This is a genomic window from Streptomyces sp. DSM 116793 (assembly GCF_057320905.1).
In genome coordinates this window covers 3339934-3570619 of the sequence record NZ_CM170494.1, presented here as the reverse complement: position 1 = coordinate 3570619, position 230686 = coordinate 3339934, and the positions used below count along the sequence as shown (strand labels likewise).

Annotated in this window: 166 protein-coding genes, 2 tRNA genes, 1 other RNA gene and 5 pseudogenes (2 of these 174 running past the window's edge); 107 read left to right on the top strand and 67 right to left on the bottom strand. The window is 73.2% G+C overall.

Annotation, left to right across the window (positions count from 1 at the left end):
• A protein-coding gene (locus ACSMXW_RS13895; RefSeq protein WP_485806555.1) for an FHA domain-containing protein crosses the window boundary here: on the bottom strand, positions 1-1786 show its beginning. It extends 3332 nt beyond the left edge of the window; only the first 1786 of its 5118 coding nucleotides appear in the window; it begins with the start codon at positions 1784-1786; its stop codon lies off the left edge, out of view.
• A 668-nt stretch (positions 1787-2454) separates the two neighbouring features.
• Between ACSMXW_RS13895 and ACSMXW_RS13890 the strand changes: the two genes are divergently transcribed.
• From ACSMXW_RS13890 to ACSMXW_RS13875, 4 genes are all read left to right on the top strand, one after another.
• The gene (locus ACSMXW_RS13890) at positions 2455-4071 is read left to right on the top strand and encodes a serine/threonine-protein kinase (protein ID WP_485806553.1); all 1617 of its coding nucleotides are present in this window, start codon (positions 2455-2457) and stop codon (positions 4069-4071) included.
• A 152-nt stretch (positions 4072-4223) separates the two neighbouring features.
• Positions 4224-5447 (top strand): serine/threonine-protein kinase, encoded by a 1224-nt coding sequence (locus tag ACSMXW_RS13885; RefSeq protein ID WP_485806551.1) that lies wholly within the window; start codon positions 4224-4226, stop codon positions 5445-5447.
• A gap of 646 nt (positions 5448-6093) precedes the next feature.
• The gene (gene prfB, locus ACSMXW_RS13880) at positions 6094-7200 is read left to right on the top strand and encodes a peptide chain release factor 2 (RefSeq protein WP_485806549.1); all 1107 of its coding nucleotides are present in this window, start codon (positions 6094-6096) and stop codon (positions 7198-7200) included.
• Between the two features lie 501 nt (positions 7201-7701).
• A complete protein-coding gene (locus ACSMXW_RS13875; RefSeq protein WP_485806548.1) occupies positions 7702-8505 on the top strand; it encodes a hypothetical protein in 804 nt (267 codons plus the stop codon).
• Between the two features lie 341 nt (positions 8506-8846).
• Here ACSMXW_RS13875 and ACSMXW_RS13870 read toward each other — a convergent pair whose 3' ends face one another.
• The gene (locus ACSMXW_RS13870; RefSeq protein ID WP_485806546.1) at positions 8847-9029 is read right to left on the bottom strand and encodes a hypothetical protein; all 183 of its coding nucleotides are present in this window, start codon (positions 9027-9029) and stop codon (positions 8847-8849) included.
• 534 nt (positions 9030-9563) lie between these two features.
• Here ACSMXW_RS13870 and ftsE point away from each other — a divergent pair.
• The 6 genes from ftsE to dacB all read left to right on the top strand — a co-directional run bounded on the left by ftsE (position 9564) and on the right by dacB (position 15538).
• Complete coding sequence (gene ftsE, locus ACSMXW_RS13865) at positions 9564-10253, top strand: cell division ATP-binding protein FtsE (protein ID WP_485806544.1); 690 nt, start codon at positions 9564-9566, stop codon at positions 10251-10253.
• Positions 10254-10379: 126 nt separating this feature from the next.
• The gene (gene ftsX / locus ACSMXW_RS13860; protein WP_485806543.1) at positions 10380-11297 is read left to right on the top strand and encodes a permease-like cell division protein FtsX; all 918 of its coding nucleotides are present in this window, start codon (positions 10380-10382) and stop codon (positions 11295-11297) included.
• A gap of 67 nt (positions 11298-11364) precedes the next feature.
• Positions 11365-12558 carry a S41 family peptidase gene (locus ACSMXW_RS13855; RefSeq protein ID WP_485806542.1) on the top strand — a complete coding sequence of 398 codons (1194 nt, stop codon included), beginning with the start codon at positions 11365-11367 and terminating at the stop codon, positions 12556-12558.
• A gap of 18 nt (positions 12559-12576) precedes the next feature.
• Positions 12577-13065, top strand: coding sequence for an SsrA-binding protein SmpB (smpB, locus tag ACSMXW_RS13850; RefSeq protein ID WP_485806541.1), 489 nt, complete (start codon positions 12577-12579; stop codon positions 13063-13065).
• A 275-nt stretch (positions 13066-13340) separates the two neighbouring features.
• Positions 13341-13710: a transfer-messenger RNA gene (gene ssrA, locus ACSMXW_RS13845) on the top strand.
• A gap of 220 nt (positions 13711-13930) precedes the next feature.
• Positions 13931-15538 (top strand): D-alanyl-D-alanine carboxypeptidase/D-alanyl-D-alanine endopeptidase, encoded by a 1608-nt coding sequence (dacB, locus tag ACSMXW_RS13840; protein ID WP_485806540.1) that lies wholly within the window; start codon positions 13931-13933, stop codon positions 15536-15538.
• 287 nt (positions 15539-15825) lie between these two features.
• On the opposite strand, the gene ACSMXW_RS13835 is transcribed toward dacB, so the two are convergent.
• The 8 genes and pseudogenes from ACSMXW_RS13835 to ACSMXW_RS13800 form a co-directional block, all read right to left on the bottom strand.
• Positions 15826-18828 carry a glycoside hydrolase family 3 protein gene (locus tag ACSMXW_RS13835; protein ID WP_485806538.1) on the bottom strand — a complete coding sequence of 1001 codons (3003 nt, stop codon included), beginning with the start codon at positions 18826-18828 and terminating at the stop codon, positions 15826-15828.
• A gap of 215 nt (positions 18829-19043) precedes the next feature.
• A complete protein-coding gene (locus tag ACSMXW_RS13830; protein ID WP_485806536.1) occupies positions 19044-20048 on the bottom strand; it encodes a LacI family DNA-binding transcriptional regulator in 1005 nt (334 codons plus the stop codon).
• An 80-nt stretch (positions 20049-20128) separates the two neighbouring features.
• Complete coding sequence (gene yicI, locus ACSMXW_RS13825; RefSeq protein ID WP_485806534.1) at positions 20129-22381, bottom strand: alpha-xylosidase; 2253 nt, start codon at positions 22379-22381, stop codon at positions 20129-20131.
• A gap of 40 nt (positions 22382-22421) precedes the next feature.
• Positions 22422-22592: pseudogene (locus ACSMXW_RS13820) on the bottom strand (carbohydrate ABC transporter permease); the annotation flags it as partial.
• Between the two features lie 510 nt (positions 22593-23102).
• Positions 23103-23537: a hypothetical protein gene (locus tag ACSMXW_RS13815; protein ID WP_485806533.1), complete on the bottom strand. Its 435-nt coding sequence runs from the start codon at positions 23535-23537 to the stop codon at positions 23103-23105.
• A gap of 252 nt (positions 23538-23789) precedes the next feature.
• Positions 23790-24454 (bottom strand): annotated as a pseudogene (locus tag ACSMXW_RS13810) (MvdC/MvdD family ATP grasp protein).
• Positions 24454-24714, bottom strand: coding sequence for a putative ATP-grasp-modified RiPP (tgmA, locus tag ACSMXW_RS13805; protein WP_485806532.1), 261 nt, complete (start codon positions 24712-24714; stop codon positions 24454-24456). Before tgmA ends, ACSMXW_RS13810 begins: the two are co-directional and overlap by 1 nt.
• 320 nt (positions 24715-25034) lie before the next feature.
• Positions 25035-25364 carry a hypothetical protein gene (locus ACSMXW_RS13800; protein ID WP_485806530.1) on the bottom strand — a complete coding sequence of 110 codons (330 nt, stop codon included), beginning with the start codon at positions 25362-25364 and terminating at the stop codon, positions 25035-25037.
• Positions 25365-25561: 197 nt separating this feature from the next.
• On the opposite strand from ACSMXW_RS13800, the gene ACSMXW_RS13795 reads away from it, so the two are divergent.
• A complete protein-coding gene (locus tag ACSMXW_RS13795) occupies positions 25562-27310 on the top strand; it encodes an NsdA family TPR-like regulatory protein (RefSeq protein WP_485806528.1) in 1749 nt (582 codons plus the stop codon).
• A 32-nt stretch (positions 27311-27342) separates the two neighbouring features.
• Here ACSMXW_RS13795 and ACSMXW_RS13790 read toward each other — a convergent pair whose 3' ends face one another.
• The 3 genes from ACSMXW_RS13790 to hpnR all read right to left on the bottom strand — a co-directional run bounded on the left by ACSMXW_RS13790 (position 27343) and on the right by hpnR (position 32024).
• Complete coding sequence (locus tag ACSMXW_RS13790; protein ID WP_485806526.1) at positions 27343-28521, bottom strand: hypothetical protein; 1179 nt, start codon at positions 28519-28521, stop codon at positions 27343-27345.
• A 170-nt stretch (positions 28522-28691) separates the two neighbouring features.
• Positions 28692-30020: an MFS transporter gene (locus ACSMXW_RS13785; RefSeq protein WP_485806524.1), complete on the bottom strand. Its 1329-nt coding sequence runs from the start codon at positions 30018-30020 to the stop codon at positions 28692-28694.
• Positions 30021-30440: 420 nt separating this feature from the next.
• A complete protein-coding gene (gene hpnR, locus ACSMXW_RS13780; protein WP_485806523.1) occupies positions 30441-32024 on the bottom strand; it encodes a hopanoid C-3 methylase HpnR in 1584 nt (527 codons plus the stop codon).
• Between the two features lie 323 nt (positions 32025-32347).
• On the opposite strand from hpnR, the gene ACSMXW_RS13775 reads away from it, so the two are divergent.
• The 11 genes from ACSMXW_RS13775 to ACSMXW_RS13725 all read left to right on the top strand — a co-directional run bounded on the left by ACSMXW_RS13775 (position 32348) and on the right by ACSMXW_RS13725 (position 47940).
• On the top strand, positions 32348-32566 hold the full coding sequence (locus ACSMXW_RS13775; protein WP_485806521.1) for a putative leader peptide: 219 nt from the start codon (positions 32348-32350) through the stop codon (positions 32564-32566).
• A 233-nt stretch (positions 32567-32799) separates the two neighbouring features.
• The gene (locus ACSMXW_RS13770; protein WP_485808016.1) at positions 32800-34056 is read left to right on the top strand and encodes an LLM class flavin-dependent oxidoreductase; all 1257 of its coding nucleotides are present in this window, start codon (positions 32800-32802) and stop codon (positions 34054-34056) included.
• A gap of 20 nt (positions 34057-34076) precedes the next feature.
• The gene (locus tag ACSMXW_RS13765; protein WP_485806520.1) at positions 34077-35468 is read left to right on the top strand and encodes an NtaA/DmoA family FMN-dependent monooxygenase; all 1392 of its coding nucleotides are present in this window, start codon (positions 34077-34079) and stop codon (positions 35466-35468) included.
• Positions 35469-35850: 382 nt separating this feature from the next.
• Positions 35851-37260, top strand: coding sequence for an MFS transporter (locus tag ACSMXW_RS13760; RefSeq protein WP_485806519.1), 1410 nt, complete (start codon positions 35851-35853; stop codon positions 37258-37260).
• 494 nt (positions 37261-37754) lie between these two features.
• Positions 37755-38930 carry a uroporphyrinogen-III synthase gene (locus ACSMXW_RS13755; RefSeq protein WP_485808014.1) on the top strand — a complete coding sequence of 392 codons (1176 nt, stop codon included), beginning with the start codon at positions 37755-37757 and terminating at the stop codon, positions 38928-38930.
• Positions 38931-39490: 560 nt separating this feature from the next.
• The gene (locus tag ACSMXW_RS13750; RefSeq protein ID WP_485806518.1) at positions 39491-40102 is read left to right on the top strand and encodes a CGNR zinc finger domain-containing protein; all 612 of its coding nucleotides are present in this window, start codon (positions 39491-39493) and stop codon (positions 40100-40102) included.
• Between the two features lie 497 nt (positions 40103-40599).
• The gene (locus tag ACSMXW_RS13745) at positions 40600-41199 is read left to right on the top strand and encodes a sigma-70 family RNA polymerase sigma factor (protein WP_485808012.1); all 600 of its coding nucleotides are present in this window, start codon (positions 40600-40602) and stop codon (positions 41197-41199) included.
• Entirely contained in the window at positions 41196-42086 is an 891-nt protein-coding gene (locus tag ACSMXW_RS13740; protein WP_485806517.1) for an anti-sigma factor family protein, read from the top strand. The genes ACSMXW_RS13745 and ACSMXW_RS13740 overlap by 4 nt, the downstream gene beginning before the upstream one ends.
• A gap of 619 nt (positions 42087-42705) precedes the next feature.
• Positions 42706-45021, top strand: a complete 2316-nt coding sequence (locus tag ACSMXW_RS13735) for a HelD family protein (RefSeq protein WP_485808010.1) — start codon at positions 42706-42708, stop codon at positions 45019-45021.
• 761 nt (positions 45022-45782) lie between these two features.
• A complete protein-coding gene (locus tag ACSMXW_RS13730; protein WP_485806516.1) occupies positions 45783-47255 on the top strand; it encodes an NAD-dependent malic enzyme in 1473 nt (490 codons plus the stop codon).
• Between the two features lie 403 nt (positions 47256-47658).
• Complete coding sequence (locus ACSMXW_RS13725; protein ID WP_189930775.1) at positions 47659-47940, top strand: HU family DNA-binding protein; 282 nt, start codon at positions 47659-47661, stop codon at positions 47938-47940.
• Between the two features lie 296 nt (positions 47941-48236).
• Here ACSMXW_RS13725 and murA read toward each other — a convergent pair whose 3' ends face one another.
• Positions 48237-49574 (bottom strand): UDP-N-acetylglucosamine 1-carboxyvinyltransferase, encoded by a 1338-nt coding sequence (murA, locus tag ACSMXW_RS13720; protein WP_485806515.1) that lies wholly within the window; start codon positions 49572-49574, stop codon positions 48237-48239.
• 249 nt (positions 49575-49823) lie between these two features.
• On the opposite strand from murA, the gene ACSMXW_RS13715 reads away from it, so the two are divergent.
• The 13 genes from ACSMXW_RS13715 to ACSMXW_RS13655 all read left to right on the top strand — a co-directional run bounded on the left by ACSMXW_RS13715 (position 49824) and on the right by ACSMXW_RS13655 (position 68563).
• Complete coding sequence (locus ACSMXW_RS13715; protein WP_485806514.1) at positions 49824-50396, top strand: YqgE/AlgH family protein; 573 nt, start codon at positions 49824-49826, stop codon at positions 50394-50396.
• Between the two features lie 29 nt (positions 50397-50425).
• Positions 50426-50710 (top strand): DUF3039 domain-containing protein, encoded by a 285-nt coding sequence (locus ACSMXW_RS13710; protein ID WP_485806513.1) that lies wholly within the window; start codon positions 50426-50428, stop codon positions 50708-50710.
• A 353-nt stretch (positions 50711-51063) separates the two neighbouring features.
• Positions 51064-52368, top strand: coding sequence for an extracellular solute-binding protein (locus ACSMXW_RS13705; RefSeq protein ID WP_485808008.1), 1305 nt, complete (start codon positions 51064-51066; stop codon positions 52366-52368).
• A 196-nt stretch (positions 52369-52564) separates the two neighbouring features.
• Positions 52565-53659 carry a carbohydrate ABC transporter permease gene (locus ACSMXW_RS13700; protein WP_485808007.1) on the top strand — a complete coding sequence of 365 codons (1095 nt, stop codon included), beginning with the start codon at positions 52565-52567 and terminating at the stop codon, positions 53657-53659.
• A complete protein-coding gene (locus ACSMXW_RS13695; protein WP_485806512.1) occupies positions 53653-54519 on the top strand; it encodes a carbohydrate ABC transporter permease in 867 nt (288 codons plus the stop codon). Before ACSMXW_RS13700 ends, ACSMXW_RS13695 begins: the two co-directional genes overlap by 7 nt.
• A gap of 129 nt (positions 54520-54648) precedes the next feature.
• Entirely contained in the window at positions 54649-56310 is a 1662-nt protein-coding gene (locus ACSMXW_RS13690; RefSeq protein ID WP_485806510.1) for a beta-N-acetylhexosaminidase, read from the top strand.
• A 320-nt stretch (positions 56311-56630) separates the two neighbouring features.
• A complete protein-coding gene (locus ACSMXW_RS13685; protein ID WP_485806509.1) occupies positions 56631-57533 on the top strand; it encodes an FAD binding domain-containing protein in 903 nt (300 codons plus the stop codon).
• Positions 57530-61213, top strand: a complete 3684-nt coding sequence (locus ACSMXW_RS13680) for a 2Fe-2S iron-sulfur cluster-binding protein (RefSeq protein WP_485806507.1) — start codon at positions 57530-57532, stop codon at positions 61211-61213. Before ACSMXW_RS13685 ends, ACSMXW_RS13680 begins: the two co-directional genes overlap by 4 nt.
• Positions 61210-63555 carry a xanthine dehydrogenase family protein molybdopterin-binding subunit gene (locus tag ACSMXW_RS13675; RefSeq protein ID WP_485806505.1) on the top strand — a complete coding sequence of 782 codons (2346 nt, stop codon included), beginning with the start codon at positions 61210-61212 and terminating at the stop codon, positions 63553-63555. The genes ACSMXW_RS13680 and ACSMXW_RS13675 overlap by 4 nt, the downstream gene beginning before the upstream one ends.
• Before the next feature lie 768 nt (positions 63556-64323).
• Positions 64324-64851: a hypothetical protein gene (locus ACSMXW_RS13670; RefSeq protein WP_485806504.1), complete on the top strand. Its 528-nt coding sequence runs from the start codon at positions 64324-64326 to the stop codon at positions 64849-64851.
• A gap of 27 nt (positions 64852-64878) precedes the next feature.
• Positions 64879-67227, top strand: coding sequence for a DUF6571 family protein (locus ACSMXW_RS13665; RefSeq protein ID WP_485806502.1), 2349 nt, complete (start codon positions 64879-64881; stop codon positions 67225-67227).
• A gap of 5 nt (positions 67228-67232) precedes the next feature.
• Entirely contained in the window at positions 67233-67931 is a 699-nt protein-coding gene (locus ACSMXW_RS13660) for a hypothetical protein (protein WP_485806500.1), read from the top strand.
• A gap of 152 nt (positions 67932-68083) precedes the next feature.
• On the top strand, positions 68084-68563 hold the full coding sequence (locus ACSMXW_RS13655; RefSeq protein WP_485806499.1) for a pyridoxamine 5'-phosphate oxidase family protein: 480 nt from the start codon (positions 68084-68086) through the stop codon (positions 68561-68563).
• Between the two features lie 77 nt (positions 68564-68640).
• Here the strand turns inward: ACSMXW_RS13655 and ACSMXW_RS13650 are convergent, their stop codons facing one another.
• Together ACSMXW_RS13650 and ACSMXW_RS13645 are read right to left on the bottom strand one after the other, a co-directional pair.
• Positions 68641-69378, bottom strand: coding sequence for an alpha/beta fold hydrolase (locus ACSMXW_RS13650; protein ID WP_485806497.1), 738 nt, complete (start codon positions 69376-69378; stop codon positions 68641-68643).
• A 357-nt stretch (positions 69379-69735) separates the two neighbouring features.
• A tRNA-Cys gene (locus tag ACSMXW_RS13645) sits at positions 69736-69810 on the bottom strand.
• Positions 69811-70265: 455 nt separating this feature from the next.
• Between ACSMXW_RS13645 and ACSMXW_RS13640 the strand changes: the two genes are divergently transcribed.
• The 5 genes from ACSMXW_RS13640 to ACSMXW_RS13620 all read left to right on the top strand — a co-directional run bounded on the left by ACSMXW_RS13640 (position 70266) and on the right by ACSMXW_RS13620 (position 80435).
• Positions 70266-73763, top strand: coding sequence for an amidohydrolase family protein (locus ACSMXW_RS13640; protein WP_485806495.1), 3498 nt, complete (start codon positions 70266-70268; stop codon positions 73761-73763).
• Between the two features lie 186 nt (positions 73764-73949).
• Positions 73950-75791 (top strand): MFS transporter, encoded by a 1842-nt coding sequence (locus ACSMXW_RS13635; protein ID WP_485806494.1) that lies wholly within the window; start codon positions 73950-73952, stop codon positions 75789-75791.
• A 620-nt stretch (positions 75792-76411) separates the two neighbouring features.
• Entirely contained in the window at positions 76412-78220 is a 1809-nt protein-coding gene (locus tag ACSMXW_RS13630; protein ID WP_485806492.1) for a DEAD/DEAH box helicase, read from the top strand.
• Positions 78221-78811: 591 nt separating this feature from the next.
• Positions 78812-79453 (top strand): IclR family transcriptional regulator, encoded by a 642-nt coding sequence (locus ACSMXW_RS13625; protein ID WP_485806490.1) that lies wholly within the window; start codon positions 78812-78814, stop codon positions 79451-79453.
• A gap of 190 nt (positions 79454-79643) precedes the next feature.
• A complete protein-coding gene (locus tag ACSMXW_RS13620; protein ID WP_485808005.1) occupies positions 79644-80435 on the top strand; it encodes a S16 family serine protease in 792 nt (263 codons plus the stop codon).
• A 66-nt stretch (positions 80436-80501) separates the two neighbouring features.
• Here ACSMXW_RS13620 and ACSMXW_RS13615 read toward each other — a convergent pair whose 3' ends face one another.
• From ACSMXW_RS13615 to ACSMXW_RS13595, 5 genes are all read right to left on the bottom strand, one after another.
• A complete protein-coding gene (locus tag ACSMXW_RS13615) occupies positions 80502-81449 on the bottom strand; it encodes a glycine betaine ABC transporter substrate-binding protein (RefSeq protein ID WP_485808003.1) in 948 nt (315 codons plus the stop codon).
• Positions 81450-81634: 185 nt separating this feature from the next.
• On the bottom strand, positions 81635-82519 hold the full coding sequence (locus ACSMXW_RS13610) for an ABC transporter permease (protein ID WP_485806488.1): 885 nt from the start codon (positions 82517-82519) through the stop codon (positions 81635-81637).
• A complete protein-coding gene (locus ACSMXW_RS13605; RefSeq protein WP_485808001.1) occupies positions 82516-83727 on the bottom strand; it encodes an ABC transporter ATP-binding protein in 1212 nt (403 codons plus the stop codon). The genes ACSMXW_RS13610 and ACSMXW_RS13605 overlap by 4 nt, the downstream gene beginning before the upstream one ends.
• 133 nt (positions 83728-83860) lie before the next feature.
• Positions 83861-84508: an ABC transporter permease gene (locus ACSMXW_RS13600; protein ID WP_485806486.1), complete on the bottom strand. Its 648-nt coding sequence runs from the start codon at positions 84506-84508 to the stop codon at positions 83861-83863.
• Positions 84509-84754: 246 nt separating this feature from the next.
• Positions 84755-85225 (bottom strand): Lrp/AsnC family transcriptional regulator, encoded by a 471-nt coding sequence (locus tag ACSMXW_RS13595; RefSeq protein WP_485808000.1) that lies wholly within the window; start codon positions 85223-85225, stop codon positions 84755-84757.
• A 134-nt stretch (positions 85226-85359) separates the two neighbouring features.
• Here ACSMXW_RS13595 and hppD point away from each other — a divergent pair, with 134 nt between their 5' ends.
• Both hppD and ACSMXW_RS13585 read left to right on the top strand, forming a co-directional pair.
• Entirely contained in the window at positions 85360-86523 is a 1164-nt protein-coding gene (gene hppD / locus ACSMXW_RS13590) for a 4-hydroxyphenylpyruvate dioxygenase (RefSeq protein WP_485806485.1), read from the top strand.
• Between the two features lie 141 nt (positions 86524-86664).
• Positions 86665-88035 carry an FAD-binding oxidoreductase gene (locus ACSMXW_RS13585; protein WP_485806483.1) on the top strand — a complete coding sequence of 457 codons (1371 nt, stop codon included), beginning with the start codon at positions 86665-86667 and terminating at the stop codon, positions 88033-88035.
• Positions 88036-88116: 81 nt separating this feature from the next.
• On the opposite strand, the gene ACSMXW_RS13580 is transcribed toward ACSMXW_RS13585, so the two are convergent.
• Positions 88117-88590 (bottom strand): SsgA family sporulation/cell division regulator, encoded by a 474-nt coding sequence (locus tag ACSMXW_RS13580; RefSeq protein ID WP_485806481.1) that lies wholly within the window; start codon positions 88588-88590, stop codon positions 88117-88119.
• Between the two features lie 366 nt (positions 88591-88956).
• Between ACSMXW_RS13580 and ACSMXW_RS13575 the strand changes: the two genes are divergently transcribed.
• Together ACSMXW_RS13575 and ACSMXW_RS13570 are read left to right on the top strand one after the other, a co-directional pair.
• A complete protein-coding gene (locus ACSMXW_RS13575; protein WP_485806479.1) occupies positions 88957-90762 on the top strand; it encodes an RDD family protein in 1806 nt (601 codons plus the stop codon).
• Positions 90763-91234: 472 nt separating this feature from the next.
• The gene (locus ACSMXW_RS13570; protein WP_485806478.1) at positions 91235-92311 is read left to right on the top strand and encodes an RDD family protein; all 1077 of its coding nucleotides are present in this window, start codon (positions 91235-91237) and stop codon (positions 92309-92311) included.
• A 105-nt stretch (positions 92312-92416) separates the two neighbouring features.
• Here the strand turns inward: ACSMXW_RS13570 and ACSMXW_RS13565 are convergent, their stop codons facing one another.
• Entirely contained in the window at positions 92417-92791 is a 375-nt protein-coding gene (locus ACSMXW_RS13565) for a hypothetical protein (protein WP_485806476.1), read from the bottom strand.
• 459 nt (positions 92792-93250) lie between these two features.
• Here ACSMXW_RS13565 and ACSMXW_RS13560 point away from each other — a divergent pair, with 459 nt between their 5' ends.
• Positions 93251-95665, top strand: coding sequence for an immune inhibitor A domain-containing protein (locus tag ACSMXW_RS13560; protein WP_485806474.1), 2415 nt, complete (start codon positions 93251-93253; stop codon positions 95663-95665).
• 298 nt (positions 95666-95963) lie between these two features.
• Positions 95964-96242: pseudogene (locus ACSMXW_RS13555) on the top strand (hypothetical protein); the annotation flags it as partial.
• 353 nt (positions 96243-96595) lie between these two features.
• On the opposite strand, the gene ACSMXW_RS13550 reads toward ACSMXW_RS13555, so the two are convergent.
• The gene (locus ACSMXW_RS13550) at positions 96596-97180 is read right to left on the bottom strand and encodes a nicotinamidase (protein WP_485806472.1); all 585 of its coding nucleotides are present in this window, start codon (positions 97178-97180) and stop codon (positions 96596-96598) included.
• A gap of 721 nt (positions 97181-97901) precedes the next feature.
• Positions 97902-99230 carry a nicotinate phosphoribosyltransferase gene (locus tag ACSMXW_RS13545; RefSeq protein WP_485806471.1) on the bottom strand — a complete coding sequence of 443 codons (1329 nt, stop codon included), beginning with the start codon at positions 99228-99230 and terminating at the stop codon, positions 97902-97904.
• A gap of 127 nt (positions 99231-99357) precedes the next feature.
• Between ACSMXW_RS13545 and clpS the strand changes: the two genes are divergently transcribed.
• The 4 genes from clpS to ACSMXW_RS13525 all read left to right on the top strand — a co-directional run bounded on the left by clpS (position 99358) and on the right by ACSMXW_RS13525 (position 103083).
• Positions 99358-99675, top strand: coding sequence for an ATP-dependent Clp protease adapter ClpS (gene clpS / locus ACSMXW_RS13540; protein ID WP_485806470.1), 318 nt, complete (start codon positions 99358-99360; stop codon positions 99673-99675).
• A gap of 12 nt (positions 99676-99687) precedes the next feature.
• Positions 99688-100293, top strand: a complete 606-nt coding sequence (locus ACSMXW_RS13535; protein WP_485806468.1) for a DUF2017 domain-containing protein — start codon at positions 99688-99690, stop codon at positions 100291-100293.
• A gap of 779 nt (positions 100294-101072) precedes the next feature.
• Positions 101073-102578, top strand: a complete 1506-nt coding sequence (locus ACSMXW_RS13530; RefSeq protein ID WP_485807999.1) for an amino acid permease — start codon at positions 101073-101075, stop codon at positions 102576-102578.
• 76 nt (positions 102579-102654) lie between these two features.
• Complete coding sequence (locus ACSMXW_RS13525) at positions 102655-103083, top strand: M67 family metallopeptidase (protein ID WP_485806466.1); 429 nt, start codon at positions 102655-102657, stop codon at positions 103081-103083.
• Positions 103084-103314: 231 nt separating this feature from the next.
• Here the strand turns inward: ACSMXW_RS13525 and ACSMXW_RS13520 are convergent, their stop codons facing one another.
• Positions 103315-104355: a PRC and DUF2382 domain-containing protein gene (locus tag ACSMXW_RS13520; protein ID WP_485806465.1), complete on the bottom strand. Its 1041-nt coding sequence runs from the start codon at positions 104353-104355 to the stop codon at positions 103315-103317.
• 243 nt (positions 104356-104598) lie between these two features.
• Here ACSMXW_RS13520 and ACSMXW_RS13515 point away from each other — a divergent pair, with 243 nt between their 5' ends.
• The 4 genes from ACSMXW_RS13515 to ACSMXW_RS13500 all read left to right on the top strand — a co-directional run bounded on the left by ACSMXW_RS13515 (position 104599) and on the right by ACSMXW_RS13500 (position 107398).
• Positions 104599-104763: a putative leader peptide gene (locus tag ACSMXW_RS13515; RefSeq protein ID WP_485806463.1), complete on the top strand. Its 165-nt coding sequence runs from the start codon at positions 104599-104601 to the stop codon at positions 104761-104763.
• Between the two features lie 137 nt (positions 104764-104900).
• Positions 104901-105188: a MoaD/ThiS family protein gene (locus ACSMXW_RS13510; RefSeq protein WP_485806462.1), complete on the top strand. Its 288-nt coding sequence runs from the start codon at positions 104901-104903 to the stop codon at positions 105186-105188.
• Between the two features lie 5 nt (positions 105189-105193).
• Positions 105194-106144, top strand: coding sequence for a PLP-dependent cysteine synthase family protein (locus ACSMXW_RS13505; RefSeq protein ID WP_485806461.1), 951 nt, complete (start codon positions 105194-105196; stop codon positions 106142-106144).
• Positions 106145-106645: 501 nt separating this feature from the next.
• Positions 106646-107398: an MBL fold metallo-hydrolase gene (locus ACSMXW_RS13500; protein WP_485806459.1), complete on the top strand. Its 753-nt coding sequence runs from the start codon at positions 106646-106648 to the stop codon at positions 107396-107398.
• Between the two features lie 109 nt (positions 107399-107507).
• Here ACSMXW_RS13500 and ACSMXW_RS13495 read toward each other — a convergent pair whose 3' ends face one another.
• Positions 107508-108758 (bottom strand): PTS transporter subunit EIIC, encoded by a 1251-nt coding sequence (locus tag ACSMXW_RS13495; protein WP_485806458.1) that lies wholly within the window; start codon positions 108756-108758, stop codon positions 107508-107510.
• A 241-nt stretch (positions 108759-108999) separates the two neighbouring features.
• On the opposite strand from ACSMXW_RS13495, the gene ACSMXW_RS13490 reads away from it, so the two are divergent.
• From ACSMXW_RS13490 to rdgB, 4 genes are all read left to right on the top strand, one after another.
• Complete coding sequence (locus tag ACSMXW_RS13490; RefSeq protein WP_485806457.1) at positions 109000-109233, top strand: PTS sugar transporter subunit IIB; 234 nt, start codon at positions 109000-109002, stop codon at positions 109231-109233.
• A 77-nt stretch (positions 109234-109310) separates the two neighbouring features.
• Positions 109311-110033: a ribonuclease PH gene (gene rph, locus ACSMXW_RS13485; RefSeq protein WP_485806456.1), complete on the top strand. Its 723-nt coding sequence runs from the start codon at positions 109311-109313 to the stop codon at positions 110031-110033.
• Between the two features lie 237 nt (positions 110034-110270).
• Positions 110271-110669 carry a hypothetical protein gene (locus tag ACSMXW_RS13480; RefSeq protein WP_485806455.1) on the top strand — a complete coding sequence of 133 codons (399 nt, stop codon included), beginning with the start codon at positions 110271-110273 and terminating at the stop codon, positions 110667-110669.
• Positions 110670-110775: 106 nt separating this feature from the next.
• On the top strand, positions 110776-111378 hold the full coding sequence (gene rdgB / locus ACSMXW_RS13475) for an RdgB/HAM1 family non-canonical purine NTP pyrophosphatase (protein ID WP_485806453.1): 603 nt from the start codon (positions 110776-110778) through the stop codon (positions 111376-111378).
• An 85-nt stretch (positions 111379-111463) separates the two neighbouring features.
• Here the strand turns inward: rdgB and ACSMXW_RS13470 are convergent.
• The 3 genes from ACSMXW_RS13470 to bcp all read right to left on the bottom strand — a co-directional run bounded on the left by ACSMXW_RS13470 (position 111464) and on the right by bcp (position 113819).
• A tRNA-Leu gene (locus ACSMXW_RS13470) sits at positions 111464-111548 on the bottom strand.
• An 82-nt stretch (positions 111549-111630) separates the two neighbouring features.
• Positions 111631-113130, bottom strand: a complete 1500-nt coding sequence (proP, locus tag ACSMXW_RS13465; RefSeq protein WP_485806451.1) for a glycine betaine/L-proline transporter ProP — start codon at positions 113128-113130, stop codon at positions 111631-111633.
• A gap of 221 nt (positions 113131-113351) precedes the next feature.
• Positions 113352-113819 (bottom strand): thioredoxin-dependent thiol peroxidase, encoded by a 468-nt coding sequence (gene bcp, locus ACSMXW_RS13460; RefSeq protein ID WP_485806450.1) that lies wholly within the window; start codon positions 113817-113819, stop codon positions 113352-113354.
• 216 nt (positions 113820-114035) lie between these two features.
• Here bcp and ACSMXW_RS13455 point away from each other — a divergent pair, with 216 nt between their 5' ends.
• Both ACSMXW_RS13455 and ACSMXW_RS13450 read left to right on the top strand, forming a co-directional pair.
• Entirely contained in the window at positions 114036-114365 is a 330-nt protein-coding gene (locus ACSMXW_RS13455) for a DUF3618 domain-containing protein (RefSeq protein WP_485806448.1), read from the top strand.
• A gap of 201 nt (positions 114366-114566) precedes the next feature.
• Positions 114567-114911, top strand: coding sequence for a GroES family chaperonin (locus ACSMXW_RS13450; RefSeq protein WP_485807998.1), 345 nt, complete (start codon positions 114567-114569; stop codon positions 114909-114911).
• Between the two features lie 81 nt (positions 114912-114992).
• On the opposite strand, the gene ACSMXW_RS13445 is transcribed toward ACSMXW_RS13450, so the two are convergent.
• Positions 114993-117611 carry a transglycosylase domain-containing protein gene (locus tag ACSMXW_RS13445; RefSeq protein WP_485806446.1) on the bottom strand — a complete coding sequence of 873 codons (2619 nt, stop codon included), beginning with the start codon at positions 117609-117611 and terminating at the stop codon, positions 114993-114995.
• A gap of 462 nt (positions 117612-118073) precedes the next feature.
• On the opposite strand from ACSMXW_RS13445, the gene ACSMXW_RS13440 reads away from it, so the two are divergent.
• The 4 genes from ACSMXW_RS13440 (at position 118074) to ACSMXW_RS13425 (ending at position 121971) form a co-directional block, all read left to right on the top strand.
• A complete protein-coding gene (locus ACSMXW_RS13440; protein WP_485807996.1) occupies positions 118074-118817 on the top strand; it encodes an ABC transporter permease in 744 nt (247 codons plus the stop codon).
• A 13-nt stretch (positions 118818-118830) separates the two neighbouring features.
• A complete protein-coding gene (locus ACSMXW_RS13435; protein ID WP_485806445.1) occupies positions 118831-119718 on the top strand; it encodes an ABC transporter permease in 888 nt (295 codons plus the stop codon).
• Positions 119719-120045: 327 nt separating this feature from the next.
• Complete coding sequence (locus tag ACSMXW_RS13430) at positions 120046-121065, top strand: ABC transporter ATP-binding protein (protein ID WP_485807994.1); 1020 nt, start codon at positions 120046-120048, stop codon at positions 121063-121065.
• Positions 121066-121230: 165 nt separating this feature from the next.
• A complete protein-coding gene (locus ACSMXW_RS13425) occupies positions 121231-121971 on the top strand; it encodes a DUF1707 SHOCT-like domain-containing protein (RefSeq protein WP_485807993.1) in 741 nt (246 codons plus the stop codon).
• Positions 121972-122172: 201 nt separating this feature from the next.
• Here the strand turns inward: ACSMXW_RS13425 and ACSMXW_RS13420 are convergent, their stop codons facing one another.
• On the bottom strand, positions 122173-123525 hold the full coding sequence (locus tag ACSMXW_RS13420; protein WP_485806443.1) for an SGNH/GDSL hydrolase family protein: 1353 nt from the start codon (positions 123523-123525) through the stop codon (positions 122173-122175).
• Between the two features lie 224 nt (positions 123526-123749).
• Here ACSMXW_RS13420 and ACSMXW_RS13415 point away from each other — a divergent pair, with 224 nt between their 5' ends.
• The 7 genes from ACSMXW_RS13415 to ACSMXW_RS13385 all read left to right on the top strand — a co-directional run bounded on the left by ACSMXW_RS13415 (position 123750) and on the right by ACSMXW_RS13385 (position 131975).
• Positions 123750-125075, top strand: coding sequence for a DUF445 domain-containing protein (locus ACSMXW_RS13415; protein ID WP_485806442.1), 1326 nt, complete (start codon positions 123750-123752; stop codon positions 125073-125075).
• 148 nt (positions 125076-125223) lie between these two features.
• Positions 125224-126711: an MFS transporter gene (locus ACSMXW_RS13410; protein WP_485806440.1), complete on the top strand. Its 1488-nt coding sequence runs from the start codon at positions 125224-125226 to the stop codon at positions 126709-126711.
• Positions 126712-126903: 192 nt separating this feature from the next.
• Entirely contained in the window at positions 126904-127944 is a 1041-nt protein-coding gene (locus tag ACSMXW_RS13405) for a GlxA family transcriptional regulator (RefSeq protein WP_485806438.1), read from the top strand.
• A gap of 370 nt (positions 127945-128314) precedes the next feature.
• The gene (locus ACSMXW_RS13400; RefSeq protein ID WP_485806436.1) at positions 128315-129244 is read left to right on the top strand and encodes an endonuclease/exonuclease/phosphatase family protein; all 930 of its coding nucleotides are present in this window, start codon (positions 128315-128317) and stop codon (positions 129242-129244) included.
• A gap of 470 nt (positions 129245-129714) precedes the next feature.
• The gene (locus ACSMXW_RS13395) at positions 129715-130383 is read left to right on the top strand and encodes a hypothetical protein (RefSeq protein ID WP_485806434.1); all 669 of its coding nucleotides are present in this window, start codon (positions 129715-129717) and stop codon (positions 130381-130383) included.
• Between the two features lie 213 nt (positions 130384-130596).
• On the top strand, positions 130597-131151 hold the full coding sequence (locus ACSMXW_RS13390) for a SigE family RNA polymerase sigma factor (protein ID WP_485806433.1): 555 nt from the start codon (positions 130597-130599) through the stop codon (positions 131149-131151).
• Positions 131148-131975, top strand: coding sequence for a hypothetical protein (locus ACSMXW_RS13385; protein WP_485806431.1), 828 nt, complete (start codon positions 131148-131150; stop codon positions 131973-131975). The genes ACSMXW_RS13390 and ACSMXW_RS13385 overlap by 4 nt, the downstream gene beginning before the upstream one ends.
• Before the next feature lie 171 nt (positions 131976-132146).
• Here ACSMXW_RS13385 and ACSMXW_RS13380 read toward each other — a convergent pair whose 3' ends face one another.
• The 4 genes from ACSMXW_RS13380 to ACSMXW_RS13365 all read right to left on the bottom strand — a co-directional run bounded on the left by ACSMXW_RS13380 (position 132147) and on the right by ACSMXW_RS13365 (position 137647).
• Complete coding sequence (locus tag ACSMXW_RS13380) at positions 132147-134291, bottom strand: SpoIIE family protein phosphatase (RefSeq protein ID WP_485806430.1); 2145 nt, start codon at positions 134289-134291, stop codon at positions 132147-132149.
• 784 nt (positions 134292-135075) lie between these two features.
• Positions 135076-135399: a hypothetical protein gene (locus ACSMXW_RS13375; protein ID WP_485806429.1), complete on the bottom strand. Its 324-nt coding sequence runs from the start codon at positions 135397-135399 to the stop codon at positions 135076-135078.
• 131 nt (positions 135400-135530) lie between these two features.
• Positions 135531-136517, bottom strand: a complete 987-nt coding sequence (locus ACSMXW_RS13370) for an SRA domain-containing endonuclease (protein ID WP_485807991.1) — start codon at positions 136515-136517, stop codon at positions 135531-135533.
• A complete protein-coding gene (locus ACSMXW_RS13365) occupies positions 136496-137647 on the bottom strand; it encodes an SEC-C metal-binding domain-containing protein (RefSeq protein ID WP_485806428.1) in 1152 nt (383 codons plus the stop codon). Before ACSMXW_RS13365 ends, ACSMXW_RS13370 begins: the two co-directional genes overlap by 22 nt.
• Positions 137648-138224: 577 nt before the next feature.
• On the opposite strand from ACSMXW_RS13365, the gene ACSMXW_RS13360 reads away from it, so the two are divergent.
• From ACSMXW_RS13360 to ACSMXW_RS13350, 3 genes and pseudogenes are all read left to right on the top strand, one after another.
• Positions 138225-138587 (top strand): DUF6412 domain-containing protein, encoded by a 363-nt coding sequence (locus ACSMXW_RS13360; RefSeq protein WP_485806426.1) that lies wholly within the window; start codon positions 138225-138227, stop codon positions 138585-138587.
• Between the two features lie 164 nt (positions 138588-138751).
• Positions 138752-139618: pseudogene (locus tag ACSMXW_RS13355) on the top strand (YidC/Oxa1 family membrane protein insertase); the annotation flags it as partial.
• Between the two features lie 329 nt (positions 139619-139947).
• Positions 139948-140802 carry a fumarylacetoacetate hydrolase family protein gene (locus ACSMXW_RS13350; protein WP_485806424.1) on the top strand — a complete coding sequence of 285 codons (855 nt, stop codon included), beginning with the start codon at positions 139948-139950 and terminating at the stop codon, positions 140800-140802.
• 188 nt (positions 140803-140990) lie between these two features.
• Here ACSMXW_RS13350 and ACSMXW_RS13345 read toward each other — a convergent pair whose 3' ends face one another.
• Positions 140991-142067: a Gfo/Idh/MocA family protein gene (locus tag ACSMXW_RS13345; RefSeq protein ID WP_485806422.1), complete on the bottom strand. Its 1077-nt coding sequence runs from the start codon at positions 142065-142067 to the stop codon at positions 140991-140993.
• 341 nt (positions 142068-142408) lie between these two features.
• On the opposite strand from ACSMXW_RS13345, the gene ACSMXW_RS13340 reads away from it, so the two are divergent.
• Positions 142409-143875, top strand: a complete 1467-nt coding sequence (locus ACSMXW_RS13340; RefSeq protein ID WP_485807989.1) for an ROK family transcriptional regulator — start codon at positions 142409-142411, stop codon at positions 143873-143875.
• A 78-nt stretch (positions 143876-143953) separates the two neighbouring features.
• Positions 143954-144733, top strand: coding sequence for an HAD-IIA family hydrolase (locus ACSMXW_RS13335; protein WP_485806421.1), 780 nt, complete (start codon positions 143954-143956; stop codon positions 144731-144733).
• 43 nt (positions 144734-144776) lie between these two features.
• Here the strand turns inward: ACSMXW_RS13335 and ACSMXW_RS13330 are convergent, their stop codons facing one another.
• Positions 144777-145232 (bottom strand): GNAT family N-acetyltransferase, encoded by a 456-nt coding sequence (locus ACSMXW_RS13330; protein ID WP_485807987.1) that lies wholly within the window; start codon positions 145230-145232, stop codon positions 144777-144779.
• Positions 145233-145479: 247 nt separating this feature from the next.
• On the opposite strand from ACSMXW_RS13330, the gene ACSMXW_RS13325 reads away from it, so the two are divergent.
• Positions 145480-146508 carry a 6-phosphofructokinase gene (locus ACSMXW_RS13325; RefSeq protein ID WP_485806419.1) on the top strand — a complete coding sequence of 343 codons (1029 nt, stop codon included), beginning with the start codon at positions 145480-145482 and terminating at the stop codon, positions 146506-146508.
• A gap of 435 nt (positions 146509-146943) precedes the next feature.
• Here ACSMXW_RS13325 and ACSMXW_RS13320 read toward each other — a convergent pair whose 3' ends face one another.
• Complete coding sequence (locus ACSMXW_RS13320; protein ID WP_485806417.1) at positions 146944-148713, bottom strand: M4 family metallopeptidase; 1770 nt, start codon at positions 148711-148713, stop codon at positions 146944-146946.
• A gap of 338 nt (positions 148714-149051) precedes the next feature.
• Here ACSMXW_RS13320 and ACSMXW_RS13315 point away from each other — a divergent pair, with 338 nt between their 5' ends.
• Positions 149052-151100, top strand: coding sequence for a cell wall-binding repeat-containing protein (locus ACSMXW_RS13315; RefSeq protein WP_485806416.1), 2049 nt, complete (start codon positions 149052-149054; stop codon positions 151098-151100).
• Positions 151101-151216: 116 nt separating this feature from the next.
• Here ACSMXW_RS13315 and ACSMXW_RS13310 read toward each other — a convergent pair whose 3' ends face one another.
• Both ACSMXW_RS13310 and ACSMXW_RS13305 read right to left on the bottom strand, forming a co-directional pair.
• A complete protein-coding gene (locus tag ACSMXW_RS13310) occupies positions 151217-151468 on the bottom strand; it encodes a DUF397 domain-containing protein (RefSeq protein WP_485806415.1) in 252 nt (83 codons plus the stop codon).
• Positions 151465-152337, bottom strand: a complete 873-nt coding sequence (locus ACSMXW_RS13305) for a helix-turn-helix domain-containing protein (RefSeq protein WP_485806414.1) — start codon at positions 152335-152337, stop codon at positions 151465-151467. Before ACSMXW_RS13305 ends, ACSMXW_RS13310 begins: the two co-directional genes overlap by 4 nt.
• Positions 152338-152508: 171 nt before the next feature.
• Here ACSMXW_RS13305 and ACSMXW_RS13300 point away from each other — a divergent pair, with 171 nt between their 5' ends.
• The gene (locus ACSMXW_RS13300; protein WP_485806412.1) at positions 152509-152979 is read left to right on the top strand and encodes an ATP-binding protein; all 471 of its coding nucleotides are present in this window, start codon (positions 152509-152511) and stop codon (positions 152977-152979) included.
• A gap of 55 nt (positions 152980-153034) precedes the next feature.
• Here the strand turns inward: ACSMXW_RS13300 and ACSMXW_RS13295 are convergent, their stop codons facing one another.
• The 7 genes from ACSMXW_RS13295 to ACSMXW_RS13265 all read right to left on the bottom strand — a co-directional run bounded on the left by ACSMXW_RS13295 (position 153035) and on the right by ACSMXW_RS13265 (position 160824).
• On the bottom strand, positions 153035-154576 hold the full coding sequence (locus ACSMXW_RS13295) for a Rieske 2Fe-2S domain-containing protein (protein ID WP_485806410.1): 1542 nt from the start codon (positions 154574-154576) through the stop codon (positions 153035-153037).
• A gap of 143 nt (positions 154577-154719) precedes the next feature.
• Entirely contained in the window at positions 154720-154941 is a 222-nt protein-coding gene (locus tag ACSMXW_RS13290) for an FCD domain-containing protein (RefSeq protein ID WP_485806408.1), read from the bottom strand.
• Positions 154942-155403: 462 nt separating this feature from the next.
• A complete protein-coding gene (locus ACSMXW_RS13285; RefSeq protein WP_485806406.1) occupies positions 155404-156405 on the bottom strand; it encodes an LLM class flavin-dependent oxidoreductase in 1002 nt (333 codons plus the stop codon).
• Between the two features lie 154 nt (positions 156406-156559).
• The gene (locus ACSMXW_RS13280) at positions 156560-158155 is read right to left on the bottom strand and encodes a UbiD family decarboxylase (RefSeq protein WP_485806404.1); all 1596 of its coding nucleotides are present in this window, start codon (positions 158153-158155) and stop codon (positions 156560-156562) included.
• Positions 158152-158841 (bottom strand): UbiX family flavin prenyltransferase, encoded by a 690-nt coding sequence (locus tag ACSMXW_RS13275; RefSeq protein WP_485806403.1) that lies wholly within the window; start codon positions 158839-158841, stop codon positions 158152-158154. Before ACSMXW_RS13275 ends, ACSMXW_RS13280 begins: the two co-directional genes overlap by 4 nt.
• 381 nt (positions 158842-159222) lie before the next feature.
• Complete coding sequence (locus tag ACSMXW_RS13270; protein WP_485806401.1) at positions 159223-160242, bottom strand: monodechloroaminopyrrolnitrin synthase PrnB family protein; 1020 nt, start codon at positions 160240-160242, stop codon at positions 159223-159225.
• 114 nt (positions 160243-160356) lie between these two features.
• Entirely contained in the window at positions 160357-160824 is a 468-nt protein-coding gene (locus tag ACSMXW_RS13265) for an SsgA family sporulation/cell division regulator (RefSeq protein ID WP_485806400.1), read from the bottom strand.
• Positions 160825-161234: 410 nt separating this feature from the next.
• On the opposite strand from ACSMXW_RS13265, the gene ACSMXW_RS13260 reads away from it, so the two are divergent.
• Positions 161235-161984, top strand: coding sequence for an SDR family NAD(P)-dependent oxidoreductase (locus ACSMXW_RS13260; RefSeq protein WP_485806398.1), 750 nt, complete (start codon positions 161235-161237; stop codon positions 161982-161984).
• Between the two features lie 193 nt (positions 161985-162177).
• Here the strand turns inward: ACSMXW_RS13260 and ACSMXW_RS13255 are convergent, their stop codons facing one another.
• Positions 162178-165006 (bottom strand): helix-turn-helix transcriptional regulator, encoded by a 2829-nt coding sequence (locus ACSMXW_RS13255; protein ID WP_485806397.1) that lies wholly within the window; start codon positions 165004-165006, stop codon positions 162178-162180.
• 658 nt (positions 165007-165664) lie between these two features.
• Here ACSMXW_RS13255 and ACSMXW_RS13250 point away from each other — a divergent pair.
• The 3 genes from ACSMXW_RS13250 (at position 165665) to ACSMXW_RS13240 (ending at position 169348) form a co-directional block, all read left to right on the top strand.
• Positions 165665-166534 carry a response regulator gene (locus tag ACSMXW_RS13250; protein WP_485806395.1) on the top strand — a complete coding sequence of 290 codons (870 nt, stop codon included), beginning with the start codon at positions 165665-165667 and terminating at the stop codon, positions 166532-166534.
• A gap of 1 nt (position 166535) precedes the next feature.
• Positions 166536-167957 (top strand): sensor histidine kinase, encoded by a 1422-nt coding sequence (locus ACSMXW_RS13245; protein ID WP_485806394.1) that lies wholly within the window; start codon positions 166536-166538, stop codon positions 167955-167957.
• 251 nt (positions 167958-168208) lie between these two features.
• Positions 168209-169348 carry an endonuclease/exonuclease/phosphatase family protein gene (locus tag ACSMXW_RS13240; RefSeq protein ID WP_485806392.1) on the top strand — a complete coding sequence of 380 codons (1140 nt, stop codon included), beginning with the start codon at positions 168209-168211 and terminating at the stop codon, positions 169346-169348.
• A gap of 57 nt (positions 169349-169405) precedes the next feature.
• Here ACSMXW_RS13240 and ACSMXW_RS13235 read toward each other — a convergent pair whose 3' ends face one another.
• Positions 169406-170002, bottom strand: a complete 597-nt coding sequence (locus ACSMXW_RS13235) for a gamma carbonic anhydrase family protein (protein ID WP_485806391.1) — start codon at positions 170000-170002, stop codon at positions 169406-169408.
• A gap of 75 nt (positions 170003-170077) precedes the next feature.
• Between ACSMXW_RS13235 and ACSMXW_RS13230 the strand changes: the two genes are divergently transcribed.
• Positions 170078-170236 (top strand): hypothetical protein, encoded by a 159-nt coding sequence (locus ACSMXW_RS13230; RefSeq protein WP_485806389.1) that lies wholly within the window; start codon positions 170078-170080, stop codon positions 170234-170236.
• Positions 170237-170272: 36 nt separating this feature from the next.
• Here the strand turns inward: ACSMXW_RS13230 and ACSMXW_RS13225 are convergent, their stop codons facing one another.
• Entirely contained in the window at positions 170273-170596 is a 324-nt protein-coding gene (locus ACSMXW_RS13225) for a hypothetical protein (protein WP_485806388.1), read from the bottom strand.
• A gap of 1019 nt (positions 170597-171615) precedes the next feature.
• On the opposite strand from ACSMXW_RS13225, the gene ACSMXW_RS13220 reads away from it, so the two are divergent.
• Positions 171616-174939 carry a GH116 family glycosyl-hydrolase gene (locus ACSMXW_RS13220; RefSeq protein WP_485806387.1) on the top strand — a complete coding sequence of 1108 codons (3324 nt, stop codon included), beginning with the start codon at positions 171616-171618 and terminating at the stop codon, positions 174937-174939.
• Positions 174936-176075, top strand: coding sequence for a GTP-binding protein (locus ACSMXW_RS13215; RefSeq protein WP_485806386.1), 1140 nt, complete (start codon positions 174936-174938; stop codon positions 176073-176075). Before ACSMXW_RS13220 ends, ACSMXW_RS13215 begins: the two co-directional genes overlap by 4 nt.
• A gap of 6 nt (positions 176076-176081) precedes the next feature.
• Here ACSMXW_RS13215 and ACSMXW_RS13210 read toward each other — a convergent pair whose 3' ends face one another.
• Entirely contained in the window at positions 176082-177533 is a 1452-nt protein-coding gene (locus ACSMXW_RS13210; RefSeq protein WP_485806384.1) for a hydrolase, read from the bottom strand.
• A 518-nt stretch (positions 177534-178051) separates the two neighbouring features.
• The gene (locus ACSMXW_RS13205; protein WP_485806382.1) at positions 178052-178444 is read right to left on the bottom strand and encodes an SCO5389 family protein; all 393 of its coding nucleotides are present in this window, start codon (positions 178442-178444) and stop codon (positions 178052-178054) included.
• Positions 178445-178654: 210 nt separating this feature from the next.
• Here ACSMXW_RS13205 and ACSMXW_RS13200 point away from each other — a divergent pair.
• Positions 178655-178786: pseudogene (locus tag ACSMXW_RS13200) on the top strand (IS110 family transposase); the annotation flags it as partial.
• An 80-nt stretch (positions 178787-178866) separates the two neighbouring features.
• Here the strand turns inward: ACSMXW_RS13200 and ACSMXW_RS13195 are convergent.
• The gene (locus ACSMXW_RS13195) at positions 178867-179826 is read right to left on the bottom strand and encodes an ATP-binding protein (RefSeq protein ID WP_485806380.1); all 960 of its coding nucleotides are present in this window, start codon (positions 179824-179826) and stop codon (positions 178867-178869) included.
• A gap of 331 nt (positions 179827-180157) precedes the next feature.
• Here ACSMXW_RS13195 and ACSMXW_RS13190 point away from each other — a divergent pair, with 331 nt between their 5' ends.
• Both ACSMXW_RS13190 and ACSMXW_RS13185 read left to right on the top strand, forming a co-directional pair.
• On the top strand, positions 180158-180811 hold the full coding sequence (locus tag ACSMXW_RS13190) for a class I SAM-dependent methyltransferase (protein WP_485806379.1): 654 nt from the start codon (positions 180158-180160) through the stop codon (positions 180809-180811).
• 80 nt (positions 180812-180891) lie between these two features.
• On the top strand, positions 180892-181575 hold the full coding sequence (locus ACSMXW_RS13185; protein WP_485806377.1) for a class I SAM-dependent methyltransferase family protein: 684 nt from the start codon (positions 180892-180894) through the stop codon (positions 181573-181575).
• A gap of 151 nt (positions 181576-181726) precedes the next feature.
• On the opposite strand, the gene ACSMXW_RS13180 is transcribed toward ACSMXW_RS13185, so the two are convergent.
• The gene (locus ACSMXW_RS13180; protein WP_485806375.1) at positions 181727-183055 is read right to left on the bottom strand and encodes an aminotransferase-like domain-containing protein; all 1329 of its coding nucleotides are present in this window, start codon (positions 183053-183055) and stop codon (positions 181727-181729) included.
• 255 nt (positions 183056-183310) lie between these two features.
• On the opposite strand from ACSMXW_RS13180, the gene ACSMXW_RS13175 reads away from it, so the two are divergent.
• Positions 183311-184195, top strand: a complete 885-nt coding sequence (locus tag ACSMXW_RS13175) for an alpha/beta fold hydrolase (protein ID WP_485806373.1) — start codon at positions 183311-183313, stop codon at positions 184193-184195.
• Between the two features lie 195 nt (positions 184196-184390).
• Complete coding sequence (locus tag ACSMXW_RS13170; protein WP_485806371.1) at positions 184391-184765, top strand: DUF805 domain-containing protein; 375 nt, start codon at positions 184391-184393, stop codon at positions 184763-184765.
• 63 nt (positions 184766-184828) lie between these two features.
• Here the strand turns inward: ACSMXW_RS13170 and ACSMXW_RS13165 are convergent, their stop codons facing one another.
• Entirely contained in the window at positions 184829-185725 is an 897-nt protein-coding gene (locus ACSMXW_RS13165; protein ID WP_485806369.1) for a polysaccharide deacetylase family protein, read from the bottom strand.
• A 238-nt stretch (positions 185726-185963) separates the two neighbouring features.
• Between ACSMXW_RS13165 and ACSMXW_RS13160 the strand changes: the two genes are divergently transcribed.
• A complete protein-coding gene (locus tag ACSMXW_RS13160) occupies positions 185964-186938 on the top strand; it encodes an NAD-dependent epimerase/dehydratase family protein (protein ID WP_485806367.1) in 975 nt (324 codons plus the stop codon).
• Positions 186939-187742: 804 nt separating this feature from the next.
• Positions 187743-190211, top strand: coding sequence for an MFS transporter (locus ACSMXW_RS13155; protein WP_485806365.1), 2469 nt, complete (start codon positions 187743-187745; stop codon positions 190209-190211).
• Between the two features lie 674 nt (positions 190212-190885).
• Here ACSMXW_RS13155 and ACSMXW_RS13150 read toward each other — a convergent pair.
• The 3 genes from ACSMXW_RS13150 to ACSMXW_RS13140 are packed head-to-tail and all read right to left on the bottom strand — an operon-like array spanning position 190886 to position 202691.
• Positions 190886-192460 (bottom strand): PfaD family polyunsaturated fatty acid/polyketide biosynthesis protein, encoded by a 1575-nt coding sequence (locus ACSMXW_RS13150; protein ID WP_485806363.1) that lies wholly within the window; start codon positions 192458-192460, stop codon positions 190886-190888.
• Positions 192457-195306: a hypothetical protein gene (locus ACSMXW_RS13145; protein WP_485806361.1), complete on the bottom strand. Its 2850-nt coding sequence runs from the start codon at positions 195304-195306 to the stop codon at positions 192457-192459. Before ACSMXW_RS13145 ends, ACSMXW_RS13150 begins: the two co-directional genes overlap by 4 nt.
• The gene (locus ACSMXW_RS13140; RefSeq protein WP_485806359.1) at positions 195306-202691 is read right to left on the bottom strand and encodes an SDR family NAD(P)-dependent oxidoreductase; all 7386 of its coding nucleotides are present in this window, start codon (positions 202689-202691) and stop codon (positions 195306-195308) included. Before ACSMXW_RS13140 ends, ACSMXW_RS13145 begins: the two co-directional genes overlap by 1 nt.
• Positions 202692-203123: 432 nt before the next feature.
• On the opposite strand from ACSMXW_RS13140, the gene ACSMXW_RS13135 reads away from it, so the two are divergent.
• Positions 203124-204233, top strand: a complete 1110-nt coding sequence (locus tag ACSMXW_RS13135; RefSeq protein ID WP_485806358.1) for a methyltransferase domain-containing protein — start codon at positions 203124-203126, stop codon at positions 204231-204233.
• Positions 204234-204852: 619 nt separating this feature from the next.
• Entirely contained in the window at positions 204853-205722 is an 870-nt protein-coding gene (locus tag ACSMXW_RS13130) for an alpha/beta fold hydrolase (protein ID WP_485806356.1), read from the top strand.
• 145 nt (positions 205723-205867) lie between these two features.
• On the opposite strand, the gene ACSMXW_RS13125 is transcribed toward ACSMXW_RS13130, so the two are convergent.
• Positions 205868-207361, bottom strand: a complete 1494-nt coding sequence (locus tag ACSMXW_RS13125; protein WP_485806354.1) for an alkaline phosphatase family protein — start codon at positions 207359-207361, stop codon at positions 205868-205870.
• A 403-nt stretch (positions 207362-207764) separates the two neighbouring features.
• Between ACSMXW_RS13125 and ACSMXW_RS13120 the strand changes: the two genes are divergently transcribed.
• The 3 genes from ACSMXW_RS13120 (at position 207765) to ACSMXW_RS13110 (ending at position 211876) form a co-directional block, all read left to right on the top strand.
• Positions 207765-208847, top strand: coding sequence for a trypsin-like serine peptidase (locus ACSMXW_RS13120; protein WP_485806352.1), 1083 nt, complete (start codon positions 207765-207767; stop codon positions 208845-208847).
• Positions 208848-208998: 151 nt separating this feature from the next.
• On the top strand, positions 208999-209811 hold the full coding sequence (locus ACSMXW_RS13115; RefSeq protein WP_485806350.1) for an SDR family NAD(P)-dependent oxidoreductase: 813 nt from the start codon (positions 208999-209001) through the stop codon (positions 209809-209811).
• A gap of 670 nt (positions 209812-210481) precedes the next feature.
• A complete protein-coding gene (locus tag ACSMXW_RS13110) occupies positions 210482-211876 on the top strand; it encodes a hypothetical protein (RefSeq protein ID WP_485806348.1) in 1395 nt (464 codons plus the stop codon).
• Positions 211877-212055: 179 nt separating this feature from the next.
• On the opposite strand, the gene ACSMXW_RS13105 is transcribed toward ACSMXW_RS13110, so the two are convergent.
• Together ACSMXW_RS13105 and ACSMXW_RS13100 are read right to left on the bottom strand one after the other, a co-directional pair.
• Complete coding sequence (locus ACSMXW_RS13105; RefSeq protein ID WP_485806347.1) at positions 212056-213585, bottom strand: M81 family metallopeptidase; 1530 nt, start codon at positions 213583-213585, stop codon at positions 212056-212058.
• Positions 213586-213630: 45 nt separating this feature from the next.
• Entirely contained in the window at positions 213631-214875 is a 1245-nt protein-coding gene (locus ACSMXW_RS13100) for an ROK family protein (protein ID WP_485806345.1), read from the bottom strand.
• Between the two features lie 310 nt (positions 214876-215185).
• Between ACSMXW_RS13100 and ACSMXW_RS13095 the strand changes: the two genes are divergently transcribed.
• The 5 genes from ACSMXW_RS13095 to ACSMXW_RS13075 all read left to right on the top strand — a co-directional run bounded on the left by ACSMXW_RS13095 (position 215186) and on the right by ACSMXW_RS13075 (position 222344).
• A complete protein-coding gene (locus ACSMXW_RS13095) occupies positions 215186-217000 on the top strand; it encodes a peptide ABC transporter substrate-binding protein (RefSeq protein WP_485806343.1) in 1815 nt (604 codons plus the stop codon).
• A 106-nt stretch (positions 217001-217106) separates the two neighbouring features.
• On the top strand, positions 217107-218066 hold the full coding sequence (locus ACSMXW_RS13090; protein ID WP_485806342.1) for an ABC transporter permease: 960 nt from the start codon (positions 217107-217109) through the stop codon (positions 218064-218066).
• The gene (locus ACSMXW_RS13085) at positions 218063-218977 is read left to right on the top strand and encodes an ABC transporter permease (protein ID WP_485806341.1); all 915 of its coding nucleotides are present in this window, start codon (positions 218063-218065) and stop codon (positions 218975-218977) included. Before ACSMXW_RS13090 ends, ACSMXW_RS13085 begins: the two co-directional genes overlap by 4 nt.
• Positions 218974-221121, top strand: coding sequence for a dipeptide ABC transporter ATP-binding protein (locus ACSMXW_RS13080; RefSeq protein WP_485806340.1), 2148 nt, complete (start codon positions 218974-218976; stop codon positions 221119-221121). Before ACSMXW_RS13085 ends, ACSMXW_RS13080 begins: the two co-directional genes overlap by 4 nt.
• 302 nt (positions 221122-221423) lie before the next feature.
• Entirely contained in the window at positions 221424-222344 is a 921-nt protein-coding gene (locus ACSMXW_RS13075) for an ROK family protein (RefSeq protein WP_485807985.1), read from the top strand.
• Between the two features lie 206 nt (positions 222345-222550).
• Here the strand turns inward: ACSMXW_RS13075 and ACSMXW_RS13070 are convergent, their stop codons facing one another.
• Positions 222551-223900, bottom strand: coding sequence for an NsdA family TPR-like regulatory protein (locus ACSMXW_RS13070; RefSeq protein WP_485806338.1), 1350 nt, complete (start codon positions 223898-223900; stop codon positions 222551-222553).
• Between the two features lie 290 nt (positions 223901-224190).
• On the opposite strand from ACSMXW_RS13070, the gene ACSMXW_RS13065 reads away from it, so the two are divergent.
• From ACSMXW_RS13065 to ACSMXW_RS13050, 4 genes are all read left to right on the top strand, one after another.
• The gene (locus ACSMXW_RS13065) at positions 224191-224517 is read left to right on the top strand and encodes a DUF6415 family natural product biosynthesis protein (protein ID WP_485806337.1); all 327 of its coding nucleotides are present in this window, start codon (positions 224191-224193) and stop codon (positions 224515-224517) included.
• Positions 224514-224762 (top strand): hypothetical protein, encoded by a 249-nt coding sequence (locus ACSMXW_RS13060; protein WP_485806335.1) that lies wholly within the window; start codon positions 224514-224516, stop codon positions 224760-224762. The genes ACSMXW_RS13065 and ACSMXW_RS13060 overlap by 4 nt, the downstream gene beginning before the upstream one ends.
• A 223-nt stretch (positions 224763-224985) precedes the next feature.
• Positions 224986-225771 carry a radical SAM/SPASM domain-containing protein gene (locus ACSMXW_RS13055; protein ID WP_485806334.1) on the top strand — a complete coding sequence of 262 codons (786 nt, stop codon included), beginning with the start codon at positions 224986-224988 and terminating at the stop codon, positions 225769-225771.
• Between the two features lie 65 nt (positions 225772-225836).
• On the top strand, positions 225837-226535 hold the full coding sequence (locus ACSMXW_RS13050; protein ID WP_485806332.1) for a protein kinase: 699 nt from the start codon (positions 225837-225839) through the stop codon (positions 226533-226535).
• 149 nt (positions 226536-226684) lie between these two features.
• Here the strand turns inward: ACSMXW_RS13050 and ACSMXW_RS13045 are convergent, their stop codons facing one another.
• The 4 genes in view from ACSMXW_RS13045 to ACSMXW_RS13030 are tightly spaced (at most 47 nt apart) and all read right to left on the bottom strand, a layout consistent with a single transcriptional unit that may run on beyond the window.
• On the bottom strand, positions 226685-228937 hold the full coding sequence (locus ACSMXW_RS13045) for a xanthine dehydrogenase family protein molybdopterin-binding subunit (RefSeq protein ID WP_485806330.1): 2253 nt from the start codon (positions 228935-228937) through the stop codon (positions 226685-226687).
• Positions 228934-229911, bottom strand: coding sequence for an FAD binding domain-containing protein (locus ACSMXW_RS13040; RefSeq protein WP_485806328.1), 978 nt, complete (start codon positions 229909-229911; stop codon positions 228934-228936). Before ACSMXW_RS13040 ends, ACSMXW_RS13045 begins: the two co-directional genes overlap by 4 nt.
• Positions 229908-230393 carry a (2Fe-2S)-binding protein gene (locus tag ACSMXW_RS13035; RefSeq protein ID WP_485806326.1) on the bottom strand — a complete coding sequence of 162 codons (486 nt, stop codon included), beginning with the start codon at positions 230391-230393 and terminating at the stop codon, positions 229908-229910. Before ACSMXW_RS13035 ends, ACSMXW_RS13040 begins: the two co-directional genes overlap by 4 nt.
• A gap of 47 nt (positions 230394-230440) precedes the next feature.
• On the bottom strand, positions 230441-230686 hold the 3' portion of the coding sequence (locus ACSMXW_RS13030) for a hypothetical protein (RefSeq protein WP_485806325.1). 180 nt of this gene lie beyond the right edge of the window; only the last 246 of its 426 coding nucleotides appear in the window; its start codon lies off the right edge, out of view; its stop codon occupies positions 230441-230443.

Sequence of the window (230686 nt, the reverse complement as noted above, 5' to 3'; positions counted from 1 at the left end):
GCTCCCCGGGCGTCTCGCCCGCCCTGCCGCCCGCCAGCCGCCGGGCCCATGCGGAGAAGCCGCCGCGCCTGCGGGCCCCCGCCCCGCCCTGGCCCGCCCCTGACGGGTCCGGCCCGCCCTGCCGCTCGGCATGAACCTGCGCGCCCCCCGGCCCGTGACCGGGTGTGCCGGGGGACACGGGCCCTCGGCCGGATGTGCCGGATGTGCCGGACACCTGGCCGGCGTGCAGGGGCCCGTGCCCGGGCGCCCCGAACGCGGGGTCCGCCCCTCCGTATGCCTCCGCCTCGCCGTATGCCTCCGCTGCTCCGTACGCCTCCGCCTCGCCGAGGACCTCCGGCGCCCACCGCACCCCGCGCGGTGCGTTCCGCTCGCGGGTGTCCGCGAAGGCGTCGGGGCCCCAGCCGTCGTCCCGGTGGCCCCCGCCCCGGACCGTCCTTCCGCCGTGCGTCCTTCCGGCGTCCCGCCCGGCGCTCCCAGGGGCCCGCGCGGCGCCCTCCGGGGCCGTGCCCGAGGCGGGCCACCCCTGGGCCCGGGGATCCGACGCGGACCGCGCCGGGCCGTCCGTACCCGCGCCCTGTGCCCGTCGGCGGTCGTGGCGCGCGCGTTCATGGCCGTGCGCCGCGGCCGGGCCCGCGCCGCCGGCGTCCGCGGGGCCGCCCGCCGCGCCCCAGCCCGCCGAGCCGTATCCATGGTGCGTACCGCCGCCGGGCGCGCCGTGCGCACGTCCCACGCGCCCGCGGGGGCCGCCGCTGACATCCCCCGCACCTCCGTGGGGGCCACCGCTCATGTCCTCCGCGCCCCGGCCGGGTCCGCCGCTCGCGTACCCCGCGCCCGTCCCGGGGGCGCTGCCCGCGCCCTGAGGGCCGCCGCCCGCGTGCCCGCCGCCCCCGGGGACGCCGTACGCGCCCGCACCGGAACGGCCGCCCGCCGCCCCCGCCTCCGGCCCGCCGTACCCGGACGCCGCATCCCCGCCGGCCCCGGACCCGTCCGAACCGACCCCGCCGGCCCGGGACCCGCCCGCACCGAACTGGACGCCCCCGAATCCACCGGTAACGGACCCGCCGCCCGAGCTCCCGACCCCCGGCCCGCCGTCCCCAGGCCGGCCGCCGGGTCCACCGGCCCCCGCGCCGACGCGTACCCGCACATGCCCTTCGCCGTCCGGCGCCGTCGGCAGCGCGGCCGGGGGCTCGGGCGGGGCGGGTGTGAGGCGGAGGGCGGACTCGCCGAGGCGGAGCAGGGAGCCGGGCGGGACGCGGACGGGGTGGGTGGAGACGGCGACGCCGTCGATCGTCGTGCCGTTCGTGGAGCCCAGGTCCGTGAGGGTGACCTCGCCGCCGGGGGTGACCGTCACCGCGCAGTGCAGCCGGGAGACGTCCGGGTCGTCCAACGGGACGTCGGCCTCCGCGGAGCGGCCGACGCGGATCTGGCCGCCGTGCAGGAGGTGGACGCCTCCGGCGTCGGGGCCGGCGATCACGCGGAGCTGGGCGACGGCCTCGGCGGTGCCGGGGCCGGGCCCCACGCTGTCCGTGGGCGCGCCGACGGACAGCACCGCACCGTCCAGCAGCGGGGGCTCGCCCAGGGTGCAGCGCCGCGGGTCGAGACGCTCCTCGCCCGCGAACAGCACGACGGGGCCCTCGCTGCGGTCGCAGCCGACGGCGGCGGCCAGGCCGGAGGCCACCGCTCCGAGGGCGGTCCCGGCCGGCGCGGTGACCAGTACGTCGCTCGCCGCCGGGCGGCCCGCGGCTGGTTCGCGGAGCGGTCCGAGGACGGTCAGCCGGATCTGCATCGCGTCAGCGGTCCCTTCTGCGCGGGCGCCCGGCGGGGAACGGCGCTTGTGACTTTCCCCCCACCACACACGGGCACGTGGCCAGTACAGAGGGCATCCTCGCACCTGCCACCGACAACACGCCCGACGGCCGACCGGAGACGATCTTGAATGGCCGACTCTGCCCTGAAAAGTGCCCGGCGGACGACGGGTGGCGCGAATCACGGGATCGCGCACGTCACCCCCGGCGGCAACCATCGGCCCCCCGCGCGCGTCTTTCCGTCGAACACGTTCCTGACGCCCGGGACGGGCCCACACCGCCTCCGTACAACCTCCGGAAGTTCACCCGGACCGACCGAAAACCGCCCCGTCACTTACCGAAAACCGACCATGGTCCCCGCCCGGACACAGGAACCGGACCGGCCGGTACGCACCGGAGCGGCACTACAGTGGTGGGCCGGACCCTCCGCCGGGCGCCGGCCCGGAACCGGTCCGGACCGACGGGGCCCGGGACCGGGCTCCGGACGACCGACCAGCCGGCCCCGCACCGGGGCCGCGCCCGACAGCGCCGGACCGCACCGGGCCCGGCACCCGAACAGACCGCCGGACCACCCGGCTCGTCCCGGTACATCCCGGGCCGTCGAGCAGGGACCGACCATCCATCTCCGAGCAAGCAGGGAGCGCATGACGTGCGGCCGGTAGGCAGCAAGTACCTCCTGGAGGAGCCGCTCGGACGCGGCGCCACGGGAACCGTCTGGCGGGGCCGCCAGAGGGAGACCGCGGGGGCCGAGGCGGCCGTGCAGGGCGCGCCCGGCGAGGTCGTCGCGATCAAGGTGCTCAAGGAGGAGCTGGCCAGCGACGCGGACATCGTGATGCGCTTCCTGAGAGAGCGCTCGGTGCTGCTCCGCCTCACGCACCCGAACATCGTGCGCACCCGCGACCTGGTCGTGGAGGGCGACCTGCTCGCCCTGGTGATGGACCTGATCGACGGCCCCGATCTGCACCGCTACCTCCGCGAGCACGGCCCCTTCTCGCCGGTGGCCGCGGCCCTGCTGACCGCCCAGATCGCCGACGCGCTGGCGGCCAGCCACGCCGACGGCGTCGTGCACCGCGACCTGAAGCCCGCGAACGTCCTCCTCAAGCAGGAGGGCGGTGCCATGCACCCCATGCTCACGGACTTCGGTATCGCCCGGCTCGCCGACTCGCCCGGCCTGACCCGCACCCAGGAGTTCGTCGGCACCCCCGCCTACGTCGCCCCGGAGTCGGCCGAGGGCCGCCCCCAGACGTCCGCCGTGGACGTCTACGGCGCCGGCATCCTGATGTACGAGCTGCTCACGGGCCGTCCGCCGTTCTCGGGCGAGACCGCCCTGGAGGTGCTGCACCAGCACCTGAGCGCGGAGCCGCGCCGTCCCTCCACCATCCCGGACCCGCTCTGGACGATCATCGAGCGCTGTCTGAGCAAGGACCCGGACCGGCGTCCCAGCGCCGAGAACCTGGCGCACGCCCTGCGCACCGTCGCCGACGGCATCGGCGTGCACGCCACGGCCGCCCAGATCGCCGCGGCCGAGGGCGTCGCGGCGCTGCTCGGGCCCGACCCGGACCCCACCGCCGTGCCGGAGGTGCCGGGCGCCGCCGACCCCACCCAGGTGCTCCCGTACGGCGCGGGACCCGACCCGAACGCCGCGACCAGCGTGCTGCCCCACACCGCCCAGGGAGCCACCGGCGACGCGGACCCCACCTCCGTCCTGCCCAACACCGGCGCGCCGGGCCCCACCTCGGTCATGCCCCCCGTCCCGCCGGGCCCGCCCGGGGCGAACGGGCCGGGGCCCGAGGACCCGCACCCCTGGCAGAACCAGCTGCGCGCGGCCCGGGACCGCAACGAGCAGACCCAGATCCGGTACCTGGACCCGAACGAGGACCCACTGCGCCGCCGCCCGCAGCGGCAGGTCGCACGGCCCCAGCAGCAGCCCCAGCGGTACGCGCCGCCGCCGGGACCCCAGCAGTACGCCCCGGCACCCCAGCCGGGACGCTACGGAGCCCCGCCGCAGCAGCCGGCGCCGCGTCCGCCCCGCGAAGCCAGGGAGCCGCGCCGGCGCAACCCGAACAAGATGCGGATCCCGGGCCTCGGCTGCCTCAAGGGCTGCCTGTTCACGATCGTCATCCTGTTCGTCGCCGGCTGGCTGATCTGGGAACTCAGCCCCCTGCAGGACTGGATCGGCACCACCAGGGGCTACTTCTCCGAGCTGAGCAGCTGGTTCCACACGGTGACGGGCTGGATCGACAAGCTGGGCAACGCCGGCAACTAGCCGGCTGCGGCGCACCGCACCCGCGGGCGAACCGCCCCGGATGCACACTCTGGTGATTTGTCGACACCCGTGGGGTGATTTCCGCCGTGGATATGAAGGTTGCCGCTCCGGACGCGTAGCTTTGTCGCCAACACGCGTCCGTAGGAGCAGCCTTGGCACGGAAGATCGGCAGCCGGTACACCGCGCACCAGATCCTGGGGCGGGGCAGCGCCGGCACGGTGTGGCTGGGCGAGGGGCCGGACGGTCCCGTCGCCATCAAACTGCTGCGTGAGGACCTGGCCTGCGACCAGGAGCTGGTGGGCCGCTTCGTCCAGGAGCGCACCGCTCTCCTCGGCCTGGAACACCGCAACGTCGTCGGGGTGCGCGACCTGGTGGTGGACGGCACCGACCTCGCCCTCGTGATGGACCTCGTCCGCGGCACCGACCTGCGCACCCGGCTGGACCGCGAGCGCCGGCTCGCCCCCGAGGCCGCGGTCGCCATCGCCGCGGACGTCGCCGACGGCCTGGCAGCCGCCCACGCGGCGGGCATCGTGCACCGCGACGTCAAGCCCGAGAACGTCCTGCTGGACATGCAGGGCCCGCTCGGCCCCGGCGGGGCGCACCCCGCGCTGCTCACCGACTTCGGCGTGGCCAAGCTGATCGACTCGCCGCGCCGGCCGCGCGCCACGAAGATCATCGGAACGCCCGACTACCTCGCCCCCGAGATAGTCGAGGGCCTGCCGCCGCGCGCTGCGGTGGACATCTACGCGCTGGCGACGGTGCTCTACGAGATGCTGGCGGGCTTCACGCCGTTCGGCGGGGGGCACCCCGGGGCGGTGCTGCGCCGGCATGTCACCGAGACCGTGGTGCCGCTGCCCGGCATCCCCGAGGAGCTGTGGCAGCTCATCGTCCAGTGCCTGGCCAAGGGGCCCGCCTCGCGGCTGCGCGCCTCGGAGCTGGCGGCGCGGCTGCGGGAGCAGTTGCCGTCGCTGGCCGGCATCCCGCCGCTGGACGTGGACGAGCCGGAGGCCGAGCCGGTCGAGGAGCCGCAGGAGGCCGCGCCGGCGGGTCAGGCGCGGCAGCCGGTCGTACGGCGGGGGGCCGTGTCGCTGGTGCCAGGGGCTGAGCCCGACTCCAACCGGGACACGCACACGAGTATGCGGGTGCCGGCGGCGGATGAGCTCGCGGGCGGCGCCCGGGGGACCGCCCGGGTCCCGCGGCCCGCCGGCGCCCCCCGTCCCGGCTCCGCGCGGCACCGGACCGCTTCCGGGCGGCGCAGGATCCTCCTCGGCGCGAGCGCGGCACTCCTCGCCGCCGCGGCCGCGGCAACGTACTTCGCCACGTCGGGCGACCCCGACACCCCCCCAACCCCAACCCCCGCCTCAGCCACCCCCTGACCCGGACCCGGCTCCCCCCTTCCCCGTGCGCCCCTGGCGGTGCGTGCCGGTACGTTCGCGCGCCCGTGGGCTCTGCCCACCCTCCCCCAGTGCCTGAAAGGCCTGGGAGGCACCCGCAGCCCCAGCGGAACGACTGCCCGCAGCGGTAGCCGGAAGGTGTGGCCCCACCGGGCCGCAGTCGCCGACGAGACGTGAGGGGACGTGGGGGGATGTCCGCCCGCAGTGTCCGGCGCCACGACCAGAGAACCCGAACGCCTACGGAAGGCGCCGGACCGAGGACGGATATCCCCCCGCGGCCCCGCCCCACAACGAAACCCAAGGCGCACCCGCCCCAACGAAACCCGCACACGCCCGAGCCGACCCGCGCCCCGCGAACCCAAGGCGCACCAGCCCCAACGAAACCCGCACACGCCACAAAACCCAGCCACAACGAACCCAAGGCGCACAGATCACAACGAAACCCCCACACGCCAAGCCGACCCGCACTCCGCGAACCAAGGCGTCCCCGACGCAGTGAACACCGCCTCTCAGGAAGCAGTGTGAGCCAGCCCACAGCGACCCCCGCCGGAACCCCGCCCCCCGTAACCCCCCGTGTCCGCCCCCGCACAGGGATTTCGTCGGTTGCCCCAGCCGTTAGGCTGGAGTCGTGGCAGTCGTCGACGTATCCGAAGAGCTGAAGTCCCTCTCCTCCACGATGGAGTCCATCGAGGCCGTCCTGGACCTCGACAAGATGAGGGCTGACATCGCCGTGCTCGAGGAGCAGGCAGCCGCGCCGTCCCTCTGGGACGACCCGGACGAAGCGCAGAAGGTCACCAGCAAGCTGAGCCACCTCCAGGCCGAGGTCCGCAAGGCGGAAACCCTCCGCGGCCGGATCGACGACCTGGCCGTGCTCTTCGAGCTGGCCGAGACGGAGGACGACCCGGACACCCGCGCCGAGGCCGAGACGGAGCTTGCGGACGTCCGCAAGGCCCTCGACGAGATGGAGGTCCGCACCCTCCTCTCCGGCGAGTACGACGCCCGCGAGGCCGTCGTGAACATCCGTGCGGAGGCCGGCGGCGTGGACGCCGCCGACTTCGCCGAGCAGCTCCAGCGCATGTATCTCCGCTGGGCCGAGCGGCACGGCTACAAGACCGAGGTCTACGAGACCTCGTACGCGGAGGAGGCCGGCATCAAGTCGACCACCTTCGCCGTCCAGACCCCCTACGCCTACGGCACCCTCTCCGTCGAGCAGGGCACGCACCGCCTCGTCCGCATCTCGCCGTTCGACAACCAGGGCCGCCGCCAGACCTCCTTCGCGGGCGTCGAGGTGCTCCCCGTCGTCGAGCAGTCCGACCACGTCGACATCGACGAGTCTGAGCTGCGCATCGACGTCTACCGTTCCTCGGGCCCCGGCGGTCAGGGCGTGAACACCACGGACTCCGCGGTCCGCATCACCCACCTGCCGACCGGCATCGTCGTCTCCTGCCAGAACGAGCGCTCGCAGATCCAGAACAAGGCGACCGCGATGAACGTCCTCCAGGCGAAGCTGCTGGAGCGCCGCCGTCAGGAGGAGCAGGCCAAGATGGACGCCCTCAAGGGCGACGGCGGCAACTCCTGGGGCAACCAGATGCGCTCCTACGTCCTGCACCCCTACCAAATGGTCAAGGACCTGCGGACGGAGTACGAGGTCGGTAATCCGCAGGGGGTTCTGGACGGCGAGATCGACGGTTTCCTGGAAGCCGGAATTCGCTGGCGCAAGCAGCAGGAGCGCTGACACCCGGCGCGCGCCACGGGGCGCCGGAACACGCAGCCCCGCAGCCACGGAACGGTTACCCGCAGCCCCCTGACGCGGACCCCGCGACCCCGGAACGCGGGACCCGCAACCCCGGAACGCGGAAACACCGCAACCCGGAACCCGTCCCGGAAAAGCGCCGGCAGAAAGAGCGAAAGCACCTTTGTCGACAAGGTAACCGCCGCCCCGCCGCGGTCACTTACCACCACCTCTTACCCTCACCCCTTACCCCCACCCCCGTGCCCATTTTGAATGTGCCGCTCCCTTTTACGTCACATTCACATGACCTTGCAGCCGCCAACTCCTGCCAAACCGGACATCGTTCGCGCAACGACCTTGACGGGACCATGAAAACTGGGAAGGCTGCACGGCGGCATGCGTATCCCTGGGGCGCGCGTGGACGGGGGCGTAAGAGCTACTCCCGGCGAACCCAGCCCTGGGCGCTGCACCACTGACGATGAAGCTACTGGGGGTAGCAGGCAGATGACGAAGAAGACGCGGGTCCGCGTGGCGCGGGTGGCAGCTGGCGCGGTGATCGCCGTAGGCGCTTCGCTGACCGCCGCCGGCGCCGCTTCGGCCCTGGACGTCAATGTCGGTGTGCTCGGCCTGAATGCGGGCGTCAACGTCACGGGTGGTGAGGACTCGACCGGCGGCGAGACCACCGGTGGCAACGGCATCAGCGGTGGCGTCGCGATCGGCGGCGAGACCACGGGCGGTGACACGACCGGCGGCGACACCACGGGTGGCGACACGACCGGCGGCGACACGACGGCCGGTGACACCACGGGCGGTGACACGACCGCGGGTGACACCACGGGCGGTGACACGACGGCCGGTGACACCACGGGCGGTGGCACGACCGCCGGCGACACGACCGGTGGCGACAGCGGCACCGGCGGTGACAGCGGCACCGGTGGCGACAGCGGCACCGGTGGCGGCAACGGCACGGGTGGCGACCACGGCAACAGCGGTGGCAACGGCAACAGCGGCGGCAACAGCGGCGGCAATGGCACCGGCGGCAGCACCGGCGGTGACCAGGGCACCGGCGGCAACGACAACACCGGCCCCGACACCAACGGCTCGCAGCCGGTCGAGCAGGGTCACGGCAAGGACGGCCTGACGGACACCGGTTCGCAGCCCGCCGCGCAGGGCAAGGGCAAGGACCAACTGGCCGAGACGGGTGCCGCCGAGACGTCGTTCCTGATCATCGGCGCCGCCACCATGATCGCGGGCGGCATCGGCTTCCGCATGCTGCCGCGCTTCGTGAGCGGCCGCACCGCGGCGTGACACCGCACCGGCGGGCGTAATAACGCCGCACGGACGCACGCGGAAGGGCCCGGAGCAACCGCTCCGGGCCCTTCCGCGTGCGTATGGAAATGTCTGCTAGCGGACATGTCTGCTGGAAATGTCCGCGTACGGAGAACGGCCGGGTGCTGACGCCGTCGTCCGTCCGGACGACCTCCCTGCCGTCCGCCCGCCGCGGCGCACACCATGCGCGCCCCATGCGTCTCATCGTCACATCATGCGGTCACAGCGACACGCACCGTACCGGTGCGACATGCACCGTACCGGACCCTGGTCCTCACACCCCGGCCGTCCGGTCCGAGCCGGTGGCCACCGTGCTCTGACTACCGGGCCACCAGCGCCGCCACGGCGATCAGCACCGCCAGCAGGGCGATCAGGGCCGTAGGGCTCAGGCTGCTCCAGAGGCTCTCGTGCTGCAGGCGCTCGCGACTGGCCCTGCATACGGGGCAGCGGCCCTCGCTCACCGGGGCAGCACAGTTCGCGCACACCAATCGGTCGTAGGTCATGCGCTCTCCTCCTCCCGCGCGGCGGGGGCTGCCGCAACAGCGTCATTACAGATAACGCTCAGAGTCACGCAACCGTTCCCCTCCACTGTGCCAGCTTCCCGGGATTTCGGCGCGGTCCCCCCGTATTCTGCCCCCGTATTGTGCCCCCGACCCCGCCCGGCCCACGCCCGGCCCACGAACGGATCCTCTCCCGCGCCCCCGCGCCCCCGCGCCCCCGCGCCCCCGCGCCTCCGTGCCCCCGTACCTCCGCGCCTCCGCGACCGGCCCGCCGCGTCCCGCCGGCCGCGGGCCGCTGTCACCGGCTCGCGGGCCGTGTCCGCGCCCGGGTCCGCGCGGGGGTCCGCACGGGGGCCGCCTGTGCGGCAAGCCCCACCCGTCCCATCAGTCCCGATGGCACCTGAAGTACGCAATCCGGGCACTCCAGGCCATGACAAATGCCGCAATCCATGCGTAACTCATGCCGTCGACTGCGAGCAGCCACCCGCTTCGCGTATGGTCACGCTCACCTACCTCCGGCGAACCCGTGGTGCATCCGTGATCCGATTCGACAACGTCACCAAGGTCTACCCCAAGCAGAACCGCCCCGCTCTCAGGGATGTCTCCCTGGAGGTCGAGCGCGGTGAGTTCGTGTTCCTCGTGGGGTCCTCCGGCTCCGGAAAGTCCACCTTCCTGCGGCTGGTCCTGCGCGAGGAGCGGACCAGCCACGGCCAGGTGCACGTCCTGGGCAAGGACCTCGCACGGCTGTCCAACTGGAAGGTGCCGCAGATGCGCCGCCAGCTCGGCACCGTGTTCCAGGACTTCCGGCTGCTGCCGAACAAGACCGTCGGCGAGAACGTGGCGTTCGCGCAGGAGGTCATCGGCAAGTCGCGCGGCGAGATCCGCAAGTCCGTGCCCCAGGTGCTCGACCTCGTCGGGCTCGGTGGCAAGGAGGACCGGATGCCGGGCGAGCTGTCCGGCGGTGAGCAGCAGCGGGTGGCGATCGCGCGCGCCTTCGTCAACCGCCCCAAGCTGCTCATCGCGGACGAGCCCACCGGCAACCTCGACCCGCAGACCTCCGTCGGCATCATGAAGCTGCTGGACCGCATCAACCGGACCGGCACCACCGTCGTGATGGCGACCCACGACCAGAACATCGTGGACCAGATGCGCAAGCGCGTCATCGAGCTGGAGAAGGGCCGCCTCGTCCGCGACCAGGCACGTGGCGTCTACGGCTACCAGCACTGAGGACCCGCGATGCCCGAGCAGACCCGAGCCCGTCCCGGCATCCCAGGGGGGACCGGCCCCGGCACCCCCGGGGTGGCCGCGGCGACCGCCTCGGCACTGATCCACGGAAAGGCCTGAGAAGACGCCATGCGCGCCCAGTTCGTCATGTCGGAGATCGGCGTCGGTCTCCGCCGCAATCTCACGATGACCTTCGCGGTCGTCGTCTCCGTGGCCCTCTCCCTCGCCCTCTTCGGCGGGTCGCTGCTGATGCGCGACCAGGTGAGCACGATGAAGGGCTACTGGTACGACAAGGTCAACGTCTCGATCTTCCTCTGCAACAAGAGCGACGCCGAATCGGACCCCAACTGCTCCAAGGGTGCCGTCACCACGGAGGAGAAGAACCAGATCAAGTCCGACCTGAGCAAGATGCAGGTCGTCGACAAGATCATCTACGAGTCGAGCGACGAGGCCTACAAGCACTACAAGCAGCAGTTCGGCGACTCCCCGCTGGCCCGGTCGCTCACCCCGGACCAGATGCAGGAGAGCTACCGCATCAAGCTCAAGGACCCGCAGAAGTACCAGGTCATCGCCACCGCCTTCAACGGCCGTGACGGGGTGCAGTCCGTGCAGGACCAGAAGGGCATCCTGGAGAACCTGTTCGGCCTGCTCAACGGCATGAACTGGGCGGCGCTCGCCGTGATGGCGCTGATGCTGGTGGTGGCGCTGATGCTGATCGTGAACACCGTACGGGTGTCCGCGTTCAGCAGACGGCGGGAGACCGGCATCATGCGGCTGGTCGGCGCGTCCAGCTTCTACATCCAGATGCCGTTCATCATGGAGGCCGCGGTCGCCGGTCTCATCGGCGGGTTCGTCGCCTGTGCGATGCTGCTCGTCGGCCGGTACTTCATCATCGACCACGGCCTCGCGCTCTCCCAGAAGCTGAACCTCATCAACTTCATCGGCTGGGACGCGGTCCTCGCCAAGCTGCCGCTCGTCCTGGCGATCGGCCTGCTCATGCCCGCTCTCGCGGCGTTCTTCGCGCTGCGCAAGTATCTGAAGGTGTGACGAACGCCCCGTCACCGGCGTCGTCAACCTCCCGTGCGGGGGCTTGCCTTGTCCTAGACTCACCGTCATGTCCGACCCCGACCTATTCGACAGACCCCGCCGCAGCAGGCGACCGGCGGTCCTGACGCTGGTCTTCGCGGGCGTACTGGCGACCGGCGCGGCGACGGGAGCCTGGAGCGACGGACGCGGCCAGGAGGGCGACCCCACCGCCGTCCCCACCGGTTCGGCGAGAGCCGCCGGCCAGCGCGAGGTGGCCGAGGCCGCGGCACGGGCCATGGCCGCGGGCAAGTCCCCCGAGGAGGCGGCCCGGCGCGCCGTCAGCCGCAGCGGCGACAGATGGGGCGCCGTCTACTCGCAGGGCCAGTACGCCGAGTTCGAGCAGGCCCTGGACGGTGAGTACACCGGCGTCGGCCTGTGGGTGAGACGCGGCAGCGACGGCCGGGTCGAGGTGGCCCGGGTCCAGCCCGGCGGCCCCGCCGGGCGTGCCGGCATCCGCAAGGGCGACCGGCTGACCAGCGTCGACGGCCGGCGCGTCGACGGTCTGCCGGTCACCGAGGTGGTCGCCCTGCTGCGTGGCGACGCGGCCGGCGGCGGCACCCCGGTCGTCGGCAGTTCCGTCGGCGTCGGCGTGCGGCGCGGCGCGCACGCCTGGCGCGAGACGCTGCACAGAGCACTGCTCTCCACGGACTCCGTGACCGTGCGGCGGCTCGGCGGACGGACCGCCGGCGCCGTGCTGATCAGAGTCACGTCCTTCACCAAGGGCACCGGCGCACAGGTGCGCGAGGCGGTGCGCAAGGCGCCCGCCGGCGCCGGCATCCTGCTCGACCTGCGGGGCAACTCCGGCGGCCTGGTCAGCGAGGCCACCGCGGCGGCGTCCGCGTTCCTGGACGGCGGCCTGGTCGCGACGTACGACATCGAGGGCGATCAGCACGCGCTGCACGCGGCGCGCGGCGGCGACACCCGCCGCCCCCTGGTGACCATGGTCGACGGTGGCACGATGAGCGCCGCGGAGCTGCTGACCGGTGCGCTCCAGGACCGCGGCCGGGCCGTGGTGGTCGGCACCAGGACCTTCGGCAAGGGCTCGGTGCAGATGCCCAGCCGCCTGCCGGACGGCTCCGTGGCCGAGCTGACCGTCGGCCACTACCGCACGCCCGCCGGGCACAGCCTGGACGGCCGCGGCATCACCCCCGACCTGGAGGCCGACGACGATGTCCAGAAGCAGGCCGAGACGGTATTGAGTGGCCTCGGAAGCCCCTCCTAGTGCGAAAATGGCCACACTATGGCTAAGGAAAAAGGGCGCAAGCTGATCGCGCAGAACAAGAAGGCGCGGCACGACTACCACATCCTCGACACCTACGAGGCCGGTCTGGTCCTCACCGGCACCGAGGTGAAGTCGCTGCGCCAGGGCCGTGCCTCCCTTGTCGACGGGTTCGTCCAGCTCGACGGCGGCGAGGCATGGCTGCACAACGTCCATGTGCCCGAGTACAGCCAGGGCACCTGGACCAACCACAGCGCGCGACGCAAGCGGAAGCTCCTGCTGCACCGGGCCGAGATCGAGAAGCTGGACGCCAAGTCCCAGGAGACCGGGCACACGGTCGTGCCGCTGGCGCTGTACTTCAAGGACGGCCGCGCGAAGGTCGAGATCGCGCTGGCCAAGGGAAAGAAGGAGTACGACAAGCGGCAGACGCTGCGGGAGCGGCAGGACCGCATGGAGGCGGAGCGCGCGATGTCCGCGGCGCGGCGGCGGGGGCGGGCGCCCGTTCGCTGAGCACGCCGCGTGCCGCCGGCCCGGTCCGCGGGCCCCCTTCTGCCGGCCCCCTTCTGCCGGCCCTGTTCTGCCGGCCCTGTTCTGCCGGGCGTCCGCCGGGCCGTCCGCGGCCCCGTCCGCCGGCCGGTTCTGTGAGCGGACGGCGACGACGGGTGGTCGCGCCGTGCATGCGGCCCGCCCGCCGGGCGGGGGAATACGCTGGCACCCGCCCGCGTTGATCCCGTACGATGGCACAAGCCCTCCGGAGCGGGGGCGCGCGATTGAAAAATCAACATGGGGATGATCGGTTTCGACAGCGGCTGTCGAAGCAGGGGAAGCGAGCCGAGGAAGCGGCCATGATCTCGTAAACCACAGGCCGAAAAAAATAATCGCCAATACCAAGCGCGATTCCTTCGCCCTCGCTGCCTGAGCAGCGACTTGCGAAGTGTCAGCCCGGGGCTGTTCCCGACCCGGATCCTGGCATCAGCTAGGGAACTAAACCTGTAGACCCGGTCACGGGGCCTTCAGGGAAACCAAACAGTGACTGAGCCCGTCGGAGACTTGTCCGCGTGATCTCCGGGGCCGAGAAAAGCGAAGCGGACTGCGCTCGGAGAAGCCCTGATTCTGCACCGTTGGACGCGGGTTCGATTCCCGCCATCTCCACTAAGGCGACAGGCGACGTGTGCCCGCGGACCGCGCGGGTCTCGTCGCCTTCGTCGTGTGCGTCGTTCTGCGCGCCTTGTCGTTCTGCGCGCCTTCGTCGCGCCTGTGGGGGGCTTCGCCCACCCACGCCCCCGGCCGGCGTGCCGTCGGCTTCAGGGGGTGTCCCGGTGGACCGTGTACGCGGTCTGTCGGTCAAGGCGTTGTTCCGGGATGCTCCTGTGGCATGAGCAGATCACTGAGACGACGTAGGGGTCCGGGGCGGGCCGGACCGTGGATCCGGGTGCTCGCCGCCGCGCTCACACTGGGCGCGCTGGCGTGGGCGGCGCCCTCGGCCGGGGCCGACGGGGACGACAGCGGGCTGTCCGAGGCGCTGGACGGCATCCTCGCCGACGCACGGATGGCGGGCGGCGCGGAGAGCGTGGTGGTGGCCGACGCGAAGAGCGGCGACGTCGTCTACCAGCACGCCGCGGGGGACCGGCTGATGCCCGCGTCCAACACCAAGCTGCTCACCTCGGCCGCCGCCATGGCGCTGCTCGGGCCCGGCTACCGGTTCAGCACCGATGTGCTGGCCGGCGGCAGACAGCAGGGTGACGTGCTCACCGGCGACCTCTACCTGCGCGGCACCGGCGACCCCACCATCCTCGCCGACGACTACGACGCGCTCGCCGCCCGGCTCGCGGACGCGGGGATCAGGCGGGTCACCGGGAAGCTGGTCGCCGACGACACCCGCTTCGACGACCAGCGGCTCGGCCGCTCCTGGGCCGCCGACGACGAGGCCTCCTACTACTCCGCGCAGATCTCCGCACTCAGCCTCGCCCCGAACACCGACTACGACACCGGCACGGTGATCGTGAACACCGCCCCCGGTGCGGCCCCGGGCGACGCGCCCAAGGTGACCCTGACCCCGCCCACCTCGTACGTCCATGTGCACGTGTCGGCGACCACCGCACCCGCCGGCGACGACGGGGGCGTCACGGTCGACCGTGCGCACGGCACCAACGACATCACCGTCAGCGGGAGCGTGCCCGTGGACGCCGACCCCGACATGGAGTGGGTGAGCGTCTGGAACCCCACCGGCTACGCCGCCGCCGTCTTCCGGGACGCGCTGGCCCGGCACGGCATCCGGGTCGCCGGTGCCACCCGCCTCGGCGCGGCCACCCCACACGGCGCGCGGCGGCTGGCCACGCACGACTCCATGCCGCTGGGGGACCTGCTCATCCCGTTCCTGAAGCTGTCCAACAACATGCACGCTGAGATCCTGACCAAGGCGATGGGCGTCAAGGCGAGCGGGCGCGGCACCTGGGGCGCCGGGCTCGCCGCCATCGACGGCTACCTCAAGGGCCTCGGCATCGACACCGGGCAGTTCCGGCAGGTCGACGGCTCCGGACTGTCCCGGATGGACGTCATCCCGGCCAGCGTCTTCGCCGAGCTGCTGAGCGCGGTGCGCGGTGAGCCGTGGTACGCCGACTGGTACCGGGCGCTGCCGGTGGCGTGCGACCCGGAACGGTTCGTGGGCGGCACGCTCCGGTCCCGGATGTGCGGGACCCCGGCCGCGCTCAACGCCCGGGGGAAGACGGGGTCGTTGACCGGTGCGGACACGTTGACGGGGTACGTCACCGACGCGGGTGGGCGTGAGCTCGTGTACAGCATCCTGCTGAACGATTACCTCGCGGACGACGTGGACGACATCCTGGACGCCGTCGTCGTCACGCTCGCCTCGTCCAGTGCGGAGAAGGCGGTGCGGGTGGCACCGCGGTCACTCCGGCGCCCGGCGGGTCCTGCGGACGGCTCCGCCCTCGAATGTGCCTGGCAGAAGCCCCGCCTCTGCTGAACCTTCCGCCGGGGGCCACCCGGCGCGCCCCTTCGGCACCGTCCCGGTCGGTTGTCGCGGTGGTGTCCGGACCATCTGCCGGTGGCGGGTTGCTCGCGCAGTTCCCCGCGCCCCGGCGTGAGCCGGGGCCGGCCCGACGTAAGGGTCCGCCCGATAAGGGGCGCGGGGAACCGCGCGCTCGGCCACGACGAGACCGTCGGGCCGTCACAGTCCCGGATGGGCAGTCTCCGCCGTACCCGGACCACCGGCCGGTGGGTGGTTGCTCGCGCCCACGCGGCGGAGCCGCGTCAGCGTCTCACCGGACGTACCGTGAACTGCGTTACGCGCAAGCCCTTGCCGAGGACGAGGTAGACGTCCTGGGCGCCGCCACCGCGGGCCCGCAGGGGTGCCGTCACCGTCGTATAAGAGTACGGGGACGCCGTACGCGTCGCGTGGGCCGTGCCCATGAGGGGGCCGGTGGGGGAGCCGAGACGTACCTGGAGCGTGCCGGCGCAGTCCGCCGGACAGGCGACCCGGGCCGTGAGGCGGGCGGGCCCGGCACCCGGCGCCGCGTCCGCGAACGACACCCAGGCCCCAGAGGCCCCGGCCTCGACCGCCGTGCCGTCCGCCTTCGACTCGTCGACCAGCCGCACCCCCGCGTAGTCGTCGAAGTTCTCCGCACGGGTCGGCCGCGCCAGGTCCCGCGGCGGGATCGTCTCGCCGTGCACGGCGAGCGAGACCCGGCCGCGGACGTCCGCGGACGAGGCGCCCACCATGACGTCGTACGTGCCGCTCTCCACCACCCACTTCGAGCGGGTGACGTCCCAGTGGGCGAGGTCCGACCGGCTCAGCTCCAGGGTCACCTGCCTGGTCTCACCCGGCTTCAGGGACACCCGCCGGAACGCCTTCAGCTGCTTCAGCGGCTGTTTGTCGCGCGACGTCCGCTGGTGCGTGTAGAGCTGCACCACCTCGTCGCCGGCCCGCTCGCCCGTGTTGGTGACGGCGACGCGGTACCCGCCGGGGACGGGCCTGGGGGTGCCGTAGCGGAAGGACGTGTACGACAGGCCGTACCCGAACGGGTAGAGCGGATCGCCGCGGAAGTACTGGTAGGTGCGGTCGCCCTTGATGATGTCGTAGTCCAGCAGGTCCGGCAGGGCGGACGCGGAGCGGTACCAGGTCTGGGTGAGCCGGCCGGCCGGGTTGACGTCGCCGAACAGCACGTCCGCGAGGGCGTTGCCGGTCTCCTGGCCGGCGTGCGTGGTCCACAGCAGCGCCGGGACGTCCTCCGCCAGGTCGCCCAGGGTGGTCGGGTAGCTGTTCTCGACGACCACGACCGTGTGCGGGTTCGCCGCCCGGACGGCCCTCACCAGGGCCTCCTGGGCGGGCGCCAGCGCCATGCCGGGGCGGTCGTGGGCCTCCCGGCCGTTGATCGCGGGCATCGAGCCGACCACCACGACCGCGGCGTCCTTGCCCTTGACGGCGGCGACGGCCTGCGCGGTGCCGCTGCTGATGACGTCCTTGGCGAAGTGCGCGGCCCGGTCCCTGCCGACGAGGCCGAGCGTGCCGTCGGCGGCCGGGCCCAGGTAGGTGCCCTGGGTCCACCAGGACTCGGTGGTGTCATAGCCGGCGTACCGGAGCAGATAGCCGCCGTCGTCCTGCCGCTCCAGCGCGAACTGCTGCTGGACGTACCAGCCGTTCGGCTGGTCCTGGTCGTTCGGGAACCCGGCGCCGTTGTAGCCGACGTACTTGCCGTTGGCCGCCGCGCGCAGCGTCACCACGCCGGCGCCCCAGTCGAAGACGTCGAACCGCGCCTCGTCGGACGCCGTGGTGCCGCCCTCCCTGAGCGGCGCGCCCGACGCGCCGGTGCCCGCGGTGACGTACCTGCCGGTCGCCGTGTCCTTCAGCGCGATCCGGTCCACGGCCTCGCTGCCGGTGACGGAGCCGGCGGAGCCGAGCCGGGCCGCGATGCCGTCCTCGGGGGTGACCTGGTACGGCATGGTGCCGGAGTACCAGTCCGAGTAGAGCGTGTCGGACAGCGGGCCCACGACCGCCACGTCCCCGGTGCCGCCCGCGGTCAGCGGGAGCGCACCCCGCGCGTTCTTCAGCAGCACCATCGACTCGGCCGCGGCCTTGCGGGCCAGTGCCCGGTGCGCCGGGCTGTCGATCACGGACGCGTCGATCGACCCGTACGGACCGCCGTCCGGGTCGAACTCGCCGAGCCGGAACCGCACGGAGAGGACGTGCCGGGCGGCGTCGTCCACATCGGCCTCGGTCAGCAGCCCCCCGGCCAGCGCCGTCCTGATGGCGGTCGTGGTCGGCTCCGGGTTCGCGTCGTCGGACGTGAAGCTGTCCACGCCGGCCTTCAGCGCCGCCGCGTCCCCCTCGGCGAGGGTGCCGTAGTACTTCTGGCTGCCGCTGGTCAGCAGGTTGTTGGGGGCGCCGGCGTCGGTCACGTTCAGCAGGTCGTGGTCCGTCCAGCCGCGCACGTCGTCCAGCAGCGGGCTCACGGTCATCGGGCGGCCGTTCACCAGGTTGTACGAGGACATCACGCCGGTCGCGGCACCCGCCTCGATCGCGGGCCTGAACGCCTGCTCCTCGTACTCCTTGAGGACCCGTGGCCGCAGGCCGGACGAGGTGGTGTCGCGGTGCACCTCGTTGTTGTTGCCGAGGAAGTGCTTGAGGGTGGGCGCCGTCTTCAGGTGGTCGGGGTCGCCGCCGGTCAGCCCGGTGCCGTAGGCGGTGGCCATGGCGCCGGTGAGGTACGGGTCCTCCGAGTAGCCCTCCTCGTTCCGTCCCCACCGCGGGTCACGCAGCGGGTTCACCACGGGCGCCCACACGTTCAGGCCCCACCCCGCGGGCCGCTGCTGCTGGAACCCGCGGTCCTCGTCGCCCACCGCCGAGCCCACCCGCCGGATCAGCCCCGGATCCCACGTCGACGCCAGCCCCAGCGCCTGCGGGAACACCGTGGTCTTCCCGAGCCACGCCACTCCGTGCAGCGCCTCGGTGCCGGTACGGAAGGCACCGACGCCGAGGCGGGGGATGGCCGGCTCGTACTGGTGCAGCAGGGAGATCCGCTCGTCGAGCGTGAGCCGCCCCAGCAGGTCGTCCACCCGCTTCTCCAGGGGGAGGGAGGGATCGCGGAACGGATACGCGCCCGCCCCGGCGCCCCCGGCGCCCCCGGCGGCGCCCGCCGCGGTGCCGGTGCCGAGCGTGGCGATCAGCGCCAACGCCAGTCCGGCGACGGTCCCCCGCGCCCCCCGCACCCAGCGGCGCCGGCCGCCCCGGCTCCATAAAGCTCTGCTCGTCGTCATGTGTGGTGCCTCTCGTGGTCGAAGCGATTCGATGAGGTGGTGCGTTTCGTCGTTCCCCTGCGTATGCCGCGCATCGAAGGGCGAGCCCGGCCGAAATCAAGCCTGTCCGGGGGCACCTCCCACGCCCTCGAGGCACTGGGGGAGTTCGAGGACGAGCCCGAAGGGCGATCGACCGGGGGGCGATCGACTGGGGGGTGTGGGGGCTTGCCCCCACATCACGACCGCGGCGCCGTACTGCCCCGCACAACCAGCCGAGGCGGAAGCAACGTCGCCTCCGGTACGGCCGAACCCCCGAGCTTCCGCATCAGCAGCTCCACCGCCCGCGCCCCCACCTCCGCCGCGGGAACGGCGACGGACGTCACCGGCACCCGCGCCGAGCGAGCCACCTCCTCCGGACAGATCGCCGTGACCGACAGATCGCCCGGCACCCGCAGCCCCAGCTGCTCGAACGCGTCGATCAGCGGCTCCACCAGCGGCTCGTTGTGCACGACCACCCCGGTGAGCGCCGGCTGTCCGCGCAGCAGCCGCTCCGCCACCGCCCGCGCGGCCGCGGGCGACGCCTCGCAGGGGTGCACGGACGACGCGAGACCGTGCCGGTCCGCCGCGGCCGTGAACCCCTCCGCGACCCGTCGCGCGAAGCCGGTCTGGCGCAGGTAGACCTCCGGCGGGGAGCCGATCAGCGCCACACACCGGTGCCCGAGCAGCGCCAGCTGCTCCACGCACGCCGCGCCCGCCGCCCGGAAGTCCAGGTCGATGCAGGTGAGGCCGGCGGGCTCGGCGGGGAAGCCGATCAGCACCGAGGGCCGGTCCAGGGCCCGCAGCAGCGGCAGGCGGGCGTCGTGCATCTGGACGTCCATCACGATCAGGGCGTCCACCAGCGCGGTGTCCGCGACCCGCCGTAGCCCCTCCTCGCCCTCCTCCTGGGTGAGCAGCAGCACGTCGTGGTCGTGCCGCCGCGCGGTGGTCACCACCGAGACCGCGAACTGCATCACCACCGGCACGTGCATGCCGGTGCGCAGCGGCACCACCAGCGCCAGGACGTTGGAGCGGTTGCTGGCCAGTGCCCGCGCCCCGGCGTGCGGCCGGTAGCCCAGCTCCCGGATGCTGGCCTCGACGCGGCGCCGGGTCTCGGCGGAGATGGACCGCTTGCCGCTCAGCGCGTAGCTGACGGTGCTGGGGGACACTCCGGCGTGCCGCGCCACATCTGTGATCTTGACCAAGGTGGCCCCCTTCAGCCGCCGCGCGGTGCGCCGCCACCGACCTGTACGGACGAAAAGCCCTGGTAACCGACGGCAAACCGCTACTCCAGCTCCAGCGAGAGAAACCCGGTGCCCGCCTCGGCGCGGGCCGTCCGCCCGCCGCACTCGACGGCCCAGGGCGCGGCCGGGTCGTCGGCCGCGGCGCGCAGCACGCTCCCCTCCCGGGCCACGGTGAACGTCGTCTCGCCGACCGGCACGGTGACCTGCGTGCCGGGCTCGGGCGCGAAGACGCGCAGGGTGACCCCGTCGGCGTAGGCGTAGTCGGGCCGGTCGTGCACCGCACCCACCGGGACCACCGCGCCGGGCCGCACCAGCAGCGGGACGCTGAGGAAGCCGTGCCGCTCGCGCACCCAGCGCGGCCCGGTGACCGTCTCGCCGGTCAGGAAGTGCGTCCAGGTGCCCTCCGGCACGTAGTACGCGACGTCGCCCTCGTCGGAGAAGACCGGGGCGACCAGCAGGTCAGGACCGAGCATGTACTGCCGCTCCAGGTGCGCGCAGGCCGGGTCGTCGGGGAACTCCAGCACCATGGCCCGCATCATCGGCACGCCCTCGGTGTGCGCGGTGCGCGCCGCCGCCGACAGGTACGGCATCAGGCTGAGCTTCAGACGGGTGAAGAGCCGCAGCACGTCCACGGCCTCCTCGTCGAAGAGCCACGGCACCCGGTACGACGACGAGCCGTGCAGCCTGCTGTGCGAGGAGAGCAGCCCGAAGGCGATCCACCGCTTGAACAGCGCCGGCTGCGGGGTGCCCTCGAAGCCGCCGATGTCATGGCTGAAGAACCCGAAGCCGGACATGCCGAGGCTCAGGCCGCCGCGCAGCGACTGGGCCATCGCCTCGTACGTGGACGCGCGGTCGCCGCCCCAGTGCACCGGGAACCGCTGGCTGCCCGCGGTCGCCGAGCGGGCGAACACCACCGCTTCGCCCTCGCCGCGGTGCTTGTCCAGCACCTCGAAGACGGTGCGGTTGTAGAGGTGGGTGTAGTAGTTGTGCATGCGCTCCGGGTCGGAGCCGTCGGCGTAGGCGACGTCGACGGGGATGCGCTCGCCGAAGTCCGTCTTGAAGCAGTCGACGCCCATGCCGAGCAGCGCCTCCAGCTTCGCCGCGTACCACTCGCGTGCGGTGGGGCTGGTGAAGTCGACCAGCGCCATGCCCGGCTGCCACAGGTCCCACTGCCAGACACTGCCGTCCGGCTTCTTCAGCAGGTGCCCGAGCGCCCGGCCCTCCGCGAACAGCGGGGAGCGCTGCGCGATGTACGGGTTGATCCAGACGCAGATCCTCAAGCCCCGCTCCTTGAGCCGGGCGAGCATGCCCTCCGGGTCGGGGAAGACCCGCGGGTCCCACTCGAAGTCGCACCAGTGGAACTCGCGCATCCAGAACGAGTCGAAGTGGAACACCGACAGCGGTAGGTCCCGCTCGCGCATCCCGTCGATGAACGACGACACGGTCCGCTCGTCGTAGGAGGTGGTGGACGACGTGGACAGCCACAGGCCGAACGACCAGGCGGGCGGCAGCGCGGGGCGGCCGGTGAGGGCGGTGTACTTGCGCAGGATCTCCTTCGGCGTCGGCCCGTGGATCACGTAGTACGTCAGCTGCTGGCCCTCGACGCTGAACTGCACCCGGGAGGCCGCCTCCGAGCCGACCTCGAAGGAGACCCGGCCCGGGTGGTCGACGAAGACGCCGTAGCCGGCGTCGGTCAGGTAGAACGGGACGTTCTTGTACGCCCGCTCGGTGGCGGTGCCGCCGTCGGCGTTCCACATGTCCACCGCCTGGCCGTTCCTGACCAGCGGCCCGAACCGTTCGCCGAGGCCGAAGACGGAGGTGCCGACGCCCAGGTTCAGCTGCTCGCGCAGGTAGTGGGCGCCGGCGGCGTCCCGCATGATGCCCATGCCCCTGGTGCCGCTGGCGGTCAGCGGCCGGCCGCCGGCCAGGAAGTCGAGACGCCAGGGGCCGCTGCGGGCCACCCGGAGACAGAGGGCGCCGGAGGTGAGCAGGGCGTGGCCGTCGTCGTAGGACACCTGCGGCGCGAACTCGGGCTGCTCGGCGACGGTGAAGTGGGGGCCCCGCTGCCGCTCGCCGTCGAAGTGGGTGAGGGTGACCCCGATGACGTCGGGCATCGGGGCGTGCGCGCGGACGGTCACGACCGGTCCCTCCAGCAGGTCGCCGCGGTGGCGGACGGGCCGCGTCGGCGCGTGGATCTCCAGGCTGCCGGGGCCCGGCGCGACGTCGAGCACCTCGACCGGGCAGGCGGCGCCGACGCCCTCACGCAGCATCCGGTAGCCGTCGGTGGACTTCATTCGGCGCTCCTTGTCGATGACGTGCGGTGACACGCCACGGTCACGTGACGGCGCCCACGGCGATGCCGCGGGTGAGGGTCCGCTGGAACACGGGGAAGAAGCCGAGCGCGGGCGGGGCACCGAGCAGGGCGGCGGCGTTGGTCGTGGTGGCGCCCATCAGCCGCCGGCCCTGGTGAACGCCGAGCGCCACGGACGCCGTCTGGACGTCGTGGAGACCAGCGTCATCAGCGGTGCCGGAGAACGGCGCAGTGCGCTCACCCGGGGCCCTCCTGCGGTCACCTGGGGCCCTCCTGCGGTCACCTCGGTGCCTCCCGTCGCGGTCACCCGGGTTGCTCCCGGGCGTCGTCCTCCGCGCGGTCCCGCAGGCGCAGGGCGCTCAGGGCCGGCAGGCTTCCCACCGCCACCGCCGCCGCACGTCTTCGTGCCGTCACCATCCAGTGCCTCCGCCGTCGAGTCAGCCGTCGGGTCGCTGTCGTGCCGGGTACCGTGCCGTGCCGTGCAGAGGTGTCGAAGCGTTTCGACGGCGTTCGTCGAAACGCTTCGACGCGGACCGTAGGGGCGGTGCGGGGGCGCGTCAATGGGATGCGCGGGAATCGGGGGGATGTGCGGCGGGCCGAACGAGTGGGGGCGGGCTCCTGCCTGGCCCTGGGGCGAGGCGTGCTGCGCCCGGCGGCCTCGGGGGAGAGGGGGGTGGGCGTGGGCCGTCGTGATCGCTTTCCCGTCAGGCAAGGTCATGCTGCCACCGCAGCGTGGGGTGCCCTTCGCTCCAGTACGTGTGCGAATTTTCCGTGATGCGGAGCTTTACGGAGGAGATATCAGGGCTTCCGGCCTCCTGCCAGGCGATGACCGCTCGCTCGATGTCATCCCACATCGGTACGGGGCCGCCCTGCCGGACGGACTTCCATTCGCCGCCGTCTGCGATGAAATCGGCGAAAGACTCTCGCTCGGGATCGAAGACGTACATCAGTGTGGTTCCGTCGCTCGCTTTGGCCCGCGTGAACTGTGCGCCGGGCGCGGCGAGCTGCGCGAGGAAGGTGGGCATCCACTCATCCAGGATGACGGGTGACACCTTGGTCGGGCGCTGGCTGTTCGCATAGGCCACGCGGGCGGCCAGATCACCGGATACCAGCTCGGGGGCGCCCGAGCGAGCCTGCATGAAGGAGGAGCGGCCGACGATTCGCCCCTCTGCGGTGCCATCCGCGGTAGCTGATCTCCGCCCAGGTATCGGCATCGGTACAGGCCCATGGGACTGGCCGCCACCGGCCCCCGTCAACAGGAAGGAACACGCCGGGTCTGAGGAACAGCTCCCGGGGTACGGACTCCACCCCGGCCCGCCAAGCGGGGGTGGCGAGAACGCCGGCTTTCTCCAGCCGGTCGGCGAGGGCACGCCGTTCGGACGCGGTGTCGGTCATGCGGTTTCTCCCCGTCCCCGGGTCAACAGATCAGCGAACGCGGCGGACATCCTCAAGCCGGTGTTCTCCTCCAGCCACGCCCACTGGCCGTTCGGATTCAGCTCCAGCCACCAATGGTCCCCGGCTCGATCCACGGCGAGGATCAGGGAGTTCCACCACGGTGTAAGAGAGCGCCGAGTAATCCATGCGCCAGTCCAACAGGCCGGAGTCGATCCGCACGGCGAACAGGCGCCGACCGACAACCAGCACTCGTACATCACCGGTCTTGTCCACCTGGGCCTGAAAAAGGTGCGGCGTCACGCGCACGCCGTCATCGATCTCGTCCGAAGTGACCGGCTCCGCCCACGCGGTCACAGGGACGCCGTTCCGCTGGTACGGAGTCCACCGCAGTGCCTTGTGGATCACCCGCCCATGCGCGGAAATGAACTCCCGTGCGGCAATCGGATCGTTGGTCACGAGAGTCGGCGGCACGGACCTGCCCGGCCACGGGGACCGGACAGAATCCAAACCGAGCCAGGACCGTCAGGCCCGCGCCGATGTCTGCCGGGTTGAACCTCACCACCGGAACGCTCCGCCGATTGAGTTCAGCGATCACCATGTCGGCGGTGACGTCCTCTGCCTCGGTGGCCACCAGTACCGGTCTTTGCTCGGTCACCGACATCAGTCCTGCTGGGAGTCCTGGTCGTGACCCTGGTCGTGCTGCGAGTCCGCATTCGTGACCGTGGAGGTCTCGGTACCGGAGCTGGTGCCGTGCTTGCCCATCTCGACCACCTGGCCGGCACGGTCCCGGAAGACGCCGAGCTGCGTCGTGGGGTCGATGGCGACCGTCGCATGAGGGAGACGGGTGATGGTCGGATACGCGGCGAGTCGGCCGGCACCCCACGGGCGTAGGCCGGCGGATGTCCCGTGTGCGGTGGTCATCGTGTCTGTCTCCTGCCTGATGGTCGAAACGGAACAGTGCACTTGCTGAGCCGGCCACGGGCTCCGGGCTTGGTTCTGGTTCCGCGGCCTCTTGTGAGGTGTCGTCGGGCGGTTCTTCCGCGACGGAGGTCACCGGCCCGCCCGAGCCAACCGTTGCGCGTGGCTCAGGCGCCGCCCTATGCGGCAGCGGTCACCCTGCTTGCACGGCGCGCACTCGTCCTCGTGCAGCTCGCGGGCGTAGTCAAGCTGCGCGATGTCGGCCGGGCGCGGATCGGGGGAGACTTCGGCGCAGTGGATTTCAGGCTGTGCCGCGCCGTCTCTCATTCCTCCTCGGTTCCGCCGAGAGCCTGGGTGAGCAGGCGCGCGGTTCCCAGATTGATCCTGCCGAGTTCGATCAGCGGCCGCGTGTGTGGCTGCGACAAGGACACGACATCGAGGCCGAGAGACGGAACGCGGACGCCGTGCATGGCCAGCGCCGACCGGAGTTCGTTCAGCGTTCGGGCTGCTTCCTGGTGTGGGGTCGGCGGAGAGGCAGGGTCGAGATACGCGGCCTCTCCCTCATGGACATCGGGCGATGGCTCCAGATGTGGCCTCGGTGAGCCGTCGCCGGATTCCCCGGACACTGAATTGCTGTGCGTAAGCTCGGGCATGGCTGCCTGCTCCCTTCAGGTGGTCGACACACAGTCACAGGCTGAAGTGGCTCCGCCAACGGCTTGCCTGGTGCTGCCCAGTCAACGCCCGGCACGACACGGGGAACAGGTGAAAGGCCACCGCTTCCCATCGCGGGACCCCGGTGTTTTTTACCTTCGCCCGTGCCCGGGGCATTGCTTGTCGTTACGGTGAGGGCATGGCACGGAGCAACCGCAAGCTCGGCGCACGTATCGCCGAACTCGGCTTCTCTCAAGCAGGGTTAGCACGTCAGATCAATGCCGAGGTCGAACTCCTCACAGGCCGGCCCGGCAACGTCACAGATGCCGACATCCGGCGATGGCTACGCGGCGAGACCAAGTGGCCGCAGGACCGCATCAGGCTCTGTCTGGAGAAGGTTCTCGATGCCAGCGCCGTGGACCTGGGGTTTGTGCCTCGCACGAAGCGCGTCCCACCACCGGAGGAAGATCCCGTGCAACGACGAGCGCTCCTCACCGCCACAGGCGGTACGGCCCTGGCCATTGCCGCTCCGCCCGCGTCCGTCCACAGACGTCTTGGCGTAAATGATGTCCGGCGATTCCAACGGGACTACGTGGCCATCCTTCGACAGGATCAAGCCGTGGGAGGATCACGGAAGGTGGAAGACCGCGCGGTGGAACTGGCTTTGCGGGTTCAGTCAGCCCTTGCCGTATCCTCGTCCGCAACCCGGGTGCGGGAGATGTTTCATCGACTCGCTGCCGAGGTCCTCAGCTCTGCGGCTTTCGCGGCCATCGACGCAAGTTCCCCCGACCGCGCACGCACCCATCTTGACAGAGCTCTGACCTTCGCGGGCCTGTCTCGTGACAGCGGAACGGTCTATCACGTCTGGGACCATCTGACCCTTACCTCCAGCCAGCGTGAGAATCACGGGGAAGCCGTTGCCGGATCGGAGGTGCTGAAGCGCTCTTCCATCGCACGGAAAGACCCGTTGTACGCCTCTCTGGGGCACATCCGGAATGCCAACGCACTCGCACGCCTCCGGTATCGCTCCGAAGCTCTCCGAGCCCTCAGTGACGCGGAGCGTGCTTTTGCCCGTAGCGTTGACGAGGATCGGCCGGAGTGGATCAATTTCTTCGACGCCAGCGAGGTGGACGCTCTCTCTTCGTTCATATGGTCGGCACTAGGTGATCACGGACGGGCCGAGTACTGCCTGCACCGCACGCTCGCTGCCATCCCTGACGGTATGGTCCGAAACAGAGCTCTGTATATCAGCTCACCTGTCGCTGGCTCAGGCCCGGCAGGGAGAACTGGAGTTGGCCTGTGCGACTGCTCGGCAGGCTCAGGGGTTGCTATTGCGCTCTTCCGGTTCGAGGAGAACCGCCAATACTCTGACGGCGACGCGAAGGGTGATCACAGCCACAGGGTCAAAGAGCCCGGAAATCATCAACTGGGTCGAGGAGTCCCGTCAATGGATCTGAAGCACTATACGCATGCCGATGCACAAGACATCAGGTCCCTGCTGCTCGACATTCACGACGAGGTGTATGCGGACGATCCGGACCCGTTTTCCTCCCGTGAACGCTTTTCGTACTTCGTCGATCTGTGGTCCTCGCGTGAGAACTGGCAGTGTGTGTTGGGCTGGGAAGAGGACAGCCCAGTCGGGTACGCGTACGGCTCCATGCTCAAGCGCGGTGGATGGTGGAAGGGGCACCAACGTCCGATCGGCATCCGGGGATCGGTCTTCGCGCTGTCGGAATTCATGGTCGTTCCCCAATGGCGCGGGACAGGCCGGGCAAAACAGATTCATGACGCGTTGCTCGCCTCGGTCGAAGCCGATGTGATAACGCTTCTGGTCAACTCCAGTCACCCCAAAGTCCGAAGTCTGTACGAGAGTTGGGACTACAACAAGGTGGGCGAGGCGAAGCCGTCGGAGGACTCGCCGTTGTACGTCGTCATGGCCAAGGGGTAGACGCGCGCGCCGGGTCGGGTCGACGGCAGCCCTTACAGCAGCGCTCCCGAGGGGTCGATGCGGAAGGCGCGGCCGTGTACGGCGAAGTCCGAGGGGTCGCCCGCGGTGCGGCTGTCGTCGGCCCAGGCGATGAACGCGGACTCGCCGTCGCCGCCGAAGGCCGTCGCGGCCGAGACCTGGAAGCGGTCGCCGCTCGGCGCGGTGTTGACCTGCACCTTGTCGGTGAGCGAGCCCTGGCTGTCGGAGCAGACCTTGGCCATCACCGCGGGGACCGTGGACAGGGTGGTCGCGCTCTTCTCCACCCAGGCGAGCAGGAACCGCCCGCCGGGCAGCGGCGCGACCGCCGGCCAGGAGCGGTGGAACCCCTGCGGGGTGCCCGCGGTCAGGCTGCCGGCCAGCGTGCCGTCCGCCTCGAAGATGCTCGCCTCCACGGTGCTCTGCGGCACACCGAGGTCGCTGTCGGCGATGTGGTCCACATGGGTGATGACGAAACGCCCGTTGTCCAGGAGCGTCACCGTGTTCCCGGGCCGGAAGCCGGAGATGTCCGGCTGGATCTCGCCGCTGCGCGGAGTGCCGTCGAAGGCGAAGAGCCGGAAGACGAGGCGGTCCCCGTCGGCCGCGGCGGGATCGCTCGTCCAGGCGACGACATAGCTGCCGTCCGCGAGGATCGAGGCGACCGGGCTGCTGTGGAACCCCTCGGTGGTGTTGACGGTGAACTCCGGCTCCGCCCTGTTGCCCTCGGCGTCGAAGCGCTGGGCGCGAATGCGCCGGTCGGGCCGGGAGTCGGTCCAGACGACGACGGTGCCACCGTCCACCATCCGGGTGACGGAGGGGCGGTTGCCGGGGTCGACGTCGGCGGTGCTGACCTGGATCTCGGGGCCGGCCTTGACCGTCTTCCTGAACCGCTGCATCTTCACGTGCGGGTGCGGCGGGGGAACGTCGAAGGGCTGCTCGATCCAGGCCGTGACCACGTTGAACCCGGTGTCGGTCAGCGCCGGAAGCTGCCGGTTGACGTTGGCGGTGTCCGGCGCGGGGGCGTTGACCGTGAACTCCGCGCCGCTCCTGTCGCCGCCGGAGGTGAGGACCTGCCCCTTGATCTCGGCGGTCTGCCGGTCGGCCCACACGGCCATGTACTCGGTGCTGCTCAGGGAGTCCACGGCCGGCTGGAACTGCGGGCCGGCCGTCGACGTGTTCACCTGGATCTCGCCCATGACTGCCCTCCGTCCGGGTCCTCCTCGCGGGGCGCCCCCGGCGAGGGCGCGGGCCGCCCCTTTCGGGGCCGGGCGCTGATGAAAGGGTGGCACGGGCGGGATGGGGGTGCATCCGGAAGCGGGCCGCGGGCTTGTGGTGCTGCGCCCCGCGTGGGGCGGCGCGTGACGGTCTAGTCGTGGCCGCCGCCCACTGCCCGCAAGGCGTGGGAGGCACCCCCGGCAGGTCCTTGCGCCCCTCGCGAGCGCGCCGCCGCGCAGGACAGGGCGAACGCCGTGGCGGCGGCCGCCGCCGGTACCGCGTAGCCGGTCGCCGCGCCGGCGTGTTCCACCAGCCAGCCGCCGGTCGCCGAGCCGGCGGCGACGCCGCCCAGCAGCGCGGTCACCGAGAGGGTCATGCCCTCGTTGAGCCGGCCTGCCGGGGTGCGGCGCTGGACCAGCGTCATACCGGTGACCATGGTCGGCGCCGTCGCCATGCCCGCGACCAGCAGCGTTCCCGCGAGCACCGGCAGCGAGCCGGTGAGGGTGGCGGTCAGCAGCGGCAGCGTCATCAGTACGGTCATCGCGGCCACACAGCGGGGCAGCCGCCGCTCGGGCGGGCCGGTGAGCCGCCGCGCCCCGTAGACGAGGCCCGCCGCGCACGACCCCGTCGCCTGCAACGCGAGCACCGGGCCCGCCATCGCCCGATGCCCCTGTGCGTCCGCAAAGGCGATCGTCACCACTTCGAGGGAGCCGAAGACCCCGCCGGTGGCGAGGAAGACGACGAGCAGGGCCGGGAACCCCGGCGCCCGCAGCGGGGCCCGGCCCGCGCTGCGGCCGTGCGCCGGGGGCTGGGTGCGGCGCTGGGCGGCGAAGAGCAGCACCCCCGTCACCAGCAGCACCACCCCGACGACCGTGCCGGCCTCCGGGAACAGCGCGGTGCACAGGAACGCCGCGAGCACCGGACCGAGCATGAAGCACAGCTCGTCCGCGGCCTGCTCGAAGGAGTTCGCGGTGTGCAGCGCGGCCGGGTCGCCCCGCAGCAGGTGGGCCCAGCGGGCCCGGGACATGCCGCCCGTGTTGGGCGTGGTGGCGGTGGCCGCGTAGCAGGCGAACAGCGTCCAGTCCGGTGCGTCCGTGGCCACGCACAGCACCAGCGCGAGGGAGCCGAGCGCGGCGCACGCGGTCGCCGGTACGGCGACCCGCGCCTGCCCGTACCGGTCGACCAGCCGCGCCGTCCAGGGGCCGGCGAGCGCGGTGGCGGCGAGCCCGGTGGCCGTGACGGCACCGGCGAGCGCGTACGAGCCCCGGGCTCCGGCGATCATGGTGATCGCGCTCACGCTGAACATGCCCATCGGGAGGCGGGCCAGCAGATTTCCGAACGTGAACGCGCGGGCGCCCGGTATGGCGAAGAGGCGAACGTACCGGGCGGCGGCGCCCCCGGTGCCCCCGGCGGGGGGCGCGCCAGGCCGGGGCGCGGAAGCGGCCCCGGGGGCCCCGGTGGCGGGCGTCTGGTCCGTCATGCGCCAACGGTCCTACGGGCGGCCCGCCCCGGTCCAACGCTTATTCGGGGCGCAGCGCCTCCAGGCGGGGGTGCGCCCCGGCCCCCTCACGGGACGCGCTGTGCCCCGGCCCCCTCACGGGACGCGCTGTGCCCCGGCCCCCTCACGGGACGCGCTGTGCCCCGGCCCCCTCACGGGACACGCTGCGTCCCGGCCCCCTCCCGCGACGCGCTGCGTCCCGGCCCACCCAAGGGGCGCGGGGATGGGGGTACCTCCCACGCCTTCAGGGCGGTGGGGGAGCGACAAGCCACGACGAGACCGTCGGGTCGTCACCGTCCCGGTGGGGCTGTTCCGGTGGTCTCCGGGCCACCGGCCGGTGGGTGGCTGGTCGCGCAGTTCCCGGCGCCCCTTTTGGGGCGGCGCTGTGCGCCGATGGGGTCGTCACCGTCCCGGTGGGGCTGTTCCGGTGGTCTCCGGGCCACCGGCCGGTGGTGGGTTGCCCGCGCCGTTCCCCGCGCCCCTCGGGGCGGGCCGGGGCGCAGCCCCGTCGCTCTCGTGGGACGGGGCCCGGGTGTGGACATAGAGGAGGCGGCGGTCGTCGACGTTCAGGCGGTGGGGGAGGGGCAGCTCGTAGCGGACCGGGCGGTCGTGGTCCGCGAGCTGGGCCTTCGGGTTGTAGACCCGGTTGAACCGCCACAGCATCCGCGCGAAGTTCGTCTGCCCCCGCGCCAGATTGCCGGCCAGCACCCGGAACGCCCCGAACGCCGTGGACAGCCCCAGGTGCTTGCGGTTGATGACGGCCTGGGTGCGCACCAGCTCCCGGTAGAACTCGTCCAGCGGCAGCGTGGTGGGCACCACCGCGTGCTGGATGTCGAAGAGCCGGTAGTCCCGGGTGGTCAGCCGGCGCGCCTCGGTGTGCCAGATCTCCGTGCCGGGGTACGGCGTCATCACCGTCAGGTGCACGATCTCCGGCACCGACATGGCGAACTCCCGCACGATCCGGAAGCGCTCCTTGTCCCAGGCCGGGTCGACGATCAGGTTGATCGCGACGTTGATGCCCAGCCGGCGCGCCACCTCGAGCGCCTCGAAGTTCTGGTCCGGGCTCACCCGCTTGCGGTACAGGTCGAGCCCCTCGGCGTCGATCGCCTCCATGCCCAGGAACATGTAGCGCAGGCCCAGGCGCGTCCAGCGCTGGAAGACGTCCGTGTTGCGCAGCAGCACATCGCTCCGGGTCTCCAGGTAGTACCGCTTGCGTACTCTCCGGCGCTCGATCTCGGCGGCGATGGCGTGGCCGTGCTCCGGCCGGATGAAGGCCACGTCGTCCACGATGAAGACGTTGGGCTCCCGGATGCCCGCCAGCTCCTCGGCCGCTGCCTCGGGCGACGCCTTGCGGTAGCTGCGGCCGTAGAACGTCCAGGCCGAGCAGAACGAGCAGTCCCAGGGGCAGCCGCGGGTGAACTCGATGGAGGCGCAGGGGTCCAGCTCGCCGATGAAGTAGCTCTTCCGCCGGCGCATCAGGTCCCGGGCGGGGCGCGGCTCGTCGATGCTGTGCAGCATCTTCGGGGCAGGACCGCGGCCCTCAGGGGTGACGATCCCGGGCACCTCCCGCAGCCCGCCGTCGCGCACCGCCTCCAGCAGGGGGACGACGGCCGTCTCGCCCTCGCCCCTGACGACCGCGTCGACGGCGCCCTCGGCCTGCTCCAGCACGTCCTCGGCGACGAACGAGACGCTGTGCCCGCCGAGAAAGACGAAGCAGTCCGGCAGCGTCTGCTCGGTGTGCCGGGCGATGTCGATGGCCTCCGGGATGTTGGCCAGGTAGTTGAGCGAGATGCCGAGCGCCTCCGGCCGGAACGAGGCCATCTCCTCGTGCAGGTCGCGGTGCCCGTGCACCTGGAGGTCCAGCACGCGCACCTCGTGCCCGGCGGCGCGGGCCGCGCCCGCCACCCGTTCCAGGCCGAGGGGTTCCAGTCGCAGGAAGATCTCCGAGTACATCAGGGCGCTGGGGTGGACGAGCAGTAGGCGCATGAGTACCTCATGTCCGGGGATAGGTGGATAAAAGTATCCGCGCCCCGGGGTGGGAGTGCCGTGTGCGCCTGAGCCGTTCGGGTGCGGGTGCGGGTGCGGGTGCGGGTGCGGGTGCGGGTGCGGGTGCGGGTGCAGGGGCAGGCGGGAGGCGGGAGGCGGAAGGCGCCGGGCCCGGTCGTGCGCCCCGGCGCACAGCGCAGCCGGGCGCGGCGGCGGTGCGCCCCTCGCGGCGGTGTGCGCACCATGTCCGGCCACCCCGCCGCGGCGCATGCCGCCGCGGGCCGGAATAGGAAGCGCGGCCCGGCGGTTGTCGCTACGACGAGATGGATCCCGCGTCGCGACGCGGGCAGGCATGCGGTCCGGCGTGGCCCGCGCGCGCACGTCGTGCCGGAGGGGCGGAGGTGACGGACATGCGACCGGCGGCCGGCCTCCGTGTCCCCACGCGCGCGGTCCGCGTGCTCGCCCCCCGCCACCCCGTACACCTCTACACCCGGCCGCACATCGACCTCCAGCGTGTGGCCGGCACGCTCTGTTGCTCCTGACTGTCCCCCGCCCCGGGTCCGCCCAGCCGCGGCCCGGCGTTCTCGTACGGCCGATCAGGAAGGCACCTCTCGTGTCCGCGTCTTCATCGTCTCCGCTGCCCTCTTCCCCCGCCGCCCCCTCCGGCGCCACCGCTTCCCCGGCCCCCGCCGCCGCGGGGCCCGCCGCCTCCGCCGCGCCGGACGCCCCGACCGCCCCCGCCGCTCCGGACGGCGCCCTCCACCTCGCCGTCGCGCTGGACGGCGCGGGCTGGCATCCGGCCGCGTGGCGCGAACCGGTCTCGCGGCCCCGGGACCTGTTCACCGCCGGCTACTGGGCCGACCTCGTGGCCGAGGCCGAGCGCGGCCTGCTCGACTTCGTGACGTTCGAGGACGGGCTCGCCCTCCAGTCGTCCCGGTACGGCGTGCCGGACGACCGCACCGACCAGGTGCGCGGCCGCCTCGACGCGGTCCTGATCGCCGCCCGTGTGGCGCCCCTGACCTCGCACATCGGCCTGGTGCCGACCGTGGTGGCCACCCACACGGAGCCGTTCCACATCTCCAAGGCGATCGCCACCCTCGACTATGTGAGCACCGGCCGCGCCGGGCTGCGGGTGCAGGTGACCCGCCTCCCCCATGTGGCCGCACACTTCGGCCGGCGCACCTTCCCGCCCGCCCGCGTCGAGGACCGCGCCACACCTCAGGGGCGCCGGCTCACCGAGGAGCTGTTCGCGGAGGCCGCCGACCACGTCGAGGTGGTCCGGCGGCTCTGGGACAGCTGGGAGGACGACGCGGAGATCAGGGACGTCGCCACCGGCCGTTTCATCGACCGCGACAAGCTGCACTACATCGACTTCGAGGGCCGTTTCTTCAGCGTGAAGGGCCCCTCCATCACGCCGCGCCCGCCGCAGGGCCAGCCCCTCGTCACCGCCCTCGCCCACGGACGCGTCCCCTACCGGCTGCTCGCCACGTCCGCGGACATCGGCTACGTCACCCCCGAGGACACCGCCCACGCCCGTGCGATCGTCGGCGAGGTGCGCGCGGCACAGGGCCGCGCGGGCCGCGCCGCGGAGCCGCTGCACCTCTTCGGCGACCTGGTGGTGTTCCTGGACGACGACCCCGCGGCGGCGCGGGAGCGCCGGGCGCGGCTCGACGATCTGGCCGGCTCCCCGTACACCAGCGACGCCCGGATCTTCACCGGCAGCCCCGCCCAGCTCGCCGACCTCCTCCAGGAGCTGGCGGACGCCGGCCTGACCGGCTTCCGGCTGCGGCCCGCCGTCGCCGGTCACGACCTGCCCGCGATCACCCGGGGCCTGGTGCCCGAGCTACAGCGCCGCGGCGCCTTCCGCACCGCCTACGAGGCCCCCACCCTGCGCGGCCTGCTCGGCCTCGCCCGTCCCGCCAACCGTTACGCCACCGGCCCCTCCGGCCCCGTCCACACCACCGGCACCACCGGCACGACCGGCACCACCGGCACCACCGACACCGACACGACCGGCGCCGTCGCCGTCTGAGCCGAGGGGACCCACCGACCATGAGCAGCGCACACTCCCGCACATCGAACATATCGGATACATCGGGCAAGCCGGTCAAGCAGATCCACCTCGCGGCGCACTTCCCCGGCGTCAACAACACCACCGTCTGGAGCGATCCGGCCGCCGGCAGCCACATCGAGTTCAGCTCCTTCGTGCACTTCGCCCGCACCGCGGAGCGCGCCAGGTTCGACTTCCTCTTCCTCGCCGAGGGCCTCAGGCTGCGCGAGCAGGGCGGCAAGATCTACGACCTGGACGTGGTCGGCCGTCCGGACACCTTCACCGTCCTCACCGCACTCGCCGCCGTCACCGACCGCCTCGGTCTCACCGGCACCATCAACTCCACCTTCAACGAGCCGTACGAGGTGGCCCGCCAGTTCGCCAGCCTGGACCACCTCTCCGGCGGCCGCTCCGCCTGGAACGTCGTCACCTCCTGGGACGCCTTCACCGGCGAGAACTTCCGCCGCGGCGGGTTCCTGCCGCAGGAGGAGCGGTACTCGCGGGCCAAGGAGTTCCTCCAGACCGCCACCGAACTCTTCGACTCCTGGCACGGCGACGAGATCGTCGCCGACCCGGCCACCGGCACCTTCCTGCGGGACGCGCGGGCCGGGGCGTTCGTCCACAAGGGCAGGCACTTCGACATCGAGGGGCAGTTCAACGTCCCGCGCAGCCCCCAGGGCCGTCCGGTGATCTTCCAGGCCGGCGACTCCGACGAGGGCCGCGAGTTCGCCGCGTCCGCCGCCGACGCGATCTTCAGCCGGTACAGCACCCGCACGGAGGGGCAGGCGTTCTACCGGGACGTCAAGGGCCGCCTCGCCCGCCACGGCCGCACCCACGACCAGCTGCTGATCCTGCCCGCGGCCACGTTCGTGCTCGGCGACACCGACGAGGAGGCCGCGGAACTGGCCCGTGAGGTGCGCCGCCAGCAGGTCAGCGGGGCCACCGCCATCAAGCACCTGGAGTTCGTCTGGAACCGCGACCTGTCCGGCTACGACCCGGACGGGCCGCTGCCCGACATCGACCCCGACCCCGGCGAGCACACCATCGCCCGCGGCCGGGCCCAGGTGCGGATGTACCGGGACCCGCTGAAGACCGCCCGGGAGTGGCGGGAGCAGGCCGCCGCCAACAAGTGGTCCATCCGCGACCTCGTCATCGAGACCGGCAACCGCCAGGCCTTCGTGGGCTCCCCGGCCACCGTCGCCCGGGCCATCGACGACTTCGTCCAGTCCGACGCGTCCGACGGCTTCATCCTCGTCCCGCACATCACGCCCGGGGGACTCGACGGCTTCGCGGACACGGTGGTGCCGCTGCTCCAGGAACGCGGCGTCTTCCGCACGGAGTACGAGGGCACCACCCTCCGGGACCACCTCGGCCTGGCCACGCCGGGGCGGTGAGTTCGGCTTCCGCCCCTGAGCCGTCGTGTTTCGGCCGCGGGCCGGGGGCTGGTCGCGCCCGCGCGGCCGAGCCGGATGTCGACACGGGCCCCGCGCTCCCGTCGGGGCGCGGCCCCGCCTTGACGGAGTGGGGAGCCGCTGCCCGGACTCACCCCGGCCGGCCGCCGCCACCCGTGAGCAGGGCGTCGAGTCCGGCCGCGAAGAACCGTCACGTCGGCGGCCGCGGCCCGTCGAGCCCGCCTCCGCAGGGGCACGGACCGCCCTCACCCCCCGCTCGCGGCCGGCGTGAGAGCAACGTTCCGTCGTGGTCACGCCGTGCCACGGCGACGAAATCCGCCATCCCTACCGTCGGGCTCACCACCCGAGAAAGTGGAGGCGGGACATGCGCGAGACACCGGCCCCTGGCCGTACCGGAGGCCGCTTCGACCGTGGCCGTACCAGCCGTGGCAGAGGGCGCTGGATCGAGGAGTGGGATCCGGAGGACGAGCGGTTCTGGCGGGAGAAGGGGGAGCGGATCGCACGGCGGAACCTGTGGTTCTCCGTGCTCTGCGAGCACATCGGCTTCTCCGTGTGGACCCTCTGGTCCGCGCTGGTCCTCTTCATGGGCCCCGAGTACGGCATCGACCCGGCCGGGAAGTTCTTCCTGGCGTCCATGGCGACCCTGGTCGGGGCCGTCGTCCGGGTGCCGTACACCTTCGCCGTGGCGCGGTTCGGCGGGCGCAACTGGACGGTGATCTCGGCGTCGCTGTTGCTGGTACCGGCCGCCGCGGCGTTCGTGGTGATGACGCCCGGCACCCCCTACTGGACGTTCCTGCTCTGCGCGGCGCTCAGCGGCATCGGCGGCGGGAACTTCGCCTCGTCCATGACCAACATCAACGCGTTCTTCCCGCTGCACCGCAAGGGCTGGGCGCTCGGGGTGAACGCGGGCGGCGGCAACCTGGGCGTGCCGGTGGTCCAGTTGGTGGCCCTCGCCGTGATCGGCGCCGCGGGCGGGCCGCGGGTGCTGCTCGGGATCTACCTGCCGTGCATCCTCGCCGCGGTGTGCTGCGCCATGCGGTTCATGGACAACCTCGCGACGGTGCGGAACGACACCGGGGCGGCGCGCGAGGCCGCCCGCGACCGGCACACCTGGATCATGGCGTTGCTGTACGTGGGCACCTTCGGGTCGTTCATCGGATACAGCTTCGCCTTCGGGCTCGTCCTCCAGACGCAGTTCGGGCGCACACCGTTGCAGGCCGCGTCCCTCACCTTCGTGGGCCCGCTGCTCGGCTCGCTGATCCGGCCGGTCGGCGGGCGGCTCGCCGACCGGTACGGGGGCGCCCGCATCACCCTGTGGAACTTCGTCGCCATGGCCGCCGCCACCGCGCTGGTCGCGCTCGCCTCCGGCAGGGCGTCGCTGCCGCTGTTCACCGGGGCGTTCATCGCGCTCTTCGTGCTGTCCGGGCTGGGCAACGGCTCCACGTACAAGATGATCCCCGGCGTCTTCCAGGCCAGGGCGGCGGCCCGCGGGCTGACCGGGGAGGCCGCGGCGGCGTACGGACGGCGGCTGTCGGGGGCGGCGATGGGGCTGATCGGCGCGGTCGGGGCGCTCGGCGGGCTCGGCGTCAACCTCGCCTTCCGGCAGTCCTTCCAGACCGGGGGCACCGGCACCACCGCGTTCCTCGCCTTCCTCGGCTGCTACGCGGTGTGTTACGCGGTGACCTGGGCCGTATACCTGCGGCGGCAGGGCACCGCCGGCGAGCCCGGGGCCGGGGACCGGGAAGAGCGGCGGGCGGCGTACGCGGAGGTGTGAGACGGCGGGGCCGGACTACGCGGAGGCGCCTGGGGGACCCGGCGGGTTGGCGGGCGCGTCCGTGCGCGGCGTGCGGCGGACGCGTCCGTGCGCGGCGTGCGCCGGTGCGGGCCGGCCGACGGGTGCCGTAACACTGCGGACATCATGGTGATCCGAGCCTGACACGGCCCCTTGGCAGGCTCGACCAGCAGAGCGGCACAGTGGCCACGGCACGAGCTGCAGCCAACGAGACCACGGGACGCGGGACGAGAGCCATGGACGAGCGACAGCAGGGTGAGCGGCCGAGGGAGAACGGGAGGGCGGCGCAGGCGCCGGCCGGGACGCCGGCCCAGGCCTCGGCCCGGAGATCGGCCCAGGGGCCGGATGAGGTGCCGGGTCCAGGGCAGGGTCGGATGCCGGGTCGGTGTCAGGAGCCGGGTCGGGTGCCGGATCAGGAATCCGCCCGGGTGTCGGATCAGGAATCCGCCCGGGTGCCGGATCAGGAGTCCGCCCGGGTGCCGGCCCAGGAGTCGGCCCAGGCGCCGGCCGATCGGCTCGCCGCCGCGGGTGCCCCGCTCGCCGGGTTCACCGTCGGGGTGACCGCGGCCCGCCGTGCCGATGAGCTGGGGACGCTGCTGGAGCGCCGCGGCGCCGCCGTGCTGCACGCGCCCGCGCTGCGTATCGTGCCGCTCGCCGACGACAGTGAGCTGCTCGCCGCCACCAAGGAGCTGATCGACCGCGCACCCGACGTGGTGATCGCGACCACCGCGATCGGCTTCCGCGGGTGGGTGGAGGCCGCCGACGGCTGGGGGCTCGGCGAGGGGCTGCTCGACCGGCTGCGCGGGGTGGAACTGCTGGCCCGCGGGCCCAAGGTCAAGGGGGCGGTGCGGGCCGCAGGGCTGACGGAGGAGTGGTCGCCGTCGTCCGAGTCGATGGCCGAGGTGCTCGACCGGTTGCTGGCGCAGGGCGTCGAGGGACGCCGGATCGCCGTCCAGCTGCACGGGGAGCCGCTGCCCGGCTTCGTCGAGTCGCTGCGGGCCGGGGGAGCGGAGGTCGTCGGGGTGCCGGTGTACCGGTGGCTGCCGCCCGCCGACCTCGCGCCGGTGGACCGGCTGCTGGACGCGACGGTGGCGCGGGGGGTGGACGCGCTGACGTTCACCAGCGCGCCGGCCGCGGCGTCGCTGCTGCGGCGGGCTGAGGAGCGGGGCATGCTGCCCGGGGTGCTCGACGCGCTCGGGCACGATGTGCTGGCGGCCTGCGTGGGGCCGGTGACCGCGACGCCCCTGCAGGCCCACGGCGTGGTCACCGTCCAGCCCGACCGCTTCCGGCTCGGGCCGCTCGTCCAGCTCCTCTGCCAGGAGCTGCCGGCCCGCGTCCGCGCGCTGCCCGTCGCGGGGCACCGCCTGGAGATACGCGGGCACGCGGTCCTCGTCGACGGTGTGCTGCGGCCCGTGCCGCCCGCCGGGATGGCCCTGCTGCGCGCCCTGGCCCGGCGGCCGGGCTGGGTGGTCGGCCGGGCTGACCTCCTGCGCGCGCTACCCGGCGCGGGGCGGGACGAACACGCGGTGGAGACGGCGATGGCGCGGCTCCGTGCGGCCCTGGGGGCGCCGCGGCTCATTCAGACGGTGGTCAAGCGGGGGTACCGGCTGGCGCTCGATCCGGCGACCGACGCGAAGTACGCGGACCGGTAGGGGGCCGCCACGGCAGGGGGCCGCGTACCCGAGGTTCGGGGCGCCTTGTGGTCTCGGGTTCGCCCGGTGGGCGGCCGCGGGGTTCGCCCGTGCCGGGACGCCTTCGGTTCGGTGGGGGCGGTGCCTGGCGTGTGCGGGTCCGCTGTGGCTTGTCGCTCCTCCGTACCTGAAGGACCTGGGAGGGCCCCCAGCGGACGGACATCCCCGCCTCCCCTCGCGTTTCGCCGGCGGCTGCGGGGCCGGTGGCCTACTCCGCCCCCGTCAGGAGATGACCTCGATCGGGCAGCGGGCGGCCTTGCAGCGGCTCAGCCGTGCGGCGCCGGTGACCAGCGGGCAGGAGAAGACCTCGGCGGCGGCCAGGTAGGCGGCGTCGTGGCCCGGGACGCTCTCACGGAGTTCCCATCTTCCGCAACGTCACTCGGCGGACACGCGGCGGAAGGGCGGTGCCGCGGGCGCCGAAGTGGCGTCTCGCGGTGTCCGGCGGGTTCCGGGCGGGCGTTCGGGCGGGCACTGTAGGGGGAGGCCATACACCCGGACCCCCACAAGGCGGTGACAGGCTCATGGCAGCGGGCGCCCTTGGCACGGCCTCGGCAACCTCCGAGTTCCGGTTCGACTCCGGGCGGATCTGTCTGGATCTGCTGGCGACCGCGCATCCCGGCGAACGTCTCGATTCCGTCTCCCGGTTGCGGGCCTGGTGCACCGGCGAGGGGCTGGTGCCCCCGGCCCCGGTGGCCGCCCCGGCCGTGCTGCCGGCGGCCGACCCGCTCTGGCTGGTCGCCTTCCGGGAACTGCGCGGGCACATCGGGCACCTGGTGCGGGGCGAGTTGGACGGGCGGCCCGCGACCGGCGCCCTGGAGTACGTCAACGCACTGGCGCGCGAGGCCCCGCCCGCGCCCCGGGCGGTGCGGAACGGGGACGGCACCCTCATCCGCGCGCTGCACGCCGACCCGGGCTGCAAGGCCCTGCTGGCCCTGCTGGCCCGGGACACCGTCGACCTGCTCACCGATCCGGCGGCCCGGGGCCGCCTGCGCCGGTGCGAGGGGGACAACTGCCCGCTCATCTACCTCGACACCTCCCGCGGCCGCCGCCGCCGCTGGTGCTCCAGCGAGGTCTGCGGCAACCGGGAACGCGTCGCCCGGCACCGGCGCCGTGCGGCACTGGCCCGGGTGTAGCGGGGCGAGCCCTTCGGGCGCGATCAGTCCGGGGCCGGGGCGAGGTTCCGGACCAGGTGCAGGTACACCTCGTCGCCGACCGCACCGTGCTCACGCTCCGGGACGTCCAACCCGGAGCATGTGGTACTCGTCACCCGTGCGGTGAGCAGAGCCCGTCGGCGGCGGGGCTCCGGAAGATCGCGCCGACCCCTCTGACGGGCCCTGAATTTCCGGTCTGAGGGACATTTCGGGACGTACAAATCGCCATCAAGTATCCCTTGCCGGACCGAATCGCCGAAGAGGGCCGATCGGAACGGAGCAGTGGCGAACGGTGCTGAACGGACTCCTTGTCCCATCCGTATGGAGCGGTGGAAACGCAGGGCGGGAGGACATCGGAGGCACGGGTGCGCAAGGATTTGGCCGTGGCCGATGAACGCCCGCACAGCCCGCCGATCCCGCCGACCCAGGCCGGGCCGCCCGGCATGCCCGACGGGGGTGCCTCGCACGCCTCGAAGGCGATGGGGGAGACCGGCCGACGCGGCCCCGCCCGCGTGCCGGGTCCCGCCCGTCCGCCCGATCCGCCGGGGGACGGCCTCCCGCGGCCCGCGGCGGGGCCCGACGAGGAGCTGGTGCGCGCCCTCTACGAGGAGCACGCGGGGCCACTGCTCGGCTATGTGCTGCGCCTGGTCGCGGGCGACCGGCAGCGCGCCGAGGACGTCGTCCAGGAGACGCTGATCCGGGCCTGGCGGAACGCCGGCCAGCTGCACCGGGCGACCGGCTCCGTGCGCCCCTGGCTGGTCACCGTCGCGCGGCGCATCGTCATCGACGGGCACCGCAGCCGCCAGGCCCGGCCGCAGGAGGTGGACCCCGCGCCGCTGGAGGCGATACCGGCCGCCGACGAGATCGACCGGGCCCTGTGGCTGATGACGCTCTCGGACGCGCTCGGGGACCTCACGCCGGCCCACCGGGACGCACTGGTCGAGACCTATTTCAAGGGGCGCACGGTCAACGAGGCGGCCGAGGCGCTCGGCATCCCGAGCGGCACCGTCCGTTCGAGGGTGTTCTATGCACTGCGTTCACTGAAGCTTGCGCTGGAGGAGCGGGGGGTGACGTCATGAGCGCACACGGACCTGGTGACCCGGGCGCGTCCCCGCCCATCGACGACGACGTACACGAGACGGTCGGGGCGTACGCCCTGGGCCTGCTGGAGCCCGCGGAGGCGAGCGCGTTCGAGGAGCACCTGGCGGGCTGCGAGCGGTGCGCCGGGCAGCTCGACGAGCTGGTCGGCCTCGGCCCGATGCTCGCGGAGCTCGCCGACCTGCCGGATCCCGCGGCGCCGTCCGCGGACGTCCCGGCGGCCGCGGACGGCGCCCAGGGCGCGGCCCCGGCGCCCTCGGCCCCGCATGCGCCCACGCCGGGCCGCCCGCCCGTGCGGCGCGGCGCCCCCCGCCGCCGGCCGCCGGCCGCTCCGAGCCGGGGGCTCGCCGACCGGCTGCTCGTGGAGGTCGCGGCGGACCGGGCGCGGCGGCGCCGGCGGGCCCGGTTCCTGATGGCCGGGGCGGCGGCGCTGATCGTGGCGGGGCCGTTGGCGACGCTCGGCCTGGGCGGTGGCGAGGACACCGCGCGGCCGACGCCGGACAGCGTCGCCCTGCGGAACATGCCGGAGAAGGTGCACGCCATCGATTCCGGCACGAAGGTCAGCGCGACGCTGGGCCTGGCGGACACGCCGTGGGGGACGGACACCGTGCTGGAGCTGAAGAACCTCAAGGGGCCCGAGAGCTGCTCCCTCGCCGCGGTCGGCGACGACGGCAGCAGTCAGACCATGACGTCCTGGTCCGTCCCGGACTTCGGCTACGGCATCCGGAACAGCACGAACCCCGTCGCCAAGCTCCCGCTCTACGTCCACGGCACGGCCGCCTTCGACCTCCACGACATCGACCACTTCGAGGTCAGGACGCTCGACGGCAAACACTTGGTGACGCTGAACGCCCCGCCCGCCGAGTAGCGCTCACCTTTCCGCAAGGGCGCGCCCGGAAGGGGCGCGGGGAACGGCGTGCCCGGCCCCGACGCGAGAAGAGGCTCGCCACCGGCGAAAAGAGGCGGTTCCTGTCGTCTTCCGGCCACCGGCTGGTGGTGGTTGCGCGCGCGGTTCCCCGCGCCCCCTGCGGGCGGAGCCTTATGTGCGGCGCGCCCGGAAGGGGCGCGGGGAACTGGGGGCGCCACCCACGCCTTCAGGCAGTGGGGGAGCGACGAGCCACGACGAGACGGGAGGTTCGTCACCGGTGGAAAGGGGCAGCCGTGTCGGGGCTCAGCCCCCCTGAAGGGCGCGGGGAACCCGCGCGACCAGCCACGACGACGCGGGAGGGGCGCCACCGGCGCAAGGGGACCGCACCCAAGGCGGGGGCGCCCGAAGGGGCGCAGGCGCGCACGACCGCTCGGTTTCGCGTACGGTGGACGGCTGCCCAGCACGTCAGAAGGGGGTTTCGGTGGCCGCGCAGGAAGCCGTCGATCCATCCGTCGCCCAGCCCGCCGAGCCGGACACCGCATCCGCCCGGCCCCAGGACGCCGCACTCGCTCCCGCCCACCCGCCCGGCCCCACCGCCCCGGAGCCGCCCGCCGCGGCTTTGGACTCCGTGCGCGAGGGTGAGATCGCCGTCGAGCAGCGGCACCTGGACCGGGTCTACCGCCGCCTCGAGGAGAAGATCGACGAGGCCGAGTTCCTGATGCGGGACGCCGCGGAGCGCGGCAAGGTCGGCACGCCGGGAGCGCTCGCCGAGCGGGACGCGCAGGTGTTCCGTGCCGGGATCCACCTGAACCGGCTGAACAACGAGTTCGAGGACTTCCTCTTCGGCCGGATCGACCTGCTCCGCGGCAAGGACGGCGAGAAGGGCCCCGACGGCGCCTACACGGCGCTGGAGCCGGCCGACGGCGCGGTGCGCACCGAGGAGAACGAGTCCGGCGTCCCCTCCTCGTACGCGGACATCGCCGAGACCCTGCACATCGGCCGCCTCGGCGTGCTCGACGCCGACTACACCCCCCTCGTCATCGACTGGCGCGCCCCCGCCGCGGCCCCCTTCTACCGCGCCACCCCGGTCGACCCGGGCCGCGTGGTGCGCCGCCGTGTGATCCGTTCCAAGGGCCGCCGGGTGCTGGGCGTGGAGGACGACCTGATGCGGCCCGAGCTGACCGCCTACGACGCCGAGGGCCGCGAGCTCCCGGTGGTCGGCGACGGCGCCCTGATGGCCGCGCTGGGGCGGGCCAGAGGCCACACCATGCACGACATCGTGGCCTCCATCCAGGCCGAGCAGGACCTGGTGATCCGCGCCCCCGCCGCCTCGGTGACCCAGGTCGAGGGCGGCCCCGGTACCGGCAAGACCGCGGTCGCCCTGCACCGCGCCGCGTACCTGCTGTACCAGGACCGGCGGCGGTACGCGGGCGGCATCCTGGTGGTCTCGCCGACACCGCTGCTCGTCGCCTACACGGAGGGCGTCCTGCCGTCCCTCGGCGAGGAGGGCCAGGTCGCGATCCGCGCGGTGGGCTCACTCTACGACGGCGCTCCCGGCGTCGAGGCGACCCTCTACGACACCCCGGCGGTGGCCCGGATCAAGGGTTCCACCCGGATGCTGAAGGTGCTCCGCAAGGCCGCACGCGGCGCCCTCGACCTGCACCCGGACGGCACCCCCACCCGGCTGCGCGTGGTCGCCTTCGGACGCCGCGTGGAACTGGACGCCGACGAGCTGGCGCAGATCCGCCGCGCCGCCCTGGGCGGCACCGCCCCCGTCAACCTGCTCCGCCCGCGCGCCCGCCGGCTCCTGCTGGACGCGCTGTGGGCGAAGTCCGGCGCCGCGGGCCGGCACGACGACCCCGAGCTGGCCGCCGAGCTGCGCTCCTCATTCGACGACGACATCACCTCGGAGGACGACTTCCTGGCCTTCCTGGACGCCTGGTGGCCCGAGCTGACGCCGCGGGGCGTGCTGGCCGCGATGGCCGACGAGAAGCGCCTGAGCCGGTGGTCCCGCCGCGTGCTCAACCAGTCAGAGGTGCGCAGGCTGGCCCGCTCGCTGACCCGCGAGGGCACCTCCGTGCACGACGTGGCGCTGCTCGACGAGTTGCAGGCGGTCCTCGGCGCCCCGGCCCGCCCCGCGCGCCCCCGCGAGCTGGACCCGCTCGACGCGCTCACCGGCCTCGACGAACTGATGCCCACCGGCTGGTCGAACGGCGAGAGCAGCCGGGAGCGCGCCGAGCGCCTGGCCCGGGAGCGCACCGAGTACGCGCACGTCATCGTCGACGAGGCGCAGGACGTCACCCCGATGCAGTGGCGCATGATCGGCCGCCGCGGCCGGCACGCCACCTGGACGATCGTGGGCGACCCCGCGCAGTCGTCCTGGTCCGACCCGGACGAGGCGGCCGAGGCCCGGGACGAGGCGCTCGGCACCCGGCCGCGCCGCCGCTTCACGCTCACCGTCAACTACCGCAACCCCGCGGAGATCGCCGAGCTGGCCGCGCAGGTGCTGGCGCTGGCCATGCCGGGCACCGAGGCGCCGACCGCGGTGCGGACCACCGGGCTGCGGCCGCGGTTCGCGGTGGCCGACGGCGGGACGCGGGGCCTCGCGGAGGCCGTCCGCGCGGAGGCCGCCCGGCTGCTGGCGGAGGTGGACGGCACCGTCGGCGTGGTCGTCGCGATGCACCGCCGCGCGGACGCCGCCCGCTGGCTCGCCGGTCTCGGGGAGCGTGTGGTGGCCCTGGGCAGCCTGGAGGCGAAGGGGCTGGAGTACGACGCCACGGTGGTCGTCTCGCCCGCGGAGATCGCCGATGAGGGGCCTGCGGGGCTGCGGGTGCTGTACGTGGCCCTGACCCGCGCCACTCAGCGGCTCACCGTGGTCGCCACGGACCGCGATTCCCCGGACGCGTCCGGCGTCCCGGACCTCCTCCGGGCCTGATCCGGCCCGCGACCGGCCCCCGGCAGGGGCTGCCCCTCCGGGCCGGTGACGACCTGACTGCCTCGTCGTGGCTGGTCGCGCAGTTCCCCGCGCCCCTCTCACGGGCGCTTCGCGCCCCGGGCCGGGGCGCAGCCCCCGCCTGGAAGGGGCGCGGGGAACTGCGCGAGCAACCCCCACCGGCCGGCAGCCGCGGACGAGACCGAGAAGGGGCTGACCCGGACACGACACCGTCCGTACGCCGAGGCGGAATTGCCTTGCGGGGATCGTTTGTTACCGTGGATGTGGCACCGGCCCGATCCAAGCCCCCGGGCCCAACCATAGTCGCTTCGAGCGACCACTTGCCGCGAGGCGAGCATGGCGGGTCGGTGTCGCCACACTTCACAGCGCAGCGGAGAGGCCCGCGCCACCCCGGTGGCGCGGGCCTCCCCCATCCCCGCCCATCCCCGCCCGGGACTCCGTGCACAGCACGTGGCTCACGGCCCTTCTGTTCCCGAGCGGTCGCCGCACCGGATACCTTGCGCTCCACACCGGATTTCGCCGGAGACTCCGTCTCTCGTAAGGTCTCTCGTATGGTGGAAGCCAGTTTCCGTAAGTACGGCAAACAGTACGGAAACACCATGTGCGTCATCCAGGGCCGGGTACCACATACCCGTCGGTAGGTGCGACTATCGGATGGCGCTCCTCGTGACATACGCACATCACAGGCAACCGATTCACGGGCCGCGCGCACGCGACACAAGGGAAAGCAGAGGAAGTCGGCCATGGCAACGGCGCCCAGCGTCTCCTACTCGATGACGGTCCGGCTGGAGGTGCCCGCAAGCGGAACCGCGGTCTCCCAGCTCACCACGGCGGTGGAGTCCTCCGGTGGCTCGGTCACCGGCCTCGACGTCACGGCCTCGGGGCACGAGAAGCTGCGCATCGACGTCACCATCGCCGCCAGCTCCACCGCGCACGCCGACGAGATCGTGGGCAAGCTGCGCACCATCGAGGGCGTCGTCCTGGGCAAGGTCTCCGACCGTACGTTCCTGATGCACCTCGGCGGCAAGATCGAGATGGCGTCCAAGCACCCCATCCGCAACCGCGACGACCTCTCCATGGTGTACACCCCGGGCGTGGCGCGGGTCTGCATGGCCATCGCGGAGAACCCCGAGGACGCCCGCAGGCTCACCATCAAGCGCAACTCCGTCGCGGTGGTCACGGACGGCTCCGCCGTGCTCGGCCTCGGCAACATCGGCCCCAAGGCCGCGCTTCCGGTGATGGAGGGCAAGGCGGCCCTGTTCAAACGGTTCGCGGGCATCGACGCCTGGCCGCTCTGCCTGGACACCCAGGACACCGACGAGATCGTGGCCATCGTGAAGGCCATCGCGCCCGGGTTCGCCGGGATCAACCTGGAGGACATCTCGGCGCCCCGCTGCTTCGAGATCGAGGCCAGGCTGCGCGAGGCCGTCGACATCCCGGTCTTCCACGACGACCAGCACGGCACGGCCATCGTGGTGCTCGCCGCGCTCACCAACGCCCTGCGGGTGGTCGGCAAGGCGATGGGCGACGTCCGCGTGGTGATGTCCGGTGCTGGCGCGGCCGGCACCGCGATCCTGAAGCTCCTCATCGCGGCGGGCGTCAAGCACGCCGTCGTCGCCGACATCCACGGCGTGGTGCACGCCGGCCGGGACGACCTCAACGGCGGCGCCGCCGACTACGAGCAGTCCGCACAGCTGCGTTGGATCGCCGACAACACCAACCCCGAGGGCGTCACCGGCACGCTCAAGGACGCGGTGCGCGGCGCCGACGTGTTCATCGGCGTCTCCGCGCCCAACGTGCTCAGCGGCGAGGACGTGGCCGCCATGGCGGACGGCGCGATCGTCTTCGCGCTCGCCAACCCGGACCCGGAGGTGGACCCGGCCATCGCCCGGCAGACCGCGGCCGTCGTCGCCACCGGACGCTCCGACTTCCCCAACCAGATCAACAACGTGCTGGTCTTCCCCGGCGTCTTCCGCGGCCTGCTCGACGCCCAGTCGCGCACCGTCAACACGGAGATGATGCTCGCGGCCGCGCACGCCCTCGCCGACGTGGTCCGCGAGGACGAGCTCAACCCGAACTACATCATCCCCAGCGTCTTCAACGACAAGGTCGCCTCCTCCGTCGCCGGGGCCGTGAGCAGCGCCGCCAAGGCCGCCGGCATGACCGCCACGGCACCCTCGCCGGGCGCCGCGCCCGCCGCCGGCACCGCACAGTGACCGATTTCACCCACGGCGCGTCGCGGATCGGCTGACCCGACCGGCCCTCTAGGGTGGCGGGCAGCAATCACCCGGGCCTGCGCACGTCCCCCGGCATCGGGGCACCTACCAGGCCCTTGAGGAACCGGGGGAGGGCCTTGGAACACGGAAGGCACCCCTCACGGGGAGTGGACGGAGCGTCACTATTTCTGGGCTGTGGCGCTTTTCGTGTGACTCCCACGGGTGCCGGATTGGCGTTCCCGCCGCAGGTGGGGGCAGGATGCCTTTCTGGGCGCGAGGGTCCGGCCACGGACCCGGGTCCGGGGACCGACCGAGGACCCTGGCAGCATCGGCTTCGCTGTGCCCATCATGCGGCTCCGCCGCGTGGCACGCCTCAACGCAAGAAGAACACGGGAGTAACAAAATGAACCGCAGTGAGCTGGTGGCCGCGCTGGCCGACCGCGCCGAGGTGACCCGCAAGGACGCCGACGCCGTGCTGGCCGCGTTCGCCGAGACCGTCGGCGAGATCGTCTCCAAGGGGGACGAGAAGGTCACCATCCCCGGCTTCCTCACCTTCGAGCGCACCCACCGTGCCGCTCGCACCGCCCGCAACCCGCAGACGGGTGAGCCGATCGAGATCCCGGCCGGCTTCAGCGTCAAGGTTTCGGCCGGGTCCAAGCTCAAGGAAGCGGCCAAGGGCAAGTAAGCCCATCGTTACGCCGATGGGGCGGTCACTCTCCGGGGGAGGGTGCCGCCCCTTCTCGCGTTCGGCCGCGGGTTCGGATTGTTTTCCGTGGGTGGCCTCAAACGCCGGCCGGGCTCGTTTTTTGCGGGTGCGGCTTGTGGACTGCTTCTGTGGGGTGGCCTCAAGCGCCGGCCGGGCTTGTTCTGCGTGCGGCGGGTTGTTCGGGTGCGGCGGTGGGTCGCTTCCGTGGGGTGGCCTCAAGCGCCGGCCGGGCTGTTCCGAGTGCGGCCGGCCGGGCTGTAGGTGGTTGCCGTCGGCTATGGGGCTGTCGGCGGCATCTCCGCCTTGGCGCCCAGTTCCCTGAGCTTCTCCATGAAGTTCTCGTAGCCGCGGTTGATCAGGTCGATGCCGTGGACGCGGGAGGTGCCCTGGGCGGCGAGGGCCGCGATCAGGTAGGAGAAGCCGCCGCGCAGGTCGGGGATGACCAGGTCGGCGCCCTGGAGTCTGGTGGGGCCGGAGACGACCGCGGAGTGCAGGAAGTTCCGCTGGCCGAAGCGGCAGTGGGAGCCGCCCAGGCACTCGCGGTAGAGCTGGATGTGCGCGCCCATCTGGTTGAGCGCGGACGTGAAGCCGAGCCGGGACTCGTAGACCGTCTCGTGGATGATCGACAGGCCGGTGGCCTGGGTCAGGGCGACCACCAGGGGCTGCTGCCAGTCCGTCTGGAAGCCGGGGTGCACGTCCGTCTCCAGGGCGATCGACTTCAGCGTGCCGCCGGGGTGCCAGAAGCGGATCCCCGCGTCGTCGATCTCGAACGCGCCGCCCACCTTCCGGTAGGTGTTCAGGAACGTCATCATCGACCGCTGCTGGGCGCCGCGTACGTAGATGTTCCCCTCGGTCGCCAGCGCCGCGGAGGCCCAGGAGGCCGCCTCCAGGCGGTCCGGCAGGGCGCGGTGGGTGTAGCCGTCCAGCTTGTCCACACCCGTGATCCGGATGGTCCTGTCGGTGTCCATCGCGATGATCGCGCCCATCTTCTGCAGCACGCAGATGAGGTCCTCGATCTCCGGCTCCACGGCGGCGTTGGAGAGTTCCGTCACACCCTCGGCCAGCACCGCGGTCAGCAGCACCTGCTCGGTCGCGCCCACCGACGGGTAGGGCAGCCGGATCTTGGTGCCGCGCAGCCGCTGCGGCGCCTCCAGGTACTGCCCGTCCGCGCGCTTGTCGATCCGCGCGCCGAACTGCCGCAGCACGTCGAAGTGGAAGTCGATGGGCCGGCCGCCGATGTCGCAGCCCCCGAGGCCGGGGATGAAGGCGTGGCCGAGGCGGTGCAGCAGCGGGCCGCAGAACAGGATCGGGATGCGGGAGGAGCCCGCGTGCGCGTCGATGTCCGCGACGTTGGCGCTCTCCACATGGGTCGGGTCGAGCAGCAGCTCGCCCGGTTCGTCACCCGGGCGGACCGTCACGCCGTGCAGTTGGAGCAGCCCCCGCACCACCCGCACGTCGCGGATGTCGGGGACGTTGCGCAGTCGGCTCGGGGCGCTGCCGAGCAGCGCCGCGACCATGGCCTTGGGCACGAGGTTCTTCGCGCCGCGGACACGGATCTCGCCCTCCAGCGGGGTGCCGCCGTGGACGAGCAGGACATCATCGGTGACGGTCATGAATCTCGCGTTCCGAAGAGAGGAAAGGGCCGGAAGCACAGACTAGTGGCCGGGCCGCGCGGTTCCGTAAGCCCGCCGGTGGGCCGGGAGGGGGCCGCAGGGAGGGTCGGCACGGACGGTGTCCGCCCGGGTGCGCGGGGTGACCTTCCGGGGGCCCGCGCGGCCCGCGCCGGCCGGTCCTCGGCCGCATTCGGACGCATGCCTGCGTTGGGTGCCCGGATCGGGGGAAGATGCGGGATCATGGCTGGCATGACCGAGGTGTCCTCGCTCACAGGGCGGCTGCTCGTGGCCACCCCCGCCCTGGCGGACCCGAACTTCGACCGCGCGGTGGTGCTGCTCCTCGACCACGACGAGGAGGGCTCGCTCGGCGTGGTCCTCAACCGCCCGACCCCGGTGGATGTCGGCGACATCCTGGAGGGCTGGGGAGAGCTCGCCGGCGAGCCCGGCGTGGTCTTCCAGGGCGGTCCCGTCTCGCTCGACTCCGCGCTCGGCGTCGCGGTGATCCCCGGTGACGCGGCGGGCGAGGCCGTACCACTCGGCTGGCGGCGGGTGCACGGCGCCATCGGCCTCGTCGACCTGGAGGCCCCGCCCGAGCTGCTCGCCTCGGCGCTCGGCTCGCTGCGGATCTTCGCCGGTTACGCCGGATGGGGGCCCGGCCAACTGGAGGACGAACTGGCGGAGGGCGCCTGGTACGTCGTCGAGTCCGAACCCGGCGACGTGTCGTCCCCCGCGCCCGAGCGGCTCTGGCGTGAGGTGCTGCGCCGCCAGCGCAGCGAACTGGCGATGGTGGCGACCTATCCGGACGACCCGTCTCTCAACTGATGTCCGTACCCTTCAGTACCCTGGTGACTATGAGCACTCTTGAGCCCGAGCGTGGGGCAGGCACGGGGACCCTCGTAGAGCCGACGCCGCAGACGTCGCACGGTGACGGCGACCACGAGCGCTTCGCCCATTACGTCCAGAAGGACAAGATCATGGCGAGCGCACTGGACGGCACACCCGTCGTCGCGCTCTGCGGCAAGGTGTGGGTGCCGGGCCGTGATCCCAAGAAGTATCCGGTCTGTCCCATGTGCAAGGAGATCTACGACTCCATGGGCGCAGGCGGCGACAAGGGCAAGGACAAGGACAAGAAGTAGTCCGCGTCCGCCCGCGGTCTGTTTCTCCCTGCGACAAGGCCCCGGCGCGCTTCGGCGTGCCCCGGGGCCTTTGCTGTGCCCGGGGCCGGGTCGGGCCCGAGCTCGGGGCCGGCCCGGGGTCGGGGTCCAGGTGGGGGCCGGGGCCGAGGTTGGGGTCGGGGCGGTGCCTGTGCGGGGCGGCCCCGGCACCGGTCACAGACTGGTAGAGACCTTTGGGGGAGTCTTGTCGGCATGTCCATGTCCTTCTAGCCTCCGTGGTGTTGTGCAGCACGAAACAGTCGTTGCGCATGCTGCAACGCGATAGCGAAGCACCGCCGATCACGCAGATGACCGTCGACCCGGAGGTCCGCTCGATGAAGCTCCCCGCCCGCATGCCAGCCGTCGTCGCGGCTCTCGTCCTCGCGTCGCTCACCGCCACCGCCTGCGCGCCCGGCACCTCGGGCGGTGCCTCCACCGCCGACGACAAGAGCGGCACCCTGCGCGTCTGGCTGTTCCAGGAGGTCGGGGGCGGGCCCAAGGAGCGGGTCGTGCAGCAGGCGGTGACCGCCTTCGAGAAGGCGCACGACGGCACGGAGGTGCACGTCGAGTACATCCCCGTGGAGACCCGCGCCGAGAAGATCAAGGCGGCCTTCAACGACCCCGCGAGCGCGCCCGACGTCATCGAGTACGGCAACACCGACACCGCGGGCTACGTCCACGACGGCGGACTCCTCGACGTCACCGGGGAGTTCGCGGCCTGGGGCGAGGCCAAGGACACCGACCCGACCGCCAAGGAGTCCGTCACCGTCGACGGCAAGGTCTACGGAGCGCCGCTCTTCGTCGGCGTCCGGGCGCTGTACTACCGCACCGACGTGTTCAAGAGCCTCGGCCTCGAACCCCCGGCGACCCAGCGGGAACTGATCGACGACGCCAAGGCCGTGCACAGAAGCCGCCCCGACCTGTACGGGCTCGCCGTCGGCGGCGCGTACACCTATGGCGCGATGCCGTTCATCTGGGCGGCCGGCGGCGAACTGGCCGAGAAGAAGGGCGGGACGTACACGTCCACCATCGACAGCCCGGCGGCGCAGCAGGGCATCCGCGCCTACACCTCGCTCTTCGGGGACGCCAACTGCCCCGCCGCCACGTGCGCCGGCTGGGGCGGCAACGACACGGTGACCGCGTTCGCCTCCGGCAAGGCGGCCATGGCCATCGGCGGCGACTTCAACCACCAGGCCGTCGAGGACGGCAAGGTGAAGGGGAAGTACGCGGTCGTGCCGCTGCCCGGCGTCAAGAAGGGCAGCATCGCCCCGGCCTTCGCGGGCGGGAACAACCTCGGTGTGCTGAAGAGCACCTCGCACCGCACCCTGGCCATCGGCCTGATGGAGGCGCTGGCCTCGAAGAAGACGCAGTCCGCGCTCTTCGACGGCATGGGCTTCCTGCCGACGTACACCGACGTGCGTGCCCGGGCGGCGAAGAAGGAGCCGTTCGTGGCGCCGTTCATCACCACCCTGGGCGCCGGGGCCAAGTTCGTGCCCGCATCGCCCGGCTGGGGGCGGATCGATGCCTCGCTGGTGCTGCCGGCGATGTTCCAGCAGATCGTCAGCGGCCGTAAGGGCGTCGCCGCCGCGGCGGGCGAGGCCGCGCGGAAGATGAACGACGCCTTCGCGTCGGCCGGCTGACCGGGCCCCGGAACGGCCCGGTGACGCCATGACACCACCGACCGACGCCACAGGACGACCGGCCGATGCCACAGGACGACCGGCCGATGCCACAGGACAACCCGCCGACGCCACAGGACGACCGGTTGCCACAGGACGCCCGGCCGATCCCGCGATGCGCCCGGCCGATCCCGGAACGCGCCCGGCCAACCCCGCGATGCGCCCGGCCGACGGCGCCCCGGCACAGCCGACCGCCGAGCGGCCGGCGCCTGCGCCCCCGCCCGCTGCCCCGCCCGCGCGCCCCGGCGCGCGACGTGCCGCGCGCCATACCGAACGCCGTGCCGCGCGCCGTGCCGAACGCCGTGCCGCGCGCCGTGCCGAACGCCACCCAGGGCGGCCGTCCGCCCGGAGCGGCCCGGCGGGGCGCCAGGGCGGCTGGACGCCCTGGCTCTACCTCGCCCCGGCCCTGGTCGTGCTCGCCGGGCTGCTGGTCTACCCCGTCTACCAACTCGGCCTGATCTCGTTCCTGGACTACACCCAGGCCCAGGTCAGCGGCGGCCGGCCGACGTCCTTCAAAGGCTTCGGCAACTACGCGGACCTGTTCGGCGACGACCAGTTCTGGCAGGTGCTGGCCGCCACCGTACTGTTCGCCGCCGCCTGCGTGGTCTGCACCCTGCTGGTGGGCTGCGCGTTCGCGGTGCTGCTCACCCGGGTGCGGGCGGTGCCCAGGATGGCGCTGATGCTGGCGGCCCTCGGCGCCTGGGCCACCCCCGCCATCACCGGATCCACGGTCTGGGTATTCCTTTTCGATCCCGATTTCGGCCCGGTCGACAAGGTGCTCGGACTCGGTGGCCATTCCTGGACCTATGGGCGCTACAGCGCTTTCACGCTGGTCCTGCTCGAAGTCGTCTGGTGCTCCTTTCCTTTTGTGATGGTGACCGTCTTCGCGGGCATCAAGGCGGTGCCGGGGGACATCCTGGAGGCCGCCGCACTCGACGGCGCGTCACAGCTGCGGATCTGGCGGTCGGTGCTCGCGCCCGTGCTCCGGCCGATTCTCGTGGTGGTCACCATCCAGTCGGTCATCTGGGACTTCAAGGTCTTCACCCAGATCTATGTGATGACGAATGGCGGCGGAATCGCGGGGCAGAACCTGGTGCTCAACGTCTACGCCTACCAGAAGGCATTCGCATCGTCCGAGTACGGCCTGGGGTCGGCCATCGGCGTCGTCATGCTGCTGGTCCTGCTCGCGGTCACGCTGGTCTACCTGCGGTTGCTGCGGCGGCAGGGGCGGCGGCCCGGAGGGGAGTGGTGAGCGCGGTGAGCGCGGTGCGCGGCATACGGGGGATCTTCCGGCGGCCCTGGCGGCTGGCCGCGGATGTTACGGCACTGCTCGCCGCCGCTGTGGTGGCCTTCCCGCTCTACTGGATGGTGCTCTCCGCGCTGAAACCGGCCGGTGAGATCGAGTCCGCCCATCCGCGGCCCTGGACGCTCTCACCCTCGCCGGACTCCTTCCGGCGGGTCTTCGAGCAGCACGAATTCGGCCGGTATTTCCTCAACAGCTGCGTGGTGGCGGGCAGTGTGGTGGTGCTCTCCGCGCTCATCGCCTTTCTCGCCGCGACCGCCGTGACCCGCTTCAGGTTCCGGTTCCGCACCACGCTCCTGGTGATGTTCCTCATCGCCCAGATGGTGCCGGTGGAAGCCCTCACCATTCCGCTGTTCTTCCTGATGCGTGACTTCGGTCAGCTCAACACCCTGGGTTCGCTGATCCTGCCGCATCTCGCCTTCTCGCTGCCGTTTGCGATCTGGATGCTGCGGGGCTTTGTGAAGGCCGTGCCCGACGCGCTGGAAGAGGCCGCCTACATCGACGGGGCGAGCCGGGCGCGCTTTCTGTGGCGGATACTCTTCCCGCTGGTGCTGCCCGGTCTCGTGGCCACCAGCGTGTTCTCGTTCATCTCCGCCTGGAACGACTTCCTGTTCGCCAAGTCCTTCATCATCAGCGACACGTCGCAGTCCACGCTCCCGATGGCACTGCTGGCGTTCTTCAAGCCCGACGAGAACGACTGGGGCGGCATCATGGCCGCGTCGACCGTGATGACCGTCCCGGTGCTGGTCTTCTTCGTCCTCGTCCAGCGGCGGCTGGTCTCCGGCCTCGGCGGCGCGGTGAAGGACTGAAACCCGCCAGGGGTCCGACCGTATATCCCACTGTCCCCGCGCCCCGGTGGTCCGGGCGGCCGGCACCGCCCCGGCCGCCCCGGCCACCGGGGCGCGTGCCCCTCCCGCCCAAGTCGACAGGAGCAACGCATGGCGTTCGAAACTCTGATTCCGGCTCCCCGGCGGGCCTGGTGGGTGCCGCCGGGCCAGGGCCGCTTCCTGCTCGACGGCGAGACGGTCCTCACGGCGCTGCCCGGCACCGAGGCCACCGCGCGCTGGCTGCGCGGCACCGTCGGCGCCGCCACCGGCCTGCCGCTGGCCGACGGCACCGGCGACAACGGCATCGTGCTGCGCACCGACGGCCATCTGGCGCCCGAGGCGTACCGCATCATCGTGGACGGCTACGCCGTCCGGATCGACGGCGGCGGCCCGGCCGGGCTCTTCTGGGGCGCCCAGACGTTCCGGCAACTGCTCGGTCCGGCCGCCTTCCGGCGCGCGCCCATCGAGCCGGGCCGGCAGTGGCCGGTGCCCATGGTGGTCATCGAGGACGCGCCCCGGTTCGCCTGGCGGGGACTGATGCTGGACGTGGCCCGGCACTTCCTCCCCAAGGACGGCGTCCTGCGCTACCTCGACCTGCTCGCCGCCCACAAGCTCAACGTCCTGCACTTCCACCTCACCGACGACCAGGGCTGGCGCATCGAGATCAAGCGCCACCCGAAACTGACCGAAACCGGCTCCTGGCGCGCCCGCACGAAATTCGGCCACCGCTCCTCACCGCTCTGGGACGAGCGCCCGCACGGCGGCTTCTACACCCAGGACGACATCCGCGAGATCGTCGCCTACGCCGCGGAGCGGCACGTCAGCGTCGTCCCCGAGATAGACATCCCCGGCCACTCACAGGCGGCCATAGCCGCCTACCCGTGGCTCGGCAACACCGACGTCGTCGACACCGCCGCGCTCGCCGTCTGGGACACCTGGGGCGTCAACCCGAACGTGCTGGCCCCCACCGAGGACGTCCTCCGCTTCTACGAGGGCGTGTTCGAGGAGGTCCTGGAGCTGTTCCCGGCGGACGCGGCGCCGCTCTCGCCGTTCGTGCACGTGGGCGGGGACGAGTGCGTGAAGGACCAGTGGCGCGCCTCGCCCGCCGCCCAGGCCCGGATGCGGGAGCTGGGGCTCACCGGCGAGGACGAGTTGCAGTCCTGGTTCATCCGGCACTTCGACCGCTGGCTGACCGACCGCGGGCGGCGCCTCATCGGCTGGGACGAGATCCTCGAAGGCGGCCTGGCGCCGGGTGCCGCGGTCTCCTCCTGGCGCGGCTACGCCGGCGGCATCACCGCAGCACGGGCCGGGCACGACGTCGTCATGTGCCCCGAGCAGCAGGTGTACCTGGACCACCGGCAGGACGCGGGACCGGACGAGCCGATGCCCATCGGGTACGTCCGCACGCTCCAGGACGTCTACCGCTTCGAGCCGGTGCCGCCCCAGCTCACCCCCGGCGAGGCGCGGCACGTCCTGGGCGCGCAGGCGAACGTCTGGACCGAGGTGATGGAGAACCAGGACCGCGTGGACTACCAGACGTTCCCCCGGCTCGCCGCGTTCGCCGAGGTGGCCTGGAGCCGGCTGCCCGCGCCCGCGGAACGGGACATGGCCGACTTCGAACGGCGCATGGGGGCGCACTACCGGCGCCTTGACGCGCTCGGTGTGCACTACCGCCCGCCCACAGGACCCCTGCCCTGGCAGCGCCGCCCCGTCCCCGAGGGGATGACGGGCAGCCTCGGACGCCCGATCGAGGGAGCGCCCCCGAACGTGTGAGCCGGCCACCGGATCCCTGACCGCCCCCGCCCGCCCCGCGCCGGTGGGCCCGCCGGACGCGGGGCGCGCCGGGCGGAGCGCGGGCGGGCCGGCGAGCGCGTGGGAGAATTCAGGCGCCGCCCGTCGAAGACCGGCAATCGCCCCTGACCGCCGAGGATATGGGAAAACAGCCCATCTCACCGCTTACGGGAGGAACGCCTCCTAGCGGACCCATGCGCCGAGGGTCCGGGAAGATGTGCCAGAGTTGCCACGTCCGGCCCGACAGCACGTACCGTACGGCGCAGGTGGATCAGGCGGGACAGCGGGAAGGGGCAGCCGGTTTGACCACGCACGCACCGCAGGTGGCGCAGACAGCACCGACGGTGAATCTGCCTGTCACGCTGGACGAGGCCGTGGCAGCGCTCGCCGCCATGCCCGCCGCCGTGCCCGTGGCGGGCGGTACGGACCTGATGGCCGCGGTCAACGCCGGACTGCTGCGGCCCGCCGCGCTGGTCGGCCTCAACAGGATCAGCGAGATCCGCGGCTGGCAGTACCTCGACGGGCACGCCCTGCTCGGCGCCGGCCTCACCCACGCGCGCATCGGACGCCCCGACTTCGCCGCCCTCATCCCCGCGCTGGCCGCCGCCGCACGAGCCGCGGGGCCGCCGCAGATCCGCAACGCCGGCACCCTCGGCGGGAACATCGCCTCCTCCGCCGCCACCGGCGACACCCTGCCCGTGCTGGCCGCGCTGGAGGCCACCCTGATCATCGCGGGCCCCGACGGCGCCCGTCGCGAGATGCCCGTCTCGCACCTGCTCGCCGGCATGGACCTGCTGCGCGGCGGCGAACTGATCGGCTACGTACGCGTCCCGCTGCTGCACGCCCCGCAGGTCTTCCTGAAGGCGACGGGCCGCACCGGACCCGGCCGCGCCCTCGCGTCCGTGGCACTGGTGCTCGACCCGGCGCGCCGCGGGGTGCGGTGCGCCGTCGGCGCCGTCGCGCCGATGCCGCTGCGGCCGCTGGAGGCCGAGCAGTGGATCGCCTCCCTCATCGACTGGGACGGCGGCCGCACGGTCGTGCCCGAGGCACTGACCGCGTTCGGCGAGTACGTCGCCGCGGCCTGCATCCCGGACCCCGCCCCCGCCGAGGACGGCACCCCCCAGCAACTGCCGCCCGGCGTCCTGCACCTGCGGCGCACCGTCGCCGCGCTGGCCCGACGAGCACTGGGGAGGGCGCTGTCATGACCGACGAGCAGCAAGGCGCCGGCCAATCCGGCACACACGGCTGGCAGCCCATCCCGCAGGGCGAGTACGACGCCGACGCCACGGCCTTCGTCCAGCTCCCGGAGGGCATGGCCGACTACGACCCCGCCACGGGCACCCCGCTCGCCGCCCCCGGCCACGGCTACGTACCGCCGCAGATAGCGGCCACACCCGGCGCCGAGCCCACCGACCCGGCCGGCCCGGACGCGTGGGGCGTGCCCGGCGGCCACGGCACGGTGCCGCAGGAGACCTCAGGCGCCGGTACCGCACCGCAGACGGTGCAGTGGCCCGACCCCAACGCCATGGGGGCGCACGACACGCACCAGCACCCCGGGGAGCACGGTTCCGTCGAGTCCTACCAGGACCCCTACGGCTACGACCCCGGCATGACCGGGCACGCCCCGCCCGGGTCCGTCCCGCCGGGGTCCCCCCAGGCCGGTTCCGCGCCCGGCGGCGGTCCCGCCGCTCCCGCGGGCACCGGCGGGCCGTGGCACTTCGCCGACGAGCCGGAGGCGGCCGGGCGGAGCGCCGAGGAGGGCGGTACCGAGGGCGCCGCCTCGGATGTCACCGGGCAGTGGTCCATTCCCGTCGCCCAGGGCGATCTGCCCGACGAGTCGGGGGAGTTCACCACCTCGGTGCTCGCCGCGCAGTGGGGCGGCGGCACGCCCCCGGCGACCCTCCCCGGCGGGGCCACGGCCCCCTGGGCGACCGGCGCGGACGCCGGCCGGCCCTGGGACGCGCCGTCGCCCGCGGAGCGGATGCGCCAGGGCGTCCGGGCCCAGCGGGCCGCGGCCCGGTCGCAGCGGACTGAGGAGCAGGGCCGGCAGGCCGCCGATCAGGGTCAGCAGGACGCGGAGCACTCCCCGCGGGACGCGGACCGGCCTCAGCGGGGCGTTGACCAGGCTCAGCAGGGAACGGGACAGGGCCAGAGCGGCCCCGGGCAGGCTGCCGGTCCGGCTCAGCAGGGCGCGGGCCGGGCGGGGCCGTCCGTGGGCCGGACGGCGATGGATGCCGGTCCGGAGGGCATGGGCGCCGAGCAGGTTCACGGGGCCCCGGCTCAGGGCGGCCTCGGCCAGTCCCCGTCGGGCGCCGGTCAGGTCCCGCACGCCCCCGGTCAGGACCCGCAGTCTCCTGGTCAGGTGCGGCACACCTCCGGTCAGGCCCCGCAGGTTTCCGCGCTGTTCCAGCACGCCGCCGGGGTGCCCGGGCAGGCCGAGGCGGCACAGGAGTACTGGCCGGACCTGGAGGACCAGGCCCGGCAGCAGCTCGACCGTGAGCGGCGGGCACGCCAGGAGCAGGTCCGTGCCCAGCAGGCGCACGCCCAGCCCGGCCCGGTGCTCGACCCCGACGTCTCCCGCGACGCCGCCCCCCAGGGGCCCGGCGGGCCGTCCCCGGACCCGGCGCACGGCTTCCGGCAGCCCCAGGGCCTGCGGCAACTCCAGGAACAGCAGCGCCAGAACCGGCGGCCGCTCAGGCAGCCGCGGCCCGAGGAGCCGCAGCACGGCGCGGCGCAGGACCCGCACGCCCAGGGCCCCGGTGACCCGCACGCCCCAGGCCCGCACGACCCTCACGCTCACGGCCCCCGTGAGGCGCACGCCCCGGGCCCGCATGATCCGCATGCCTCCGGGCCGCATGGTCCGGGCGCTCCCGGGCCCCACGACCCGTACGGCACACAGGTGTTCGCGCCGGGCGGTCCGGTCGGTCCGGGCGGTCCGGAGTATCCGGAGGCGGCCGACGCGGCCCGTGCGGGCATGGACCTCACGGAGGCTCCCGACGTGGCCGCCGCGGGCCCGATGGGACCGGTGGACCCCATGGGGCCCATGGGCCCGATGGGTCCCGTCGGCGCCTCCCAGGGGCTCGGCGGGGCAGCCGGGGGCGGGCCCGCCGCGCCTCCGGGCGCCACCGGCCACCCGGGGGCTCTCGCTGTTCCCGGCCAGGCCCCCGGAACGGGCCAGGCCCCGGGGCACGACCACGGCACCGGCGCGCACGGCACCGGCACCCCGGGCGACGAGACCGCGGGCGGCCACCCGGGCGCCCCGGACGGCGCGGACGGCCATCCGGGTGCGCCGGCGGCCCCGGCCGCCCCGCAGGACCGCTTTCCGGGGAACGCGGCCGGGCAGCAGCCGGGCACGCCCGCCCCGGAGGCGCAGGACACCGACGACGAGGCCATCTTCGTCGGCCCCCCGCCGACGGAGGCGACCCTTCGCCCGGATGCGCCCGAGCCCACGGCGGGCGCCGGGCAGGCCGCCTTCGAAGCCGCCCCACGGAGCACCCGCGCCGCCCGCTCCAGGAGACCGCTCCAGGACGCGCGCGTGCAGGAGCCGTTGCCGGACGAGGCGGCCATGGAGCAGGGGCCGGGAGACCACCCCAGGGAGCACGGTCCGGAGCACCCTCCCAGGGCGCACGGTTCGGAAGACGCCCCCAGGGCGCACGGTTCGCAGGACGCGTCCATGGCGCACGGTTCGCAGGACGCGCCCTGGGGGCGGGGTCCGGAGGACGCTCCCTGGGAGCACGGTCACGGTCAGGAGGACGCTTCCCTGGGGCACGTTCCGGACCAGGCCTCCCAGGAGGCCGCCGCCGGTGCGGGCGGTACCGGTCCCACGGCCGGCCCCGGAGGCCCCGCGGGGCCCGAACCGGCGTCCCAGGACGACGGTTCAGAACCGTCCTCCGATGAGGCGCCCGCCACGGAGTCCCCCCAGGACGACCCCTCAGGAGCCCGGGACGACACCCCCGGCGCCGCGCCGCACGGGCCGTCCGCCCAGGACGAGGCCCCCACGCAGGACGGCGCCCCCGCACACGGCCGCGTGTCCGCGCCCGGCGCCGGTGCGCCGGCCGGGGGCGCCGCGCCCGACGCCGGCACCGCCCCGGACGACACCCCCGCGGCGGGGCTCCCCGACGTCGCGGACGGCGGGCTCCCGGACGTGGCGGACGGCACCGAGGAGGAGCCGGGCCGCACGCCCGCGTTCGGGCCGGACGAACACCCCCTCAGCTCCTACGTGCTGCGCGTCAACGGCACCGACCGGCCCGTCACCGGAGCCTGGATCGGCGAGTCGCTGCTGTACGTGCTGCGCGAGCGGCTCGGCCTCGCGGGTGCCAAGGACGGCTGCTCGCAGGGCGAGTGCGGGGCGTGCAACGTCCAGGTGGACGGCCGCCTGGTGGCGTCCTGTCTGGTGCCCGCGGCGACCACCGCGGGCAGCGAGGTGCGCACCGTCGAGGGCCTCGCCGAGCACGGGCGGCCCTCCGACGTGCAGCGGGCGCTCGCCGACTGCGGCGCCGTGCAGTGCGGCTTCTGCGTGCCCGGCATGGCGATGACCGTGCACGACCTCCTGGAGGGCAACCCCGACCCGACGGAGCTGGAGGCCCGTCAGGCGCTCAGCGGCAACCTGTGCCGCTGCTCCGGCTACCGCGGCGTCCTGGACGCGGTCCGCCGGGTCGTCGGCGAGCGCAGGCCCGTGGAACACGACGAGCACGACGAGCACGACGGCGAGCACCAGGACGGCGAGGCGGACGGCCCCCGCATCCCGCACCAGGCCGGGCCCGGCGCGGGCGGCGTGCATGCCGCGGCGTACGCCCCCGGCACCCCGGCCGCGTACGACGGCACCGGCTACGAGGGCGCCACCTACGAAGACGACGGTTACGAAGACGACGGAGGCCGGGCGTGAGCAACGAAGGCGCCGCCACCGCGACCAGCGCGACGACCACCCCGCCGCCGCGGGCCGAGCCTTCCCCGGCCACCGCCGGGCGGTACTCCCAGCCGCACGGCCTGGGCGCCTCGCTGCAGGCCGAGGACGCCCGCGCCAAGACCGAGGGCACCTTCCCGTACGCGGCCGACCTGTGGGCCGAGGGCCTGCTCTGGGCGGCGGTGCTGCGCTCGCCGCACCCGCACGCCCGGATCCTCTCCGTCGACACCACGCACGCGCGCGCGATGCCCGGCGTCCGCGCCGTCCTCACGCACGAGGACGTGCCCGGCACCGGCACCTACGGCAGGGGCACCCCGGACCGTCCGGTCTTCGCCTCCGAGGTGGTGCGCCACCACGGCGAGCCGATCGCCGCGGTCGCCGCCGATCACCCCGACACCGCCCGGATGGCCGCCGCGGCCGTCATCGTCGAGTACGAGGTGCTCGACCCGGTCACCGACCCCGAGCAGGCCTTCGAGGCCGAACCCCTGCACCCCGACGGCAATCTGATCCGGCACATCCCGCTGCGGCACGGCGACCCCGACGCGGCCGGCGAGATCGTGGTGGAGGGCCTGTACCGGATCGGCCGCCAGGACCCGGCGCCGATCGGCGCGGAGGCGGGCCTCGCGGTGCCCAGGCCCGACGGCGGCGTGGAGCTGTACGTCGCCTCCACCGACCCGCACGGCGACCGCGACCGCGCCGCCGCCTGCTACGGCCTCGCCCCCGAGAACGTCAAGGTCGTCGTCACGGGCGTGCCCGGCGCCACCGCGGACCGCGAGGACCCCGGCTTCCAGCTCCCGCTCGGGCTGCTCGCCCTGAAGACCGGCTGCCCGGTGAAGCTCACCGCCACCCGCGAGGAGTCCTTCCTCGGGCACGCCCACCGCCACCCCACCCTGCTGCGCTACCGGCACCACGCCGACGCCGAGGGCCGTCTCGTGAAGGTCGAGGCGCAGATCCTGCTGGACGCCGGCGCCTACGCCGACACCTCCTCGGACGCGCTCGCCGCCGCCGTCTCGTTCGCGTGCGGCCCCTACGTCGTCCCCAACGCGTTCATCGAGGGCTGGGCGGTGCGCACCAACAACCCCCCCTCCGGGCACGTCCGCGGCGAGGGCGCCATGCAGGTGTGCGCCGCGTACGAGGCGCAGATGGACAAGCTCGCCAGGAAGCTCGACCTGGACCCGGCCGAGCTGCGGATGCGCAACGTGATGTCGACCGGCGACCTGCTGCCCACCGGGCAGGCCGTGACCTGCCCCGCGCCCGTCGCCGAACTGCTCACCGCCGTCCGCGAGGCCCCGCTGCCGCCGCTGCCCAAGGACTCGCCCGAGGACGAGTGGCTGCTGCCCGGCGGCCCCGAGGGCGCGGGCGAGCCGGGCGCCGTGCGGCGCGGCGTGGGCTACGGCCTCGGCATGGTGCACATGCTGGGAGCGGAGGGCGCCGACGAGGTCTCCACGGCCACCGTGAAGGTGCAGGACGGCGTCGGCACCGTCATCTGCGCCGCCGTCGAGACCGGCCAGGGCTTCGCGACGCTGGCCCGGCAGATCGTCCAGGAGACGCTGGGGCTCGACGAGGTGCATGTCGTCCCCGTCGACACCGACCAGCCGCCCGCGGGCCCCGGCTGCCGCGGCCGGCACACATGGGTCTCCGGCGGCGCGGTGGAGCGCGCCGCGAAGATGGTCCGCACCCAGCTCCTCCAGCCGCTGGCGCACAAGTTCGGCATGTCCACGGAGCTGCTGCAGATCGCCGACGGCAAGATCACGTCGTACGACGGCGTGCTGTCGACGACCGTCGAGGAGGCCATGGACGGCAAGGAGCTGTGGGCGACGGCCCAGTGCCGTCCGCACCCGACCGAGCCCCTGGACGAGACGGGCCAGGGCGACGCCTTCGTGGGCCTCGCCTTCTGCGCGATCCGCGCGGTCGTCGACGTCGACATAGAGATCGGCTCCGTGCGGGTCGTGGAGCTGGCCGTCGCCCAGGACGTCGGCCGGGTCCTCAACCCCGCCCGGCTCGCCGCCCGCATCGAGGCGGGCGTCACGCAGGGCGTCGGTGCGGCCCTCACCGAGAACCTCCGCACGCCCCGCGGCCTGGTCCGCCACCCCGACCTCACCGGCTATGCCCTCCCGACGGCCCTCGACGCGCCCGCGATCCGCATCGTCAAACTCGTCGAGGAACGCGACGTGGTCGCCCCCTTCGGCGCGAAGGCGGTGAGCGCGGTCCCGGTGGTGACGTCCCCCGCGGCGGTCGCCGCGGCGGTCCGCGCGGCGACCGGCCGGCCCGTCAACCGCCTGCCGATCCGGCCGCAGGCGGCGGTGGTCACGAGCGGGACGTGAGGCCGCGTCCGCCTCCGCGTCCGCGTCCGCGGTTACGGGCCGTGGACGGGACGCGCCCTCCGGCGCTCGGGTTCCCGGCGCTCCCGTTCCCGGCGCCCCGGTTCCCCGCAGGGATGGCGGGATATGAGCCGCGGGGCTCGCATAGTTGCAGAGAGTGCCGCTTCGGTCTTTCTCCGTAACTAGAGTTGACCCTTGGTTCTGCACGGGGGAGAGACCATGGCCTCAAGGAATGCATGCGCCTCGGTGGGCGGGGCCGCCGGGCGGGCGGCCGGCGACCGCGCCGGCGATCTGACCTCGTTGACGAGGTTCCGGCACCACATCGACGTGGACATCCGCGACCGCGTGGCACGCGCCCGCGTGGAGACGGCGGGGCGGTGCCCTGCCCGCCGGGATGGAGGCGGTCCGTCTGGGGGCGGCGCGTCTGGAGGCGGCCCGTGGGGAGGCGGTCCGACCGGAGGTCGCGGTGGAGACGCGCAAGCCGGGACAGGCCTCCCGGCTCTCCGCCGCCCGGACGGACAGGCGGGAGAGGCCGGTGTTTCCACCGGTGCCTGATGCGATCGCCCCCGTGGAGAGCGTCCGCCACGGACCGGAGGACCGGGCTCGCGCTGGCCCGCCCGACCGGCCGCAGAGCGCTGACGGCACGTCGGCCCCGGTGCTCGCACCACGGCGACACAGTGGTGTTTCGGACATTGTCAGAGCGCCGGGCGGCGGAACGTGAAGCGCGGCTTGTCGACCAGCCCGAGGACCTGGAACGCGAGAGGACTCCCCATGCGCACCAGCGGTACCCGAAGTGCCCTTCGGCGAGCGGTCGTGTCGATGGCGCTGGGACTGCTGCTGGTCTGCGCCTGCACGGCACCGGTGCGTGCCGAGCCGACCCGGGACGGGCAGGGGTACGTGGATGCCATGGGGGCCGATCGGGTGGGGGAGACGCACAAGGGCGAGGACGTCTCGGTCCCCGTGATCGCCTCGGGATCCGACGGTACCGACGCCGGCATGCGGGGACCGGAGTCGGAACCCGCGCTCCGGACCGGCACGGCGGCCTCCGGCGGGAACAGGGCCCACCCACTCCCCGACCTCCCCGCCGCGGCCTCTGCGGCCTCCGCGTCCCCGCACCCGGGCGACACGGGCGCGGAAGCCCCGGAAGACACCGGCCACCAGTACAAGCACGAGGCCCCCGGCACCTCGTCGACCGCGGACAACCCCGCCTTCCCCCTCCTATGGCTCGCCATCGGCATCGCGGCCTTCCTGGCGGTCGCCATAGCGGTCACCACGGCGTTCCGCCGACGGCCGATGTGAGCCGGGAACATACGCAACAAGAGCCAGGTGCGGACGGACACGGCCAAGACGCCGGTCCGAACCGGCCTGACGACGGACAGGGAATTCATGGACCTCGACGCGCTCCGGTTCGCCAACTTATCGAAACTCGACGACGCCATCACCGACTGGGAGCAGATGGTGAAGAAGCTCAAGACGCTGAGCGACGATGCCGACCGCAATCTCAAGGGCAAGGCGCACAGGGCGAACTGGGCCGGCCTCAACTCCCAGGTGACTCGGGAGTTCATCGACAAGACCGCAGGCGAGTTCGCGGACGCCCACACCCAGGCCCACACGATTGTCAGGATCCTCCGCGACACGTACGACGAACTGGTCGGTTACCGGCGCCGGCTCAACGCGGCAATCGAGCGAGCCCATCAGAAGCACCTCAAGGTGACGGACACCGGCCACGGCACGTTCACGGTCACTGAGAGAACAGCCGACGCTCCTCATGCCTCCGAGCACGGTCACCAGGACGTCGATGACATCCGTGACGAGATCCAGGGAATCCTCAGGGACGCGACCGACAGCGACAAGACGGCGGCCGAAGCCCTGCGCCTCATCGTCGACCAGGCGACGTACGGTTTCTCGGACGCCGATTACAAGGACCGCGACTCGGCGGTGAAGGCCATCAAGGCCGCGGAGAAGATGGCGAAGCTGCTCAGGAAGGATCCGCACGACCTGACCGGTACGCAGCTCGACGAGCTCAACCGGACACTGGCCAGGTACGACACGGACCCACTCTTCGCCGAGCGTTTCGCGGAAGGTGTCGGGCCGAAACGCGCCCTCGACTTCTGGGCCGCCGTGGCCGCCCCCGGCCTGCCGGGCTCCTCTCCGGTGAGCGACGCCCTGGCCAAGTCCCTGCAGAAGAGCCTCGGAACCACCCTTGGGACCGCCACCCGCTCCGACAGCGCCGCCATGCGGTCCTGGGAGCACACGATGGTCTCCCTCAGCTCACGGCGCCTTGGCATCGACGATGCCGGCGACCCGTACGGCTTCCAGATCATGAGCAATCTGATGCGCTTCGGCGACTACGACGACCAGTTCCTCACGTCCTATGGCGACCGACTCATCGCCTTCGACAAGGACCACAACGGAAGCGAGGGCCTGAACTTCTGGGTCAACGGCACGAACCAGTCACGCCTCAACTACTGGGGCCACGACGACCAGGGCCGCGACCCCATGACGGGCTTCCTCCAGGCCCTGGGCCACAACCCCGAGGCATCCACAGACTTCTTCGCCTCCCCGAACGGCACGCATGGCGCCGTGAACAAGGACTCAGAGGTCAACGATCACCTTGAGTACCTTGTCAGGGAACGACATTGGGTGGCTGACACAGGAGTGGGTGAGAACGGCAAGTTCGTGGCAGGAAGAGACGCTCTCGGCCACGCACTCGAAGCCGCCACTACGGGTTATGCCTACGACGCCTCCTTCGCAGGGCACAAGGACGCAGTCGTTCCGGGGAGCACGGATCGCCGCACCGCGGCTACGGCTGGAGTCATGGAACAGGTCGCCCACCTTTACGGAAGCGGTGACGGGGCGAAGCTGCTTCAACAGCAGCCCGAACTGGCTGACAGCCTAGGAAAGTCCACTGCCGCATATATCGATGACATCGATTTTTACCTGTCCGGTATGGGTGACTCTGGGCAGAGTGCATCTGATTTCTCGGCCAGATACCCGGGGCGAGCGCAGTTTACTAACCAGGGAGTCATCGATCTTCTCAGTGCTCTGGGGAAGAACGAGACGTCGCACCAGATCGTGACATCCGCTCAGCACCTTTACACGCTCAGCGTCCTGGACGCTTCTCCGCCTACCAGCGAGCAGGGCTACCAACATGGAAAATCTGCTCTGATCGTGGAGGCGCAGGCGCGCGGCATTCTCGATCATGCGCGCGTGGAGCAGGCCGCCGCAGATTATGGCGAAAATACGGAGAAGGGTAACAAGTCTCTGGGAAGGTCGGCTGAGTGGGTCAAGTTGGGCGTGGGAACGGCCGTTGGGGCGGGAATCGCCGCGATTCCGCTGCCGGGTTCGACGTTCGCCGGGTTTGCCGTGGCGCCGGTTGTGAGTGATGCCGCAGGTGAAGCGATGAATACGTTTATCGGTCAAGAGATCGAAAAGGGCGTTGATGATCGAGAGAAGAAACCTACGGAGGCTGCTCAGCTGACAAGCAGGCAGTTCTATGGAAAAGGTGTCAACGACATCGGTAAGAGCTATGTCATGTATATGGATCAGTACATTGCCCATGGAGGCAGGGTGGAGAACCGTGTACAGGAGATCAGCGATATCAACGAATACTACAGATCTTTGGGATCCGATGAGGATGACGAAAGTGGAATCGCTCCGACTGAAGGAGGGTGAAGCGAGTGACCGTTCGTGGTTCTGACAGTCTGCGCCGTCCATGGCGCTGCTGGGGTGGTGTGGTAGGTTCGGCGCTCCTCTTCGCTACCGTTTCCGCATGCTCGGACAACAAGGAGGAAGAGCCCTCAGGAGTCTCGGCGGAAAAGGTTTGCGACGGCGCGTTGGATAGCGGCGCGTCCGCCGCCCTTCGCCGTATCGCCGGAAGCGATAGATTCTCTGAGCTGACCGGGAAAGATGGCAGTGGGAATCCGCTTGAGTTTTCTCTGTCGCGGGCTGCCCGTTATCTGCGGGAAGGTTCCGAAGAGATGAACAAATGCACCATCTATAAAGACGGCGATGGTAGCGGTCAGCCCCTAATGGACATATTCTTCCTGGCTGCGGATGATCATCCCGATGCAGATTCGAAGCGGAGTGATCGTGCGGTGCGACGCTACCCGTTGGGGGTTTACGCCGCAACGGAGCGCAATTCGACCGCCACATTGTATTTCCAGTGCACGATGAAAGGTAAAGGTGGTCTGACCCATTTCATAGGTGCAGGAGTTTCGGGCATGGTCGATCAGGTCAGGGAATCACCGGCGAGCAGGGATATGATGACGGTGCTCAATTCCATTTCGCGTCGTCTCGCCGATGTGTTGAGTTGCGCTGACGAAGCCAAGCTCCCGGCGACAGTTCCGGAATCGGATAGTCGGGACACTGCCCGGTAGGGAGCGAAGCCGGCCGGCTAGCCGGAGTCGTACGGCTCCTGTGGGCGGCGGTTCCCGGTCGGCGCCGGGTTCCCGCTGGGCGTGGGAAGGGGACCTCTCCGCCTCGCGCGGGGCACGATGGGGCGGAGTTGTCGATGTGAGGAGTGGTTCGGATGGCGCGGCAGGCGGGCGATGGTGTGGTGGCGGTGGTTGAGGGGCTGGTGGCGGGCTCCGGGGGGCTTGCTGTCGTGACGACCGTTCGGGCCTCCGGCATGCCTCACTCCACCGTGGTGAACGCCGGGCCCGTCGTGCACCCCGTCACCGGGGAGCCGGCCGTCGGGCTGGTGGCGATGGGCGGTGCGGTGAAACTCCGGCACCTGCGGCGGGACCCGCGCGCCGTCGTGGTCTTCCGCGACGGTCCGCGGTGGCTGGCCGTCGAGGGCAACGCGACACTCGTCGGTCCCGACGACCAGCACCCCGGCGTGCCGGCGGAGGATGTTCACCGGCTGCTGCGCGACGTCTACCGGGCCGCCGGTGGCGGTGAGCACCCGGACTGGGACGAGTTCGACGCCGTCATGGCCCGCGATCGGCGCACCGCCGTCTACGTGGGGTTCGGCCGTACCTATGGGGTGTATCCACGCGGGAGCGCCTGAGCACGGCGGCTCGGGTCAGGTCCCGTCACAGGGTCCGGGGCGGTGGATCGGGCCGGTGAATCCGCGGCCGGCGTGTGTCAGCTGTTTTCCGCGGCGTCCAGAATGAGTCCGGCGATCGTCTTCGGGTGCGTCACCAGGGACAGGTGGCCGGCGTCGACCTCGATGGTCGTGGCGTTCATGCGCTTCGCCATGAAACGTTCGAGGTCGGGATTGATGGTGCGGTCGTTCTTCGAGACCGCGTACCAGGACGGCTTCTGGTGCCACGCGGCGACGCTCGTCGTGGGCGGCGCGGTCGAGAGCAGTCCCTGTGCCGCGAAGAGCACAAGGGCCTCCTTGGTGGGTACGCCGTTGGCGAAGTCCTCGAGGAACGCCTGCTGGCTTATGAACTTGAAGCCGCCCGAGGTGACGATCCCGGAGGTGACCGGCGGGGTGGGGAACTTCGCGGAGAGCGCGGCGAAATCCTCGCCGGCCTCCGGGGCGCGGGCGGCGACGTAGACGAGCCCGGCGACGTTCGGGGCGAGCCCGACCTCGGAGATGACGGTGCCTCCGTAGGAGTGCGCGACCAGGATCGTCGGCCCGTCCTGCCGAGCCAGCGCGAACTTCGTGGCGGCGACATCGTCGGCGAGAGAAGTGAGCGGGTTCTGCACCGCGGTGACGTTCATTCCCGCCGCCTGCAGCAGGGGGATCACCTTCCCCCAGGAAGAGCCGTCCGCATAGGCACCGTGTACGAGTACGACATTGCGCACCGCGGGCTTGCGCCGACGAGGTGCCGCCTGGGCGGACGTGACTCCGGCGAGTGTGGTTGCTGCTGCCACTCCGGCACCCAGCACGGAAAACTGACGACGACTGACTGCCATTGTTGCCTTCTCTCTGCACCGCGGTCACTGTTCCTGTCCTCAGGAACAGCCGTCACTCTAACGCGCGTGCGCATGCCCCCTATGAGTACACATCCTCCGACCCAGAGCATTGCAACCATGTTTGTGATCTTTTGCTGGGAGTTTCCAGTGAGGTTGACCTCGCGGAACCTTAGCTTCCGCTTTGGCTGCGCCATGTCTGAGCCATGGCTGCGCTGTGTCGCCCTGGACGAGGCCGGTCTCCGCCGGGGGGAGAGACGAGGCCGGTCTCCGCCGGGGGGAGAACGGAAGGAGTGCGGGACCGGCGGAGCGGTGCGGTGGAGGCCGTGGCGGGAATCGAACCCGCGTAACTCGCTTTGCAGACGAGTCCCTAAGCCACTCGGGCACACGGCCAAGCTCGCTTGAACGGCTTCGACGGTACGAGGCGTTCGGCGGGTGCTCAAGGTTCGGGGCGGGGCCGCAATGTGACTGCCATATGGCGTTCACAAGGGGTGCCCCCAGCGGGGTGTCCCCGAGGGAAGTGTCCCCGAGCGGGCCCGGGGGGCCGCGAGGGGCTGGGAGGGGCCGGGGCCAGGGCGTGCGTCCCGTTGTCCCGCTAGGCGTTACCCAACCGCGCGCCCCCGCGTGCCCCGGCGCGCCCGTCGTGTTCCGGAGTCGTACGGCACTCGCACCCATATCGTCCCTCTATGATCCCCTTCCCCAGCGGTTTGCCGCGTCGAGGTGTGCTGAGAGCGGGGCTGGCCGGTGCCGGTGTGGCCGGGCTGCCCGGGGCCGTGCGGCGGAGAGTTCCCGTCGGGGCACCGGCTGCGGAGGGCGAGGGCGCCGGGGCCGGCCCCGTGCGGAGGCTGGTGTTCAGGGAGGGGACCAACTCCTCCGTCACCGTCTCCCCTCGCGGCGACCGGCTGATCGTCGAGGTGCAGGGCGTGCTGTGGGGCGTGCCGCGCGAGGGCGGCACGGCCACCGCGTTGACCGGGCCCGACCTGGATCCCGCCCGGGTGGCCTTCTCGCCGGACGGTTCCCTGGTCGCCGTCTGCGCCTATCAGGACGGCGGCTTCCACCTGTGGACGATGGCGCCGGACGGCTCCGGCCTCCGGCAGCTGACCTCCGGTCCCTGGGACGACCGGGGCGTGTCCTGGTCCCCGGACGGCCGGCGGCTCGCGTTCGCCTCGGAGCGCGGCGGGGACCCGGCGGCCGGCTCCCGTTACCGCATCTGGACGGTGGACGTGCGCACCGGCCGGCCGGCCCGCCTCACCGACGACGCGGGCATGGAGGACCACGACCCCGCCTGGCACCCGGACGGCAGCAAGGTGCTGTTCGTCCGTGCCGACGACCAGGGCGGCCGGACGCTCGCCTCGGTCCCCGCCGCCGGCGGTCCCGTCACCGTCGAGCGGACCGTGCGCAGCGGCACCCTCGTCGGGCCCGCGGTGAGCACGGACGGCCGGGTCGCCTACGTCCACGTCGCCGACGCCGCCGAGGGGACGAACTCGGCCGCCGCCACGCTGATGGTCGACGGGACGCCGGTCACCGACGGCGAGGACGTCTCACCCCAGCCGCCGAGCTGGACCGCCGACGGCACGCTCCTCTATGTCTCCGACGGCCACGTCCGCGCCCGCCGCCCCGATCCTCAGCCCCGCCCGGATCGTCAGCGCCGGGAAGGGCGTTCGGGCGGTCCCGACGGGCCGGGCCACCCGGACAACCAGGGCCGCGTGGATTCCCCCGCCACGGATTCCCCGGCCCACCTGGATTCCCAGGTGCACACGGATTCCCCGGCCCACCTGGTTCCCCAGGTCCACATCGGTTCCCAGGACCACAAGGACCACCCGGCCCCCCTCCACCGCGTCGCTTCCGCCGGCCAGCCGGAGACCATCCCGTTCACGGCCTCGCTGGACGTGCCCCGGCCGCGGTACCGGAGGAAGCGGTACGACTTCGACTCCACGGCGGACCGGCCGGTGCGGGGCGTGCACCTGCCCGTCCTCTCGCCCGACGGCCGCTCCGTCGCCTTCGTCGCCCTCAACACGCTCTGGCTGCTGCCCATCGGCGGACGCCCCCGCGCCCTGGTGCGGGCGGCCCCCACCGCCTACGTCCAGATGCCGTCCTGGGCGCCGGACGGCCGCAGCGTCGTCTACGCCTACGACGGAGACGGAGACGGAGACGGAGTCGGACACACAGCGGGAGCCGGAGACACAGCGGGAGTCGTAGAGACAGCGGGAGCCGGAAAGACAGCGGGAGCCGGAGAGACAGCGGGAGCCGGAGAGGGAGACGCGGGCGGAGTCGGGGGCCGGGGCCGCCAGGACGGCGGCGACGGCCTGACCCGCGTCCGCCGCCACTGGCTCCACGACGGCACGGACGAACAGCTTGCGAGCGGTGGCCGCCTCAACCCCGTCCTCTCCCCGGACGGCACCAAGCTGGCCTGCCACGACACCACAGGCAACCTCCTCGTCAAGGACCTCTCCACCGGAGAGGAGAAGACGGTCGTCGCCCCGCTGGGCGCGAACGGCCTCCCGGGGCGGCCGAGCTGGTCCCCGGACGGCCGCTTCCTCGCGTTCAGCGACCGCAACCGCCTCAACCACCGCTTCCGCGAGGGCTACAACGTCATCCGGGTGGTGGACACCGCCACCGGAGCCGCATCCGTCCACCAGCCCCTGCCGCACGCGTCGCTGTCCGACCGCGGCAACTCCGGGCCCGTCTGGTCCCCGGACGGCACCGCCATGGCGTTCATCATGGAGTCCGCCCTGTGGGTGCTGCCCGTCTCACCGCAGGGCGCCCCTGCCGGCGCACCGGTGCGGATCACCGACGAGGCCGCCGACCATCCCTCCTGGTCCGGCGACGGGCGGCACCTTCTTTACGCGGCGTCCGGCCGGCTGCGGCTCGTGGCGCGCGACGGTACCGGGGCGCGCTCCATCAGCGTGCCTCTCCGGTACGCCCGCGCCGCGCCGCCCCCGTCCGACGTCACCCGGGTGCACGCCGGGCGGTTCTGGGACGGCACCGGCGAGCAGGTCCGCACGGACGTCGACATCGTCATCGCGGGCCACCGCATCGTGGCCGTGGAGCCGCACCGGCCGGACGGGCCGCACCGGTCGGACGGGCCGCATCGGTCGGACGGATCACCCCGGCCGGACGGCCCGCACACGTCGGGCCCGACGAGCCCGCGGCACCCGGGCGAGCGGCTGATCGACGCCTCCGGGGCCACCGTCATCCCGGGCCTGTGGGACGCCCACACCCACCCCTGGCAGGCCACCTACGGCGGCCGGCAGACCAGCCTGATGCTGGCCTACGGGATCACCAGCAACGCCTCGCTCGGCGGGTTCGCCCACGAGGGCGTCCGGCTCAGGGAGTCCGTGGCGGCGGGCCGGACGGCCGGGCCCCGCCTCTTCGCCACCGGCGAGCTGATCGACGGCAGCAGGGTCGCCTACAGCATGGGCCGGGCGCACCGCACCGCGGACGGCGTCCGGCGCACCCTCGACCGTGCGGTGGCGCTCGGCCACGACTTCGTCAAGACCTATGTGCGCGCCCCCGCCTGGATCATGCGGGAGGCCGCCCGCACCGCGCACGAACGGCTCGGCGTCCCCGCCGGCAGCCACCTCCTGTCCCCGGGCGCCGGCGTCGGACAGGACCTGACCACGCACCTCCAGGCCACCCAGCGCTCGGAGTACGGCCGCGCGTACTCCCCGACGGGCCACTCCTACCAGGACGTCCACGAGACCTACCGGGGCGGCGACTTCGCGATCGTCATCACGCCGTTCACGGCGCTGGCGCTGCTCGGCGCCGACCCCGCGCTGGCGCGCGACCCCCGGATCACCGCGCTGATGCCGCCCTGGGACGCCGCCCTCGTCGAGCAGTACGCGGCGCAACCGCCGTCCGCGGCCGCGCTTCTCGCGGTGCGCCGGGAAGTGGCGGTGTACCGGAGGATCCTCGCCGACGGCGGCACGGTCGCGCTGGGCACCGACGCGCCCCTGACCCCCATCGGGCTCCACCTCCACCTGGCGCTGCGCGCGCTGCACCGGTACGGGGGCCTCTCCGTCGCCCAGGTGCTGCGCACCGCGACGGCCGTGCCCGCGCGGCTCTTCGGCGCCGGCGACGACCTCGGCACACTGGAGCCGGGCAAGCTCGCCGACCTGACGGTGGTCGACGGCGACCCGTTCCACCGCTTCGACGACCTGGTCCGCACGGCGTGGGTGATGCGCGACGGCGTCGTCCACCGGCCGGCGGACCTGGTGGCGGCGGCCGCTCCCGCCGCGGCGCGGCGCCGCGCCGCGGAGCGCGCCGGGGAGCCCACGGACTGGCTGGAGGTGGGCAGACGACTGCGGCGCGAACCCTGTTGCGCCGGGCCCGCGTCCGCGTTCTGACCGGCACGGAGGCGGTCCGCGCCGCGGCGCCTGCGGGACGGTCCGCGGACGGCGCGTACGGGATGGACGTGGGGTGGGGTGTCCGCAGGCCGTGCGCGGGCGCGCCCCCGGCGTACGACCAAAGGACCACCCGTGCTCCTGCTGCTGACAGGGGCCTATGTCAGTCATGCCCCTTACAGTGGCCGCATGAGCGCCCTTGAACCACGCGATGCCGGGGCCGACGCCGACGCCGACGCCGACGCCGGGGCCGAGGCCTGTGCCGACGCCGGGAGCGAAGCCCGTGGGAGCGAAGCCCGTGCCGGGGCCGGGGTGGCGGCCGGGGACGGAACGGCCGGCGGCCCCGGTGTGCTGAGCGGCCCGTACCTCCCGCTCAGCCTCGGGATCGTCTCCGTCGTCCTGGTGATCGCCTTCGAGGCGACCGCCGTCGGCACCGCCATGCCCGTCGCCGCCCGTGAGCTGCACGGCCTCTCGCTCTACGCCTTCGGCTTCTCCGCGTTCTTCACGACCAGCCTGTTCGGCATGGTCCTGGCCGGGCAGTGGGCCGACGGGCGGGGGCCGCTCGCGCCGCTCGGCACCGGCATCGGGGCCTTCGCGGCGGGGCTCGTGGTGGCCGGCACGGCCGGCTCGATGTGGCTGTTCATCCTGGGCAGGGCCGTCCAGGGGCTGGGCGGCGGCCTGGTGATCGTGGCGCTGTACGTGGTCGTGGGGCGGGCCTATCCGGAGCGGCTGCGGCCGTCGATCATGGCGGGGTTCGCGGCCGGGTGGGTCGTGCCGTCCGTCGTGGGGCCCCTGGTGTCGGGCGCGGTCACCGAACAGCTCGGCTGGCGCTGGGTGTTCCTCGGCATCCCCGTGCTGGTGGTCTTTCCGCTGGCGCTCGCCCTGCCGCAGATACGCCGCCGCGCCGGCGGGCCCCCGGCGGACTCGGGCGGCGACGGGAACGGGAACGGGGACGAGTACGCGTACGGGCGGGCGCGCGGGAAGGGGGACGACGGCGGAGACGGGGCCCGGGACGGAGGCGCTGCGGGAGTGGCCGCCGCGGGTGCGGAGGGCGCCCCTCCACCCGCCGGTGCCGGGGGCGGTGCCCGTCCGCCCGCCGCCCCCACCCCCGTGGGGACCGCGTCGCCATCCGCACCCGTCGCGCCGCCCCCGGCCGCCGCTCAGCGGGCTTCCGCCGAGCGGGCTTCCGCCGAGCGGGCCCCCGCGAAGCCGGCCCCCGCCGCCGGCCGGCGCCGGATCCGGCTGGCGCTGGGTGTCTCGCTCGGGGCCGGTCTGGTGCAGTACGCCGCCCAGGACCTCGCCTGGCGCTCGCTGCTGCCGCTCGCCGCGGGTGCGGCGCTGCTGGTGCCCTCGGTGCTCGGGCTGCTGCCGCGCGGCACGTACCGGGCGGTCCGCGGCCTGCCGTCCGTCGTGCTGCTGCGGGGTGTGGCGGCCGGGTCCTTCATCGCGGCGGAGTCCTTCGTACCGCTGATGCTGGTCACCCAGCGCGGCCTGTCGCCGACTCTCGCCGGGCTCTCCCTGGCGCTCGGCGGCGTCACCTGGTCCCTGGGCAGCTACGTGCAGTCCAGGCCTCGCGTGCAGCCGCACCGGGAGCGGCTGATGGCGGCCGGGATGCTGCTGGTGGCGGCCGCCATCGCGGTGGTGCCCAGCGTGCTGGTCCCGGCCGTGCCCGTCTGGATCGTGGCGCTCGCCTGGGGCGTCGGCTGCCTGGGCATGGGACTGGTGATCTCGTCCACCAGCGTGCTGCTGCTCAAGCTGTCCGCGCCGCACGAGGCGGGTGCCAACTCCGCGGCGCTGCAGATCTCCGACGGGCTGTCGAACGCGCTGCTGCTCGCCGCCGGCGGTGCCGCGTTCGCCGCGCTCGGCGGCGGCTCGGTCGCCCCCGACGGCACCGCGGCCACGGGGGCCTCGGCCGCCACCGCTTCCCACCCCGCCGCGTTCACGGCGGTGTTCCTGCCGATGGCGGCCGTCGCGCTGGCCGGGGCGTGGGTCACCACCCGGCTGCGGGAGAGCGGCCCCCGGCGTCCCTGACACCGGCGGTCCCCGGCGGTCCCCGGCGGTCCCCGCCCCCGCGCACCCGGCTCCGGCGGCCCGGTACGGCGGACGTCCGACGCGTGGAGCGCGGGGCCGCCCTCGCGGGTCGGCCGGAGGCGTGCCGAAGAGACCCCGAGGCGTACCCGAAGGATCCCGAGGCCGCATCCGAACCGACCCCGAGGCCGCACCCGAACGACCCCGAGCCGGGGGTTCCGAGGCCACACCCGAACCGGCCCCGAGGCCACACCCGAACCGACCTTGAGGCCACACCCGAACCGACCTTGAGGCCACACCCGAACCGACCTTGAGGCCGCATCCGATCCGACCCCGATGCCGCACCCAACCGACCCCGAGGTCGTACCCGGGGGTCCCGAGGCCACACCCGAACAGGCGGCCCCGAGGCGCACCCCAACCGCCCCCGAGGCCGCCCCCGAACGCGCCCCCGCAGCCGCCCCCGCGGCCCCCTCAGCCGTGATCGGCCGTTGCTCCCGCGCTCACTGTGACCTCCGTCCCACCCCGGCCCCGGCCGCCTCGTCCGGCCGGGTCGGGCGGGGGAGCGCCCGATAAGGTGGCCCGGTTGTCGTTCCTGGCCGACCGATCGACCCGAACCGGAGACCGTGACTACCAGCACCTCCTCCCCTTCCTCCCACCACCTGTCTCCCGCCTTTCCCGGCCGTGCGCCCTGGGGTACGGCCGGAAAGCTGCGTGCCTGGCAGCAGGGGGCGATGGACCGGTACATCAAGGAGCAGCCTCGGGACTTCCTGGCCGTGGCGACGCCGGGAGCCGGCAAGACGACGTTCGCGCTGACCCTCGCGTCCTGGCTGCTGCACCACCACGTCGTCCAGCAGGTGACGGTGGTCGCGCCGACCGAGCACCTGAAGAAGCAGTGGGCCGAGGCCGCCGCCCGGGTCGGGATCCGGCTCGACCCCGAGTACAGCGCGGGCCCGCTCAGCCGCGACTACCACGGGATCGCCATCACCTACGCGGGCGTGGGCGTGCGGCCCATGCTGCACCGCAACCGCGTGGAGCAGCGCAAGACCCTCGTCATCCTGGACGAGATCCACCACGCCGGCGACTCCAAGTCGTGGGGCGAGGCGTGCCTGGAGGCGTTCGAGCCCGCCACCCGGCGGCTCGCGCTCACCGGAACACCGTTCAGGTCCGACACCAACCCCATCCCGTTCGTCGCCTACGAGGAGGGCGACGACGGGATCCGGCGGTCCGCCGCCGACTACACGTACGGATACGGCAGCGCGCTCCAGGACGGCGTGGTCCGGCCGGTGATCTTCCTCAGCTACAGCGGCAACATGCGCTGGCGCACCAAGGCGGGCGACGAGATCGCGGCGCGGCTCGGCGAGCCGATGACCAAGGACGCCGTCTCGCAGGCCTGGCGCACCGCGCTCGACCCGCGCGGCGACTGGATGCCGAACGTGCTGAGCGCGGCCGACCGGCGCCTCACCGAGGTGCGCAAGGCCATTCCCGACGCGGGCGGCCTCGTCATCGCCTCCGACCAGGACTCCGCGCGCGCCTACGCGAAGCTGCTCCGCGAGGTCACCGGCGAGAAGGCCACCGTCGTGCTGTCGGACGACTCCGGCGCATCGGGGCGCATCGACGAGTTCAGCGCGGGCGACGACCGCTGGATGGTCGCGGTGCGGATGGTGTCGGAGGGCGTCGACGTGCCACGGCTCGCGGTGGGCGTGTACGCGACGACGATCTCCACACCCCTCTTCTTCGCGCAGGCCGTGGGCCGCTTCGTACGGTCCAGGCGGCGCGGCGAGACCGCGTCGGTGTTCCTGCCGACCATCCCCGACCTGCTCGGCTTCGCGAACGAGATGGAGGTCGAACGCGACCACGTCCTCGACAAGCCGAAGAAGGACGGCGAGGAGGAGGACCCGTACGCCGAGTCCGAGAAGGAGATGGCGGAGGCCAACCGCGAACAGGACGAGAAGGACGCGGACACCGGGGAGCAGGAGACGCTGCCCTTCGAGGCCCTGGAGTCCGACGCGGTCTTCGACCGGGTGCTGTACGACGGCGCCGAGTTCGGCATGCAGGCGCACCCCGGGAGCGAGGAGGAGCAGGACTACCTCGGCATCCCCGGGCTGCTGGAGCCGGACCAGGTGCAGTTGCTGCTCCAGAAGCGGCAGGCGCGGCAGATCGCGCACAGCCGGAAGAAGCCGGACGAGGAGGCCGACCTCCTCGAACTTCCCGCCGAGCGGCGGCCCGTGGTCAGCCACAAGGAGCTGATGGAGCTGCGTAAGCGGCTCAACACGCTGGTCAGTGCGTATGTCCACCAGAGCGGGAAGCCGCATGGGGTGATCCACACGGAGTTGCGGAGGGTGTGTGGGGGGCCGCCCAGTGCGGAGGCCACCGCCGGTCAGCTCCGGCAGCGGATAGCCAAGGTTCAGGAGTGGGCCACGCGTATGCGGTGACCGGCCGCGGCGCGGGTGCGGCCGGTGGGCCGGATCCGGTGGGCCGGATCCGGCGGGGCATGCGCCCCCGCGGGCCGGTGGCGACCTGCCGTTCGCCGTGGTAGGCCGCGCCCCCGGCGGGGCGCAGCTCCGTCCCGGAGGGGCGCGGGGAACCGCGCGACAAGCCACGAGGGGACCCGTCAGGTCGTCACCGTCGCGAAAGGGCTGTTGCCGTCGTCGCCGGACCACCGGCAGGCGGTGGGTTGCTCGCGCCCATCCCCGCGCCCCTTCAGGCACCGGGGTGGCCGGAGCCACATGCTGTAGGCCGTACGTAGAGGGGCGAACATGGGCGGAACGCCCACCCCCTTGACCGGATTCTGGACGGAGTCTTCCGCTGAGCGAACCGGCTCGCTACTGTCCGGCTACGCACACGCCCCGTGGCAGCGCAGCCGCGGAGCGCAGCCGGTGCCTGCGCGACCCGATACGGGACCTCGGCCACAGCCCCCGGGTCGCTGACCGACCGGCGGCCTCTGGAGCGCGTCGTCCACGGGACCGGCGGCGCACCCTCCCACGCAGGGGCCGTCGACCCTCACCACCGAAGGAGTGGGCGTCGTGACCGCGGAGACCTCCCAGACGCTCGACCGGGGCCTCAGGGTCCTCAAGCTGCTCGCCGACACCGACCACGGCCTGACCGTCACCGAGCTGTCCACCCGGCTCGGCGTGAACCGCACCGTCGTCTACCGCCTGCTCGCCACCCTCGAACAGCACGCCCTCGTCCGCCGCGACCTGGGCGGCCGGGCCCGGGTGGGGCTCGGGGTGCTGCGCCTCGGGCGCCAGGTGCACCCGCTGGTGCGCGAGGCAGCGCTGCCCGCGCTGCGCTCGCTCGCCGAGGACATCGGGGCCACCGCGCACCTCACCCTCGTCGACGGCACTGAGGCGCTGGCCGTCGCCGTCGTCGAGCCGACCTGGACGGACTACCACGTGGCGTACCGGACGGGCATCCGGCATCCGCTGGACAAGGGAGCGGCCGGGCGGGCGATCCTGGCCGCGCGGCAGGGCCTGGCCAAGGACCCGGGCTACACGCTGACGTACGGGGAACTGGAGACCGGCGCGAGCGGGGCCGCGGCGCCGCTGCTCGGGGTGAGCGGGGTGGAGGGCAGCGTGGGTGTCGTGATGCTCTCGGACTCCGTGCCGGAGGAGGTGGGCGTGCGCGTCGTGGACGCGGCACGCGAGGTGGCGGACGCGCTGCGCTGACGGGTCCCGGATCCCGCCGGTGGCCGGCGCGGTCCCGGATCCCGCCGGTGGCCGGTACGGTCCCGGATCCCGCCGGTGGCCGGTACGGTCCCGGATCCCGCCGGTGGCCGGTACGGTCCCGGATCCCGCCGGTCACCGGCGCGGCTGCCCGCGCCCCTGCCGGGCGCGGCCCCACACGGCGGTGCTCTAGATTGGGGGCGTGTTTCGTCTGAGCCGGGGCAAGGCCCTCGTCGTCTGTGGTGTGCCGGTGGTGGGGCTGATCGCCTCCGCCGTGCTCGCTCCGCTGCCCTTCTCCGTGGCCCAGCCCGGGATCACCGCGAACGTGCTGGGCTCCTACCGGGGGGCCGAGGTCGTGAGAGTCACGGGGACGCCCACGCGGCACACCACGGGACAGCTCAGGATGACCACGATCGCGGCGACGGGCCCCGACACGGACGTGTACCTCGGGGACGTGGTCGACGGGTGGTTCCGCACCGACCGGACCGTGCTGCCGCACGACTCCGTCTACCCGGGCGGGGACACCAGACAGAGCGAGCGGCGCACCGCCCAGGAGATGCGGGAGTCGCAGGACAGCGCCACCACGGCCGCGCTCTCCTACCTCGGCAGGAAGCCCTCCGACGTGCATGTGCGGCTGCGTCTCGCGGACGTCGGCGGCCCCAGCGCGGGACTGCTGTTCTCGCTGGGCATCGTGGACAAGGTGGCCGGCGACGGCAGCGGCGGCGACCTCACGGGCGGGCGGGTCGTCGCCGGCACCGGGACGATCTCCTCGGACGGGTCGGTGGGCGCCGTCGGCGGGGTGGCCCTGAAGACCCGGGCGGCCCGGCGGGACGGCGCCACCGTCTTCCTGGTCCCGAAGGCGGAGTGCTCGGACGCGCGGACGGAACTCCCCAAGGGGCTCAGGGTGGTCCCGGTCACCACCCTCAAGGGCGCGATCCAGGCGCTGCGGGCGCTGAAGTCCGGCGGACCGGTGCCGAGCTGCTGAGGAGCGCGGGGTGCCGGGGCGCGGGGTGCCGGGGCGACGGAGCCCCGCGGGCCCCGTCGCCGTCCCTCATCTCCTGACGAACCCCTCCTTCACCATCCAGTCGAGCGCCACCTGGTGCGGATCCTGACCGTCCACGTCGACCTTCGCGTTGAGGTCCTGGGCGACCGCGTCGGTGAGCCTCCTGGTGATCGGGGCGAGGACGCCGCGTATGGCGGGGTACTTCTTCAGTGTCGCCGTGCTGACCTGCGGTGCGGCGTTGTAGTTCGGGAAGAAGTGCCGGTCGTCCCTGAGCACCCTGAGGTGCAGGGCCTTGACGCGGCCGTCGGTGGTGAAGATCTCGCCGAAGGTGCAGGAGCCCTTCGCGACCTGGGTGTAGACGATGCCGGCGTCCATCCTGCGGATCCGCCCGGCGGGCAGGTGCATGCCGTACGCCCGCTCCATCCCGGGCAGGCCGTCCTCCCGGACGGCGAACTCCCCGTCCACGCACACGGTGACCGCGCCGGGGTCCTTCCTCGCGAGCCGCACCACGTCCGACAGGGTGCGGGTGCCGTACTTGCGGGCGTTCGCGGGGTTGAGCGCCAGGGCATAGGTGTTGTTGAGGTCGGCGGGCGGCAGCCAGGTGAGGCCGCCCGGCAGGTCGCCGTCGTGGACCTTCTGCCACTGCTTGTGCGGGTCGGGCTCGGGCTTGGTGTGGCCGAGGTAGGTGATCCAACCGGTGCCCGTGTACTCGAACGAGGCGTCCGCGTCGCCGTGCTGGACGGCCGCGCGGGCGCCGAACGAGCCCCGGATGCCGGTGCGGTCCACGACCTTCGCCCCGGCCGCCTCCAGCGCGATGCCCAGCACGGCGCCGAGGATCAGCTGCTCGGTGAACTCCTTCGAGGTGACGGTGAGCGTGGCGCCCTGAAGCGGCCGGCCCGCGCCGACCGTTCCCGGTGCGACCGAGTCGACCATCGGCGAGCCGCTGGTGAGACCGCAGGCGGTGAGGACGGCCGCCAGAGCGGCGGCCAGCGCCATGTGTGCGGTCCCGCGCAGCGCCGGGACGCGGCGGGGAGCCGTGCCGTGGCGGGGTGCCGTCCCGCGGCCGGGAGCCGTGCCGCGGCGGGGAGCCGTGCCGCGACCGGGAGCGGCCATCGCGCGGCGGCGGGCCGTCGTCGCGCCGCCCTGCGCCGTGCCGTCGCCCCTGCGCTCTCTCCGGTACGTCATGTGCCCGTCTCCAATCCGCGGGGCCGCAGCGCCAGCTCCGCCAGGGACGCCAGCCAGTCGACGAGCAGCGCCAGGACGACGGTGAGCAGCGAGCCCAGGAAGAGCACCGGCATGCGCTGGTCGGTCATGCCGGTGGTGATCAGGTCGCCCAGGCCGCCGCCCCCGCCGAACGTGGCCAGGGTGGCCGTGCCCACGTTCAGCACGAGCGCCGTGCGCACCCCGGCCAGGATCAGCGGTACGGCCAGCGGCAGCTCGATCCGGGCGAGGACGGCGATCGGCGACATGCCGATGCCGCGGGCCGCCTCCAGCAGCGTGGGGTCGGTGCCGCGCAGGCCCGTGACCGTGTTGGCGAGCACCGGCAGCACCGCGTAGACGACGATGCCGATCAGCGCAGCCCGTATGCCGATGCCGAGCCGGATCACCAGCAGGGCCAGCAGGCCGAGCGCCGGCACCGCCTGCCCGACGGCGGCCACCGCCAGCGCCACCGGGGCCGCCGCGCGCAGTGGCCCCCGGGTGAGCAGGATGCCCAGCGGGATCGCGATGATCAGCACGAAGAAGGTCGAGATCGCGGTCAGCTCGATGTGCTGCCACAGCCGCACCCGGACGTTGCCGCCCGCGAGCGCGTTCCGGGAGATCGCGTCCAGGTGGGCGCCGCGGAACCACAGCCAGGTGATCAGCAGGACGACGGCGAGCACCGACGGGAGGACGACGAGTTTCCGCCAGGTGATGCGGGCCGGCTCCCCGCCGCCGGCGCCGGCGGACGCGGTGGCCGGCGACCCCGGCGCCGCCTCGTCCGTCCCGCCCCTGCCGTCCGTCCCGCCCCTGCCGTCCGTCCCGTCGTACCCACCCGTTCCGTCCGTGCGCGAGGGCGTCGCCGTCATGCCGGGGCCTCCCCGAGCGCGTCGCCGTCCGGTGCCCGGTGCGCCCTAAGGCGGCGCCGCTCCTCCAGTTCGTGCCGGCTGTCCAGCGCGTCGAGGCGGTCGGCGGCGAGGAGTTCGTGGACGGAGTTCATCAGCGTCTCCACGTCCACGACGCCCGTGTAGACACCGTGCCGCCCGGTGACCGGGACCCGCCCCGCGTTGTCGGTGAGCACCGCCTCCAGCGCGTCCCGCAGCGTGGCGTCCCGCGTCACGGTGTCCTGCACCGGCGTGCCGGCCCGGGCCAGGGAGCCCTTGGCGAGCATCAGGTCCCCGCGGCGCAGCCACTTGTACGGCCGGCGGCGCCGGTCCAGGAGCAGCAGCTCGTTGGTGCTCCCCGAGCGCAGCCGGTCGAAGATCTCCTGGAGCGGGTCGTCGAGCGTCACCGTCGGATAGTCGGTGACCTCCACGTCCCGCACCCGGGTGAGGTTGAGCCGCTTCAGCGCGGCGCCCGCGCCGACGAAGCCGGAGACGAAGTCGTCGGCCGGGTTGGTGAGGATCGCCTCCGGGGTGTCGAACTGCGCGATGTGCGAGTGTTCCCGCAGTACCGCGATCCGGTCGCCCAGTTTGATCGCCTCGTCGAAGTCGTGGGTGACGAAGACGATGGTCTTGCGCAGCTCGCGCTGGAGGCGGATCAGCTCGTCCTGGAGGTGGTCCCGGGTGATCGGGTCGACCGCGCCGAACGGCTCGTCCATCAGCAGCACCGGGGGGTCGGCGGCCAGCGCTCTGGCCACGCCGACGCGCTGCTGCTGGCCGCCGGAGAGCCGCCGCGGGTAGCGGCCCTGGAACTCGCCGGGATCGAGACCCACCAGGTCCAGCATCTCGGCCACCCGCTCCCGCACCCGGGCCTTCGGCCAGCCGAGCATCCTCGGCACCAGGGCGATGTTCTGGGCGACCGTCATGTGCGGGAAGAGACCGGAGGACTGGATCGCGTAGCCCACCTTGCGGCGCAGCCGCACCGGGTCGATCCGGGTGACGTCCTCGCCGCCCATCCTGATCCGCCCGGACGTCGGCTCGATCAGCCGGTTGATCATCTTCAGGGTGGTGGACTTGCCGCAGCCCGACGGGCCGACCAGCACCACCGTCTCGCCGGCCCCGATGCCCAGCGTGACATGGTCGACCGCGGGGGCCCGGCTGCCCGGGTAGCGCTTGGTGAGGCCTTCGAGCTCGATGGTGGTGCCGCCGGCCGGGCGGGCGGCCGGTTCCCGGTCGAGGGGCCGGGCCGGGCCCCCGGTGCGGTGCTCGGCGGGGCGCTCGGCCGGGCCCCCGGTGGGGCGGTCGGGCGGGGTGCCTTCCGGCGCGGTGTCAGACACGGATCCCCCTGGGGATGGTCAGCCGCCCGAGCAGGACGTAGGCGGCGTCGAAGAGCAGCGCCAGGACGACGATGCCGAGGGTGCCCGCGAGCACCTGGTTGAGGGCGTTGCGGCTGCCCAGGGAGGCGATTCCGCGGAAGATCTCGTTGCCGAGGCCGGGGCCCGAGGCGTAGGCGGCGATGGCGGCGATGCCCATCAGGAGCTGGGTGGAGACCCGGACCCCGGTGAGGATCGCGGGCCAGGCGAGCGGCAACTCGATCCGCAGCAGCCGGGCCGTGCGGGACACGCCGATGCCCTTCGCCGCGTCCACCAGGGTGGCGTCCACCCCGCGCAGGCCCACGACGGAGTTGCGGACGATCGGCAGCAGCCCGTACAGGGTCAGCGTGATCACCGTCGGCGCCACGCCCAGACCCGCGAGCGGGATCAGCAGCCCGATCATGGCGAGCGAGGGGACGGTGAGGAGGGTGGAGCCGGTGGCCATGGCGAGGGAGCCCGCCCACTCGCTCCGGTAGGTCAGGGCGCCGACCAGCACACCGAGGGCGGTGGCCACCACCATGCACTGGAAGACGGCGGAGGCGTGCTGGTACGCGTCGTACAGCAACTGCTGGTGACGGCCCGCCAGATAGTCCCAGAAGCTCACTGCACCACCTGCCCGCCCGGTCTGTTCACGGATCCATGGGTCATGGGTCTCGTATTGCCGGTGGCGCGCGGAAGACTCCTGCAACCGGTGGTGCCCCCGCGCGGCCGCTCCCCGGCCGGGCGCGGCGCGGGGGGCTCGGGCGCCGCGCGCCGGTGGCCCGGCCGGCGGCCGCGAGCGGGCGCTCCGCACGCACCGTGACCCGGCGGGGGCGCGGGGCGCGGGCGGGGCACGGGGCGCCCCGCGGGCTCAGGCGTCCTGGGACGCCTGCTCGACCAGCGGGAGGATCCGGAACGGGACCGGGTTCTCCATGACGATGGCGGTGGACGCGCGCACGATCCCGTCGATGCCCACCACACGGTCGATCACGCGCTGCAGGTCGGCGTTGGAGCGGGCCACCAGGCGGCAGAGCATGTCGCCGCTGCCGGTGGTGGTGTGCAGCTCCAGCACCTCGGGGACGGTGGCCAGGTGCGCGCGGACGTCCGCGCCCTGGCCCTGCCGGATCTGGAGCGTCGCGAAGGCGGTGACCGGGTAGCCGAGCGCGGCCGGGTCCACCTCGGGTCCGAAACCACGGATCACGCCGTTCGCCTGGAGCCGGTCGAGCCTGGCCTGCACGGTGCCGCGGGCCACGCCGAGCCGCCGGGAGGCCTCCAGGACGCCGATCCTGGGCTCCCGCGCCAGCAGCACCAGCAGCCTGCCGTCCAGACGATCGATCGCCAACGCGTCCTCCGGAGCGATAATCGGTGTGGTCATCCTGTACAGATCGTCCGGCCATGGTGCCGTACCGCTGGGCATTCTGCCCAGTGAATCCGTGATCTGTTGCACACCTTGTGGAACGGCGAGAACCTGACGCCATGGCAGCGACATCAGCGCACACCCCAGCGCACACCCGGACCCCCGACACCGCACGGCAGGCCGACCCCTTCCCGGTGAAGGGCATGGACGCCGTCGTCTTCGCCGTGGGCAACGCCAAGCAGGCCGCCCACTACTACTCGTCCGCCTTCGGCATGCGGCTCGTCGCCTACGCGGGCCCCGAGAACGGCAGCCGTGAGACCGCCGGCTACGTCCTGGAGAACGGCTCGGCGCGGTTCGTCTTCACGTCCGTCATCAAGCCCGCCACCGACTGGGGGCGGTTCCTCGCCTCCCACGTCGCCGAGCACGGCGACGGCGTCGTGGACCTCGCCATCGAGGTGCCCGACGCCCGCGCCGCGTACGCCTACGCCACCGCGCACGGCGCGCGCGGCCTCGCCGAGCCGTACGAGGTGGAGGACGAGCACGGCACCGTGGTGCTCGCCGCCATCGCCACCTACGGCAGCACCCGGCACACCCTGGTGGAGCGGTCCGGCTACACCGGCCCCTACCTGCCCGGGTACGCCGCCGCGGACCCCCTCGTGCCGCCGCCCGCGCACCGCACCTTCCGGGCGATCGACCACTGCGTCGGCAACGTGGAACTGGGCCGCATGAACGAGTGGGTCGGGTTCTACAACACGGTGATGGGCTTCACCAACATGAAGGAGTTCGTGGGCGACGACATCGCCACCGAGTACAGCGCCCTGATGTCCAAGGTGGTCGCCGACGGCACCCTCAAGGTGAAGTTCCCCATCAACGAGCCCGCGGTCGGCAGGAAGAAGTCGCAGATCGACGAGTACCTGGAGTTCTACGGGGGCGCGGGCGTCCAGCACATCGCGCTCGCCACCGACGACATCGTGCGCACCGTACGCACCATGCGTGCGGCGGGTGTGCGGTTCCTGGACACTCCCGACTCGTACTACGACACCCTCGGGGAGTGGGTCGGGGAGACCCGGGTGCCCATCGAGACACTGCGTGAGCTGCGGATTCTCGCGGATCGCGACGAGGACGGGTATCTGCTGCAGATCTTCACCAAGCCGGTCCAGGACCGGCCGACGGTGTTCTTCGAGATCATCGAACGGCATGGGTCGTTGGGCTTCGGCAAGGGCAACTTCAAGGCCCTCTTCGAGGCGATCGAACGAGAACAGGCCCTCCGCGGCAATCTCTAGCCCCGCTTGCCCGGCCTCCCCCTCGTCCGGGGCTCCGCCCCGGCCCGCTCAGGGGCGCGGGGGACTGCCCGCACGGCCCCCCACCGGCGGGTGGGGCGTGCGGGGGTTCACAGCGGGGGCGCCGGGTGCGACGCTGTGATCATGAGTCCCACTCTCGTCGAACGCCTCCGCTCCGGCCTCCCCGAGGAGGCCGTCCTCACCGACCCCGACGTGACGGCCTCCTACGCCCACGACATGGCCAGCTTCTGCGAGGCCGGCACCCCGGCCGCCGTCGTGCTGCCGCGCACCGTGGAACAGGTCCAGCACACCCTGCGCACGGCCCACGAGCTGCGCGTCCCCGTCGTGCCGCAGGGCGCGCGGACGGGACTGTCCGGCGCGGCCAACGCCACCGACGGTTGCGTCGTGCTCTCCCTCGTCAAGATGGACCGCATCCTGGAGATCAACCCGGTCGACCGGATCGCCGTCGTCGAGCCGGGCGTCATCAACGCCACCCTCTCGAAGGCCGTCGGCGAGCACGGCCTCTACTACCCGCCGGACCCGTCCAGCTGGGAGATGTGCACCATCGGGGGCAACATCGGCACCGCCTCCGGCGGCCTGTGCTGCGTCAAGTACGGGGTGACGGCCGAGTACGTGCTCGGGCTCGACGTGGTGCTCGCCGACGGGCGGCTGATGAGCACCGGCCGCCGCACCGCCAAGGGCGTCGCGGGCTACGACCTGACCCGCCTGTTCGTCGGCTCGGAGGGCAGCCTCGGCGTCGTGGTCCGCGCCGTGCTCGCCCTCAAGCCGCAGCCGCCCGCCCAGCTCGTGCTGGCCGCGGAGTTCGGCTCGGCGGCGGACGCGTCCGACGCGGTCTGCCGGATCATGGCGGAGGGCCACGCCCCCTCGCTGCTCGAACTGATGGACCGCACCACCCTGCGCGCCGTCAACGCCATGGCCCACATGGGCCTCCCGGAGAGCACCGAGGCGCTGCTGCTCGCCGCCTTCGACACCCCCGACCCGGCCGCCGACCTCGCGGCGCTCGGCGCGGTCTGCGAGGCCGCGGGCGCCACCTCGGTCGTGCCCGCCGACGACCTGGCGGAGTCCGAGATGCTGCTCCAGGCGCGGCGCGTCTCGCTCACGGCCCTGGAGGCGCTCAAGGGCACCACGATGATCGACGACGTCTGCGTGCCCCGCTCACAGCTCGGCGCGCTCATCGAGGGCATCGAACGCATCGCCGACAAGAACCAGCTCACCATCGGCGTCATCGCCCACGCCGGGGACGGCAACACCCACCCCACCGTCTGCTTCGACGCCTCCGACCCCGACGAGTCCCGCCGGGCCCGGGAGTCGTTCGACGAGATCATGGCCCTCGGCCTGGAACTCGGCGGCACCATCACCGGCGAGCACGGCGTCGGGGTGCTGAAGAAGGAGTGGCTGGCCCGCGAGGTCGGCCCGGTGAGCCTCGACATGCAGCGCGCGATCAAGAAGACGTTCGACCCGCACGGCATCCTCAACCCCGGCAAGCTGTTCTGACCCGGGCCCGCGGGCACCGTGGTCCCGCGGCCCCCTGGCGTACGTCGCGCGCCGGGCGCGCGACGTCCCCCGCCCGGCCGGTCACTCACCGTCCCCCGGGTCGTCCGACGGCCAGGGGTCGGCCACCCGGACGTCGTCGGCGGCCGCGGCCGCCAGCAGCGCCGCGAGTCCGCTGTCGATGGCGAGCCGCTCGGGCTCCTCGCCCGGCGGCACCTCCCGCAGGGTCTGCTCCAGCCAGACGGACACCACGTCAGCAGGCGCCTCCAGCAGCGCGTCGCCGTTCGGCGAGCTGAGCGCCATCAGCACCACGCGCCTGTCCCGCACCTTCGTCGGCCAGACCCGTACGTCCCCGTACCCGCACGGCCGGAACACCCCCTCGACCAGCAGCTCCCGCGCGAACGTCCAGTGCACCGGGTGGTCGGAGCCGATGTGGAAGGTGACGTGGACGGCATACGGGTCGGCGGTGCGGTAGCTGAACAGTGCCGGTACCGGGATGCTGCGTTCGGGCGATAGAACAAGGCTCAACTCGAGTTCGCGCTCCACCACGGTGTGCATGTCGCGGCCTTCCTCTCCTCGGTCGTGTGGCCGGCGGCCCCCGGCCACGCTGTCGCGACGGCGCCCGTGAAACGGGCCCGCACATTCACAGAGCGCGCAACGGCGTGAGCATTACGCGGGTTCGGAGAATTTTTCTGCTCAGCGCAGGGCGCGGCGGGCGCGACCCGGCGCGCGACGGCGCGCGCACGACCGGCCGCCGCGCGGGGCGAGGGCCCGCCCAGACGTCCCAGGGGGCCGCCGTCGAACGGGCGGGGGCGGTGCCGTTGCCCGGAAAGTGGTCCGTGCGGCCACACGGGCCCAGGCCTGCGCACAGGTCTGATAGATGTGGACCCTCACAGATCCCCGAGCAGATACGGGACGACGGACATGAGCGCCCCAACCCCGGCCCCCGGCGACGACAGGCCCCGCGAGGGCTACTACCCGGACCCGTCCATTCCCGGATACGTCCGCTACTGGAACGGTGCCGCCTGGGTGCCCGGCACGAGCCGTCCGGCCCCGGCCGCCGGCGAGACCCTGCCGCGCCCGCCGGGTGCCGGTGCGGCTCCGTCGCCGGTGGAGGAGACCGGTCCCGTCTTCTTCGACGAGGAGCCGCCCGGGTCCGCCATCCCGCAGCAGGTCTCGGGGGACCAGGAGCACCCGGGCATCCCGGAGCAGTCCGGTGCCCACGACCGCGTGGAGCCCGCCGCCCCGGTGCCGCACCCCGGCATCCCCGAGCAGACCGGTCCCGCGGCGCAGGGCTGGGAGGAGAGCACCCCGGAGACCGGTCAGACGCAGGGCACGGGCGAACAGGGGCCGGCCGGCGGGACGTCGGCGGGCGGCCCGGGCACCGCCCCCGGCGAGGGCACGTCCGGCGACCGGGGCGCGCCGCACGGCAGCCGGCCCGAGCCGGCGACGGCGTGGCAGGCGGACGCCTCCCGGCAGTCCGGCTTCGGCGGCGAGCAGGACCGCCGGGTGTCCTGGGGCACCTCCGGCGCCGCCGACCCCCGTGTGCCGCACGCCCCGGAGCCCGCACAGGGCGAGACCGGCGGGGGCGGCGGGCCGTCGGGGGAGACGGGCGCAGCAGGGCATCCGCGCGGGGAGACCGGCGGAGGCGGACCGCGCGGGGAGACCGGCGGGGGCGCCAGGACGGACGGCACCATGCAGATCCGGGCCGCCCAGCAGGGCGCCCCGGGCTCCGGCCAGGGGACCGGCGAGCAGGACCGGGGCCCGGGCGGCAGCCCCGAGGGCACCGTGGTCTTCCGCCGTCCCGACGACGGCGCCGACCCCGCCTCCGGCGACCGCCCGGCCCCGCCGCGCGGTCCCGTCGAGACCGGTACGGTCACCATCCGCGCCGTACGCCCGGGCGCGGGCCCCGAGTCCGCCACGCCCGGCGGCACCCCTCTGCCGGCGCCGCCCGGGCCCGGCGGCCAGGCACCCGGCCGGTTCGGCGGCCCGCAGGGCCCGCAGACGACCGGCACCAGCGGCCCCACCGTCGCAGGCGTCCCGGCGGCGCCCGGCACCGTGCCCTACCTTCCGCAGCAGCCGGGGGCGGGGCCCTCGGAGCCGTGGCCCGGAGCCCACCCGCCGGGGACCCCGGCGACGCTCCAGGCGCCGGGGGCCCCGGCGGGGGCGGGCGGCGGCGACGAGCCCGTGGTGCCGTGGAAGCCGCCGACCAGCGATCCGTTCCTGGCGGCCGCGCAGGCACAGGCCTCGGCACGCCCGGCGGGGCTCGGGAAACGGTTCGCCGCGCGGCTGGTCGACACGGTCGTGCTCGCCGCCGTCACCGCCGTCGCAGCCGTGCCGCTGGGCACCCGGGCGATCGACCACATCCAGGACAAGATCGACGCCGCCAGGCTGTCCGGCGAGACCGTCACCGTCTGGCTGCTCGACGGCACCACCGGCACCTCCCTGGGCATCGTGCTCGCCGTCCTACTGGTCTTCGGCGCGCTCTACGAGGCGGTGCCGACGGCCAAGTGGGGGCGCACCCTCGGCAAGAAGCTCTGCGGACTGCAGGTCCGCGACATCGAGGGCCACCAGCCGCCGTCGTTCGCCGCGGCCCTCCGGCGCTGGCTGGTCTACAGCGTGCTCGGGCTGCTGGTGGTGGGCGTGGTGGGCGTCCTGTGGTGCGTCTTCGACCGCCCGTGGCGCCAGTGCTGGCACGACAAGACGGCCCACACGTTCGTCGCGTCCTGACCCGCGCGTTCCGCCGGCGGGTGGCCGGGGGAGAGGCCGGAGGGGGCTCGCCCCCGGTGGTCCGCTGCGGATGTGTGCGGGCTTCTCGCGCGGTTCCCCGCGCCCCTGGCGGGGTGGGGGTGGGCTGCCGGGTGGCGGGAGGGTGGAGGTCTGCCTCCGGTGCGAGGTCCGCGGGGCGGTGACCTGGGGGCACCTCCCGCGCCTTGAGGCAGTGGAGGAGGCTCCGCCGCGTGGGCGCGCTCAGATCCCATCGGCCGGTGTTCGGCGAGGGGACGGGACCGGAGGGGGCTCGGCCCGGTGGCCGGGAGGCAGGACGTGGGGGTGCGGCCCCCGGCAGGACGTGGGGGTGCGGCCCCCGGCAGGACGTGGGGGCGCGGCCCCCGCCGGCCGAGCCCCGCCGGCAAGGTGCCCGCTTCATCCGGACGGCGGCCCGCCGAGTGCGGACGCGGACCGTTCGGGGTCGACTCGGGCCATGAGCAACGAACCGTCCCCGGGCCCCGGCGAGCCACCCGAAGACGACCCGTTCACCCGCCGCCGGCCGCCGAAGGGCGGCACCTCACCCCCCGGCGGCGGCGCACCCACGGGAGGGGGAGAACACGCGTCCGACGGACCACCCGGCGGCGCGTGGGTGCCGGACGCCGGCGCGGACGGCCCCGGAGCGGCGGGCGGCGGCGGCCCCGGCGACACCGGAGGCGGGCGGCCCCCCGCGGGGGACGGCGCTTCCCGGCGCCCCAGGGCCTCGCACGCCCGCACCGCCCGGCCCACCTCCGTCAACGGCAGCCCCGGACCGGCGTCCGCACGGGCCGCCGCCGGGCGGCCCCAGGCCGGCCACGGCGGCTTCGCGCGTCCGCTCGCCGGGGACGCCGGCTCGGGGTGGGCCCGCGCCGGGGGCGGCGGTCCCGAACGGCCGCCGCCCGAGGACGGCCGGACCGGTGACCCCGGCGCACCCGGTGGCATCGACGGCGGGCCGGGCAGCGGGGGCTGGATGGGCAGCGGCCCCTTCGGCGGCCGGCGCGGGAACGGCCCACCGCCCGGCGGCGGGGAACCGTTCGGCGGCCCCTTCGGCGGCGGCGGGGTCTACGGCTCACCCGACCCCCTCGCCGGGATGCCACCCCTCGCCCCCAGCGGCAAGCGCGTCCTGGCCAGGATCATCGACATCGTCCTCGTCGGCGTCGTGGTGTGGCTGATCTCGCTGGCCCTGGGCGTCGCCGCGTACGAGATCAACGGCCGGATGCAGTTCGGCAGGTCCCTCGGCGAGTCCCTGATCACCGCCGTCCTCTACATGGCCTACGACACCGTCCTGATCTCCCGCAGCGGCCAGACCCTCGGCAAGCGGCTGCTGAAGCTGCGGGTCGCGAACCTGAGCGACGGCTCCACGCCGTCGCTCCAGACCTCCCTGGCGCGGGCCGCGGTGCTGTGGGTGCCGTTCGCCTTCTGCTGCGCCTTCGTCTGGACGGCGATCAGCGGCGGCTGGTCGTTCTTCGACCGGCCCTACAAGCAGGGCCTGCACGACAAGGCCGCCAAGACGGTGGTCGTCAGTATCGTCTGACGGCCACCGAGCGGCACCGGGGCCCGCGCCGCGCGCCCGGACGCCGCGGCACCACGCGTACGTCCCGGGCCCACGGTCCGGCGCACCCGCGTGCCCGGCAGCGGATCAGGGCACCCGCACCCGCCGGCCGTGCGCCCGCCGGCCCTGGGCGTGCCGGACGGAAGGAGCGGCGGCCGCATCCGGCCGCCCGTCCCATGCCTCCGCCTCCGCCCCCGCCTGCGCGGCGGCCTCCCGGGCCGTCCCCTCGGACGCCCCTTCGGCCCCGCGTGGCCGGCCGGCTCCCCGCTCTCCGGACGACGCCCGCGCGCCGCGCGGCAGCGGGACCGTCACCGCCACCAGCAGACCGAGGCCGAGCGCGGCGAGGGCGATGACCGCCACCCCCACTCCGGACGACGTCTGCGAGAGCAGCAGCATGGCGAGCGTGGACAGCACGACGGTGCAGAACCCGTAGGCAAACTGTGCGGCGGTCGGACGAGGCATGGCGGGGATCCGTCCTCGGGAGCGCGATTCGGGGGGTGCGCTGACGACAGGCCAGAAGACTCGGGCCCGGGCGGGCTCGGGCCTTCGGGCACACGGATATGCGGCTGTCGAGCCCGGGCCGGCACGCGGGCACCCCGGCGCGGACGCCATGAGGGCATGCGCCAGCGCACCGTCCACTGACTCCTACTCGGCTGATGCCCGAGCGGCACCACAGGTAAGCATCGACTCACCCACGGTGCCGGTGCACAGGGGGCGCACGGAGTCATCACGTCCACCGAACGAACGCTCCGGAACAGCCGGCGAGCCGCCCCTAATACAGCCGCCCTGTCCACGTCAAGGACTGTCTTTTCTCCGAAGACTCCGGTCGAATATCGGGACTCGCACGCGCGTAGATCGCGACGGGCCCCCGATCGAGAATCCCTGACCGCCCACGCGGCCACGGGGGGAGGAGTTCCCGGTATGCACAGCAGACGACGGACGTTCAGAGCAGGCGCGGTGGTCGCGGCGTTCGCCGCGGCCACCGCGGCGTTATCGGCCAACGCGGGCACGGCGCAGGCCACCGCGGCGTCCCCCACCGCCGTGGCGGCGGCCGCGCGCCACGACCCGGCGGCCGGCAGGGACCGGAGCGACAACCTCGACGGCCCCTTCACCAAGCAGCAGGAGCAGCTGCGCGAGTCGGCGCTGAGGCAGGTGCTGGCCGGCGGGAAGAAGGTGACCGAGCGGGGCGGTTCGCAGGTCGTCAGGCTCGACGACAAGAAGTACGTCGAGCTGGGCCGGGAGAAGACCGACAGGATATTCACCATCCTGGCGGAGTTCGGCGACAAGGTCGACGAGACCACGACGTACGACCCGGACGGCCCCGACGGACCCCAGCCGCCGGCCGTGAAGTACGGCGGCGACCCGGGCCCCGCGCACAACGAGATAGCCGAGCCCGACCGCAGCCGGGACAACAGCACCGCCTGGCAGGCCGACTACGGCCGGCAGCACTTCCAGGACCTCTACTTCGGCACCGGCGAGGACGCCCGGGGCGGGCCGAAGCAATCCCTGAAGACGTACTACGAGAAGACCTCCTCGGGCCGCTACTCGGTGGACGGCGAGGTGTCCGACTGGGTGAAGGTCCCGTACAACGAGGCCCGTTACGGCTCCGACTACTGCGGTGACACCAACTGCGCCAACGTCTGGGACCTGGTGCGCGACGGCGTGAACGCCTGGGTCGGGCAGCAGAAGGCGCAGGGCAGGACCGACGAGCAGATCAAGGCGGACCTCGCCCGGTACGACACCTGGGACCGCTACGACTTCGACGGCGACGGGAACTTCAACGAGCCCGACGGCTACATCGACCACTTCCAGATCGTGCACGCCGGCGAGGACGAGTCCGCGGGCGGCGGCGTCCAGGGCGCGAACGCCCTGTGGGCGCACCGCTGGTACGCGTACGGCGACCAGGCCGGCCTGTCGGGTCCCGCAGGCAACAAGGCCGGCGGCACCCAGATAGGCGACACCGGCATCTGGGTCGGCGACTACACCATGCAGCCGGAGAACGGCGGACTCGGCGTCTTCGCCCACGAGTACGCGCACGACCTGGGCCTTCCCGACCTCTACGACACCACAGGCGCCGACGACAACTCGGTCGGCTTCTGGTCGCTGATGTCGGCGGGCTCCTGGCTGGGCACCGGCAGGAACGCCATCGGCGACCTGCCCGGCGACATGACCGCCTGGGACAAGCTGCAACTGGGCTGGCTGAACTATGACGAGGCCACGGCGGCCACCGCCTCCACCCACAAGCTGGGCGTCTCGGAGTACAACACCGCGGGCCCGCAGGCCCTCGTGGTCGAGCTGCCGAAGAAGTCCGTCACCACCACGATCGTGCCGCCCGCCCAGGGCGAGAAGCAGTGGTGGAGCGGCATGGGCGACGACCTGAGGAACACCCTCACCCGGTCCGTCGACCTCACCGGCGCCGCCAAGGCCGACCTGTCGCTCTCCGGCTGGTGGGACATCGAGGAGAACTACGACTACCTCTATACGGAGGTCTCCCCGGACGGCGGCGCCACCTGGACGCCGCTGGACGGCACCGCGGACGGCAGGGCACTCCCGCGCGACGGCGGCGACCGCCCCGCGCTCACCGGCACCTCCGGCGGCTACGAGAAGCTGGACTTCCCGCTGGACGCCTACGCCGGCCAGAAGATCGACCTCCGCTTCCGGTACGCCACCGACGGCGGCGTCGCCCAGAAGGGCTTCGCGGCGGACGACCTCACCATCACCGCGGACGGCACGCCGCTCTTCGCGGACGACGCCGAGGGCGACGCGGGCGGCTGGACCGCGACCGGCTTCTCCCGGATCGGCGGGTCCTTCACCAAGGACTACGACGAGTACTACATCGCGGAGAACCGCCAGTACGTGTCGTACGACACCACCCTCAAGGTGGGCCCGTACAACTTCGGCTCCGCCGCGCGTCCCGACTGGGTCGAGCACTTCCCGTACCAGAACGGCCTGATGGTCTGGCTCTGGGACACCTCGCAGGCGGACAACAACACCAGCGTCCACCCGGGCGAGGGCCTGATCCTGCCGGTCGACGCCCACCCGGCCCCGCTGAAGTGGCGGGACGGCACGGTCCTGCGGAACAAGTACCAGCCGTTCGACGCCTCCTTCAGCACCCGGCCCACGGACGCGATCACCCTCCACAAGGCGGATGTCCCGCTGAGGATCACGTCGCGTCCCGGGGTGCCCGTCTTCGACGATCACAACCGGTCCTACTGGTCGGACGAGAACCCCACCGGAAGCGTGAAGGTTCCTGACACCGGCACCCAGATCAAGATCAAAAAGGAGCCGGCAAGCGGCTCCACGATCACCGTCCAGGTGGCCGCAGCCCCTCGGTAATCGTCTGTTTACGCAGGTCAGAGCGCGATTGGCCGTTGCCCACTAGCGGGGCGGCGGCCGGTCGTGTTTAGGTGCGTCCTGTGGGTTCCTTATTGACACGACGTCTCACGGGGGTGTGACCGGAATGGCCCAAGGAGGGTTCTGCAAGCTGCCCAACGGCACGGTGGTGGTCGCCCTGACCCTGCCCAGGCCGGGGGGCGCGGGTGCGGCGCGTGGCGCCGGTGCGGATGTGCCGGGCGGTGCGGGTGTGCCGGGCGGTGCGAGTGTGCCGGGCGGTGCGGGTGTGCCCGGCGCCGGGGTGCCGGGTGCCGCTGTGCTGGTCGGTGCCGGGGGCCCGGGCACGGGCGGTGGCGACGGGGGCACCGTCCGTGTGCTGGTGCACGCGGCCAACCGCTCCCGTGCTCTGACCCGGCTCCGCAATCTCGGGCTGCGGTCGGTCTACCTCCGCGGGAACTCCCATCCGCCCACCCCCGACGAGGTCACGGCGGTGCTGCACCATCCGGACGGCCTGATATGGCGCACCGCCCCGCTGCGGCCCGACGAGCTGTGGCACCCGATCAGAGCGCTCTTCGCCCGGACGGGTCCGGGCGACGGCGCCCCGGCCGGTCCCGACGGCGTCGCCCCGCTGCCCGCGGGCCCCGGCCAGGGCCCGGCCGTGCCCGCCGCCCGCCGGCTCTACACCGAGGCGCCGCTGACGGTGCCTGCGGAGTGGACGGCCACGGGGCACGAGAGTGGGGGGCTCACGGGGGCGTGAGGGGCCGCCCGGCTCGTCCGCGGGGGCTCGTCCGCGGGGCTGCTGTCCGGCTCGTCTCTCTGGCGGGCTGTCGGGCTCGTCCGTGGGGCCGCCTGTCCGGCTCGTGAGGGTGGGCGGGTGCCCCGGGTGGCGTGCGGGTCCGCGGGGTGGGTCGCTGGGCGTGCGGGGTGCCTGGTTCAGACGACGGGCTTGCCCGTGAGCTCTACGCCGGCCTCGCGCAGCTCCTCCAGGGCGCGCTCGGTCGTCGCCGCCGAGACGCCGGCCGTCAGGTCGAGCAGGACCTGGGTGCGGAAGCCCTCGCGGGCCGCGTCCAGGGCCGTGGCCCGTACGCAGTGGTCCGTGGCTATGCCGACCACGTCGACGTCCGTGATGCCGTGGCTGTGCAGCCAGTCCGCGAGCGGGCTTCCGTTCTCGTCCACGCCCTCGAAGCCGCTGTATGCGCCTGTGTAGGCGCCTTTGTCGAAGACCGCGTCGATGCCGCCGGAGGCCACCGCCGGGGCGAAGTTCGGGTGGAAGCCGACGCCCTCGGTGCCCGCGATGCAGTGTGCGGGCCAGGTGCGGACGAAGTCCGGGTGGTCCGAGAAGTGGTCGCCCGGGGCGATGTGGCAGTCGCGGGTGGCCACCACGTGGCGGTAGCCGGCCGTGGCCTGACCGATCAGCTCGGTTATGGCGGCGGCTACGTCCGCGCCCCCCGTGACCGCGAGGCTGCCTCCTTCGCAGAAGTCGTTCTGCACGTCTACGACGATCAGGGCGCGGCGCATGGTCGGTGTCCTTCGGCTGGGGTGGGGTGCGCAGGCGCGGACCGTGAGGTCCGGGGCGGTCCGCTTCGTGGGGGCTGGCTTCCTGGCTTCCTGGGGGTGTGGGTGGGACGGGGCCGGCCGCTGCCTCCGAGCCTAGAGACTGGGAATGCTTTCCGCGAGAGCGCGACCACTACCGCGGGTGTCGTGCGCGTCTGCGGCTTTCTCGTGGCCGGTGCGCCTTCTGCTTCGTCGTGGGGCGGGGCCGCGGGGGGATCTCCTCCCCCACTGCCTTGAAGGCGTGGGAGGTGCCCCCACGGTCCGGCGCCTTCCGCACACTGGAGGGTTCTCTGGTCGTGGCGCCGGACTCCCCCAGTGCCTTAAAGGCCTGGGAGGTACCCCCAGGGCGGACATCCCCCCACGTCCCCTCACCTCTCGTCGGCGACTGCGGCCCGGTGGGGTCTGAGGTCACCACAGCCAGCATGGGCCCTGCTAACCGCTGTGGGCGCCAACCCGCGCGCTCCTGCCTACCGCTGTGGGCAGTCGTTCCGCAGTGCTGGGGCGCATCCCAGGACCTTCAGGCGCTGGGGGAAAGTGGGCACAGTCCACGACGCGCGGTGCCAGGACGGTACCGGTCCGCGCCGCCGGGAGCAGACGGGGAAGGGGGAGGAGCCACCTCCACCCCCACCCACCCGGGACGGGGGAAGGGGGCCCGCCCCGCCCACCCCGGGGCGTCCGCGCGTGGTTAGGCGTACTCCGTGGGGATGACCGGCTCGCCGCGGGAGAGTTGGGTGGCGGAGAGAGGGAGATTGGCGCGAGCCGCGGCGTGGCGGTCGCGGACGACGTCCAAGGGTTCGCGGGCCACGACCTGCCCGCCCTTGACCAGCTCGACCAGCAGCTGCCGGTCGGCGAGTTCCTGCGGCACCGGGCCCGTCCCGACCACCTCCGCCTCGGCCACCCCGTCCGCGTCGAGCCGCCGAGCCGCCCACTTCCGCCCCCCGATGGACGTCTTGCCGCCCAGCGCCTTCTTGGCGACCGGCACCAGCGGCGCCGCCGCGTCCGCGGACTCCGCGCGGGCGACGAGTTTGTACACCATGGAGCACGTCGGGTGCCCGGACCCGGTCACCAGCTGGGTCCCGACCCCGTACGCGTCCACCGGCGCCGCCGCCAGCGAGGCGATCGCGTACTCGTCGAGGTCGGAGGTGACCACGATCCTGGTCCCGGTGGCCCCCAGTTCGTCCAGCTGCTGGCGCACCCGGTGCGCGACGAGCAGCAGGTCTCCGGAGTCGATCCGGACGGCGCCGAGGTCGGGCCCGGCCACCTCCACCGCGCGGCGGACCGCCTCCCGGACGTCGTAGGTGTCGATGAGCAGGGTGGTGCCCCGGCCGAGCGAGTCGACCTGGGCGCGGAACGCGTCGGTCTCGGTGTCGTGCAGCAGGGTGAAGGCGTGGGCCGCGGTGCCGACCGTCGGGATGTCGTAACGGAAGCCGGCGGCGAGGTCGGAGGTGCTGGTGAAGCCGCCCACGTACGCGGCGCGGGACGCGGCGACCGCGGCCAGCTCGTGGGTGCGGCGGGCGCCCATCTCGATCAGCGGGCGGTCGCCCGCCGCGGAGGCCATCCGGGAGGCGGCCGCGGCTATCGCCGAGTCGTGGTTGAGTATCGAGAGGATCACCGTCTCCAGCAGGACGCACTCCGCGAAGCTGCCCTCCACCCGCAGGATGGGGGAGCCCGGGAAGTACACCTCGCCCTCCGGATAGCCCCAGACGTCCCCGCCGAAGCGGTAGCCGGCCAGCCAGTCGAGCGTGGCGGTGTCGACGACACGCCGGTCGCGCAGGAAGCGCAGCACGGGCTCGTCGAAGCGGAAGTTCTCCACGGCGTCCAGGACCCGTCCGGTGCCCGCGACCACGCCGTAGCGGCGCCCCTCGGGCAGCCTGCGGGTGAAGACCTCGAAGACCGAGTGGCGCTGTGCGGTGCCGGCACCGAGGGCCGCCTGCAGCATGGTCAGCTCGTAGTGGTCGGTGAAGAGTGCCGTCGACGGAACGTCGACCGGCAACCCCAGATCCGCAGTGTTCATGCCGGAATCGTACCCCTCATCTCGTCACTCTGACGATTTCGGTGCCGTGGCTTGCGACACCCCCTGGCGGTAGCTGGGCGAGGGTGGGTGGGGTCGGTTTGTGCGTGGGCCGGTCAGTGGTGGCAGCATGGGCCGTGTGACGGCTCCCGCTCCGCTAGAGATCGAAAAGCCCGAGTCGGCCGAGGAGGCATTCGCCGTACCCGAGCCGGACCTCCCCTGGGTGACCATCGTGCACAACGACCCCGTCAACCTGATGAGTTACGTCACCTATGTGTTCCAGACGTACTTCGGGTACTCCAAGGACAAGGCGACCAAGTTGATGATGGACGTGCACAACAAGGGCCGGGCGGTCGTCTCCAGCGGCACCCGCGAGGAGATGGAACGGGACGTGCAGGCGATGCACGGTTACGGCCTGTGGGCCACCCTTCAGCAGGATCGGAAGTAGCGGCTCTCTGCGATGTCAGGACATTTCGAAGCGATCCCGGGGGGCGGGGCTGCCGTCGCGCTCGACGAGGTCGAGATCTCCATCATCCGTTCGCTGGCCGTCCAGCTCCTGGAGCTGATCGGGCCCGGCCCCGCCGAGGAGGAGCAGGAGGACCCGCTGGCCGAACTCTTCGCGGAGGGGCCCACGGAGCCGCCGTCCGACCCGGTGCTCAAGCGGCTCTTCCCGGACGCGTACGGGGGGCCGGACGGGCCGCCCGACACCGCGGAGGAGGCGGAGCAGCAGCGCTCCTTCTCGGCGGAGTTCCGCCGCTTCACGGAGAACGACCTGCGGGCGCGCAAGCGGGAGGACGCGCTCGCGGTGATCCGGTCGCTGGACGCGTTGACCCCTGCCGGGGACGAGGGGGCGGTGCTGCGGCTCGGGCCGGAGGAGTCGCGGCGGTGGCTGGGGGCGCTCAACGATCTGCGGCTTGCGATCGGGGCGCGGCTGGAGGTGCGGGACGAGGACGAGGCGGACGATCTGTACCGGCTTCCCGACTCCGACCCTCGCAAGCCCATGGTCATGGCCTACCTGTGGCTGGGCGGCCTCCAGGAGACCCTCGTCACCACCCTGTCTCCCTGACGGCCCACCGACCTCCCCGGCCACCCCCCTCCCCCCAGTGCCTGAAAGGCCTGGGAGGTGCTCCCCAGCCCTGCGGAACGTCTGCCCGCACGGGTAGGAGGAGCGTGCCGTGGTCACCTCAGGTCCCACCGGGTCGCAGTCGCGTACGAGCGTGAGGGGACGTGGGGGGATGTCCGCCCGCAGCGGCCGGCGCCAAGACCAGCGAGCTCAAACGTCTACGGAAGGCGCCGGACCGAGGACGGAGATCCCCCCGCGGCCCCGCCCCCCAACGAAACAGAAGGCGCACCGGCCACGACGAAAGCCGCAGGCGCGCACGACACCCCCGCCGCACCCCAACAGAAGCCACCCCAGCCCCAGCGAAGTCCACCCCGCCAGAGCCACCCCAGCCCGGCGGAACAGGAAGCGCACCGGTCGCAGCAGCGCGTGCCGCACACGCAACCCGGCGCGTACGCCGGGCCGCCCCGGCCAGGGCCCCGTCGCGCACGCGTTCGCTCAGCGGAGGCTCAAATCCGGATAACGATCCTGTCACCGTCAGTCACCCGAATGGCCGACCCGAGTGGCATTCGTGCGTTTTTTCCAGTGATGTAGGTCACATATAGGTATCTGATCACCTCATAGGCCGTGATACATCTTCACGACCGCCAGAGGGCTCACCCAGGCTCTCCGGGGGCGCCCCAGCCGGCCGACCGCCGGCAGGCACAACTCCAGCACATCCGGGGGGATCGCGACCCGATCCGCGGCCATTCAGGCGGATCGGCATGGAGAAAGGCGCAACCACCATGACCTCGGCCCAGGTGGACCACCACGACGGCGACGGCCCAGAAGCACTGGGCTCCACGGCGGTCGGCGGCCGCAGCAACGAGGGCTATCAGCGCGGGCTGGGCGCCCGCCAGATCCAGATGATCGCCATCGGCGGAGCCATCGGCACCGGCCTGTTCCTCGGCGCGGGCAAGGCGATCTCCAAGGCCGGCCCCAGCCTGATCCTGGCCTACGCGGTCGCGGGCCTGGTGATCTTCTTCATCATGCGGGCCCTCGGTGAACTCCTGATGTACCGCCCGGTCTCGGGCTCCTTCTCGGAGTACGCGCGCGAGTTCATCGGCCCGTTCTCCGGTTTCATCACCGGCTGGACGTACTGGCTCTTCTGGGTGGTCACGGGCATCACCGAGGTCACCGCCGCGGCGACCTACATGACGTTCTGGTGGAACATTCCGCAGTGGGCCTCGGCCCTGGTCTTCACGGTCATTCTCTACGGCGTGAACCTGATATCGGTGAAGGTCTTCGGCGAGCTGGAGTTCTGGTTCTCGATGGTCAAGGTCACCGCGATCGTCGGCATGATCCTCATCTGCGTCGGCATTCTCACCGTCGGCTTCTCCGACGCCGGCAGCACCGCCTCGGTGAGCCACCTGTGGAGCGACGGCGGGTTCTTCCCCAAGGGCGTCGGCGGCACCCTGATGACGCTGCAGATCGTGATGTTCGCCTTCCTCGCCGTGGAACTGGTAGGCGTCACCGCGGGGGAGTCGAAGGACCCGAAGAAGACCCTGCCGAAGGCGATCAACACCGTGCCGTGGCGGATCGCCGTCTTCTACATCGGTGCGCTGATCATGATCCTGTCGGTGGTGCCGTGGACCAGCTTCCAGCCCGGCGTCTCCCCGTTCGTCGCCGCCTTCGAGAAGATGGGCCTCGCGGCCGGCGCCGGGATCGTCAACTTCGTGGTGCTCACCGCCGCGCTGTCGTCCTGCAACTCCGGCATGTACTCGACCGGCCGGATGCTGCGCGACCTGGCCCGCAACGGCCAGGGCCCGGCCGTCTTCACCCGGCTCACCAGGAGCGGCACCCCGCTGGTCGGCACCACGTTCTCGGCGGCGCTGATGCTCGTCGGCGTGTGGATCAACTACCAGTGGCCGGGGGACGCGTTCACCTACGTGGTGTCGTTCGCCACGATCTCCGGCATGTGGGCCTGGATCATGATCCTGGTCTGCCAGCTCCGCTACCGGGCCAAGGCGGACCGCGGTGAGCTGCCGCGCTCGGCCTTCCGTGCCCCCGGCGCCCCGTTCACCAGCTGGTTCGCGCTCGGGTTCATCGGCGTGGTGGTCGTGATGATGGGCATCGACAAGGACACCCGGATCTCGCTCTACTGCGCGCCGCTGTGGGCGTTGGTCATGGTGGTGAGCTACTTGGTGCTCAGGGCGCGCAATCCGGCGGCGTTCGCCCGTACGCAGGCGGCCGCCGGGCGTGCGGCCGCCGGCGAGAGCGGGCCGGGCGGGGCCTCCGCGGGGGACATGTAGGCGGCGTGCGGTTCCCCGCGCCCCGGCGGGGGCGTGGGGAAACGCACGCCTGGGGCGCATGCTTATCCTGACCGACATGCTGACCATCACCCAGGCCCTCTACGACCAGATCGTCGCGCACGCCCGCAAGGACCACCCGGACGAGGCCTGCGGCGCGATCGCGGGCCCGGAGGGCTCGGACCGCCCCGAGCGGTTCATCCCGATGCTGAACGCCGCCCGTTCGCCCACGTTCTACGAGTACGACTCGGGCGACCTGCTGAAGCTCTACAAGGGCATGGCGGAGCGCGACGAGGAACCGCTGGTCTTCTACCACTCGCACACCGCCACCGAGGCGTACCCGTCACGCACGGACATCACCTACGCGAACGAGCCGGGCGCGCACTACGTCCTGGTCTCCACGGCCGACACGGACGGACTCGGCGAGTTCCAGTTCCGCTCGTTCCGCATCGTGGAAGGGGAAGTGACGGAGGAGGAGGTCCGCGTGGTCGAGGCCTACGCGGACTGACGCGCACCTGCGGGGCGCAGCCCCGCATTCAAGGGGCCGCGGGACTGTGACCTGACCGACCTGACCGACCTGACCGACCTGACCGACCTGACTGTGGCCTGAGTGGCCCGACTGTGGCCTGAATGGCCTGGGGGCACCTCTGGGGGTACCCCCACGCCTTGCGAAGGACGTCCGAGGCGGCCACCGGTACGGGGCCGTACCCCGCCCGCCGGCCGGGTCGGCCGGAGTGCCCTACCGGCCCCTCCGGCCGCTCCGGCCGCTCTCGCCGGGCGTCCCGGGCGCGCCCTCCTCGGGCATCTCCACATCGATCCGCTCCTTGCGGACCTCCCCGCGCACGGTCTCCTGCTCCGTCTTCTCCTCCACTCCGAGCCTGACCCGCTCCACCGGCACGGTCTCGGTCTCGATCACCACACGGTCGGCGTGCAGCGTCACCTCGTGCTGGCCCTCGGCGATCTCGGGGCCGGCCAGGGCGGCGTCCCGGTTCTCCGGGGTGATGGGCTCGCGTTCCACCCTGACCTCCTCGTGGGTCAGCGGGATCCGCTGCTCCTCCTCCTCGGTGACCACGTACTTGCGCAGCCGCGCCCGGCCGACCTCCTGACGCTCGGTGCTGACGTGCAGGTGCTCCTCGGAGCGGGTGATGGCGTCCCCGAAGTCGCCCGCGGCCCGCTCGGCCCGCCGGGCGCGCTCGGGCGCCGGCTCCGCGGCGGACGCGGGCATGCCGCCCTCGGCGGCCATCCGCTCACTGGAGGGGCCGCCCGCGCCGGGCATCCTGGACGCCTCGCCCGCGGCGGTCGTCTCCTCGGTCCCGGCCCGGCGCTCCGCGCCGGCGGTCTCCCCGAACGCCGGGGCGGCGGGCCGCCCCGCGGCGCCGCTCTCGCCCGCCGTGCCCGGCTCACCGGTGCCGGGGCCGGTGCGGCCCTCGGCCGGCTGGCCGGTGCTCTGCCAGGCGGTGTCCCACTCCACGCCGTAGTACTCGTACAGCCGGTGCTCCTCCTCGGCGGAGAGGTGGCCGCCGGAGTCGACGGCGACGGTGGGGGCGTCCTTGACCTTCGCCTTGTCGTACGGGACCTCCAGGTGGTCCTCGACCAGCGCGGCGTCCCTGATCGGGACGAAGGACTCACGGGCGCCGAACATGCCCGTCTTCACACTGGCCCATTCGGGGCGGCCGCTGACGTCGTCGAGGAAGATGTGCTTGGCGTCGCCGATCTTGTTCCCCTGGCTGTCGTACACGGCGTGGTCCAGCACGCTCGGTATCTGCTCTCGTGTGATCACGGTCTGCTCCCTCGTCTCAACACTTCTACGTCGCGAGTCACCTCCGTACCAGGCGCAAAACTCGATGTATCCGGTGAATGCCCATATAGAGGTCATAACGGGTGCGTACATGTATAAGGAATCCGACACCGGTAGGAATATGGGCGGTCCGGGCCTATCTGCTATCTCGTACTGCGAATGAAATACATCCAGGATGCGAGATCACATCTCGGGGGGCCGGGTGGGAATCGATACGATGACGGCATGGTTCCTCAAGACGTGAGCGACAAGACGCCGGTGGGGGAGTCACCCGTGTCCGCCAGGCGCCACGACCGCCTTGAGGGCATGGGAGCCGCCCCCGGGGGGATGCTCGTGGCGCGGCTGCACGTCGACCTCTGCAGGATGGCCAGCGCGATCTGTCCGCGCTGAGCTCCGCCGCCCTGCGGCCCGAGCCGCGGCGCCCGGCCGCGCACACCCGCACCGCCCCGCACCGCAGGGGATCGCGGCCGTACCGTGGTGCCGCGCGCCCACCGAACCGACACCCACCCGACAGGAGCCCTGAAGCCATGGCCATCGAGGTCCGCATTCCGACCATCCTCCGCCAGTACACCGACGGCGCGAAGGCCGTAGAGGCCCAGGGGACGACCCTCGCCGAGCTCTTCGCCGACCTGGAGACCCGGCACACCGGCATCCAGGCCCGCCTGATCGACGAGGAGAACGGCGACCAGCTCCGCCGCTTCGTGAACGTCTACCTGAACGACGAGGACGTCCGCTTCCTGGACGGCGTGAACACCAAGGTGTCGGACGGCGACAGCGTCACGATCCTCCCGGCGGTGGCCGGCGGCCGGGCCTGATCCCGATGCGCTACGACTCCCCCCTCGCCGCGGTCGGCAACACCCCGCTGGTCCGCCTGCCGAGGCTGTCGCCCTCCGAGGAGGTACGGATCTGGGCGAAGCTGGAGGACCGCAATCCGACCGGCTCCGTCAAGGACCGCCCGGCGCTGTTCATGGTGGAGCAGGCCGAGAAGGACGGCCGCCTCACTCCCGGCTGCACCATCCTCGAGCCCACCTCCGGCAACACCGGCATCTCGCTCGCCATGGCGGCCCGGCTCAAGGGCTACCGGATGGTGTGCGTGATGCCGGAGAACACCTCGCAGGAGCGCCGCGAGCTGCTGGCCATGTGGGGGGCGGAGATCATCTCCAGTCCGGCGGCGGGCGGCTCCAACACCGCCGTCCGGGTCGCGAAGGAACTCGCCGCCGAGCACCCCGACTGGGTCATGCTCTACCAGTACGGCAACCCGGACAACGCCGGCGCGCACTACGCCACCACCGGCCCCGAGATCCTGGCCGACCTGCCCGCGGTCACCCACTTCGTGGCCGGCCTCGGCACCACCGGCACGCTGATGGGTGCGGGACGCTACCTGCGCGAGCAGAAGCCGGACATCCGGATCGTCGCCGCGGAGCCGCGTTACGACGACCTGGTCTACGGCCTGCGCAACCTCGACGAGGGCTTCGTTCCCGAGCTGTACGACGCCTCCGTGCTCACCACCCGGTTCTCGGTGGGCAGCGACGACGCGGTGGCGCGGACGCGTGAACTCCTTCAGCAGGAAGGAATCTTCGCCGGTGTCTCCACCGGTGCGGCGTTGCACGCGGCGATCGGCGTCGGCCGCAAGGCACTCCGGGCGGGGGAGGCCGCGGACATCGTCTTCATCGTCGCCGACGGTGGCTGGAAGTATCTGTCGACGGGTGTGTACACCGCGGCCACCACGGAAGAGGCGATCGAAACCCTGCACGGCCAGCTCTGGGCCTAGGCCCTCGGACAGGGGCGCTCCCGGCCGGGCCGGGAGCGCCCCGCGCGTGCCGGGCCGGCGACTCCGCGCCCCTCTAGGTGGCACCCTGGTGGTCAGGGGAGGAGCCCGCCGGGCTCACTCCCGGGGCTGGTCCTTACGACGGGAACGCCTGTCCCGTGCCCGCCGCCTGGGTCCCCGCCCGCTCCGCCCCCACCCATCGGCCACCGTGGCCAGGAGCGCGAGCAGCACGACGGCGATCACCGCGGGCCACCAGGACGCGTCCATGACGCGACCGTACCCGGCCCCGGGGACGTCGAGGCCGCCGAACCGGTGACACCGCAGGTGAGTTCCCCCACAACGGCCCTCGACGGAGGAGCGACCGGCACTTTTGCGCCTTACGCTCTCCCCCAGTGTCTCAAGGACCGGGCAGGTGCCCCCGACCGCACGACCCGCACCCCCTCTGTCCCGTCGCCGTTACGGCCGTCCCGTCCAACGTAAGCCCGCGCGGAGGTTCCAGCAGCAATGAAGCTCACCGTCGTCGGCTGCTCGGGCTCGTTCCCGTCCGCGGACTCGGCCTGTTCGAGTTACCTCGTGGAGGCCGACGGCTTCCGGCTGCTCCTCGACATGGGCAACGGTGCCCTGGGCGAGTTGCAGCGCCACTGCGGTCTCTACGACCTCGACGCCGTCTTCCTCAGCCATCTGCACGCCGATCACTGCATCGACATGTGCGCCTACTTCGTGGCCCGCTACTACCGGCACGACGGCGGCCGCTGCAACCCGATCCCCGTCTACGGGCCCGAGGGCACCGAGCAGCGGCTGACCACGGCGTACGGGGACACGCCGTCCGCGTCCTCGATGAGCGAGGTCTTCGACTTCCACACGGTCAAGCCCGGGAGCTTCGACATCGGCCCCTTCACCGTCCGCACGGAGAAGGTGCGGCACCCCGTGGAGGCGTTCGGCATCCGGCTGGAGCACGACGGCACGTCCCTCACCTACTCGGGGGACACGGGGCCCGCGGAGGAGCTTGCCGAACTCGCCGCGAACACCGATCTGTTCCTCTGCGAGGCGGCGTTCACGGCGGGCAAGGAGAACATCCCGGATCTGCACCTCAACGGCCGGGAGGCGGGCGAGGTCGCGCGGGTCGCCCGCGCCCGGCGGCTGGTCCTCACGCACATTCCGCCGTGGACGGATCCCGCGGGCAACCTGGCAGACGCCCGTGCGGAGTACGACGGCCCCGCGGAGCTGGCGGTGCCGGGCGCCGAATACTGGATCTGACGCTTCCCGTCGGCCCGGTCCTCCACGGTCCCGTCGTGGCCCGTCGCGCAGTTCCCCGCACCCCTGCCGGGGAGCAGCCCCGGCAGGGGACCGGTGCGGCCCCGGAGGCTCAGGCCTTGGTGAGGTCTTCGACCTCACCGTCCGGCTCGCGCCCCGGCGTCGGCAGGTTGAACTTGACGATCGCGAAGCGGAAGACCACGTAGTACACCACCGCCATCACCAGCCCGATCGGAATGATCAGCCACGGCTTGGTCGCCAGGTGCCAGTTCAGCGCGTAGTCGATGAAGCCCGCCGAGAAGTTGAAGCCGGCATGCACGCCGAGCCCCCAGGTCAGCGCCATGGAGAAGGCCGTCAGCAGCGCGTGCAGCACGTACAGCACCGGCGCGATGAACATGAACGAGAACTCGATCGGCTCGGTGACACCGGTGACGAACGAGGTCAGCGCCAGCGAGACCATCATGCCGGTGACGGCCTTGCGGCGCTCGGGACGGGCGCAGTGCGCGATGGCGAGCGCGGCGGCCGGCAGGCCGAACATCATGATGGGGAAGAAGCCGGACTGGAACATGCCGGCCGACGGGTCGCCCGCGAGGAAGCGGGTGATGTCGCCGTGCACCACATGTCCGGCGGAGTCGGTGTAGTCGCCGAGCTGGAACCAGGCCACCGTGTTGACGAACTGGTGCATACCGATCGGGATCAGTGCACGGTTGACCGCACCGAACAGCGCCGCACCGCCGGAGCCCAGCCCCGTCACCCACTCGCCGAAGCTGGAGATGCCGTGCCCGATGGGCTCCCAGACCAGGCCGAAGAAGACGCCCATCACGATGCCGACGAACGCCATGATGATCGGCACCAGCCGGCGGCCGTTGAAGAAGCCCAGCCAGTCCACCAGCTTGGTGCGGTGGAACCGCTGCCAGAGCACCGCCGCGAGCAGCCCCATGATGATGCCGCCCAGCACGCCCGGGTCGTTGTAGGTGGCCGGCACGTCCTCGCCGTGCTTGATCACCGCGTCGGTCACCGGGAACGCCTGGAGCACCTGCTTGTAGACGAGGAAGCCGACCACCGCGGCCAGCGCGGTCGAGCCGTCCGACTTCTTCGCGAAGCCGATCGCCACCCCGATGCAGAACAGGATCGGCAGGGACCCGGTCAGAGCACTGCCCGCGTTGCTGAAGACGGCGGCGACCTTGTCCCAGCCGAGGCCGTCCTTGCCGAAGATGTCATCCTGGCCGAGGCGGACCATGATGCCCGCCGCGGGCAGCACGGCGATCGGGAGCTGCAGGCTGCGGCCGATCTTCTGCAGGCCCTGGAACAGGCCCGAACCCCGCTTCTTCGCGGGCGCCGCCGCGGCGGTGGCGGTGGTCATCAACGTCCTCCATGTGGGGGCGCAGCCCAAAGGCACGGTACGGCCGGGCAGCGGGGGAATAGTGGTCTACACCACAGTGGTGTAGACCTGTTCTAACATGGGGTCACGGCTGTCCGAAACCCGCGACTCCTGTGTCCTGGGCCATAGGGCCCAGATGGCGGTTGAGGGAGTCGGGCCTACTGGTGTAGACCAGTTGGGCCACGGCCAGCTGCGCCACAGGGACCACACGAGGGAGCCGGACATGCCCACCAAGGCCGAGAAGATCGTCGCCGCACTCGGCGGCATCGAGAACATCGAGGAGATCGAGGGCTGCATCACCCGCCTGCGCACCGAGGTCGCCGACGCCGCCAAGGTCGACGAGGCCGCCCTCAAGGCCGCCGGCGCGCACGGCGTCGTCACCATGGGCACCGCGATCCAGGTGGTCGTCGGCACCGACGCGGACCCGATCGCGGCGGAGATCGAGGACATGATGTGAGGGGCGGTCACCAGCCCTCCTGAGCGGGCGGCCCGGGGGCGGAGCCCCCTCGGAGGGGACGCCGCTAGGCTCGCCCCATGTCACGCATCGACGGCCGCACCCCCGACGCCCTCCGCAAGGTCACCATCGAGAGGGGCTGGAGCAAGCACGCAGAAGGCTCCGTCCTCGTCTCCTTCGGCGACACCAAGGTCCTCTGCACGGCCTCCGTCACGGAGGGGGTGCCCCGCTGGCGCAAGGGCTCCGGCGAGGGCTGGGTCACCGCCGAGTACGCGATGCTGCCCCGGGCCACCAACACCCGGGGCGACCGGGAGTCCGTCCGCGGCCGGATCGGCGGCCGCACCCATGAGATCTCCCGCCTGATCGGCCGTTCCCTGCGCGCCGTCGTCGACTACAAGGCCCTCGGCGAGAACACCGTCGTCCTGGACTGCGACGTCCTCCAGGCCGACGGCGGCACCCGCACCGCCGCCATCACCGGCGCCTATGTGGCGCTCGCCGACGCGGTGGCCTGGGCGCAGCGCAAGAAGCTGGTCAAGGCCGGGCGCACCCCGCTCACCGGCTCCGTCTCCGCGGTCTCGGTCGGGATCGTCGGCGCGGTGCCGATGCTGGACCTCTGCTACGAGGAGGACGTGCGCGCCGAGACCGACATGAACGTGGTCTGTACCGGTGACGGGCGCTTCGTCGAGGTCCAGGGCACCGCGGAGGCCGAGCCCTTCGCCCGCGATGAGCTGAACGCCCTGCTGGACCTGGCCGTGGCGGGCTGCACCGAACTGGCGGCGGCACAGCGGGCGGCGCTGGAGTAGGGGCGCCGGTCGTCGGTGCCGGCGGTCCTCGGGACGGCGGTGGCCGATGCGTGGAGCTGGGGGCCGGCGTGGTGGCGGTCGGCGCGGCGCACGTGGCCGATCAGCGTGCCTTACGGGCCGGCGCCATGGTTCGAAGGGTAAAAAGGCAACCAAGGGCCGTTCCGGCGGCGTTTTCTCACTAGTACGGCGCGCGGGTGCACCGTGCGCTCCGCCGTGACTCCTGGGAGGACCGCCGCCATGGCTTCGGGCCGTCGCCGCATCACCACCGCCGTCGTCGCCGCCGTCGCGGGTGCCGCCTTCGCGGCGCCCGTCCTGACGGGGTGTGACACCGTCGGCAAGGCAATGGACTGCCTGCACACCGCCGACTCCATCGCGGACAGCGTCACCGACCTCCAGCAGGCCGTCGAGAACGCCTCCGACGACCCCGCCAAGGCCGACGACGCGCTGGACGCCATCGAGAAGAACCTCGCCAAGATAGGCGACAAGACCGACGACGGCGACGTCAACAAGGCCGTCGACGACCTGCAGGAAGCGGTGCGGAACGTCAGGACCGCCGTCCGGAACGGGGACGAGGCGCCGGACCTGACCCCGGTCACCGACGCGGCGGGCGAGCTGACCAAGGTCTGCACGCCCTGAGGGCCCCTGAGCGGGGCGCCTTGGCCGGGGGCGCCTTGGCCGGGGGGCCCGCCGGCGGGGTCGCCCTGCCGGCCGGGCACCGGCACACGGTCGCGATACTGGGCGCATGACGCGCCTGATTCTTGCCACCCGCAATGCCGCCAAGGTCACCGAGCTCCGGGCGATCATCGCCGATGCGGGGCTCGGCCATGAGCTGGTCGGCGCGGACGCGTACCCAGAGCTGCCGGACGTCAAGGAGACCGGGGTCACGTTCGCTGAGAACGCGCTGCTGAAGGCGCACACGATGGCGCGGGCGACCGGGCTGCCCGCGGTGGCGGACGACTCGGGGCTCTGCGTGGACGTGCTGGGCGGGGCGCCCGGGATCTTCTCCGCGCGCTGGGCCGGGCGGCACGGGGACGATCAGGCCAATCTCGAACTGCTGCTGGCCCAGCTCGCCGACATCGACGAGGCCCACCGGGGGGCGCACTTCGCGTGTGCGGCGGCGCTGGCGCTGCCGGACGGGCGGGAGCGGGTGGTCGAGGGACGGCTGCGGGGGGTGCTGCGGTACGAGCCCGTGGGCGACGGCGGGTTCGGGTACGACCCGATCCTCCAGCCGGAGGGCGAGTTGCGGACCTGTGCGCAGCTGAGCCCGGCCGAGAAGAACGCGATCAGCCACCGGGGGAAGGCCTTCCGCGCACTGGTCCCGGCGGTGCGCGAGCTGCTTTCCTGAGCGGCACCGGACCGGGGCCCCGCGGAGCCCCGCAGGCGTGCCCGTACAAGGGAACGGCCCTGGTTCCGGTGAACCAGGGCCTCCGTGCGGCCGGAGGGACTTGAACCCTCACGGGGTGTTAGCCCACTGGGACCTAAACCCAGCGTGTCTGCCAGTTCCACCACGGCCGCATACCGGGGAACATCGTAGTCGTCGCGGGGCCGTGGTCGCCGCACAATACGGCGACCTCACCCCATGGAACACGGGTTCCCCTCAGAACCTGGGTTCCGGCGCCTGCGACTCGACCAGCCGCGCGGCCTCCTCCGGGGTCTCCACCGACGGAGGGGAGCCCTCCAGCGGCCGCTGCGCCGTCTCCTTCATGCAGGCCACCGAGATCACCCCGACCACCGCCGCCGCCACGGCGTAGTACGCGGGCATCATGTTGGTGCCCGCCCAGCTGATCAGCGCTGTGATCACGAGCGGTGTCGTGCCGCCGAAGACGGACACCGACAGGTTGTAGCCGATCGACAGCGAGCCGTACCGCACCTGGGTCGGGAAGAGCGCGGGCAGCGCCGCCGACATGGTGCCCAGCAGACAGACCAGGGAGAGCCCGAGGAGCAGCAGGCCGGCCGACACCGCCACCAGACCACCCAGCCTGACCAGCAGGAACGACGGCACCGAGAGCACCAGGAAGCCCAGCATCCCGGCCATCAGCAGCGGCTTCCTGCCGAACCGGTCGGAGAGCCTGCCGATCTGGTTGATGATCAGCATCATCAGGACCATGACGCACAGCAGGACCACCAGGCCGTCGATGGTGCCGTAGTGCAGCTCGTCCGTCAGGTACGTCGGCATGTACGACAGCAGTGCGTAGTCGGTGATGTTGTACGCGCCGACCAGGCAGATGCACAGGATCAGCGTGCGCCACTGGTTGCGGAAGATGTCCGCCAGCTCGCCCTTCGTGGTGGTCTCGACCCGGTTCGCCGCGTCGGCGATGGTGTGCGCGGAGTGCTCCTCCAGATTCTGGAAGGCAGGGGTTTCGTCCAGCCGCAGTCGCAGATAGAGGCCGATGACGCCGAGCGGCCCCGCGATCAGGAACGGGATACGCCACGCCCAGGCGTCGATCTGGCCCTGGCTGAGCACCGAGCTCAGGATGACCACGATCCCGGACGCGCCGACGTACCCGGACAGCGTGCCGAACTCCAGGAAGCTGCCGAACCAGCCGCGCCGCTTGTCCGGCGCGTACTCGGCGATGAACGTGGACGCCCCGCCGTACTCGCCGCCCGTGGAGAAGCCCTGGACCAGCCGGAAGAGGATGAGGAGCGCCGGGGACCAGAAGCCGATCGTGGCGTAGGACGGGATCAGGCCGATCGCGCAGGTGCCGACCGCCATCAGGATCATGGTGAGGGCGAGCACCTTCTTCCGGCCGACCTTGTCGCCCATCGGGCCGAAGACCATGCCGCCGATCGGCCGCACCAGGAAGGAGACCGCGAAGGTGGCGAAGGACGACAGCAGCTGGACCGTGTCGTTCCCGGACGGGAAGAAGACATGGCCGATGGTCACGGCCAGATAGCTGTAGATCCCGAAGTCGAACCACTCCATGGCGTTGCCGAGCGCGGCCGCCTTCACCGCCCTGCGTACCGCCGCCTCGTCCGTGACGGTGATGTCCGTGCGCCGCAGCGGGGGGTTCCTGCGGCGTCTGACGGCGCGGAACAGGGCCGGATGGCGCTTGACCGCCTCGGGGTCGGCCTCGTGGTCATGCCCGCTGACCGCCATGGCGCGGATCCCTCCTTCGTCCGGGGCACACGTCCATGGATCGCTTGCTCCAATACGGCCGCCGCAAACGAAATCCCCCATTGCGGGGGAGTTTCGTCACACTTTGGAGTGCGAAGGCAAAGGTGTGTACGGCCGGTGACCGAGGGGGCCGCTGATCGGTGGCCGGGGTGCCGGTCACCGGTGGCCGAGGTGTCAGTGACCGGTGGCCGGCGGCCCGGAGGTCAGAGGCCGAGGTCCTTGATGATCTTCGCCACGTGGCCGGTGGCCTTGACGTTGTACAGGGCCCGCTCGACCTTCCCCTCCTCGTCCACGAGGACGGTGGAGCGGATCACGCCCGTGACCGTCTTGCCGTAGAGCTTCTTCTCGCCGAAGGCGCCGTACTGCTCCAGGACGGACTTGTCCGGGTCGGCCAGCAGGGTGACCTTGAGCTGCTCCTTCTCGCGGAACCTGGCCAGCTTCTCCGGCCGGTCGGGGGAGATGCCGATCACGTCGTAGCCGGCGCCCGTGAGCAGGTCCAGGTTGTCGGTGAAGTCGCAGGCCTGCTTGGTGCAGCCTGGCGTCATCGCGGCCGGGTAGAAGTAGACGATCACCTTGCGGCCCCGGTGGTCGGCGAGGGAGACCTTGGTGCCGTCGGCGTCGGGGAGGGTGAAGGCGGGGGCGGTGTCGCCCGGCTGGAGGCGCTCGCTCATGGTCGTTCTCCTGGCTCCCCCGGCGGACGGGCGCTGGCCGCGCGCCGGGCGGGTGAAAGACGGGTGGTCCACGGGTGCCGTGGGCGGCTGACGGATACGAGCCTAACGAGCCCGCAGGGGGTGCCGTGCCGTCCTGGCCGCGGTGAGCTGACAGACTGTCGCCCTGACCCAGCACAGCCGGCGCCGGGCGCCGGATCGGACCACGGAGGCAGCGCGGTGTCGGAAGCGGCGGATACCAGGACCCCTGCGCAGATCGAGGCGGACATCAGGCGCCGCCGGGCGCGACTGGCCGAGGCGCTCGACGAGATCGGCGTCCGGGTGCATCCGAAGACGATCGCCGGGGACGCCAAGGCCAAGGTCGTCGAGGGTGTGGACCGGTCCCTGGGGCGTGCCTACGTGCGCGCGAACCGGCTGGTGACCGAGGTGCGCAGGCAGTTCGTCGACGACGAGGGCAGGCCCCGTCCGGAGCGGATCGTGCCGGCGGCGCTCGTGGCCGTCGGCGTGGTCGGGCTGCTGGTGGCCGGCTCCCGGCGGCGCGGGCGCTGAGGCCGGCGGCACCGGCCGCCGGGGTCGGTGCCGGGTGGCGCTGGGGCCGGTGCCGGGTGGCGCTGGGGCCGGTGCCGGGTGGCGCTGGGGCCGGTGCCGTGTGCTTGGGCACAAAGCGCACACCCACCGGCGCACGGGTGCCCCGCGGCCCGGTAGGTTCATGGCGTGAGCGCGAACAGCGAGAGGCACGCGGACAGCGAGATGGACCGTACCCCTGACCACCCCGACAAGCTGCCCATCCGGATGCTGCACGACCGAGTGCTGGTGCGGCAGGACACCACCGAGGGCGAGCGGCGCTCCGGCGGCGGGATCCTGATCCCGGCGACCGCCGCGGTGGGGCGCCGGCTGGCGTGGGCCGAGGTGGTCGCCGTGGGTCAGAACGTGCGGACGGTGGAGCCCGGGGACCGCGTTCTGTACGACCCCGAGGACCGTGCGGAGGTGGAGGTACGCGGGGTCGCGTACGTCCTGATGCGTGAGCGGGACCTGCACGCGGTGGCCGCGGACCGCTTCGAGGGCTCGCAGGACTCCACCGGCCTGTACCTCTGACGTCCGGGCCCGCACGGCAGGACACGGCCCGCGCCCCTGAGCGGGGGCGCAGCCCCGGTATGAGGCGCGCCCTCTCCGGGGCTACTCGAACGAGATCGTGAACGGGGGCCGGACCCGGGTCGGGTGGGTCCTGTGGGAGTGGCGGACCCGGTGGGAGTGGCGGACCCGGTGGGAGTGGTGGGCCGTGGGTCGTCGGGGTGCCGCGGTCCGGTGGTGGCGCGGCGCCGGGAAGGCCCGGCGGCGTGCCGTGTCCGGCAGCGAGCCGCCGAGACCCTGCGCTCCCGGCGGGACGACGCCCTGGTAGGGACCGAGGCCGCCCGGCGGCCCCTGGGCACCGGCGTCGCCGGGCGCCTGGACCTCGCCGCCGGGTTCCTCGCCGCCGGGGTCCTCGCCGGGCTGGTCCGGCTGCTGCTGGTCCGGATCCTCCGGCGCCGGCGACGCCGACTCCTCCGCCCCGGGCTGGAGCTGGAGGTCGAAGTCCTGCACCGGTTCCCGGTCGAGCGCCGCGCCGGTGAACGCCGCCCAGATCCGGGCCGGCAGCCCGCCGCCGTTGATGCGCGGCTCGCCCAGCGCCCCGTACAGCGAGGTGTGCGCGCCGGTGCGCGGGTCCTGGCCCATCACGGTGACCACGGTGGCCAGGTCGGGCGTGTAGCCGGCGAACCACGCCGCCTGGTCGTCCTCCGCGGTGCCCGTCTTGCCCGCCGCCGGCCGCCCCGCGGCCTGCGCCGCGGTGCCGGTGCCGCCGTCCACCACGCCCCGGAGCACGGCCGTGGTGGTGTCCGCGGCCTCCCGGCTCACCGCCTGGGTGGCGGCCCGCTCCGGCAGCGGGACGTTCCTGCCGTTCCGGGTGACCTTCTCCACCAGCGTCCACGGCACATGCCGGCCGTGGTTCGCGAGCGTGGCGTACGCGCCCGCCAGGTCGAGCGCGCTGGCGGTGGCCGTGCCCAGCGCGATGGCGGGCCCCTTGGGCATGTCATGGGTGTCCGCAGGCAGCCCGAGGCCGATCGCCGTCGACCGGACCCTGTCCGGGCCCACGTCCACGGCCAGCTGCGCGTAGACGGCGTTCACGGACTTGTCGGTGGCCTCGCGGACGCTGATGGGCCCGTAGTCGGTGTGGTCCTCGTTCTGCGGCGCGTAGGGGCGGCCCCGCCAGCCCTGCACCGGGCGCTGGTCGCGGCCGTCGTAGGTGGAGTTCGGGGTGATCGGACGGCCGTGCTGGTCCTGCGCGCCATGCTGGACGGCCGCCGCGAAGACGAACGGCTTGAACGCCGAGCCGACCTGGTAGTCCCGGCGGGTGGCGTTGTTGACGTACTGCTTGGTGTAGTCGACGCCCCCGTACATCGCGACGACCTTGCCGGTGCGCGGGTCCACGGCGGCGCCGCCCGCGCGCACGGTGCGGTCCACCCGGCGCGCCCGCTTGTCGAGCCGGGACAGCACCTGGTCGTCGACGGCCGCGGCGAAGGCGTCCTGCCGACGGCGCTGGAGCGTGGTGGTGATCCGGTAGCCGGTGCCGTTCCCGGCCATCACGTGGTGGCTCACGAGGTAGTCCTTCACGGCCTGCACCACATAGCCGCGCTGCCCGCCGAGGCCGCCCCCCGAGTGCGGCGACCGGGGCGTGGGGAAGACCGCACGGGCGCGCTGGGCGGGGGTCAGCCAGTGCTCCTTGGCCATCCCGTCGAGCACGTACCGCCAGCGTGAGAGCACCCGCGGCCGCATCTCCGGGTGCGCCACGACGTCGTAGGCGCTCGGCGCGTTCAGCAGGGTGGCGAGGTAGGCGCCCTGCGCGATGTCCAGGTCCCACACGTCGACCCCGTAGTAGGCCTGGGCGGCGGCCTGGATGCCGTAGGCGTTCCGGCCGAAGTAGCTGGTGTTCAGGTAGCCCTGAAGGATCTCCCGCTTGCTCTGCTCGCGGTCGAGCTTGATCGAGATGAAGAACTCCTTCACCTTCCGGGAGACCGTCTGGTCCTGGTCCAGGTAGTAGTTCTTGACGTACTGCTGGGTGATCGTCGAGCCGGACTGCTTGCCCTTGCCGGTGACCGTGTTCCAGGCGGCGCGGACCATCGCCTGCGGGTCGACGGCCGACTCGGCGTAGAAGTCCCGGTCCTCGGCCGCCAGCACGGCCCGCCGCACGTGCTTGGGGACGCTGTCCAGGGCGACGTTCTCGCGGTTGACGTCGCCGTCCCGGGCGAGCTGGGTGCCGTCCGCGTAGAGGAACACGTTGCTCTGCGCCGTCGCCGAGGCGTTCGCGGCGGGGATGTCGACGAGCAGGTAGCCGGCCATGAAGCTGCCGGCCACCACCAGGACCGCGCCGGCGCCGGAGAGCAGCAGCATCCGCCAGGTCGGCACGAGCCGGCGCAGCCCCTTGCGTTTCGGGCGCTTCCGGCGCTTCTCCTTGCCGCCGGCGCGCGCCACGGTGGCGCCGGTGCGGCCGGGGTCGCCCGGGTGGTGCGGCCCGCCGGGGTGGTGGGGGCGGCCGCCCCGGCCGCGCGGCCCGGTCGAGCCGCGCCGGCCGCGGCCGTGCGCGGAGCGGGCGCCGCGGCCCCTGCGCCAGCCGCCCGGCCGGCCGTCGCCCGGGCCGCCGGGCCCCGACGACCGGTGCAGGGCCCAGGCGGGGCGGAGCGGCCCGCCCAGGGGGCGGGCACCGATGGTCAGGCCGGACTTGCCGGGCTGCTGCGGCTCGTGCCGCGGCTCGTCGATCATGTCTCGTGGACTCCCGATTCGCGCCCGGATACCTCTAGGGCTCAACCGGACTCCGCTATGGGCTTAATACGCCTCATGCCTCCTATGCACTACTTGCACACTTTCGCACTTCCTGATGGTCGCTCCGCGGCGTGGCGCGCGCCGCGCCCGGAAAATCTGTGGCAGCGCCCCGCCCGGGCCCGTAAGCTCCTGCGTTCGGCTGTGCCGGACACCCGGAAGGGGCACGTCCGGACGCCGGCCGGAGAGCGGGACGACCTGCCGGAGGCAGGGCCGGGCGGGGCGAGCACAAGGGGCCGGCCGCGGAGCCGGCCGGGACCGGCGGCCGGCTCCGCGGCCGGGACGGCGGCCGGGACGACGGACGCCGGCAGGAGACCGGGACAGGGAGAGGACGCCGTGGTGCGCACCGGACGGCTGTACGCGCTGGTCGCGGTGAACGGATTCCGGCGCCACGCCACCTACCGCATGGCCACCGCCGCCGGTGTCTTCACGAACACCGTCTTCGGCGTGATCCTCGCCTGCACCTACCTCGCCCTCTGGCAGCAGAAGCCGCACCTCGGCGGCTACGACCAGGCGCAGGCGCTGACCTACGTCTGGCTGGGCCAGGGCCTGCACATGGCCGTGGCGGCCATGGGCGGCGGCTTCGAGGACGAACTGATCGAGCGGATCCGCACCGGCGACATCGCCATCGACCTCTACCGCCCCGCCGACCTCCAGGCCTGGTGGCTGGCGGGCGACGCGGGCCGGGCGGCGTTCCACCTGCTGGGCCGGGGGGTGGTGCCGGTGGCCGTGGGCGCGCTGCTCTTCGACCTCGCGCTGCCGCACGACCCGGTGCGCTGGCTGGCCTTCCTGCTGGCCGTCGCGCTCGGCGTCACCGTCAGCTTCGCCATCCGCTTCCTCGTCGCGCTCTCCGCGTTCTGGCTGCTTGACGGCGCCGGGGTGGCCCAGATGTCCTGGCTGGCCGGGATGTTCTTCTCCGGGATGCTGCTGCCGCTGAACGTCTTCCCCGGTGCGCTGGGCGAGGTGGCGCGGGCGCTGCCGTGGTCCGCGCTGCTCCAGGTCCCCGCGGACGTCCTGCTGGGCGAGCGCACCGGCCGGGCGCTGCTCACCACGTACGCGTTCCAGGCGGGCTGGGCGGTGGCGCTGCTCGCGGTGGGCCGGCTGCTGCAGTCGGTCGCGACGCGGCGGGTGGTGGTCCAGGGTGGCTGACCGTACCGTCGCGGTGCATGACGCAGCCGGTGCCCCGGGCGGCGGCCCGCGCGCCGCCCCGCCGGGCGCGGACGGTCCCGAGCGGCGCCGCGACCGCCTCGCGCACGGCCTGCGGTGCTACGGGCTGATCGCCGGCATGTGGATCCGCTCCACGCTCGCCTACCGCGCCTCCTTCGCGATGACGGCCTTCGGCAACTTCGCCGCGACGGCGCTGGACTTCGCCGCGATCCTGGTGATGTTCTCCCGGGTGCACGCGCTCGGCGGCTACACGCTGCAGGAGGTCGCGCTGCTGTACGGCACCGCGGGCACCGCGTTCGGCCTGGCCGATCTGGCGATGGGCTCGACGGAGCGGCTGGGCCGGCGGGTGCGGGACGGCACGCTGGACGTCCTGCTGGTGCGCCCGGCGCCGGTGCTCGCGCAGGTCGCCGCCGACCGGTTCGCGCTGCGCCGCCTCGGCCGCATCGTCCAGGGCGGCCTGGTGCTCGGCTACGGCCTCGCCGCCGCCCCGATCGCCTGGACTCCGCAGAAGGTGCTGCTGGTGCCGTTGATGCTGGTCAGCGGCGGGGCCCTGTTCTCGGCGGTGTTCGTGGCGGGCGCCGCCTTCCAGTTCGTCGCGCAGGACGCCGCCGAGGTGCAGAACTCCCTCACCTACGGCGGCACGACCCTGCTCCAGTACCCGCCGACCGTGTTCGCCAGGGACCTGGTGCGCGGGGTGACGTTCATCGTGCCGCTGGCCTTCGTGAACTGGCTGCCCGTGCTCCACCTCCTGGGCCGCCCCTACCCGCTCCACCTTCCGCAGTGGCTGGCCTGGGCGCCGCCGCTGGTCGCCCTGGCCTGCTGTGCGCTGGCGGGCGCGGCATGGCGGGTGGGCCTCCGCTCGTACCGCGGTACCGGGAGCTGAACCGTGTCCGACACCGTGCCCGACCGTGCAGACGGCGCTGATCGCGCTGATCGCGCAGACCGAGCCGACCGTGCAGACCAGGCCGAGCGAGCCGACCACGCGGAACGGGCCGACCGGTCCGAGCGAGAGGACCGGGCCGACCGGTTCGAACGAGCCGACCATGCAGACGGAGCCGGGCGAGCCGACCACGCGGACCGCGTGGGCTCCCCGCCCCCCGCGGACTCCGCGGACTCCCCGCCCCCCGCGGACTCCGCGGCCCCCGCGTCCTCTGCGGGCGAGCCGGCCCCCGCCCGCACCCCGGCCGCACGGGAGCCGGCCGCCTCCGGGGTGCCGACTGCTCCCGCCGCGCCCACCGGCCCGTTCGCCACCGATCCCTTCATCTCGCTCGACTCCGTCGAGAAGGTCTTCGAGGTGCGTCGCAGGACCGGTCTGCTGAGGCGCGAGAAGCACCGGGTACGGGCCGTGGACGCGCTCTCCTTCACCGTCGGCCGCGGCGAGATGGTCGGCTACATCGGGCCGAACGGCGCCGGCAAGTCCACCACGATCAAGATGCTGACCGGCATCCTCACCCCCAGCGGCGGCCGGCTCAGGGTCGCCGGGATCGACCCGGCACGCGAGCGCACCCGGCTCGCCCGCCGGATCGGGGTGGTCTTCGGGCAGCGCACCACCCTCTGGTGGGACCTGCCGCTCGTCGACTCCTACCGGCTGATGCGCCGCATGTACCGCATCCCCGACGCGCAGTACCGCGCCAACCTGGACCGCTGCGTGGAACTGCTGGAGCTGGCCGACCTGCTGGACGTGCCGGTGCGCCAGCTGTCGCTGGGCCAGCGGATGCGCGGCGACATCGCCGCCGCCCTGCTGCACGACCCCGACGTGCTCTACCTGGACGAGCCGACCATCGGGCTGGACGTGGTCTCCAAGGCGCGGGTGCGGGAGTTCCTGCGCGACCTCAACGCCGAGCGCGGCACCACCGTGCTGCTCACCACCCACGACCTCACCGACATCGAGCAGCTCTGCCGCCGGGTGATGGTCATCGACCACGGTCGGCTGATGTACGACGGGCCGCTCACCGGGCTGCACGAGGTCGGCGCGAGCGAGCGCACCCTCGTCGTGGACCTGGAGCGCGAGATGCCGCCCATCGACACCGACGGCGTCGCCCGGGTGGTGCGCACCGACGGACCCCGCCAGTGGCTGGCGTTCCCCGCCGACCGGTCGGCCGCCCCGCTGGTGGCCCGGATCGCCGCCGCCTACCCCCTGGTGGACCTCTCCGTACGGGAGCCCGACATCGAGGCCGTCATCGCAAAGATGTACGCGGGGCAGGCGACCGGGCGGCCCGCCACCTCGTAGGCTGATCGCATGACGGATGCTGTGCCGCCCGGGGGAGCGCCCGGGGAGCCCGGGGGAACGCCGGGCGGGCCGGGGGGAGCACCCGGGGAGCCGGGGGGAACGCCACGGGACGGGACGCCCCGCTCCCCGGCGGTGAGTGACGCCGGTCCGGTGGCGCCCCACGAGCTGCGTGCCTCGGACGCCGACCGTGAACGGGTCGCCGAGCAGCTCAGGGACGCGATGGCCGAGGGCCGGCTCGACATGGCGGAGTTCCAGGAGCGGCTGGAGGCCGCCTACCGCGCCAGGACCTACGGCGAGCTGGCCCCGATCACCCGTGACCTGCCCGCGGCGGGCGCCACGGGCGCCACGGGTGCCACCGTCGCGCCGGTCTCCATGACCAAGCCGGCCGCGGTCTCCGACGGCGCGGGCTGGCCCGCGCGGATCGGCGGTGCGCCCACCTCGTCCGGGGCGTTCGCGTTCTGGGGCGGCTTCGTCCGCCGGGGCCGGTGGACCGTCTCCCGGGTCTTCACGGCGTTCGCGATGTGGGGCGGGGGAGAGATCGACCTGCGGGACGCGTCGTTTGAGGACCGCGAGACCGTCATCCGGTGCTTCGCGATCATGGGCGGGATGCAGGTGACGGTGCCGCCCGGCCTCAATGTGGAGGTCTCCGGCGTCGGCGTCATGGGCGGCTTCGGCGACCACGGCCACGTGGACGGCGACCCGGCGGCGCCCCGGGTGCGGGTCACCGGGTTCGCGCTGCTGGGGGGCGTGGGCGTGGAGCGGAAGGTGAGCCGCGCGGAGAAGGTGCGGCTCCGCGAGGAGCGGCACCGCGGCGAGCTGGAGGCTCGCCGCGAGCGGCACCGGGAGCGGCGGCGCGAGGTCCGCGAGGCCCGCTCCGAGCGGCGCACGGGGCGCCGGTACCGCTGACTGTCCGGCCGCCCCGGTGCCGATCCGGCGGTCCCGTCATGACTTGTCGCGCAGTTCCCCGCGCCCCTTCACCGTCCCGAAGGGGCAGTTCCCGTCGGATCCGGACCGCCGGCCGGTGGGTGCTGGTCGCGCGGTTCCCCGCGCCCCTTCAGGTGGGCCGGGGCGGCCCGGCCGTGGGCTGCAGCCCGGCGGGGGCGCGGGTCACAGCGAAGCTGCCGCCGCGGCCTTCAGGTCGGCGAGGTTGAAGGAGTACGCCATCTTCCGGTACCCCGCGTCGCTGGGGTGGAGGTGGTCGCCGGAGTCGTACTCCGGGCGGAGCCGGTGCGGGTCGTACGGGTCGCGGAGGGCGCTGTCGAAGTCGACCACCGCGTCGAAGACCCGGCCCGAGCGGATCTGCTGATTGACCGTCTCCCGGATGACCTCCAGCCGCTGCCGGGCCCCGGGGTGCCCCCCGAACGGCATCAGCGTCGCACCCACCACCCGCAGCCCGCGCCCGTGCGCCTGCCGGACCAGCTCGCGCAGGCCCTCGACGATGCGGTCGGCGTTCGCGTGCCGCTGGTCGCGCAGGATGTCGTTGACGCCGAGGGCGATCACGACCGCCTTCACGCCCGTCCGGCTCAGCGCGTCGCGCTGGAAGCGGGCGAGCCCGCTCGGGTTCCCCGGCGGCCGCCCGGCGCCGTCGGCCAGGATGCGGTTGCCGCTGATGCCCTCGTTCGCGACGGCGTAGCGGGGCGCGCCGGTCTCCGTGCGGAGCCGGTCCGCGAGGATGTCGGTCCAGCGGTGGTTGGCGCCGGTGGTGGAGGTGATGCCGTCGGTGATCGAGTCGCCGATGACGACCACGGTGCCGTCCGCGTCGTTGCTCAGCACGTCGAGCGCCGTCAGGTAGCGCCAGTACGGGCTCTGCTGGGTGTAGGAGGTGCCGCTGGTGTCCTCGGTGCGGTCGCCGTCGGCCAGGTACGAGATCTGGCGGGCGTGCGCGTGGTACGTCACCGGGCCCGACGGCGTCGGCGAGTACGTGCTGACCAGCAGGTCGGAGCCGGGTGGCACCCGCAGCCGCACCGCGTCGCTGAGCGTCTGACCGCCGGCCGGGATCACCACCGACGGGGCGCCGCCGAACGTCAGCCTGCGCAGCGTCCCGAACGCGGCCGCCGCGGTGTTGGGCGCGGCGGCTATCGCCAGCGAGGCGTGCGTGATGGTGAGCGGATCCTGCCCGAACAGGTTCGACAGGGTGATCCTCGCGCTGGTGCCGCCGGCGCTGGTGTGCACCACGTTGCGCACCGAGTGGCCCGCGTAGCCGGAGAGCTCGGTGCCCGGCTCCGCGCCGCTGGGCGCCGTGGACCAGGCGGAGACCCAGGTGCCCGCGGAGGCGGGCGCGGCGGCGCCCCGCGAGGAGCGGGAGCCCGCCAGGGTGTCCCGGGCATCGTCGCCGCCGCCGGACACACCGGCGTATATGGCCATCGAGACGACGACGATCACGGCGACGAGCGCGGCGAGCAGCGCGCCGGGTCTGGCGGGGGACAACAGCCCCTGGCCGCCGTCGTGACGCTTGGTCATGCGGTCTTGGTCTCCTCGGACAAGGGGAGCCCGAGGCTCCGATGTCATGCGCCCCCATGATGGGCCATGGAGGGAGGGAGGCACCGTACGGCCCCCCGCCGAGGAAGACGACGGGAACTTGCGGCGCGTTCCAGGAGTCCGTCAAGGAGTGGGCCGAACCACAATGTGACGAAGGCCCATGGGAACCCGCGCCGCGAAGGCGCAGCTCACCGGACGGGGCGAGGATGAATCGGCAAGGGGCACAGCGGGCGGACGGGCGCGGGGCGGCGGTCCGCGCGCCGGCGACCCCGTCCGCGTACAGCGCGGCAGACCGCGAGCGGCGCCGCGGCGTGCGCCGGATGAAGGCGACGGCGGCGGGCCTGCTGCTGCTCGTCGCGATCGCGTACGTGCTGGCGAAGTGGGCGCAGAACGCCGGGGCGGGCGCCTGGGCCGGGTATGTCGCGGCGGCCTGCGAGGCGGGCATGGTCGGTGCGCTCGCCGACTGGTTCGCGGTCACCGCCCTCTTCCGCCGCCCGCTCGGCCTGCCCATTCCGCACACGGCCATCATCCCCACCAAGAAGGACCAGCTCGGCGTCTCGCTGGGGGAGTTCGTGGGGGAGAACTTCCTCTCGTCCGAGGTGGTCAGGGCCCGGCTGCACGCGGTCGGCATCTCCGGCCGGCTCGGCGCCTGGCTGGCCGAGCCCGCGCACGCCGACCGGGTCACGGCCGAGCTGGCCACCGCCCTGCGCGGCGCCCTCACCGTGCTGCGGGACTCCGATGTGCAGGCCGTGGTGGGTGAGGCGATCACCCGGCGGGCCGACGCCCAGGAGATCGGCCCCGGCATCGGCAAGCTGCTGGAGCGGATCGTCGCCGACCGCGGCCACACCCGCGTCGTCGACCTCGTCATCACGCGTGCGCACGACTGGCTGGTGCTGCACGGCGACTCCGTCATGGACGCCGTCCAGGGCGGCGCGCCCGGCTGGACGCCGCGGTTCGTGGACCGCCGGGTCGGCGAGCGGGTCTACCGCGAGCTGCTCCGGTTCGTCACGGAGATGCGGGACATGCCCGAGCACCCGGCCCGCGGCGCCCTGGACCGCTTCCTGCGCGACTTCGCCTCCGACCTCCAGGCCGACACGGACACCCGGGCGCGGGTGGAGCGCCTCAAGGGCGAGGTGCTGGCCCGCCCCGAGGTGCAGGACCTGATCGCGTCCGCGTGGGGCGCGGTGCGCGGCATGATCGTCACCGCCGCCGAGGACGAGCGGAGCGAGCTGCGGCTGCGGGTGCGCGCCTCGCTGCTGTCGCTGGGCACCCGGATGACGGCGGACGCCCGGCTGCGGGAGAAGGTGGACGGCTGGGTGGAGGGCGCCGCGGTGTATGTGGTGACCACCTACCAGGACGAGATCACCGCTCTCATCACGGACACGGTGGCCGGCTGGGACGCCGCCCAGACCACCCGCAAGATCGAGGCCCACATCGGCCGCGACCTGCAGTTCATCCGGATCAACGGCACGGTGGTGGGCTCCCTGGCGGGCCTGGCGATCTACACGGTGTCGCGGGCGGTGGGGGGATAGCCCTTCGGCCGCTCCCTTCGGGCCGCTTCCTTGGGAGGCACCCCGGAACCCTCCTGAACCCCACTCCAATGGGCACGTGAGAAACGGCGGCGAGCGGGCACACGCACCCACACCCGTACCCGAGGGGGCCCGTCCGAAGGAGGGGACCGTGTCCGACTCAGCCTCCAGCTCCGGACAGACCGGCGTGGTGACCACCGCCGTCCCCGCCCGCCTGGACCGGCTGCCCTGGTCACGCTGGCACTGGATGATCGTCGTCGGCCTGGGCACCGTGTGGATCCTCGACGGCCTGGAAGTCACCGTCGTCGGCAACATCGCCGGCCGGCTCGCCGAGCCCGGCAGCGGCCTCGCCATCACCTCCGGCCAGATCACCGGTGTCGCGGCCGCGCTCTACGTGGCGGGCGCCTGTGTGGGCGCCCTGTTCTTCGGCCACCTCACCGACCGGTTCGGCCGGAAGCGGCTCTTCATGGTGACGCTGGTGGTCTACCTGTCGGCCACCGCGCTGACCGGCGTCTCCTTCCAGTCCTGGTGGTTCTTCGTCTTCCGCTTCATCACGGGCCTCGGCATCGGGGGTGAGTACGCGGCCATCAACTCGGCGATCGACGAGCTGATCCCCTCGGAGTACCGCGGCCGGGTCGACCTGGTCATCAACGGCAGCTTCTGGCTGGGCGCGATCGGCGGGTCGCTGCTGTCCATCCTGATGCTGGACACCGACATCTTCGCCAGGAACGTCGGCTGGCGGCTCACCTTCGCGCTGGGCGTGCTGCTCGGCCTGGTGGTGCTGCTGGTACGGCGGAACGTGCCCGAGAGCCCCCGCTGGCTGATCATCCACGGCCGGGAGCACGAGGCGGAGCGGCTGGTGGACTCCGTGGAGCGGCGCGTGACGGCGGAGGCGGGGCGTCGGCTGCCGCCCCCGGCGAGCGAGATCACCATCCACCAGCGGAAGTCCATCGGCTTCCTGGAGATCGCCCGCACCCTCTTCGCGTCCTACCGCAGGCGCAGCGTGCTCGGCTTCGCGCTCTTCGTGGGACAGGCGTTCCTGTACAACGCGATCACGTTCGGCTTCGGGGCGATCCTGACCACGTTCTTCGACGTGCCGAGCGGGGACACCGGCTACTACTTCGCGGTGATCGCCGCGGGCAACCTGCTGGGGCCGCTGCTGCTCGGGCGGCTCTTCGACACCGTCGGCCGGCGCGTCATGATCTCCTCCACGTACCTGCTCTCCGGGGTGCTCCTCTTCGGCACGGCGGCGCTCTTCGACAGCGGGGCGCTGAGCGCGGTGTCGCTGACCGCGTGCTGGTGCGTGGTGCTGTTCTTCGCGTCGGCCGGGGCGGGCAGTGCGTACCTGACCGTCTCGGAGATCTTCCCGATGGAGACCCGGGCACTGGCCATCGCCTTCTTCTACGCCATCGGCACCGCCGCGGGCGGCATCACGGGCCCGCTCGTCTTCGCCGACCTGACGGGCAGCGGGAAGGTGGGCGACACCGTGCTCGCGTTCCAGATCGGTGCGGCGCTGATGTGTGCGGCGGGGGTGGTGGCGGCGGTCTTCGCGGTCCGTGCGGAGCGGCGTTCCCTGGAGTCCATCGCCACGCCGCTCACGGCCGCGGCGCCGGCGGCGAAGTCGGCCTCCACGCGGTAGGGGGCGCCCCTTGGCGGGGTGCTGTGGGTGTTGGGGCGGCCCGGCTGACCCGGGGGCGCGGGGAACTGCGCGACGGGCCACGACGAGACCGTCGGGTCGTCACCGTCCGAGAGGGGCTGTTGGGGCCGTGTCCGGGCCGCCGGCCGGTGCGCGATCGGGTGGCCGGATATTGGTGTGTGTGAGGATTGGGCCATGAGTGGGCTCTCGGGCGTGCCCCGGCACAGGGTCGCCGTCCTGGTACGGGACGGCGTGCTGCCGATGGAGCTGGGCCTCGTCCACCAGCTCTTCCGCGTCGCCCGCACCACCACCCCGGACCACACCGGCGCCCCACCCGCAGGTCAGCCCCTGTACGAGGTGCTGACCTGCGCCCTCACCCCCGGTCCCGTCCGCACCGACGCCGACTTCCCCATACACGCCCCGCACGGCGCATCCCTGCTGGCCACCGCGGACACCGTGATCGTGCCCGCCTCGCACGAGCAGGACGAGTCGCTGACCGCCACGGCCGGCCTGCCCGCCCCGCTCGCCGCCGCGCTGGCGGCCCTGCCGCCCACCACCCGGATCGCGTCCATCTGCACGGGCGCGTTCGTGCTGGCGGCGGCCGGCCTCCTGGACGGCCGGCGGGCCACGACGCACTGGCAGTCCGCGGACCTGTTCGCACGGGCCTTCCCCGCCGTGGTCACCGACCCGGACGTCCTCTACGTGGCGGAGGGCAGGGTCCTGACCTCGGCGGGCGAGGCGGCCGGCATCGACCTGTGCCTCCACATGATCCGCGGCGACCACGGCGCCGCGGTCGCCGCGGACGTGGCGCGGCGCTGTGTCGTGCCGCCGCACCGGGAGGGCGGCCAGGCCCAGTACATCCGGCGGCCGGTGGCGCAGGACGGCGCGTCCTCCACGTCCGCGTCCCGCGCCTGGGCGCTGCGGCGCCTCGGCGAGCGGCTCACGCTGGCCGATCTCGCGGCCCACGAGGCGATGAGCGTGCGCACCTACAGCCGCCGTTTCCGCGCGGAGACCGGCCTCACGCCCGTCCAGTGGCTGACGCAGCGCCGCCTGGACCGGGCCAGGCAACTGCTGGAGGAGACCGACCACACGGTGGACCGGATCGCGGCCGAGGCGGGCTTCGGCACCGGCGCGTCGCTGCGGCAGCACTTCCACGCGGCGCTGGGCGTCTCCCCGGGTGCGTACCGGACGACGTTCCGGGGGACCCGTACCTCCCGGGATCCGTCGCGCCGGTGATCCCGCGGCGGCGGATCCGGGTCCGCCGGTCCGCCGGGTCCCCCGGTTCACCGGGTCCACCGGGCCCGCCGGTCCGCCGGTCCACCGGATCCGCCGGTCCACCGGGCCCCCCGGTTCACCGGGCCCGCCGGGCCCGACGGCCCACCGGACACGCCGGGACCCGGCCCGCAATCCGCCGGTGCCCGCCGCCGGCCCACCGCACTGGAGGTGCCCGCCCGATGCGCCCACCGTGTTCCGCAGCCGCTACCGCGGTCGTCCCCGTAGCCGCTGCCGCTGCCGCAGCCGCTGCGGCAGCCGTTACCGCGGTCGTCACCGCGGTCGTCACCGCGGTCGCGGCCCCGCGCCCGTCCGTGTCCGGGGGGCGGTTCCCGTGACCACGACGCCCGGTGGCATCCCGCCGCGGATGAGCGACCTGCCGGGGACGGGCGGCGAGGCCGCGCCGCCGCCGGCCGGTGCGGGGCGGCTGCGGGTGCTGACGATGAACGTGCTGGAGCGGCAGTACGCCGACGGCGACCGGCGGCGCGCCGCGCTGGCGTGGCTGCTCGGGCGGCTCGACCCCGACGTCGTCGCCCTCCAGGAGGTCACCCGCGAGGAGGCGGCGGGGCTGCGCGCGGACGGCTGGCATGTGGCACTGCACCCGCACTGGTCGGCCGGGCCGCCCGAGGGGATCGGGGCGGTGCTGGCCGCGCGGCGGCCGTTCGGCCGGGTCGAACAGAACGGGCTACGGGTGACCGGGCGGACCGCGACGACCCCGTGGTGCGGCGTCGTCGCCGCGGAGCTGCCGTTGCCCGAGCCGCTGGGGAGCGTCCTCGTGGTGCACCACAAGCCGAGTTTTCCGTACGGCTTCGAGCGTGAGCGGGAGCTTCAGGCGGTGGCCGCGGCACGGCTGGTGGAGGACGCGGTGACGGCGTGGGAGGTGCGGCACGTGGTGCTGGCCGGAGATCTGGACGCCGCGCCCGACGCGGCGAGCATCCGGTTCTGGCAGGGGCTCCAGTCGCTGGACGGCATGAGCGTCTGCTACCAGGACGCCTGGCTGCGGCGCCGCTCCGACGTCGCCCCGTCCGAGGGGCACACCTTCACGCCGCGCAATCCGCTGGTCCGGCGTGGGGACATGCCGGAGGAGGCGGGGCGGCGCATCGACTACGTGATGGTCCGCTGCGGCCTCCACGGTCCCACGCTGCGCGTGGCGGCGTGCGAGCTGGTGGGGGTGGAGCCGGTGTCGGGGGTGCAGATCAGCGACCACTACGGCGTCGTGGCGGACCTGACGCCGCCGTCGCACCGGCCCGGCCGCTGGGCCTGAGCCGCCGCCCCGCGCCCGCGCGCCGCCTGTGGGGCTGCGCGCCGCCTGTGGGGCTCCGTCCGGAAAGGGGCGCGGGGAACTGCGCGAGCAACCACGAAGAGGCCGTCAGATCCAGGGCCACCCACGCCCTTGAGGCAGTAGGGGGCGCGGCCCGAAGGGACAGCCTCTCCCGTCTCCCGTCTCCTGTCTCCCGTCTCCCGTCTCCCGGCGCCGGCCGGTGGTGGGTTGCGCGCGGCGGTTCCCCGCGCCCCTTTCGCGGGTCCGCCGCGCGGGGGCGAACAGCCCACTACCGGAGGGTGGCCGCCGCAGGCGCGTCGTGGCCCGGTCACGGGCGGGGGCGAAGAAAACCCGCGGACATGTCATCCAGGACGCGGCCCAGGGAGTTTGGAGAGGGAGAGAGGGCGACATCGGCCTCTCCCCATGCCCATTCGGACCCCAAGGGTCCGCATCCTGCGAGGAGTTGTCCGTTCATGACACGGATGCAGAAGTACGTGGCCGCCGCGGCCGTCGCCGCCGCGCTGGTGGGGACGCCCGCGGCGGCGTACGCCACCGTGCAGGGGCCGGCCGCGTCCGGGGCGGTCGCGAAGACCACGGTGGCCGAGGCCGCCGCCCCGGCGAAGGCCCAAGGGGCGCAGGGGACCCAGGGGACTAACGGGACTCAGAGGACCCAGGGGCCCCAGGGCTCCGCGGCGCAGGCGGCCGCGGACAGCGCCGCCCCGACGCCGGACATCGTCGCCCCCGGTGAGCACGTGACCGCCGCCCCCGGCTTCGAGCTCTGGCTCACCCCCGAGGGCAAGTACTGGACGACGCCGGACTCGCCCGAGCCGCAGTTCCGCAGCGTGGTCGACGGCAACATAGACCCGAGCACCCCCGGCGTCTCGCTCCAGGCCGCGATCACGTCGGGCCACGCCTACCTGAGCGGCCTGTACTACGGCGGCAAGGGCACCGCGTCCCGCGTCGTGGTCGAGACCAAGGCCGGGACCGTGCGCGGCAAGCTCATCGAGCTCGCGGGCAAGCCCGGCTGGGGCGTCTGGTACGCCACCGCCGACTTCGGCACGGGCGGCTCCGACCCCGACTTCATCACCAACGCCACCGTCTACGACACGAAGGGCGGGGTCTACGCCCAGCTGAGGTCGTGATCCCGTGGGTGGGGGACCGCACGGTCCCCCACCCGTGGCCCGTGGTCTCTGTCCGTACCCCGTGGGGCCCGCGCCCCCGCAACGCGCCCCTGCCGCAACGCGCCCCGCAGCCTGCAAGCCGCCCCCGCAACCTGCACTCCGCCCCGCACCCCATCGCCCCGTCTCCCCCCGCCTCCCCCCGCACCCCGCAGCCGACCCCGAGGGACCGCGCCCGTGCCGCAGTACGAGACATCCGCAGCCTCAGCCGGGGGCGTCGACTTCGCCGCCTACTCCGCCGCGGCCTGGCCCCGTCTGGTGCGCACCGCGCACCTGCTCACCGGCGACTTCCACGAGGCCGAGGATCTGGTGCAGACCACGCTGGCCAAGGTGTACGCGCGCTGGCTGCGTATCCCGCGGGACGACGTCGACCGCTATGTGCGGCGCTCGCTCGTCAACAACAACCTGAGCCGGTTCCGCAAGAGACGCATCGTCCAGCTGCTCGTGCCGTCCCTGCCCGAGAGGGTGCACCAGCCGAACGCCGGGCACGCCGAGTCGGTCGAGCGCAGGGCCGCGGTCGCCGACGCGCTCGCCGCGCTCTCCACGCGGCAGCGGACCGTGCTCGTCCTGCGCTTCTGGGAGGACCTCACCGAGGCGGAGATCGCCGATCTGCTCGGCTGTTCGCCCGGCACGGTCAAGACCCACGTCCGGCGCGGCCTCGCCGTCCTGCGCACCCACCCCGCGTTCGACGTCTCCGACCGCCCCCGCCCCGTCACCGGAGCCCGCCGATGAACCACTCCAGGACCGAAGCCGAACTCCACGAGGCGCACACCGGGGCCGCAGCCGCATCCCGCGGCGCTGGCGCCGGGACCGGGACCGGCCTTCCCTGCGCGGCCGCCGAGGCCGGGCTGCTGCGTGCGGCGCTGGCCGAGGCCGCGCACGGGATCACTCCGTCGCGGCTGCCGCTGGCGGCCATCGAGCGTGCCGGACGGCGGCGCCGGCACCGGCGCAGGGCCGCCGTGCTCGGCGCCGGGTGCGGGCTGCTGCTGGTGCCGCTGGCCGTGGTGGGGCTGTGGGCCACGGGCGCCGGCGACGGCGACCGGGGCACGCCGCCGGCGGCGAGCGCAGCGCCCTCCGCGTCCCCCTCCCGTTCGGCTTCCGGGTCCCCGCCGGTCCCGGGGAGGGCACGGGTGGTCGCGCCAGGCGAACGCGTCGCGGTCGCGCCCGGCACCCGCGTCTGGCTGACGGCGGACGGCCTGCACTGGACGGCACCGGGACAGTCGGAGCAGTTCAAGAGCGTCACCGACGGCAACATCGTGCGGGACCGGCCGGGCGTCGGCCTTGAGGTGTCGAGCCAGGGCGACGACCGGTTCCTGTTCGGCGTCTACACCGGCGGGGAAGAGGCCGCCCGCGTGCGGATCGAGACAGCGGACGGCACGGTCGAGGGCACGGTCGTCACGCTGGCGGGCAGCCCGGGGTGGGGCGTCTGGTACACGACGACGAAGACGAGCCACGCCCCCGCGATGAGGGACGGGCACGTCGACACGGGCGTCGGGAAGGTCACCGTGTACGACACGGCGGGCGGGCTGATCGCGAGCTCCGACTTCGGGGGCTAGGGTCACCGCCCCGTACCCCCTGCCGGGTGGCCGGCGCCCATCGACCGCGCCATCCGGTCACCGTCATCCCGGTCACCGCCGTCACCCCGGTCACCGCCGTCACCCTGGCCACCGCCGTTGCCTCGGTCACTGCCGTCGCCCCGGTCACCGCCGTCCCCCCGGTCATCCCGCTCACCCGCGGCGGACCGAGGACTGGCCGCCGTGGGAGGTCTGGATCAGGAGCAGGGCGAGGTCGTCGCTGCGCGGCGTCCAGCGCGTCGCATGGTGGACCAGCGTGTCGGCGAGCACGTCGATGGGCTGGTGCCCGGCCCTGACCAGGGTGTCGGCGAGCGCGGCGGTCGCCTCGTCGGGATCGGTGCCGGGGGCCTCCACCAGACCGTCGGTGTAGAACAGCAGCACGGAACCGGGCGGCAGATCGACCTCCGTCGTCACATAGCGCGCGCCGGGGTCGATGCCCAGCAGCAGGCCGGCCGGCAGGTCGAGCACCTCGGCATGCCCGTCGGCGTGCCGCAGCAGCGGCGGCGGGTGGCCCGCGGAGGACAGGTGGGCCCGCTGGTGGGCGAGGTCGAGCCGGGCGTGCAGGCAACTGGTGAACAGGCCCGGATCGAGATCGGTGAGCAGCCGGTTCGTGCGGGACAGCACCTCGCCGGGCGGCGACCCCGCGGTGGCGTGCACGGCGGTGCGGACCTGCCCCATCAGGGCCGCCGCGGTCACACTGTGCCCCTGGACGTCGCCGATGGTCACCGCCGTCGCCGCGGGTCCGATGCGCATCACGTCGTAGAAGTCGCCGCCGATGTCCATGCCGCGGGTCGCCGGGAGGTAGCGGGCGACCGCCTTGAGGCCGGGCACGTGCGGCAGCGCCTGCGGCAGGAGGCTGGACTGCAGGCTGTGTGCGAGGTCCTGCGTGGAGTCGTAGATCCTGGCCCGGTCCAGGGCCTGGGCGATCAGGCCGGCGAGCGCGGTCAGGATGGAGCGCTCGTCCTCCGCGAAGGTGTGCGGCCGGTCGTAGGCCAGCACCAGCGTGCCGACGGTGCGGCCGGACGCGATCAGCGGCAGGAACGCCCAGGACGACTTGCCGTCGCGCAGTGCCGCCGCCGGGTAGGCCCGCTTCAGGTCGGTGAAGCTGGTGAAGAAGCGGGGTATGCCGGTGGTCAGCACATGGCTGGCCGGGGCGTTCGCGGTGATCGGGGCGGCGTCGAAGAGGGTCATCAGCTCGGCCGGATAGCCGCGGTGGCCGATGATCCGCAGCCGGCCCTCCTCGGTGACCATCAGGGCCAGCGCCTGGGCACGGAACGCCGGCATGATCTGGTCGGTGACCTGCTCGACCACGTCCTGCACCCCGAGCGTCTCGGTGAGTGTGGCGGCCAGGTGCACCAGGTAGTAGAGCGCCGTGGCCCGCCCGGGGGCGGCCGTCTCCGTGGGCCGCAGCACCGCGACGCTGTCCGGGACCTCGTCCGTCGTGGCCGGGATGATGCGCATGCTGACGCCGTGCTGGTCCGCGTGGAGGTAGAACGTGAGCCAGTGGTCCGGCGGCCTGAGCACGCTGCACGACGTGGACTCGCCGCTGACCACCGCCGCGCGGTAACGGTCCTCGAAGACGGGGTCGTCCAGCCAGGGCAGCGCCTCCCGGGGGGAGGCACCCAGCAGGTCGGACGGCTCGGCGCCCAGCAGCTCCGCCCCGGTGTCGGAGACGAAGCTGACCCGGCCCTCGGTGTCCAGCGCGCAGCAGCCGCCCGGCAGCCGCTGTGCGAAGTCGGCCGCGGCGAGGGCCACGTCCGGTTCTGGGGTGCGGGTGCGGGGCGGTGGCAGCACCCGGGGCTGGGCGCCGGGCAGCACGGACCGGCCCATGCCCTCGGCGCTGCGCAGCAGGACGCCGAGGCGGTGGCAGCAGTTCCACACGGCGTCGCGCTCGTACGAGGTGAGTTCGGGCGGGTGCGAGCCGCGCCAGCCGAGCGAGAGGCAGCCCCAGTCCCTGCCGCCCTCGGTGATCGGCGCGGCGAGGAGCGCGAAGCGGTAGGGCATGACGAGGGACGTGCCCGGGTAGCGGCGGGCCAGCTCCTCCCGGCTGCACAGCCACACCAGGCGGTGTTCCCGGACGGCGTCCCCCACCGGGACCGGCGCCGCGAGGCGGACCTGCAGCCAGGGGGTCGTGAGCTGCTGCGGGATCCCCATCTGCAGCGCCAGCCGCAGCACCTGCTCGCCCGGCGGCAGCAGGTAGAGGAATCCGGCCGACGCGCCGGTCTCCCGCACCACCTCGGTCAGCGGGAGATCGAGCTGCTCAAGGCCGGATCCTGTGATGGCGACCGGACCCTGCACGCCTTCACCTTCCCACGGTGGCGGACGACGGCTCCCCGACACGTCCCGGACGTCCACCGGCCCGGCGCCCTGGACGCTCAGCGGCCCGCCCTGTGGTGGACCGCGGCGCGTCCAAAGCCCCGGGACGCCCGAGGCGCCGCACCGTCCGCCGGTGCGCCTGCCTGCGGGACGCCGGCCGGCCGTGCCGGTGGCTCGGGCTCGCCGATCGTGGCGGACGTGGCCTCCGTGGCCGGCGAGGACCGCACCTGGCGTACCGCAAATCGCCCATAAGGGGATTTTACGCCCATCGTGGGGGGCGGGCACGGTCCGTCCGGGGGTGGGAGCCGACCGACCTGGGGGGTGGGCGCGGTCGGAGTGAGGTGGGCTCGGCCGGTCGTGGTGCCGGCGACCGTGGGGGTTGGTCGAGCGTGCCGTGCCGGCCGAGCGCGCGGGGGCATGCTCGCGGGAGCCGGGAGCCGGGAGCCGGGAGCCGGGAGCCGGGAGCCGGGAGCCGGGAGCCGGGAGCCGGGAGCCGGGAGCCGGGAGCCGGGAGCCGGGGGCCGGGAGCCGGGAGCCGGGGGGACGGTGGTCGGCGAACCGGGCGGCCGGGGACCGGCGAACCGCTCCTCAGTCGAACCGCATGCCCGTATGCCGACCGCGGCGCGGCGCAGGCGGCCCCGGAGCGGCCCGTCGGTGGGGGGCGAGGGTCAGCCCGCAGGCGGCGGCGAGGTGGTCGGCGACCTGGGGCACGGTGCGCCGCCGCCGAAAGGTCCGTTGATCCACAGCGGCACGCCGGGCGTCCCGGTCAGGCGGACCTCCGGTCGGCGAGCGCCCAGGAGGCGAGGGCGACGCCGCCGGCCACCGAGAAGACGGCGGGCCAGGCGCCGACCTTCTTGGCCAACGGGTGTGAGCCGGCGAACGCGCCGACGTAGGCGACGCCCAGCGCCCCCGCCGCCCTGGGCCCGGCCTGCCGCCACCACTGCCACCCGGCGACCCCACCGGCCACCGCCAGCACCGCCCCACCAAGCTCCCGCCGCCTCGTCCACCGCGCCACGGCATACCCCCCGACCAGCCCGGCTGCGGCCACCGGGGCACTGGGAAAACGAGTGAGGCCACTACTGCGGGCCATGAAGACCTCCGTCACATCGAACCCCGACCAGGACGCTACTCCGGCCCCGAGGCTAACCCGGCAACCCGCCCATCCCACCGGCACCCCGACGCCACTGGTCCCGACCGCCGACCAGGTACGCGCATTTCGGCTTACCTCTCCGCGCCGCCCGGCGAATCCACCAGCTCACCGTCAAACCCGTCGCGAGTCTCATGGGGCCAGATGAGGCGGATGGCGAGCGAGGCGCACAGGGCGCGTAGGCCATCACGGGGGCGACTGGGCACGAGAATGGCGAGCTTCGGGCGCGGCTGAATGTATCGCTGATAGTCAAAGAGCTGTCCAATGGCCATACGGATGGATTCGCGTGTGGCCTGCCCCTTGGCCTCAATGAGGACATTGTCCGTGTGGTCGTACAGATCCGTGTAGAGGCTGCTGCGCTCGCCTTCCGGCGTGATCCTCTTGCGGGAGACCTTGTGCCCACGCTCCTCTAGGTAGTCCCGGTATGTAGAGAGTAGTTTGCTCTCCCGCCTGTGAACTTCTATTTCCTCGAGCCTGGGCTGTTGGAGAGTGTGTGGCGTGTTGAAATCCTCCGGCGGGATATCGTCAACCGACGTGGTCGCTACGGGGATATGGGAGATGCGTGGTTCCTGGCGCTGGCGGTCGGGCTCGACGGGCCGGAGCCTAAAGACGATGACGGACCTAAGGGTCTTGTTGACGTCCAACGACTCGGCCCGGTACCAGGGATCTGTGCTGGGTAGGTCAAACTGGCCGCGGTACGCCACCACCCCTGGATGGACGGTCTCAAAGAGGTGGAGTTCTCTACCGTCCGCGACATGATCGCGAATGGCCTTGTTCCCCGCGGTCATAAGTTGATCCCCCCGTTGGCCCTCTCCGGTGTAGTGGTAGCAGCCGTCGTCACCCCAACCGTCGCGGTATCCGTATCGCGCACCCTTCTTGGGGTCGCTGAAACACATCACCATGCGTGACTCGCGTGAGTGACTGATCCCGCTCTGGCGGTTTCCTTTATAGGTTTTGTGCAGCTCGCGGCGGCGAATCTCGCCCCCTACGGGAATGTCCAAAGCCTCTCCAGTAGATGGTGTTCGGAGTGAGCGGGACGTTAGCGGTTGCGGCCGTGGCATTCGCTGTAAGGACGACTCGACGTGCACCAACAGGGATCCGTCGGGGGCGGGGGCCAGGGGAGGGCTCGGCCGCGGGCGGCGAGGGTGGTGGCGTACTGGGGGAGGAGGGTGGTGTCGGTGGGGGACGAGGACTCGGAGGCGGCGAAGGCCTCGTACGAGGGGACGGTGGCGGAGACGATGCCCAGGTTGTCCGTGCCGGACGCGGCGAGCTCCCGCAGGGACCGCTCTATCGTGGCCAAGTGCTCCTCGTGGGAGGGGTACTCGGCGGCCAGCGCCGGGTACGCGGCGGTGAGCTCGGCGAGTTCGGCCGCCGGCCAGTGTAGGACCGCGACCGGGAAGGGGCGGGACAGGGCCGCGCGGTAGGTGCCCAGTTCGGCGCGGAGGCGGGAGATCTCGGCGCGCAGCTCGGCCGGGTTGTCCGAGCCCAGGGACCAGACCCGCTTCGGGTCGTGCAGCTCGTCCAGGGGGACCGGCGCGGTGTGCAGGGCGTCCGCGAGGCGGTCCCAGTCGTCGTGGTCCGCGCCGAGCATGCGGCGTACGCGGTGGCGGCCGAAGAGGAGGGGGTGGGTGCCGAGGCCGGGCGCGGCGCCCCCGGCCGACCCGGTGGTTCCTGTGGGGCCACCGGTTCCGGGATCTTCAGCGTCTTCGGGCTTTCCGGCGGTGTCCGCCGCAGTTCCCATGGCTTCCGTGGCCGCCGCTCCCTTGGGCAGCAATACCCCCATCGCCTGCGAGAACGTCTCGTGCGCCGCGTCGAGTTCGTCGTGTGCCTCCAGGGCCTCCGCGACGATCATCCAGGGGGCCGGGTCGGCGGGGGCCGCGGCGCGGACGCCCTCGATGATGGCGCGGGCCTCCGCCTCGTGGCCGTACTCCCAGAGGTTCGCGGCCTTGAGCGCCTTGATCAGCTGGGGCTTCTCCAGGCCCGCCGGTGTGGAGGAGGCGAGGAGCCGGTCGTAGAGGGTGGTGGCGCGCTCGCGTGCGCCGGCGAGTTCCAGGTGCGCCCCGGCCTGGAGCAGCAGGTGCTCGGCGTCCTCGGGGTAGAGCGCGGCGATGCGCTCCAGGCGTTCGGCTTCGGCGACGTGGTCGACGTGGTCGACGTGGTCGGGGAGCGGGGTGTCGGCTGCGGCAGGCATCTCGGGACACATGGGGAAACCGTACTGCCGTGGCCGCCCCCGTAGGGCGCGAGGAAATGCATGCGACGTCACGACGAGAGCCGGGCAGGTGCGACGAGACCCGGCGGCAGGTGCGACGAGACCCGGGGGCAGGTGCGACGAGACCCGGGGGCAGGTGCGACGAGCCGGGGGCAGTTGCGACCCGAGCCGGGGGCAGTTGCGACCAGAGCCGGGGCAGGTGCGACGAGACCCGGGGCAGGTGCGACGAGCCCGTCGGGTCCGGGGGCGCCTCCCACGCCCTTCGGACAGTGGGCCCGTCCGAAGGAGGGCGGCCGCGAACGGACGTTCCCGGCCACGCCGCCTACGGCAGCGCGGTGCCGATCGGCCCCAGGCCCTCGTGCCCTGGACGAGGGTGGGCAGGAAGCCGGAGGGCCGACTACCGCGCCACCGAGGCGAGGTGACACAGACCACACCGTCCGGGCGGCCCACCGGCGCGGTCCCCCGCGTACGGTCGAGCGGTAGGACACGTGCGGCCGGAACGGCGGACGTGAACCGCCGCCGCACGGCGAACCGCGAGGCGAGAGGAGGGCAGGCAGGCATGACGGGACTCCCTGGGATCCGGGCAGGACTCCGGTCAGGGCTCCGGTCAGGGCTCCGGCCGGTACTGCGGCCCGCCGCTCTGCTCTTCTTCCTGCTCGCCGAGATCGTCCTCGTCGCACTGGCCGATGCCGACGGCATCCCCGTCGCCGTCGCCTTCGCCGCCACCGCCGCGACCGGCGCCGCCCTCGTCGTCTGCTCCCTGCTGACCGCGCGCAGCGCCCCCGTCGTGCCGCACACCCTGGTCCGGACGACCCTGCGCGACCGCGCGCGGCGCACCGCGTTCCTGCCGCAACGCGACCCCGCCGCACCGGGTCGCAGCCGGCCGCGAGCGCCAAGCCGGCCCCTCCCGACGGCCGCGTAGGGCTACGCGGGGTCACGGGACGGCTGCCGAACGTCGCCCGCGAGACCCTCCGGATTCCCCGGGACCCATGGGCACCTCCGGGTCCCCGCCGCTCCGCGGACCGTCACGCCGTCGCGTCACCACGCGTTCTCCCCGGCACGACGAGACCCCAGGAGGGGCTTCCCATGTCTGTTCTCGCGACCTTCGCCGACCTGGTCGGGCACCTGGCCCATCTGCTGCAACCGGTGTTCCACACCTCGGCGACCGCCGCCGCGATCGTGCTCTTCACCGCGCTCGTACGGCTGCTCGTCCACCCCCTGTCGCGGGCCGCGGCCCGCGGGCAGCGCGCCCAGGCGCGGCTCTCGCCGCGGATCGCCGAGCTGCGCCGCACCCACCACAAGAACCCGGAGAAGCTCCAGAAGGCGATGATGGAGCTGTACGCGGAGGAGAAGGTCTCACCGCTCGGGGGCTGCCTGCCGAGCCTCCTCCAGCTCCCGGCGTTCTTCCTGCTGTACCACACGTTCTCCTCGACGAGCATGGGCGGCCACGGCAACGCCCTGCTCCACCACACCCTCTTCGGCGCACCGCTCGGCGGGCGCCTCGTCGGCGCGCTCGGCGACGGCGGGCTCTTCGGGGCGCGGGGGCTGGTGTACCTGGGACTGTTCGCCGTCGTCGCGGCGGTGGCCACGTTCAACTACCGCATGACCAAGCGGTCGATGGCCGCGAACGGCACGGCGGTGCACGGCACGGAGGCGACGGGCGCCGCCGCGAAGGGAACGTCCGCCAAGCGCGCCCCCGTGAAGGGCGCGCCCGCCAAGGGCACGTCCAGGAGCGGTGCGAGCGGTGCGCGGTCCGGCGCGGGCCCGTCCGAGGGCATGTCCGCCATGGCCGCCATGACGAAGGCCATGCCGCTGATGTCGTTCCTGACCCTGGTCACGGTGGCCGTCGTGCCGCTGGCCGCCGCGCTCTACGTGGTGACCAGCACCACATGGAGTGTGGTGGAGCGCGCCGTGCTGCACCGGGACACGACGGCGGCGGACGCGCCCGCCCGGGACGCTGAGAACACCGGCTCCACCGGGCCGGCCCAGGCCGGGAGGCTCGCCCGCGCGCTCAGGACGACCGGGTTCCCCAAGGCCGTCGGGTTCCCCGGGGCCGCCGCGCTGCCGGGCCTCGCCAAGTCCGCAGAGGCGGCGAAGGGCTCCGAGAGCACGCCGGCGTGACGGGGTGACACCGCCGCACCACCCGCCAACCGGCCGGGGTCCAGCCCGTGGGCGGGGTATTGCGGAGGCAGCCCTCACCTTGGAGGATCAACCAAACATCCGATGGCCGGCCGGGCCGGGCCAACCGGGCAACAACCCAGCAAGACCGAGGGAGATCGACCATGAAGCTGCTGCGTGTCGGTGCGGCGGGCGAGGAGCGTCCCGCGCTGCTCGCCGCCGACGGGAGCCTGCGCGACCTGTCCGGACTCGTCACGGACGTCGACGGGGCCCTGCTCGCCGACGACGGGGCACTGGCCCGGGTCCGCGCCGCGGGCGAGTCCGGCGAACTGCCGGTGCTCGACGCCGGCCTGCGGATCGGCCCGCCGCTGGCCCGCATAGGCAAGGTCGTCTGCATCGGTCTCAACTACCACGACCACGCCAAGGAGACCGGCGCCGAGCCGCCCTCCGAGCCGGTCGTCTTCTTCAAGGCGGCCGACACGGTGGTGGGCCCGAACGACACCGTGCTGGTGCCGCGCGGCTCCACCAAGACCGACTGGGAGGTGGAGCTGGCGATCGTCATCGGGCGCACGGCCCGCTACCTGGCGTCCCACGAGGAGGCGCTCGCGCACGTCGGGGGCTATGCGCTGTCGAACGACGTGTCGGAGCGCGAGTTCCAGCTGGAGCGCGGCGGCACCTGGGACAAGGGCAAGAACTGCGAGACGTTCAACCCGCTCGGCCCCTGGCTGGTGACCGCGGACGAGGTGCCGGACCCGCAGGCGCTCTCGCTCAGGACCTGGGTCAACGGCGAGCTGAAGCAGGACGGCAGCACGGCCGACCAGATCTTCCCGGTGGCCGAGGTGGTGCGGTACGTCAGCCAGTTCATGACCCTGTACCCCGGCGACGTCATCAACACGGGGACGCCCGCGGGCGTGGCGATGGGCCGGCCGGACCCCAAGCCGTATCTGCGGGCCGGGGACGTGGTGGAGCTGGAGATCGAGGGACTCGGCCGCCAGCGGCAGGAATTCGGCGCGGCCTGAATTCGGCGCGGCCTGGCCGGGCGGCGCGCGGCGGCGTTCTGTCCCGGCCGCCCCGGCCCACCATCTGGGGGCACGAGGGGCCTCCTACGCCCAGGTGGTGGGTGGGAGGCCCCCGAGGCGGCGGGGGACTGCCGGTGGTGGGTCGCTCGCGCCGGTCCCCGCGCCCCTGAGCAGGCCGTGGCGGCCCCTCACAACCTCACGACGGTGCCGTCCGCGGCGGACCGGCGTGCTGCCTCCAGGACCGCCAGGGCCGCCGCGGCCTCAGCGGCCGGCACCGGATTCGCCGCCCCGGTCCGCAGGGCGGCCGCGAGGTGCGTGTAGTACGCGGGGTACGCGCCGGGGAGGCTCGGGTACGGCTCGCCGTGCCCGGTCACGGCGGAGTGACCGGTGGCGATGTGGCCCCACCGGGCCTTGGGCTCCCGCCCCCAGTCGGGGTCCCCGGACGGGCGGCGCCCCTCGCGGAGCGCCTCCTCCTGCGGGTCGAGGCCGTACTTGACGTAGCCCGCGCGCGAGCCCAGCACCCGGAAACGCGGACCGAGCTGCGCCGCCGTCGCCGAGACGTACAGGTGGGAGCGGACACCGTTCGCGTGCGTGAGGGCGAGGAACGTGTCGTCGTCCGCCCCCGTGCCCGCCCGCCGGGTCTCCGACTCCGCGTACACCCGGACCACCGGGCCGAACAGGACGAGTGCCTGGTCGACGACATGGCTCCCCAAGTCGTAGAGCAGACCTCCGATCTCTTCCGGGGCGCCGGACTCGCGCCAGCCGCCCTTGGGCTGCGGCCGCCACCGCTCGTAACGCGACTCGAAGCGCCATATGTCGCCCAGCGTGCCCTCGGCGAGGAGGCGGCGGAGCGTCAGGAAGTCGCTGTCCCAGCGGCGGTTCTGGAAGACGGAGAGCAGCAGGCCGCGCTGCTCGGCGAGCGCGGCCAGGTCGCGCGCCTCGGCGGCGGTGGCCGCGAGCGGCTTGTCCACCACGACGTGCAGACCCGCCTTGAGCGCGGCCGTCGCGTACGTCGTATGGGTCTTGTTCGGGGTCGCGACCACGACGAGGTCGAACTCGTCCGCGCGCGCCCATATCTCGTCCGCGCTCCCGGCGAACCGGACCTCCGGGAACTCCGCCCGCGCCTGCTCCCGCCGCTCCGGACTGCCGGTGACGATGGTGTCGAGCGTGAGGCCTTCCGTGGCGGCGATGAGCGGGGCGTGGAAGACGGAGCCTGCCAGGCCGTAGCCGAGGAGGGCGGTGCGGAGGGGGGCCGTGTCAGTCATGCGGCCACTTTGGCAACAGCGTTGCCAAAGTGCAAGCCCCCGGGCACAATGTCCGGGGCCGCCCCGGTCGCAGGCTGCTGCGCCCTGGCCGACCATGGGGCCGCCGCGGAAAGCCGCGCGATCAGCTGCTACCGCGTCCCCCCACCGCCCTGCGGGGCGCGGGCGGTACCCCCGTCCTCTGCCCGTGGGTGGGGCCGGAGTGGCCCTCTGCCCGTGGGGTGGGCCGGCCCCCCGCCCGTGAGGTGGGCCGGGGTGGTCCGGTACGACGGAAACCGGGGCGGTCCGGTACGACGGAAAGGGGACTGACCGTGGTCGACGGAGAGCCGTACGCCGGGGATGCCGTGCCGCGGGTCGCCGGGTCGGGGTGGCCGTCCGGAGCGAACCTTCCCGTCCTGCGCGGGCACAACACCGCCCTCGTGCTGGACCTCCTGCGGGCCGCGGGCCCGCCCGGCATCAGCCGCCGTGAACTGGCCGACCGGACCGGCCTCACCCCCCAGGCCGTCAGCAAGATCACCGCACGGCTGCGCGCGGAGGGGCTCGCGGCGCCCGCCGGCCGCCGCGCCTCCACGGGCGGCAAGCCCCCGACCGCCCTTCGCCTGGTGCCCGGCGCCCGGTACGCCGTCGGCCTGCACCTCGACCGCGACGCGTGCACCGCGGTCCTGGCCGACCTGACCGGCACGGTCGTCGCGGAACGCCATGGACCGCTCGACCTGGGAGCGGGTGCCGAGGAGGTGGTGGACCTCGTCGTCCGCAAGATCCGCGCACTGACGGCGACCGTGGGGACGGGCGGGCCGGCGGGAGCCCGGTTCGGCTCCGCCGGCCTGGCATCCGGTCTCACCGGCGCGGCGCCCGGCACCCCCGGCGCGGTGGCCGGTACCAGCGGCACGCCCGCGGTCACCGCCATGCCCCCCGCCGCCGCCGTGCCGCCGGCCGCCGTCCTGCCCCCGGACACCGGCGTGCTCGGGGTCGGGGTCGCCGCGCCGGGGCCGCTGGACCACCGGCTCGGAGTGCTGCACAGGCTCACCGGCTTCCCGGAGTGGGACGGCTTCCCCCTCCGTGACGCCCTCGCCCGGCGGCTCGGTCTGCCGGTCGTCGTCGACAAGGACACCAACGCGGCGGCCCTCGGCCTGTCGCTGCGGACGGACCTCGGCCCCGCCGGGGCGCGCGCGCACTCCTTCGCCTACCTCCACCTCGGCACCGGCCTGGGCGCCGGCATCGTCCTCGGCGGGACCGTGCACCGGGGGGCCCGCACCGGCGCCGGCGAGTTCGGGCACCAGGTGATCCTGCTCGACGGGCCCCGCTGCCCGTGCGGGAACCGCGGCTGTGTCGAGGCGCTCTGCCTGGACGCGGTGGCGCGCGGGGACCTGGCCGGGGCCGCCCGGGTGCTCGGGGAGGGTGCGGGCAACCTCATCGCGCTGCTGGACGTCGACCGCGTCCTGCTGGGCGGCGCGACGATCACGGGGATCCCGGGGGCCGGGGAGCGCTTCGTGCGCGGGGTGGCCGCCGTGCTCGCCGAGCGCGCCCGGCGCGCCGGACGCGACCGGCCCGTCCCCGTCGCCATCGCCCCGGGCGGCCCGCGCACCGTGGCCGAGGGCGCCGCACAACTCCTCCTCGCCCCCCTCTTCGGCCGCGCACCGGCGGCCCCCGCGGCCTCCGCGGCCCCCGGCGCCCCCGCCGTCCCCGGGACCCCCGCCGCTCCCGGGGCACCCACGGTCCCGTCCGTCCCCGCGGCATCCGCAGTGCCCGGCGCATCCGCAGTGCCCGCCGCACCCGCCGCACCCGGAGCAGCCGCGGCACCCGCCGATTAGGCTGTCCGGGCCGGCCCCGAGGCCGGCACCCCGCACCCGCACCGTGGTATCCCCTTGCGTACGGCAGGAGACCGGCACATGGCAGAGCGCAGGCCTATCGAATCGTGGCTCACCGACATGGACGGGGTGCTGATGCACGAAGGTGTGCCGATCCCGGGCGCCGAGGCGTTCATCACGAAGCTGCGCGATTCCGGCCGGGCGTTCCTCGTGCTCACCAACAACTCCATCTACACGCCCCGCGACCTGCACGCCCGCCTCTCCCGGATCGGCCTGGACGTGCCGGTGGCGAACATCTGGACGTCCGCGCTCGCCACCGCCAAGTTCCTCGCCGACCAGCGGCCCGGCGGCACCGCGTACGTCATCGGCGAGGCGGGGCTGACGACCGCGCTGCACGACATCGGCTACGTGCTCACCGACCACGACCCCGACTACGTCGTGCTGGGCGAGACGCGTACGTACTCCTTCGAGGCCATGACGAAGGCGGTGCGGCTGATCAGGAACGGGGCGCGCTTCATCTGCACCAACCCGGACGAGACCGGCCCGTCCGCCGAGGGCCCGCTGCCCGCCGCGGGCTCGGTCGCGGCGCTGATCACCAAGGCCACCGGCAAGGACCCCTATTTCGCGGGCAAGCCCAATCCGCTGATGATGCGGACGGGGCTGAACGCGATCGGGGCGCACTCCGAGAGCAGTGCGATGGTCGGGGACCGGATGGACACGGACGTGCTGGCCGGACTGGAGGCCGGCATGACGACGTTCCTCGTGCTCACCGGGCTGACCGCGCCGGACGAGGTCGACGCCTACCCCTTCCGCCCGTCGACGGTCGTCAACTCCATCGCGGACCTGGTCGACCTGATCTGACGCCCGGGCCCGCCCCGGCCGGGGCCGAGCCCGACGACCCGGCTCAGAGGGAACGGGTCATGTACACGCTGTTCGGGTCCTCGATGTACTCCCCGAACGGCGCGCAGTACACGAAGCCGAACTTGGTGTACAGCGCACGCGCCGGCGCGAAGAACTCCGCCGACCCGGTCTCCAGGCTCACCCTGCGGTACCCCATCCGTCCGGCCTCGGCGAGGACATGGGTGAGAAGCCGCGAGGCGATTCCACTCCGCTTGCGATCGGCCGCCGTACGCATCGACTTCAGCTCGGCATGGTCGGGGTCGAGCCCCTTCAGCGCGCCGCACCCCACCACGGCCCCGCCCTCCCTGGCCGTCCAGAAGGTGACCTCCGGCTTCCGCAGCCCGTCCAGGTCCAGAGCGTGCTTGCTCTCCGGCGGGCTCATCGACCGCATCTCCCTGACGTGCGCGTCCAGAAACGCGGCGATGTCCGCGCCGGAGAGGTCGTCCACGACGATGTCCATGCGATCCTGCCTCCCCATGGCCCTCAGCCTCGCGCACGGGCCTCATGCGCGGGTCGTGTGTCCGGCCCCGGCCCACGCGGGAGCGTACCCCGAGGCGTGCGCGGCCCCTCGGTTCCGTCGCCGTGCGCTTCACCGCATATGGGTCCAACCTGGACGAGTAAGACCGCCCCGGGCGCCCCGCCCCCGGCGCACCGCCCCGGGGGCGGGGCGGGGACGCGCAACCATGCGAGGCGCAGGGAGGCGCACCATGCGAGTCGGAGTGCTGACCGGGGGCGGTGACTGCCCGGGGCTCAACGCGGTGATCCGGAGCGTCGTCCGCAAGGGCGTGCAGGAGTACGACTGGCAGTTCGTCGGCATCGCGGACGGCTGGCGCGGCGCGCTGGAGGACGTCACCACCACCCTGGACGTCCCCGCCGTGCGCGGCATCCTCACGCACGGCGGCACCATCCTCGGCGCCTCCCGCACCAATCCGCTGCGCGCCGAGGACGGCGTCGAGCGGATCAGGCGCACGCTCGACGCGCACGGCGTCGACGCGCTGGTCGTGGTCGGCGGCGAGGACACCCTCGGGGTGGCGCGGAGCCTCGCCGAGCAGGGCATCAGGCTGGTGGGCGTGCCCAAGACCATCGACAACGACGTGGGCGGCACCGACTACACCTTCGGCTTCGACACCGCCGTCAGCATCGCCACCGAGGCCATCGACCGCCTGCACACCACCGCCGCGTCGCACCGCAGGGCGCTGGTGGTGGAGGTGATGGGCCGGCACTCCGGGTGGATCGCGGTGCACGCGGGCGTCGCGGGCGGCGCCAGCGCCATCCTGATCCCGGAGCGCGCGTTCGACGTGGAGCAGGTGTGCGCCTGGGTGCGGCGCCGCTTCCAGCTCCGCTTCGCGCCGGTCGTGGTGGTGGCGGAGGGCGCGGTTCCGGAGGCCGGGCAGCTGGTGGTCAGGGACGAGTCCCGGGACGAGTACGGGCACGTCAGGCTCTCCGGCATCGGCGACTGGCTGGCCGGGGAGATCGAGCGGCGCACCGGCAAGCAGGCCCGCACCACGGTGCTCGGCCATGTGCAGCGCGGCGGCACCCCCACCGCGTACGACCGCTGGCTGGCCACCCGCTTCGGGCTGCACGCGGTGGCGGCGCTGCGGGACGGGGACTTCGGCATGATGACGGCCCTGCGCGGCACGGACATCGTCCGGGTGCCGCTCGCCGACGCGTTGCAGACCGCCAAACGGGTGCCGCTGGAGCTGTACGACGAGTTCGGCGTCTTCTTCGGCAGCTGACCCCGCCGTCGAGGCGGGCTGCGCCCCGGTCCCGTCAGCGGCGCGGGCTGTGTCGTGGGGGTACGTCCCGCGCCCTCGGGGCGGTGGGGGAGGCGCCGTGGTGTGGGCGGGACCGGTTCCGGTGAGACGGTCGGGTCGTCACCGGCCGAAAGGGGCTGCTCGGGTCGTCTCCGGACCACCGGCCGGTGGGTGGTCGCGCGCGCAGTTCCCCGCGCCCCTGGGGGGCCGGGGCTGCTCCCGTTGTGGGGGGCGCCCGGATAGGGGCGCGGGGAACTGCGCGACAAGCCGAGACGAGACGGTCGGGTCGTCACCGGCCGAAAGGGGCTGCTCGGGTCGTCTCCGGACCACCGGCCGGTGGGTGGTCGCGCGCGCAGTTCCCCGCGCCGCTGAGGGGACCGGGGGTGCCCCGGAGTCGGGAGCACCCCCGGAGAGGGATCAGCCGTTGGACGCGGTCACGTTGACCGCGGCCCACGCCTTGTTCACGGTGTTGTACTCCACACTCCCGGATCCATACAGATCAGCCGCGGCCTGCAGCGTCGCCGTACGCGCATCGTGGAAGTCGGTGCTGGAGACCATGTACCGGGTCAGCGCCTGGTAGAAGATCGCCGCCGCCTTGGTCCGCCCGATACCGGTCACCGTGGAGCCGTCGTACGTCGGGGAGTTGTACGCGACCCCGTTGATGGTCTTGCTGCCGCTGCCCTCCGCCAGCAGGTAGAACGCGTGGGACGAGACACCGGAGCCGGCGTGCACCTCGGTCTGGGGCGCGTTCGTGCTCCAGTAGTCGACGGTGCCCTCCAGCTTGTCCAGCGACGGGTGGTCGAGCCGCCGCAGGAAGCCCTGCGACAGGCCGAGCTGCTCACCCATCAGGTAGTTCGGGGCGTGCGTCGGGTTGTTCGTGGTGAACTCCACGTCCGTGCCGAAGATGTCGGCCAGCGACTCGTTGAGGGAGCCCGGCTCGCCGATCTGGTTGCCGAACACGTCGAAGTCGGTCTCCAGATTCGCCGTCGACGACACCACGCCGTGCGTCAGCTCGTGCCCGGTGACGTCGAGCTGGGTCAGCGGCTTGGTGAACGTCTGGCCGTCGCCGTCGCCGTAGACCATGCACCAGCAGGTGTCGTCCCACCCGGCGTTGCCGTAGTTACGCGCGTAGTGGACGACACCCTTCGGGCCCACGCCGTCGTTCTTGATGCCGTTGCGGCCGAAGGTGTTCTTGTAGAAGTCGAAGGTCGAGGTCAGCCCGTACTGGGCGTCCACACCGGCGGTGTTGGTGTCGGACGTGGTGCCGTTGCCCCACTTGTTGTCGGAGTCGGTCATCGTGCTCGCGCTGCTGAAGATGATGGCATCCGACAGCGCCTGGTTCTTGGCGTTCCTGACCTCGGCCTTGCCGCGCGTGCTGTCGACCAGCGTGTACGTGCTCGTCGCGGTCTGCGTGGTGTTGAGCGTCACGGTGCCGTCGTACATGGAGATCCCGCTGCCCACCGCGGGCGCGGGGAAGGTGGCGGCCGGGCTCTTGATCTTCGGCGCCGCGGTGTGCGCGCCCACGGACGGCGTGGCGCGCTCGCCCAGGTCCTTGAGCTTCTTCTCCAGCTTCGGGGAGATGAAGTCGTCCAGCGTGCCGGCGTTGCTGAGCACGGTGCCCGTCGCGGCGTCGAGCAGCACCGAGTGGGCCCCCACCGCGTCACCGCCGACGCTGACCTGCACCTGGTAGGCGAGGACGCTCTTGCCGTGCTGGGTGTGGACGATCAGGCGGGGCGCGGCCGCCGAGCCCTTCGCCACGGCCGAGGCGGCCTTGGTCCGGGCCTGCTGCGCCGTCAGCTTCGCGGTGACGGACGGCACCGAGACCGGCTTGTCCGTGGCGCGCGTCACCCCGAGGTACCCGGAGTCCTTGGTGAGGTGGACAACGATGTCGGCACCGACGACGGGGAGGCCGCGGTACGTCTGGGAGAAGCGCACGTGCTGCTTGCCGTTCTGGTCGACCATCACGTCGGTGGCGACCAGGCCGCTCTGTCTGCCGAGACCGGTCTGGGCGGCGTGCGCGAACGCCGCGGAGCGGGCGGCTTCGGCGATCGCCGACCGCGAGGCGGAGGCCTGGGTGCTGAGACCGCTCGGCGCCGGGCTCGCCATCGCCGTCGCCGTGATCGAGGCGGAGGCCGCGGTCACGATGGTCAGGGCGATGGCGAGCTTGGATATCAAGGGAGCACGCATGTGGGGGTTCGTCCTTCCTGGACATGTCTGGGCGCGCCCCACCGGGCGGCGGGGGGCTTGTCGAGATCATGACATGGGGGACGTTACATGCGAAGTCTCGGAAAGTCTTGGAAAGTTAAAGAATCTCTGTCGTGAAGAGTGTCCGCGGCGCGGCGAGTTGGGAAACGCGGGACGGCGTATGCGGCACAGGAACTCCACAATGTTCACCTGTCGTCCGCATGGATGACGCAACCTCCCGATACCTTCGCGTCCCTGCCGAGCGGCCCGGGGGGCGGGGCGGGGCTCGTGGCCCGGCCGGCTCGGCGGTCCATCACACGCCATCAGTGGGGGGCATCTCCTTGAGATCACGCACGCGCCGCGGCCTCGCGGCGCTCACTTCGGCCGTCTCTCTGGCGGCCGGTGTCCTCGGCGCGTCGGCGCCGGGGGCGCAGGCGGCCGGCACCGGCGCGGTGACCGGCGGCCGGATCGCGCTCTACGCAGGATCCGGCGTCCAGACCGTCGAACCGGACGGGACCGGCCCGGAGTCCGTCGCCGGCCTCACCAACTCCGCGGGCCTGACGCCGAACTGGGCGCCGGACGGCAGCCGGGTGGTGGCCGGCTCGCCGGACCGCCTCAGCACCGGCCGGGTCACCGGCACCACCTCCCGCGTCGACCTGCCGCCCCCGGAGGGCGACGTCTCCGGCGGTTCCTGGCAGGACGCCGTCTACTGGATGAACGGCGCCTACCTCGTGTCCAGCACGGGTGACGAGCTCTTCTACGGCCCCTCGGACGGCGCATACGGCCCGGAGCCGCTGCTGCCGGCGAGCCTGCGGCCGTCGTCGGCCTGCGACGGGGACCCCACCACGAGCCCCGACGGCACCGTCGCCTTCGTCCGCGCGGACCCGTGCGGCGGCTTGGCGGGAGGGGACGTCTGGACGTTCGACCCGTCCGACGACACCATCAGGAAGATCGTCGCCGACGGCTCGGACCCGTCCTTCTCCGCCGACGGCACCGCGCTCGCCTTCACCCGGGTCGTGGACGGCCGGCGGCAGGTCTTCACCGCGGCCGCCGACGGCACCGGCGTCACCCAGGTGACCACGGACGCCGTGGACCACCGGGACCTGTCCTGGGACCCGGACGGCGGGCGGATCGCGTACGACGAGTCCGACCCCGCATCCGGTGCTGTCACGGCGAAGATCCTCACCCTCTCCGACGGCTCCGCCACCACGCTCTCCACCACCGGCAGCAAGCCCGCCTGGCAGCCGCTGCGCCGCAACGCGCTGCTCCGCGTCTACGGCACCGGCGCCCTCGGCATCGACGACGCCGCGTCCCGCTGGACCTTCGACACGCTGGGCGCCCCGCACGTCGACGGCCTGCTCCCGGCCCGGTCGGCGGTCCTCGTCAACAAGGGCAACGCCACGTACGCGGCCCCGGCCGTCTCGCTCGCCGCCGAGAAGCAGGGCCCGGTGCTGCTGACCTCGGCCACCTCGCTGGACTCCGCGGTGGTCACCGAGCTGAAGCGGTCCCTGCCGAAGGGCAGCACCGTGTACCTGGAGGGCGGCACCAACCTGCTCGGCAGCGCGGTGGAGAGCCAGGTGCAGGCGCTGGGCTACCAGCCGCTGCGCCTCGGCGGGACCGATCTGGCCTCGGTGTCCGCGCGGGTCGCCAAGCAGATCGCCGCGGCCCCGAGCTGGGTCTTCGTGGCCGACGGCGACGACTACCACGACCCGGTGGCCGCCGCCTCGGCCGCGGGCGCACTGGGCTACCGCGGCACCGGCGTCGTCCTGCTGACCCGGGGCACCACCGTCCCGTCCTCCGTACGGACCTACCTCAACGCCCAGGACCCGGCGAGGACCCACCTCGTCTCGGTCGGCACCAACGCCAGGAAGGCCCTGGAGAACACCGCGCTGGACAAGCCCTGGAGCTTCTGGGACGTCAGCGGCGGCAGCACCGAGTCCACCGCGGTCAACCTGGCCCGCTTCTGGTGGGCCGCCCCCGGCAGCGCCGTCGTGCAGTCCACCTGGAACTGGCAGAACGCCGTGACCGGCGACGCCGTCAGCGCGACGTACGGCCCCGTCCTGTGGTCCACCATCGACCGGCTCTCCCCGGGGTCCGCCGCCTACCTGACCAGCGAGTCGGCCAGCGTCCAGTACGTCCAGACCTTCGGCGGGAACGACTCGTTCTCACCCGCCGAGCGCACCGACATCGGCTCGGCGATCGCGGCGAGCAGCGCCTGGACCACCACCGTCTGGGCCGCCGGCGGCGTCCCGCCCACCGAGCCCGCGCCCGAGTCCTCCCTGACCCGGAACGCGGCCCGCACCCCGGACGCGCCCCGCGCCCCGCACGCGGCCCGTACGCCCGGCCGGAGCACCGTCCCCTCCTTCCCCACCCACCGCACGGCCCACTGACCGCCCGCCGGCGGCCCCGCTCCCGGACGGCGCGGGGCCGCCGGCCCGTTCGGCACTTTCCCGTTCCCGCCCTTGTTGCCCTTCGGGGCCCCCGGCGGACCGGGGGCACGAAGGGTTCAGCCGTCCGCACGCGTCGCGTACGGCACGAAGGCCTGCCACGCCGTGGGGGAGAGGGCGAGGCTGGGGCCCTGCTTGTTCTTGGAGTCGCGGATGTGGACGGTGGTGGGGCAGGTGGCTATTTCCAGGCAGTCGCCGGAAGGACTGCTGCTGTATGTGGACTTGTGCCAGGTGAGCGCGACCTCTACGCAGTCGTCGCCCGAGCCGCCGCTGTAGCTGCTCTTGAACCAGTTCAGTCCGGTGGCGCTCACAGCGCTCCTTCCATCTGCTTCAGCAGATCCATCGAATCTTCCAGGCCGAGGGCTTGCGAGCGCATCCTGGCATACCGCATTTGCAGCATGGCGACCACTTTGGGGTCGCGGACGAACTGGCCGTTCTCCTGGCCCTCGCAGTAGGCGAATCGTTGGTTGTCCGGTGTTTCCAGCAAGCGCATGGGGCCGTCCAGTCCTGCGTGACTATGCCGGACTATCGGCATGATCTGGAACTCGACGTTGCGCAACTCGGCCACCTCCAGGACGTGGCGGATGAGCCCTCGTGTCACCTCGTCTCCACCCATACGCCGTAGGAACAGATGCTCCTCAAGGATGAAGCTGAAGGACGTGTTCGGGTGCTCCCCGATGAGCCGTTGGCGGTCCAATCGCGCCGTCAGTTGAGCCTCGACCTGCTCCTCGTCGAGCGGAGGCCACTGGTTCAGGAACAGTGTCCGCGCGTACTCCTCCGTCTGCAACAGTCCGGGAACCAACCGGCACTCGTAGGTGTAGAGCCAGATCGCCTCCGCCTCCATACGCGCCCATTGCCGGAACCAACTGGCCAGCCCCCGGCGCCGGACAATATGGCGCGCCGCCCTGCGCAACGCGCCCGTATTACCGGTCGCCGCCTCTGCGGCCTCCACGAAGTGCGGGTCCGGCATCCGCCGCCCCTGCTCGATGGAGGCCACCGTGTGCTTGGAGAACCGCACCTTCTCGGCGAACTCCGCGCGGCTGAGGCCCGCGTGTTCGCGTAACCCCTGGACCGCCGCGCCGAACGTCCGCAGACTGTCGGAGGACTCGGGGTCCCCGCCCGCCGTGTCCGAGACGCCCGCTGAACCCGTCGAATCCGTCGCACCCGTCTCCTCGGTCATCGCCGACTCCCTCCCGTGGCACCGTGGTTGACGTCCGTGTGATTAACAGCGCCGGACGGGCCAGGGTCACGGGCGGTTCCGGGTACCGTCCAGAGAAACTCCGCGTACAGCGGCCCGTGTACGCAGGGTGGAGATGGCGGACGGCCTGTGACCGCGGACACATTGAGGCCCATGACGTCACGTGTGTTCACGCAGCGGTTCAGTTCCACGCCCCTCGGGGCCCGGCTCGCCCGGCACCTGGTCGTGCACCAGCTCCACACCTGGGGCGTTCCGCACGGCACGGAGGCGTCCGACACCGCCGCGCTGCTCGTCGCCGAACTCGCCGCGAACGCGGTCACGCACGGCCGGGTGCCCGGCCGGGACTTCGAGGTGCGGCTGACGCTCACGACGGAGCGGGGAGCCGGCGGGGCCGAAGGCCCCGGGCCCGGGCCCGGCCCCGGCGGCACGCTCAGCGTCGAGGTGTCGGACACGCTCGGTGAGAGGCGCCCGCCGGACCCGGCCGGGGTCGCCGCGCCCGCGCCACTGGGCGAGGGCGGGCGCGGACTTTTCCTGGTGGCGGCGTGCGCCTCGCGGTGGACCGTGCGGGAGAGGTCGCCGGGCCCGGGGAAGACGGTGGTCGCCGAGCTGGACCTGAAGGGGTGAGGGGGAGGCCGCCCCCGGGCCACGCCCCTGGGCCACCGCCCTCCCCCGGGGGGACTCAGGTCAGCGGCGTGGCGCGGATGTCGTGGCCGTCGGCGGTGAGGCAGCGGCCGGTGGAGAGGTCGTAGCGCCAGCCGTGCAGGGTGCAGGTGAGGATCTCGCCGTCGAGCTGGCCGAAGCGGCTGAGGTCGGCGCGGAGGTGCGGGCAGCGGCGCTGGACCTGCCAGCCCTCGATCTTGATGTCGTCCTCCTCGCCGTCGCCCGCCTCGTAGTAGTTCTCGACGTACTCGATGCGCTCCGGCGAGAGGCACTTGAAGAAGACGTACAGGTATTCGTTGTAGGGGCCGATGCGGCTGGCGGAGAACCGGAGGGACAGCAGCAGGCTGTTGGACCAGTCGACCTCGTGCCGGGCGATGTTGGTGGCGATGAGGTCGCCGGAGGTGGAGAGCGTGTAGCGGCACCGCTCGCCGTCCCAGAGGCGGACCTCGCGGGCGGGGAAGTCGATGACGAGGGAGACGTCGTCCACGTTGAGGCGGGCCGGGCCGCCGACGCCGGTGCAGATGCGGTTGGCGCGGGCGAGCAGCGGCTCCCACCACTGCTTCAGCTCGGCGAGCAGGCGGTCCGGGGGGAGCGCGGGGGCGCGGGAGGCGCGCTCGGCGGCGAGTGCGGGGCGCTGGCGTTCGGCGTAGTCGCGCAGGTAGGCGCGTTTGTCGCCGAAGATGCGGTCGATCTCGCTCCGGCTGTACCGGTGGCTCGGCTTGCACGCGCTGTCCCGGCGCAGCTCCACTTCCGTGCCGGGCAGCAGCAGGTGGGCGGAGATGTCGGGGCGGGCCGCGGCCAGCTTGTCCAGGAACTCGCGCTGGTCGACGAAGATGCTCTCGCCGTCCAGCCCGGTGCCGTTGAGATCGAAGAGGTCGTCGTCGAGGAAGCAGGGCGGGCCGGAGTTCGGGAACACGTGGGTGGCCCCCACGGCGTCGATGTAGGTCAGCGCGCGGTCGAACTGGCCCTGCCGCTTGCGGGCCGCGAACTCGCGCTTCGCCGCGTCCGGGAAGTCGTAGACCATGGGATGCCAGATCGCGCCGGAGAACTGGAGGAAGTAGGCGTCGACCTCGCCGAACTCGCGGATGTCCTGGACTGCCAGGGGGTGCGCGTCGTTCTGGTTGAGCAGCACGGTCTCGCCGTCGTCCAGGGAGAGCGCGGAGTCGCCGATGGGGCCGTCGCCCGGGCCGGTCAGGGCGGTGATCATGATGCGCAGGCCGTCGCGCTCGACGGGGACGCCGCTGCGGGTGCGCAGGAAGTCCGTGAACCCGAGGGCACGCAGCTCGCTCTCCAGCTCGTCGGTGGCGTAGGCGGGCAGCAGCACGGTGAGGTCCTTGCGGACGTTCCGTCTCAGGTTCTCCGCGTCGAAGTGGTCCCGGTGCAGGTGGGACACGTAGAGGTAGTCGGCGGCACGGCCGTAGTGGGTCCAGTCCAGGTCCGAGTTGTCGGGGAACGGGAACCATGAACCGAAGAAGGCAGGGTTGACCCAGGGATCGCACAGTACCGCTCCTGCGGCGGTCTCGATGAACAGCCCTGCATGGCCAAGTCCTGTCACACGCATGTCAAAGCACCCCGATTTCCGGCTGGCGAGGGGGATCACATGCGTTGACTATTGTCCGATTTGATCAGTTATGCACGCATTGACAGCCATTCGCAGCAACGGAGCGGGGGCGTCCTCGGGACCTGCGGGCGGCGGAGCCGGGGTCAGGCCGAGTCCGCGTCCCGCGGGGTGAGCCGGGCCGTGAGGAGCCGCTCCCGGGCGTGGTCCAGGTGCTCCGTGAGCCGGGCCCGGGCGGCGTCCGGATCACCCGTGCGGATGGCGTCGAGGACGGCGGCGTGCTCCTTGGCGACGGTCTCCGGGGCGGTGGTGCGGTGTGCGCCGTGCGGTGCTGGGTGGGAGTGGAGGTGGCTCTTCCCCTTCCCCATGTGGCCCCTGGCGGTGCGGGCCGGTACCGCCAGGGCGCCGTGGGCCGTGGGCTGTGCCCACCCTCCCCCAGTGCCTTAAGGGCCTGGGAGGTGCCCCCAGCCCAGCGGAACGACTGCCCACAGCAGTAGCGGGGCCAGCGCTTACAGCGGCCACCTTGGGCCCCACCGGGCCGCAGTCGCGTACGAGAGGTGAGGGGACGTGGGGGATGTCCGCCCGCAGCGGCCGACGCCACGACCACTGAACCCTCCGGTGTGCGGAGGGCGCCGGACCGAGGACGGAGATCCCCCCGCGGCCCCGCCCCACAACGCAACACAAGGCGCACCCGCCATAACGAGAGCCGCACTCGCCCAGACAGCCGGCCCCACGACGAAACAGAAGGCGCACCGGCCACGACGAAACCCGCGCACGCCGCAGGACCTACCCGCCACGGAACGGAAGGCGCACCAGACCAGACCCGCGGGTCAGCCGCGGACGGCGGCCATGAAGGTCGCGAGTTCGCGGCCGATGTCGGGCCCGGACGGCTCGATCATGATCTCGGTGGCGCCGGCGCCCGCCATGTCGGCCACACGCTGGCGCACGACGTCGGCGGTGCCGGTCAACGTCCCCGGCGCAAGCGTGACGTAGCCGCCGGCCTTCCACGCGGCGAGGTCCGCCTCGTTCATCTCCACCATGTGGCCGCGGTGGATGTGCAGGTGCCGCTCATCGGGCGGATAGCTCTCGATGACCTCGAGCCAGGCCGGTCCGCCGGGAATCTCGCGGACCGCGTCGGCCCCCTGAGCGGTGTAAGTGAAGTGGAACACGCCCGCCCAGGGAGCACCGACGGCCAACCGCACCCGCTCGCTGTTCAGTTCCTCGCCGTCGTCGAGAACCGTGCCGGGCGTGGCGACGACCGCGGTGGTGAAATCGCGCTGCTGGGGGATGGGCTGGAACATCGAGATGATCCCGTCGGCACCGAGGCGCCGTGCGACGTCCGCTCCCTTCGGGCCGATGGCCGCGACGAGCAGGGGGATGTCGAGCGGCAGCGCCTCGTGCTGGGTGGAGGTCGGCATGAGCTGAATGGGCGCTCCCTCCCATTCGGCGGACTCACCGGCAAGCAAGGCCGCGTAGGCGCGAACGTACTCCTCCAGGTAGGACCACCGAATCGGCGGCTGCCCGGTCGCGGCACGACTGGAGAAGCCCGTACCGAAGGAGGTGACGACGCGGCCCGGCGCCTCGCGGTGCAGCGAGACCGTTTGAGCCGCATTGACCAGCGGGTGGCGCAAGGTGGGAATCAGCACGGCGGGACCCAATGTGATGCGCGTGGTCACCCGCGCGGCCTCATGCAGCGCCAGCCATACGTCACTGCCTTCGAACGGCGTGTCGTAGATACAGGCGCACCGGTAGCCCAGCTGCTCGGCCATCGCGATGTGCCCGGCCGACTCGGCCGACGCCGGCAGCGCAACGCTGACGTGGATGTCTACCATCAAACTCACTCCTCTCTTCGTCACGCAGGTGGCCGGCCCGCTGACGCCTGACATCAGCGGGCCGCGAGCCACCGTGCGGTCTTTTCACGTGGTGCCCGGTTGCCCGGTTGCCCGGTCGCCCGGTTGCCCGGTGATCCGGGGCGTTCGCCCCGGATCACACCTCGGGCATGCGCTTCCTGAGTTCCTTCAGCGTGAGCCGCTCGCGCCCCTCGTCGTCGAGGTAGGGGATGCCGATCCCGTACTCGTCCCAGCGCGACGCGATCCGCGACTCCAGTTCCAGCTCGAGCGTGTCGGTGGGCGGGAACCGGCGGCCGCCCCACTGGGGCTGCGGGTCGATTTCCCAGTTGCGGGTGGCGTCGATGAGCATGCGCGTCCACTGCCCGGTGCCGTACTTGTTGCCGTCGTTCAGCTCCGGCGGCGTCGACGGATCGAGAGCCGAACCCATACCCGGACCGAAGAAGGCGACGTCTCCGAGGCCGGCGTTGACGCGATAGGACAGCGCCCAGTCCAGGGCCACGGGATCGTGGATGTCGATGTCCTCCTCGACCACCATGACGTTCTTGTGGAACCACACCGCCGAACCCACGCCCCACAATGCCGAGGCGATCTGCTGTGCGTGGCCGCGGTAGCGCTTCTGGATCTGGACGTTGGTGTTCTGGCCGTTGGAGACCTCGGTCATCCAGACGTCGGTGATTCCGCCGATGCCGAGGTCCTCGAGGATGTTCCAGGTGATGGCCGACCGGGCGAAGTTGGTGATGCTGTCCTCGTTGGTCTGTCCGGGCCGGATGCCTTCCAGGGTCCCGCGCATCACCGGATCGTCGCGGTACATGATGCGGGTGACCTTGACGACGGGCGCGGGCGCGGCCGCGCCGACGAATCCCGGGTACTCGGCGAAGGGGCCCTCCATGATCCAGCTCTTGGGATCGGGGTCTATGTACCCTTCGACCACGATCTCGGCGGTGGCGGGCACGCGCAGCGGCACGGTCTCACACTGCACCAGGTCGACCGGGCGTCCCAGCAGGGCGCCCATCATGTCGTATTCGCAGACGTTCTTGGGGAACGGGCTGCCGGCGCAGAACGGCAGCACGTCGTGCCAGCCGTACACGATGGCCACGGGCATCGGCTCGGGCTTGTACTCCTCGAAGTGCACGCCGTAACCCTGGCTGGGCACGAGAAGCTTGGCGATCTTGTCGCGGTCGACGATCTGTCCGCGGTACACGCCGACGTTCTCAAGGCCGGTGAACTTGTCCTCGGTCACCACGCCGCAGAACGTGTCGATGTAGCGGCCACCGTCGGCGGCGTGCCACTTGGGCACGGGGAACTGCTCCAGGTCGATGTCATCGCCTTCGATGACGTTCTCCTGCACCGGTCCGCTCTCGACGACGCGGGGTTTGACGGGGTTCTGGAATCGCTTCCGCATGTGCTGGACGATGGCCGCGTCCGACGTTCCCTCGGGCAGGCCGAGCATCAGCTGCACCTGGCGGCGGTTGCCGAGCGCGGAGGTCAGGAACTTGGTGCAGACCGTGTCCTGGTGGCCGGTGATGTCCTCGAACAGCAGGCCAGGGCCCTGCAGGGTGAGGTTGGCGCGGGTGATGGCGCCGATCTCCTCGTTCCAGTCGACCTCGGCGTCGATGCGCGCCAGCTGGCCCGCACCCTCCAGAGTGGCCAGCCAACTGCGCAAGTCGGGGCCGGTGTCATCGCCCTGCTGCTGGGCGTCCTCTGCCGGACTGGTGCTGGTGCTGGTGCTCACTGCATCTCCTTCGTGATCGGGTTGTCGCCGTTGAGCATGTGAGGGGAGGTTCGGGGAGCCGCTGCCGACGTGCGGGCGGTTCCGTTCTTGTGGACGGCACGATCACCGTGTTCGTCGCCTTGCGACGACCCGGATGACTTCCAGCGGTTGATCATTTCGTGGGGGATTCCGAGTTGATCGATCACGCGCCCGACGATGTAGTCGTTCACGTCGTCGATCGAGCGTGGCTGCGCGTAATAGGCGATGGTGGGCGGGAAGATGACGGCGCCCGCGCGTGCGAGATAGTGCATGTTCTCCAGGTGTATCTCGCTGAGCGGCGCTTCGCGTGCCACGAGTACCAGGCGCCGGCGTTCCTTCAATGTGACGTCGGCGGCACGGGTGATGAGGTTGTCGGTGAATCCGATCCGGATGGCGGCCAGCGTCTTCATGCTGCAGGGACACACCACCATGCCGTCGGTGCGGAACGAGCCGCTGGAAACGGCGGCGGCGAGGTCCCGGGCACTGTAGGTGTGTGTGGCCAGTGCCCGGACATCGTTGACGGAGTAGGTCGTTTCCAGGCTCATGGTGGCGCGCGCCCAATCACTGAGGATCAGGTGTGTCTCGACGTCCAACTTCTTCAGGACTTCCAAGAGACGTACGCCCAACACCGATCCGGTGGCTCCGGTGATGGCGACCACTAGCCGCATGGTTCGGCTCCCCGGGCGTTCTCTACCGCCTTCATGAATAGCCTCCCATTTGCTGTGGCTGGACATGCCGGAATTACTGTGGGGTGTGCGCTGGCCGTCGATGTGCAGGCGGGCATCGCAAACGGTTGGTGCGGCCCTGGCTGCCTGGCCCGGAAGAAAGTCGCGCGAGTAACGGAAGTGTTCGTGTTCACGCGTGGTCCGACGCAGTGAAGTTACCGAGCCGGAAGAATGCTTGGCAACGTGGTGTTGCGGTGTGTCATGTCACCCGACGCAGGGTGAACTTATGAGGCCTCAGTTTCGTTACGTGCACTGCATGGAACGCTCGCGCCCGGGTCGGTCGGGTGCGTCCGCTGCCGGGTGACCGCCACCGGCGACGCCCTCTCATCGCGTGGCCGCCGTGGCGGGACGTGGCGGTCCGCTCATGTACGCCGCACTGTCCCTGGTCAGCTCGGTGACGTCGGTCCCGTAGACGCCTCGGGCCAGGGTGATGTGCTTTCCCCGGAGGGCGGTGAGCGTCCGGAACGAGCGGCTGAGGGCGTCGGCCGCGAGACGCAGGGGCTCGTCCGGTGCGCCGTCGCCGTGCCGTATCGCCTGGCTCACCCGGGTGAGGAGTGAGGGCCGCCTCGACCAGTCGTCGTAATAGGGCGCCCACTGCGGAATCCCGTACGGCCTGACCCGCTCGACGAACGCCGCATACGCGCCACCGGACCGGTCGGAGGCCCACAGCGCGAGGTCGAGAAGCGGTACGGGCACATGCGCGGCGGCCGGACCGTGGTACTTCTCGTTGTCGATCTCGATGGGCTCCAGGTGGGGGCGCAGCTCGCCGCCGAAGAACTCCGGGGAGACACCTGAGAGGGCGTTGTCGACGGAATCCTCAAGGGTGCGGAGATGATCCGGGAGTTCGACGGCCGTTTCCGCGAACTCGGGCGTGCCCACGCGCAGATCCACAAGGCTGGCGCATATGTCAAGGGCGCCCATCATGGCGATGAGGCTCTGGTGCACGGACCGGATGAGAAGCCGCTCGGCCAGCTTGTTGGTGTACGTCCGCTGGCGGGGGCCCTCGGGATTCCAGCGGGTCATGTGGTGCACGGTGTCGCGCGGCACCATACGGGTGCGGGAGGAAATGGAGCGGAGCGCGTGCGCCAGCCCCGGAACCTCTGCAAGGGGATCGATGCCGTTCCGCCGGACGGATCCCATGACAATTCCGATGTCCCGCATCGCGGCGTGGCAGTGCAGTGGTCCCCAGCCGGGATAGTCGTTGAAAGACTCCGTCATGTCGCGGAGCAGTCCGAGCTTCCCGGCGATGTCGTTCTTCTCGTTCATTCTCCACAGGTCGGTGATCTCGCCGTCCACGTGCAGCGGATCGAGTTCCTGAATCGCCGCGTCTTCTGCGGGGACCATTGTCCACACCTTTCCTGGGGAGCCGCTCATCTGCTCTCCAGTGTGGTCGGCCAATGGTTTTTCGCCATCCGTTACATGACTGTCCTGGAATGCAGATCCGACGCCCGGAACGTGTCAGTCGCCGCCCCCGTCGAGCAGGTCCGCGAGTACGGCGTCCCAGTCCAGGCCGGCCAGTTCCGCACCGGGCGGCACCAGGTCATACGTCGCGTCGAGCCATTCCTCCAGCGGGGCGAGCGGCATCTCGAACAGCGCCTGTCCGGCGGCGGACCTGAGGCGCAGGTATGCCACGGTCCGATCGGCGGTGACGTCGGGCCACACCCGTATGTCGCCCGTTCCCGTCGCCTCCTGCATGCCCTCGTAGAGCATGTCGCGTGAGATGTGCCAGACGACGGTCAGGTCGTCTCCGGGCTGGAAGACGACGGTCACGGTGAGGGCGGACCGGGGAGCGGGATCGAAGCGGAACTCCGCTTGCAGGGGGATGCGCTGGGCGCGCTCGGCCAGTTGGTGGAGGGTCAGCGACAGCGGGGCCATACGGTGGCGCGCCGGCGGCCTGACCCAGGGGTCGGACGGGTTCTCGTGCATGGCGGGTCCTCCTTCATGGCGTGTCTTGCTGGATGGCATGCATGCGTGGGTCACGGTGCTGCCTCGCCCGCGCGCGGCGCATCAGTCATCTGACGGTCCGCCCTACCGATGCGTCTGGGCTGCGGGGGCCGCGTGGGCGGGCGCGCGCCGCCCGGGGCCGGGCCGCCCGTGGCCGGGCGGTCCCGCGGGGCGGTCCGTCCCGCTGCTTGGGCGGTGACAGTCGATTGACGTATGCGGTCGGCACGGCGCACAGACAGGTGACGGATGCCCCGGGGTGACTGTGCGGCGCAGGATGGCGGTGCGCGGGAATCCGTGTCCTCGGTCCCCCCGGCCGCGGCCGCTGAAGGCAGCAGCTGGGGGTCGACCTCAAAGCAGATCGGTGCGGTTACATGTTCGGCAAAGTGATCTTCGTGGCTGAGGCGTCCGGCGGCGTCGGAGCCCTGGCCGCGTACGCATTGGCCGACGCGGGGCACGTCGTCTACGCGGGCCTCGGCCGCGGGTCGTCCGCGTCCGGCGCCGCCGACGCCTATGCGCGCCGGCACGGGGTCGGGCTGCGTCCCGTGGACACCGAGTTGGAGGACCAGCGCTCCGTCGACCGCGCGGTGCGTGAGGTGGTGTCCGAGTCGGGCGGCATCGACGTGGTGGTGCACAGCGGCCACCGCCACACCTACGGTCCCGCCGAGTCGTTCACGCCGTACCAGTTCTCGCAGGTGCTGGATGCGAGCGTGCTGGCCGCGCAGCGGGTCAACCGTGCGGTGCTGCCGGAGATGCGCAGGCGCCGGGCGGGCTGCCTGATCTGGGTGAACCGGCCGCTGCCGGGGCCCGCGTCCCGGGGCAGAGGGCTCGACGAGGCCGCCGGTGCCGCCCTCGACCGGCTCGCGAAGGCGTACGCCGTCGAGCTCGCGCCCTTCGGGATCGAGAGCCATGTGCTGTCGGCCGTGCTGCCGCACACCGCGGTGGGCGAGCCGGCGCTCCCGGACGATCTGGAGCGCGCGTCGGGGTACGGCGAGGCCGCCCTTGGAGGGTTCCACGGCACGGACGCGTCCGCCCACGGCTCGGCGGACGCCGGGGCCGAGGTCGAGAAGCGGGTGGTCGACATCGTCGGCTCCCTGGGCCGGGGCGGGCGCGGAACGCCGGACGACGGGACCGCGGGGTGGTGAGGCTGCCCCGGCGACGCGCCGGCCGTGCGGTGCCGGGTCCGGCGCGCAGGGTCCGCGGCCGGGTGCGTGCGGTGCGGAGCGCCGCGCGTGTGGGCCGCAGCCGGACGCGTGCCGTGCGGAGCCCGGCGCGCCCGGTCCGCGTCCAGGCGTGCGTGGTACGGGACCCGGCACCGTGCGCCCCGGACCCGCTGCGTCAGTCGTTCGCCGTGCCGGCCGTGCCGGCCCTGCCCGGGCCGCCCGGCTCCTCCGCGAGGGACCGGAGGGCGTCGCGGAGCATCCCGCGCGAGGTGATGCCGAGCTTGGGAAAGATCTGGTAGAGGTGCGCGCCGACCGTCCGGTGGGAGAGGAAGAGACGCTCTCCGATCTGCTTGTTCGTCAGGCCGGTCGCCGCGAGTTCGGCGATCATCCGCTCCTGCGCGGTGAGGTCGCCCCTGCCGGGGGTGCCGCCGCGCGAGCCGCCCACGCTCAGCTCGTTCTCCGCGCGCGCCGCCCAGGGCGCCGCGCCCAGTCTCTCGAAGATCTCCAGGGCCGCGCCGAACTGCTCCCGCGCGCCCTTCGTCCCCCTCATGCGGCGCAGCCGCTCGCCGTACGCGAGCCGCACGCGCGCCACGTCGAAGGCCCACCGGTCGCTGCCGGGAAGGTCCAGGGCCGTGCGGAAGAGGTGGACGGCCTCGTCGTCGGTGGTCGCGCACAGGGCAGCGGAGCCCTCCGTCAGCAGCGCCAGCCTCGGGGAGAGCTCGCCGAGGCGGGCCTCGCGCATCGCCCGCACGTGGGCGGCGGCCTCGGCCTGGCGGGAGGTCCGCATGGCGGCCTCGACCGCGTCCATCGCTACCCAGAGCGCGTGCGGCACGTGGGACGCCAGCTGTCCCAGGGGGCTGATGCGGGCGGCGTGCCTGTAGGCGCTCTGGAAGTCGCCGTCCGCGAGGTCGGCGAGCGTCCGCACGTGCAGGGCGTAGTGCACGGCGGCGTAGGCGCCGCGGGACTCGCCGGTGCGGAGGATCTGCTCGGCCTGGGCGTGGGCTGCCCCGGTGTCTCCGCGGGCCGCGGAGATGACGGCGAGGACGTAGGTGAAGTACCAGGTGAAGAAGGCGTATCCGTAGTCCTCGCAGAGTTGCAGGCCCTCCTCGGCGAGTTCCCGGGCCTCGTCCCACTGGCCGATGAGGTAGTCGTCGAGGCACAGGTGCATGAGGGCGCCGATGTGCCGGCGTGCCGGTCCGCCGTCGCGTCCCTGCCTGACCACGCGCCAGGAGGGTCCGCGGACCTTGTCGAGCCGGTCCGCGTAGAGCGCGCCGGTGCCGACCCGGATGATCATGGCGGGGTCGGTCTCGGAGTGCAGGTCCAGCAGGTTGGCGTCCAGCTGCTCAAGGACACGGACGCCGGTGCGGGCCGGGTCGGAGAACGTCCTCGCGGCGACCGCGAGCACCGGCGGCACCCCGGGGCGGAGCTGGTCGAGGGCGGCGTAGAAGGGCCGCCACAGTTCCTCGCGGCCGCTGAAGAAGCAGATGAGGAGCAGCAGGTGGAGGGCGTTGACCAGCTCGTCGTCGGTGGCGTCGTAGCGGTGGCCGCCCGCCTCGACCGCGCTGACGACCAGCCGGTGCGCGAGGTCGATGGCGCCGTCGCCGTTGAGGATCTGCTGGGCGGCCGCCGCCGCGGCGTGCAGGGAGTCCTCAAGGTGCGGGTCGGCCTGCTTGGCGCGGTCCAGCAGGACGGAGACGCTGGTGAGTTCGCCCATCGCGTCGGCCCCGATGTAGGCGGCCTCGGCGAGGCGTCTGGCCCGGTCGGCGCCCGCGGGGCTGAGGTCGGCCGCGCGGCTCAGCGAGCGCACGGCGCCCACGGCGTCGCCGCGCCGTGAGGCACGGTGCGCGGCCTCCTCCAGCAGCCCGGCGACCTGCTCGTCCGGTTCGAGGGATGCCTCGCCCAGGTGCCAGGCGCGGCGTTCCAGGTCGCCGGCCAGCGCCTCGGCCAGCTCGCCGTGCGCGGAGCGGCGCTCGCTGCTCGTGGACGACTCCACGACCGCGGAACGGATCAGGGGGTGGCGGAAGACCAGCCGGCGGGAGCCCTCGTCGACGCGGATCAGCTGGTCGCGCTCGGCCGGCGCGAGGTCGTCGAGGCGGGCGCCCGCCGAGTCGCGGCGGGTCACGGCCTGGAGGACCGCCAGGTCGCCGGTGCCGTCGAGCGTGGCGAGCAGGAGCAGGCGCCGCGCGGGCACGGGCAGCCCGGCCACCCGGGACACGAACAGCGCCTGGAGGCGCTGGGTGAGGGGCAGCACGGAGGGCAGCTCCTCCAGGGCGCCCAGCTGCGACGGCCGTAGCGCGGTGGGCAGTTCCAGCAGGGCGAGCGGGTTGCCCTGGGCGGCGGTGACCAGCCGCCGGCACACCCGGTCGGCGAGCCCCGGGAAGCGCGAGGTCACCAGGCGGGTGGCCGCGGTGTCGTCCAGGGGCCGCAGCTCGTAGCGGGGGAGACCGCTGCTGTGCTGGGAAAGGCCGCTCGCGGCGGGGCGGGAGGCGGCGAGGAAGCCGATGCCGCTCCCGGCGAGCCTGCGCGCCACGAACCCGAGGACTCCGGCGCTCGCCGGGTCGATCCACGGCAGGTCGTCGACGATCAGCAGCAGGGGTTTGCGCGCGGCGACCTGCCACAGCAGGACGAGGGCGGCGTTGGCGACGACGAGCCGGTCGGGCGCCGGGCCGCTGCCGAAGCCGAGCGCCACGCGCAGCGCGTCGCGGTGGGCCTCGTCGAGTTCGTCGAACGCGTCGTGGAGCGGGAAGAGGATCTGGTTGAGGCCGGAGTAGCTGATGTCCGCCTCGAACTCGACGCCGACCGCCCTGAGGACCTCGGCGCCGCCGTTCACGGCCGGGTCGGCCAGCGCTTCGAGGAGGACGGTCTTGCCGACACCCGCGTCGCCGATCAGCAGGACGGCGCCGCCGCGGCCGCCGACGTCCAGCATCGCCAGGAGCTGCTCCAGGTCCTTGGCACGCCCTATCAGCTCGTCCGGGTCATGCATGGCGCGGTATTCCCCGCTCACGGACCGGGCTCCCGCCCGCCGAGTGGCTGTGTGCGCACCGCGTCACACGGCTCGTGGCAGTGCTCATACCCACCCTCTGCATGCTCGCGAGATGACCGCATCCCGTATATACGTTACATGACTTATAGCTAATAAGACGAGGTTCCCCCCGATGGCTCCATGCGTGGAGCGCATGCTTACCGACTTGAACCATCACGTGTCCGCATGCCTCCCGGAACGAGGTCAGAGGTGTCCCAAGAGAAGAACGAGGAGACCGCGGCAGAATGTTCAACGGCCGGGCGCGCGGGCGGCGCCGAGCGGCACACCGAAGGTGAACGAGTGTGCGGCGTGGCCGCGGGCCGGTGACGGCCTGCCTTCTCATCGTGGCTGGTCGCTCCCCCACTGCCCTGAGGGCGTGGGAGGTACCCCCACCCCGCACCCCTTCGGGCGCTGCGCGCCTCCCGGCGGTGCGGAGAGGGGGCTGGCCGCCACCGGTCCGAGAGGCAGCCGGGGGCCGATACCCGGCCGATACACAGCCGAGCCATGATGGATGCCGGGCCGGGGCGGCGCCGAGACCTCTGGGCAGCAGGGTGGAAGGCGCCCGTGCTGCCCGTGCCCACCGGCATGTACCGGCCACAGCGACGACATCCACCACAGCGACCACGACAGATGGGAAGCAATGCCCGCACCGCCCCCCGGCGAGGCCCCGCCGCCCTCCGCCAGCCTGCTGCTCGTCGAGGACGACGAGGTGATCCGCAAGACGGTCGCCATGGCGCTGGAGCGCTACGGGTACCGCGTCGCCGTGGCGGAGGACGGCCTCACCGGCCTCGAACGCTTCCGGGAGCTGGCCCCCGACCTGCTGCTGCTCGACGTCATGCTGCCCGAACTCGACGGCATCGGGCTCTGCCGGCGGATCCGCGAGACCAGCCTGGAGCCGATCCTGATGATGTCCGCGCGCGGCGACGCCCTGGACGTGGTGTCCGGCCTGGAGGCCGGCGCCGACGACTACGTCGTCAAACCGGTCGACACCGCCGTCCTGGTGGCCCGGATCCGCTCCCTGCTGCGCCGCGCCACGTTCTCGGCACCGCAGGAAGGGACCGGGGGCCCGGCGCACGGGGAGGACGGCGGCGCCCGGAGCGCACCGCCCGGACCGTCGGGCTCGACGGGGCCGTCCGGCCCGACCACACCGTCCGGACCGGCGGGAGCGACCGGAACGTCCGGCTCGATCGGACCGGGGGGCCCGTCGGGGCCGGCCGCCGGCCGGGACCGGCTCGTCTTCGGCGACCTGGCCGTGGACACCGCGGGCCTGGAGGTCTTCCGGGCGGGCGCCCGGGTCGCGCTGACGCCCACCGAACTGCGGCTGCTGCTGGAGTTCGCGGCGCACCCCGGCGTCGTGCTCGACCGGCAGACGCTGCTCCGCAACGTCTGGGACTACGGGTGGGACGGCGACAGCCGCGTCGTCGACCTGTGCGTGCAGCGGCTGCGCCGCAAGATCGGTGCCGAGCGCATCGAGACCGTCCGCGGCTTCGGCTACAAGTTGCGCCGCTGAGATGCGCACCGCCCCGCACACCACCGCCCCGCCCCGTGCCGCCACGCGGCGCGCCGCCGCGCTCCGGGCCGCCCGGACCCTGCTCAACTGGCGGTCGCTGCGGTGGAAGATCGCCGCCTTGGTGGCCGTCGCGTCGTGCGCGGTCGCGCTGGCCGTCGGCCTGCTGGTGCACGTGAAGACCCTGCAACGCTCCATGCACGAGGACAAGGTGCGCGCCACCACGGAGCTCACGACGGAGGTGAACCAGTACCTGCGCACCGGCAGGAGCGAGTTCCTCACCACCTCCGGCGCCCTGCCGGACCCGCTGCGCCGGCAGCTCGACGCCACCGGCCAGGGAGCCTTCTACGACGACCGCAAACCGACGGTCCCGTGCACCTGGGCGGCCCGGCGCGTCGACGGCCGGGTGCTCGCGGTGTGCGTCGACGCGACCTCCGACATGCTCAGCCGGAAGGCCCTGGACCGGCACATGCGGATGGCGGCGCTCGCCGCGCTCGCCGTGATCGTCCCGCTGGCCGCGCTCGCGGCCGAACTGCCCAACCGGCGGCTGCGCCGGGTGGCGGCGACCGCGCGCCGGATCACCGCGGGCGACCTGGAGGCCAGGACCGGTGTCGGCGGCCGGGGAGCCGGCGGGTCGGAGGACCGGGGCCGGAAGGGCGAGGGCCCGGGCGGCGGCCGCGGCGACCACTCCGGCGGGCGCGGCCGGGGCGGCGACGAGATCGCCGAGATCGCCGGCGCCGTCGACTCCATGGCCGACAGCCTCCAGGAGCGGATCCGCACCGAGCAGCGCTTCACCGCCGACGTCGCGCACGAGCTGCGCACCCCGTTGATGGGCCTGGTCACGGCCGCCGAACTGCTGCCGGAGAGCGAGCCGACCGAGCTGGTCAGGGACCGGGTACGGGTGCTGCGGGCGCTGGTGGAGGACCTGCTGGAGGTGTCCCGCCTGGACGCCGGCGCGGAACACGCCCAGCTGCGGCCCGTGGCGCTCGGCGAGGCGGTGGCGGAGTCCCTGGACAAGGCGGGCCTGACCGCCCGGCTCTCGGTCACCGGCGCCCCCGCCGCCGAGACCGACCCGCGCCGCCTGGACCGCATCGTGGCCAACCTGGTCGCCAACGCCCACCGGCACGGCGGCGCCCCGGTCGACGTGACCGTCACCGGCACCACGATCGAGGTCCGTGACCACGGCCCCGGCTTCCCGGCGGAACTCCTCGCCCACGGCCCCCAGCGCTTCCGCACCGGCGCCAGCGAACGCGGCCGCGGCCACGGCCTCGGCCTGACCATCGCGGTCGGCCAGGCCCGCGTCATCGGCGCCACCCTGACGTTCGCCAACGCCCCGGACGGCGGGGCGCGGGCCGTGCTCCGGCTGCCGCCCTCGCGGCCCGCGGGGCCGGCACCCGCGGGGGTCGGGGCCGGAAGCCGGGGCTGAGCAGTCGGCACCTTCCCGAAAGTGACGCCTCCGCCGGCGCCCCTGCTGTCGGCGCCCTGCTGTCGGCGCCCTGCTGTCGGCGCCCTTCCCTCGGCGCCCGGACGGGAGTGCCCTTCCCGGAGTGATACGCAACCGACGACAAACCGAGCGGCCGTGGACGGTTGGCGACGGCGGGGCCGACACGGCGGGGGCGCAGGGTGGGTGATGTGCGATGTCCGCGCACGTCAGGACCCCTGGAAGGTTGCCGCCCGATGCCCTCTGCTCTGCCGCGCACCGACGCGCCCCGCCCGCCTCTCGCGCCGGCCGTCCCGCCCCCGGCGGATGCCAGGGTGGGCCCGTCCCGTGAACCGGCCGTGGGCCCGTCCCGTGAACCGGCCGTGGGCCCGTCCCGTGAACCGGCCGCGGGCCCGCCCCGTGAACCGGCCGCGGGCCCGCCCCGTGAACCGGCCGCGCCCGGGCCCCGCATCCCACCCCCGGCCGCCCGCCCCCGTGCCCTGCTCACCATCGCGTTCGCCGTCCTCTCCGCCCTGGTGATGCTGCTGCACGCCTACGTGCCGAACCGGATCGGCAACCTCGGCAGCCTGGTCGAGACGTTCCTGCCGTGGCTGGGGCTCGCGGTGCCGGTGACGCTCGTGATCGCGGTGGTGCGGCGCTCGCGGCGGGCGGCCGTCGCCGCGCTGCTGCCCGCCGTCGTCTGGCTGCTGCTCTTCGGCGGGACCCTGTGGGACAAGCAGGGCACCGGCGGCGACCTGACCGTCGTCTCCCACAACGTCAACGAGGAGAACCCCGATCCGCGGGGCACCGCCGCCGCGCTGGCCGCCTCAGGGGCGGATCTGGTGGCGCTGGAGGAGCTGGGCCCCGAGGCGACCCCGTCCTACGAGGCGGCGCTCGCCGGGAGGTATCCGTACCACGCGGTGGAGGGCACCGTCGGCCTGTGGAGCCGGTATCCGCTGAGCGACACCCGCACCGTGCCGATCATGGCGTGGCCGCGCGCCCTGCGCAGCACCGTCAGCACCCCGCAGGGGCCCGTCGCCGTCTTCGTCGCGCACCTCGCGTCGGTACGGGTCACGGCATCGGGCTTCACCGCCGGAGCGCGGGACGCCGCCGCGCGGATCCTCGGCGCGGCGATCCGCACCGACCCGCTGCCCAGGACGATCCTCCTGGGCGACTTCAACGGCAGCGTGCACGACCGGGCGCTCGCACCGGTCACCCGGCTGCTGCGCTCGGCCCAGGACGCCGCGGGCGACGGCTTCGGCTTCACCTGGCCCGCCGCGTTCCCGATGGCCCGGATCGACAACATCCTCGTCAGGGGCGTCACCCCGGTCTCGTCCTGGACCCTGCCCGCCACGCACAGCGACCACCTGCCGGTCGTGGCGCGGGTCGAGCTGTGAACGGCCCTGCCACGGGGCCCACCCAGGGGTCGTCGTCCCCGTTGCCGGCCCCGGCGCTCACCCGTCGACGACCCGGTCGTCCCGGTGGGCGCCGTAGTACGCGGACTGGCGGGCCATCACGGCGCGCATGGGGGTGGCGCGCGGCACCCCGTAGACCGTGCCCGGGAAGTCCCTCTCGCGCTGCCGCTCCCACAGTTCCTCGTGGCGGTCGGGGGAGAACAGCTCGGCCGGGTCACCGGCGGCGATCCAGCCGATGGGCAGCACGGTGCCGGGCGCCAGGCGGGAGTTGACGTGCAGCACGCTGTGGATACGCAGCTCGCTGCCCGTCCCGGCACGGGCACCCGGGAAGAGGGAGGCGCCGGTGGCCACGAACACCTCGTCGTCCAGCACGGCGCCGTTGACGTGCGCGTGCGGGCCGATCAGGACCGCGTCCCCCAGCACGGCCGGGTGGTCCGCGCGTCCGCGGACCAGGGCCTGCTCCATCACCACCACGTCCTCGCCGGTGCGCACCTCGCCGTCCTCGGCGGTGAGCACGGCCCTGTGCAGCACCCGCACCCGCTCGCCGAGCACGACGGCCCCGCACACCACGGCCGTCGGCGCGACGTACGCCGACGCGGGAACCACGGGCCTCCTGCCACGGTGCTCGATCAGCATGCTCCGAGCGTAGCTCCGGCCGGTGACACCGCGGACACCTCGGCCCACCGCCGCGGTCTGTGACAGCATCGGCTGATGAGCGACGACACCACGTCCGACGACACCTCGGCCGGCGACTCGCCCGGGCGCCGCTCCGGCGGCGGCCTCTCACCGGACCAACTGCGGCGCGCGATGCGATGGGAGACGTTCGCCATCCTCCTCGCACTGGTCGTCCTGGCAGCGATCTTCTCCTGACGCCCGCCGAACCCACCCTCGCCGGACGGCGGCCGATCACCCCTGAGCCGCCAGCTCCCTCGTCAGCTCCACCGCCTGACGCAGGCCCAGCGCCGACTCCGCCGACCGGAGCGCCTTGACGGCGGCGACCGAGTCGGGCGGCCCGTCGTACCCCGCCGCGGCCAGCTTCTGCCGGGTCCACCGCACCCTCAGCTCCGCCTCGGAGTCGGCCGCGACACCGCGCGCCACCTCCAACGCCCGGGCGAGCCCCGGCCGCTCCACCTCACCGGCCCCGTCGAGCGCCGCCTCCAGCGCGGCAAGAATCTCCTCCCCGTCCCGGAGGGCGAGCACGACCTGACCGTTCCTCTTCGACCCCAGCATGCGCCCAGGCTGCCCCACGGCCCGCCCGAAGTCCCGAGACTTGAGGGGAACCTGAGCGAGGGGTGTCGGTAGCCGCACCATCCACAGCCCCGCGCCCCTGACGGGACTCCGCTCAGCCGCCGCTTCAAGCGAATCGGTGCTCCCAGCGCGGGGCGGTCCGGTCGCCGATCCGACAAGGAGGCGGCGGGACCACCTCGGACCGCCCAGCCCGAGCCTTCGTACCACCGGGCCACAGCCGCGCACGATACGCGACGGGACGCGGGGGGATGTGCGCGCTGGGGGTTGCACCGTCGGGGACTGACTGCAGGGCTACGACACCACGCTCAAGCACGTCGCCGTCACCCCGTCGAAGATTCCCAAGTCGCCGGTCGGACAGGCTCGGCACGTGGCTGCCGATGGGCTCAGGCGTGTCGGCCGACTGGCCGGGACGGCGGCGGACGGCGGTCCGGCACCGTGCAGGCCACGCACGGAGCCTGCGACGACGGCTCCGTCGTCAAGGTGCTGGAGACGAACGGGAGCGTTGTGCTCCACGCCTCCGTCGCGGGGGCAGGGAGCGGCCCCCGCACCGCCGAGACGATCGAAAAGAGCGTGAAGGTGGAGCTGCGCGAGCCGGTCGTAACCGCATGCTTCTGGATGCCCTCACCGGTCAACCGGTGCCTTACGGAGACCCCAACGGACCGTCGGCGGTACGGAGATCGTGAGGTGCTCGCAGCGGTCGTCTTCGTGGCCGCCACGGGCTGCGCCTGGCGGCGGTTGCCGCCGGTCCTGTGGGCGGCGCGGGGGCACCCCACGCCGTTGAGGCGGTGGGGGAAACGCACCGAACGCCTTCCCGACTCCGTGCCGCGGTCCTTGACGGATGGTCAACGGACTCCTGTAATGAAGAAATCGATTTCACGGCAGCGGTGTCCCACCGCACTCACGGGCCCGACCGCGCCCAACAGCACCCGGCACCGCCCGAGAACGCTCGCAGAGCAGTCACCCCGCACCCACCACCCGCCGTCACGGAGAGGGGCCACCCGATGGCCGTTCGCACCACGGAAAGGGTCACCCACACCTGCTGCGAAGGGACGTGTTGCTGCCCGCCGGGGCGCACCGCGCAGCCCGCCGCACCGGCCACCACGGAGCCCGCCGCCCTGGCCCGGAGGGCCTTTCTCGCGCTGGGTGCCGCCGCGGCCGTCACCCTCGGCCTCCCCCCGCAGGGCGCGATCGCGGTGCCCGCGGACAAGGGGCTCTCCAAGGGCCGGCTCGCCCAGCTCGCCGCCCGCGGCACCGCCACCCGGTACCGCAGCGCCGCGGCGCAGGCGAACATCGGGATGCCGGTGGGCGGTGCCGGTGCCGGGCAGGTCTACCTGTCCGGGGACGGCCGGCTCTGGCTCTGGGAGGTGTTCAACCCGGACGCCTTCCCGAACGGCGGCGCCGACTGGCAGGGCGTGCACTACGCCGACCCGCTGCCGCTCACCACCCCCGTGCGTACCGGCTTCGCGCTGCGCTGGAACGGCGGGACGGGAAGCGGCGGGACGGCAAGCGGCGGGACGGCAAGCGGCGGCACACGCAGCCTGGACGGCGACGGCTTCGCCGACGTCACCTTCACCGGCCGGTACCCGGTCGGCACGGTGGAGTTCGCGGATGCCGCCGTGCCCGTGGCGGTGCGCCTGGACGCGTACTCCCCGTTCGTGCCGACCGCCGCCGACGACTCCTCGCTGCCGGCCACCGTCTTCGAGTACACCGTCAGGAACACCTCCGGCCGGACCGTGGACCTCCAGCTCCTCGGGTTCGCCGAGAACCCGGTGTGCGTGCGCAGCCGGCGGGAGCAGCCGACGGTGCTCGGCGCCCAGCGGTTCGACGCGGGCGGCGGCACGGGCGTCCAGCACACCGCACGCGCCGGCGACCCGAAGCCCGACCCCCGCCCAGAAATCGTTTTCGAGGACTGGGAGCGCACCGACTACGCCGGCTGGACGGTCTCCGGGACCGCCTTCGGCTCCGGCCCGGTCACCGAGGCCGAGTGCCCGGACTACTTCCGGCGGGACGGCGCCCTGGGCATCACCGGCACCCGCTTCGTCACCTCGCACAACTTCCGCGCCGGCGACAGCACCCAGGCCGACGACCAGCAGGGCAGGCTGACCAGCCGCCCGTTCACCATCGAGCGCGACTACGTCGTGGTGAACGTCGGCGGCGGCGCCCAGGCCGGCAAGGCGTGCGTCAACCTCCTCGTCGACGGAGCGGCCGTCGCCTCGTTCACCGGGCGGAACACGGAGACGCTCGCCGAGCGGACCTGGGACGTGCGCGCCCACGCGGGCAAGCAGGCCACCATCGAGATCGTCGACCGGGCGACCGGCGGCTGGGGGCACATCAACTGCGACCGCATCCGGTTCACCGACACACCCGCCGGCACACCGACCGACCGCCTCACCGACTTCGGCACCTTCGCGCTCACCGCCTTCCACCCGGCCGCCACCGCCCGCCCCTCGCTGGACACCTGGGACACCCCGGCCGACTGGTTCGACGCCGCCGACGGGCCCGCCGAGGCCGACGCGATGACGCGCGGCCTGGCCGGCGCCGTCACCGTGCCCCTGCGGCTGGCGCCGGGCGAGTCCCAGACCGTGCGGTACGCCCTGACCTGGCACTTCGACCTGGTCGAGCGCGGCCTCTTCAAACAGCTCGACGGCGCGGCCACGCTGCGCAGGCACTACGGCACCCGGTTCGCCGACGCCAGGGCGGTCGCCGCGCTGCTCGGCACCCGCGGCGACGAACTGGCCGCCGCCACCCACGAGTTCGTCCGCACCTGGTACACCGACTCCACGCTGCCGCACTGGTTCCTGGAGCGCACCCTCGTGCCCGCGTCCACGCTGGCCACCAGCACCGTGCACCGTTTCGCGGACGGCCGCTTCTACGCCTGGGAGGGCCTGTACTGCTGCGACGGCACCTGCACGCACGTGTGGAACTACGCCCAGTCCGTCGCCCGGCTCTTCCCCGAGCTGGAGCGCGACACCCGTGAACGCGTCGACTTCGGCCTGGCCTTCCACCCGGACACCGGTGCCGTCGACTACCGCGGCGAGTACGCGCGCGAGGTCGCCCACGACGGCCAGTGCGGCAACATCCTGCGGGCCTGCCGCGAGCACCAGATGGCCCCGGACGACGCCTTCCTCACCCGTGTCTGGCCGCGGGTGAAGAAGGCCACCGAGTTCCTGATCGGCGCGGACGGCGCGGACGGCGCGAGCGCCGACGGCATCCTGGAGGGCCGCCAGTACAACACGCTGGACTCCGCCTGGTACGGCGAGATCCCCTGGATCAGCGGCCTGTACGTGGCCGCGCTGCACGCGGCCGCGCTGATGGCGGACGACATGGGCGACGACGCCTTCGCCGCCCGCTGCCGCGCCCTCGCCGCCGCCGGCACGGCCCGGCTCGGCGACACGCTCTGGAACCCCACGTACGGCTACTTCGAGCAGCACATCGACCCCGCGCACGCTGACGCGATCAACTCCAATCGCGGCTGCCACCTCGACCAGATGTTCGGCCAGACGTACGCGTTCCAACTGGGGCTGCCGCGGGTCTTCCCCGAGGAGAAGGCGCGCACCGCGCTCACCAGCATGTTCCGGAACAACTTCCTGCCCGACGCGGCGGCCTACAAGGACACCTCCGGCATCGAGGGCGGCCGCGTGTACGGCACCGCGGGCGAGGCCGGCACCCTGCTCTGCACCTGGCCGTTCGGCGGCGCCGACACCGCGCCCGGCAGCGGCGACCCCGCCGTCATCGGCTACTTCAACGAGGTGTGGACCGGCCTGGAGTACCAGTTCGCGGCGCAGCTCATGGCCGAGGGCATGGTGGACGAGGCGCTGGCGGTGACCCGCGCCGTGCACGAGCGGTACACCGCCGACAAGCGCAATCCGTACAACGAGATCGAGTGCTCCGACCATTACGCGCGCGCGATGATGAGCCACGCCGTCTACCTCGCCGCCACCGGCTACGAGTACCACGGCCCGCGCGGCCACCTCGGCTTCGCGCCGAAGCTGTCCCCGGACGACTTCGCGGCCGCGTTCACCGCCGCGGAGGGCTGGGGCCTTTACCGGCAGCACCGCACCGGGCACGGCGCCACCTCCGCGATCGAGGTCCGGCACGGCCGGCTCCGGCTGGTGTCCTTCGCCACGGCGCTGCGCGGCGGCGACGGTGCCGGGACGGGCGCCGCTCGCGCGCCGCGCAGCACGGTCCGGCGGATCACCCGCGCCGGGCGGCCGGTGTCGCTGCCCGGCCACCGCACCACCGTCTCCGGCGACCGCGCCCTGGTCATCCTCTCCGCACCGGTCACCCTGGAGCGCGGCGACCGCCTGGAGGTGACGTTCCGTTGAGCACGGCACCGGGGACACCCGGACCCTTCGCCTTCGCCGCGCTCGGCGGTTTCCTCGGCGCCGGGAAGACCACCACCCTCACCGCCGCCGCCCGGCTGCTCGGGGCCCGCGGCCACCGGGTCGCCGTGATCACCAACGACCAGGGCGAGGACCTGGTCGACACGGCCGTCGCCCGCGCGGCCGCGGACGGGGGCACCGGGATCGCCGACATCGCCGAGGTCACCGGCGGCTGCTTCTGCTGCCGGTTCGAGGACCTCACCGAGGTCACCAGCCGGGCGGTGGCGCACGGCGCCGACGTGGTGCTCGCCGAGGCGGTCGGCAGCTGCACCGACCTCCAGGCCACCGTCGTCCGCCCGCTGCTGCGCGAGTACGGCGCCCGGATCCGCGTCGCCCCGCTGGTGACCGTCGTCGACCCGGCCCGCTTCACCGGCCTCGCCTCCGCCATGGACGCCGACCTGGCCTACCTCTTCGACCGCCAGCTCGCGGAGGCCGACCTGATCGCCGTCAACAAGTCGGACACCACCGAGCCGAGGACCATGGCGGCGGTACGGGCCGCGCTGTCCGGCCTGCACCCTCACACCCCCGTGCACACCTTCTCCGCGCTGGCCGGCACCGGCCTCGGCACCCTGGCCGAACTGTTCACCGGCGCCGCCGCGCCCGGCGGGCTGCCCGGCCGCGGCGGCGACCTGGACGTCGACTACGACCGGTACGCCGCCGCGGAGGCCCTGCTCGCCTGGCTCAACCACACCGTCGAGGTGACCGGCGCACCGGTGTTCTCCTCCGCCCAGTGGGCGCGGGCGCTGCTCGCCGCGCTGTCCGAGCGGCGTTGGCTCATCGGCCACGCCAAGGTGCACCTGGAGGACCCGGCGGGCCGCAGCACCAGGGTCAGCGTCACCGCGCACGGCCAGCGGCCCGCCGTCGGCGCGGACGGCGGGGCCATGCGGCGGGCCCGGGTCCGCATCAACGCCCGGGTGGCCTGCGCTCCCGACCAGCTCGACGCGGCGGTGCGCGCCGCCGTCCGCGCCGCCGACGCCGCGACCGGTGCCGTCTCCACGGCCCCCACCGCCCCCGCCTCCTTCCGGCCCGGCTACCCGCGGCCCACCCACCGGGTGCCGAGTCAGGCGGTGCGGTCCTGAGAGCGGTCAGCTCACGGAGAGCGCGGTGTCGTCGATGAGGAACGCCGTCTGGAGCCTGGTGCCCTCCGTGCCGGTGAACTTGACGGTGACCGTCTGGCCGGCGTACGCGCTCAGGTTGAAGGTGCGCTGCTGGTAGCCGCTCGACGCGTTCAGGTTCGAGTAGGTGCCCAGCGTCGCCAGGGTGCTGCCCGAGGAGCTGAGCACCTGCGCCTTCAGGGTGTCGTAGGCCGTGTCGGTGGTGGTCTCGTCGGTGTCGACGCGCAGGTAGAAGCTGAGCGTCGCCGTGCAGCCCGCAGGGATCCGCACCGACTGCGAGAGGGTGTCGGTGTGCGTGGTGCCGTAGCCGTCCAGCTCGGCCTTGTAGGAGCCGGTGCGGGCGGGCAGCGGGCCACCGCTCGTGATCACACCGCTGGTGGCGGACCAGGAGGTGCCGCCGGACTCGAAGCCGGGGTCGGCGAGGAGCTGTGCCGGGGTGCAGGTGCCGTCGCCGGTGCCGCCGTCCCCGGAGCCGGCGGACCCGCCGGCCAGCCACTCGGTGGCGTTCAGGGCGAGTGCGGCGTCGGTGCCCGCGGGATCGTTCCAGCCGTCGTAGAGGTCGTCGCCGGAGTGCCCGGTGCCGTCGTCGATGGGGGAGCTGTCGCCCCAGAACGCGACCCGGCCGCTGCCGAAGGTGCTGGTGGCGAAGAACGCGCCGGTGTTCCCGGAGGATCCCGTGCGGTAGACGAGGCCCTTCACCGCGGAGTTGTCCGACGGTTTGAGCGTGGCCGTGGCGCCGTCGCGGATGATGCTGCCGGTGACGGTGCCGAAGGAGCCGTGCAGCACCGGGTTCGAGGAGTCGGAGATCGCCCTCGGGTTGTCGTTGCTCACGTCCACGGTGTCGACGGAGAAGCCGAACGGGTCGGTGCTGTCGACCGAGTTGTTCTTCATCAGGTCGTTGATGACCTCGACCGCGTCCTCGCCGTCGTTGTTGCGGTCGGCGCCGGTGTGGTCCGAGATCAGGAAGAGACCGCCGCCGTTCTGCACGAACTTCATCACCGCGGTCTTCTCCGCGGAGCTGAGCAGCACGTTCGGCTCGGGCAGCACGAAGGTGTCGAAGTTCTTCAGGTCGAGCGCCGAGGACGTGCCGTAGGTGATGGTGTTGCCGGACGGCAGCGTCTTCAGGGAGTAGTCGCCGGTCTTCTGCAGGGCGACGCCCCACGAGGAGAGCGCGCCGGTCCAGTCCGTCTCCGCGGACGGGCTGGAGTCCTCGCCGAGCGGGTCCGGCTGACTGGTGCCGATCACCCAGTCGGCGTTGGCGGCGGTCTCCGCCTTGGTGTTGTCGAAGAGGACCCGGTGCGGGGTGGCCGCGGCCGCCGGGTGGGCGGCGGTGGTCTGGGCGGCGGCAGCCGCGGTGGTGAGCAGGCCGAGCAGGGCGAGCGCGGCGATGGGTCCCCGGCGGGACATGCCGTTTCCGGGCATCCGTCGGACCTCCGTCCGGTGGGGTTCGGGGGGTGCAGGGGTGCGTGCGGGTGCGGTGCGGTGGGTGGGGCCGTGGTGCGATGGGACTTCGGTCCCGGGTGGGGCCGTGGTGCGGGTGGGGCCGTGGTGCGGTGGTGCGGGCGGTGCTGTGGGTGGTCTTCGCGCGTAGAACGAGGTGGAGCATCTGAACGGTACAAGCGGGCGGGGGAGTTGAACAGAACGCGTGGCCGTGCGGGGCCGGCCGCGGGGGCCGGGGACGAGGGAGTTCATCCCGGGGCAGGCGCGCGGCCCCGGAAGGTTCAGCGCGCGGTACGCGGGGGTTCACCGCTCGCGGTGGCCCGCGGGTGCAACCGGGGTGCAACGCCCCTGCGACCGCCCGTGGCCACACTGGGCCGCACGCTCCGGTGGGTGCCGACCGGTACCGGCCGGTGCGTGGCCGTACGGCACGGCCCGTGGCCGTACGACCGTGCGCCGGGGCCCCTCGGGGACCCCGGCGCGCTCTCGTCCGCGGGTGGCGGTCAGCAGTCGCGCAGCTCGGGCGACTGGTTGAGGATCTGGGAGCGGACCGAGGTGAACCGGGTGTGGGTGGCGCCGCCGCGGTCCTCGGGGCGGAAGACGGCCACCCGGTGGCAGTTCATGAAGGCCAGGGCGACCCCGAAGTGCCTCTCCAGGCTGCCCCGGATGGCGTCGCTGGACAGCGCCCGCAGGAGCTGACCGCGCTCCTTCTCGGACGGCGGCGGGGTCTGGTTGTCGGCGAACTCGGCGGTGCCCGCGCGCAGGTCGCCGGCCAGGCGGGCGATGAGGTCGTAGGCGTACGGCAGTGAGGTGCGGACGGTCTCCACGAAGTCCTCTTCGCGGATCTCACCGCTCTCGGCGGCGGCGAGCAGGCGCGGGGAGACGTCGAGCGACATGAGGGGTCCCTAAGAATGGTTGGCGGTCCGGGAGGACCGGGTGTGGCTGATGTCGGGTTGCCGTTGATGGCTCGAGAGGACTGGCCGCCCGGTCCTCCGGGACGCTCCGACCACTGATTGAGAACTGCGGTCATCGCTGGTTAGGGACCTGTCGGCGGGGTGTTCTTCGGGCCATGCAGTGATGGTCACGAGGGATACGGAGCGAGGGACTTGAGCACGCGGCAGGCGCGGATATGGGTCGGCATCGACGCTGGCAAGGGACACCACTGGGCAGTGGCCCTCGACGCCGACGGCGAGACGCTGTTCTCCACGAAGGTGATCAACGACGAGGCCCAGATCCTCTTCTGTCGGAGTGGTCGTGCGGGGGCGGTTGGCGTTTCCGGCGTGGACCGGGTCGGGGCGGTCCGCGCCCCGGGGCCCGGTCAGGTCCGGGCCGCCAGGGCCGCGGGTCCGTGCCGGAAGGCGGGGTCGACCTGGGCGGCGAGGTCCAGGCCGGTGGCCCGGTCGGCCCAGGCCGCGGCGTTGCGCAGGTGGAAGTCGACGGCGTTCCGCTGGAAGGCGTCCCAGTCCTTGGGGCGGGCGTCGACGGCCTCGCGGAGCAGACGGAGGGCATGGGTGTTGTGGGGTTCGAGATCGCCCCGGGCACGCCCCTGCTCTCCGGCCCGCACCCACGGGGAGTGCACGCAGTGCGTCAGCAGGTCGTCGCCGACGTGCTCCTTGAGGAAGAGCAGGTCGTCCTCGCCGGAGACCTTGTTGCCCACCACCGCGACGGGGACGCCGAACTCCGCGGCGTGGTCGCGGTACTGGCGGTAGACCGACACGCCCTTCCGGGTGGGCTCCGCCACCAGGAACGTCATGTCGAAACGGGTGAAGAGCCCGGACGCGAAGGCGTCCGCGCCCGCGGTCATGTCGACGACGACGTACTCGCCCGGGCCGTCCACGAGGTGGTTGAGGTACAGCTCCACGGCGCCGAGCTTGGAGTGGTAGCACGCCACCCCGAGGTCGCTCTCGTCGAACTCGCCCGTCACCATCAGCGGCACCCCGGCGACCTCCTGGACGTGCCGGCCGTGCACCTCGTCGTCGCCGAGCAGCCGCAGCAGGCGTGAGCCCCGGCCCGGCGGGGTCGTCTTGACCATGGCCGCGCGGGAGGGGATCCGGGGGTTGGTGCCCCGCAGGAAGTCCTTGATCTCGTCCAGCCGGGAGCTGAGCGATGGCGCGGTGAAGGACTCGCCGTCGCCGGGGCCGAGGGCCTCGGCCAGGTGCTGGTTGATGTCGCCGTCGACGGCGACGACCGTGGCGCCGGAGCGGGCGAGGTGCCGGGAGAAGAGGGCGGCCAGGGTGGTCTTGCCGCTGCCGCCCTTGCCGACGAATGCGACGCGCACGGCCTACCTCCTGTTGGAAATGAATTTCATGACCGACATCCTGCGGAGCGGGTTGGCGGAGTGTCAAGCCGACCCGGCCTCAACTCGCCGGTAGGCCGACGGGTTTGCCGCGTGTGGGTGACGCGGGCGGGGAATGCGGCGGTGGAGGGGGCTGCGGACGGGGGCGGGGGTGGGGGAGGGCCGAACCCGCCGTGCGGTGGGGTGCGGGGAGGCGTGGGCTCGTCGTGCTGCGGGGTGCGGGGAGGCGTGCGCGCACCGTGGTGCGGGGCGCGGGAGGCGTGCGCTCGCCGTGCGGCCGGGCGCTGTCAGAGGCTGGTGGCACCATCGGGCCATGACGAACTCGGCCGACATCGCCGCCTACTGGGACGCCGCCGCACCCGGCTTCGACGCGGAGCCGGACCACGGCCTGGGCCACGCCGGCACCCGCGCGGCCTGGGCCCGGCTGCTGGCCCGCCTGCTCCCGCCGGCCCCCGCCGACGTCCTGGACGCGGGCTGCGGCACCGGTTCGCTGTCCGCGCTGCTGGCTGCGGCCGGGCACCGGGTGACGGGGGTGGACCTGTCGCCGCGGATGGTGGCCCTGGCGCGGGCGAAGCTGACGGCCGGTGGGCACCGGGTCCACCTCCTGGTGGGAGACGCGGCGCGGCCGCCCACCGGGGAGCGGCGTTTCGACGCGGTGCTCAGCAGGCACCTACTGTGGACGCTGCCCGACCCGGCGGCCGCCCTGCGCGAGTGGACCGCGCGGCTGCGGCCCGGCGGCACTCTGGTGCTCATCGAGGGCAGCTGGGGGACGCCCGGGCAGCGCGCGGAGCCGTATGTGCGCGGCGCCGAGACCCTGCCGTGGCACGGCGGCGTCACCGCTGGCACCCTCTCCGCGGTGGTCGCCCCGCTCACCACCGAGCTGCACATCACCCCGCTGAGCGCCGACCCGGCCCTGTGGGGACGCCCGGTGCACGACGAGCGCTACGCACTGGTGGCCCGGGTGTGATCGGTGCGCCCGGGGCCCGTGCCGTCCGGCCCGGCGGAAATGCGGCTGCGCGACCGGTTCCCGGCCCTTAGGGTGCGGGCGTGGACTGGCATGCGTGGCACGGTGACTACGATCGTCCGGACTCCCCGCTCGGGCGCCGGCTCGGTGTCGTGCGGGAGCGGATCGGGGCGGCGCTGGACACGCGGCCGCCCGGCCCCGTCAGGGTGGTGAGCGTCTGTGCCGGCCAGGGCCGGGACCTGCTGGGGGCGCTGGGCGGCAGCCCGCGTCGCGGCGACGTCTCCGCCCGTCTGGTGGAGCTCGACCCGCGCAACGCGGCGAAGGCGCGGCGAGCAGCCGATGTGCTCGGGCTGGAGGGCGTCGAGGTGGTGGTCGGTGACGCGGCGCTGACCGACCGGTACGACGGGATGGCCCCGGCGGACCTCGTGCTGATGTGCGGGGTGTTCGGCAACGTCTCCGACGCGGACGTCGAGCGCGCGGTGGGGTTCTGCACCCAACTGTGTGCCCACGGTGGAACGCTGGTCTGGACCCGGCACCGCAAGCAGCCGGACCTCTTCCCGGCCGTCTGCCGCTGGCTGGAGCAGCGCGGCTTCGCCCGGGAGTGGATCTCCGAGCCGGACGCCGGGTTCGGCGTGGGCGTGCACCGCTTCGAGGGGGAGCCGCAACCGCTGGCGGTGGGGGAGCGGATGTTCTCGTTCGTCGGCTACGACGTACTGCGGTCGGGCACGGCCGCGGGAGCCACGGGGGCCTCCCGCACCGACGGTTGACGGCCCATCGGCCGGTGGGGTCAGGACACGGCGGAGACTGCCCGTTCGGGTGGTGCCCACCCGGCGGTCTCGTTGTCGGCCGGTCGCGCAGTTCCCCGCGCCCCCGGGGGGCGGGCTGGCTCCGGCGTCAACGGCGGCCTGGGTGACGGTGCTACTCCAGACCCACGTCCTCGGGCGACCGCCGGGCCAACGCGGCCAGTACGGAGAGGGCTTCGGACAGGGCGTCCGGGGACGGGGTGGACAGGGCCAGGCGTACGGCGCCGGGGGCGTGGGACGGGGTGGGGGCGAAGGCCGCCGCCGGGGTGAGGGCGATGCCGTACCGGGCCGCCGCGGCCACGAACGTCTCCGCGCGCCAGGCCTCCGGCAGCTCCCACCAGCAGTGGTAGGCACGCGGATCGGCGCGCAGCGTGAAGCCGGCGAGCCGCTCCGCCGCCACCCCCTGCCGCACCGCCGCGTCCCGCCGCTTGGCGCGCTGCACCGCGGCCGCGGTGCCGTCCGTGATCCACTGGGTCGCCGCGTCCAGCGCGAACCGGGACGGGGCCCAGGCGCCCGCCCTGAGCGCCGTGGCGATCCGGTCGGCCAGCGCCGGCGGCACCGCGAGGAAGCCGAGCGTCAGCCCCGGCGCCAGCCGCTTGGAGAGGCTGTCCACGAGGACCGTGCACTCGGCCGCCCACGCCGCCAGCGGGGGCAGGTCCTCGGCCAGGAAGCCGTACACGGCGTCCTCGATCGCGACGGTGCCGTGCCGCCGCAGGACCTCCGCGACGGCGGCGCGCCGCCGCTCCGGCATGGTGGCCCCCAGCGGATTCTGCAGGGCCGGCTGGAGGTACACCGCGCGCAGCGGGCCCGCCGACTCCAGCGCCTTGGGGATCAGTCCCGCCGCGTCCGTCGCGATCGGCACCAGCGTGATGCCGAGCCGTGCGGCGATGCCCTTCACCACCGGGTACGTGAGTTCCTCCACGCCGAGCCGCTCCCCGGCGGGCACCAGCGCCATGACGGCCGCGGCGAGGGCCTGTTTGCCGTTGCCCGCGAAGAGCAGGTGCCGTGCCTCGGGCGCCCAGCCGCCGCGGGCCAGCAGCGCCGCGGCGGCCTCGCGCGCCGCGCCCGTGCCGGCGACACCCACCGGCCGCAGCCCCGCCGCCAGCGCCTCCGGCCGCACCAGACGCGCCAGGCTCTCCGCGAGCAGCGCGGACTGCTCGGGCACCGCGGGGAAGTTCAGGTCCAGGTCGATCCGCGCCCCGCCGGGCTCGGCCGGCGCGGGCTCGGGCGGCGGCGCCGCGGCCCGCACGAAGGTGCCCCGGCCCACCTCGCCGGTCACCAGGCCCCGCCGCCGCAGCTCGGCGTAGACCCGCGCGGCCGTCGAACCGGCGATGCCGCGCCGCCGTGCGAACTCCCGCTGCGGCGGCAGCCGCTCACCGGGCCGCAGGCGGGCGGCGGCTATGTCGGCCGCGAGTTCGTCGGCGATCGTGCGGTAGTCGTCCAACGGGTTCTCCACTCCGACAGCCCCCGGCCCCCGGCCCGAGGGGTTCCCCAACCCCGCGCGTGGTTCTCGGCGGTGACGAAGGGTCGTCCCCGGCGGGACATCCCGTCCCCGGACGCCCCGGACGCCCGTGCGTCCACGGGCCCGTTCGAACTATTGCACTGAGAGCAATAATCATATTGCACCGAGATATTGCCCCGCATAGCCTTGCCCCGTCAACCGCGGATCATCGTGCGACGCACGGCCAAGGACGGTGTCATGAGCGCAGTCACCCTGGACGGAGGCCTCGGCGGAGACCTCGGTGCGGGCCCCGGTGGGGACCTCGGTGGGAACTCCCGTGGGATCACGGTCGGTTACACGGACGAGGGAAGCGGCGAGGCCCTGGTGCTCGTGCACGGTCACCCCTTCGACCGTTCCATGTGGCAGCCGCAGGTCGAGTACTTCAGCGCCGCCGGGTGGCGGGTGATCGCGCCCGACCTGCGCGGCTACGGCGAGAGCGGCGTGGTGCCCGGTGCCACCCGCCTGGAGGCGTTCGCCGGTGACATCGCCGCCCTGCTCGACCACCTGGGCGTCGAGCGCTGCGTCCTCGGCGGTCTCTCCATGGGCGGCCAGATCGTCATGGAGTTCCACCGGCGGTTCCCGCAGCGGATCCGCGGCCTGCTGCTCGCCGCCACCTTCGCCACCGCCGAGACCCCGGAGGGCAGGGCGGAGCGGAACGCGACGGCGGACCGCCTGCTGCGCGAGGGCATGGGCGGCCACGCCGAGGAGGTGCTGACGAAGATGGTGGCACCGTCGACCGTCCGCACCCGGCCCGAGGTGGCCGCGCACGTCCTGGCGATGATGCGGGGCACCTCCCCGGAAGGCGCCGCCGCGGCACTGCGCGGCCGTGCCGAACGGCCCGACTACACCGACTCGCTCAGGAGCGTGGCGGTGCCCACGCTCGTCGTGGTCGGCAGCGAGGACGCGTTCACGACCCCCGCCGACGCCGGGCTGATCCGGGACCTGGTGCCGGGCGCGGTCCTGAAGGTCGTGGACGGCGCGGGCCACATGCCGAATCTGGAGCGGCCGGACGTGTTCAACGCCGCCCTCGGACGGTTCCTGGACGGGCTGCCCGCCGTGAGCCCCGCGGCCGGACACCGCTGAGGCCGCCCCGGCCGGGACATGGGCGCCCCCACCTCGCACGTCCGGCACCCGGCTCCCGTGGAAGCCCCGGCCGCACCCGGCCCGGCAGGTGCACCCGGGCGACTGCGGCCGGAAGACGGCGTTTTCAGGGTCCATGGAGGGGCACCGGAAATATCAGCTCATCGGAGTCCAAACCGAGTTGACCGGAGGCTGACCATGCAGTGGTATCTGCAGGTGTGGCGGAAGTACGCCGTGTTCGGCGGGCGTGCTTCGCGCACCGAGTACTGGATGTTCGTACTCGTCAATATCGTGGTGTCCGCGGCGATCCTGGCCGTGGACACCTCCATCGGCACCAGGGCCCCCGACACGCTCTACGGTCTCGCCGTGCTCGTCCCGAGCCTCGCCGTCGGCTGCCGCCGGCTGCACGACACCGACCGCTCCGGCTGGTGGCTGCTTCTCGGCCTCATCCCCGTCGCCGGGTGGATCGCCCTGATCGTCCTGCTGGCGCTGGACGGCACGCACGGCACCAACCAGCACGGCCCCGACCCGCGGCAGTCCGCGTTCCGCGGCGCCGCCGCCCACCCGGCCTGAGCGGGATGCCCGACCCGGACAGGGACCCCGGCCGCTCGGCCGGGACGAGACCCCGGGCCCGATTCAGGCGCCCGGTCCGGGCAGGCCGCTGATCGGGGCGGGCTCGCGGCCGACCCATGCGGCGCTCTCGGGGCGGGCGAGGACCCACTCGGCGATCTCGTCCTTGCGCGCCCACCACACGTCGTCCCGTTCGCGCAGCCTCGCGAGCACCCGGTCCAGCACCCGGACCCGGGACGCGCGGCCGGAGACCCGGTCGTGCAGGGCGATGACCATCATGCGGCGCCTTCGCGCCCCCTCCTCGTGGAGCTGCTCGAACTCGTCGAGCAGGTGCCGCTCGTAGGCGGCCGGGTCGAAGCCGGGGAAGCCGAAGCCGACGAGGTCGTTCAGGTGCACCGTGTCCGGCACGGTGGCGAACGGCTTCCCGCCCACGGTCTGCAGGAACGGCTCGTCGGCGGAGAGATCGTCGATGTGGTACCGGAACCCCAGCTCCTGGAGGATGTCGAGGGTGCTGACGCCGGGCCGCATGCAGGGGCTCGCGTAGCCGGTGGGGCGGGTGCCGGTGGCCTGCTGGATGGCCTGGACGGTCTCCGCGATCCACGCCGTCTCCTGCGGGCGGGCCATGTGGTACTGGCGCTGCCACCTCAGCCCGTGCGCGCCGGCCTCGTGCCCGCGGCGCACGATCTCGTGGGCCACGTCCGGGTGGCGCCGGACCGCCTCGCCGACCAGGTAGGCGCTCACCCTGACGTCGTGCTTGTCGAAGAGGTCGAGGAGGCGGGGCACGCCCTCCCGGGCGCCGTACTCGTAGAAACTGTTCTGCCCGAGGTCCGGGAAGCCCGGCAGGACCGGCTCGGCGAGCGGGCCGGGAGCGCCGCTGATGGGCTGGCCGCCCGCCGCGAACCGCAGGGAGATCGTGACGGCCAGCCGGGCACCGTCCGGCCAGAAGGCGTTCGGCGTGGTCATGGGGTGGGTGCCACTTCCATGCGGTCCCTCCGGGACGGGATGTTCGGGCGCTTTGCCCCGCATTCTCCCAGAATTCCCGCCGTGGGGCTCGGCGGGACCGGCGGGGCCCGGTCTGCGGTGCAGGCAGGGCCCGGCGTGCGGTGCCGGTGGCGGCCCCCCGAAGGCCGGACGGTGCTCGGCGGCGACCAGGCGAGGTGCCCGCCGGTCCGGGCGCGGGGGGCGGGGCTAAGGTGGGGCGATGCGCGTCGTCGTCATAGGTGGCACCGGCCACATCGGGACCTATCTCGTTCCGCTCCTGGTCTCCCGCGGGCACGAGGTGATCGTGCTCAGCCGCGGGCAGCGGCGGCCCTATCCGCACCCGTCCGGCGGCGAATGGCGGCACGTCCGGACGGTCGAGGCCGACCGGTCGGCGGAGGAGGCCGCCGGGGACTTCGGCGAGCGGATCGCGCGGCTCGGCGCGGACGTCGTCATCGACCTGATCTGCTTCACCGAGGAGAGCGCGGAGCAGCTCGCCGACGCCCTGGCAGGGCGGGTCGGGCACCTGCTGCACTGCGGCACCATCTGGGTGCACGGCCCGAGTGCGGCCGTCCCCACCACGGAGGACTCACCGCGCCGGCCCCTGGGCGTGTACGGCATCAACAAGGCCGCCATCGAGAGGCGGCTGCTCGCGCGGGCGCGGGGCGAGGGGCTGCCCGTGACGGTGATCCACCCCGGACACATCACCGGCCCCGGGTGGGCACCCATCAACCCCGCGGGCCACCTCGACACCGGTGTCTTCCAGGACCTCGCCGACGGCAGGCGGGTGGTGCTGCCCAACCTGGGCATGGAGACGCTCCAGCATGTGCACGCCGCCGACGTGGCGGGGGTGTTCCTGGCGGCCGTCACCAACCGGTCCGTGGCCGTCGGCGAGAGCTTCCACGCCGTGGCGGCCGGGGCGGTCACCCTGCGCGGGTACGCGGAGGCGGCGGCGGGGTGGTTCGGGCGGGAGGCCGAGCTGGGCTTCCTGCCACTGGACGAGTGGGCGCGCACGGTGCCGGCGGAGCAGGCGGCGACGACCCGTACGCACCTGGAGTACAGCCCGCACTGTTCCATGGAGAAGGCGGCGCGCCTTCTCGGCTTCCGGCCGCGGTACTCGGTTCTGGAGGCGACGGCGGAGGCGGTCCGTGCGCTGGTGGCCGACGGCCACATCACACCCCCACCCACCGAACCGTAGGCCACACCCCGGCCCACCCCCGGGCCTTCGGCCCCGGGTCCTGAGCTCCGCGTGCTCCGGTCCGCCTCGTCCCGGCGGAGTGGTGAGCAACCACACTCGGTGTGCTCGGCGGTGCCGGGCCGGTCGTGGGCGGGGTGGGTTCGACACCGCCGCTCCGGTCCGTCGGGGGTTCTCGCCGCCGCGGTGGGAGGGGTGCTGGAGGCGGTCATGTCCGGGTGTCGTGCGGGGTGGTCACACCCCGGTGTCGCGGGTCGGGTGTGCCGTTCACGTTTCGGCCCCCGGCCCGTCGCGGCGGTGGGTAGGTGTGACCGGCATAATCGGTGGGGGCGGGCGGCCCGCGGGGGGCGTGGCCCCGCGCGTGGGGGGTGTGAACGCCGCACAACGGGGCGCGGGCGCCGCGGTGAGGCATCCGGTTAGGGAACGATGCCGTTCCGGTGCGCTTGCCTTTGGCCCAGGGCAGAACCTACTCTTCACCGTACGAGACGGTAACGTTCCCTAAGTTCACAGAGGGGCGGGAGGGGCCCCTCCCGCCGGAGCCCCGTACGGCAGGACGCCGAGCCGGGTGGTGCCGGGCCGAGGACCGCCGGGGGAGACGGCGGAGACCGAGCTCACGGCACACCGGGTCAACGGCCGCCGGAGGCGTCCGGCAGACTCTTCCCCGGCGCACCGGCCGCCCGGCCCCCGACCGCAGTCACCGGTCACCCGGCCGATGACCGGCGGCACCGGCCGCCGGGCCACCGCCCACGGCGCGACGGGCTCCGCACCGGCACAACAGCACGAGCACCGCACTGGAGGCTCCCAGTCATGTCATCATCCACCGTCCAGGTGCGCGCCGAAGCCGCCGCACCGGCCGCCGAGGCCGCACCAGGCGGGACGGCAGCCGAGGCCCCACCGGGCGGAGTGGCCGAGGAGCACCCGTCAGGCCGCTGGTGGGCCCTGGCCGTGATCGGCCTCGCCCAGCTCATGGTGGTGCTGGACGCCACCATCGTGAACATCGCGCTGCCCTCCGCCCAGCGCGCCCTCGACTTCGACAACAACGGCCGCCAGTGGGTCATCACCGCCTACTCGCTGGCCTTCGGCAGCCTGCTGCTGCTCGGCGGGCGGCTCGCCGACCTGCTGGGCCGCCGGCGCACCTTCATCATCGGCCTGGTCGGCTTCGCCGCCGCCTCCGCGATAGGCGGGGCGGCGAACGGCTTCACCATGCTGGTCGTCGCCCGCGCACTCCAGGGCATGTTCGGCGCGATCCTCGCGCCGTCCGCGCTCTCCCTGCTGACCACCACGTTCACCGACCCCAAGGAGCGCTCCAAGGCGTTCGGTGTGTTCGGTGCCATCGCCGGTTCCGGCGGTGCGATCGGCCTGCTGCTCGGCGGTGTGCTCACCGAGCACCTCAACTGGCGCTGGACCCTCTACGTCAACGACGGCATAGCCGTCTTCGCCGTCATCGGCGCACTCGTCTTCGTCCGCAGCGCCATGCCCGCCGAGCGGCCCAAGCTCGACCTGCTCGGCACCCTGCTCGCGGCCGCCGGCCTCTTCGGCGTCGTCTACGGCTTCTCCAACGCCGAGACGCACGACTGGAGCAACTGGATGTGCTGGGCCTTCCTGGCCGCCGGCGCCGTGCTCCTCCTGCTCTTCGTGGTGTGGCAGAGCCGTGCCGAGCACCCCCTGCTGCCGCTGCGGGTGCTCGCCGACCGCAACCGCGCGGGCTCGTACATGAGCGTCTTCATCGCCGGTACCGGCATGTTCGGCGTCTTCCTGTTCCTGACGTACTACCTCCAGCTCAACCTGCACTACACGCCCGTGAAGACCGGCCTCGCCTTCCTGCCGATGGTCGGCACGCTGATGGTCACCGCCCAGCTCTCGGTGAACCTGCTGGTCCCGCGGCTCGGCCCCAAGCCGGTGGTGCCGTTCGGCATGGCCGCGGCGGGCGCCGCCCTCATCCTGTTCACCAAGCTCGACCTGAACAGCACCTACCCCGCGCACGTCCTGCCGCCGCTGATCATCATGGGCTTCGGCCTCGGCCTGGTGATGCCCACCGCGATGAGCCTCGCCACGCTCGGTGTCGCCCGCCGCGACCAGGGTGTGGCCTCGGCGATGGTGAACACCATGCAGCAGGTCGGCGGCTCCATAGGCACCGCGCTCTTCAACACCATCGCGGCCACGGCCGCCACCGACTACGCCCGGAGCCACGCCGGGTTGCGCAACCTCCCGGTCCTCGCGTCGCTGCACAGCTACTCCACCGCCTACTGGTGGGCCGCCGGGTTCTTCGCCGCCGGACTGCTGGTCTCCCTGATCGTCTACCGCGCGGGCCGGCCGATGGCCGCGCACGCCCACGCGGCGCCGGCCGAGGAGCCCGCCCCGGCACCCGCACCGGAGCGCGCCCCCGAGCCGCTGCCCACCCGGCCGCGGCCCCAGCACGCCAAGCCCGCGATCCCGACGCAGGCGGGTGCCGCCGGCCCGGCCCCCGCGGCCCCGGCGACCGCCACCGCGCTCGCCGGGCAGGCCGCGGCCGCCGGCGGTCAGGGCGCCCAGGTGCACGGCTATGTGCTCAACCCGGCCGGGCACCCGGTGCCCGGCGCCGCCGTCACCCTGATCGACCCGGCGGGCACCCAGCTCGCCCGCACCCAGGCCGCGGCGGACGGCGGATACACCCTGGCCTCCCCGGCCCAGGGCTCGTACGTCCTGATCGCCTCGGCCCCGGGGCACCAGCCGCACGTCGCCACCGTCGCGGTCGGCCCCGCGCCCACCGCCTTCGACCTGAGCCTGGCCGCCTCCGGGGGCCTGACCGGCACGGTGCACTCCGAGTGGACGCCGATCGGGGGTGCGCTGGTGGTGGCCACCGACGCCCGCGGCGACGTCGCCGGAACGGTCCGCTGCGACGAGTCCGGCGCGTACCGGCTCACCGACCTCACGCCCGGGCTCTACACCCTGGCCGTCAGCGCGGACGGGTACCAGCCGACGGCGCTCACCGTCGACCTGCAGAACGCGTCCCAGGGCAAGCAGGACATCGAGCTGCGGCCCGCGGCGCTCATCAGCGGGACCGTGCGGAACGCGCAGGGCGCGCCGTTGAACGACATCCGGGTCACCCTGCTCGACCCCGCCGGGAACGTGCTGGCGCACCGGACGACCGGGGAGGACGGGGCGTACGCCTTCACCGATCTGCCGGACGGGTACTACACCGTGGTCGCCGGGGGGTATCCGCCGCGGTCCACGGGGTTCACGTTGGGGCGGGACGGCAGTGAGGGCTTCGACATCGAGCTGAGCCACGAGGACTGAGCCTCCCGGTACCCCGGCCCCGGCGGCCGCCCACAGTGGGCGGCCGCCGGGGCCGCCGTCGTCTGCGGGTCCGTCGTGGCCGCTCGCGCAGTTCCCCGCGCCCCTTTTTCGGCGCCTTTGGCGCGTTGGGGGGTGGCTCTTGGGGTTGTGGGTGTCTGCGGGTTCGTCGTGGCTGGTTGCGCAGTTCCCCGCGCCCCTTTTTCGGCGCCTTTGGCGCGTTGGGGGGTGGCTCTTGGGGTTGTGGGTGTCTGCGGGTTCGTCGTGGCCGCTCGCGCAGTTCCCCGCGCCCCTTTTTCGGCGCCTTTGGCGCGTTGGGGGGTGCCCCTTCGGGTTGTGGGTGTCCGTGGGTCTGCTGGGGTTACTCGTGCGGTTCCCGGCACCCCCTTCAGGTGACCGTGTGGACGTACGACGACCTCAGCCCGGAAAGGGGCGCGGGGAACTGCGCGACCAGCACCAACGAGCCCGCGCTGTGGCCACGGCCTCAGGGCCCCCGATGCGCCGAAGGCGCTCACAAGGGGCGCGGGGAACTGCGCGACCAGCCACGACGGACCCGCGCTGGCTCCACGGCGCCAGGGGGCACCCCCGAAAATGCGCCGAAGGCGCAAGAAAGGGGGCGCGGGGAACTGCGCGGAACTGCGCGGAACGGGGGCACGGTGGGGCGTGCCGGGGGCCGTTCAGGGGACCGCGGGGGCCGCCGGCAGGCGGTAGTGGGCGCAGGACGCCGGGACGTGGACCCCGGCGAGACGGAGCTGGGTGACGCGGGCGTGAAAGGCGGCGCCCCGCAGAAGGTGTCCGGCAACCACCGCCCCCCGCCGCGCCTCCGGCAGAGCAACCGCACTGCCCGCCGTCCACGCGTTGAACGCCCCCATGGCCGGCCCGCACCACACCTGCCAGTCGGCCCGCCGCTCCGCGACCCCCTCGGCGGCCCAGCGCGAGGCCATCCCCAGATACGAGCGGAAGACCATCGCCATCCGGTACTTGGGATCGGACTCGGCGCGCCGCAGCCACCGCGGATGGTGCGCGGCGAGATAGCCCGCGGTGTCCCGCCACGCCTCGTCGACACCCCGCCGCAGAATGCGCCCCTCCAGCTGGCGGCGCTCCTCGGCCGGCAGGTCCGCCAGGCCCGCGTGGTCCCGGTACAGCCGGTGCAGCCGCGCGGCGTGCGCGGCGAACATGGTGCCGCGGGCGAGCACCTGCACCTGGACGCCCTGCTCGAACATGTCCGCGGCCGGCGCCATGGTGCAGTCGGCCGGGCCCGCGGCCGCCAGCAGCCGCTTGACGCCGGGTGAGGTGCCGGCCTCCACGGTCGCCTGGTTGACGGACCCGGTCACCACGTACGCGGCGCCCAGCGCCAGCGCCGCCACCACCGACTCCGGGGTGCCGATGCCGCCCGCGGCACCGATCCGCACCGGCGCCGGCCGCGGGTGCTCGCGCGCCACCCGGTCCCGCAGCCGGACCAGCGTCGGCAGCATCACCGTCAGGGAACGGCGGTCGGTGTGGCCGCCGGAGTCCGCCTCGAAGGTGATGTCGTCCGCCATGGGCACCGCGCGGGCCAGCTCCGCCTGCTCCGCGCCGACCAGGCCGCGCGCCACCAGGTCCGCCACCAGCGCGGCCGGCGCGGGCCGCAGGAACAGCTCGGCGACCTCCGGCCGGGACACCTTGGCGACGATCCGGTGCTCGGCCCGCACCCCGCCCGGCGCACCCGGATCGCGCCGCAGACCGGCCACCCGGTACCGCACCAGGTCCGGCGTGAGCTGCACGAACGCCGAGGCCTCCAGGCAGCGCACCGCATGCCGCAGGCACGCGTCCACGCACATCCGCTCCATGGCCGGATCCAGCGGGTTGTGGATGAGGTTGCAGGCGTAGGCGTGGCCCGCCTCGCCCAGGGTGCGCGCGAGGCGCCCCAGGGCCGCGTCGAGACGTGCCTCCGGCAGCCCGGCCGCGCCGAACGACGCGAGGTGCCCGGCCCGGGCCAGCGCCTCGACGAAGTCCTCGCCGGAGATGCCGGCCGCCATCGACCCGGTCATATGGGAGTGCCGCACCCCGTGGTGGCGCCGGAAATCCGCCGCGCCGAGGCGCTCCGGGGGCTGCGGGGCGGCCACCGCCAGCGTGGTGATGCCGCTGCCCGGCGCGGGTGGCTCGGGCAGCGCACCCAGCCGGCCGCCGTGGCTGACGATCCAGCAGGGGCGTTCGAGATCGGCCAGGACCGCGTACACCCCGTCCGCGTCGTGCCGCACCACCCCGCTCACCACGCGCCACCCTCCCGCGCCGGCCCCGGCCCCGGCCCCGGTGCCTGTGCTTGTGCCGGTGTCAGCGTCTGTGTTTGTGCCGGTGCCGGTGCCGGTGCCGGTGCCGGTGTCCGTGCCTGTCCCTGGGCCTGGGCCTGTGTGCCGGCGTGCGCGGCGGCGGAGTCCGCGGCCTCCCGTGCCGGGGTGGCCACGTCCGCCGGGTGGAAGTCCGCAGCGATGTTCTCCACCTCGTAGATGCGCGTCCCGTCGCGCCACACGCTGCCGTCGGCGCACACCAGGACGCGGTCCCCGGCGCGGCGCACCAGTCGGATGTGCACCTCGCCGCGGATCCGCCGGTGCTCACGGAGGATCTGCCCGCGGTAGTTCCAGCGCAGTTCCTCGCCCAGGGCGAGGAACATCCGCGGCTCGTGCAGGTGGTCGAGCAGGCCGGTGTGCAGCGCGAAGGCGTGCACGGCCTGGTACAGCATCTGCACGCTCACGGAGCCGGGCAGCACCGGGTCGTACGGGAAGTGCTGCTCGAAGAACCAGTCGTCGGGCCGCACGGGCTTGTCGCACAGCGCGTACCCCGCGCCGTGCACGCCGCCGCCGGGCACCAGCCACACCTCGTCCAGCAGCGCGAGCCGGCCGCGGCCCAGCCGCGCGTCGTCCGCCAGGCGCAGCCGGCGGGCGCCGGCCGGGTCCGGGGCGCGGACGTCGAGCCAGGGCCGGCGCGGCGCGGCGCCGTCCAGGCCCTGCTGCCCCGCCAGCAGCCGCGGGGTGAGGAAGCCGTGCACGGCCTCGGCGGTGCAGAACTCCCGTCCCGCCGTGTGCAGCGCTATCCCGTACCGGTGCATGATGCCGTCCGGCAGCGGGGAGTGGGCGCGCAGTGTGATGCGCTGCTCGACCGTCGCGGACCGCAGTCCGACGTCCGCCAGCAGCCGGATCCGGCCGGTCAGGTTGCGGCAGCTCAGGCTCTGGTCCGGGAACTCACCGGACACCCCGAGCGCCCCGCTGAACCCGCCCGCCGGCTGGAGCGCCGTCTCCATGAGGGCCAGCTGCGGCAGCGTCCCGTTGTTCTCGCGTACGAACCACGGGTCCTCGGGCACGTCGTACTCCCACGTGCCCTCGGCACCCGGCCGGTACCCGGCGCCTCCCGGGCGCCGGGTCATGCGGTCCGTCATACGCAGGTCGCCGCGCGGCAGCCGGGGCCGCACCCGGGCGGTCACCCGGGGCAGCCCGGGGATGCGCACGGTGCCGTGGTCGCCCTCGGCCATGAAGGCGACCTGCAACTCGTCGAGCGCGACCCGGCGGCCCGCCGGACCGGTGCGCGGGCTGCTGCCGGCCCGTTCCATCAGGCTGACACCCGGGCCCGGTCGCAGGGTGACGCCCAGGTCCCACAGCCGTGCCAGCGGCCGGCCGTCCGCGGTGACCTCGCAGTCGGCGGTCGCGTACGGCAGGGGCAGCATGCCGGTGCCGGAGACGTGCAGTTCCAGGCGGAGCACGGCACCGGGTGGGGCCGGGGGGCCGAGCGTCTCGATCAGGACCGGACGCCCGGCGGACGGGACCGCCCGCGCACCCGGCACACACAGGTGGAGCCCCTGCCGGAACGCGTGCACCCGCAACGCCTCCAGCGCCGCGGCCACCAGGTGCGCCCAGGCCGCCGCGGCGGGGGCGGGGGCCGGGTCGGCGGGGGGTGGTCCGGGCGGCCGGGCGGGCGTCGTGGGCCTCGTGGGCAGTCGGGTGGTGGCCAGCAGTCGGCCCTGGGCGTGGGCGCCGTCGCGGGGGCCGGTGACGGTGAGGTCGTCCAGCAGGCGCCCGGGCCAGGGGGCGGGCAGCGCGTCCGGAGGCCCCCCGCTCTGGTCGAACGCCGTCCCGAACACCGCCGCGAATCCTCCCCCGGCCAGCGTGTCCAGCTCCGCGGCGGCCAGCCGGGTCACCCGGGTACGGGCCAGCGGCCGGGGGTCGGGCGGGTGCGGGAGCACCGGGCGGGGCGGCCAGGTGCGCGCCTCACCGTCCGCCCGGACGGCCTCCGCCAGGGGCCCCGCCCCGTCCAGCACCCGCCAGCCCCCGTCCGTCGCGGCCACCCGCGGGTCGGTGGGGTGCTGGGGTGCGGGGCGCAGCCAGGTGAGGGTGACGGCGGCGGGGCTCGCCTCCGGCCCGGCGGTGTGCAGGGCGGCGGCCAGGGCACGGAGGGCTTTCGCGGTGCCCGGGGGTGTCTCCGCGGCCCTTGAGGCGGTGGGGGAGGGGGGATGTGGGGGCACGGGGGCCTCGGTCGGCGGCTGGTCCCGGGTGGCCGGCTCTGTCTTGGCGGGTGGCCGGTCCGCGGTGGGTGGTTGTGCTTCGGTGGCCGGCTCTGTCTTGGTGGGTGGCTGGTTCCCGGTGGGTGGCGGTGCCTCGGCGGGTGGCGGTGCCTCGGCGCGTGGCCGTGAACGGGCGCGTGGTGGGTCGGTGGGCTCGTCGGCCGGCCCGGCGGTCCCGGCCGGTGTGGTGGGTGCGGTGGGTGCGGCGGTCGCCGTGGTGGCGGGGGCCTGAGCGCGGACGGTGGCGTGGCCGGCCGCGGTGGGCGGAGTGGCCGGGGCGGGCCCCGGCGGAGGTGCCGTTGCCGTCCCGGTCACCCGGGCGAGCTGCCATGCCGTGACGGCTCCGTGGGCGTCGAGCACCGCGGCGTGCGCCCGCTGCACCTGGGCGGCGATACGGACGGCGGGGGAGAGACGCGCCGTCGCGTCCGGTGCGGGGACGTCCGGCGCCGGTTCCGCGGGCGCCTCGGGCGCCGCGGGCGCTTCGGGCGCTTCGGGCGCCGGGGCCGGTGGGGCCGGCGCCGTGGCCGCCTCGGGGAGAGGGACGCCGTCGAAGGTCAGCTCGTCCATCAGGCACCCCCGCCCCGGCCGCCGACGAAGTCGGTGACGTGCTCGTCGGGATGGTCGATCCACAGGGTGCGCAGGCCCTCCCACCGCTGGAGGACGCGCCCTTCGGGCGTGCACGCGGTGAGGGTGAGCGTGGAGAACATCGACGCCGAGGTGGACAGGTCCGCCACGTCGGCGACGACGGCGAAGGGCGCGTCGTCCGGCAGCGGCGCGTAGAACGTGACCCGCTCCACCGACACCGGCAGCGGCTTGGCGTCCTCGTCGGTCAGGTCGAGGAGCGCCAGCAGGCCGGTCTGCAGGAGCAGGTCGGCGAGGGCCGGGCTGTGCAGCCGCCCCGCGTACGCGCCCCGCGCCAGGTCGGTGTCGGGCATCCGGGCGCTCACCACCAGGTGGCCGGGCTCCTTCGCCAGGACGTCCCGGAGGCCCGTCAGCGTCGGCCCGTGGAACAGCCTGCCGTCGGTGTAGCCGGGATGCGGCTCGGGGCCGCAGTGGTACGGGGGCAGGTCGACGGACGGGGCCGGCTCCAGCTCGTCGGAGAGCAGGAAGCCACCCTCGTAGTGCGCGGCGCCGCTCGGTCCCGCGTCCTGGATGCGCACCCGGGTGAGCCGGTCCGCCAGCTCCGGCTGCGGGTCGCGGGTGAGCCGGACCCGGAACCGCTCGGGGTGCCCCGGCGAGAGCGGCAGGCCGCGGGTGATGCGGAAGTCGCGGCACTCGCTCACCGGGCGGCTGTCGCCGTGGGCGCGTTCGACGGTGTGCAGGGCCCAGCCGACGGCGGCGGTCATGGGCAGCAACGGGGCGCCGCCGATGCGGTGGTCGCGCAGCAGCGGCGCCTCGCCCAGGCCTTTGAGTACGCGGTACGCGGTGAGCCCGGCCTCGGGCAGCCGGTCGCAGCGCCGGAACAGGTCGGCGGTCGGACCGACGACGACCACCCCGCCGCCGGCACCCTTCTCCGTACGGCTTCCGTGGTCCGTGCGGCTTCCGTGGTCCGTGCGGCTTCCGTGGTCCGTGCGGCTTCCGTGGTCCGTGCGGCTTCCGTGGTCCGTGCGGCTTCCGTGGTCCGTGCGGCTCCCGTGGTCCGTGGGGCTTCCGCCGCCGGTGCCGCTTCCGTCGTCCGTGCCGCTTCCGTCGTCCGTACCCGAGTCCTCCCCCGTACCGCCCGCCCCCGTCGCCGTCGCGCCCAGCTCCGCGAGGAAGTAGCGGCAGCCCTCCTCGCGGGAGAGCACGGGGAGGCCGGCGTCGGTGAAGACCTTCTGCACGGCGGAGGCCATGCCGCCCTCCCAGGGGCCCCAGGCGATGGGCACCACACGGCAGCCGGGGTGGGCTGCCTGGAAGGCGCAGCCGAACATGTTCATGGCCTGGTTGGCCAGGGCGTAGTCGGCCTGCCGTACGTTGCCGGAGGTGGCCGAGACCGACGAGAACAGGACGAGGTGCCGCAGCCTGCCGGGGTCCAGCGGGGCGAGCACGTTCCGCAGGCCGGTCAGCTTGGTGTCGACGACGGAGGCGACGGTCTCGGCGGTGGCCTCCGACAGCGGCCGGTCCCGCAGGATGCCCGCGCCGTGCAGCACGCCGGTGACCCGGTCCGCGTACGGGGCGAGGGCGGCGGCCACCGCGTCGGCGTCGCGCACGTCCGCGGCCGCGTACACCGCCTCCACGCCCTTGGCCCGCAGCGCCTCGACCTGGCCGCGGACGTCGCGTTGTTGCAGCAGCCGGGTGCGGTCCCGCGCGATGCGGTCCGCCACCGCTCCCGCCGCCGGGTCCTCGCCCTCCTCGCGGGCCCGCCTCTCCAGGGCGGCCGTCAGCTCCTCGCCGGTGGTCAGGCCCGCGGCCCAGTCCGGCTCGGGCTCCAGCGGGGTGCGGCCCAGCAGCACATAGCCGCACCGGTGGTCCCGGGCGAGGGCGTCGACGCACCAGGCGGTGATGCCCCGGGCCCCGCCGGTCACCAGCAGCAGGTCCTGCTCGGACGGCGGCACGGCGGCGGGGGCCGCGGGGGCCTCGGCCGGGGGCGCCGGCGCCAGCCGGGGGGTGCGCCGGCCGCGGGAGTCGATGCCGACCTCGCGGACGTCGGTGGCCACGTCCGCCAGCTCTGCGGTGAACGCCTCGGCGACCGCGGCGGCGGGCAGCGCGGGGGCGAAGTCCAGGGCGCGGCAGAACAGCGTCGTCGCCTCCCATGCCACCGTCTTGACCAGCGCCCCGAGGCCACCCGCCAGGGCCGCGGCGGTGTCGCCGCCGGAGCCCGCGTGGCCGAGCGCGCCGTCGAGCCGGGTGACCGCCACCAGACCGGCCCGGGTGCCGGTGGCGGCCGCCGCCTCCAGCGCGGGCCGTACCTGCTTGGCGACGAGGACGGCGTGCCGCAGCCGCCGCACGAGCGTGTCCACGTCGCCGTCGGTGCCCCGGCTGACGGGCAGCACACACAGGTCGAGCCGCTCGGTCGCGGCCAGGATCCCGGCCAGCGCCGCCTCGAACGCGCCCTCGCTCCAGTCGGCCAGCCGCACGGTGGACTCGGCGGGCGGCGGGGGCACGGTGGGTTCCGTGGAGTCGGTGGGCTCGGCGGACACGGCGGACCCTCCGGATACGGCAGGCCCGGTGGGTTCGGCGGCCTCCGGGGCTTCGGAGGGTCCGTGCTCCGCGGTGGCTTCCGGGCCGGGGTCCGGTGCGGCGGTGTGCTCCGCGCCCGGTGCGAGGGCGGGCGCGGTGTCCGGTACGGCGGCGTGGTCCGCCGCGGGCTCGGGGCCCGGCTCGTCTGTGCTGGTGCTGGTGCTGGTGCTGGTGCTGGTGCCGGTGCCGGTGCCGGTGGCGGTGCCGCTGTCGGCTGCCGCTGCGGGCGCGGGGCCTGGCTCCGGCGCGGGCGCGGGCACGAGCGCCGTGGCCGGGGCCGTCTCGGGACCGCCGTACGCGGCGCCGGGCAGGCGGAGGCGGGTGACGCGCCATTCGGCGTCGGCGAGCGCGCGCGCCACGGTGCCGGCGAGGTCGCCGCCGTCGTCCAGGAGCAGCGCGTGCGGCTGGTCGGCGAAGGCGTCGGAGCAGACGTCGGGGGCGGGGAGGTCCGCCAGCGTGACGAAGGTGCGTCCCGTGCCGGAGTGCCGGGCCGGACTGCGCAGCTGGGGCTGGGGGTTGAGGAGGATGTCCTGGGCCAGCTCGGTGAGCTGGCGGACGGTCTTGGCCTCGCTGAAGCGGTAGAGCTCGCTCCGGCTGATCACCGGGTAGCGGCGCCACATCTCGGCCGCGATCTCCACCTGCTTCAGGGAGTCGATGCCCAGCTCCTCCTGGATGTGCATGTCCGGCTCGATCATGTCCAGGTCGTAGCCGGTCTTCTCGGCGATCACGGTGCGGAACTCCCGTTCCAGCTCCTCGGGGTCGAGGTCCGCGATGTCCGGCGCGACGGGCTGTGCGGTCTCGGTGTTCTGCCGCGCCGCCCACAGCTCCGCGAGCGCGGAGACGTTCCCGCCCATGGGGTCCGCCGCCTGGTCGCCGGCGCCGGGATCCGCGGCGGGCGGGCTCTCCAGGCCGGCCGGGTCGCCACCGCCGGGAGCGGCCGCGCCGGGCGGGGTGCCGTCGGCCGGTGCGCCGTCGGCCGTAAGCCCGTGGGACTCCTCCCCGCCCGCCCGGGACACCTCATCGCCCGCCACGGCGCCGTCCACGCCCGGAAGATACGCCACCGTGCCGTCCCCCACCGTGCCGTCCGCGCCCGGCCCGGCCCCCACCGTGCCGTCCCGCACCGCCCCCACCGTGCCGTCCCGCACCGCCCCGCCCGCGGCCGCGCCCTCCGCCGGGGGGCGCAGCAGGTCGCGGACCGCCTCGCCGGCCCGGGCGTGGGCCTTGCCCAGGGCCACGCTGTGCTCGGTGACCGAGCGAACCGCCGCGAGCAGGGCCGGGTCGAGTTCCCGGCCGCCCGCGGCGCCGTCGCGCAACAGCTCGGTGAGCCGGTCCGCGGTGCGCACCTGGCCGTCCAGGTAACGGGTGTGCGCCGCCAGGTGCTCGGCGGCGGCACGGGAGAGCGGGTCGTCCTCCCCGGGCGGGGCCGGGGCGCCTCGCCCCGCCGGGACCGGGTCGCCCTGCCCGGCCGGGATGCGGCCGTCCGCCGCCCCCGCCGCACCCGTGGCCTCCGCCGCCGCGACCCCGGCAGCCCCGGCAGCCCCCGCACCCGCCTGCGGCGCCGCGCCGTCCCCCGCCTCCGCGCCGTCCCCCGCCGCCGTGGCCGCTTCCGCCGCCGAGGCCGCTTCCGCCGCCGTGGCCGTTTCCGCGGCCTGCGCCGCTTCAGCCGCCTCCGCCGTCAGCCGAGCCATCAGCTCCTCGTAGGCGGGCCGCCGCCGCTCCACCGCGAACAGCGGGCCTTCGAGGCGGCGGGCCACCGCGGACGGGGCGGGCCGCTCGGGGCGGGGCGGCGCCGCGTACCGGTCGAGACCGGTCAGCGGCAGCCCCAGCACCAACAGCCGCACCGCGGCCTGCATCAGCGAGGCACAGCCGTCCGTCCCCGGGCCGCCGTCGCAGGCGAACGCCTCCACGGCACCGTCACCCAGGGTGCGCTGCACGAGGGACGTCAGGGTGCGCCGGGGGCCGAACTCGACGAACACCCGCACCCCGTCCGCGTACATCTCCTCCAGCCGGGCCGCGAAGTCCACCGGGCGGCTGAGCTGGGCCACCAGGGTCGCGCGGTTCGCCGCCGGGTCCGTGCCGTACACCGCGCCGGAGGTGCCCGCGTACACCCGCACCCCGGGTGTGCCGAAGGCGGTGGCCTCGCACGCGGTGGCGAACGCCGCCGTGGCGTGCGCGACATGCGGCGTGTGGAAGGCGGCGGCGACCGGCAGCCGGACCGCGTGCAGTCCGCGCGCGGCACACCACTGGAGGAACCGCGTCACCGTGGGCGTCGGGCCGCCGAGGGCGTGCTCGTCCGGGGCGTTGTGGTTGCACACCGTCAGGCCGGGGTGGGAGCGCAGGGCCTCGTCCAGCGCGTCGCGCCGGATCCGCACGGCGGCCATCGCGCCGGGGTCGGCGTCCTGCCCGGGCGGCTGCTCCATGGCACGACCGCGGGCGCGCGCGAGGGACGTGAACGCGGTGTCGTCCAGGACGCCCGCGGCCCACAGCGCGGTCAGCTCGCCGAAGCTGTGGCCGAGGACGCCGTCGGGTGCGAAGCCCAGCTCCCGCAGCCAGGTGTACTGGCCCATGGCGAGCGCGCCGATCGCCGGCTGAGCGTACGAGGTGCGCCGCAGCCGCTCCCCGTGCGCCTGCGCGTCCCCGGTGCCGGGCGGCGGGAAGACCGCGCGGGCCAGGCCGTCGGCGGCCGGGAAGCCCGCGCCCGCGGCCTCGAAGGCGTCCCGCACCGGGGGCAGGGCCAGGGCCGCGTGCAGCCCCATCTCGGCGTACTGGCTGCCCTGCCCGGCGAACAGCGCCCCCACCCGGACACCGTCCGGCAGCGCACGGCGCCGGTAGTGGACACCGCGCGGGTGACTCCAGCCGTCCGCCGGGGCCGCGTCCCCGGCACCCCGCGTGTCCCCGGCGTCCCCCGAGCTCTCCGCACCGGTCACCGTGTCACGCAGCCGCTGTACCGCGAGGGCCACCAGCTCGGCGTACTGCCGCGCGCCCTTCGCCACCAGGCCGAGGCGCGCGTGTCCGGCGGGGGCCGGGGTGGTGTCCGGCGGGTCGCCGCGCTCCAGGCGCTGGAGCAGCAGCGCCGGGTCGGGGGCGTGCCACAGGCAGGGGCGGGGCGTCTCGTGCAGGGCGTGCCGCCGCCCGGCGGCGGAGCCGGAGGCGGGGCGGGCGCCGGACTCGGGGCGGCTGCCGGGCTCGGGGCGGCTACCGGGCTCGGAACGGCTGCTGGACGCAGGGCGGGTGCCGGTCTCCTGACCGCGGCCGGACTCAGGATGGGTGCCGGGCTCGGGGCGGGTGCCGGGCTCAGGATGGGTGCCGGGCTCGGGGCGGGTGCCGGGGTGCTCCTCCAGGACGGCGTGGTAGTTGACCCCGCCGAAGCCGAACGCCGAGACCCCGGCCCTGCGCACCGGGCGGGTGGCCTCGCGCAGCCACGGCCGGGCCGCGGTGTTCACGTAGAGCGCGCTGTCGGCGGCGGCGGTCTGGGCGCGCGGCTCGGTGACGTTGATGGTCGGGGGCAGCACCTGGTGGTGCAGGGCCAGCGCGGCCTTGATCAGCCCGGCCGCGCCGGCCGCCGCCTTGGTGTGGCCGACCTGGGACTTCACACTGCCGACGGCCGCGTAATGGTGGTCGTCCGGCACCGCCAGCAGGGCGTTCAGCGCGGTCAGCTCGACCTCGTCGCCGGCCGGGGTACCGGTGCCGTGCGCCTCGATCAGGGCGACGGACGACGGGGCGCAGTCCGCGTCCGCGTAGGCGCGCCGCAGCGCGCGGAGCTGGCCCTCGCCGCTCGGCGCGTAGATGCTCTTCGCGTTGCCGTCGCTCGAACTGCCCAGGCCGCGCAGCACCGCGTAGATCCGGTCGCCGTCCCGCTCGGCGTCCGCGAGGCGCTTGAGCGCCAGCATGCCTATGCCCTCGCCGACCAGCGTGCCGTCCGCCGCCGCGTCGAAGGGCCGCACCCGGCCGCTCAGCGACAGGGCGGGCGTCTTGCTGAAGCACATGAAGGAGATGATCGAGTTGTCGGCGTCGCAGCCGCCGGTGAGCATCACGTCGGCGCGCCTGCCGAGGAGTTCGTCGACGGCGGCGCGCACCGCGGCGAGCGAGCTGGCGCAGGCCGCGTCCACCGTGTGGTTGGCCGCTCCCAGGTTCAGCTTGTTGGCGATCCGGCCGGAGACGACGTTGCCGAGGATGCCCGGGAAGGAGTCCTCGGTCCACGGCGGCAGCGCCGCGAGCCGGGACCGCACGATCCGCTCCACCGTCTCCTCGGGCAGACCGAAGGCCAGCAGGGTCTGCTTCAGCTCGGGCACCAGCAGGCGGGCGGCGAGCGGCGCCAGGGTGCTGTTGGTGCCGCACACCCCGAGGATCACACCGGTGCGGGACGGGTCGTGCCACCGCTGCCTGGCGCCCGCCGCGTCGTGCAGCGTCTCCTTGGCCACCACCAGGCTCAGCAGCTGCACCAGGCCGGTGGAGTCGACCATCTTCGGCGGCATCGCGAACTCGCGCGGGTCGAAGATCTCGGGCGTGAGGAAGCCGCCGCGCCTGCAGTAGGTGCGGTCCTCGGCGAAGGGGTCCGGGTCGTAGTGGTGCTCCGTGTTCCACCAGCTCTCCGGCACGACGTCCGAGCAGTCCCGGCCCGAGACGATGTTGTCCCAGAACTCCCGGACGTCCGACGCCTTCGGGAACCGGGCCGCCAGGCCCACGATCGCCACGGGATCGCGGGCCAGCCGGCGGTCGGTGCCCGTGGTGTCCGCAGTGCTCGTGGCACCAGCGGCACCCGTCGCGCCCTTGACGGCCTCGTCGTCCGACATGTGCGTGTGCACCCGCCCCTCGTTGGCTGTGGAGTTCGGCTGTGCCGAGCACGAACGCGGCGGCCCGCGGGCGCCGCCGGGGCGCCCGCGCACGGCGCCCTCCGCGGCGCTCCAGGGCGCACGGGCCCGGGCCGCCGTCCACATCAATGCGCGGGCCGTCCGGAGGGCAAACGACGGCAAACCGTTTCACCGGAGCGCGCACACGGCGCACGGAAGTCACCCGTTCGGCCCCTTGCACGCGCGCGCCCTGTACCGCGCGTCCACCCCGCCGCCGCACTCCCGTGCGCCTGCCGCCCGCGCTTACCGGGCCGGCGGGCGGGTGCCAGGCTTGCCGGGACCCGGGCGGCCCCAGGGGTGCGCTGCGGGCCGCCCTCGTCGCGTCGGGGCTCGTCGCTTCGGACCCGGCCCCCGGTACTGCTCAGGGAGCGCCCCATGACAGGTCCCGGCACCGTCCTGGACGCCTACGGGCCCGGCAACGTCCTCTTCCGCGTGCTGGAGCCGATGGGCTGGGGCGACCTGCTCAACCTCGGTTACTGGACCCCGGGCACCCTGCCGGTCCTGGCGGCCGGCGGGCTCGCGCCGTTCCAGCGGCGGCTGGTGGCCCGCTCCACCGGGCTGCTCGGGCTGACGCCCGGCGACCGCGTCCTGGACGCCGCCTGCGGCCGCGGACACAGCAGCAGCCTCATGGCCCGGCGGGGCTGCCGGGTGACGGGGGTGGACCTGCTGGACGCCCATGTGGCGCAGGCGGAACGACGCTTCGGCAGGCAGCCCGGCGTCCGGTTCACCACGGGAGACCTCACGGCGCTGCGGCGCCGCCCGCCGGCGGGCGGCGGCGGACGGGTCCGCGGGGCCGATGCCCGCATGGACGGCGCGTTCGTGGAAGGTGCGGTCGCGGATGGTGCGGTCGCGGATGGTGCGTTCGTGGAAGGTGCCGTCGCGGATGGTGCGGTCGCGGACGGTGCGTTCGTGGAAGGTGCCGTCGCGGAGGGCGCGTTCGTGGAAGGTGCGGTCGCGGACGGTGTTTTCGCGGACGGTGCCTTCACCAAGGTGCACTGCCTCGAAGCGGCCTTCCACCTGGGCGCGGACGGCCGCCGTGCCTTCCTGGAGGACGCCTACCGGCTGCTGGCGCCCGGCGGGCGGCTGGTGCTGGTGGACTTCGTCTGGCGGGCCGGCGACCCGGTGGCCGGCATCGCCGCCGCGGACCCCGGGCGGCTGGTCCGCGACACCTGGCGTTTCGAGACGTTCGAGCCGCTCGCCCGCTACCGGCGCCACGCCCTGGACATCGGGTTCCGCGTCGGCCGCACCCTGGACTGGACCCGGCAGGTCACCGGCCGCTTCCTGCGCCTTGCCCAGCTCTGCGCGCGGCTGAGCGGCAGCGGGGCGGGCCGGCGCCTGCTGTGCCGTCGGTGGCCCGCGCTGTCCGCCCTTACCGGCCACGACTGGCTCCGCTTCGCCGCCGTCGTCCATGCGCACACGGCCGTCCAGCGGGCGAGCGGTTACGCGGCGCTGGTCCTGGACCGCCCCGGCCCGGCGCCCCGGTAGGCGGGGCTGCGCCCCGGCCCGCCCCACGGGCGCGGGGCCGCGACATCGTGCGGCTCCGTCGCGTGGGCGCGACCCGCCCGAGGAGGGGGTCGGGTCGTCACCGTCCCGATGGGGCTGTTCCTGCCGTGGCCGGACCACCGGCGGGTGGGTGGTCGCTCGCGCCCACGTGGCGAAGCCGCGTATCGATGCAGCCCCGCGCCCCTTTTCGGGGCGCAGCCGCGCCTGAAAGGGGCGCGGGGAACTGCGCGACAAGCCACGACGGGACAGTCGGGTCGTCACCGTCCCGATGGGGCTGTTCCTGCCGTGGCCGGACCACCGGCGGGTGGGCGGTCGCTCGCGCCCACGCGGCGGAGCCTCCCCCACTGCCTCAAGGGCGTGGAGGTGCCCCCAGGGCACAGCCCCGCGCCCCCCCGGGGGTACCAGGGTCGGCCCCCGAGCGTCAGGCCGCGCCCCTGTCCACGGCCTCCCCTGCCGCCCGGTCCTCCGTGCCTCCACGGGGCCGGGGCGGGGCGGGGTGTGGCGCGGCGCGGCGCGCCCGTCCGTTCCGGCGTATGACGCAATATGGGAAAACCGAACAAACCGGAAGATCCCACAGCGGCCCGAGGAGGGTGACGAGGACATGGCGGAGGTGCACCACCGCTTCGCGACCGTGCAGGGACGGCAGCTCTTCTACCGGGAGGCCGGGCCGCGCGACGCACCCGCCGTGGTGCTGCTGCACGGCTTTCCGACCAGCTCGTACATGTTCCGCCACCTGATCCCGCTGCTGGCCGACCGGCTCCACCTCATCGCCCCCGACCACCTGGGCTTCGGCTTCTCCGACGCGCCGTCGGCCGACGACTTCGACTACACCTTCGACGCGCTCACCGAGCACACCGCCGGCCTGCTCGACCAGCTCGGGCTGGCCGGCTACGCGCTCTACGTGCAGGACTACGGCGCCCCGATCGGCTGGCGGCTCGCCCTGTCGCGGCCGGACGCCGTCACCGCCGTGGTGACCCAGAGCGGCAACGCCTACGAGGAGGGCTTCGTCCCCGACTTCTGGCAGCCCATCGTCGCCTACCAGCAGGACCCCAGCCCGGAGAACGCGGCGGCCCTCGCCCCGGCGCTGGGCCTCGACATGATCAGGTGGCAGTACGTCACCGGCGTCCCCGATGTGACGCTGGTCGATCCCGACACCTGGCACCACGACCACCGGATGGTCTCCCGTCCCGGCAACGACGCCGTCCAGCTCAAGCTGCTGAGGGACTACGCCACCAACCTGCCCCTCTACCCGCGCGTCCAGGAGTACCTGCGCGAGCGGCGCCCGCCGGTGCTGGCCGTCTGGGGCAGGAACGACCCGATCTTCGGCCCGGACGGCGCCCGTGCGTTCCGCCGCGACCAGCCCGACGCCGAGGTGCACCTCCTGGACGGCGGCCACTTCCTCCTGGAGTCCGCCCTCGACGAGACCGCCGCACTGATCCGGGACTTCCTCGGCAGACACCTCAAGGCGTAGCCGCGGCCGGGCCCGTCCCCACCGCGGAGGGTGGGCGGTGGGAACGGGCCCGGGGTGCGAGGGCCGGACGGCGCCGGGGTGTCCGGCGCGGCGTCAGGGCGCGCGGGTCCTCGGGGGGATGGACTTCGTCAGGACACGCGCGAGGTCAGGAGACGTGCGGGCGGGAGCCCGGCTCCTGGCGCGGCATCCGCTGGGTGGCCGGCGGGACCGTCGGCTTCGGGAGCTGGCTCACCTCGTACTGGGCGAGGTTGTACTGCCCGGTGGTGTCGGGCAGCACCGGTGCCTTCTTCGCGCTGCCGAACCGGAACGCGGACGTCAGGTCGCCCACGGTCCTGCGCCGCCACTCGCTGATGTTGGGCTCGCGCACACCGGTGACCGCCTCCAGGAAGCGGAGCTGGGAGGTGTGGTCGGCCGTCTCCGAGCTGACCCAGCCGCCCACGGTCCACGGCGAGACGATGATGCACGGCACCCGGAATCCCAGGCCGACCGGGAGCCCCGCGCCGTCGACGCCGGTGGGCGACTTCCTGGTGACGAACTCGTCCGCCGTGCCCGCCTTCGGGGTGGGCGGCACGACATGGTCGAAGAGGCCGTCGTTCTCGTCGTAGGACAGGATGAAGACGGTCTTGCGCCACACCTCGGGGTTGGCCGCGATGGCGTCCACGATGCTCGACACGAAGCCGGCGCCGGCGGCCGGCAGGTTGGCCGGATGCTCGTCCTGGCCCCCGGGCGGGAAGATCCAGCTCACCGTGGGCAGCCTGTCGTTCAGCGCGTCGTACTGGAACTGCCCGACCGGCGAGGTGGCGACGGTGCGCTGGTACAGCTCCGAGTCCGGCGACAGCGCCATGTACTGCTTCATGTGGTGGATCTGGTCGACCCCGGTGCCGTCCGGCTGCTGGTGGTAGAACTTGAAGCTCACCCCCGCCTTGAGCAGCCGCTCCGGGTACGTGGTCCAGGAGTAGGTGCCCGTCGGTGCGCCGTTGTCCAGGCAGGGGCCGCCGGCCAGGCCGTTCGGGTCGATGGTGCCGCTCATCCACATGTAGCGGTTCGGGTGCGTGGGGCCGAAGACGCTGCAGTGGTAGTTGTCGAGCAGGGTGAAGTTCTCGGCGAGGGCGAACTGGAACGGGATGTCCTCGCGGGTGTAGTAGCCCATGGTGTAGGGGCCGTTGGTGTTGCCGTCGGCGGCGCGGTGCGCGGGCAGCCAGTTGTCCATCTTGCCGCCGTTCCAGGCGGCGTGCTGCACGTCCCACGCATGGCTGGTGGAGGGGATGGCCTGCGCGGACGTGGTCTTCGTCTCCAGGTGGTACGGGAGCATGTACCCCTGCGGGCCCGTCGGGTCGGGCTGCTTGAAGACCGGGTCGCCGCTCGGCAGCTTCGCCGCCGTGGGGTCGCTGAAGCCGCGCACGCCCGAGAGGGTGCCGAAGTAGTGGTCGAACGAGCGGTTCTCCTGCATCAGCAGGACGACGTGCTCGATGTCGGAGAGCCTGCCGCCCTGTACCGGGCCCGCGGCGACGGCGTTGCGGATGTTGGCGGGCAGTGCGGAGTCCACGGCCGCGAGCCCGGCGACCGTGGCCGCGGAGCCCAGCAGTCTGCGGCGGGTCAGCCTGGTCCTCGGGTTCTGCTCCTGGGGAGTGCTGTTCATGGGAGTCCTTTCAAGTTCGGCCCGATGGCCGACTTGGGGGGCTCGGACACACTCGCCCGCCGAACGGGCGGGTCACGTGGGAGCGGGATGACCGGTTCCGGAAGTTCCTCTGAACGGATGGATGTACCGCACAGGAATCGCCTGCGGTACACCGGGTGTTGGGGCGGACCACATCTCGCGGATCGCGGGCCGCGGAGGGGGTGAGGCCGCGGATCGTGGGGCTGCGGATCGCGGTGCCGCGGTGTGGTGGGGCCGCGGAGGGGGTGAGGCCGCGGATCGTGGGGCTGCGGATCGGTGGGGCGCGGACGGGCGGGCGTCGTGGATCGGCGGTGTGTGCGGATCCTCATCGGCTCCTGTCAGGAAGCTGACAGCTTCCTGACACCCCCTCCGTACCCTCCGCCCCATGCCGAACGTACCGAGCCGTTCCCCACGCCCGCACAGCAGCACCCGCAGGCGGCCGATCACCGCGGCGGCCCTCGCGGCGGCGGCCGCCGGAGCCGCCCTGCTGGCCACCACCCCCGCCGACGCGGCGCCGCACACCGCCGCAGGCGGCCAGGTGGCGACGCATCAGCAAGCGGTCACCGCCGCGGAGCAGCAGGCGGTGCTCGACTACTGGACCCCCGAGCGCATCGCCGCGCTCACCACGCCGACGTCCGGCAATCCGCCCACGAGCGGCCCCGACGGCGCGCCCTGGACCGCCGGCACCATGCTGCCCAGGACCACGGGGCGGCTGTTCTTCACCGACCACGGCGAGGACAGCAGTTGCACCGCCACCGTCGTCCAGAGCGCCAACCGCAGCACGGTGGTGACCGCGGGCCACTGCGTCGACAACACCGACCTGCTGGGCGAGGACAACCAGTGGGTGGCCAACGAGATGTTCGTGCCCGGCTACCACGACGGCCAGGCGCCGTACGGCAGGTTCGTCGGCCGGCTCGGCGTCGTGGACGCCACCTGGCTGGCCAACGACCAGCAGCACAGCGAGACGTACGACGCCTACGACCAGGCGTTCGTCGTGCTGAACCCGAACGAGCGGGGCCAGACACTCCAGGCCGCCGTCGGTGCCGCACAGAAGATCGGCTTCGACCGGCCCGGCGGCGTGACCGGCTACTCCTTCGGCTACCCGCGCGCCAGCGCCGACCCCGCCCGCGCGGGGCTCCCCGAGTACACCGGTGAGCGCCTCGCGTACTGCACCGGCCAGGCCAGGGAGGACCCCGGCACGCCCGAGTTCCCCGAGCCGCCCGGCCAGTTCGGCCTGCCGTGCGTCATGGGCGGCGGCTCCAGCGGCGGCCCCCGGATCACCGGCCTCGACCCGGCGACGGGCCTGGGCACCGTGGTCGGCGACAACACGCACGGCGCGTTCTTCGACGCCGCCGGCGAGCCCTGCCCGATCGACTCCCACGACGGCTGCGTCCGTTATCTCGTGGGGCCGCAGTTCAGCTCGGCGATCACGCGGCCGCTCTACGAGCGCGCGGCGCAGGAGCAGTAGGCGCGTGGGCGCAGCCTTACTGTGGGGCTCCGCCCCCGCCGACCCGGGGGCGCGGCCTTACGGTCGGGTCCAGCCCCGTGCTCCTCGTCCGGCCGGGGCGGAGCCCCGAAACGGCGGGCCGGGGCGGAGCCCCGCGTGGCACCATCCGGCCATGGACATCACCACACCCGCACGACGATTCGACGGCTGGGCCGTCCTCATCACCGGAGCCGGCCAGGGCATCGGCGAGGCCACCGCGCGGCGGTTCGCGGCGGAGGGAGCCCGCGTCCTGGTCACCGATCTGGAGGCGGGCCGCGCCGAGCGGGTGGCCGGCGCGATCCGCGCCGCGGGCGGCACCGCTGAGCCGGCCGCCTGCGACGTCGCGGACCGCGCCGCGGTGGAGGCGGCCGTGGCCCGCGCGGTGGACGCCTTCGGCGGGCTCGACGTGCTCGTCAACAACGCCTACGCCTGCCACCCCGGCCCCGAACGCTTCGAGGACCACGAAGACGCCCCCTGGCACCAGGACCTCGACGTCACCCTGAACGGAGCCTTCCGCTGCATACGCGCCGCGCTGCCCCGGCTGGCCGCGGCGGGCGGGCGCGGCGCGATCGTCAACGTCGGCTCGGTCAACGGCGAACGCTCCTTCGGCGACCACGCCTACAGCGCCGCCAAGGCCGCCCTCGCCTCCCTCACCCGCACCCTCGCGGTGGAGTGCGCCCCGCGCGGGGTGCGCGTCAACCTGGTGGCGCCCGGCACCATCGACACCCATGCGTGGGACGGCCGCCGCGAGATCCTGGAGCGGGCCGCCGCCCACTACCCGCTGGGCCGCGTCGGCCGCCCCGAGGACATCGCCGCCGCCGTCGCCTTCCTCGCCTCCCCGGACGCGTCCTGGATCACCGGGGTGACGCTCCCGGCCGACGGCGGCCTGCTCGCGAGCAACCTGGGCCTGAACCGGGCGATGCGGCTCCCCGGGCTGCCCGGCTGAACGGGCCCGCGGGGCCCTGCGGTCGGGTGCGGCCGCGGCCCACGCAGCCTTGCGGTCGGGTGCTGCCCCGCGCCCCCTGCAAGACGGTGCTGCGCCTCGACAGGGGCGCGGGACCGTGTCGATGTGCGGCTCCCCCGCGCGGGCGCGACCAGCCACGACGGGAGCCGCCGGGGTGCCACCGTCCCGGAGGGGCAGTCTCCGCTCGCCCGGGCGGCGCGCGTCCGCCTGAGCCCGGACCACCGGCCGGTGGTGGGGTGCGCGCGCGGTTCCCCGCGCCCCTTCCGTGCGGCCCCTCACCGTGCGGTTACCGGAGGCGGGGACCCCTCCCGGGGGTGGCCGCCGACAATGCCGGTGCGCCCAGCCGTTCCGCGAACAGGGGGAGACGAGGATGGACGTCCCGACGCACACCGGGCCCGGGCCCGAACCCGAACCGCCGCCCAAGCCCTCCGGCACTCCTCCGCCCCACCCGCCCGCACCGCCCGCCGCCCCGCCACCCATGCCTCCGGGCCCGCCCCCAGGGCCCCCAGGGCCCCCGGAGCACCCGGAGCACCCGGAGCCCCCGGCGGACGCCTCAGCGGATGCTCCGCCGTACGCCCCGCCGGGCACCCCGCCGTACCGCCCGCCGGGCACCCCTGCGTACCGCCCACCGGGCACCCCGCCGGGCGCCCCCGTGCGCGACGGCCGGCCTGCCGATCCGTTGGCCGTCGCCGTCGGGAACGCCTCCGCGTTCGGCATCGGCTACCTCCTGCTGGGCCGCGGAAGGCTCGCCGCCGCCGCGGCGCTGGGCACAGTCGCGCTCGCCGCCGTGCTGCTCTCCGTCGCCGCACCGTGGTGCGAGATCGCCGTCCTGGCATGGTGGGCGGCCTGCACCGCGCACGGCTGGTTCCTGGCGCGCGGCCGGCGCGGCCCGGTCCACCCGGGCGGCGTGTCGCGTAGGCAGCGCTTCGTCCCGCTCTGCGTCACGCTCCCTGTCCTGCTCGCCGCCGGCCTGCTGAGGTTCGACGCGGACCGGATCGGGGACGGCGTCGGGTCGGCCCGGGAGAGCGGCGACTGCGCCGGGGTGCTGGCCGCCCAGGACCGGGTGTGGTTCGGCAACCGCCTCGCGGACGCCCCGCTGGCCGCCCGCGACGACCGCACCGCCGACGCGTGCCGGCGGCTGGCGGCGGCGGGCCGGCGGCTGACGACCGCCCTCACCGGGGACACCCGGGCGCTGAGCGCCGGCTTCGGCACCCTCTCCGCGGTCCTCGCCGAGCCCGGCAACGAGCACGTCGTCGAGACGGTCCTGGACCGGTTCCTGCGCGGGCTGCCCGCCGAGGACCCGTGCGACACCGTCACCGTGACCGACTGGCTGCGCCACCGCGGCCCGAGCCACGACGTCCTGGACACCTCCGCGCGGACCGCCGCGCACACCGCCCCCGCGGCGCTCGTCGGCTGCGCGGACGACCTGATGGCGGAGAAGGACTGGCGGGCCGCACGGGCGCGCTACCGGCAACTGCTCGACCAGTACCCGCACGACACGCACACGGCCGCGGCGAAGAGCGGCGTCCACAAGGCCACCCTCTCCATCGAGCTGGCGAACGTGAGGAGCCTCCTGGAAGGCCCCACCGACCTCCAGCCCGAGTACTGCTCGAAACCCGCCAGGTACAGCGGCGCCAAGGCCCCCGGCAAGGGCACCAACCGCGCGATGTTCTTCGGCAACGCGTACACGGACAGGCTCCCGGGCTCCTGGCGCACCACCGACCCCGCCCACGCCGTGCTGGTCGTCTGCGCGGGCGAGGCGGAGGACGGCACCGCCGTGCGGACCTGCCCGTACGAGAACGAACACACCCTGAAGGGCTTCCCCACCCAGGTGACGTTCCACAAGATCGCCATCCCGGTGAAGGTGTACGAGCTGCGCACGGGGAAGCGGGTGGCGGACCGAAAGGTGCAGATCAGCGGCACGAGCTGCCCGCGCACCCTGCACTACAGCACCTATTACGTGGACATCGGGCCGCCGTCGGACGTGCAGGTCGAGGCGGACGACGGCGATGTGCGGGCGGCCTTCGAACCGCTGGTCAAGCGGTGACGGCCGGGTGCCGGCACCGGCCGGGCGGCAAGGCGCCGGCCTGGCGTCGAGCGGTGCCGGCGGCGCCGGGAGAGGGCGCACCGCGCTGAATCCCCCGTGGGGCGGCGCCGCCGGCACCGCCCCACGGGGGCCTGACCGGCCGGACGGGGGCCGCTCACCTCACCCGTCCGGCCGGGGTCTCACTCGTCGCGCCCGGTGAGCGGCGCGTTCGACGGCGGGATGATCCGGGCCGTGAGGTCCGGCTCGGGCATGTCCGCGTCGAAGGGGAACATGGGGCGCCGGATGCGGTGGTGGCCGAGCCGGACCAGGTGCTGGTCGACCCCGCCGGGGGTGAGCGCCATCTTCCAGTCGGCGGCCATCGCGAACAGCTCCGGCTCCAGGTACCCGATCTTGACGATCACCAGGTCGGCGCCGCGCGGGTCGAGCGACAGGTCGGTGAAGTCCTTCTCGTGGTGGTACGGCTTGCGCAGCTCCGTGACGATCACGTGCAGGCCGCCCACCCGCAGCACCACCTCGGTGCGCGCGTCGCGGTCGCCGTGCTTGATCGCGTGCACCACACCGGTCAGGGTGACCGGCCCGGCGTGCCGGTCGTCGACCTCCGCGCCCGCGGTCACGGTGACCTCCGCGCCGACGCCCGCCGCCACCGCCGTCGCCACGGCCTTCGGCCCCGGCACCGAGGCGTAGAGGACGGTCGGCCCGTCCTCCGCGGTGAACTCCGGGCGCTGAAGGAGCCGGTGCAGGGTCCAGGTGACGTCGCCGGCGCCGCCCGCGGTCGGGTTGTCGCCGGTGTCGCTGATGAAGTAGGGCCGGGCGGGGGAGGCCAGGGCGGCCGCCAGGCACTCGTCGAGCGTCCCGGTCGGCGCGACGAAGCCGAAGGCGTGCCGGGCATCCCAGAAGCCGCGGGCCAGCCGCTCGGCGCCGGCGGCCACCGCCTCCTCGCCGGGTCCGGTGACGACGACCGCGGCGCGGTTGCGGGGCTCGTCCGCCCAGGCGTAGCCGACCCAGATGGCGGCGTCGGTGACCCCGTCCGCGGCCTCCACCTCGGCGACCGCCGCGTACACGCCGCGGGCCGGCTCGATCCGGGTGGACGTCTGCTCGCCGGCCAGCAGCACCGGCACCGGCACCCAGGCCTTGACGGGGCGGGGCGCGCCGGAGGCCAGCAGGTCGACCAGGTTCCGCGCGGCCCGCTCCTTGGTCTCCATGGCGTCCTCGTGCGGCGCCATCCGGTAGCAGGTGATCAGGTCGCTGCGGTGCGCCAGCTCCCGGGAGACGTTGCCGTGCAGGTCCATCGAGGTGGAGACGATCACGTCGGGGCCGACCGTCTCGCGGATCCTGGCCAGCAGGACCGCCTCGGGGTCGTCCAGGCCCTCCACCGACATGGCGCCGTGGATGTCGTACCAGAGGCCGTCCACGGGCGGCAGCGCCGCGAGCCGTTCGATCAGCTCGTCGGAGAGCTCCGCGAACGCCCCGGCGGTGACCGTGCCGCCCGGCAGCGACTTGCCGACGAGCGCCCCGCGCCAGTCGGCCGCCTCGCGCAGCGGCTCGCCGGGCGCGAGGAACGGATAACGGGTGAGGACGTCGTCGCCGCGCAGCGGGTGGAAGGCGGGGGCCTCGGTGCGGGCGGGTGAGAACGTGGACGACTCGATGCCGAGCCCGGCGATGGCGATCACGGGGTGGGCGACGGGGGTGCGGGGGTGTGGCTCTGGCATGGCTCCTCTTCGGGGTTCGCCGTCAGCTCTGACGGGGGCTCGCCGTCAGCCGTCGGCGTCCCGGCCGCGGTGCGGCGCGGAACGCGGGCGGGCGCTGCCGGTGGTGGGCGGGGTGATGGCCTCCAGGGCGTGCGACAGCGCGCTCTGCAGCGCGAACTGGCCGGCGCCCACCAGGCCGGCATCGGCGCCGAGGCTGGCCCGCTCGATCACCAGGTGCTCCGTGACCAGCGGGTGGCAGGCCTCGTAGAGCCGGCTGCGCACGGCGGCGACGAGGGGTTCCAGCGTGGACAGGATGCCGCCCAGGTACACGGCGTCCGGGTTGAAGAAGTTGACGTTGGCGGCCAGCACCGTGCCCAGGTGGCGGCCGGCCTGGCGGACGGCGAGGGTGCTCCGCGGGTCGCCGTCCGACGCGAGCCGGACGACGTCCTGAAGCGAGTCGGCCGCCACGCCCTGCTCGCGCAGGATCCGCACCAGCGCGGCGCCGGAGGCCAGCGTCTCCAGGCAGCCGGTGTTCCCGCAGGAGCAGGGCCGGTCGTCCGCGGCCTCGATCCGGACGTGCGTGATGTCGCCCGCGGCGCCGGTCGCGCCCCGGTACAGCCGGCCCTCGGCGATGACGCCGGCGCCTATCGCGGAGCCCATCTTCACCGTGATCGACTGCCGCCGCCCGGCGGGCTGGGCGCTGTGCTCGCCGACGGCCATGCAGTTGGCGTCGTTGTCGACGGCGGCCGGCACCCCGAACCGCTCCTGGAGCCAGTCCCGGACGGGGAACCGGTGCCAGCCCGGCATCCTGGACGGCAGGGTCACCATCCCGGAGGCGATGTCCACGGGACCGGGGAGGGAGAAGCCGACGCCCTTCATCAGGTCGCGGCCGCGGCGCCCGGCCAGCTCCTCCAGCGTCTGAGCGAGCCGCGGCAGCGCCGCCTCGGGCCCCTCCTCGATCATCAGCGGCACGGTTGCCACGTCCGTGAGACCGCCGCCCGGCAGCACCGCGCCCACCCGGGCGTGCCGGCTGCCGAGGTCCGCGGCGACCACGTACCCGTCCGAGCCGCCCAGCCGGAGCACCTTCCTGGGGCGCCCGCCGGTGGAGGAGCGGGTGCCCTGCTCCGCGACGAGCCCGTGCGCCACGAGCTGGCCGACGGTGAGCGAGATGGTGGACGGCGCCGCGCCCGTGAGGTCGGCCAGCTCGGTGCGTGACTCCGCCTGCCCGGAGGCGAGCAGTTCGAGGATGCGCATGGCCACGGAGGTGGCACCGGTGGTGCTCCTCCGCTGGGACGCGCTTTTTTCATCCATGGACGCAGTAACTTCCGCCGGCGGGGTCGGGGCGCGGGAACCACTCCCACGATGGGGGGAGCGTAGCTCTCAACAGACAGATGATCAGCCCGAATACGAAAGAACTAATCTGGGCGAAATGGTCTGAACGGGATACCTCGTCCGCCCCAGGTGTCTTTTTTTGGCACAGCAGAAACTTACTTTTTACGACTTCCCGTTTGTTTCTTCGGCCCTTATGGTCGTTGACTGGCTCAGCCAACACGCTGCTCACGCGTGTCACCCAGGTTCCCGGCGGACGTACCGGGCCCGTTCACTCCTGAAGAGGAGAGCCATGTTCCTTGCTGCCACGGTGGCCCGCCGGCGCCGTCCGGCGATCCTCGCCGGTGCCCTTGTCTCAGCGGGCGCGCTGCTCGCGGGCTGCTCCGGGACGAGCGGTTCGTCGTCCGGTTCGTCGTCCGACGCCGTCAACTACGCGCTGCCCGCCAACTTCACCCCGAACTGGATCCTGCCCATCGGGACCGCGGCGCACCTCAACACCAACAACAACGCGATCATCGCCAGCCTCTGGGAGCCGCTCGTCGCCTACGACGGCTCCACCGGGAAGATCGCCTGGAACAAGAACGGCTCCATAGCCACCGCCGCCGACTTCGCCAAGGACGGCAAGAGCGTCACCGTCACCCTCGGCGACCGGCACTGGAGCGACGGCAAGCCGGTCACCTCCCGCGACGTGGAGTTCTGGTACAACGTCGTCAAGGCCAACAAGGCCCAGTGGGCCGGCTACAGCCCCGGCAAGGCGCCGGACAACTGGACGTCGTTCAAGACGGTCGACGCGACACACTTCACCCTCACGTTCGACAAGGCCTACAACAGCCAGTGGATGCTGGCCAACGAGCTCAGCCAGATCACGCCCATGCCGCAGCACGCCTGGGACAAGACGGGCGACGCGGCGAAGGTGTCCGACGCCGACCGCACGGCCACCGGCGCCAAGCAGGTGTGGACCTACCTCAACGGCGCCGCGAAGCACATCGCCCAGTACGCCTCCGACCCGCTGTGGAAGACGATCAGCGGGCCCTACGCGATCAAGTCGTTCTCCACCGCGGGCAAGGTCGTCCTCACCGCCAACAAGAAGTACGACGGCGGCGAGAAGCCCAGCATCGCCACCGTGAACCTGCTGCCGTTCACCACCACGGACGCCGAGAAGAACGCGCTGCGCTCCGGGCGCGTCGACTACGGCTACATCGACGCCACCGACCTGGACGAGAAGGGCCAGTTCACCACCCAGGGCTACAAGATCAAGCCCTGGACGGGCTGGGCGATCACCTACCTGCCGTACAACTTCAACAACCCCACCATGGGGCCCGTCTTCAAGCAGCTCTACGCCCGCCAGGCGATCCAGGAGTCCATCGACCAGACCACCCTGGCCAAGGTCGTCTGGGGCGGCACCGCGGTGCCCGGCTACGGCCCCGTCCCGCAGGCGCAGCTGTCCTCGTTCCTCTCGAAGGAGCAGAAGGAGAACCCCTACCCGTTCTCCACGAGCAAGGCCAAGGAACTGCTCACCAGCCACGGCTGGACCCTCCAGAACGGCGTGCTGACCTGCACCACGCCCGGCAGCGGTGACTCCGCGTGCGGCGAGGGCGTGAAGGCGGGCACGAAGTTCCAGATGCAGCTGCTGTCGCAGTCCGGCTCCACCGTCACCGACAACATGATGAGCGCGATCCAGTCCTCGCTGGAGAAGACCGGGATCAAGCTCTCCATCAAGACCGCGCCCGTGAACTCGGTGCTCTCCCAGACCCCGCAGTGCACCAAGGACCAGCCGATCTGCAAGTGGCAGCTCTCGTTCTTCGGCACCGCCGGCAGCTGGTACTTCCCGGCCTACCCGACCGGTGACTCGCTCTTCCAGAGCAAGGGCGGCTCGAACTTCGGCAACTACTCCAACCCCGAGGTCGACAAGCTGATCGACGCGTCCACCACGTCCGACTCGCCGAAGGCGATGCAGGACTACAGCGCGGCGCTCGCCAAGGACCTGCCGGTGGTGTGGCTGCCCGAGCCGGACTACCAGATCTCGGTCGTCAACGGCCGCCTGACCGGGTTCTTCCAGGACTCGCTCGCGGAGTTCCACCCGGCCCAGTGGAAGTGGAACAAGTGAGCACGCCCGACGGAGCAGTGGGCCCGCCGGGCCGAGGGCACGTCCTCGGCCGGGTGGGCCCGCTCGGCCGCCCCCGCACCACCGCGCCCCACCGACCGGAAGTCCCATGGCCAACCTCCTCTACCTGACCAGGCGGGTCCTCCAGGCCGTCGTGGTGATCCTCATCGTGACGGTGGTGGTGTTCTGCCTCCTGCACGCGCTCCCCGGGGGCCCGGCCCGCGGCATCCTGGGCCCCCAGGCGACCGCGCAGCAGATCGCGCAGTTCAACCACGAGCAGGGCCTCGACAAGCCGCTGCCCGTGCAGTACGCGTACTACCTGCGCACGCTCTTCCACGGTGACCTGGGCACGTCCTACACGCTCAACGAAGGGGTGTCCCAGCTCATCGCGCAACGGCTGCCGAAGACGCTGGTGCTCACCGTGCTCTCCGCGATCGTCGGGCTGGTCCTGGCGGTCCCGCTCGGCATGTGGCAGGCGGTGCGGCGCAACAAGCCCACCGACTACGTGATCACCACCCTGAGCTTCGTCGCCTACTCGACGCCGGTGTACTTCCTGGGGCTGATCCTGGTGCTGGTCTTCACCCAGCTGCTGCCCTGGTTCCCGTCCCAGGCGCCGCAGGGCGACTCGCTCGGGCAGGTCTTCGCCGATTCCAACGCGCTGGTCCTGCCGGTGATCGCGGGCGCCACCTCCATGGTGGCCGTGTTCAGCCGGTACATGCGCGCGGCGACCCTGGAGAACCTCTCCGAGGACTACGTCAGGACCGCCCGCGCCGGCGGCTCACGGCAGCGGGCGATCCTCTGGCGGCACGTGTTCCGCAACTCCCTCACGCCGGTGGTGGCGATGCTCGGTTACTACGTGCCCGTGCTCTTCGGCGGCTCGCTCGTGGTCGAGCAGCTCTTCAACTACCCGGGCATGGGCCTGCTGTTCTGGAGCGCCGCGCAGTCCTCCGACTACCCGGTGCTGCTCGGCTGCGTCCTCGTCATCTCCGTCGCCACCGTCGTCGGCACCCTGCTCGCCGACGTCCTCCAACGGTTCATCGACCCCCGAGTGAAGGCAGGCACGTCATGAGCGCCGTCCTCCAACCGGGCCAGGCCCCCGGTGTCCGGCCGCCCGGCGTGCCCGAGGCAGTGGCCGCAAGCTCCGGCGTCCGCCTCGCCCTGCGCCGCTTCGCCCGCAACCGGCTCGCCGTCGCGGGGCTCGCGGTGGTCGTGTTCTTCGTGCTGTTCTGCTTCATCGGCCCGCTTCTGTACGCCACCGACCAGACCCACACCACCCTCACGCAGGTGAACCTGCCGCCCAGTGGTGCCCATCTGCTCGGCACCGACGCGGTCGGCCACGACGAGCTGGGCCGGCTGATGTTCGGCGGCAAGGTGTCCCTGCTGGTGGGCATCGCGGCCGGTGTCCTCGCGACCGTCATCGGCACCCTCTGGGGCTCCGCGGCCGGCTACGCGGGCGGCTGGACCGACGCGGTCATGATGCGCATCGTCGACGCCGGCATCGCGATCCCCGCGCTGTTCATCCTGCTCGTGGTCTCCGCGATCTCGACGCCCGGCATCGGCGGCCTCATCCTCATCCTGGGCCTGGTGTCCTGGCTGGTGCCGTCCCGTCTCATCCGGGCCGAGACGCTCACGCTGAAGAACCGGGACTACATCCTGACGCTGCGCGCCATCGGCGGCACCCACAGCCGGGCGATCCTGCGGCACATCCTGCCGAACTCGGTCTCCACCATCGTCGTCGCGGCCACCTTCCAGGTCGCCGACGCCATCCTGCTCGTCGCCTACGTCTCCTACCTGGGCCTCGGCGTGCAGCCGCCGTCCACCGACTGGGGCGGCATGCTCTCCTCCGGCCTCACGGCCGCCTACTCGGGCCGCTGGTGGTTGATCGTGCCGCCCGGCCTCGCCATCATCCTCGTGGTGTGCGCGTTCAACGCCATCGGCGACGGGCTGCGGGACGCCTTCGACGTGAGGGGACGCGGATGACCGCCGCCACGAAGACCAACGGGACGACCGGGGGCACCGCCGCCGAGCCGATCCTCACGCTCGCCGGCCTCGGCGTCACCTTCACCACCGAGACCGGTGACGTGCCCGCCGTCCGCGGTGTCTCCCTGGACATCGCGCCCGGCGAGACCCTCGCCCTGGTCGGCGAGTCGGGCTCCGGCAAGTCCACCGTGGCGCTCGCCGCGATGGGACTGCTGCCTTCCAACGCCCGCGCCACCGGCTCCGCCACCGTCGGCGGCCGGGAGGTCGTCGGCACCCCCGAGGCCGACCTCGCCCGGCTGCGCGGCCGGGCGGCGTCGATGGTGTTCCAGGAGCCCGCCACCGCGCTCGACCCGCTGACGCGGGTCGGCGCGCAGATCGCCGAGGTGATCCGCAACCACCGGACGGTGCCGGCCCGCGAGGCCGCGCGGGAGGCCGTCGACCTGCTGCGCCGCGTCGGCATCCCCGACCCGCAGCAGCGCGCGTCCGCCTTCCCGTTCCAGCTCTCCGGCGGCCAGCGGCAGCGCGTGGTCATCGCCATGGCGATCGCCAACAGCCCCCGCCTGCTGATCGCGGACGAGCCGACCACCGCGCTCGACGTCACCGTGCAGGCGGAGATCCTGGACCTGCTGCGGGCCCTCGCCGCCGACTCCGGCACCGGCGTGCTGCTCGTCACCCACAACATGGGCGTGGTCGCGGACTTCGCCGACCGGGTCGCCGTCATGCTCGACGGCGAGATCGTCGAGACCGGCCCCGTCGAGGAGGTCCTGCTGCGCCCGCGGCACGACTACACCAAGCGGCTGCTGGGGGCGGTGCCGCGGCTGGCGGTGGCGGAGGGCGGCTCCGCGGCGGTGCCGGAGGGCGGCTCCGGCGCGGTCGCCAAGGGCGGTTCGGGGGCGGTCGCGGAGGGCGGTTCGGGGGTGGTCGCGGAGGGCGCTTCCACGTCGCCCGCCGGGCGCGCCGACGGGGCGGATACCGTGTCGGCGGCCGAGCCGCCGTCCGGGTCGGCCGCCGAGCCGCCGTCCGGTGCCGGCGCCGGGCCGGCCGCCGGGCCCACCGCCGGGCCGGCCGCCGGGCCCACCGCCGTCCAGGAGCCGGTGCCGGCCGGGGACACGGGCCCTGCCGGAGACCGCGGCACCGCGGCAGCCACCGGTACCGCCGGACACCGCGGCACCGCGGCAGCCACCGGTACCGCCGGACACCGCGGCACCGCGGCAGCCACCGGCGCCCCCGGACACGACGGCGCCGCCGACGGCCCCGGCACCCCCGGCACCCCCGGCACCCCCGGCACCCCCGGCACCCCCGGGAACACCGTGGTCGCCCTGCGCGGGGTGTCCGTGCGGTTCGGGCGGGGGCCGGGGGCCGTGCAGGCGCTCGACGGCGTGACGCTGACCGTGCGGGCGGGCGAGACCGTCGGCCTGGTCGGCGAGTCGGGCTCCGGCAAGTCCACCGCGGCCCGGGTCGCGCTCGGGCTCGTCCAGCCGTCCGCCGGATCCGTCGAGCTCTTCGGCGCGGACCTCCGCAGGTCCCGCGGCCGCGCCCGCCGCGCCCTGCTCGCCGGCGTCGGGGTGGTGCTACAGGACCCGGTGGCCTCGCTCGACGCGCGGATGAGCGTCGCGGAGTGCGTCGCCGAGCCGCTGTACGTGCACAAGGTCCGGATGTCGGGGGCCGAGCGCCGGGCCCGGGTCGCGGACGCCCTCGAACGCGTCCACCTGCCCCGGGCGCTGGCGAACCGGGCGCCGCGCGAGCTGTCCGGCGGCCAGCGCCAGCGGGTCAGCCTGGCCCGCGCCCTGGTCCTCGAACCCCGGCTGCTGGTCGCCGACGAGCCGACCAGCGCGCTCGACGTCAGCGTGCAGGCGGCGGTGCTGGAGGTGGTGGGCGAGTTGCAGGACGAGTTCGGCTTCGCCTGCCTGTTCGTCTCCCACGACCTCGCCGTCGTCCAGCACTTCGCGCAGCGCGTCGTCGTGATGCGCGCGGGACGTATCGAGGAGCAGGGCAGCACCGCTACCACGCTGCTCCACCCCGACACGGACTACACCCGAAGGCTGATCGCGGCCGTGCCCGTGCCGGACCCGGTGCTCCAGCGCCGCCGGCGCACGGCACGGCAGGCCGCGCTCGCCGCGGGCAGGACGGCGGCCGGGGAGTGAGCGACACATCCCCGGCCCGGGGCACGCACGACGCGTCCCCGGGGCCCGGCCCGGTGCCCGAGGCGCCGGGGCGGGGTGTGCCGGCGGTGGTTCCGGCGGGCGGCCCGGTGTCCGAGGTGCGGGGGCGGGGTGTGCCGGCGGAGGCGGCGGGCGGCCCGGTGTCCGGGGAGCCGGGGCGCGGGGTGCCGCCCGAGGTGGGGGCGCCCGGTTCGGTGTCCGAGGAGCCGGCGCACGGCGTGCCGCCCGAGGCACCGGCGCCCGGCCCGGCACCCGGAGTGCCCGCGTGGCGCCAGGGGCCCGAGGTGTTCGCCGGCGTCGACATCGGCGGCACCACCACGCAGGTGGTGCTCTGCACCGCCGACCTCACCGTGGTCGGCGGCACCGAGGTGCCCACCCCCGCGGCCGAGGGCGGCAAGGCGATGGTCGGCGCCGCGCTGGACGCCCTGCGGGAGCTGCTGGAGACGGCCGGGTTCCGGCTGGCCGGTGTCGGGGTGGGTGCGGCGGGCGTCGTGGACGCACGGGCCGGCCGCGTCCTCGTCGCCAGCGACTCCTTCCACGAGTGGGCCGGCTTCCCGGTGACCGACACCGTCGAGGCGGCGCTCGGTGTGCCGGCCTTCCTCGACAACGACGTCAACGCGTTCCTGCGCGGCGAGGCGACCAAGGGCGCCGTCGCGGGCGAGACCCATGTGCTGGGGATGACCCTCGGCACCGGCGTCGGCGGGGCGCTCTGGGTGGACGGCGCCCTGCTCGACGGACCGCACGGCGCCGCCGGCGAGATCGGGCACATCCCCGGCTTCGGGGACCTGCCCTGCACGTGCGGGGGCCGCGGCCACCTGGAGACGCTGGCGTCCGGACGGTCGATCTCCGCGCGGTACGCCGAGCGGACCGGACGCCACCGCACCGCCCGGGAGGTCGCGGAGGCGGGTGCCCGGGACGACCCGGACGCCGTCGCCGTCTTCGAGGCGGCCGGCGCGGCGATCGCCCGCGCGCTCCTGATCACCGCGGGCCTCGCGGACATCACGACCGCGGTGATCGGCGGCGGCGTCAGCCGCGCCTGGCCCCTCCTCGCCCCCCTCATCCGCGCCGCACTCGCCGCGGAGCCCCCGGTCAGCGGCCACCCGATCCGCGTCGTACGCACCCGCCTCGGCAGCCGAGCGGTCGCCGTTGGCGCGGCGTCGCGGGCCCGGCGGGAGCTGGGCGCGGGGGCGGCACGGGGGGTGTGAGGCCGGGGCGCGCCCCGGGCGCGGCCTGCCCCGGCGGACGGCCGTGGCATGTGGTGTGCGCAGCCGAGGCCCTTCCTCCGGCGCGCCGCGCCGGCTGGAAGCGTGGCCGCGCGCTGGGCCGGGGCCGCGCGCTTGTCCCGGTCTGCCGGCCCTTATGCGGTCCACCCGCACCGAGACCGGTGGAGGCCGCGTTCCCGAGTCGCCGGTCAGCTCTTCAGCGCCGCGACGTCGCGGGCGCGTTCCGTCAGTTCCCGCACTGGCCGCGCGCCCGCGTGCCGGTTGAGTTGCGCGCGCATCGTCGCGAAATGGTCGTCACCCCGTGCGGACGAGACGTGTTCGTACTCATGGAGAAACCGTCCCCATGAGTCGCAGGACGCCTCCAGGTGCCCGTGCGCGTACTGCCGTTGGGCGAGCAACGCGTATGCGTGCACGCGGCCTTGTCGCTCCACCTCGGGCTGCACCTTGATCGATTGCTGGAGAGCCTTGATGCTGCCGGGCAGATCACGCTCCTCGTACAGCACGTGCGACACGTGGAACAACCACGCCGTTCGGTCGTACCCACCGATCGCATCGCGCCGGTTGTCGGCCTTGGACAGCGCGTCTTCGGCTTCGCGCAGCCGCGTGTGAGCCATCCGACGATCGCCGACCATGCTCGCCGCATGTGCTTGCTGTCCTCGCAGGAAGGCCACCAGGCGAGGGCCCGCCGCGGGTGCGGCTTCCGCTGCGGAATCGGCGAGTTCCAGCGCCTTGCGGCCGTAACCAAGATTAGAGGCCTGCAAGCTCATGCCGCGCAGTGTCCGGCAGTAGGTCACGTGGTCCTGAGCCTCGCGGGCCAGCTTCAGTGCCTTGATGTAGTAGGTCTGTCCAAGGCCGTGGGCCTTCTCGTACATGGCCATCCACCCTGTGAGGTAGGTCAGGTCAGAGGCGGCGGCGAGCATGTCGAGACGGACCCGTCCGCTGGCTTGTGCACGCAGCCAGGGACCGACCGTGTTGACGAGAAAGGCTGCGGCCATGGGCCGTGCATGGCCTGCGCCGAGTTCGTCAAGGATGTCCGCGATGCGTTCCGTCATGGTGCGCACCGCGGCGACCTGCAAGGCACCGATACGAACCGTCTTCTTGCCCGAGCCCGCAGGGCGCTCGGCGGCGTGCGCCGGGATGGAGAACCCGGGGACAGCCAGAGCCGCCGAGAACACGCCCGTAGCAAGGGCATTACGCCGTGATGGATCCATATCCGCCCTTCCAAGGTCGATCAACTCTTCGACGGTGTCTGACCTCTCCGCGCCCAGGACGGACGGCGCGGTCGTGAGACCCGCCTCGGCGTGCGTGACCGGCCTACCCAGCTCGGCCGACAATGCCTCGATGATCAGGGCCCTGGCCTCAGGCTTCGGGCGTGCACCGCTGATCCAGTGCGAAACAGTGGACTGGCTGTAGGTGAGGTCCAAGCCAGCTTGCGACCCCAGCCGATTCACACGCTGCGCGAGCTGCGTTCGCGTCATCTTCGCCTGGTCGAGCAGGCGCGCCAGGGCGGAGTTGGCTGTGCGCTTGTTCGTGGCCATGCCTCATCTCCCGCGGAGTTCATGGCGTTCACGGTCCCACCGGCTTCCAACGGTACCCGCGGAGGGTGATCGAGCGGTTACATCTTCAGCGAGCCCCGGTGGTCTCGGCCAGCTCCTGGCCATGGCCGAAGCACCGGGCCCCACTCACCCGAGAGACGTGCTTCTTGACGTGCGCCCCGGCGACCGCGTCACCGGCCCCGTGGGCCACGGCCGACTGCAAGGGAGTCGACTTGAACGAACGTAACGCTCTATCCACTGCGTTGACGAGTGAGTCTCCGGACATTGCACGGATGCGTGCTGCCGCGGCCGGACTGCTCGACGCTGATGCGCCGCTTCCGCGGTTCGACGAACTGGACGAGATGACGGCACGGCTGCGCGGTTTCCTGAAGGTTCTGATCCCGCAAGTGGAGGACGCGGCCCGGAGGCTACCCGACGAGCACGCGGTCCGGGTCAGCGCTCTGACCGCCGTCGCCAACGCCCGCGTGGTACTCGACGCCGACCCGGGCCCGGGCCTGGTCTCCTCGACCCGGCACGCCCGCAGCCTCGCCCACGAGCTTGCGTGGCTGTGCGACCACCACAGCCTGCTGGTCCCTGCTCAGACCGGTGAGGCGGTATGAGCGCGGCAAGCGGCAGGGAGCCGGACCCGCTGGAGGTGGGAGGCCGGGTGTCGTCCGAGTCCTACGGCTTCACGGGCGGCGAGGTCGTGATGGATCTGGGCGTGGGTCTGCTCAGGATCCAGCTCGACCGGAGTGAGATGACCGTCCGACGGCACCTCCTGAGGCCTGCCACCGAAGAAGAGGTCGCAGCGGCGAACCAGAGGCGGTTGCGCGTCGACGAAGAGCGCTCGGCACCGCACTTCTGATCGCAGCTGACGACGCATTCAATTCCGGAAATCAGTCGATGCGTACACGGCCTGGAACCCTCGCGCACCAAAGGAAGGAAAGGTATGACAACCGTAGCGGGATCGAGCGAGACCCTGAAAGAGACGGGCTTCGGGCGTTTATGGCTGGACCTGACGCGTAAGTGCCAACTGGAGTGCAGGCACTGCTATAACGAGTCCGGTCCGGAACGGCAAGCATGGAGACATGACGACCGAGGACTGGATTCGTGTGCTCGATGAAGCCAACGAGTACGGTATCCGCGACGTCCAGTTCATCGGGGGAGAGCCGACCATGCACCCCGCCTTCTCGGACCTGGCTGATCATGCTCTGGACATCGGCATGACTGCTGAGGTCTTCAGTAATCTGGTACATGTCCCCGCCGGGTACTGGAACCTGTTCCAGCGGCAGGGGCTGCGCCTGGCCACGTCCTACTACTCGGCCGACGCCGGGAAGCACAACGCGATCAGCGCACGCACCAGCCACAGGTACACTCGGGCGAACATCGAGCAGGCCGTCGGACGCGGCATCCCCTTGCGTGTCGGCATCATCGTCGACGGCGACAGCCAAGACGTTCCGGATGCCCGGCACGATCTGGAGGCTCTGGGTGTCAAAGAGATCCACGTTGATCGAGTTCGGCCGTTCGGGCGGGGCAGGCACGGTCAGGAGCCGGATACATCCGCCCTCTGTGGCCGATGCGGTTCCGGTCAGGCAGCGGTCAGCCCGACAGGTGACGTCTCTCCCTGCGTTCTCTCCGGCTGGCTGAGTTTCGGAAACGTCCACGACACACCGCTGGCGGACATTCTCGGTGGTGAAGCCGCACGCCGTACCCGGAGCGCCATTCGCCACGCGCGCCGTGGCGGTGACGACGATGACGGTGACGAGGACCCCGAGGACGAGGAGTCTCGCCGGTTTCCCGGGCAGTTCGTGCAGTCCACGGAATTGAAGGAGCGATGGACGAGTCTCTTCCGGGAGAAGGCTTTCGGAGACTGATCAGCCCCCACACGGGTGCCATCCATGGCACGGCGCGCCCCATCACGCCGGGACACGGTTCGGATGTGGCGACCCTGGTCGTGTGCGACGAGGGGCCGTTCTTCGTCAAGGCGATGCGGAACCGGCCCGGCGGCCGACGGGACTCCCTGGTCAGGGAGAAGCTGGTCAATCCGTACGTGACTCCCCTCGCTCCGCCTCTGCTGTGGTGTGCGGACGACGACGACTGGACCGTGCTTGGCTTCCAGGCGGTGGAGGGACGGTCGTCGGACTTCGGACGTCGTTCTCCGGATCTTCCCTCCGTCGTCCGTCTTCTCACCGCCATCGGAGACCTGGCGCTGCCGGACATCGCCCGGAACTGGCCGGAGACACGGTGGGACCGGTTCGTCGACGACGATGAAGCCGCGCTGCTCCGCGGCGAGACGCTGCTGTACACCGACGTCCATCCCAGCAACATCATCATCGGCGATGGCGACGTGTGGGCGGTGGACTGGTCGTGGCCGACGCGCGGCGCGGCCTTCATCGACCCCGCGTGCTTCGTCGTGCAGCTCGTGGCGGCCGGGCACCGTCCCGGATCCGCCGAGGAATGGGCAGCCGGGTGTCCCGGCTGGGCACATGCGGACCCCCGCGCCATCGATGCGTTTGCCGCGGCGACGGTGCGGATGTACGCGGCCCATGCCGCACGCCGGCCCGGCGCTTCGTGGCTCTCCGCGATGGCGGAAGCCGCCCGCTCCTGGGCCGTGCACCGTGGCCTCACGGCAGCCTGACCACGAGGATTCCGGGTCGCCTGGAGATACGGGGCCCGGGGCCCGGGGCCCGGGGACGGGGCCCGGGGGCCCAGCGGGCCCAGCGGGCCCATGTGTCCCGTCCCCAGGCGATCGTCCACGGTCTCACCGCTGACCGAGCCCCAGCCGGCTCACAGGTGGTCCACAAGGTCCTCCAACCGGATCGGAAGGTGCCGGATCCTTACTCCCGTGGCGTCGAACACCGCGTTGCCTATCGCGGCCGCGACACCGACGAGGCCGATCTCACCCGCGCCGCGGACACCGGCCGGGTTGAAGAGCGGGTCGGGACGATCGAGGAAATGAACCTCACAGGAGCCGAGGTCGGCGTTGACGGGTATCAGGTACTCGGCGAGGTTCGGGTTGACCGGCCGGCCCGACGGCTCGAAGTCGAGAGCCTCGTGCAGCGCGGCGGACAGGCCGCCGACCATCGCGCCGAGGATCTGGCTGCGGGCCGTCTTGTGGTTGACCACTCGCCCCACGTCCAGCACGGCGAGCATGCGGGCCACCCGGACCTCCGCCGTCCGGCGGTGGACGCGGACCTCGCAGAACTGCGCGCCGAAGGAGGCGTAGGCGTAGGGGCTGCGGTGAGCCGTCGGCGCGGGATCGGTGAGGGAGAATCCCATCTGCTCCCGGCCCGGCCGGTGAGCCCCGGTGACCTCCAGCCTGTCCCGCCGTGCCGATGTCAGCAGGGCCTCGAAGGCCAGACTCCGTCCGCCTGCCCACAGTGCCCCGTCCTTCCAGCGGACGTCGGACGGCGGCCAGCCGCGCAGGGGAGAGCCGGGGTCGTCGCGGGCCATGTCGACCAGTGCCGTCCTGACCGCGTCGACGGCCTCGGCGACCGCCGGCGCGAGGGACGCCGTACCGGCCGATGCGGAGGCCGTCGGCGCGGGCGGCAGGAGGGAGTCGCCGATCTCCACCTCGATCCGGTCGACCGGGACGCCGAGCCCGTCCGCGGTCAGCAGCGCGAGCACCGTGCGCGTCCCGGTGCCGAGATCGGCCGCCGCGGCGCCGACGACGATCCGTCCGTCCGCGTGCAGCTCCAGGCTGACCTGGCCGGGGCGTTGTCTCGCCGGGTAGCCCGCCACGGCCATGCCCTGGCCGACCAGCCAGTCGCCGTCCACGGTGGAGCGCGGTGCCGAGCGCCCGTGCCAGCCGAACCTCTCGGCGCCCGTGCGCAGACACTCCGTCAGGTGCTTGCTGGAGTAGGGCACTTTCAGGTGCGGGTGCACCGCGGTGTCGTTGCGGACGCGCAGCTCGACCGGGTCGAGGTCCAGCGCCACCGCGAGTTCGTCCATCGCCGTCTCCAGGGCGAACGAGCCCGGCCCCTCACCCGGTCCCCGCATCGTGAACGTCTGCGGGATGTCGAGCGGGACGGCCCACTGCGCGATGCGGCGGCTCTCCGCGTCGTACCACTCCAGGGACGTGCTGTGCGCCACCGGCTCCACGAACGGCATCTCCTCCGCTGCGGACACCCCGGACCAGGCGCTGTGTTCGAGGGCGACCAGCCTGCCGTCCGTGTCCGCACCCAGCGCGACGCGCTGGACGGTGGGACCGCGGAGCGCGGTCGCCGTGAACACCTGGGGCCGGGTCAGCAGGACCCGGACCGGACGGCTCAGGGCCCGTGCGGCGGCCGCGGCGAGCTTGGTGTGCGCGAAGGCCTGCACCTTTCCGCCGAACCCGCCGCCCATGAACCGGTCCACGACCCGTACCCGAGCGGGCTCGACGTTCAGGGCGGTGGCGAGGAACTGCCGCTGCGCCATGACGCCCTGCGTCGCGGTGTGCACGACGAGGTCGTCGCCCTCCCACCAGGCCAGTGCGGGATGGGGTTCCATCGCCGCGTGGTTGTTGGGGGCCGTGGTGTAGGTGTGATCGACACGCACGGCACTCTCCGCCAGGGCCTGCTCGACGGTGGCGCCACCGGCACCCGGATCCTCGATCACCGGGGACTCGCCGAGCACGTGCGCCGGCGCGAAGGCCTCGGCCACCCCCTCCTCGAACCCGACCGTCGCCGGCTCCGGGTCGTAGTCGACCTCGATCAGGCCGGCTGCGTCGCGGGCCTGATCCAGGGATTCGGCCACGACCAGTCCGATGGGCTGGCCCCAGTGCCGGACGACCACGTCCTGCAACGGCTCCCAGCTCGGCGTCAGGAACGACGGCGGTGCGACGTGCAGCTTCAGCGGGTTGAACGGCGTGTAGACGGCGAGCACGCCGGGAGAGCGCTCCGCCGCGCGCGTGTGCATGCCGCGGATCGTCCCGCGCGCGACGGTGCTGAGGACGAGGAAGCCGTGGGCCATGTTCCGGGCCGTCAGGTCTCCGGCGTAACGGGCGGCACCCGTCACCTTGGCCTGTGCGTCGACCCGGTCGACCGAGCGGGGCGCGGTCATGACATGCCTGCCACGTCGTGGAGCACGCGCTCGATGGTGCGCGGCAGCAGCCGGAGCTTGAACGCGTTGGGTGCCGAAGCGCGCGCGCCGCGCACACTGTGTTCCGCGGCGGTACGGAACGTGTCGTCGGACACCGGCCGTCCGCGCAGGGCCTCCTCGACCCTGCGCAGCCGCCAGGGCGTGGTGCCCACCCCGCCCGCGGCGATCCGGGCGTCCTGGATCACTCCGCCGTCCAGTGCGAGCGCGGCGGCCACGGAGCAGAGCGCGAACTCGTAGGAGGCGCGGTCCCGGACCTTCACGTACGACGACGTGCGTGCCCAGGGCAGCCGTGGGATCACCACCTCGGTGATCAGCTCGTCGGTCGCGAGCCGCGTCTCCCGGTGCGGGCTGTTCCCCGGAGGCAGGTAGAACCGCTCCAGCGGGACCGACCGGGCGCCGCTTCGACCGAGCACGCGCACGGACGCGTCGAGAGCCACCAGCGCGACGGCCAGGTCGCCCGGATGGGTCGCCACACAGGAGTCGCTGGTGCCGAGGACGGCATGCGTGCGGTGCGGACTCGCGAGTGCCGGACACCCCGTGCCGGGGGCACGGCGATTGCACGGGGACGATGGGTCGCGGAAGTAGCCGCACCTGGTGCGCTGCATGATGTTGCCGCCGATGCTGGCCATCGATCGCAACTGCTGCGACGCTCCCTGGAGCAGCGCCCCGACCACGACGGGGTACTCGGCCGCCATGCGTGCGTCGCCGGCGACGTCACTCATGCGTGCCACCGCGCCGATCCTCGTCCGCTCCGACTCGAAGACGATCTCCCGCAGCGGCAGGGCGTTGATGTCCACGACCCGAGCCGGCGACAGCACGTCGAGCTTCATCAGATCGACCAGGGTGGTTCCCCCCGCCAGGAGACTCGCGCCCTCGGCGGCACCGGCCAACGCCTCCTCGACGGTCGTGGCGGCTGCGAACGCGAAGGGTCTCATCGGTCCTCACCCCGCGCACCATCGAGGGCGTCGCGGATCGCGTCGGTTATTCCGGCGTACGCCCCGCATCGGCACAGGTTCCCGGACATGTATTCCTTGATGTCCTCGTCCGTCATCGGGTCCCCCCGATCGACCAGTGCGGCGGCCGACATGATCTGACCGGGCGTGCAGTAACCGCACTGCATGCCGTCATGTTCGACGAAGGCCCGCTGGACCGGGTGCAACCGCCCGTCCGGCGCCAGTCCCTCGACGGTCGTGACGTCGGCGCCGTCCACACAGACCGCCAGGGTCAGGCACGACAGCACGGGCCGTCCGTCGACGTGTACGGTGCACGCGCCGCAGTGTCCGGAATCACATCCCTTTTTCGTGCCCGTCGCTCCCAACCGGTCCCTCAGCGCGTCGAGAAGCGTGACGCGGGAATCAATCCGGAGCCCCCGTCTTTCGCCATTGAGCGCGATATCGACTTCGTACACGGTGTCCATCGTGGAATCGCCTCCCGGGCCCACCCCGCCGCTCGTTGCCATGAGTTTCAGTGGGATTCCGCCGCCGGGATCCGCGTGTGCACGGGTGCCGGGCTCCCGCGCCCCGGGCCGACCAGTGCCACCGTGCTGAAGGCCGCGGCGACCACCCAGGCGATCGGGCCTTCGAGCCCGGGCCACAGCGGTGCGTAGCCGGGCACGATCACATAGATGACGAAGGCTATGTCCAGCAGGGAGACGAGGGCGAGATTGATCCAGTAACCGGTCCTGGAGTTGCGCCAGTTCATGGCGATTCC

Coding starts and splice junctions, on each gene's coding strand:
- ACSMXW_RS13875 (WP_485806548.1), top strand. CDS start 7,702: ATGACGAAGAAGACGCGGGTCCGCGTGGCGCGGGTGGCAGCTGGCGCG.
- ACSMXW_RS13870 (WP_485806546.1), bottom strand. CDS start 9,029: ATGACCTACGACCGATTGGTGTGCGCGAACTGTGCTGCCCCGGTGAGC.
- ftsX (WP_485806543.1), top strand. CDS start 10,380: ATGCGCGCCCAGTTCGTCATGTCGGAGATCGGCGTCGGTCTCCGCCGC.
- ACSMXW_RS13855 (WP_485806542.1), top strand. CDS start 11,365: ATGTCCGACCCCGACCTATTCGACAGACCCCGCCGCAGCAGGCGACCG.
- smpB (WP_485806541.1), top strand. CDS start 12,577: ATGGCTAAGGAAAAAGGGCGCAAGCTGATCGCGCAGAACAAGAAGGCG.
- dacB (WP_485806540.1), top strand. CDS start 13,931: ATGAGCAGATCACTGAGACGACGTAGGGGTCCGGGGCGGGCCGGACCG.
- ACSMXW_RS13835 (WP_485806538.1), bottom strand. CDS start 18,828: ATGACGACGAGCAGAGCTTTATGGAGCCGGGGCGGCCGGCGCCGCTGG.
- yicI (WP_485806534.1), bottom strand. CDS start 22,381: ATGAAGTCCACCGACGGCTACCGGATGCTGCGTGAGGGCGTCGGCGCC.
- ACSMXW_RS13815 (WP_485806533.1), bottom strand. CDS start 23,537: ATGCAGGCTCGCTCGGGCGCCCCCGAGCTGGTATCCGGTGATCTGGCC.
- tgmA (WP_485806532.1), bottom strand. CDS start 24,714: ATGACCACCGCACACGGGACATCCGCCGGCCTACGCCCGTGGGGTGCC.
- ACSMXW_RS13800 (WP_485806530.1), bottom strand. CDS start 25,364: ATGCCCGAGCTTACGCACAGCAATTCAGTGTCCGGGGAATCCGGCGAC.
- ACSMXW_RS13795 (WP_485806528.1), top strand. CDS start 25,562: ATGGCACGGAGCAACCGCAAGCTCGGCGCACGTATCGCCGAACTCGGC.
- ACSMXW_RS13790 (WP_485806526.1), bottom strand. CDS start 28,521: ATGGGCGAGATCCAGGTGAACACGTCGACGGCCGGCCCGCAGTTCCAG.
- ACSMXW_RS13785 (WP_485806524.1), bottom strand. CDS start 30,020: ATGACGGACCAGACGCCCGCCACCGGGGCCCCCGGGGCCGCTTCCGCG.
- hpnR (WP_485806523.1), bottom strand. CDS start 32,024: ATGCGCCTACTGCTCGTCCACCCCAGCGCCCTGATGTACTCGGAGATC.
- ACSMXW_RS13775 (WP_485806521.1), top strand. CDS start 32,348: ATGGATCCCGCGTCGCGACGCGGGCAGGCATGCGGTCCGGCGTGGCCC.
- ACSMXW_RS13765 (WP_485806520.1), top strand. CDS start 34,077: ATGAGCAGCGCACACTCCCGCACATCGAACATATCGGATACATCGGGC.
- ACSMXW_RS13760 (WP_485806519.1), top strand. CDS start 35,851: ATGCGCGAGACACCGGCCCCTGGCCGTACCGGAGGCCGCTTCGACCGT.
- ACSMXW_RS13750 (WP_485806518.1), top strand. CDS start 39,491: ATGGCAGCGGGCGCCCTTGGCACGGCCTCGGCAACCTCCGAGTTCCGG.
- ACSMXW_RS13745 (WP_485808012.1), top strand. CDS start 40,600: ATGGGGGAGACCGGCCGACGCGGCCCCGCCCGCGTGCCGGGTCCCGCC.
- ACSMXW_RS13740 (WP_485806517.1), top strand. CDS start 41,196: ATGAGCGCACACGGACCTGGTGACCCGGGCGCGTCCCCGCCCATCGAC.
- ACSMXW_RS13730 (WP_485806516.1), top strand. CDS start 45,783: ATGGCAACGGCGCCCAGCGTCTCCTACTCGATGACGGTCCGGCTGGAG.
- ACSMXW_RS13725 (WP_189930775.1), top strand. CDS start 47,659: ATGAACCGCAGTGAGCTGGTGGCCGCGCTGGCCGACCGCGCCGAGGTG.
- murA (WP_485806515.1), bottom strand. CDS start 49,574: ATGACCGTCACCGATGATGTCCTGCTCGTCCACGGCGGCACCCCGCTG.
- ACSMXW_RS13715 (WP_485806514.1), top strand. CDS start 49,824: ATGACCGAGGTGTCCTCGCTCACAGGGCGGCTGCTCGTGGCCACCCCC.
- ACSMXW_RS13710 (WP_485806513.1), top strand. CDS start 50,426: ATGAGCACTCTTGAGCCCGAGCGTGGGGCAGGCACGGGGACCCTCGTA.
- ACSMXW_RS13705 (WP_485808008.1), top strand. CDS start 51,064: ATGAAGCTCCCCGCCCGCATGCCAGCCGTCGTCGCGGCTCTCGTCCTC.
- ACSMXW_RS13700 (WP_485808007.1), top strand. CDS start 52,565: ATGCGCCCGGCCGACGGCGCCCCGGCACAGCCGACCGCCGAGCGGCCG.
- ACSMXW_RS13690 (WP_485806510.1), top strand. CDS start 54,649: ATGGCGTTCGAAACTCTGATTCCGGCTCCCCGGCGGGCCTGGTGGGTG.
- ACSMXW_RS13680 (WP_485806507.1), top strand. CDS start 57,530: ATGACCGACGAGCAGCAAGGCGCCGGCCAATCCGGCACACACGGCTGG.
- ACSMXW_RS13670 (WP_485806504.1), top strand. CDS start 64,324: ATGCGCACCAGCGGTACCCGAAGTGCCCTTCGGCGAGCGGTCGTGTCG.
- ACSMXW_RS13655 (WP_485806499.1), top strand. CDS start 68,084: ATGGCGCGGCAGGCGGGCGATGGTGTGGTGGCGGTGGTTGAGGGGCTG.
- ACSMXW_RS13635 (WP_485806494.1), top strand. CDS start 73,950: ATGAGCGCCCTTGAACCACGCGATGCCGGGGCCGACGCCGACGCCGAC.
- ACSMXW_RS13615 (WP_485808003.1), bottom strand. CDS start 81,449: ATGGCGCTGGCCGCCGCTCTGGCGGCCGTCCTCACCGCCTGCGGTCTC.
- ACSMXW_RS13610 (WP_485806488.1), bottom strand. CDS start 82,519: ATGACGGCGACGCCCTCGCGCACGGACGGAACGGGTGGGTACGACGGG.
- hppD (WP_485806485.1), top strand. CDS start 85,360: ATGGCAGCGACATCAGCGCACACCCCAGCGCACACCCGGACCCCCGAC.
- ACSMXW_RS13585 (WP_485806483.1), top strand. CDS start 86,665: ATGAGTCCCACTCTCGTCGAACGCCTCCGCTCCGGCCTCCCCGAGGAG.
- ACSMXW_RS13580 (WP_485806481.1), bottom strand. CDS start 88,590: ATGCACACCGTGGTGGAGCGCGAACTCGAGTTGAGCCTTGTTCTATCG.
- ACSMXW_RS13575 (WP_485806479.1), top strand. CDS start 88,957: ATGAGCGCCCCAACCCCGGCCCCCGGCGACGACAGGCCCCGCGAGGGC.
- ACSMXW_RS13570 (WP_485806478.1), top strand. CDS start 91,235: ATGAGCAACGAACCGTCCCCGGGCCCCGGCGAGCCACCCGAAGACGAC.
- ACSMXW_RS13565 (WP_485806476.1), bottom strand. CDS start 92,791: ATGCCTCGTCCGACCGCCGCACAGTTTGCCTACGGGTTCTGCACCGTC.
- ACSMXW_RS13560 (WP_485806474.1), top strand. CDS start 93,251: ATGCACAGCAGACGACGGACGTTCAGAGCAGGCGCGGTGGTCGCGGCG.
- ACSMXW_RS13550 (WP_485806472.1), bottom strand. CDS start 97,180: ATGCGCCGCGCCCTGATCGTCGTAGACGTGCAGAACGACTTCTGCGAA.
- ACSMXW_RS13545 (WP_485806471.1), bottom strand. CDS start 99,230: ATGAACACTGCGGATCTGGGGTTGCCGGTCGACGTTCCGTCGACGGCA.
- clpS (WP_485806470.1), top strand. CDS start 99,358: ATGGGCCGTGTGACGGCTCCCGCTCCGCTAGAGATCGAAAAGCCCGAG.
- ACSMXW_RS13535 (WP_485806468.1), top strand. CDS start 99,688: ATGTCAGGACATTTCGAAGCGATCCCGGGGGGCGGGGCTGCCGTCGCG.
- ACSMXW_RS13530 (WP_485807999.1), top strand. CDS start 101,073: ATGACCTCGGCCCAGGTGGACCACCACGACGGCGACGGCCCAGAAGCA.
- ACSMXW_RS13525 (WP_485806466.1), top strand. CDS start 102,655: ATGCTGACCATCACCCAGGCCCTCTACGACCAGATCGTCGCGCACGCC.
- ACSMXW_RS13515 (WP_485806463.1), top strand. CDS start 104,599: ATGGTTCCTCAAGACGTGAGCGACAAGACGCCGGTGGGGGAGTCACCC.
- ACSMXW_RS13510 (WP_485806462.1), top strand. CDS start 104,901: ATGGCCATCGAGGTCCGCATTCCGACCATCCTCCGCCAGTACACCGAC.
- ACSMXW_RS13505 (WP_485806461.1), top strand. CDS start 105,194: ATGCGCTACGACTCCCCCCTCGCCGCGGTCGGCAACACCCCGCTGGTC.
- ACSMXW_RS13500 (WP_485806459.1), top strand. CDS start 106,646: ATGAAGCTCACCGTCGTCGGCTGCTCGGGCTCGTTCCCGTCCGCGGAC.
- ACSMXW_RS13495 (WP_485806458.1), bottom strand. CDS start 108,758: ATGACCACCGCCACCGCCGCGGCGGCGCCCGCGAAGAAGCGGGGTTCG.
- ACSMXW_RS13490 (WP_485806457.1), top strand. CDS start 109,000: ATGCCCACCAAGGCCGAGAAGATCGTCGCCGCACTCGGCGGCATCGAG.
- rph (WP_485806456.1), top strand. CDS start 109,311: ATGTCACGCATCGACGGCCGCACCCCCGACGCCCTCCGCAAGGTCACC.
- ACSMXW_RS13480 (WP_485806455.1), top strand. CDS start 110,271: ATGGCTTCGGGCCGTCGCCGCATCACCACCGCCGTCGTCGCCGCCGTC.
- rdgB (WP_485806453.1), top strand. CDS start 110,776: ATGACGCGCCTGATTCTTGCCACCCGCAATGCCGCCAAGGTCACCGAG.
- proP (WP_485806451.1), bottom strand. CDS start 113,130: ATGGCGGTCAGCGGGCATGACCACGAGGCCGACCCCGAGGCGGTCAAG.
- bcp (WP_485806450.1), bottom strand. CDS start 113,819: ATGAGCGAGCGCCTCCAGCCGGGCGACACCGCCCCCGCCTTCACCCTC.
- ACSMXW_RS13450 (WP_485807998.1), top strand. CDS start 114,567: ATGGACCGTACCCCTGACCACCCCGACAAGCTGCCCATCCGGATGCTG.
- ACSMXW_RS13445 (WP_485806446.1), bottom strand. CDS start 117,611: ATGATCGACGAGCCGCGGCACGAGCCGCAGCAGCCCGGCAAGTCCGGC.
- ACSMXW_RS13440 (WP_485807996.1), top strand. CDS start 118,074: ATGGCCACCGCCGCCGGTGTCTTCACGAACACCGTCTTCGGCGTGATC.
- ACSMXW_RS13420 (WP_485806443.1), bottom strand. CDS start 123,525: ATGACCAAGCGTCACGACGGCGGCCAGGGGCTGTTGTCCCCCGCCAGA.
- ACSMXW_RS13415 (WP_485806442.1), top strand. CDS start 123,750: ATGAATCGGCAAGGGGCACAGCGGGCGGACGGGCGCGGGGCGGCGGTC.
- ACSMXW_RS13405 (WP_485806438.1), top strand. CDS start 126,904: ATGAGTGGGCTCTCGGGCGTGCCCCGGCACAGGGTCGCCGTCCTGGTA.
- ACSMXW_RS13395 (WP_485806434.1), top strand. CDS start 129,715: ATGACACGGATGCAGAAGTACGTGGCCGCCGCGGCCGTCGCCGCCGCG.
- ACSMXW_RS13385 (WP_485806431.1), top strand. CDS start 131,148: ATGAACCACTCCAGGACCGAAGCCGAACTCCACGAGGCGCACACCGGG.
- ACSMXW_RS13375 (WP_485806429.1), bottom strand. CDS start 135,399: ATGGCCCGCAGTAGTGGCCTCACTCGTTTTCCCAGTGCCCCGGTGGCC.
- ACSMXW_RS13370 (WP_485807991.1), bottom strand. CDS start 136,517: ATGCCACGGCCGCAACCGCTAACGTCCCGCTCACTCCGAACACCATCT.
- ACSMXW_RS13365 (WP_485806428.1), bottom strand. CDS start 137,647: ATGCCTGCCGCAGCCGACACCCCGCTCCCCGACCACGTCGACCACGTC.
- ACSMXW_RS13360 (WP_485806426.1), top strand. CDS start 138,225: ATGACGGGACTCCCTGGGATCCGGGCAGGACTCCGGTCAGGGCTCCGG.
- ACSMXW_RS13350 (WP_485806424.1), top strand. CDS start 139,948: ATGAAGCTGCTGCGTGTCGGTGCGGCGGGCGAGGAGCGTCCCGCGCTG.
- ACSMXW_RS13345 (WP_485806422.1), bottom strand. CDS start 142,067: ATGACTGACACGGCCCCCCTCCGCACCGCCCTCCTCGGCTACGGCCTG.
- ACSMXW_RS13335 (WP_485806421.1), top strand. CDS start 143,954: ATGGCAGAGCGCAGGCCTATCGAATCGTGGCTCACCGACATGGACGGG.
- ACSMXW_RS13330 (WP_485807987.1), bottom strand. CDS start 145,232: ATGGACATCGTCGTGGACGACCTCTCCGGCGCGGACATCGCCGCGTTT.
- ACSMXW_RS13325 (WP_485806419.1), top strand. CDS start 145,480: ATGCGAGTCGGAGTGCTGACCGGGGGCGGTGACTGCCCGGGGCTCAAC.
- ACSMXW_RS13320 (WP_485806417.1), bottom strand. CDS start 148,713: ATGCGTGCTCCCTTGATATCCAAGCTCGCCATCGCCCTGACCATCGTG.
- ACSMXW_RS13305 (WP_485806414.1), bottom strand. CDS start 152,337: ATGACCGAGGAGACGGGTGCGACGGATTCGACGGGTTCAGCGGGCGTC.
- ACSMXW_RS13300 (WP_485806412.1), top strand. CDS start 152,509: ATGACGTCACGTGTGTTCACGCAGCGGTTCAGTTCCACGCCCCTCGGG.
- ACSMXW_RS13295 (WP_485806410.1), bottom strand. CDS start 154,576: ATGCGTGTGACAGGACTTGGCCATGCAGGGCTGTTCATCGAGACCGCC.
- ACSMXW_RS13290 (WP_485806408.1), bottom strand. CDS start 154,941: ATGGGGAAGGGGAAGAGCCACCTCCACTCCCACCCAGCACCGCACGGC.
- ACSMXW_RS13285 (WP_485806406.1), bottom strand. CDS start 156,405: ATGGTAGACATCCACGTCAGCGTTGCGCTGCCGGCGTCGGCCGAGTCG.
- ACSMXW_RS13275 (WP_485806403.1), bottom strand. CDS start 158,841: ATGCGGCTAGTGGTCGCCATCACCGGAGCCACCGGATCGGTGTTGGGC.
- ACSMXW_RS13270 (WP_485806401.1), bottom strand. CDS start 160,242: ATGGTCCCCGCAGAAGACGCGGCGATTCAGGAACTCGATCCGCTGCAC.
- ACSMXW_RS13265 (WP_485806400.1), bottom strand. CDS start 160,824: ATGCACGAGAACCCGTCCGACCCCTGGGTCAGGCCGCCGGCGCGCCAC.
- ACSMXW_RS13250 (WP_485806395.1), top strand. CDS start 165,665: ATGCCCGCACCGCCCCCCGGCGAGGCCCCGCCGCCCTCCGCCAGCCTG.
- ACSMXW_RS13245 (WP_485806394.1), top strand. CDS start 166,536: ATGCGCACCGCCCCGCACACCACCGCCCCGCCCCGTGCCGCCACGCGG.
- ACSMXW_RS13240 (WP_485806392.1), top strand. CDS start 168,209: ATGCCCTCTGCTCTGCCGCGCACCGACGCGCCCCGCCCGCCTCTCGCG.
- ACSMXW_RS13235 (WP_485806391.1), bottom strand. CDS start 170,002: ATGCTGATCGAGCACCGTGGCAGGAGGCCCGTGGTTCCCGCGTCGGCG.
- ACSMXW_RS13230 (WP_485806389.1), top strand. CDS start 170,078: ATGAGCGACGACACCACGTCCGACGACACCTCGGCCGGCGACTCGCCC.
- ACSMXW_RS13225 (WP_485806388.1), bottom strand. CDS start 170,596: ATGCTGGGGTCGAAGAGGAACGGTCAGGTCGTGCTCGCCCTCCGGGAC.
- ACSMXW_RS13220 (WP_485806387.1), top strand. CDS start 171,616: ATGGCCGTTCGCACCACGGAAAGGGTCACCCACACCTGCTGCGAAGGG.
- ACSMXW_RS13210 (WP_485806384.1), bottom strand. CDS start 177,533: ATGCCCGGAAACGGCATGTCCCGCCGGGGACCCATCGCCGCGCTCGCC.
- ACSMXW_RS13205 (WP_485806382.1), bottom strand. CDS start 178,444: ATGTCGCTCGACGTCTCCCCGCGCCTGCTCGCCGCCGCCGAGAGCGGT.
- ACSMXW_RS13190 (WP_485806379.1), top strand. CDS start 180,158: ATGACGAACTCGGCCGACATCGCCGCCTACTGGGACGCCGCCGCACCC.
- ACSMXW_RS13175 (WP_485806373.1), top strand. CDS start 183,311: ATGAGCGCAGTCACCCTGGACGGAGGCCTCGGCGGAGACCTCGGTGCG.
- ACSMXW_RS13170 (WP_485806371.1), top strand. CDS start 184,391: ATGCAGTGGTATCTGCAGGTGTGGCGGAAGTACGCCGTGTTCGGCGGG.
- ACSMXW_RS13165 (WP_485806369.1), bottom strand. CDS start 185,725: ATGACCACGCCGAACGCCTTCTGGCCGGACGGTGCCCGGCTGGCCGTC.
- ACSMXW_RS13160 (WP_485806367.1), top strand. CDS start 185,964: ATGCGCGTCGTCGTCATAGGTGGCACCGGCCACATCGGGACCTATCTC.
- ACSMXW_RS13155 (WP_485806365.1), top strand. CDS start 187,743: ATGTCATCATCCACCGTCCAGGTGCGCGCCGAAGCCGCCGCACCGGCC.
- ACSMXW_RS13145 (WP_485806361.1), bottom strand. CDS start 195,306: ATGGACGAGCTGACCTTCGACGGCGTCCCTCTCCCCGAGGCGGCCACG.
- ACSMXW_RS13140 (WP_485806359.1), bottom strand. CDS start 202,691: ATGTCGGACGACGAGGCCGTCAAGGGCGCGACGGGTGCCGCTGGTGCC.
- ACSMXW_RS13135 (WP_485806358.1), top strand. CDS start 203,124: ATGACAGGTCCCGGCACCGTCCTGGACGCCTACGGGCCCGGCAACGTC.
- ACSMXW_RS13130 (WP_485806356.1), top strand. CDS start 204,853: ATGGCGGAGGTGCACCACCGCTTCGCGACCGTGCAGGGACGGCAGCTC.
- ACSMXW_RS13125 (WP_485806354.1), bottom strand. CDS start 207,361: ATGAACAGCACTCCCCAGGAGCAGAACCCGAGGACCAGGCTGACCCGC.
- ACSMXW_RS13120 (WP_485806352.1), top strand. CDS start 207,765: ATGCCGAACGTACCGAGCCGTTCCCCACGCCCGCACAGCAGCACCCGC.
- ACSMXW_RS13115 (WP_485806350.1), top strand. CDS start 208,999: ATGGACATCACCACACCCGCACGACGATTCGACGGCTGGGCCGTCCTC.
- ACSMXW_RS13105 (WP_485806347.1), bottom strand. CDS start 213,585: ATGCCAGAGCCACACCCCCGCACCCCCGTCGCCCACCCCGTGATCGCC.
- ACSMXW_RS13100 (WP_485806345.1), bottom strand. CDS start 214,875: ATGGATGAAAAAAGCGCGTCCCAGCGGAGGAGCACCACCGGTGCCACC.
- ACSMXW_RS13095 (WP_485806343.1), top strand. CDS start 215,186: ATGTTCCTTGCTGCCACGGTGGCCCGCCGGCGCCGTCCGGCGATCCTC.
- ACSMXW_RS13090 (WP_485806342.1), top strand. CDS start 217,107: ATGGCCAACCTCCTCTACCTGACCAGGCGGGTCCTCCAGGCCGTCGTG.
- ACSMXW_RS13085 (WP_485806341.1), top strand. CDS start 218,063: ATGAGCGCCGTCCTCCAACCGGGCCAGGCCCCCGGTGTCCGGCCGCCC.
- ACSMXW_RS13080 (WP_485806340.1), top strand. CDS start 218,974: ATGACCGCCGCCACGAAGACCAACGGGACGACCGGGGGCACCGCCGCC.
- ACSMXW_RS13070 (WP_485806338.1), bottom strand. CDS start 223,900: ATGGCCACGAACAAGCGCACAGCCAACTCCGCCCTGGCGCGCCTGCTC.
- ACSMXW_RS13065 (WP_485806337.1), top strand. CDS start 224,191: ATGCGTGCTGCCGCGGCCGGACTGCTCGACGCTGATGCGCCGCTTCCG.
- ACSMXW_RS13060 (WP_485806335.1), top strand. CDS start 224,514: ATGAGCGCGGCAAGCGGCAGGGAGCCGGACCCGCTGGAGGTGGGAGGC.
- ACSMXW_RS13055 (WP_485806334.1), top strand. CDS start 224,986: ATGACGACCGAGGACTGGATTCGTGTGCTCGATGAAGCCAACGAGTAC.
- ACSMXW_RS13045 (WP_485806330.1), bottom strand. CDS start 228,937: ATGACCGCGCCCCGCTCGGTCGACCGGGTCGACGCACAGGCCAAGGTG.
- ACSMXW_RS13040 (WP_485806328.1), bottom strand. CDS start 229,911: ATGAGACCCTTCGCGTTCGCAGCCGCCACGACCGTCGAGGAGGCGTTG.
- ACSMXW_RS13035 (WP_485806326.1), bottom strand. CDS start 230,393: ATGGACACCGTGTACGAAGTCGATATCGCGCTCAATGGCGAAAGACGG.